The following is a 230,686-nucleotide window of genomic DNA, read 5'->3' as shown; positions in this document are numbered from 1 at the left end:
CACGTGTGGAGGAAGAGCTTATAGCTCTGCAGACACGCGGCAATTCACACCGTGCTATACTCGAAAAGCATTTTGATGAAAATACGATTTCCCATGTGGCTCTGATGGAATCCGAAGCAAATACAGATGTAGTCATTACAAATTCGAATAAAGAGATCCTTGGTGCTTCTGTTCATAGCAGTTTGATCCAAAGGTACATAGAAAGGCCGCTTACATCTTCTATAAGGGAAGGCAAGACCATCGAGGACAATTGGAAAGAAGAAGATTATATTTCAACAGTCAGCCCTATTGAAAAGGATGGAGTGCTGATAGGCCATGTATATATGTTTCAGGATACAGCCTGGATTCAGTCGTTAATTTCACGCTTAAATGAACAATTTTTAATCGCCGGGTTCATTGCCGTCATTTTTACCATTACTATCATCATCTTTTTATCAAAGGCACTGGCAAAACCACTGATTAAAATGAAGGAAGCCACCTCACAAATAAGCAGCGGTGATTTTTCAGTTTCCCTTCCTAAAACCGGTAACGATGAACTTGGGGATTTAGCACGGTCCATTCAGTTATTGGCGGGTGACCTGAATTATCTTAGAGAAGAACGCAATGAATTTTTGTCCAGCATATCGCATGAACTTCGCACTCCTCTCACTTATATAAAGGGGTATGCGGATATCGTTCAGAAGCGGAACCTGAGCCCGGAAGAAAGAAATCAGTATTTATCAATTATCCTGGAGGAAACCAACCGGCTTTCAGATATGGTTAAAAATCTTTTCGATCTGGCTAAGATCGATAAAAATACCTTTGACATAAAAAAAAGTCCTATTGATCTGAAGGATTTCATGAAAAAAATTGAAACAAAATTCTCACCGGCTTTCACCGAAAAAGGCATGCTGCTGTCTGTTATTTGCCGTGAATCAATCACTATATCAGCGGATGCATCAAGGCTGGAACAGATCATCTTTAATCTTCTGGATAACGCCATTAAGTATTCTTCAGCTGGAGATAAAACAACAATTAATATAAGCAGGACCAAAAAACATGTCACCATCAGAATAAATGATACCGGAAGAGGGATCTCTGAAGAGGAACTGCCCTTTATCTTTAATCGGTTTTACCGAGTGGATAAATCACGTGCTAGAGCTCTTGGAGGGACAGGTCTCGGACTCGCCATTGTTAAGGAACTTGTCCATGCCCATGGAGGGACTATATCGGTCTGCAGCAGAAAAGGTGACGGAACTGAATTCGAAATTGTTTTTAAGGGAGAAACGGAATGTGAAAACAATACTTTTGGTTGACGACGAGACTAGAATGCTTGATCTAATTTCTTTATACTTAACACCACGCGGCTACAATTGCATTAAATTGGCTTCAGGTTCAGATGCGTTGATTTACTTGGAAACCCATTCTGCAGATCTCATCCTTTTGGATGTTATGATGCCTGAAATGGATGGATGGAAGGTATGCGAGGAGGTAAAAAAGTATTGGGATATTCCCATCATCATGCTTACTGCCAAAAGCGAAAAGCCGGACATTGTAAAAGGATTGAACATCGGAGCAGATGATTATATTTTAAAGCCATTCGATGAAGAAGAATTATCTGCTAGGATTGAAGCAGTTCTGAGAAGAAGCAAAAAAGATGGAAAAACCAAAACTTTCAAAGGGCTGGAACTTAAAGAAGATTCTTTTGAGCTATCCTATAAAAATAAGGAAATCCTTTTGACTCCCAAAGAGTTTTCCATGTTAAGCCTATTCCTCTCAAACCTGAACAGAGTTTTTTCACGTGAGCATTTAATAGGCTCTGTATGGGGCTATGGAGTGTCAATCGAAGACCGAACCATCGATTCGCATGTAAGAAATTTACGGGAAAAATTAAGAAAAGCCGGGTTTCCTGCAGATGAGTATCTGACGACTGTCTGGGGTATGGGCTATAAATGGGCCGGAAAGGATTAATGGATGTTTTCTGATATCATCAAATGGTTTTCAGATGAACCGATATTGGCAGCCATATTTAGCATATCCATGAACATTGCTGCATCTATAACGGGATTCCTCCCAAGTGCCTTTATTACTGCTGGAACAGTTGCCGCTTTTGATTTAAAAATGGGCCTAGTCCTATTGATCATCGGAGAAGCTGCTGGAGCAATTATAAGTTTTATTCTTTATCGTAAAGGAATCACTAAGCTAACCTCCTCTTTTCCTCAGCTTAAGAATAACAAATTATTTACTAAGCTCCAGAATACAGAAGGACCAGATGCCTATTTCATGGTTGTTTTGCTGAGAGTCCTGCCTTTTGTCCCATCAGGTGCAGTCACGCTGGCAGCAGCATTCAGCAAGATGAGGCTTCTGCCCTTTGGCATTGCCAGCACCATCGGTAAAATACCTGCTTTGTTTATTGAAGCCTTTGCGGTTTCACATGCATTAAAATTAAAATTGGAGCTGCAAATTACCATATTCCTTTTAGCTGCTTTTTCCTTTTTGGTTTATTATTTATGCAAAAATTATAAATTAAGTTAAGGAGCTTATCTTCGGCAGATAAACTCCTTAACTTTTTATATTATTCAGATGGAGAAAGCTCGTTTTCTGTTACCCACATGTGGTTTTTTACTTCCTGCCCGTCAGCTGTAGTAAAGTCAACTGTATAGACAGTTGTTTTCTGCACTGAATCGATTACAGCTGCTGCTCCTTCCATTCCCTCCATGTGGCTTGCATTTATTTTTACCTCGTCTCCTTCTTTAAATGGTTCCTCTCCTGCTTCAGCAATCTCTTCATGAACTACCCATTTATGATTTTCAACTTTTTTACCGCCAGTGGTTGGTGTATAAGAGACCGTATATACGGTTGTATCATAGGCGCCTGTAATTGTGGCTTCAGCTCCCTCCATCCCTTCCATATGTCCTTCTGTTATAAAGACCTTGCTTCCAACTTCATATTTTGGGTTTTCAGCTTCCTTTATTCCTTCAGGGACTTCTCCGGAGCCTGAATGGTCCATGCCTGAATGGTCTCCAGAATGGCCGCTGCTTTCATTATTCGTTGTGCTCTCTTCATTGCTGGTACCTTCCTGTCCGGCATTCTCATCATTTCCGCCGCAGGCAGTTAAAGTTAAAGCTGCAGCCAGAGAAACAAACCAGATGGCGAATTTTTTACTTGTCAGCATATCTATTCCTCCTTTTCTTCATGAAGTTAGTATGGCAATAAATTGTGCAGAAATTATGGAACAGGTATATAAAAAGTCTAATTAATTCCCTTTACTAATAGAAAATATGTACATTTCTGAGCCAAGTATTGAATATAAAAAGCATTGAAAACAGACACCCTGCTGGATGTCTGTATATTAACTTAAATTAAGCAGCCATTTTACGGCATTCTTCCGCACACTTAAAGCATGCTTCAGCACAGAGCTGACAATGGCCATGATCGTGTTTTTTGCACTCGTTTCCACATGCTTCACAAATTTCTGCACATAGGGCGCAAATTTGCCTGGCAAAAGGGCTGTTTGACTGCATCGCCTTAGCTGCAAATGCACAGATATCAGCACACTCCCTGTCCAGGCGGATACAATCCGCCATCATTTTAACATCCTCTTCACCTAAGCATGCATCAAAGCAAACATTACATGCCTCCATGCATTCTAAACAAGCCTGGATGCATTCTTCAAAAGATTGGCTATACATTCTATCATCCTTCCTTTTATTTCTTTACAAAGTTACTCTACCCGTGCATTTTTTTAGTAAACTGCATATTTTCTGCATAGATTGCGGATGCAAAAAAAGAGAGCAGAGAATTATCTCTCTGCTCCCAAATATTACTTCTGCATACCCGGCCCATTTCTTTCCTCTATAAATGGCACCTCTTTTTTTACATATGAGTAATCATTCCGGTTGACCGGAATAAATCCTTCCGGCTTATAAAAGCGCAGAAGGTCCTTGTAAACAATGCTGTCTGACATTTCAAGCTCTTTTTTCGCCTGATCGGAAAACGGCTTACAGGCATTAGCTTCAGCTATTTCGCCAGTTTTAGTAAAATAACAGGTCTCTTCAATCTGTGTATATTCCGGGGAAATGAAGTTGCCGTTTCGAAACGGGACTACTTCACGGTGCTTATCTGATAATAGATCTGACCCCATTTCGAGGTGATTTCTTGTATCAATGCCCAGCAGGTGAAGTAAAGTCGGACGCACATCCACCTGTCCACCAGCATGATGAACAATGCCGCCATCCACTCCTGGTACATGGATGAATACTGGCACTCTTTGAAGCTTGGCATATTCAAATGGCGTAACCTCTTTTCCGGTCACTTCCGCCATAGCTTCATTGTGGTTTTCCGAAATTCCATAGTGATCGCCATACAGAACCACGACTGTATGGTCATACAGCCCGGACTCCTTTAAATCATTAAAGAACTGCTGGAGTGACTGATCCATATAATTCGCCGACTGGAAATAGTGGTTAACCACATCATTATCCGTTTCGCCAGAAGGAAAATCAGTATCCCACTCATCCATTTTAAAGGGGAAGTGATTAGAAAGAGTGATGAATTTTGTATAAAATGGCTCTGGCAGACTGGTCAGCATCGGCATGGATTCCTTGAAAAACGGCTTATCCTTCAACCCATAGTTTTTAGTATTTTCATTGCTCATATTGTAATACTCAGCATCAAAAAACTTGTCATAACCCATGGTTTTATACATTTCGTTACGGTTCCAGAATGTCTTGTAGTTTCCATGGAAAGCTGCTGAAGTATAGCCTAGTGACTTTAAAATAGCAGGTGTGCCATGGAAGGTATTTTGCGCTTTTGTTACATAAACCGCTCCCTGTGACATTGGATATAGCGATGTATCCATAATGAACTCGGCATCGGAAGTCTTTCCCTGTCCTGTTTGATTCACAATATTATCAAAATAAAACGTCTTGCCGCTATGTGCAAGTGAGTTCAGGAATGGAGTAACTTCTTTTCCATTCAGCTTGTAGTCAATGATAAAAGTCTGAAGAGATTCCATGGATACGTAAATAACATTCATGCCCTTAGCTATTCCGAAGTATTCAGGGTTCGGAGGTGCATACTTGGCTTTCACATAGTTCTCCACTTCAGTTACATCATTACTATCCGCCAGTGCCCTTTGGCTGGCAGACTTCGCATTTTGCACAATGTCATATACAGTGAAATTGTATGCTCCAAGGTATTTCACCAAATAATTGCGGTCGAAGGAACGTGTAAGCAGTTCAGGCCGGTCATTCTCAGCAATTTCAAGATTAATGAAGAATACAATGATACCTGCAGCGATAACAGCCAATGCGGGTTTTCTGCTAATTTTCTTTCCTGGTTTGTACCATTTCCTTACTGCCAGGAAAAGGAGCAGCAGAGTATCTGTAAAGTAAAAAATATCCCATGGAGACATTAAAGAAAGAGCACTATCCCCCAGCTGCCCCCCATTTACTTTTGCCTGCATTAGTACGGGAACTGTAATAAAGTCGTTAAAGAATCTATAATAAACGACATTTGCATAAAGCAGGAAGGATAAAAATAAATTCAAGCCAATAAGCATGCCTGATTGCCATTTTCCTTTGAAAAACAAAGCAAATCCCAGAAATACCAGTGTAGAGCTTAATGGATTCAAAAACAGCAGAAATCGCTGTATGTCATTGTTGATCCCTAAATTAAATTCGATTCGGTAGGCTATATAAGTTTTTAGCCATAAAAGGATAACAGACAGAAAGAACACAGCTAGGCTGGTTTTCGCCAAATTCCTAGGTGATTTAAATAACTTTCCCATAAGTGTGGTTTCACCTCTTAAATTGTAAACATGCGAAAAACTTAGCAGCGGCTAAGTCTTTATATGTAAAAAATATGTAAAGCCAGCATTAATAAATGGTGAATGAATGTAAAATAATATAGCACAGTTTCAAATGAATGAAAACTGATATCCTTCTAATATCTTTCGCCTTTTTCCTGCAAAATCCAACAACTTTTAATAATAATTTTCTGTTAACCCACGCAATCTGATGATAAAATGGATTTTCCCTTCATAATTTCAGTGCTGAGGGAGTATTGATTTTAAATAGGGTCAAGCTAAATATTAAACATAGTTGATTGGAGAGTCTTCATGAAGGAACGTTTTGTATTTTTTATTATTGGGATGCTGATCCTGACAATGGGTGTAGCCTTAATTATCAGGTCAAACCTTGGAGCTTCTGCCTGGGATGCCCTGGCTGTTGGTGAATCTCAAATGTTTAACTTAACAGTTGGCACCTTTGTTTTTATTAATGGAATCGCTCTTATTTTTATAAATGCTTTTTTAATGAAAAAAAAGCCTGAAGTCCTCGCAGCCATTTCCATATTAATAATTGGCGCACTAATTGACTTTTGGCTTCTCGTTATTTTTGGTGACCTTTCGCCGCAAACATTAGCAGGTCAATCATTCATTTTACTTTTTGGCATTCTTTCGATGGGAATGGGAGTTGCCATCTATCTTCAGGCCAAATTTCCGGCAAGTCCGATGGATACATTGATGGTAGCCATTCACACAAGATTTGGATTGAATTTAAGAAATTCAAGGATCATCAGCGAAAGCTTCGCCCTGCTTCTTGCGTTTTTATTTAAAGGTGCAATCGGTGTAGGCACGATTGTAGTAACATTAACACTTGGTTTGGTGGTACAATTCTTTTACCCTATTTTTGAAAAAACGCTTGAAAAAATGCAGGCACCCAAAGGCCCGCTTATTACCAAATGATCACCCTCATCCTGCTCTTTCTGAGCAGGATATTTTTAACTTTTAAACAAAATAGAACCCTTCCATTCTTCTGGCAGCAATGCCTGATACTCTTCCTGTACATACCTGTCATCCATTAAGACAATCATGCCTGTATCGTTTTCAGAACGAATAAGTCTGCCTCCTGCCTGAAGAACTTTGTTCATTCCAGGATAAGTATAGGCATAATCATAGCCGTTTTTTCCTTGCTGATGGAAATAAGCTTTCATAATATTGCGTTCAAAGCAGATCTGGGGAAGACCCACACCCACCACAAATACACCATTCAGTTTATCCCCCTGTAAATCAATCCCTTCTGAGAAAATCCCGCCCATGACTGCAAATCCTAACAGAGTTCCAGAAGCATTTGGCTGGAATGCCTCCAGAAACTTTTCCCTTTCTCCTTCATCCATTCCCGACTTTTGAATGATTGTTTGCATTGGCATTTCCTCATCGAGGAACCTTCCATAAACATTCTCCATATATTGATATGATGGAAAGAAAATCAGGTAATTTCCCTTTTGATCCTTAAGCATGTCCTTAATGGTGCTGACGATTGGTCCTATTGATCCTTCACGGTCACGATATCTTGTGGAAAGCGGCTGTATGTATACCTTTGCCTGATCTTTTGAGAATGGTGAAGGAATGGATACAATAAAATCTTCTTCTTGAAAGCCAAGCATGTCCAAATAATAATTGAGAGGCATTAAGGTAGCGGAAAAAAAGATAGCCGATTTATATCCTTTTCTGGCCTTGTGCAGAAGATTCGATGGATCCAGGCAAAATAACTTGATGATCAGGTCATTTCTATGCTTTTGAATATACGTTACAAACCTTTCATCATACAGTTTCCCAATTCTGATGAAGTTCTGGGCAGCAAAGAATACTTCCAGCAATTCTTCATCTGAATTATTTCGATTTTGCCCCAGATAGTTTTCCGCATATTGAACAAATCCCTCAAGAACTTCAAAAAGTTCTTCAGGGGGATCTTTTTCTGCGATCTCCTGATTTTCACCACATTTCTTTTTTAATGCAATAAAAATCCCATTAACCTGTTTTGCGCTTTTTTGGATCCCTTCATCCTTCCCCTTAAAGCTCCTGCTCAATTGAAGAAAGGATGATTTCTCCAGGGAACTTGAATACATTTCCCTTCCACGGTCCACAAGATTATGCGCTTCATCGATGAGGAGCGCCGTTTTCTTTTTATCCTCTTCCAGGAATCTCTTAAGTGAGACCCTCGGATCGAAAATATAGTTATAATCACCAATAATGGCGTCGGCGGAGTATGCAGCATCCAATGAAAATTCAAAAGGACAGACTTTATGCCTCATAGCATATTTTTCAATGGTCGTTCTTGTTATCATGTTCTCATTCTTCAGGAGGTCAAGAACGGCATGGTTTATTCTGTCGTAATATCCATTGGCAAACTCACAGCTGTCTTTTTGACAATTGGTTTCTTCCTTAAAGCAAATTTTTTCCTTGGCCGTGATTGTGACCGATTTTAGATTCAATCCATCTTCCTCCATCATGGCAATGGCCCCTTCAGCAGCCTGACGGGTAATGGTTTTGGCTGTAGCATAAATGATCCTATTTATATGTCCTTCCCCAATAGCTTTTAATGCCGGAAAAAGTGTAGAAATAGTTTTGCCAATGCCTGTAGGTGCGTTGGCAAATAAGTTTTTCCCTTCAGCAATGGTTTTGTATACTGCCACGGCAAATTTTCTCTGGCCATTTCGGTATGCAGGAAAAGGAAAAGCCAGTTCTTTTACGCTCCTTATTAATTCCTGCTGATGCTGAATCCTCAAATCGGCGTAAGGAAAATAGGATTCCAGAAGGTAAAGTATAAATTCTTCAAGTTCACGAAAAGAATAGCTTTGCTGAAATCTCTTGACTTCATTTGTTTTAGACTGTACATAGGTTAATTGAACCGTCATTTCTGAAAGATAATGATCTTTTGCATACATGAAAGCATAGCATTTAGCCTGAGCCCAATGGACAGGATAGGCAAATTCATCAATTTCAGTTATCGGGAGGGAAACAGACTTAATTTCATCGATCATGCATTCTTCATTTCTGATGAAAAGCCCGTCACACCTGCCCTCAAGCTGAAAGTCGATGTGATTGAAAGTTAAGGCTGCTTGCAGGTACACTTCTTTTTGATCTTCTTCCCCATAAAGTTTTTGGATTCTCTGATGAATCCTGGTTCCTTCTGAAAGCGCCACTGCAGAACGGAAGCCTGTTTCAATGCTGCCGCTTTTATAAACATATTCAACTAACGATCTAACCGATATTTTTATCTTATTAGGCATTGAAACGGCTCCTTGCTTTATTATTCCCCCATTATAGCACATACGTTCTATTAGTGAGAAAGATTTGCAAAATCAGGAAAAGACCATTTACAATTTAAAGAGATAAAAAATGGGAGGAGAGTGAGCGGTTCTGTTCGTTTTTTGAGCAGCCCAAAAAGTTGAAAAAAATTATTTTTTGGACAATAACTGGAGGGTCTTTTATTTTATTGGGATTCCTCATCTATTTTGCTTCAATGGATTTGATATCAAATAAAGTAATGACAGAAGTTGCCGGCAGCATCACTGAGAATGATCTGGAGATGCTTGCCAATGATCCAAATGTCGAGGCCCTCCTTGGAAGCAGCCAGGATGATTTAAAAGCTATAGATTTTGAAGAGACATCATTGCCGATCAAGACAAAAGAAGAGGCTGTGAAGAAGATTTCAGAGAGCTTTTCGATGAAGGAAATCCAGCAGAGTGTCTCTAAATTAAAAGGCGGACTGACTGCTGAAGAGCAGAATGAAATATACAGCCTTTTAACTGAAAGGTTATCAGAGGAAGAATTAACTGCTTTAAAACTCATTGCTATTCAGGAAGTAAAAAGGAATCATTAGCACTAAATAATTCTAAAGAACTGTTTTTGTCTTATTCGAAAGATTTGGGATATTAGACCAAGCAAGATTCCTCCTTTTTCATACCATAGTATTGGAAGGGAGGGATATATAATGTATCAATTGGCATTATTATATCTTGCTTGTATGCTTGCTGGCTACGGCATGACAATGGTACCTGTTACTGCAGTTATTACTTCAGGCATTGCCAGCTTTTTCACCATTGTCGGAAGTCTGGCTATGATCATCTTTGGTCTTGCCATCCTTTATCTTGGCGTGAAAGCTTTGTTAGGGAAATAGTTTACACCTAGGAAATACCAGCCCTGAGCGGCTGGTGTTTTCGTTTTGCCTCCTTTTAACTGAACCCGTCATTCACCAGACAGCAGCTGTGCTGAGGCAAGTTCGATCCCATTTTTAAAAAAATGCTCTGCAATTACATGTCTTAGCCGGCTTTCAAATTTCTGTTTGGCATCAAAGTTTGCAACAGGCACTTCAATTAAAAAGTCCATGGCCTTATTGCGGAAATCCACAAAACGGATATCTGGTGCAGGTGCATTTAAAACCCCTTCTGTTTTAGGCATTTCCACGTTTACTGCTTCTCTAAGAAGCTTTTCAACTTTATCTGTATCAGTGCCATACGCAACGCTGATTAGAACCTGTGCAAGCATTTCAGAGCCTGTCCGGTTCTTAATGATCTGTTCGATGAAGTATTGGTTCGGGACGATGAGGGTTCCCTCTTTAGCTGTGCGGACGATAGTGGATCTGAGACGAATGCTTTCTATTTTACCAATCTTATTATTGATCTCGATCACTTCACCAATTTCAATCGGCCGTTCGAAAAGGATGATGATGCCTGAAATAAAGTTACCGGCAATATTGCGCATGCCAAACCCTATACCAATGCCGAGAACACCCAGTATGGCAGCAGCTGCAGTCAAATCAAGCCCAACCGTTGTCAGGCTGAAGGCGAGCGCTGCAATCATGACGGTATAATAGATCATTCTGTTGAATGAATAGCCGAGCCCCCTGTCAACACCATAGAATTCATAAACAGATGTTAATACATATTTGGTGAATACTTTTACGATCCGATTTGCAAGAGAGACTGTCAAAAACGCTACAATTATTAAATATAGTGTCACATCTACCTCCCCTGCTGTAAATAAGGTATAAAAAAGCCATTTCTCCCTTGAAAAATAAAACAAAAATAGAATGATAATTCCATAAAAAGCTGCCCAGTTCACGAGTGAAGAAATTCCCTGCATAATCCGGTCGTTCTGTACTGACTTGCCCTTTCTCTTTTTCACGAGTAAGTTAAGTGCCCATTTGGCAGCCAATATCACTCCTGCAAACAATAAAAACAGCATTGCTTCCTTAATGGTTACATTTTTTATAAACAGCATATTTATACTCCTTCACCATTGTGTTTTTAATGTTTTACCTATTCCTCTTACATCGATTCTTAAACGGCAGTGTTTAATACTGTTTGAAAAAAGGAAAGGTGATTACTAAATACATATAATAAGGTTGGGGTATATGAATGTGGATCAATAAACCATTTTTTAAATATGCAGCAGGCACTATTACCGTATTAATCATCATTTTTCTGCTTGGTAAGATTGATTACTTCCTATGGCCAATTAAAGCTTTGGTTGCCACCATTTTCTTTCCGGTATTGATCGCCGGTATTCTTTACTACATATTGAGGCCACTGGTTAGACTGGTTTCCAGGTCTTTACCCAAAACAGCCAGTATAATTGTCATTTTTTCATTGGTGATGGGTGCAGGGTATTTAGGATTTAATGCAATCGGCAATTTGATTGGCAGCCAGGTTACTGAACTAAGCGAAAACCTGCCGGCAAAGATGGAAGATTTATCGGATGAAACGGAGAAAGTGGTTGAAAATAACAATATGGGCATGTTTTCTTATGACCAAGTCAAAAACAAAGCCTTGAACTTTTTAGAGACCATTTTATCAGGCGCTGGCGAGAACGTGATGAAGGTCTTCTCTACCATTACAAGCATTGTCACTGTCTTGGTTGTGGTGCCCTTTATTCTTTTCTACTTCCTTAAGGATGACCACAAGCTACGGCCTTTTCTGTTAAAATACCTGCCTGATAAACACGAGGAAGAAGGCAATAAAATTCTCGGAGATATTGATAAGACCTTGTTTTCCTATGTTAGCGGCCAGTTTATTGTGGCAGTCGTAGATGGTGTGTTAATGTATTTGGGTTATAAGATAATAGGTTTGGAATATGCATTAATATTAGCATTTTTTGCGATGTTCCTTACTGTCGTGCCATTTCTTGGTCCGGTACTTGGCATTATACCTGCCATCTTCATCGGTTTACTGCAAGGTCCCGGAATGGTATTAAAAATAGTACTGGTGCTTATCGCTGTTCAGCTGCTTGAAAGTAATCTCGTTTCCCCTCATGTGATGGGCAAAAGGCTTAACCTCCATCCGCTTACAGTCATCATTATCTTAATGGCTGCAGGATCAATCTATGGTTTTATCGGAATCCTCATTGCCATACCGTTCTATTCCGTCGTTAAGGTACTTGTAAAAGACTTTAGAAGATTTTACCGTTTAAGAACAAGGAAAAGCTTGCTCTCAGAAGAAATATAAAGTGACCGACTGCCGTTCTGGCAGTTTTTTATTTCTTGGGAATGCTTATCCCAAGAAATAACAGTATAATAAGAATTGCGCGCGAATAATTCGAGAGGAGATTTTTAAATGGCATACCCAAATACAAAAGAAACCATTAACTTACTAAAAGAAATCGTTTCTATTCCAAGCCCATCCGGTAATACAAATGAAGTGATTACATATGTGGAAAAGTTTTTGAATGAGCTTAATGTTGAAACAAATCGCAACCGCAAAGGAGGGCTAATTGCTTCCATTCCCGGTAAAGACCAAACTCGTCACCGGATGCTGACTGCCCATGTTGATACCCTTGGAGCGATTGTGAAAGAAATTAAGCCTAGCGGCCGCCTGAAGATTGACCTGATTGGGGGATTCAAATATAACTCCATTGAAGGCGAATATTGCGAAATCGAAACATCTTCAGGCAATAAGTTTACCGGCACCATCCTGATGCATCAAACTTCTGTTCATGTATATAAAGATGCCGGGAAAGCTGAAAGAAACCAGGACAACATGGAAGTCCGCATTGATGAAAAAGTTCATAATGCAGAGGATGTCCGTGCACTGGGCATTGAAGTTGGGGACTTTGTTTCCTTTGATCCGCGGGTGCAGACGACACCGGCAGGATTCATTAAATCACGCCATCTGGACGATAAGGCAAGTGTCGCAATCCTTCTTCAGCTGATTAAACAGCTGAAGTCTGAGAACATTGAACTGCCGTACACGACCCATTTCCTTATCTCAAATAATGAAGAAATCGGCTATGGCGGCAATTCCAATATCACACCGGAGACTGTGGAATACCTGGCTGTTGATATGGGGGCTATGGGCGATGGCCAATCGACTGATGAGTATACAGTTTCCATCTGTGTTAAGGATGCAAGCGGTCCTTATCACTATGAACTAAGAAAGAGTCTGGTTCAACTTGCCAAGGATAACGGAATTGGGTATAAGCTTGATATCTATCCTTTTTATGGATCTGATGCATCGGCAGCCATCCGTGCCGGACATGATATCGTACATGGCTTAATCGGACCGGGGATTGATTCCTCCCATGCATTCGAGCGTACACATAAGGATTCAATTGAAAATACAGCTAAGCTGCTTTATCACTATGTACAGTCAGAAATGGTACTTTAAGAAAGAAAGAAAGAAAGAAAGAAAGAAGAACCTGCACCCATGAGTGCAGGTTCTTTGTATTATCATTCAGTTCCAGGCGGCCTCTTGCCTCTTTGCAGTTCCCAGATGGAGAGCCCAAAGTCCATTTGAAGATGAGGATAGTCCTTGAATTGTGTCCAATCCCCGCCCCATTCAAAACCAAGATCCTTTGCCATATCAACGACCTCCATCCAATCCGACTTACTGTTGCCGTTGCCGTCATACTGCATATCCCAGATAACCTGGCCATCTACCGACATCAGGGCGAAATCAATCGCCAGACCGAAATTATGGTAAGACTCTCCCCCTTTAGCATGCGTAACAATATTCCCCTCCACTGAGCGCCCTTTTTCGTATAGGGCATCCTGTTCTTCTATACTTCTGAAATCCTGGGTGATGACTACGTTAATGCCTTTGTCAGCAGCCTGAGCAATAAGTTCCTCTTTCTTTTCTGCAACGGCAGGGTGCAGAGCAGCTGGCGGTGGAACTTCTGTTAAGTCAGGTTCTTCTATAAAATGAATATATTGATAGAACAAAAGTCCGATAGTTGATATGAATAATAATAAAACAACAAGTCTTCTTAATTGTCTAAAAAGCAAGGTTTATTTTCCTTTCTTTGAGGGTTCCGCAGATAGATCCTTCTTATTTTAACAAGACTTTATCGAAACTTCACCTTATAAGAGAATGAATTCCATCATTTACAATAGGAAGTCAATCCTTACAGCTGGATAAGCGAAATAAATCCCTTTGCCAGAAAGAAAAAATTTATTTATTTGTTTTGGAAAATAGGTTTTGGGTATGCAAAATAGAAAGTCAACAGAGGAGGAAATAATTATGAACAAAGATCAAACAAACGGCAATGCGGATCAATTAAAAGGTGAATTTAAAAAGCAATACGGGAAGCTGACCAATAATGAATCCAAAGAAGCTGAAGGCAATATGGATAAATTAAAAGGACAGGCACAGGAAAAATGGGGAGATGCAAAAGAAGCACTGTCGAAGACTTTCAATGATCGCAGAGATTAATAAAAGTACTCAACGCAGCTTAATTGCGTTGAGTACTTTTCCATGAGCAGTTTAATTAATTAAAAAGTCGTTTTCGCCCCTAAATAACGAGGCTTCCAATATGAATTATTCATATCGCTGATTTCTACACCGCGTGATGAACCGGCATGAATGAATTTGTAATTGCCAAGATAAATTCCCGCATGTGATGGGCCGGACTTGTATGTTTCAAAGAAAACCAAATCGCCCACTTTTGGTGCTGCTACATGTTTTGTCGCGCTCCAAATGGATGCTACAGTACGAGGAATAGAAATTCCTGCTTTACCGTATACGTAATTCAGGTAGCCGCTGCAGTCGAATCCGGCAGGTGTGCTTCCTGCCCATTCATAAGGTGAACCAATGTATTTCTTTGCTTCATCGATTAGTTCATTCACCTTTGATGTCGTTTGCCCTGCTACCTGTGATTCTGCCGGCTTGCTTGATGCCGTACCAGTTACTTTTAGAGTCTGGCCGGCATAAATCAAGTCAGAAGAAAGGCTGTTCATTGCCTTTAGTTGTGAAACCGATAAGTTATGGCGAGATGCAATACCTGAAAGAGTGTCGCCTCTTTTGATGGTATAAGATCCAGTGCTTGCAGGAGCAGAAGGTGCAGCAGTGTTAACCGAACCTTTTACTTTTAGCTTTTGACCTGGATATATCGTGTCACTGCTGATTCCGTTTAAACTTTTTAGTGTACTGACGGAAAAGCCATGTGTTCTTGCAATTCCCCATAAAGTATCGCCTGATTTCACTGTGTAGCTGACAGTACTGCTAGAAGACCCGCCTGTTGAAGCGTCATGGCTGTGCGGTGCGAGCAGAGTCAGAGCTTGTCCTTTGTAAATTATCGATCCTGATATATGATTCCATGTCTTTAACTCTTCAATTGAAAGATTGTTAGAGCGGGAGATTCCCCATAAGGTGTCGCCAGACTGAACTATATATTTATTTTCATGAGCACTTGCTTCTCCATTGAACGGTGTAATCAAAAAACCAGCTGTCGCAGCCATTGTAAGTAGTTGTTTCTTCAAGTTGTACACTCCTTAAATTTCTTTGACAACCTAATATTAGTAATAATTCTAGTAAAATCCTATCTGAAAATAATGGGCTAATAGGCATAATCAACCATATTTTCATAGTATTGCCTCGAGTGGTTAAATTGTAGTAAATTTATCCTGCATTTATTGGTGGTAATTTCCAAACTATCAGAAGAAACCGGGTCGTTTTTCATCATATTTCAGATTATTCTAATTAAACTTTTTTCTTTCTAAACAAAAAATAGATCAGCATTCTTAAGCTGATCTATTTAAAGAAAACTCTTTAAATCCATATTCTCTTATTTTCTGCTCTGCGAGTAATACCCAAAGAATCAAGCTTTTCAAGAAATGGAATCATATACTTTCTGGAAAGACCCAATACTTCCTTTGCATGGCCCACTTCAAATTCAGCATCTGTGCTCTTTTTTAGTTCTTCTACCGCTTCTCTAAAATGATCACCATGCCAATAGTTTTGTGCATCCAGCGGTACGACGATTTCCTGGTCTTCTAAATATCGTTTTAAATCGCCTTTGAGATTCTCAGGAATCCCGGCGGAAGCATAATACTCATCAAAAGGCTTTACTTTATAGCCATCTTTTTTTAATTCAGCAAGAAGATTGTCAGTGCGTTTTTGCCAGCTTTTCGGTACATGAGGATAAAAACCATTATTCTGTAAAAACTGTCCTTTTCTTTGAAATGCACTTTTTTCAATCCCTGAATTTAAGACAAATTCAACCAGCATTTTAGGATATTTATTCTGCATTGCCTGCAGCAATTCTGCTTTATTGGCCCCTTGCTTCATTGGATTTTCCAGGTGGAACTCATTCAGGCGGTCAGCTATTTCTTCTTCTATTGCCTCTTTGATGGCTAATAAAGTGAATTCCTTACTGTTAATTCTCAGGAAATCTTCTTCTTGAAGTATTTCCTTAACCGTCAATTCATCCAGCGAGGTTTTTGCTGTAACCTCCGAAAGCGAAAGCACCTTATTTTCTGACAACGCAGCTTTTATGCGATCGTTCGGTGTCCCTTCTTTTTTCCTGCTTAATTCCTCAATGGTTTTTTGGCCGAACCGGTATTTTTCACCGTTCGGATCAATCACCCAGCCCCCGCCAATGGTCTCCTGGGGACTCGGTCGTCTTAAAATGAACCTGTCTCCCCTTTTGGCGACGACTTCCTCTTCTAAACGCAGCTGGCAGAGAATTTCTCCTTCTGAATTGGATAATTCATTACGGTCAAAAAAGACGATTTTACCCATGACCTCAGCTGTACCAATATGGCATTTGATCGGCATTCTCTGTTTGACGATATGCTCTAAATCTACCACCATCCTTACAGCTACATCAATGGTTTTCGTGACGCTGAAATGCTCAGACGATACAAGGACCTCGCCCCGCTCAATATCCTCCTTCGAAACACCCGAAAGGTTAATGGCTGCCCTTTGCCCTGCAAATGCCGATTTTGCAGGCTGATGATGTACCTGCAGCTGGCGTGCCCTGGTCTCGATACCAGTTGGCATGATTTTCAGAAGCTGTCCTTCTTCGACTTTTCCTTCATAAACAGTGCCTCTGATTACAGTTCCCTGGCCTTTCACCGTAAAGACCTGATCGATTGGAAGGCGGAATGCACCTTTTGCATCCCGTGTGTCCTGTTCTTTCAGCGTATGAATAATCAAACCCTTTAACTCTTCAATCCCTTTGCCTGACAGGCTATCTGTTAAAATAAATGGAACACCTTCAAAAACAGTGCCTTTCAGTTCCTCAAGAATTTCCTCTTTAACAAGGCTGGCGAACTCTTCGTCCACACGGTCAATTTTTGTTATGGCGACAATGCCATTTCGGATCCCCAGAAAATCGAGAATTTCCAAATGTTCTCTTGTTTGCGGCATAACACCCTCATCTGCTGCGACAGCCAGAATGACTAAGTCTATTCCTGCAACACCTGCAATCATTTGCCTGATAAAACGCTCATGACCCGGTACATCCACTACTGAAATTTGAATTTCCTCATCTTCATGTAAAGGGGCAAATCCCAGTTCTATGGATATTTGCCTTTCTTTTTCTTCTTTAAGCCTATCTGTATCCACATTTGTTAATGCTTTTGTCAATGTAGTTTTTCCATGATCGATATGGCCGGCCATACCGATTGTAAAGTATCTTTTCATCAAATCTGCCACCTGCTTCTTTTTGCATTCTTTTTCCACTGTATCCTGAAAAAAAGAATCTTTCAATCATCTGGTTTTATAAAGACAGCATCGCACCTATAGCTCCACAATACGCCCCATTTTGAATAAAGACAGGATTCTTGCCAAGCATGGCGGTATACTTCTTTAAAAGGTGCTTTAACGGTTCATTATGCTGAACCGTGCTTCCTATATAAATAATATCGCCAATCCGGTGCTGAACTGCTGCCTGAGTGCTTAGGAGCACAATTGTTTCTGCAATCATGTTTGTTAAACTGGCAGCTTTGTCTTCCTTGCTTACATGATCATCTTTAAATTTCCCAAAATTGCTGGCAGTCAGGCTGCCATCTATCGGTGAATTGAATGGTGCGTATATATCTTTAACCATTAAATCTGCATTCTCTGCTTTCCCGCTGCCTGCCAGCGAAACAAACGCGGAAAAATCTTTTTCACCTGTCAGCAATCTCCCCAGGCCCATCAATGTGCCACCGCCGATTCCGCTCCCGGACACCCTTGAGATTCTCCCGCCGCTGTTCAGGCAAATCGAAGTTCCTGTGCCTATACTTATTAAGAGAAATTTTTCATAAGATAAACCATCTTGCTTCATCAAATAGGATGCACCTATACCGCTAGACTCAAATTCAGGAACAATCCGGGCATTTTGAAAAAACTCATTTTTAAGGTATTCAGCCTTCCCGCCTGTCAGGGCAATTGGCGCATCACCAGCAATCATCCTCAGCCATTTCAGAGAACTATCCAGTTCATCAATTGAATATCTTTTGTAATGAATTTGACCATGTTCATCAAAAGCCATTTTCAGCAGAGAACCTCCAGCATCAATTCCTATTTTAGCAGGTTTCAAGCAGATTCCGCCTTTCCAGCTTTATCTTTTCCAATCATTTTGAATGGCAGCAGCAATAATGAAAACAGGAATATTGCCGCAATTTCCAGTGTTATTATGTAATAAGGGTAAGGTCCAAAGTAATCTATTAATGATGGATTTTCCGGCTTACGGGAAAGGAACATATAATTTCCTCCTGTTAGCTTGTTTGCGAAAAATGCCGCCGCTGCACAGAAATTCAGGAAGGTAAATGATTGGAACAAACCCTTTCCTGTTGGCCTGAATTGATGAACAAACACGAAATAAAGGCAGGTACAAACGATTAGATTATGAGTAATAAAAAATTGAAAATAGCGAAAATGAGGAAAGCCTAGAAACAGCTCAGGAGTCAGAATGGCCATTAATGCCCCTGTGACGCCAATGTAATAGACAATCTGGAAGACAGTCTTAGATTTCGATGCTAATAATAACAAGCAAAGAACTAAGCTTATGGAGCAAAGCTGAAGCGGCAGAGTGAAGGAAATATCCCATCTCCCGCCATGATAAAGCCAGAAATGGTAAAGGAGTTCCAAAGTAAAAAGCAATAGAAACATATACAGCCTGAATTCTTGATCAAGCCGGTATAAAACTTTTCTGAATATGAATAAAAGTACGGCTGCTGCGGCAAATAAGACAATCATGGCAATATGAGGTGCGGAAAAAACCATAAAAGGGAAGGCTTTATAATCATGAGAAAATACTCTGGACAAACTATTCTCTCCCTTCCGGGCTGGAGACTGCTCTCCGGGCCAGGGAAAGAATCAGTCTCCAATTAAATTATTTATTAAACCAAAGGGGATCATCATTATCTGCTTCCCCATTATAATTAATCAGAACCTCTTCACCTGCTTTAATATCTCTATAGGCGAAAAAGTCAAAGGTATGGTTGTCAAAATTGATATCATATACTGCATTTGGCTTGTAGGAATGGTTAAAAAGCATCCCATAGCCTAATAAGATAGCACTGTGATTTTTCCCGTATTCAAACGCATAATCAGCTAGAGCCGTTTTTTCAATATGCTGATGCTCTTTGTTTGGATAAGGAAGGACCGGGGCCTCATGAATCAGTTCACCCTTTTTAATATCGCGAGTAGCAAAGACTCCTCTATTATGTTCGCCATCGCTTACTGCTGATGTCTTAATTTCAATCATTTCGTTACCTGCACATTCTCGTCAATGACGTTTTATTTTTCAGCGAGCCTAAACTCGACAAATTCCAATTTATTTGTGGTTTCAAGCTGAATCACTTCAGGAGAGTCCAGCTGAATGCTATTAGAAAATAGCGGACCGTCATAAACAAACGTATGATACTCACCTGATTCACCCATTGGACATACAGGTTTTGCTTCAATTTTGCTTACAAAGTCTTGATTAAGTTCCTTGCCCAGCCAGGAGCTGTCCAATACATCTTCCCGGACACGTATGACTTTCGCTTTATAGCCTGATTCCACAAATGCCTTTAATGCCTTAAGACTATCTTTCTCCTCCATCCATAGAGGATATACTGCATCCAATCCTGCATCAGCTGCTGTTTTTTCTCCCCATTCGCGGTGTCCATCCAAGTAAAGATCCCCATATGCAATGCCTGTAACCCCATATGTGTTTTTTATTTTTCTTAAATCACTCACGAAACGTTCTGAGTAATCTTCAAAAGTACAATAAATAAACTCTGCAGGTATGGATAAGCTTTTTGCCTGAAGCTGAATTAATTCCTTTTTTTCACCATGCCCGAAGGTTCTGCCAATCTCCTGCGGAACCGTTGTAAGAAGGCATGCAACCTCAAACCCCTTTTTTATCAGCACATCCAGAGCCAGGCAGCTGTCTTTGCCTCCGCTCCAAGATAAAACGACTTTCTTCTTCAACAGTCATCACCAACTTTAATAGTATGGGAAAAAGGAAAGATGGTCTATCCTTTTTCCCCTTATTCCTAATTTAAAAATTGAAACTGTGTTCGGCTTCCTGTCTGGCTTGCAGTTACTTCCAGACGTGCATCAATTCTTTCCTTCAGCTCAGGAACATGAGAGATGATGCCTACAAGCCTTCCGCTGCTTTGGACTTCGATCAATGCTTCTATTGCCTGATCTAATGATTCGGGATCAAGTGTCCCAAATCCTTCATCAATGAACATTGTCTCAAGGGATACCCCTCCTGCGTATTGCTGCACCACGTCTGCCAGGCCAAGAGCAAGTGCGAGCGCGGCTTTAAAGCTTTCTCCGCCAGATAAAGTTTTCACATGCCTCTCCTGTCCAGTGTATTGATCGAACACAAGCAATTCCAGGCCGCTTTGTGCGTTACCCTTTGACCGGTCTGTTTTTCGAAGCAGCATATATCTTCCGCTGGTCATCTTTGATAAACGTCCGTTGGCTTCCCTCAGTATATCATCTAAAAAGGCCGCCAGGACAAATCGTTCAAAAGTAATTCGATAAGTGTTCTGCCCTTTTGAAATTTCATACAAGTGCCCGATTACTTTGTACCTTTCCTCAAGGGCTTTCATATTTTCATTTATTTCTGTAATTTTTTGCATTGTATCTTCGTTTTGCTTCTTCTTCATAAACAGATTTGTATATTGATCCTGCATCAGTTTCAATTGATCATCTGTTTCTTGTAATGATACCTGCAAGCTTTCCAGATCAGGTTTTTCAATCCCCTCTAAAACCTGCATCAGCTCATCGTATCGATCCTGTACAGAACGGACTTCTTCCCGATATTTCCTTACTTCACCTTCAAGATGCCTGATTTGATCTTCTGATTTTTTGGCATCACGGTATACTCCGTAGACTTCAAAGCCCTGGTCCTTCATGCGCTGCACAAAATTCTGCCTTTCGTCTGCAAGCTTTTGCTCGATTTTAACAGCCTGCTTTTGGAGTGTCTCGTGCTTTGCCTGTTCTGCGATATGGGCCGACTTTGCATCTTGATAATTCTGCTGGGCTGTTTCCAGCTGTCTTTGCATAGTTTCAATTTTTTCAGCCGCATTATTCAAATTTGACTCATAAGCTTCAATAGACCTCAGGTTTTCAGGAATTGCATCCGTCATCCTCACCAAGTTGCTTTTCTTTTCCGCATGCATAATGGCTGCGTCACTAATTTGGTCTTGCAGCCGGTCTATTTCTGCAGCCAGAGCTTCTTTCATCTGCTGTGTTTTTTCTAACTCAGCAGTACAGTTTTCCAGCCTTGAAGATTTCTTCTTCAGTTCAGCATGACGTGTAAGAAGATCCTTTTTTTGATCGGCAAGTGTATTTTTCAGCACAAGCAAACTTTCCTGTTTAAAATCAGTACGCTGTTTTTGTATTTGGGCTTTTATTTCAGCCAATCCACTCTCGCTGGAATTCATGCGGGACTGGGCTTCATAAAATGCCGACTCAGCTTTTGCTTTCTCAGCTTCAATTTGGGCTGCCTGTTTCTTTGCTTCCTTCAGGTCTTTTTCATCCGGAATATCATGTGGCGATACAGCCGGATTTGGATGGTGGTCTGAGCCGCAGACTGGGCATGCTTCCCCGTTTTGGAGCCTGTCTGCTAAGATTGATGCCTGTCCGTGAAGCCACTTGCCCTCCAGTTCCTCCACAAGCAGTTTGGCATCATTCAGCCTGTATGAAGTCTGTTCAAAATAATTTTTCTTATTGCTGCATGCATCCAATAATAATTGATGCTCTTTATGCAGCTCTTCATATTTATGAAGCCGTTCTATTTCGTCTGTCAGTTTCTCCAGGTTTCGTTCATTCTCAATCTGTGCAAGCTTACTCTTTTCAATGTCCTGCTTTTCTTCAGCCAGTATTTTTATTTGCAGATCAGCTTTTTGATAGGCTTCATCTTTCTGTTTTTTTTGAAGCCGGAGGTTTTCAAGATTTTTTTCAAGAGAGCGGACCTGCTTTTCCACTTTTGCATAAGAATGAATGTCCTCTTTCATACTTTGCAGGTGATTAACCTGTTCGGCAGCCTGTTTTCTTTCTTCCTCGCGGTTCTTTTCAGATTCCCATTTAACTTGCTTTTCTTTTAGGAAGGTTTCAAGAGTGCCAATATTTTTCTGAAGCTCATGAAGGTCGGCATTTGCTGCATTCAGATCTTTCTTCAATTCATGACAGAGTTGCTCCTGCTGATTGAGCAGGGCTGCTTTATGAGCAAGTACAATGGCATTCTCTTTTGCAGTATATTGGTCTCTTAGCCCTTCCAGCTCTTCTTTCCTTTTCTTTAACTCTTCTTTCGTCTTCAACTGTTTGAGCACCATTTCAGCTTCATAGATCTTTTGCTGAAGATGATCTCTCTGTTCCTTCTTCTTCTTTCCTTCTTCTGTCAGTTCATCAAGACCACTTGCCATCTCCTTGATTTCTTCTGCAAGAAGCGGCAGGAGCAGGGTGTCATTGACACTTCCTGCTTCGAGGTAAGATTTCAGCTCCTCGCTATATACAGCCTGCACCTGATTAAAATACTGATCTCTCAGTTTTACCTGTTCCTCTACCGTTCTTTTTAATTCAGTTGCATCTTCTTTTAGTTTTTCTTCTATGCGTTTGTATATTTGAGTATGGAATAACCGCTGAAGAATGATTTCCTTATCCTTGCTTTCAGAAGTAAGGAGCTTTCGGAACTCTCCCTGGGGAATCATCAGAATTTGCCTGAACTGATTGCTGTCAATGATCATAATTTCTTTTATCTTTTCATCAACATCCCTCACATTTGAAGCCAGGAGCTTTTGCTCTCCATTTTCATCATACATATACAGTTCTGCTTTGGCGCTTACTGTTGTCGTGCCATCGCCGCGCTCTTTTTTCTTTTCCTGCTGAGGAGACCTTGCAATGTAATACCTTTTATTTCTTAAAATAAATTCGAGGGAAATCTCGGTTAGTGTATTATTTTTCGCAAACTGGCTTCGAAGTTCTGGACCATTTCGATCCTCCCCGCTTGCCTTTCCGTAAATCGCATAGCTTATGCCGTCAAAAATAGTGGTTTTTCCTGAACCTGTCTTTCCGGAGATGACAAACATGGTTCGGTTTCCGAGCTCGGTGAAATCAATGCTTTCACTGTCTGCGTAAGGGCCGAACGCCTGCATCGTTAATTTTAATGGCTTCATTTCAGCGCTTCCTCTCTCAGCACTCTTTCGATCACATCGGTCATAACCTGCTGTTTATCTTCTGTAAATTCGGAAGTGGTCATTTGTTCATAGAATTGTTTAAACAGATCATTCTCCGACTTTTTTTCTTCCTTCATCGATAGGAAGGAGCTTTTTTTCTTCATATCTGTAACGGCTATTCTTCTTTCAAGGTGAAGAACATTCGGGTAGACCTGTCTCAGCTTATTAATTGGATCAAGCAATGCACCTTCATCAAAAAGGGTGATTTTCAGATAGTCATCAAGGTTCTGTTTTTCATAGAAAGCCGGATCCATCAGTTCATCCAGATGCCCTTCGATCTCTCTCAAGTCTTTTTTGGGCTTTAATGAACGGGTACGCAAGTCAAATTCCCCATTTTCCTTCATTTCTATAATAGAAATGGATTTTTCCTGTTTAGCTTCTGAGAAAGAATATTTTAATAGGGAGCCTGAATAGCGGATCTTGTCATGCTTTATGGCATCAGGACTATGCAAATGTCCAAGTGCGGTATATGAGAAAGGATCAAAGCTGCTTGAATGGACACAGCCTGATCCTCCGACAGAGAGTGTCCTCTCCGAATCACTGGTAGCACCGCCCAGTACAAAAGCATGTCCGACAAGAACGTTCGGTTCATTTGGGTTCAGGTTCTCTTCAATTCTGCTCACAATCGCTTTCATTGCATCATCATGGGAGTACACACGGTCATCATCAAGCAAATGTCTTACCATTCCAGGTTCAGCATATGGAACCAGATAAAAATTCACACCATTAATATGTATGGGCTTAAAATCATTTACCAGTTTTCCAGACAGGTAGAACTTGCTTTGTTTATACCAGGAGCTTCCAAAGGACAGTCTTTCAGCGCTGTCATGGTTTCCGCCTATGGCAACAACAGGTGTATTGAGCTCTGCATTTATTTTAAATAGAATTTCATTCAGCAATTCTACAGCATCAGTCGGAGGTACGGACCGGTCATATAAGTCTCCTGCAATGACGACTGCATCCGGCTTTTCTTCCTCTACCACATCAATAAATTGATGCAAAAAATGACGCTGATCTTCGGTCATATATACACCATGGACCAGCTTGCCCAAATGCCAATCAGCGGTATGGATAAATTTCATATCTTACACCCTCTTTTCCTTGCCTGAGATTCTTTCTGCAATGTTACCATTATACCAAATCAAAAAACGGCAGAGGCTCAGCAAAATTTAATAGAACATTCGTTCTAATTATATCAGGGATTTTATCCAAAACATAGCATTGTTCAAAAAGAAAAAGAGCCAACATAGGCTCTTTCTTCTATTGCTTTTTTAGGTTAGGAAAGTTGATCAAAATGGCAATAATGCCGCAAATGCCAATTAATATTGGATAAATGGAATATGTCATGATGCTCACAGGAGATATGGCAGCGAGCCCGGAAGCAGCCAGCATCTGAGCCCCATATGGGATAGTCCCTTGTACAAAACAGGCAAATATATCAAGAATACTTGCTGATTTACGCGGATCAATCTCATATTGATCTGCAATTTTTTTGGCAAGCGGCCCTGCAATAATGATGGCAATTGTGTTATTGGCTGTAGATAAATTGGTCAGAGAGACAAGTGACGCAATACCAAATTCAGCTCCCCTGCGGGATTTTATTTTGCTTGTAGCCATGTGCAGCAAGTAATCGATTCCGCCATTAAAACGGATGATCTCAACCAATCCGCCAATGAGTATTGCGATTATCGCAAGGGTCTGCATGCCGGCCATTCCCTCGGCAATCATCTGAAGGAATGAAACAAAAGTATAGCTGCCATCTGCGATTCCGATCAGTCCTGCAAGCAGAATACCCCCGCTAAGCACAAGAATGACATTCATGCCAAGTAAAGCTGCAGCCAATACGCCCAGATAAGGAACAACTTTCAAAAAACTGTAATCCCCGCTTGTTACCGCGCTTTCCTGACCAGCAGTTAAAATCCCAAGAATCAAAGCTGTAAGCAATGCAGCAGGCAGGACGATTAAGAAATTCACACGGAATTTATCGGTCATTCTCGTTCCTTGTGTCCTGACCGCTGCAATGGTCGTATCAGAAATAACGGAAAGATTATCCCCAAACATGGCACCGCCTATTATTGCTGCCATGGCCAATGCTACAGATATATCTGTTTCTGCAGAAAGAGCTATACCAATTGGAGCAAGTGCCACAACGGTCCCCATGGACGTTCCCATCGATAGTGAAATAAAGCAGGCAATGATAAAAATTCCGACCATCAGCAGATTCTGAGGGATGAATGAGAGTGCAAGATTCACGGTCGAATCAACCGCACCCATACCTTTAGCCGTTCCAGAAAAGGCCCCTGCCAGGATAAAAATGATGGCCATTAAAATAATATCAGGATGTCCTGCTCCTTTCGTGAATATCTCCACTTTTTCCATAAACGGCTTTTTTCTGTTCATTGCCAGTGCTATTCCGGCTGTAGCGGATACAATGACAATGATTGGAATGCTATTGAAATCTCCTGTTACTATGCCGCTTCCAATAAAAATTAGAAGGAAAGCCATAAGCGGCAATAAAGCCCAGGGATTGCCTTTGTTTTTCATTAAAAATCTCCTCTCCGAATAGATTTTCCAGCAAAATAAAAAGACCTCTTCAAGCAAGAAGAGATCTTAACAAATCAATCGTTCTCTTCTTATCTGCCAAGCACCTATGCTTGCTGGATTTGGCACAGCGCTCTATAGAGCCCGCTGCCGAGACATCTTCGGGCCAGTCCCTCAGTCTCTCTTGATAAGCGATTCATATGAAATTATTCTGAAATAACTCACGTTTGAAAATTATACAGGAAACTCGTGAAACTTCAAGCACTTTTTTGTTGTGGATTAAGAATCTGAATAATACTTTAAAGGTGAATAACGGAGATTGAAATTAAAAAAAGCCGCAATGCGGCTAAAAACTAGTGAAGTTCTTTAGAATTTGGAGGGTTATGCCCCTTTTTCAGCTCCTGAAAAATATCATCTGAGGCTTGAGGTGCAGGCTGAACGGGTGACTGCAAAATCATTTCTCCCATAAGCCTTTTAAACTCTCCAACAGTTAAAGGCTTCGCATCATTCATTAACTCATACCCAAGCTGTCCATTCGGTTCAAGAGTTGCCATTTTGACATCTGAAATTTTTGTGATTCCGCTGGTTCTGAGCCTCATTTCCAGCTGATCAGCTGTAAAGCGCAATTTCCTCATATTTGCTGTTTTAAGTTTCCCATCCTCAATCACTATTTTAGATTTGCCCGTGATAAATTTTTCAACAAAATTAAACTTAACCTGAAGATATTCCATTAATATTAATGATCCAATTAAGATAGCTGCTGCCACAATCGTTTTCCAAACACTAGTCTCAACGATCGGCTGAATAATGATGGTGCCTATTGAAATCATCACAACTGTTTGGGCTAGTGTCATTTGCGAGATGGATTTTCTTCCGGCCACACGCAAAAGCAATACCCCTGAAAATATTAAAAGGACTGATTCCCATATAAAGTTCATCTATTGCCACCTCCCTTTTTCTCATAGGGTATGGCATAGCAGGTACATATATACAATCGGTGAAAAATAAAACAGCCTGACCATATGGCCAGGCTGTTTTTGTATGGGTCTGTCGATTATAGTTTAGTTACGTTAGCTGCTTGAGGTCCGCGTGCACCTTCAACAACTTCGAAAGAAACTTCTTGGCCTTCTTCTAAAGATTTGAAACCTTCAGATTGGATAGCAGAGTAATGTACGAATACGTCGTTTCCGTCTTCACCTTCGATGAATCCGAAACCTTTTTCAGCATTGAACCATTTTACTTTACCGTTTTTCATGAAAAAAATCCTCCTATTGGCTAGAAAAAGCCATGTGTAAATTCACCATATACACGCTTATAACTTTACGTTCATTACTCATCCAGACCATTGCCTAACGGTTGAAAAAGCAGCTAGCAAAATATAAACACGATGCATAACGGCTGATTCAAATTTAGCATTTATAGGGAGAAATGTCAACTAGCATGGCCGTCTGAAGAAGGTAATTTTCAAACTATTCCGCCATTTATCAGCATTCAATTATATATATATCTATTAAAGATAGCTTCTCCTATTTTAGAGGCGAGCAAACAAACCAATTATATGAGGCTTTCATAAAATATAGAAAATAATATCAGGAGGTGAGTGCATTGAACTTATATGATTTTTTAAACCAGAATTATTACATGCTGGTGCCTGCTTTGTGGGTAATTGGTTATGCATTGAAACAGACACCAAAAGTCCCTGACTGGTCCATCGTATGGATTCTTGTGATCATTTCGGTTTCCGCAGGCAGCTTTGCATTTGGGTTTTCTTTTGAAGGGCTCCTTAACGGAATTGTTGCGGCAGGTGTTGCAGTGCTCGGACATCAAATGATGAAACAGACAATAGAAGGTGCATACAGCAATAAAAAGAAATAGGTTATATCAAAAAAAGTTCATCCCGCTTGGGCTGAACTTTTTATTTACTCTATTATTTTAAGCCGGCCAGGACTTTTTCAATATCTTCTGCTGTCATTTCCTGTGCTTTTGCAAAACTGTATACATGATTCGATGCCCAGGAATCATAAAGCCTTGCAAGATCATTTCGGTCATATACTTTATTGGCAAATGTGCTGAAAAAATAAACAATCAGGACATTCACGACATTTTGCGGAAGCTGTTTTCTGTTTGCAAGCGTACCCAAAGCGATTTTTTCCAATCCTCTAATATTGCCGCCTGTTAAATGTTCAACTATTTCAAGCGGGGAAGCAGTTTCACACTTTTGCACAAAATCAGGGTCATTTAATAAATTTAACATAGGTCTCTCCCCTCTATAGCTTCTATTTATACACATTTGGAGGAGATCAATAAACCCTTTTGGGTATTTTGTATCAAAAATGATATAAATAGCAGAGATTTGTTAAATAAATGTCACTTGCCTTTAGGTTACCCGCGAATAAACCCTCCCTCGGAATGAATCACCTGCCCTGTTACCCACTTTGAATCTTCACTTGCCAGAAATGCTGCCAGATTGGCTGCGTCTTCAGGCTGGCCGATTCTGCCGGCAGGAAATTTAGGCAAAAGGTGATTTCTTATCTCCGCATTCATCCATGTGGAGTCGGTTGGACCAGGGTTAATCGCATTGACGGTTATTCCTAAATGAGCAATTTCTGTTGACAGAGATCTGGTAAATGTCGTAATGGCTGCTTTAGTAGAAGCATAGGCCAGTTCACCGGGCATTGGTCCCAGCTCCTGTCCTGAAGTCATATTAATAATTCTTCCATATGGCAACTTCCATTCCGGAAATCTTTTGGAGAATTCTGTACAAAGAAGAAATACGGCTCTCATATTAACCGCATAGTGTGCGTCCAGAGTTTTTGCGTCAAGATCAAGATAACCATCTCTAGTTGAATGTGCTGCATTATTAACGAGGACCATCGGCTTTCCAACTGTTAAGGCAACGGATTCCAGTACCTTTTCTGCTGATTGACCATCCGATAAGTCTGCTTCAAGGCCTTTGCATGCAACACCGCTTTCCGATATTACCTTGCAGAATTCTTTTTCCCAATGGGGCTCGGCATCCCAATAAGTAAAAAATATATTAAAACTTCGGCTGGCTAGCTTTCGGCAAATAGCAGCACCAATGCCTTTATGGCTGCTGACGCCTGTAACAATTGCAGTTTTATTCTGCTGATCCATTCAGCGTTCCCTCCATTTTGGGCCTGCTGCAGCTAGCCTGGAGATAAAGATTCCAATAAAAAGGCAGATACACAACAAGGTATCTGCCATTCATGGTTTGAGTTTCCACAGCAGTCATTCCTTGTTTTATCATTTATAAGAATAGACAAATCTCTACCTTTATTAAGAGATGCTGTTCTATATAAGCTTTAAATGATTACAAGTTTTGCCACATAATAGAATCTCAATTCCCCTTCCGTATATCTCCTATTTTGAGCATATCTGCAAGAACAGGAAAAAGCAAGATAATATTTCAGGGTGCTCTGTTAGTTTTCGTCAGTACTCCGCCAAACATTAAAGGGAACGATGATGTTATTTTGTTTCCCTGTGAAGGGTGTGTTTTTTTAGTTTTGAAGAGTATTTCATTAATTCAATCCGATCAGGATTATTTCTTTTATTTTTGGTTGTAATATAATTGCGATCCCCTGTTTCTGTGCATGCCAAGGTAATTTTCACTCTCATTTCACTTCCTCCATCATATTAGAATAATAAGCTGGCAGCCGGTCAGCCAGCATGCTCCAGTCTGAACACATTTCTTTATCCGTTAGTAAACAATCATCCAGTCTTGTTGCAATCTCTTCATTTTTCATACCCATGCCAATGAATACAAGTTCTGTCATCCTGTCACCAAAATCGTTATCCCATCTATCAAGCAGTTCTGGTTCTTCCTTTAAAATTTCGTTTTTTTCCGCCTCTGGAAGGGCTGCAATCCATTCGCCAGCACCTTGCAGTGTTATGGACGGTCCTGCCTGGGACAGGAGCCCGGCCATGTCATTGCGTGACGCCAACCAGAAAAAGCCTTTGGCTCTCACAATATCTGCAGGGATATTCTCCAGCCATTGCATGAATCTTTCTGGATGGAAAGGCCTTTTCCTTTTATATACAAAGGATGAAATTCCATATTCTTCCGTTTCCGGTGTGTGTTCCTCATTAAGCTCCTTAATCCAGCCTGCTCCCTGGCTCGCCGTTTCAAAATCAAAAAGACGAGTATTAAGGATCTCTTCCGGTTCAATCTCTGAATGTACGGCTTTAATAATTTTCGCTTCAGGATTTAACTTTTCTAATACTGCCTTAAGCTCATCAGCGCTTTCCGGATCAACCAAATCCATCTTGTTCAGCACTATGACATTCGCAAATTCTATTTGGTCAATTAATAAATCAACAACTTCCCGTACATCACTTTCATCTGTGCCCTGTTTACGGTCCAGCAGAGTTTCTCCGCATGCAAAGTCATGCCAAAATCGATTTGCATCTACAACTGTTACCATTGTGTCAAGCGTGCATCTTTCCGAAAGATTAACTCCTAAACTTTCATCCATATAAGTAAAGGTCTGAGCAACCGGAACAGGTTCTGAGATGCCTGAGGATTCAATCAGGATATTTTCGATATCCCCTTCGTTAACCAGCTTTTCCACTTCTATCATTAAGTCTTCTCTCAAAGTACAGCAGATGCAGCCGTTTTGAAGCTCCACCAGTTTTTCATTGGTTCTGGAAAACCCGCCTTTTTTTACCATGGATGCGTCAATGTTGACTTCACTCATATCATTCACAATAACTGCCATTTTCTTATTGCCGCGATTATTTAAAATGTGGTTCAGCAGAGTGGTCTTTCCTGAACCTAAATAGCCGCTCAGTACAGTGACGGGTATCTTTTGTGTCATGGATTCTCTCCTTTTAACATAAATAGTATTCATTGCGATTTATAACAGGTTAGTACCCCCTCATCTGATTAGATGTAGTGTTGACTCGAAAATATTGGTGGGTTTTTAATAAATCGTAATTGTTACGATTTAAATCATATTAAAATTTTCTTTCGATTGCAAGGATTAACTATATATTTTTTTCCCCTTCGATTCTCCTATCCTTTCAAAATGCTCATAATCCCATTTACATTTTCATAAAATTAATATAGAGTATAAAACGAAATCATTACGATTTTTAAATACAGGAGGATACTTATGAACCGAGTTTTTCGCAGCCATATCATTGATATAACGGGCATAATTTTGATAGCCATTCTGGTATATTTCATATCTTTCAGCTCTGGCTTAGGTTTATCTTTTGATGTTCCCCCTTCTCTGTTAAATCTGAATGTTATCTTTATCAGCATCCTAATAGAAGCGTTGCCTTTTGTCCTGATAGGTGTGCTGATTGCAGGGTTTATCCAAATTTTCATTACAGAAGACCATATAAAAAGGTGGATTCCGAAAAATAGAACGGCTGCTGTTGTCATGAGCTGTGTGGCAGGCGCCCTTTTTCCAGCGTGTGAATGCGGTATTGTCCCCATCATCCGGCGGCTTATGTCTAAGGGTGTTCCAGTATATGCAGCGATTGGTTTTATGCTGACTGGCCCCCTGATTAATCCCATCGTCATTGCTTCTACATACATGGCTTTTGGAAACGATTTTGAAATGGCGGGCTTACGAATGGGACTGGGATTCCTAATTGCCATAATAGTTGCCTTTAGCGTGAGCATCATCTTTAAGTCCGGGCAATTAAAGGAAAGTATTCACTTGCCCCACAGCAGCGAAAAAAATCGTTCCTTCCTTGACAGGGTTTGGTCGATGCTGACCCATTCAATCGATGAATTTTTTGACATGGCCAAATATTTAATTATTGGTGCTTTATTAGCTTCCATAGTACAAGTCTATATGCCGGCAAAAACATTTTTGCAAAGTGCAGATAATCCGGTAGTATCCTTGCTGATCATGATGGGTTTTGCTTATGTTTTGTCACTATGCTCCGAGGCCGACGCATTTATTGGTGCTTCATTCAGCAGCATATTTCCTAAGTCTTCCATACTGGGGTTTTTGATCTTCGGGCCGATGATCGATTTTAAAAATACAATCATGATGCTTAGTGTGTTTAGGATGAAGTTTGTTCTTGGGGTATTAGCGCTGACTGCTTCCGTTGTCTTTTTCACGCTGCTTCTTGTACAGAATTTCATTTAGGAGGATTGCTATGAAAATCCATTTTCAGCAGGCGTTGAGGGCGCTGATTCTACTGGCTTTTTGCGGACTGATTTTTCAGCTCCATTATACAGGAGACATAACTAAATATATTAATCCAAAATATGTCCGGTTAAGCCAATCCGCTTCCATTCTATTTTTATTTTTATTTTTTATTCAGATTACCAGGATATGGACCTACCAAAGAGAAGAAGTTGTTCACGAACACCACCACGGTCAGGACTGCTCCCGCCATGATGATCAAAGCTGTTCTCATGATCATGACCATGGAGATACACCGTTTACTGGTAAAAAGCTGCTGTCATATTCCATTATATTAATTCCGTTATTAACAGGATTCTTCTTGCCTGCAAAGACGCTTGATGCTTCCATTGCTGAAAAGAAAGGCGGGCTGGCCATACTTGGCAATCAAAAACAAGAGGTGAATACATCGGCTGGCTCTGATGAAAAGGCAGATGTATCAGACTTTGAACTTGAAGACTTTTCATTTGAAGAAGAGCTGGAAGAAGGAGAGGAGCTGGAGCATGACCTTTCTGTAAATGAAGAAGTAGAGGAAATATCCAATGAAGAGTTTGAGCAATTAAAAAAGGACCTTTATTCGGCTCCTGCTATTAAGATGGATGATAAAGTTTTTAGTTTGTATTATGAGGAAATCAGTAAAGATATTGATAAATTCATTGGCAGGGAAATTGAATTTCAGGGATTTATATATAAAGAAGAAGGACTTGGTTCCAATCAGCTTGTCATTTCGAGGTTTTTGATTACACATTGTGTGGCAGATGCAAGTATGATTGGCTTTCTATCAGAAATGGAGGAAGCTCCGGAACTCTATGATAATATGTGGGTCAAAGTTAGCGGAGTCATAGACAAGGCAGCCTATAATGGGACAGAGCTGCCTCTGATTAAAATTAAGGAATGGAAAGAAATTGAGGAGCCGTTTATTCCATATCTGTATCCATTAACCATCAAAATCTTATAGTACAAAAGGGACTCAGCTGAGTCCCTTTTATAATTTAAATCTCGACACAACTTCCTGCAATTCTTCAGCTAGTTTTGCAAGTGACCCGGATGATGATGATACTTCTTCCATTGTAGCAAGCTGTTCTTCTGTTGCGGCAGACGTTTCCTGTGAAGCTGCTGCATTTTTTTCTGAAATGTCCTGCACATTTGTCATGACTTCAATGATCTGGCTGGTTAAGGCCGTCAGCTCCTCCACTGAGGATGAAACTTCCTCGACTTTATGTGTTACATCGCCCATTGAATGGCTGATTTCGGCAAAAGCAGCACTTGCTTCCATCGTATCTTCAAGGCCATCTTTTACCTGTTCATTCCCTTTCTCCATTGCCTGAACAGCCTGCTTTGTTTCTTCCTGAACAATTCCAATCATTTGCTGAATCTGAACAGCAGATTGTTTGGAACCCTCTGCGAGTTTGCGGACTTCATCAGCTACAACCGAAAAGCCCCTGCCATGTTCACCAGCCCTTGCAGCTTCAATGGCAGCATTGAGTGCAAGCAAATTGGTCTGCTCCGCGATAGCGGTGATCAGTTCCACGATATTGCTGATTTCTTTTGATCGTGATTCGAGCGTATAAATATACTGTGTGGCTTCTCCTACAGATGTATTTATTTCATTCATCTGCCTTACAACATTTTCGACTGATTTAGTGCCTTTTTTAGTCAAGTAATCAGTTTTTTCTGCTGCTTCAAGCATTAGCTCGCTGCTGGAAGAAATCTGCTGCATTCCGTAAGCAATCTCCTCCATTGAAGAAGATACCTCTCTAAAACGGTAAAGCTGCTGTTCAGTGCCAAGGGCATTTTTTTGTGAAATAGCTGCAACCTGTTCAGAAGCCAATGAACTTTCCTCTGCACTCGCAGCCAGTTCCTCACTGCTTGATGCAACTTGTTCTGAAGTGCTTCTTACCTGGCTGACCACAGATCTCAAATCTTTTACCATCTTATTTAAAGATAAAATAAACGCTCCTATTTCATCCCTGTTTTTCACTTTAATGGAGCCCTGGCTTAAATCTCCTCCAGCTACCTTGTCTATCATAGCTGCAGCCAGATTTATCGGCCTTGAAATCTTTCTGCTTATAAAATAAGCGATCGTCATCGCAGACAGGATGGCAGCAATCGTAATGATTAAAGTAATGAACTTAGCTGATTTTACGCTGGAAACTGTTTCATTTATCCCAGCATCTAATTGGGCTTCATAAAATTTTACAAGTTCATCCGCTTTTTTGTTGAATTCCTGGCTGACCTGTTTATCAGAGGTTTCAACTAATGACATGTATGCATTATTATCTTCCAGCTTAAATTTAATTTCTTTATCAATAATGCTCTGGTAGCGATCATGGAGCACTTTCAGCTCCTTCGCCATTTCCTTTTCTTCTTTATTGCTGGTTAATTTATTCAGTTCATTGATATGATGTTCCATTCTCTTGCGGGAACTTTCATAGTCACTAAGATATGTAGAGTCACCTGTCAGGAGATAGCCGCGGATTCCCCCTGCTTCATTCATAAGCTCTGCCTTAAGGGTTTTTACAAGCATCACTTCAGAGACATTTTCATCTAGTAAGCTCTGATAATTTCGGTTAACGTTACTGAGTTCAAAATTCGATAAACAGGAGACAAGACCAAATAATAAAAGGACAGATAAAAACCCGAGGAACAGTTTTTTTGCCACAGATAATTTCATGACTTTTCCTCATTTCCATATAAAATAGGATATTCTACTTATAATTTAACATGAACGTACCCGGTAAGTCAGGTTCTTTTTACCTATTAACTCATATATTTACAGAAAATTCTCTCCCTTTCACGATTATTTGCATCAAAAATAAAAAAATGCCGCTAATCCGGCTGGCAGATTAGCGGCGACTATGCAGACCAAAGATCCTTAGGGAGGAGATCTTCTATATTATTGTATTAAAAGGGACTGAAAAGGTGTGGACAAACCCCTCCGCTTTTTGCTTATTTATTCATCGAACAGAGTCCAAACACTTCTACAGCCTTTACCTGGCTAGGTTCTCCTGATAATTTATTTAGACAAAACAAGCTCATACTGGAGATAGACATCCTTAAGTGCTGCCTGAATCGCCTGTCCGGCTTTCCCCCGATAATGGTGCTGAACCTTTTCTATGAGTTCTTCAACCCCTTCCCCCAAACAATAGCCTCTAAGAAGCTGGCGGATATATTCACGACCATGCTGAGTGGCGAGTGTACATGATGAATCTACTATCACGCCATATTTAAAGTCAAGTTCCAATGTAATTGTAATAGAATCATACAGGTTTCTCGCAGCCATACCCTGCGGAAGTTTGGCATGGCCGGCAATAAAATAAGTGTTCATACTATTGTTCTCCCTTTTGTCACTCTCAGGAAAATGGGTGTTTGCCAATTAAACAGAATGCTATCTGCCATGTTTCCCTTACTTAATGGACTGATACTTCTTCAAATGGCCACGCTGGCAGCTGCTTTCGAAGCTGCTTATCCTCCCTGTATCCCAGAGCATATTCTCCTTGCATAATAGTGTGAATTTCTCTTGTTCCCTCGTAAATCACCGGAGCTTTTGAGTTTCTTAAAAAGCGCTCAACCGGATATTCATCTGAATAGCCATATGCACCGTGGATTTGAACGGCATCATTGGCAGCTTCGAAAGCTGCATTGCATGCTATCCATTTCGCAAGGGACGTTTCTTTTGTATTCCTTTTCCCTTGATTTTTTAGCCAGCCTGCTTTAAACACAAGCAATCTGGAAATCTCCAAATTGGCACTCATTTTTGCAATCATCTGCTGAACGAGCTGATGCCTTCCTATTTCCTTGCCAAAAGTTTTGCGTTCATGGCAATATTTTAGACTGGCTTCCAGACTGGCTTCAATTAAGCCAACCGCCCCTGCTGCTACAGTAAATCGGCCATTATCTAATGCTGACATGGCAATTTTAAAACCTTCTCCTTCTTCACCAATCCTATTTGATACAGGCACTCTTACATCAGACAAAAATACCTCTCCCGTATTGCCTGCCCTTATTCCCAGCTTTCCTTTAATGGCCTTGGTTTCTACACCCGGGAAGTTTCGTTCAACTATAAATCCAGTAATACCCTTGTGCCCAATATCATGTTCTGTTTTAGCAAAAATGAGGAAATTATCCGCTGCATCACAAAGTGAAATCCACGTCTTTGATCCATTTAGAATATAAGAGTCTCCATCCCGCATGGCAGTTGAATTCATTGCAGCTGCATCCGACCCTGCATTGGGCTCGGTTAAGCCAAATGCTCCTACCTGTTTGCCTTGTGCTTGCGGCACTAAATACTTCTGTTTTTGCTCTTCGGTTCCCCATTGAAGCAATGTCATACTATTTAATCCTGTATGGACAGATACCGCAGTACGGTAGGCAGTATCTCCACGCTCCAGCTCTTCACAGACAATTGCCAAAGTGTTGTAATCCATCCCTGCACCGCCATATTCCTCAGGGATACAAACACCCATTAAATGCAATTCAGCTAATTTTTTTAGTATTGAAGGTTCAAATTGACCTTGTCGGTCCCACTCCTGAATATTTGGAATAATTTCCTTGTCTACAAACCTTTTCACTAATTTTTTCACACTTTGCTGCTCATCAGATAATTCGAAGTTCATCATTTCAATTCCTCCTATATAATTTGATTTTTTCTAAACCTGTCAATTTGGTCGGGATGGTAACCGAGCTGCTCCAAAATGCTTTCTGTGTGCTCACCAAACATGGGAGGATGATGCCTCATTTTTACAGGTGATTTAGAGAGCTTAATCGGTGAACCGGTAAGTCTAAGAGTTTCAATATAAGGATGATCCATATCGACTACCATTTCTCTGGATCTTATTTGCGGGTCATCAAAAATTTCTTGAACAGAATTGATAGGGCCGTTGGGAATTGCCGCTTTATCCAAAATGTCTTTCCACTCCTTTTTTGTTTTTTTTGAGAGCAGTTCTTCAAGTATTGGAATAAGCTTCGATTTATTCTCCAAACGGTTCTCATTATGAATAAACTCATTCATTTCAGATAAGTCCTGCCTGCCCAAAGCAGCTGAAAATCGCTTAAATTGCTCATCATTCCCTACTGCTATAACAAGTTCACCATCTTTTGCAGAAAACACCTGGTATGGAACTATATTTGGGTGATGGTTTCCTAAACGTTTTGGAGTTACTCCGCTGCATAAATAATTGCTGGCAACATTAATTAGTGAAGAAACCTGGCAATCCATTAAGGAAATATCAATTTCCTGCCCCTCCCCTGTTTTGTTCCGATGCTGGAGAGCAGATAAGATGCCTATACATGTATAAAGGCCGGTTAGTACATCCGCAATTGCAACACCTACCTTCAATGGGCTCCCATCCGGCTCTCCAGTTATGCTCATTAGTCCACTCATCGCCTGAATAATGTAGTCATATCCCGGCAAGTCCTTATATGGTCCGGTTAAACCAAATCCAGTAATGGAAGCCATAATTAAAGAAGGGTTCATTTCTTTCAAACTTTCGTAGCCCAAGTTCATTTTTTCCAGCGTCCCTGATTTGAAGTTTTGCACAACTACGTCTCCTGTTGAGACAAGTTTCCTGAAAATTTCTTTCCCCTCTTCAGCTTTTAGGTTTAGTGAAATGCTCTGCTTATTCCTATTCGCACATAAATAATAGGCACTTTCTCCATTTAAAAAAGGCGGACCCCAGCCCCGTGTTTCATCACCGGTTTTATAATGCTCTATCTTAATCACCTCGGCTCCTAAATCACCAAGAATCATGGAGCAAAAAGGACCGGCCAGCACCCTTGATACATCGATTATTCGGATTCCCTCTAAAGCACCCTTCACTTTTTCACCTCTTTCATAAATTTTAAAAAACAAAAAGAGTCAGCAAAACAGACAATGTCTATGAAGACATTGAAAGCCTTACTGACTCTTATTCAAGGCTCGTCTTCCGGAAAGGAAGTTCAAGTGAACAAAGTCAATCCTTGGGGCATTAATTTGAATTAAAACTTCAAGCCGTGCATGCAGCAAGGAAATTGCTGTCATCGGTTTGTTAAGCTCATTATATAATAATTAACTGAATATTTCAACATTAATTCACCAGGTACCTATACCAGTTTGCTAAAGGATCCAGGTACCCGGCACTTATTAAACAGCTTTTTTCAAAATTCCTGAATATTCCTTGGAGGTTCTTAGCTCGATAGTCAATACGCCATTACCGAAATGTGCTTTTACAAGGAGGGGTATACCAGTTGTGTTTTCAAATCTAAAATCTTTGCCTCCATAAGATACTGTTGCATCTCTTCCTTTTGGAACATAACCTACTGTTACGGAATGGTGATGCTTTTCTACATAGCTTACCCCGACCTTGTCAACTGCGTTAAATAAAGTGGAGGAAGTCTGGCAGATCCCTCCTCCAATTCCCATAACAAGCTTACCATTGATAGCTTCTTCTGCCGGCTGATAACCATGGGCTGCGTCACTTGGACCCACTGTTGTATTAAAGGAAAAATGATCGCCCTCACCAAGGATAATATTATTAATGGCCTCGGCGGAAAGCTCTATATTTTTCGTTCTGCCGGCTACTCCGCTATTGAAGTAGGTGGTATAAGAGGCGACTACCACTTCATCCAAGCTCGGAACATCTTCAGGGCTATATCCGCTTTCAGTAACATAGAGAGGCAATTCAACATCCCCTCCGCTTACAGACGCAGCAATAATCTTATCCACTAGTTCATTTTCTTCAAGAATGATTTCGGGCTGCCCTTTAATTACCTTCCCATCCGGCTCTATTTTATCAAGGGTCATCCTTTGGTCATAGCCTTGCTTTGTATCCGTACCACGCGCCAGTTCTTTGGCCCATTTGGCCAGATTTGCTTTATATTTTTCATCGTCATTTCCAAACCCCATCTCAGCAGGGCTAAAGGTCTTAAGCACAGCCTTTGTATTAGGATCGGTAACATTAACCACAATCGGTTTTACATCTTCCTTCTTCTCCTCCTCTTTTGCCTGCTCTTCTTCCCTTGCCTCCTCTTTGGCAAGTTCTTCCTCCTTTACCTTCTCTTCTGCCGGCTTTTTCTCCGGCTCATTATCTCCTGCTGCTTTCCCTGAACACCCGGCTAATCCTATTAAACTTCCAATCAACATTAATAAAATTCCCCATTTTAGCTTACTCATTTTTCCCCCAGCTTTTTCTTGTATTCTTCCTTTCTCTTTTTAGGAAGTCGTTTCCATTTTCATATTGTATTCAAGTCGGGAAAGAGGTATTCCTGCATAACAGCAGCTCAGTTTGTACCTTTTTTCCTGAATTAAAAAAACGCCTGCAGCAGCAGACGCTTTCATTATAATCCCCCACAGCCGGGTGAATTTTCCCGATGGCCGGCTTCTTCTTTCGGAACAGACTCTAGCCCATACCCTGTTGAACTAATTTCAAGTGTCCCTTCTGACGAAGACTCACTACTAAATCCCTCATTGCTGCTTTCAGGGCGGAACTGATTATTATCTTTTTTCATAATAGCCTCCCAATACTCTTTTCTATTCCTTAATCCCATGCAGCCATTCATGATAACAGCCTTTACATAAAACTTCTTCTCTCTCTTGATCGGCCACATCAAATGTAATCAGATGCAATTGATTTCCTTCAATCTCATCAGTGCAATAAAAACACTTTTCACCCATCATGTACCCTCCATAGTTGAAAGTGTTTTTATTTTGAAACAGCTGCACTTTTTTTATACTCAAAAAATGTACCAGGTACCTATACCAGTTTGCTTTAGTGCTATAGATACCTGTCCCATTAGCTGCTTTTTTCCTTTATGTCGGTTTGGTTGTCGTATGTTATGACTCGGGCTATTTCGTCATTCATATGTTTATTAGAGTATTCTGTTCCGTATTTAGACATGGAGGTTTTATAAAAAACAAAGCCGAGGACAATCCAGGCAAATACGATGGCCCATTCGTAAGGCCAGATTAATGCTGAAGGCATTCCTGGCATATATAAAATACTAACGCCAAGAGACATAAAGACCGCAATCCAACCAATCGCGGTTCCTCCATGAAGACGGAATGGCCTGTACATATCTGGAGCCTTTTTACGCAAAATAACAAAAGAAAGTGCTACCATAAACCAAGCTACTACTAGACCCAAACCGCCTGCATCAACCAGCCAGACTAAGGCGGGCCTTCCTAACAATGGTGCAGCTGTTGATAAAACAGCAATCAATAAAATGGCTTTATGAGGGGTATTATATTTTGGGTGGAGTTCTCCTAAAGATTTTGGAAGCATCCCTGCCCTTGCAAGTGCATAGATTGCACGGCTTCCCCCTACATAGAACCCAATCCAGCTTGTCAGAATTCCGCCTATTCCTCCGAGTACTAGAAGATTTCCCATCATTTGACTATCTCCAAAGGCTTTTGCCATTGCGTCAGCTGTAACAAGATTGGATTGAGCAATTTCAGAGGGACTTAGCACACGGGAAACGCCGAAAATTACCGCAATATACCAAACAATTGCCATAATAACAGATACAATTAATAATTTACCAATTTGCTTCTGTGGAAGCTTTATTTCTTCTGCCGCCTGTGGAATGACATCAAACCCAACAAACATGAATGGCGTCATGATTACAACGGTAAGTATCCCTGCCATTCCTTTTTCAAATAATGGCTGCATATTTTGTGTGTTTCCTGAAAAAGAACTGCCTGTTATTAATAAAACACCCGCAATTAAAATTAATAATGTTAAAATGAACATGGCAGCAGTAGAGAATTTAATGCCGCGATAATTTATCCAGGCGATAAAAATAGAGCCTATGACACCTACCCCTGCCCATGTTATCGTAACATCCCAATCTGCCACTGTGTATAAGTAGCCCATACTATAATTAGGGATCAAATACTCAAAAACCGTTGGCAGTGCAACTGCTTCGAACGCAACAACAGAAACATACCCTAAAATTATTGCCCATGTAGTTATAAAACTGGCTACCCTGCCCATGGCTTTAAAACTATAAACATGTTCCCCGCCTGCCAATGGAAGAGCCGATGCCAATTCTGCATAGGTTAGACCAACAAAAGTAACAAGCAAGCCTCCAATAACAAAGGCAAGAATAGCACCCAATGAGCCAGCTTCTGTAATCCATAGGCCTGCAGTAACAACCCAGCCCCAGCCTATCATTGCCCCAAATGCAAGAGTAAGTACATCACGGTTTCCTAGTGTTTTTATAAACCTGTTTTCACTCATTCGCTTACCTCCACTCAAATTTTTTTGATGAAGAAAACCCAAGCAAACCCTCTATTAGTCTAAATATAATTAATTTTCTGATTTTTTGTCTGTTTCTAGTGCCTACTCTAATTAATAGGCACCACATCAAACTATTAAACACTTTGTAATCTTAAACTCTTTTCAACCGCCTGAATGGCATCCGAGAAAATCGAAATCATGTTTTCAATTTCTTCTCTATTAATAATAAGCGGTGGTGAGAGGGCAATTATGTTTGTTCCTCCAAAGGTAACGGCCCTCACAATTAATCCTCGGGTTAGACATTCTTCAACCAGCTGTTGGGCAGCCATTTTCTCAGGTTTAAAGGGAATTCCCTTTTCCCTATTCTCAAACAATTCAAATGCGCCAATCAAACCCTTTGCCCGTGATTTTGTCACCAGCGAATGATTCTCAGTCAAATATTCAAAGCCTTTTTTCAGTTCTTTTTCCATCTTACTTGCATGAGCCGGCAAATTTTCTTTTTCAATAATTTCGATATTTTTTAAAGCAACTGCACAGGCAGCGGGATGACCGCTATAAGTAAATCCATGGAATAAGACATCATCCGACAATTCAGCCAAGCTGTCCCTTAAGCGTTCAGTAATCGCGACCGCTCCCAGCGGAATATAACCACTCGTTATTCCCTTCGCCATACACATGACATCAGGTATAACATTCCAATGATCGACTCCGAACATTTTTCCTGTTCTGCCAAAACCGCAAATAACTTCATCAGCTATCATTAAGATGCCGTATTGATCACAAAGCTCCCGCACAGCTTCTAAATATCCATTCGGCGGGATAATAACTCCGCCTGCCCCCTGAATCGGTTCCACTATAACCGCAGCAATCTTTTCGGGACCTTCATTTTCAATAATCCCCCGAATGCTTCTGGCAAAGTCCGGATCGTTCTTGTCACCTAATTCACAATTCGTTTTGTGGGCTGCAGCATGGAGAAAATCTGGCGCCAGTGAGGTTGTCATATTTTGAAATTGCTGAATTCCCGTTGCGCTTGTCGCCCCTATTGTAATTCCATGATACGCACGCTCTAAACCAATTATCTTGTTTTTCTCCGGCTGTCCCTTCATTTTCCAATAATGCCTCACAAGCTTAAATGCAGTATCATTTGATTCAGATCCGCCAGAAGTATAAAAGAACACATTTAAATCACCGGGTGTAATGCTTGCCAGCTTCTCTGACAGCTGAATAACAGATTCGTGGGAGAGGTTATTGAAAGAGGAACTATAAGCAAGCTTGCCCATCTGCTGGCTCGCTGCCTCCCCGAGATCTTTCCTGCCATGCCCTACATTTACATTCCACAGTGATGCCAGTGCATCAATATAACTTACGCCATTTACATCGGTTAAGTATATCCCTTTCCCTTCAGTAAAAATCCGTTTCGGACCGCTCTCCTGATGCTGTCTTAATGAAGATGTTGGATGCAAATAATGCTTTTTATCCAACTCTAAAAGTTTCATGATTTGATCTTTATTATACGTGGTCATTGCGATTACCTCCTTATTATGATGAATAATATAAAAGTTACATAAAAAAGTATTTTGCAAGTTTTATGCCAACAATCTATTACTGCTAGATAGAGAATCAATGAGCTTCAGCTGCGAGTTTAATGCTTCTGTGCATTAGTAATAATGCATTTCTGCATTAATATTCATTATTCTAAATATTATGAATTGTTGATACCTGCTTAATATGCTATTATTTCATTACCAGACTCTATTACCTCAATTTATTAAAAAATGCGGGTGAATTTATGGAAATTTGCGAGCTCACACATTATAAGAATTTGAACCATGAATTGGAGACAATTATTAATACCTGTTTTGATGAAATTTTTGTTACTGACGGCATTGGTACAGTCCTTAGAGTGAATCCGGCCGGTGAGGCATTTTATGGGATGAAGGCAGCTGAAATAGTAGGAAAAAATACGGAAGAACTGGCGAGAAAAGGGCTGTTTTCCCCCTCTTTGTTTCCGATTGTTAAAGAGCGGAAAGAGAGGGTATCAATGATACAAAGAACAAGAACAGGGCAAACTATTCATTGCATCGGAAATCCCTCTTTGGACACAGAAGGAAATATAGAGTTCATTGTTTTTACCTCCAGGGATCTGACTGAAATCAGACAGCTTCGCAATAAGATTGAGCGTACCGAACATTTACTTGAAAGCTTTCAGGAAGAGCTAGAAGAATTAAGGCGGTTTCATAATAAAGATGAAGAAGATTTTATTTCTTTTTCACCCGATATGCGAAAAATAGTGAAAATGGCAGATAAAATTGCGAAGGTCGATTCAACTGTTCTTGTTACAGGAAAATCCGGTGTCGGAAAAGGTGTAATCGTATCTCACATCCATAAAAAAAGCAAAAGAAGTAAGCAGCCTTTCATACATATTAATTGCGGTGCAATACCGGAGTCTCTTATTGAATCAGAACTTTTTGGGTACGAACCAGGCGCCTTTACAGGTGCGAAAAAAGAAGGCAAAAAAGGATTATTCGAAGCGGCAAATGGCGGTACATTATTTTTGGACGAAATAGGCGAGATGCCCCTTAACCTTCAGGTAAAACTATTAAAAGCCCTTCAGGAAAATGAAATTCAGCGGATTGGCGGCACCAGACCAATACCCGTAGATACCAGAATTATTGCTGCAACAAATAAAGACTTGGAAACAATGGTGGAGGACGGAACATTCAGAGAAGATTTATTTTACAGGTTAAATGTGATTCCCATTTATATTCCTCCTTTAAGTACAAGACCAGAGGACATTTCATACTTAATGGATCACTTTTTAGAAAAATTCAATAAAAAATATGGAATATCTGCCTATCTAAGCCTGAAAGCAGAAAACAAGCTAATTAATTACAGTTGGCCTGGAAACGTTAGAGAATTGGAGAATTTAATGGAGCGTTTAGTTGTTATAGCCGACAGGGATGAAATTCAATTATCAGATTTGCCGCAAAAGATTGTTAGCTCAACAAACGGCCATAAGCAATATACAGTCCATATTAATGAAATTTGCACATTAAAGCAGGCACACGAGGAATTGGAAGAACAATTAATTATAAAAGCTTATAAAAAATACCGAAGCTCCTATAAAGTCGGCAAAGCCCTTGGCATAAATCAATCAACTGCATATAGAAAAATTCAAAAATATATAGAAGACCATTAAAATAACTCCTGGCTATTTGGCCAGGAGGTTAGAAATCAATTAAACTCTCCTGTTGGCTTCTGTACAAATACTTACCTGGATATAACAGTAATCTCTCTCATTTACCGGGTTTGTGCTTTTTCTTCATATGTTTGAACAATTTTATTATTTAACAGGGCCTCAATCTTCGCTTCATCATACCCAATCTTTTTCAAGATATCCTTAGAATTTTCTCCTAGCTTTGGAGGAGCTTGTTTAATCTCTGCTGGTGACATGCTTAGTTCAAAGGGAAGCCGGGGAAGCTTAAACCCTTCGATGTTCGAATGTGCCAGACTCTCCCACATTTTAATGGCTTGAGCCTGCTTATCCTCAACAACTTCTGAAATCTTTTTTACCTTTGAGCTCGGCACCCCGGCTTCTGCCAAAAGTTTTACCCATTCATCAGCTGGTTTTGATTGCAGTATGTTTTCAATGGCAACTCTCAAATTTTCTCTATTTTCAACTCTTTTAGGATTCGTCTCATATCTTATGTCTGTAACCCATTCCTCTTTGCCCAGCACTTTGCATAAACGGCTAAATAATGAATTATTGGATATTCCAATCATGACGGGTGCATCGCTTGCATAAAAAGCCCCATATGGTGCAAAGGCAGTATGGCCTGCACCATTCTTTCGGGGTTCCTTTCCTGTAGCAAGCCAGGATAGCATATGGTAGCCAACCCAAAAAACACCTGTTTCATAAAGAGAGGTTGTTACCAGCTGGCCTTCTCCCGTTTTTTCTTTATGAAAAAGGGCAGAAATAATGCCAATGGCTCCCCACATTGCACTTCCCTGATCCAGTACGGAAACTGGAACTCTTGCAATCTCTGACCCTTCTGCCCCGTTAATCCCGATAATGCCGGAATCTGCCTGGGCGATTGCATCGTACCCGGATCTTTCCCGCAAAGGTCCGTTCTGTCCGTAAGCCGATAAAGAACAATAAACAAGGGAAGGATTAATTTCTTTTAATTTTTCGTAACCAAGTCCCATTTTTTCCGCTTTCTTGTAACGGAAGTTCTCTACAAACACATCAGCTTTCTCAACAAGATCGTAAACAATTCTTCGGCCAGCATCCTGCTTGAGGTCAATGACAACAGACTTTTTATTGCGATTTATATGAAGGAAATAAACGCCTTCCCCTTCCCAAAAAGGTCCCATGCCTCTTGAGTCATCTCCAGTAACCGGCCTTTCAATTTTGATGATTTCAGCTCCTAAGTCCGCGAGAATCATAGTTAAACTGGGGCCGGAAATATTTGTAGTAATATCCACAACAGTAATACCTGATAACGGTCCTGCCATCCTTGTTCCTCCTTCTTATTAAAGAGAGGACCAAATAATATTATGGCCCTCGGGTTTTGGTTTTTAGAATGAACGCGGCAGCCCTAGAACATGCTGGCCAACATAGCTTACGACGAGGTTGTTGGTAATAGGAGCTACGATAAACAGCCGGGCTTCTCTAAATTTACGTTCAATATTGTATTCCTTAGCAAAACCATATCCGCCATATGTGTCCATGGCTGCATTTGCTGCACGCCAGGTCGCTTCTGATGCAAGGTATTTAGCCATGTTTGCTTCTGCACCGCAATCCGTACCTGCATCAAATATCTCGGCTGCCTTATCACGCATTAGCTTCGCTGCCTGAATATCCATATAGGCCCTTGAGATTGGGAATTGCACTCCTTGATTTTGCCCGATTGGCCTGTTAAAAACCACACGCTCATTTGCATATTGAACCGATTTATCTACGAAATACATCCCATCCCCAATCGATTCTGAGGATATTAAAATGCGTTCTGCATTCATTCCTCCAAGCACATAGCGGAAGCCTTTGCCTTCTTCGCCAATCAGGTTTTCAGCTGGAATTTCAGCTCCTTCGAAAAAGACTTCAGTTGTAGCATGATTGATCATCGTATCAATGGGCCGGATATCAATTTTATCTGCCTGTTCCTTCATATCCAGAATAAATAGGCTAAGTCCATCCGTTTTCTTTTGCACATGGTCTTTCGGAGTCGTTCTAGCCAGAAGCATCATTAAATCTGAATGCTCAGCCCGGGAAGTCCAAATCTTTTGGCCATGAACGATATATTTGTCTCCCTTTCTCTCAGCAAAAGTTTGGATGCTCGTTGTATCACTGCCTGCTGTTGGTTCTGTAATGCCAAATGCCTGAAGCCTTAATTCACCACTGGCAATTTTGGGAAGAAATCTTTGCTTTTGCTCCTCGTTTCCGTGCCGAAGCAATGCACCCATTGTATACATTTGAGCATGGCAAGCTCCAGCATTGCCTCCTGAGCGATTTATCTCCTCTAAAATAATGCCTGCTTCTTTCATCCCAAGGCCAGCTCCGCCATATTCTTCAGGAATGAGCACTGACAGCCAGCCTTCGTCAGTCAAGGCTTTGACAAATGCTGTAGGGTAGGCATCTCTCTCATCTGTATCTCTCCAATACTCTTCAGGAAAGCGCTCACATAAAGTGCGAACACTTTTCCGAATCATTTCATGTTCAGTGTTTTCCATTGTTTGTGTATTATTTGCCATCTCTGTTCCCTCCAAAATAATAAATATATTAGAATTTCTTTACTTACCTTTCCAATGGGGTGGGCGCTTTTCATTAAATGCATAGATCCCTTCCAAACGATCTTCGGAATTTGCACATCTATAATAAGCCTCCAGTTCAAATGCCAGCCCTGTTGCTAAATCTGTTTCTGTTCCTTTATTTACTGCTTTTTTTAATGCTTTTAAAGAAAGCGGTGCATTAGCAGCAATAGTTTCGGCCAGTTTAACCGTTTCTTCAATGAGTGTTTCGCTTGAGAAAATATGATTGATGATTCCAAGCTGCTTTCCTTCTTCAGCGCCAATCCGTTTGCCTGTGAAAAGCAATTCCTTAGCTATCCCTATAGGAATGATGCGAGGGAGAAGCTGTGTTCCCCCAATACCCGGAATAAGGCCTAATTTAGATTCAGGAAGGCCCAATCCTGCATGCCGGGCCGCAGTTCTAATATCACAGCTTAGGGCAATTTCCATACCGCCTCCTAATGCATATCCATTTACTGCTCCAACTACCGGATATGGAAACTCATGGATTTTCTCTGTTACTTGTTCAAAATAGTCATGCTGTTTTTTCCATTCTTTTTGTGACATGCCATTTCGTTCTTTAAGATCAGCTCCAACGCAAAAACTTTTCGTGCCAGATCCCGTCAAAATGAGTACCCTTACATTTTCGTCATATTTTAATTCATCCAGCACTTGAATTAATTCCAATGCCATTTTTGTATTCAAGGCATTCATTGAATCGGGCCGGTTTAAAGTTAATAAGAATATGCCTTCCTGTTGGCCAGGACTTTCGAGTTTAATCGTTTCATATGTTTGCACCAGCATCTTACTCATCCCTTCAAATGTATAATAGTTGTTTCAGTTCGGTACCGGATACCTTCGGGAACTCTTTCCTGCTTTGGCTACTTGCCCCGGCAAATCATGGCCAAGTATATCCTTTAATTTTTCAGAAGCAGCAATTAGTGTATCAAGGTCAATGGAGGTTCTCACTCCCATTTCCTCCATCATGTGAACAACATCTTCTGTACATACATTACCTGTAGCGCCAGGAGCAAATGGACAGCCTCCGATTCCTCCAATTGATGCATCGTAAAGTCTGATGCCCGCCTCCATACCTGCGAATATATTTGCCATTCCCATCCCTCTTGTATTATGAAAATGACAGCCGAATTCAAAATTTCTCCATTCATCTGAAACCGCTTTTGCTAGGTCATATACCTGTTTTGGATTAGCCATGCCAGTTGTATCTGCTAGTGTAATTCTTTTGATGTTATGTAAAAGGAGGGTATCTACAATTTTCATGATGCGATTCTGAGGGACTGTTCCTTCAAAAGGACAGCCGAATGAAGTTGCGACTGTTACATTTAATCCAATATCATACTTAGATGCAAATTGTGATAAAACCTTAAAGCTATTCAGAGATTCATCCGTTGACTGGCGGACATTTTGCTGATTATGTGTATTACTTGCTGACAAAACATAATTAACAGACCTGACTCCATTTTCTTTGGCAATTTCAAGCCCTTTTAAATTGGGGACAAGGGCAACAAGCTCCATCTTTGCCTCATGCTGCTGAATCTGAGAATAGAACTCTGACGTGTTCGCCATTTGCGGCACTAACTTGGGATGGACAAAAGAACCAAACTCTACCTCAGAAACCTTTGCCTCATGCAATAAATTAAATACATCAAGCTTCTCTTCTGGTGTCAGTATCATGGATTCAAGCTGAAGGCCATCCCGAAGACCGACTTCAAAAATCATTACTTCGTTTACTAACTTCATAGAATTATTCCCCCAATAGACAGCTGGAAAAATATTAGCTTTATATAAATAGGATACTGTATCCAATCTACAATTTCAATTATTATTATGAATATTCTCAAATTTTTATATATTCAAATCTTATATCCTTTGTTTTTTGTTTTTCCTCCTTCATTCTTGGGAAGCATACTATGGCATTACTTTTATCCAAATACACCTATTTCCCATGAAACTTTGGCTTCCTCTTTTCCAGAAATGCCAGCGTTCCTTCTTTTTTATCTTCAGTTGACATTAAAAATGCCTGGGCTAGTTTTTCTAACATAAGTCCTGTTTTCAAATCGGTTTCTGTTCCGATATTTATTGATAATTTAGCGAGCTGGACTGCTAGCGGGCCTTTATTAATAATGCATTCAGCAATTTCCTCTGTTTTTTCCTGAAGTTTATTAGGTAAAACGACTTCTGAGACAAGCCCACACATTTTTGCCTCTTCAGCAGAGATGATTTTTCCTGTCAGGATCATTTCTAATGCCTTTCCTTTCCCTACAAGCCGTGCCAATCTTTGTGTGCCGCCTGCTCCTGGGATGATGGACAAATTTAATTCCGGCAGGCCCATTTTTGCATTTGTTGAAGCAATTCGAATGTCACATGCCATTGCAAGCTCGCATCCGCCTCCTAGAGCATAGCCATTAATCATGGCAATAGTAGGTTTAGGATAGCTTTCAATATATTCATAAACCTGCTGCATCCCTTTTTTTCTTAAAGTTTCCAATGCTGTTCTATCCTTTAACTGTGAAATATCTGCACCTGAAGCAAAGGATTTTTCTCCCGCCCCAGTAAAAACAATACATCGTATTGATTCATCCAATTCCAACTCGTTAAGAGCGGTTTGAAATTCATTAACCGTTTCCGAATTAAGTGCATTCCTAACCTCCTGACGATTTATTATTATATAAGCAATCTGACTATTTCTCTTGACTAAAATGTTTTTATATATCATCTAAATCCTCCTCGATATTTCAACTAATACACTATTATCAATAGTGTTTGAGAATAATATTTTCAGGGCTGAATGCAATCTGAAATGCATTTGAACAATTTAACTCTTGGTATTTACGACAGCTTGACCGCCACTAATATTCGTATTTTGAGCGTGCCCGAGTTTCTCAGGTAATTTAAAGGACGCCCAGCTTGCAAGTAACGCAAAAACAGCCGCTAATCCAAAAGATATTAAATGAGTGTCAAACCTTTCATATCCCCACCCTCCAATAAAAGATCCAATAGCACCTCCTATCTGATGTACTAAAAAAGCCCAGCCATTTAATATTCCCAAAAGTTGAATTCCATAAAAATCGCCTAGAATGGCAGACGATATTGCTATGGACCCTGCCCATACCAAGCCCCCAGTAACTGATACAAGAAACAGCTGCCATGGACTTGCCGCGTATACTAAACCAAGGAATCCTCCGCCGCGGACCAAATAGATCCAAAAGAGAATATTTTTTCTTGGGTAGCGATCTGCAATCGATCCTAAAAATAAAGTACTGAATATAGCTACAACTCCAATTGTCCCGACACCGTAGGAAGCAGTCATAGGCTTAAAATGATGATCCATTAACATAGGAACCGCATGGGATCCCATCAGATTCATGCCAAAACCACAGGCAAACATCCCAAATACAATCTGCCAATATGCCTTTGTTTTAAAAGCATCTTTCCAAGTAATTTCCGGCAGTATATCCTTCAAAATTGTATCCCTGTGAACAACGGAACCATCTGCCCCCTCAGGTACATCTTCCCGCATTACAAAAATTGCCGAAGGAAGCACTACACATATGAATAACACTGCAAACAATAGAAGAGTTTGCTGCCAGCCAACTAAATCAATTAATATAGCTTCAACAGGAGTCATGATTGCGATTCCAGCCATACCGCCTGTAGAAAGGTAGAAGAGTGCCTTTCCCCTTTTGAGAACAAACCACTTGCTGACGATTGGAGCTAAAGTAATATTGCTTAAAAAGGAAAGACCCAGTGAAAGAAAAATTCCAAATGAAAAGAGTAATGAGAAAAATCCTATTGAATTTATTGTCCATAATATTGATAAACAAACTGTAAGTAAGCCGGTTAACAAAACAAATTTAGTACTATAACGTTTTAAAAGCAATCCAGCCAGAGGCATTCCAATGCCATAAATAATCATGCCAATTGCAGCGACTATGGAGAACTCAGTTCTGGACAATCCAAAATCGAGCATTATCGGATTAACAAGCGGACCAATTCCCATTCGAAGTCCCATGGTGAGAAGCACGATCACAGAAGCTGAGGCAACTATGTACCATCCATAATATATATCCTTTGTCATGGCGTGATTCTCATTAAAGTTAATGCTGAATCCCTCTTATCACTAAAACCATACAAATCTATGATTTCAACAGCCCCAATCATATAACTTCCTCCCTCTTCTTCACTCCTAAATTCTTTCCTTTTCCATCATCGGTACTTAATTCAAAGATGCTTACTGCAATAAAAAATAAAGGAATATTATGATTAACATTCCTTTTTCAAGATGGCAGTATTAAATTTATATTCTAAAAAGGATCACCAATATATTTTAAAAGTAAATTTATAATGTAACATTTTGTTCAATTTTATTTTTAATTCGATTAACTGCCATAATGTATGCATAAGCACTTGCTTCAAGGATATCGATACTAATTCCCCTCCCCTGCGAGACTGTCTCTTCATTTTTTATTTGCACATAAACTTCTCCTTGAGCATCCTTCCCCTTTGTAACTGAAAGAATTTTATAATCAAGTAATTCAATATTCAAATCAATGATTTTATCAATAGCATTAAAAATAGCATCAACTGCACCATTCCCATATGCGCCTTCCTCTTGCACCAGTTCGTATTTATCATGTAATTGAACGGATGCATATGGCTGTTCTGGTGTGGAATACGAGATATAAAGTGCTTTCAATTTATAGTATTCAATTTCATTCGTTATCTCCTTATCCAGCAATGTAATTATATCCTCATCTAAAACCTGTTTTTTTCGATCTGCAAGGTCCTTGAACTTTTTAAATACAAAGGATAATTCCTCATCACTTAAACTATAGCCAAGCTCACCCAATTTTCCCCTTAATGCATGCCGGCCGGAAAGCTTCCCTAATATAAGGCTGCTTTCTTTTAAGCCAACTGTTTCTGGTTTCATAATTTCATAAGTCTCTTTATCTTTTAATATACCGTCCTGATGGATGCCGGATTCATGTGCAAAGGCATTATCCCCAATAATTGGCTTTGTAGCGGAAATTGGCATGGCTGTTAAACGGCTAACAAGCTTACTCGTTTTAGCTATTTCTTTAAGATTCATCGTTGTTCTCTTTCGGAAGTAGTCATAGCGAGTCTCCAGTGCTAAAGCTACTTCCTCTAAAGGAGCATTACCCGCCCTTTCTCCAATACCATTCAGGCAGCCTTCGACTTGAGTAACTCCAGCTTCAATCGCCGCAAGCGAATTCACGGTTGCCATTCCTAAATCGTTGTGGCAATGGCAGCTTAATATTACCTTATCAATCCCTTCCACACGATTTTTAAGTATTTTAAATCTTTCACTATATTCCCATGGAGTTGTATATCCTACGGTATCCGGATAATTTAATACTTTCGCTCCAGCCTCAATTACTTTTTCAGAAATAGAACATAAAAAGTTCATATCGGAACGGGTTGAATCTTCAAATGAGAATTCAATATGATCAAAAAATTGCCTAGCATATCGAACTGCTTCTATTGATTTAGATATCACTTGTTCCTCTGTTAGATTTAATTTTTTCTCCATATGAATAGGAGAGGTCGCTATAAAAATATGAATTCCAACATTTTTTATCCCTTCAAAAGCTTTTACAGCAGCATCAATGTCCTCTTTATTTGTTCGTGCCAAACTCACCACTATCGGTTCATTCACAGCTTTTGCTACAGCGCGCACTGCATTTAAATCTCCGGGAGACGCAGCAGCAAAACCTGCCTCAATAATATCAATGCCCAATCTCTCCAGCTGCAGGGCTATTTCAACTTTTTCCTTCTGGTTTAAATTGACACCTGGAGTTTGTTCCCCGTCCCTTAACGTTGTATCGAAAGTGTAAATTTTTTTATACATATTTATAGCTCCTCCCTATTTAAATATATCTTTCTATAAACAATAAACTAAGCAGAAGCAGTTCATTCAAACACAGCTTTTTAATATGCATGCCTCTAATTCATTTAAAAGTTCATTTACAGCTTCAGAAGGTATGTCCTCCCAATCAATTATTGACTCTAACCACTTATCTAATGATCTATCAAAAATACCTGTTTCAGCTGAGGGTTGAACGTATCTTTGAAAATAATGCATAAATACGAACAACTTTCTGTATCCGCCATTTTCCGAGATCTGATAATCTGCTTCTTGCAGCAGCAGACTGGAAGCACAAATATGATACATATTATTCATAAGGCGTTTTGCTGATATTTCATGTTCCATGGTCTGTTCTAAAGTGATTGAATCAAATTGTCTTTGCAGTTTCTCTGCTTTCTTCAGGCAAAGTTTAGCAGCACGCTGTACAAAAGCATTGTTTAGACTGGATAGCCGTTTTTCAAAATCAGTCATGAATGCATTTCCTGCATGGTCTTTATTTATGGCTCTTAAAACATCCAGTGCAACAATATTTGTGGTACCTTCCCAAATGGAGCCTAAATGGGCGTCCCGGACTAGTTTAGGGTTAACCCATTCTTCTATATATCCATTCCCTCCGCGTATTTCCATTGCTTCTGCTGTTATATAGCGAGCGCGCTTGCAGATATATCCTTTAAGCAAAGGTGTCAATATTCGAAGTATGAGTTTATATTCCTCATTTCCGCAATCTGATTTATCAAAAACATCAGCGGTGTAAAAGATCATTGAAGCTGCTGCTTCAGTATCAAGAAGTATTTCAAAAATGTTCTCTTTCATCAATGGCAATTGGATAAGTGCATGGCCAAAGGCTTTTCTCCCTCTGGCTGTATATAGCGCTTCTAAAAAGCTTCTCCTCATCATCGCAGCTGAACGAACTGCATTGGATAGCCGGGATGAATTTACCATAGACATCATTTGCTTAAATCCTTTATCAATATTACCGACCACATATCCTGTGGCCCCCTCAAAAGAAACCTCCCCCGAAGCCATATCCTTTGTGCCCAGCTTATCTTTCAGCCTGTTTATACGATATCGGTTCCGCTCTCCGTTCTCCAGCTTATTTGGCACCAAAAACATAGCCAATCCTTTTGTTCCTTTTTCAGCTCCTTCTGGGCGAGCTAATACTAAAGCAACATCAGCACTTACATTTGAACAAAACCATTTATCACCCCAAAGCTCCCAATGATCCCCAGCCTTTTTAGCCACTAAAGTATTCTCCCCAACATCGGAGCCGCCTTGTTTTTCTGTCATGAATTGAGCAGCCGTCCAAAGCTGGCTCATATCTGTACTTGTCAGCCGGGATAAAAAAGATTTCTTAATTTCTGGCGAGGCAAATTGATCTATGACTCTAGCTGCAGAATCGGTCATGCTCATAGGACAGCATAGTCCAAATTCGGATTGAGCAAATAAATACCAGAAGGAATATTTTAATAGTCTTGAAAACCGAGTTGGCCACCCCATTACACCAGGCTGATGAGACATTGCTACAAGCCCAAACTGACTGTACCCAATTTCTTCCATTTGTTGATAAGCTGGGTGATAATTCACCTGATCAACCCGGTCTCCGTATTTATTAAAATGATTTAATTCCGGTGGATGGCGATCCGCTTTCCTGGATAAATCATCTAATTTTCCTCCGGCGACAGCGCCAAGACACGATAGAAGAGGGAGAGCGCGTTTATATTCTTCTTGGGGAACGTAGAAATGAATTAAAAAATCCAAATTCGAATCAATGTCATAAAAATTAATTCCTCTAGGCTCTGGCATTCCACCTAGTTTAGCTTTTGGTTTCAGTTCGTTAAATATCTCTTTCATCTTTTAACCCCTTTGCAAAAAATTAATAGCCATAATTATGACGAAATTAATTACTCTGCCTGTCCTCAAGAATAAACGAATTTATCTAAGTTACCTTCCGGAAAAGTTAGGTTCCCTTTTTTCAAAAAATGCTTTCACGCCTTCCTTAAAATCCTCTGTCTGAAAACAGATATCTTGCCCCTGGGCTTCCAATTCCAAAAGGAGTTTTAAGTCCTTATGCAAGTGCTGATTCATCATTTTTTTTGTCATCCCTATAGAAATGCCTGATTTTTTAGTTAACTTTTCTGCTATATTTATTGTTTCTTGGAGTAAAGATTCAGCAGGTACAACTCTATTAACAATACCTATACGCTCTGCCTCAAAAGAAGAAATTCTTTCACCCAAAAACATTAGTTCTCTTGCCCGATGGGGTCCAATTAGCATAGGAAGGAAATGTATGGCTGCGAAGTCTGGAATTAATCCAACGTTTACAAAACTTTGGACAAAAAATGCCTCGTCTGAAGCAATAATTAAATCGCACAGCAAAGTAAGGCTAAAACCCGCTCCAGCTGCTGCTCCGTTGACTGCGGCAATAATTGGTTTCTCAATTTCAAGTATCTTTAATAATAAGGGGAAAGATTTTTGAAGCCTTTTTCTGCCTTCAAGGGGTTTTAACTCTTTCAAAGCAGATAGGTCTCCTCCTGCAGAAAATGCTTTATCCTGACCGGTAAGGATGATACATTTTATTTCGTCATCATTTTCTGCTTTTTCCAATGCAGAGAGCAATTCCATTCTCATATCCATTACTAAAGCATTGCGCATTTCAGGTTTATTCAGCCGAAGAAGAGAAATGCTGCCTAGTTTTTCCTCCAAAAGATATTTATATTCCAATAGAACCTCTCCTTCCTAATTTTTATGAATTTTAAGAAGCTAAACTTAACAAAAAGTTTTATTAATATATAAAACAGCGAAAACATCTATATATAAGGAGAAAATGCAGAAGAGGAATTAAAGTGTTTTCCTTATAGGGAAAGAAAAGCTTATTTATGGTTACCCAGCATTAATGCCCCACTGGCTGCCAAAATTGATTCATTTTTTTTATTACTGATTCTGCTTCTATAATGATTCCATCAATGATTTCCTGAACGCTTGGATATTGATTGATCCGGCCAATTACCTGCCCAATCGATAATACACCTGCATTAATATCACCTTCACCAATCAGTACTTTATAAGCTTCACCTCCAATAATCGGCAATAATTCTTCTATTTTGGCATTCTGGTCTTCCAATTCAAGTACTTTAAGGGCAGCTTTATTTTTATAAACCCTGTTTGGTTTATTGATAGATCGTTTAATAACTAAAGTGTCTGTTATATTGGCGTTTGTTAATGTTTCTTTAATATTTTCAGGCAACGGTGATTCCTGACTCATTACAAATCTGGTTCCCATTTGTATACCTTGTGCTCCAAGAGATAAGGCCGCAATCAACCCACGCCCATCATTAAAACCTCCAGCTGCGATTACTGGGATATTAACTGATTCTACAACTTGAGGAATCTTTACCATCGAGGTAACTTCATCTGCTCCAGGGTGCCCGCCACATTCGTAACCAACGATTACAACAGCATCACATCCTAATTCCTCAGCTTTTCGTGCAAATCTAACAGATGGTACGACATGAACAACTTTTACTCCCGCTTTTTTTAATGGATCCATAAATTTAGCCGGGCTATTGCCAGATGTAAAAACAATGTTAACCCCAGATTCAATAACGCCCTCAACATATTCGTCCATAGGTTTCCGAATTCCGATCGCCAGATTCACACCAAATGGTTTGTTTGTTTTTTTACGAACGAGCTCTATATCATCTATCATTTCCTTTTTTGAAGGATATGTACCTGCAGTTATTAATCCTAAACATCCTGCTTCTGAAACAGCTGAAACGAGGGGCTCACGCCCTAATCCTTGTAAGCCGCCTTGTATAATAGGATATTTTATTCCCAGCAATTTAGTTATATCCGTTTGGATTGTCATAAGCTCCCCTCCTGTAAATATGGAAAATTTAAATTGGATCATACTCTGAATTTAGAGTATGACCCTTTAAATAAAGGAAGGTTTATCCTTTATAATCAGTATGTTCTTCAATGTAATCGAACAGCTGCTGGCCGATACTTTCCTTTCTGCCAAGTTCGATTTCTTCTACAATATGAGCCACTAATCCAACAGCTCTTGAAGCAACTGCAAATGATTTTACAACACGGTAATCTATCTCCATGTCAGCCATTATGGCACCAATTGCACCAACAGCATTTAAAGTTATTGTTTTTCCTTTTTTCTCACAAAATTGTCTATGAATCTCTTGAAGAAGTTGTGAGTTTTTCCCTTTAAAACCTAACTTTTCAGCAATCTCGAATAATTTGACAGTTCGGGGGTCGTCGGGTTTATGAACGGGATGGCCAAACCCTGGGAGCTGTTGCCCGTTTTCTTGTCTTTCATTTATTATGATAGAAGCTAATTCTTTAATATCATATTCTTCTCCATATTTTTGAAATGCTTTTTGAAGCATTTCGGCAACATACTCCATTGCACCAAGATAAACAGTTCCTGCTCCCAGCAATCCTGCCGCTACTGCGGATTGAACAGACTCTGGTGCACCCAGATAAGTTAAACGGGTTGAAATGGAGCTTGGCGTAAAACCATGCTCACAGATAGCCACTAATACTGCGTTAAGCATTTTGGATTCATTTTCTGTTGGTTTTCGATGCTTTGCACCCAGGAAAGCCATATCTGCAAGTGTAATATTTCCAATTAAATCTTCAGTCAAGTTATAGCCATGAACAAAAATCTTATCTGGGGATGATTTTCCGATTTTAGTTTGAAATTCCAATTTATCTTTTCCTCCAATACGTTAAATTTAGAAAACATATTCGCTACTTCAAAATGGCAAATGTACCCAATGCAGATCCAACAGTTAGTCCCTTTTCATTAAAAGCTTTTGACTCTACAAATTGAATGCGGTTACCTGAGTTAATTAGAGCAGCACTCGCATACAAAGTACCTTCCTTAACAGGTGCAATAAATTGAGTTGTTAGAGAAATAGTCGCAACTCGCACTTCTCTTTTAGATCGAATTGCTGCTCCAATAATTGAGTCTAAAATAGAAGTTAATGCTCCTCCATGCATTACGCTATTTGAATTCAAAAGCTCTTCTTTTACCGGCATTTTGATAATGACATCCCCCGGCTCTAAGCGGTCAAAAGATATACCCATATGCTTCCAAAAGGGTGACTCTTCAAATTCATCTTTCAACCATTGTAAATACGCACTGGCACTGGTATTTTCCATTTTATCTCTCCCAGTCTAAAAATGAATTAAACAGAAACAGATCTTTCGACTCTACTCTTCCAAACAATAATTCCATCTAATGCTGCTATCCCTTTACCCTCTTCAAAAACCCATATAGGATTAATATCCATTTCACCAATTGACCTCCTATGATGTGAGGCAAATTGGGATACCTTTACTAGTGCCTCAGCAAGAGCTTGAATATCTCGCTTTTTTCCACCTCTTATACCCTCAAGCAATGGATATCCTTTTAATTCTTTTAACATATCATGTGCTTCGTGAATTTGGATCGGGGCCCGTCTAATGGAAATATCTTTTAGTACCTCTATGAAAACACCTCCAAGCCCACAAACAATCATTGGTCCGAATTGAGGATCTTCCTTTACACCGATAAACATTTCAGCTCCTTCTTCCTGAATCATCTCTTCTGCAAGAATTCCATCAATTTGGGCATTTGGAGAATATTGAAGCACTGACTGTAAAATTTCATTATATGCTCTTTCCAATTGAGCAGGATTATGAATGTTAACCTTAACACCACCTGCATCTGTCTTATGCAGGACATCTGGGGATATCACTTTACATACTAATGGATAGTTTAGGTTATCTTTTACTTTCTCCAGGTGGCTTCTATCTTTTATTATCGTTCCATTTGGAACTCGAATTCCTAATATTGAAAGTTCCTTCTTAACGCGTTCTTCTGTCCATATACCCGTCAATTCATTCGATCCGTCATCCGGTAAAAATGCTGGTGCTGACAAATGTAACATCTGGTCGTTACTAAAATGCGAAAACTCCACTAAGTATTTTAAGGACAACATTGTCTTATAAGATGTAGGATATACAGGGACCCCTGCTTCCTGTAAAATTGTACGCCCCTTTCCTGTCAATTCATTTGTTCCGGTCATCGTCACTATAATTGGTTTATCTGTTTTTCGATCGATCTCAACTATTTTCTGGCAAATCTTCGTTCCAAGTTCTCCTCCAAAAGTAGTTTGAAAGACTATTGCGTCGACCTGATCATCTTCTATTAATACCTCTAGTGTCTCGGTCAAAATATTTTGTTCTTTAAGAGCTTGTGCAGTAACGTCAATTGGGTTTAATGCAGATCCATATGGTGGAATAATTGATTCTATTTTGGCTGCCGTTTCTTTGGACAAACGTACCATCTCTAATCCCAATACTTCACTATAATCGGCCATGGCAATCCCTGCTGCACCAGAGTTTGAAATCGTAACAATACGATTCCCATTTGTTTGTTTACCCCTCGAAAAAATCTTCATTGCATCAATCATGTTATCTACGTCATTTACTGTAATTAATCCAAACTGTTTTGCAATAGCCTGGAATGCATCTTCAGATCCTGTTAATGAAGCAGTATGGGACATTGCTGCTTGTCTGCCTAATTCCGAACGCCCAGACTTTAATAAAATGACAGGTTTTTTTAACGATTTAGAAGTTTCTGATAATTTTATCAGCATTTCTCCGTCCGGGATTGCTTCAAGATAGCCTGCAACAACATTTGTATCCGGATCTCCCAGCATATACTCGATACAATCAAAGGAATGTATATCCATCTGGTTGCCCGTATTAACTACATATGAAAAACCAATGTTTTCCTCTTGAGCTAACCCAAACAGCGAAAAACCTATTGCTCCACTTTGTGATGCAAAGCCGACATTCCCAGGTTTAAAACCTTTTTTTGTTTCAAAGGAGGTTGCAAACCCTAATGGAATGCTCTCTTTGACGTTAAGCAAACCGACACAGTTTGGACCTAAAATATGAATCCCTGCTTGCTTGGCCTTTGCAAAAACTTTTTCTTGAAGTGCCTTTCCTTCCTCACCAACCTCTGCAAACCCTGAACCAAAAAGAATTATGTGGTGAACTTGTTTCTTTTCACATTCATCCAGAATTTGCAGCATTCTTTTGGAAGCTACAGCAATTAATGCAACATCCACTTCACCCGGTATATCCAAAATACTTGAAAAGCAGGGTATGCCCTCGATTTCTTCATATTTAGGATTTACGGGATAGATGATTCCTTTAAAGTTATGGTGAATCAAATTTTTAATAGGCTTGCCGCTAATGGATGAGAAATCCTTTGAAACTCCTACAATAGCTATTGATTTTGGGTTTAAAAAACGGTCAATCGCATCAACTTTCGACATGTTAAACCTCCTGATTTTTTTCTATACTTACATTTATAGGTTTTATAAATTTATGTGAAAATAAAATAAGTAGAGCTGTCGTTAAACCGATAATATCAGTCATCAGTCCAGGAATTAGCATACAGAGACCAGAAATTAAGACCAGCAAACGTACAAAATAATTTTGTAATCTCCCAATCCCCACAAGATAGCCTTCTAATGCAGATGCAAGAATAAAAACTCCTATTAATGCTGATATTACACTGGTCACAATTTCAAGCGGATCACCGCGGCCAATTAATGCCGGCTGGTAAACAAAGAAAAATGGAACTAGAAACGTGACAATCCCTAAACGAACTGCTGTGAACCCTGTTTTCATTGGACTGGCCTTCGCGATCCCGGAAGCTGCAAAAGCTGCTAAGGCGACTGGTGGCGTGATGTATGAAACGGTTGCCCAATACACTACAAACAAATGAGCTGCTACAGGATCCACACCAATTGTCACGAGTGCCGGTGCCATAATAATAGCCAAAAACACATAGACAGCAGATACGGTCATACCCATTCCCAAGATAAAACTAGTTATAGCTCCGCCAATTAAGATTAGAATCATACTATCTCCAGCTGCAGCAACGAGTTCCCTTGAAAACGAGAACGAAACCCCCGTTGCTGATAATGCCCCGACAATAAAACCTACACCTGCAATAATACAAACAATTTCAGCTAGGACTTTTCCTATATCTACAATCATATTAAATAATTGTTTTTTGTTCATTCTTGTGCTTTTGTTAATCATTGCAATTATTAATAGCACTAAACTTGCATAATAAGCTCCCTGTCCTTCAGAATTCAGAACGACTAAAAAGACAACTAATAAAACAAGAGCAAATAAATAATACCAGCCACTTTTTAATGTTTGGAGCAAAGAAGGAATCTTTTCTTTGGGTAATCCTTTTAAATTATTTTTAGCTGCATATCCATCGGCTTGGACAATTAACCCCATGTAATATAATAAGGCAGGGATTGCTGCTGCCAGGGCTATTTCATAATAAGGGATAGCCAAAAAGGAGGCCATGATAAAGGCTGCTGATCCCATGATCGGTGGAGTAATTGATCCTCCTGTTGATGCCACTGCTTCAATGGCACCCGCATAATGAGGTTTATATCCTGACTTTTTCATTGCAGGTATTGTCATTGCGCCAGTTGTAATAACGTTTGAAATGGCGCTCCCACTTAACATGCCGAAGAAAGCACTACTCACAATTGCAACTTTTGCCTCTCCGCCCCGGTATCTCCCAAATAAGGATTGTGCTAATTTAAAAAAGAAATCTCCTCCACCTGAGTGAGTTAATACTACCCCAAAAACAAGGAAACCAAGAATTAAATTACCAACTGTTATTAAAGGAATTCCTAAAACACTATTGGAACTCATAATATGATTTCTTGCTATAGTTAAGAAATCATATGATTGTCCTTGAAGGAAACTAACTGGCACACTTGTAGCTATTAAAGGATAAAGCGAAATTAGAAAACAAACAATTGATAAAACTAGTCCGCCTGTTCTCCTTAATGCTTCAAGTAAAAGAACCCAGATAACGATACTGAAATATGTGGCAATAGGAGGTGCTGTCCATTCCCACCCTTCTAAAATCATTCGTTCTCCGTTTAGCCCAAAATAAATCAATATACATAAAGAAACTGGTGCAAAAATGTAATCAAACCACTTTACTTTTTGCCCTTTTTTTGCTGGAAAAATAAGAAAAGATATTGGTATGAAACAAGCTAAAATATAGTAGAGATAGGAATTTTGTATCGGATTAAAACCAAAAAGCTCCAAATAAAAAAGCATGTTTATCGAAAGTAAAAGGCCAATGATAGTAAAAACAACTACAATAATCTTTAATACTTTGTTTAACCTTTCGACATTCATTAAATTTCCCTCCGAACAAGTAATATTTTTGATTTTATTACTCTCCTTTTCCTAAATCCGTATTAAAAAATAATGTCAGCCACCCTTGCTGGCTGACATTATTTTTTATATCGGGAATTACTTAACAAGTTCTGCTTTTTTCTCTAACCAGAATGCAGGGAAATCATCTTTAGAGATTCCTTCTTTTTTAGCCTCTTCAACTGCTTGATCCCATGCAGCTTTTAGATTGTCATATCTTGCAACTAATTCATCATTTTTTGCTTGCTTCTCATCATCCCACATACCCTTTTCCTTAAAGAATTTGATAGTTCCTTCGTGGAATGGAATGCCCTTCGGTTCTATCACAACTTCATCCTTGGAATATAGAGCTAAGTTAGGCATGGCATCTTTATAGGCGGTAAAGTGTTCATCCATCGCTTTTATCAATTCATAGATAGCATTTGGATCTTGATCTGCATAACCTCCAATTAAATAGCCGTGTCCCATGATGTCTGTGTCTTTTTCCATTCCAGCCCCGTTATCCATTGTATAAGGAATCATCCAGGAGGCAGTTTCTACTGTTTGCTTCCAGCCTTCAGCATCTTCAGGGTCCATTTCAAGCCAGCGAATGCCGCCTTTGCTGTCTGCTTCGAACATAGCTGAAGCAGTTGGATTAATACCTGCAACGTCGATTTGTCCTTGAATCAGCGCTTCACCTTGACCTGCATAAGAAGTAATATCAACAACTTCAACGTCATCCCAGGTTAATCCGCCAAATGCCAATATTGCCTCGTTTTTTATATTTACCGATGCATTTCCAGTAACCTTCGGTACCTTCTTGCCTTTTAAATCTGCAATAGTTTTAATATCTGAATCTTCCCTAACAGCGAATCCAAATTGACTGATAGGTGCCCAGATCGCACGAACGTTCTGAGGACCCCAATCTTGTTGTGCAAACTCTTCATTTCCTTCAAATGCAAATTGTATCTCATCACCTAATTTACCAATAGAGGCTACTTTGTCTCTTAAAGGAACCATACGGCCAACACCGCTGGCTGATGGCAGCATTCTGACTTGCATACCATATTCTTCTGTTAGCGTGTTTGCGATTGCTGACATCTCTGCGTAACCGCCTGATCCAACATCATATACACTCCAGGTCATTTGTTTAGGGAGTGAGCCAGAATCATTACTTGAGGATGAGTTTTCATTAGAAGCAGGTTTCTGTGTTTGGTTACTGCTACAGCCTACTACCAAAATTAATAGCAAAAAGATTGTAAACAAAAAGCTAACTGGTTTGTTAAACATCATTATCCCCCTTAATTTAACTCATCTTTTAAAGCAAAGAATGGATTTACTGGTACACCTCCCGAAAAGAAATCGCTTTCATTAATCTCTCTAAAAGTATTTTATATATAAAATTTATTTTCGTCAATGAAATTTTAAAAGATTCTGTATATTCAGTAAAAAATTCTTTGTTTTAATTATGGATATAGTGATTAAGCGATTAGGAGTATTTTAGAAATTTATTTTCTTTTTTCATGTGGTTCTCATGGTGGAGATTTTATGATAGAAATTGAGGAGTCTTACAACTTTTCTAATATACTAAAAAAAACTAAGTCTAAATAAATTTCATTATATTAGGAGGGGTATGTGTTTTTCTTATAAATGCTAATGAAACACTTAGCGGATGGTTCATTAGCCCACTTAATGTAAATTGAAATTAATCAAATAGAGGCTGAAATTTAGGTAATGAAAAATCTCCCTGTTCTTCAAACACCACTTCAACAGGTAAATCACATTTCACTTTTTCAACATCAATATTAATGATATTACTAAACATTCGAACTCCTTCGTCCAATTCAATTAATGCTACTGCATATGGGGAATCATCTTTGAATGCTGGTCCTCCGCCTCTGCGGGCAATTGTATAAGAATAGATTTTTCCCTTTCCAGTTGATTCGACCCACTCTACTTTTTCAGAAAAACAATGCGGACATAATATTCGCGGGTAAAAAATATGTTTAGAGCAATTTTTGCATTGTTGAATCAGCAATTTATTTTCTTTACAGCCTTGCCAAAAGATGTGTGAATCACCATCAGGTATGGGCATTGGTTTTTTCTGTTCAGCCATGATTAATCCCTCCCTAAAATAACAACTGATGTAGAAGACAGGGTTCCGCCTGTACCATTTACAAGTGAGAGTTTTGCATCTTTTATCTGTCTCTCTCCGCATTCACCTCTTAATTGACGGACAGCCTCAATTAAGAGAAATATGCCATACATACCTGGATGAGCGTAGGATAAGCCCCCGCCATTTGTATTCATAGGGAAATCCCCGCCAGGAGCAGTACGCTGATTACTAATAAAATCTCCTCCTTCACCAGGTTTACAAAAACCAAGAGATTCCAAAGTTAATAGGACAGTGATGGTGAAGGAATCATAAATTTGAACTACATCGATCTCGTCATGTGTAACTCCTGCCATTTCAAATGCCGTTTTACCGGATTGAGCTGCTGAAGTAACAGTTAAATCTGGCATAGCCTGTATGGACCAATGACTATGTGATTCACCTTGTCCTAAAACCCATACAGGTTTCTTCCTGCAGTCTTTCGCTCTTTCAGCAGATACTAGTACAAGTGCGCCTGCTCCATCTGTAACTAAACAACAATCCAAGAGATGGAGCGGATCTGTGATCATTGGGGAATTTAATACATCTTCAATGGATAATGGATCCCGCATTGTCGCATGAGGATTTAATTGTGCCCACTTCCTGGTAGCTACCGCTATTTCCGCCAGATGCTCAGGTTTGGTTCCGTATTGATGCATATGACGGTTTGCTGCCATGGCATATGCACCCGCAGGGGATGGCAATCCGAATGGTGTTTCGTACTGAGCAGTAAGTACAGGCGGTCTTCCAGCTAATGAACGCGATTTCTCTGAACGCTGAGTACTTCCATATAAAATTAAAGCAACCTCACATAACCCTGATTGAATAGCTGCTGCAGCATGCCCTACATGAGCCTCGAAAGCAGATCCTCCTATTTGAGTTGAGTCAGTATATTTTGGCTGAATTCCCAAGTACTCAGACAATATGACTGACGGAAATGAGCCAACACCAGGTAATCCCCAGAGCCCGGCAACAAAAATGCCATCAACATCATCTTTGGTTAATCCTGCATCTTCAAGAGCCCGTTTTGCGGCAATAGCCTGAATTTGCAGGACTGATTGTCCGTCTTTTACCTTCCCTTTTTCAAGTTCAACATCCCCTACACCAACAATAGCCGCTGCGTTTTTAATTGACATTTCTCCACCTGCCCTTAAATATTTATAGAAGACAAAAATACTCTTTTTACTCCATTTGGTTGTATTGGAATTCTCTTGAATATTCAGACTTTGATAGCAAGTGCTGGAGAATAAATTCAGTCATGATTGCTGGATGTGTAATATGGGATTGTTGAAACATTGATGCTTTGTACCAATAGTGAATGCTTTCTTCCCATGTGAACCCCATTCCGCCATGCAGCTGTATAGCATCTTCACATACTTTCTTATAAATATCTGTAGTAAAAAGGCGGCTGGAAATAGCATTTAATAGGGTTTCATTTGATCTCTTCCCAGTTTGAGATGCTACATACACACTATAACTGCGGGCTTTTTCAATTGCTATATGCAAATCTGCAATCATGTGTTTTACTGCTTGAAAGGAGCCCACAGGAACGCCAAATTGTTTCCTTTCTTTAACAAAATTAACCGTTCTATTCAGAACTTCATTTGCTCCGCCTATCATTTCACCGTTTAAACATAATAAATAATCAATAAGTTGTTTATTTAATAATTCTTTATGGTTGCTTTCATTTCCTCCGATAAAATCATCGTGATTTATCCACACTCCATCTAGTACTAAAGTACCCTGAGGTTTGGACAAATCCGCCGATTGCTCAGAAATTATGTTAACTCCTTCATTTTTGGCATTTAACAAAATAGCTGAAGTATGTCCAAATTTGCCTTTTAAAGGTAATAAAATAACATCTGAGTGTTGTAAAAACTGTACGTGTTTAATTTCGCCGCTTAATTGAATTTTATCGAATTCTTCATTTAGAATTTTTATTTCAGGCCAAATGAACTCAATCTTATTTTGTGATTTTTCCAGTTTAGGTAAAGCAGAAGTTATGAGTTTTTCTCCAGAAATAACTATATTCAATAAATCCTGCTGCTGATTCGTTAATTTCATTTGACTTAATAATGGGACGATAAATCCGGCTACCAAAGAAATCGGACCAGGAAAAAGTTTCTCTCCAACCGATTCAGATAGGTACATTAAGTCAAGGGGGCCAACGTCTTCTAAGGTTTGCCATTCACCTTTCGCCAGGACGCCCAGCCATCCATTTTCTGCAAGCTTCTTCCATGCACCTTTAGAAAACCCATCTTTATTCTCAGCAACTTCACTAAAAACTTCAATAGGCATTTCCTTTTTTAACAATGAATGAAGAGCCTGTTTTAACATTTGCTGCTGCTCAGAGAATCGGTATTCCATTTTATTTTCCTCCTTTCGAACTAGGCAACCCTAAAGATTTTGCGATAATATTTTTTTGGATTTGTGTTGTTCCTGCATAAATGGTTTCAGCCCTTGATAAGAGGAATTTTTCCATCCAAACTTGATTTTCACCTTTCAATAAGGATTCTTCTCCTAATAACTCTACACCTACATTAAGTAAATCCTGATGGCTTTCACTCCAAACCAATTTTGCTATTGCCGGCAATGCACCGGTATCATCTCCTTGTGCAATTAAGGCAATATTACGTAAACAAACACTTTTTAATATTTCGCAGGATAAATAGGATTGGACTAATTTACTTTGCATGATAGGGCTATTTGCGGGAGAGCTTCCAGCTTGTATCTGCTCTTGGAATAGTGTAATTAGCTGCTGGAATTCCTGCTGCATTTTTAAGGAACGTTGAGCGAAGTGAATCCCACGCTCATGTGCAAGAGCATAGTTCGCCATTTCCCAGCCATCGTTTATATCTCCAACTAAATCTCTTTTGGGAACAATTGCATCGTCCAGGAAAACTTCAGCTAGTTCTGATTCGCCAGCAATATTTTTAATCGGCTGGACAGTCACGCCCGGCTGATCCAGGTCCAGGATCATCATGCTAACCCCTTTGTATCTCGATTCAGCTGTACGGACTAAGATATAACATTTATTCGCATATGGACCATAAGAAGTCCATACTTTTTGGCCATTTAACACATAATGATCTCCGTTATCTTTCGCCTTTGTTTGTAGTCCGGCCAAATCTGAACCAGCATTCGGTTCCGAGAAGCCTTGACACCAAATATCTTCGTGATTTAGCATACGAGGAAGATAATACTTCTTTTGATCCTCTGTTCCATAACGGATTAAAGTCATCCCAAAAATACCTATTCCATTTGAATTCAATACTTCAGGAGCATTTATTCGAACCAATTCTTCTATATATACTAATTGTTGTTCAATAGTAAGACCCAGACCTCCATACTCCTTTGGCCAGGCTGGTGCCACCCACCCACCCTGACCTAACATTTTCCCCCACTCCTTACGCCTTTGAACCCACTTCTCTCCTGTTACCTCCTGATTCCATTCTTTCGGAAAATTCGCCTCTAACCACCTTCGAAAAGAGTCACGAAAACCCTCAGCTTCCTGTGAATATTCAAAGTTCATGCTTTTTCCTCCTTAATGTGCAATTTTTGAAGGCAATGTGGCTTCAAAAGTACCAGATACTTTAACTTCACCCTCGTCATTCATAGCAATGACTTCACTTACGATTAGATTGTTTTCCTTCTTTTCTAATACCTTTCCAGTAACATGAATCCGCTCACCGGGAAATGTCATACTCCGAAAGCGAATTTGAAGGGAATTAACATACATGCGGGGAATCCAGCTGGTTACACCTTGTGCAGCCATTCCCATAATTAACATTCCATGTGCAATAATGCCGGTCCCTGCTTTTTCACCTGCTTTTTCAACAGTATGGAGGGGATTAAAATCTCCTGAAGCACCAGCATACTTCACTAATTGAACACGGGAAATCGGTTCCTTTAAAATTTTGGGAAAATGGTCTCCAACTTTCAAATCATCGTAATACTTCCACATGAATATCACATCCAAAATGTTTTTTAATGCCGCTCAATTGTTACATTTCTAGAACGGGCGACCAGTTCGTTAAACTGATTTCTATATTCAAATTCCAAAGTAATCAGGTTCATCCCTCCAGAGGACCCTTGCTTGACTTTAACATCAGCAACCTTGCCTGAAACAGTAAGTTTATCACCCGCATATATTGTTTTAAGAAATTGATAACCTTGTTCCCCGTGTAAGATTTTAACCGGATTTAAATTTAGCATTTGGCATTTTTGCTCAAAACTATATCCACCCCATAAATCAATCACTTGGAGGAAGGTTAATGGAATAGGTATTCCATCAAAGCCTTCATTTCTTGCTGCATCCTCATCGTAATAAATAGGATTAGGATCACCAATTGCCGCAGCCAACTCTTTAATTTTTCCTTTTTCTACTGAATACGTATATGGAGCAAGCTCCAAACCCATTAGCTCTTTGACAGCACTCAGTTTTGTTCACCTGCTTTTCTATTAGATTATCGTAAATGACCAAATGATTATCTAAGTATTCTGCATTCACTTCTGAAAATTTATTTATACTTACCTCAAACAATTTTTGGGATAATGTAAAACTTAAAATCTTCTAAACAAATACTACATAAATCTTCCACCGGTTACTTCGAGCACATTCCCTGTCATGTAATCGGAATAATCAGAGCTTAGGAAAAGAACAGCTTTAGCAATATCCAATGGTTCGCCGACCCTCTGCATAGGTATTTCGGCAATTTTAAGCTGCCGAACTTTCTCAGGGACTGCACGTGTCATGTCAGTATCGATAAAACCAGGCTGAACAGCATTTACATTAACTTGGAATTTAGCAAGCTCTTTCGCTGCAGCCTTTGTCATGCCAACAATACCAGCTTTTGCTCCTGCATAATTTACTTGACCCATATTTCCGACTTTTCCTGCAATGGAAGAAATATTTACAATCTTTCCTTTTTGCTTTTGTCTCATATGGACGGCGGCAGCCTGCATACACAGAAATGTACCTTTCATATGAACATCCAACACTTGTTTAAATTGCTCTTCCGTCATTTTATGTAGCATAGCATCTCTAGTAATCCCTGCATTATTTACTAAAATGTCAATATCACCAAAATGGTCGATTGCAGCTTGGATTAGTCCTTGGGCACTTTCTTTTTCGGCAACATCAACTTGCTGTGCAAAACCTTTAGTTCCTATTTCTTCTATTTCATGGGCAACCTGTTCTGCAGAATCCAGGTTTAAATCTCCAACAACAACATTTGCTCCGTGCTTTGCATAAAACAAGGAAATTTCTCTTCCAATTCCCTGTCCGGCTCCCGTAACTACTGCAACTTTTCCTTCCAGATTCATCTAATTCCACTCCATCCCATTTTTATTTGATATTTAAAACAGTGATGCTTGTTGAAAACCACTAAGAAAGGGCTTACATTTATCTTAATTAAATTTTATATAAGAAAAAAGTTTTTGTCAATGAAATTTTAGAAAATTTGGACTAGTGGGAATCCATTGAAAATCACCTGTATTAAAGAGAATTTTGCTGTGTCTTTTTATGGCCGGAAAATTGAACAGCGTATTTTCAATAGGGGATATTACCAGAAAGTCAATTCAAAATTCAAAAAAAAATCTCCTCAAACTTTGGATGTGGGCAAAACTCTTGCTGATCCAAAATAAAAGGAGAATATGCAAATACAATTTATGAGTATTTGTCTAGGTACTTAAATTGTCATTATATTATTGCGGAAAGTTTCCGCCTAATCTCATACTGATTTCAGTCGCAACACCTTTGATTTTCTCTCCCATCTTCCCAATATCCTGATCCTTCAGCTGGGCAGTCATTCCAATAATCGCAATGGCCATTTCCACACTCTCCTCATTATTAAAAATGGGAGCTGAAACACCAACGATACCCTCAATGTACTCACCAAATGTAGTAGCATATCCATTTTTTCGTATAGCGGGCAGCTCTTCTTTTAATTCAATAATTTCTTCTTCACTTAGCTTACGCAGGCCATCATTCATTCGTAATAACTCATCTGATTCCTCTTCATCCATATAAGCTAATAAACACTTTCCATATGCCCCATCAACTACTGAAAAATGTCTTCCTACTGAAACGTTAATTCCAAATTCTTCACCTTCAACTTTAGCCAATATCGTGGAACGCTTTTTGCCAATTCTATTAACAAGAAACGTAGTAAGTCCAGTTTGCTCAGAGAGTTTTTCCAAATAAGGGAGAATAACTGAAATATCAAACAGATTTTCTTTTGCCCTTTCTCCAAGAACAACTAAATAAGGTCCCAGGCTATACCGTTTTGAGCCTTTATCATAACGAACAATTGAAAGCTCCTCTAATTTCTGCAGGATACGATAACATGTTGTCGGAGTTAAAGAAGTAGCTTTTGCAATTTCTGTTAAATTGCTTTTATTAAATTTTTTTCTGCTTAAAAGCGCCAGTATTTTGAAAGCGCTATCAACTGCTGGAACATTGTATTTTCTCTTTCCTTTACTTTCCGCTTCACTTAATTTATTTTCCATTGACTTTCCTCCTGACAAAGTTGTAGTGACTTAACAAATTTGGTAAATTTATAACAGAAGCAGCTATAAACTAAGCAAAGTTAATATATTTACTTCTAATAATTATTTTATATATAAAAAAGTTTTTCGTCAATTAAAAAATTGATTATTCTAAATATTGAAATATGCCTTCCCAAGAGTATCGCTTTGTAACTTACTTTAGTAACTGACCAATAGAAAGGATTAAATCCTATTTTTTTTTAATTGAAAGGTTATCTATAGAAAAAAGCCCCTGCAAAAGAGGGGCTTTAATAAGATATCTTTTGGCTAAAAAACGCACTCAGAATCTATTTACTATATACTTTAATTTTCACACTTTAATCTCAACACCCGCCATTCCCTCTATAAATTTCGCAATCGCAGTATGATCCATCTCCCCTCCGCCTTGAGACTTTGCATATTGCCATACTTGAAACACAGCGCTGGAAATAAATGCAGGCACCTCTGCTCCTTGAGCTATACCACTGGCAATGGCAAGATCCTTACACATTAAATCAATTGTAAAGCCCACATCAAATTTTCTTGATATTACTTGCTGAGGAAATTTGATTTCACTCGAGTGGCTCCTCCCGCTGCTTGTATTAATTACTTCCAGCATCTTTTCGGGATTAAGGCCAAGCTTGGTGCCAATGGCAAGGACTTCTGCAGTGGCGGCTAAAGTAGCAGCACAAAGCATATTGTTAAGAGCTTTTATTGTATGGCCTGCCCCTAATTCTCCAACATGTGTTACATTGGAGCCGATGTCATTTAATAGAGGATAGGCATCCAAGAAAACGTCCTCGTCTCCACCAACCATAATGGCCAGGGTTCCATCTTCGGCTTTCTTAACACCCCCGCTTACTGGGGCATCCAGCATATGGATATCATATTTCAGCAGCTCATTGCCAACTTCTTTTGTGATTTCCGGGACGGAACTAGTCATGTCAATTAAGGTGCTTCCTCCTGAAAATCCGGATAACAGCCCGTTAGGACCCAGAGTTACGTTTTTAACTATTTTGGCATTTGGCAGCACAGTAATAACATAGTCGTTGTTCCTTGCCAGCTCAGAGGGAAATTCATATGTAATTGCACCAAGTTCTGCAAAAGTTTGTAACAATCCCCGATCTAAATCATATACAGATAGTTTATACCCTTTTTTTATTAAATGACGGGCAATTCGTCCGCCCAAATTTCCTAAACCAATTAATCCAACGTTCATTTTCAGCACGCTCCCCGTATTAACGGAAGTAAATAAGTCACGCTCTGGGCAAAAAATAATCAGGAACGTCTTAACTGGATGTTAGTTTGTTGTTCATTGGTTGTTTACGAATTTCTCCAATATAGCCAGAGCCCGCTTTTCCTTCCTTTTTAAGCTATCAAGTATTTTATTTTGATTTTTTTCTTTTAAGCCATTCAGTATTTCGCTGTATTCCCTTATTGAATGTTCCATACTGGTAGGGTAGGAAAGAGAAATATATCTAAAAGGAATCAATTGACTATTAATTCTCATATATAAATCTTTTAAAACTGTGTTTCCAGAGAAGATAAAAAAATTCATTTGTAATTCTTCGAGCAGGTCAAAACATTGCTTAACCTTATTGCCTTCAAGTGTTTCCCCCATTTTAATAATTAGAACACTAATTTCTTCCAATTGTTCATCGGTACATGAATCATTCAGTTTGGTTAAGGCTATTTCTAATAACCTGTACACAACTTCATAAAGATCAAGAAGCTCTTTTTTGGTTCTTTTTTTTACAAAGACGCCTTTTCGGGGTACCCTCTCTACAATTCCGTCCTTCTCTAAAATGAATAATGCTTCACGGATTGGAGCTCTGCTGGTGCCAAATTCTTCAGTCAGTTCTAATTCCAATAACCTGTCACCCGGTTTAAGGACACCCTCAGAAATTTTTATAGCTATTTCTTCAGAAATTCGCTGTGATAATGTTGTATTTTCAAAGCTCATTGTTTTAGTTTCCTCACTTATAACAGTATGATTCTGGAAAGTTACTAACTATCCCATTTCTACGTAAATCATACCATCTTTAACCTGAACAGGGTAGGTCTTAACTTTTCTATTACTTATGCCAAAAAGTGCATCCCCTGTCTCCAAGCTAAACTCCCATCCATGCCATGGACATCTCAACACTTTTCCTTCAAGACCAAACTCAAACTCTGAAGGCTTACTTGGAAGCATAGTTCCGCATACTGCACCTTCACATATTGGTGCAAGTTTATGGGGGCAAACGTTTCTAACTGCATATACTTTTCCATCTTCATAAAAGACTCCGATAGAAGTTCCATTTAAATCAGTGATCAGTGCCTTTCCTTCCGGAATTTGGTTAAGATCCCCTATACAATATGCCATCCCTTATGTGACCTCCTTATTATTTGGTAACTCCTGCTTTATCTAAATTAAATAGTTCAGCAGCATTATCATAAAATATTTTCTGTTTTAATGTGTCGGGCATTGATGAAAAGGTGTTATCTGGAAAATCATTATCCCAATGCGGGTAATCAGTACTAAAAATTAATGTTTTCTCTGCATGCATCATTTCGAAAATCTGCATTAGATATTTTCCTTTTTCAGGCTCTTCTACCGGCTGGGAGGTAAAACGGACATGATCTAACAAGTATTTACTAGGTTCCTTTTCAAGCCATGGAACTTCCTTTCTGAAATTACGCCAGTTTTGATCCATTCTCCACATAATGGAAGGAACCCAGCTGTAACCAAATTCTGCGGCCAGGACTTTTAGTTTGGGGAAACGCACAAATACTCCTTCAAATACCATACTAACCAAATTTCCATATGCAATCTGAGGGAAATCTGTATGTCTTTCAATATAACTGGAAGGTACACCTCCAGCCATGGCAACACTTGTTGAAAAGCCGCCTTCTGTGCCTGTAGGATGAATAAGTATTGGTAATCCCAGCTCTTCTGCAGCTTCATAAATAGGAAAATAGTAGCTGTTCCCCATTAAAATATTGAATAAAGGCATAAAGACAGCAACCACTCCTTTTTCATGGCCAATTCGCCTAATTTCTTCTGCGGCTTTCAACGGATCGTGAACTGCTACACACATCGCCAATTTATACCGTGAGTCTACTGTCAGCCATTCATTTATAAAATAATCATTAAAGGCCCTGGCTAATGCTGTGGCTTCGATAGGATTGGGATAGACAACTATTTTCCCTGCCTGTACTGAAGTTAGAATTGCATGTTCAATATAGTACCGGTCCAGCAAAACTTCACTCATATAGATTGGATCAGATCCACCAGCACCTCCACCTGGGGGTTTTGCATCAAGTCTGATGGAGGTTGATTTTTCCAATGGCGGACGCAGCGGGTGATCAGGTAATGACAACCTGCCATCGAAAACTTTTTGCATAGATTTGCTTAAATAAGGCAGCAGGCCTTTAATATCCCCGTTAATCCAAGGATGTACATCAGCATCGATAATTTTTTTCCTATTGTTTGCTTCCATATAGTCCCCTCCAAAAAATAACAGGCTATAAAGTATATTGTCGACAATTTAATTTATTATTTGAACCTTACTCAATGTGGAGGATGAATAAGGCCAGGCAATAAATTTTCCCTGGTAATTAATTTTTATAAAGTTTACTTACTTCTATTATATATAGATTATAAAGTTTCATATATAGACTCAGTTATTACAATATGCTTCCAGTAGGTTTATTCCGATTTCATCACGGGCAAATGAATTAATTAGAGAAACAGTAGTCTGCTTCAATGGAATTCCATCAACTTCCCTTTTTTTCTTTAATTCAGCTTCTATTTCTCCCGGTAAGTATATTCTTTCATGCCCTTTTGCTTTAGGGGAGCCCCGTAAAGTACGGCTTAAATAGGCAACTCTACTCTGGAAGTTTTCACCATTTCCAAATCTGTTTATATTTATAGCACCAAAGACATGTCCACAGCCCCATGCAGCCTGTTCATGGTTCTGCAGTTCACTTTCAGCCGGCCCTTTAGAAATTCCTCCAACTTCAAAAGAAAATAGCGCTCCTGTTAATGCCGCAGATAAAATTTCGTTAATCACAGCTATTCCATAGCCTTTATAACCTCCAAATGGCAATACGGTTCCCTCGACTGCTTCACGCGGATCAGTTGTAGGTTCCCCATCTTTCGTAATTGCCCAGCCTTCAGGCAACGATTCATTTTCACGTGCCATCATTCTGATTCTTCCTCTGGCAGATACACTGCATGCCATATCAAGTACGATGGGGGGTTCGTCTCCAGCTGGTATAGCGTAAGAAAATGGATTATTGCTTAGTAGTGCCTCTTTTCCGCCCCATGGAGCCATAACCGCAGGACCGTTTGTCGTGCAAAATCCAATTTGATGATGGTGCAGTGCTTTCCTTGTATAATAGGCAGCAGGTCCGAAGTGGCTGCTGTTTTTAACTCCAACAATACCTATACCGTATTTTTCTGCCCGTTTGATCGCTGCATTCATTGCGATATCAGAAGCAAGAACTCCAAGGCTCCCTTGCCCATCAATCACTGTAATGGGTCCTTTGTCCATATCTTCATATTTAACTTCCTTCTGAAGATGCCCCTTTAAAAACCCTCGTGCCCACCGAGGCAAATTTTGCACCCCGTGGGAATGTACTCCTCTCAGATCAGCATCTATTAAAACCTCACTAACCAACCTTGAGTTTTCATTATTTAACCCGACTTTTATAAATGCGTCCTGTACAAATTTCTGCAGCCCTTCTGCACTTACAGTAATCATTGTTTTCCCCCTTTAACCGCTCATACTTTCATAGAATGATATTTATCATTAAATATTGGGATATCACTTTTTTCAAGTGTAATATCCATATGAAAAATTTCATAAGGCGTTTTGCCCTGAAGTAAAAGCTCCTTTATTTCTTTCTCTCTGTCAGCTCTTTTTTGGGCCTTCTTTAAAACTTCTTCTGCTTGTTCAACAGGTACAACAACCACTCCATCATCATCTGCGACTATGATGTCACCAGGGTTGACCAGAACTCCTCCACAAACTGCCGGTACGTTTATTCCACCGATTTTCTCAACACTGCTGGTTTTTGAGTAAATAGATTTAGCCCACACTGGGAATTGGTTTTCAACTATTGCCTTGACGTCCCTTACGGCTCCATCTGCAATAACACCGGCTATTTTCCTTCCAATTCCGGAAAGTGTTGCCATTTCTCCCCAAATAGCATTAGATGAATGATTGCCCATAAACCCAGTAACTAAAATATCTCCTGGCTGAGTAAGGGATAAGCCAAGATGCATAGAGAGATTATCCCCTGGTGTATTAATAGCTGTAACAGCTGATCCGGCGATAACCTTCCCATTGCAGATAGGCCTAATGGAAGGGTCCATTAGTGTCTCCTGATCCATTGCCTCGTAAACTGTTGATACACCCAGATCTTTAAATTGTTCAATTACTTTTGGATTTGCTCGTTCTATTTGAGAGTATATTTTACCGAAGTAGGACATTGACATTTTACCTCCTAATTTTCAACCTGCTATTTGCTTATTGCATGCTCATTTTTCCGCGAAGCAATGGCACCCTTCCAGTGTATAAGGCACATAATTACAAATATGCCTATACCAAAAATATCTGTTATGTGACCAGGGATGAGCAATAATATCGCCGCCGCAAACGCAAATATTCTTTCTGCTATGTTAGCCTTGTTTATTAAAATCCCCATTGTAGCCACTGCTAATATCACAACGCCTGCAAGGGCTGTAGAGACACTTAAAATAATGTCGATTGGTTCTCCTTTCATTAATAGAACCGGGTCAAGAACAAACATAAACGGAATAATAAAAGCAGTTAAACCAATTTTTAAGCTGTACATTGCTGTTTTCATCCAATCTCCTTGAGATATTCCGCAAGCAACGTATATCGCTGCACATACTGGTGGGGTAATGGCAGATAATACAGCAAAATAAAGTAAAAACATATGTGCTGCTATACCTTCAATACCCAGATTTATTAATGCAGAACCAACAACAGATGCAGATAGCACATAGGCAGCCGGAGTAGGAGCACCCATTCCCAGTATGATCGTAATGACCATTGCCAGAACTAAAGCCAAAAAGAGATTTCCCTGGCTAAATGACATTGTCACTAAGGAAAACTTTACTCCCAAACCGCTGGTGTTAATCGTAGTCACAAGAGTCTGTGCTGCCGCTATCAGCATTACAATAGTCACCATGCTCTTAGCTCCGCCGTCCAATCCAGATATAATCCTTTTAATTGTTGCTATAAATTCCTTTTTCGATCTTACATTGCAGATAAAATACAAAACAATTGTGCCGATATACATCGAATATCCAGCTTTTCCTGCCGTGTATCCTGAAAATAACAATGCGACTAATAATATTAATGGAACGAATAAAGGAATAAATGTTCTCCAATTGATTGCCTGCTTCCAAGTAGGAATCTCTTCATCGGAAAGACCAGTTAATTTATTCGCCCGTGCATAAAAATAGATTGATATCATAATAGACACAAAAAACAATAAAGCTGGTATCAATGCTGCAATCATTATATCCACGTAATTGAGAGCCAGTAGTTCAGCCATAAGAAAAGCACTGGCACCCATAACAGGAGGCATAATTTGTCCGCCGGATGAGGCGACAGATTCAACAGCACCAGCAAAGTTTTTATCGTAGCCAAGCCTTTTCATGAGAGGTATGGTGAAATTTCCAGTTGTTGCTACATTAGCAACAGTACTTCCATTAACAGAGCCGAATAACGCACTTGTTACTGTAGCAAGTTGCGCAGCTCCCCCTCGCCACTTACCAGTTAACTTTGAACCTAAATCAAAAATAGCATTCCCTAATCCCAAGCTAAGAATTAAAGATCCATATAAGACGAAAATCACTAAGATATTTGTAGAAATAGACATTAATTGTCCCCAAATCCCTTGCGTTCCCAATAAATAGGTTTGCATCAGTCTCTCATAGCCTATCCCAGCATGTCTCCATATTCCAGGAAAATAGGGTCCCAGGACGGCATATGCGATCCCGCAAATCACTAAAAAGGGAATAAACCAGCCTAGTACTCTTCTAGCACCCTCAAGAACAATAATTAACAAAATCGTTGCCATTATAATATCTGTTGTGTTATAAACTCCATGCTGTTCAATTATTCTTGGATAAATGGAAATAACATAAATAGTAACCATACATGCTAATAGGATTAACAAAATATCTAATCTCAAAAGCCACTTATTGTTTTTTAACTTATTAGAACCTGAAAAAATGAGGAAACAGATGATAATCGCACCAATTAAATGGATAGAACGCTGAATAATGCCTGGCAAAGTCCCAAATCCCATTGTATAGATATGGAAAAGAGCCCATATTAGTCCTGCTAATCCGATAAAAATAAGATAATTTTTTGATAAATTACGGCTATTCTTTTTTATCTCTGATTCATCTTCAGTAAATAAATCACCTAGTTGGTTTACTAACTTTGACATAATAAACCTCCTTTCATAGTGACTCCCCTTGTAAAAATTCTCTTTTCTACAAGGGAAGAAGGAACCATTTAGATTAATTGTTAACCTCTTTATATTCTGGCGGAATTAACTCTTCGGGAACTTCATATCCATTTTCCTTAAGAAATTGAACAGTTCCTGAGTGGAGAGGAATGGCAGATTCAAGGGTAAGCTCTGGTATGTCCACATCGGCTGCTGCTGAGAAAGAATTCAACCAGATTTTCTTCCCTTCTTCTGACCACATAGCTTCCCACATTTTATACCCCGTCTCTTGTGAAACGGAGCTATCCAGAAGGATACTCATCGTAAATTGCACTGTTTGAACATCCTCATTCACTCCTTCATAAGAGCCTGCTGGAATGGTACTTGTTCCGATATAAGGGAGTTTTTCAGTAATGTTTTCGATCTGCGCATCTGTTAAACCAAGAAGCTTAATTTTTTGTTCTGCTGCCGTTTTTTGAACATAAGAATCGGGAGGAGTTCCAGTCTTTGTCAAACCTACAATTCTTCGGTCAGCAAAAGCAGCTTGTGCATCTGACATACTTCCAGCATAAGATTTAGGTTGAATACCAAGAGTTTCAAATACAGCGGTTGTTACTTTTTCAGTTGAGGTTCCTGATCCACCAAAAGAAAAGTCTTTTCCATTTAGATCTTCAAAACTATTCACGTTTGCTGATTCTGAGACAATTAAGTTAAATGGTGATGGTACAAAATACCATAATGCCCTAATACTATTATTTTTAATATCCTTAAAATCTCCTTCACCAAAATAAGTCTGGTAGTCACTTGGAGAAGTACCCAAAGCCATCTTTCCCTCACCTTTACTCAATCGCTGCATATTATCACTTGAACCGCCAGTTTCAACTACTGATACCTGAATTTCCGGGTTTAATGTACCAATTGCGTTCGCTATACCTACATTGTAGCCATAATAGGAAGAAGAACTATCTGTTGCAAATAAGCTGATAATTTCTCCTTTTCCTTTGCCCTCTTCTCCATTAACATCTGCGGAACAAGCAGCTAGTAACGCCATAAGAAAAATAACTAACAAACCTTTAAAAAAATTCATAATATTTTCTCTCTCCTTGATCAATTTTCTTTAAATAAACTTAAAAAATTTTTCACACTCCTTCCTCTTAAACAGAAAAAGATGCCCTCCTTTCATGAAAGTCTTTCTCTTGTAAGCTGTAAAACAATTAATCGGCAAATATAAAGCGTTTACATTCTCTCGAAATACAAAAAATTGAAAGGAATCTCAATAATGTTAAATAAAATATTGTCGACAATATTTTATTTAAAACTGATATTATCATATATTTTAAATATTGTAAATATTACAAATATATTTATCTTTTTTATAATCAATAAGTTGTGATTTAGACAACTTTAAAAACAAAAAAGACCGAATAAAATCTATTCGATCTCTGCGCTTAACTTTTTTTATCTCTATTGTACGTATATCCCATACCTCTGGCATTTCCTTGTCAATGTTGATGCGTCAACCCCTAGTTTTTTGGCTGCCTCTCTTAAACTTGAACTTTGTTTCAGCATATCTTCAATTATGTCCCTCTCAAGGATTTGCATCTTTTCTTTTAATGTATTAGCATCTTTACTAACTTTATCTGCAGCAATGTTGGCAGGAAGATCCTTAACTTGAATCGTGCTTTCATCTGTCATGATAAAAATCCGTTCAATCACATTTTCCAGTTCCCGGATATTACCTGGCCACTGATAACTTTCGAGTATTTTTATTACGTCTGGAGAAATTGTTTTGAGTGTTCCATACCTGGAGGATAGTTTATCAGTTGTTTTTATTATTAAAGGGATAATATCTTCCTTTCTTTCTCTCAATGGAGGTAAAGTAATTGGCAGAACGTTTATACGGTAAAATAAATCCTCCCTGAACTCTCCCTTTTCCATCATTTCTTTTAATGGCCGGTTCGTGGCACAAATAAGGCGGAAACTCACCTTCTTGGGTTTTGTGCTTCCAAGTCTTGTTACCTCGAAGTCCTGAATAACCCTTAATAACTTTACTTGAAGCTTTAATGGAAGTTCTCCTACTTCATCCAAAAACAAACTTCCGTTTTCTGCTATCTCAATCAATCCGGGCTTTCCTTTTTCATTTGCGCCTGTAAAAGCCCCTTTTACATAGCCAAAAAGTTCAGATTCCAATAAATCACCGGGAATGGCCCCGCAGTTCACTTTAATAAAAGGACTGTCACCGCCATGACTTGTCTCATGTATAAGCCTGGCTAAAACTTCTTTGCCTGTACCAGATTCCCCTAATAATAATACTGGAGAATCCGCTTTGGATATTTTCGGAACTAAATTGAGGAGTTGTTTCATTTGCGGGCTATTTGCAACTATTTTTACACTTTTTAAATGTTCTTTATATAAACTAAGCTCCCTCAAATATCTTTCAGACCTTTCCTCAGCATCATTTAATTGATTTTCCAGCTGAGTTAATTCAGATAAATCTCTTGCAGTTATGACTATTCTAAAAAGTTTACCTTCTTTATATACAGGAGTCCCTGTAACGAGTACGTTTTTGCCGCTCCGGAACTTCTGTATCAAAGAAACCACCTTTTTTTCTCTCTTAACAATAACTCCAACAGCTTTGGAAATTGTTCCGTTTTCCTCAAGTTCAATGCTTGTCCTGCCAATTAACTCTACTTCTGTTAAACCTGTAATTCTTGTATAGGCAGAATTTAACCTGACACATTTCAGGTCTGCATTGCAAATATAGATTCCTTCCTGACATGCATGGATTGCTGCTTCAAGCTCAAGACAATCTTCATAATGATTATGATGCTTAATCTGTTCAGTTTCAACCATCACTTCATATAGCTCCTTTCTATTGCAAAACAGCAATATCCGTTGCAAAATCGCAACATAAACCGATCAAGATTAAATTCAGAGTTATGTAAATAAATTTTATTTTCTGTCAAATATTAATACCTTCATTATATCAAAGAGGAAATATAAAGTCAGCGATATATTTTGGCACGGCTCTTGCATTATCAAATATGACAGCGCTTTCGGAGGGATTTGATGATTAAGATTAATAGCTTGAAAGTATTAAGCGATCAAGAAATACAAAAGTCATCTTCACAATTAAAGGGAAAAAAACTTGAGAAAGAAGGAACATATTTTTTTCCCGTCCTATTCTCAGTTTGGAACATTGGATATAAGAGTTTTTTTCGGAAGGATCGAAAAAGCCGGTCAATCACTGGGGCAGATCTAGTTAGAGGCAGCACAGGGCTTTCTGACCATTTCCCTGTTTATGGGGAATTTGAGGCAGATGAAACAGCAATAATTCCGCCTTCCCATTCAATAACTGAGCAGCAGAAAGTAAGCAGGGAGTTCATTAGGACTTACTATATTCATTATAAAAGAATTTGGACACCGCCTGTCATCGAATTGTCTAAAGAAGAAGTTATTCATATGCCTTATACCATCTTGATTGATTCAAACGGGAAAACTGAAAGGACAAAATTTTTTCTGCTGGAGCATTCCTCCAATAATCTGGACCTTCTTTCCAACTACCCTCATATTAAAGAATGTTGCTTAGGTGTTTTGAAGGGAGGTGACAATCTATGATTCTGTTTTGGTACCTTGGATTAGTATTGGCTTCCTGGATTATTATGGGATTCATATTATTTAAAACAGACTTAATCAATGATGACTAATTAGATTCTTGGAGGTGTATGAAATGGTCAATAATGCAACAATTATGTATTCCTGGATTTTTATGGGCCTTTTTCTAATTGCAATGATTTATATGGGCTGGCTGGGCATGAAGAAAACAAAAAACTCCGACGATTTTGCAACAGCTCGCTCCTCATATGGCTTTATTACACTGGGTTTGGCTATTACTGCAACAATTGCTAGCGGCTCAACCTTCATGGGTATGCCGGGATTAGCCTATAGCATGGGTGCTCCAAGTCTTTGGTACCCTATTTTATATCCTATTGCAACTGTGTTCGGTATGCTCCTGATCGCATCCTATGTAAAAAAGTTCGGAGATAAATTTGGCACCAGGACCATTCCTGAATTTATGGGAGAACGTTTTAATAGTGATTTTTTGAGAATAGTATTAGCTCTTGTTTCAGTTTTGTTAATTTTCTACGTAGTCTCCCAATTTGTTGCTGCTGCAACTATGTTCCAAACCATGTTGGGGCTTGATTATAACTTAGGGCTGTTTTTAACAGGCATTGTGTTAGCAGCATATGTGTTTATGGGAGGGTCGCACTCAGATATAATGACTGATGCAGTGCAGGGCTTTTTAATGCTTGTAATCGCCGTTGTCGTTATAGTGACTTTCCTTACTGGAGGCGGGGTCGAAGGCGGTTTTTCAGGCATGATGGACCTAATTAAGGAAAGAAGACCAGAAGGCTCCTTAGATGTATTATTTAAGCCCGGCGATATTACTTATGGCAGTGCATGGCTTGTGTTCCTGTTATTTGTGGCACATATCCCATTCAGCATCCTTCCGCACATCGGAAATAAATTCATGGCCATTAAATCAGGGAAAGAACTTAAAAGACTAATTATGTTCTGCACAATTGTGGCAACTACTTTGCCGGCTATGACACTAGGAGGTTTGCTCGGTATTGCCTTAATTGACCCCGGTGCCAATATTGCAGCTGACCAGGTAATCCCTGTTCTGTTCAACGAACTGTTTCCTCCAATCATTGCCGGACTTTTTGCAGTAGCTGTTCTTTCAGCCATTATGTCAACCTCTGATGGACTAATTGTTTCTCTGACTCAAATTCTGGCTAACGACATCTACCGTAAAACAATCGTGCCCAGAAAAGGAATTGACCCGGAGAAAGCAGAGAAAGTAGAAATGATAATCAGCCGTTATGGGACATTTGTTGTATTAGGAGTTGCTATTTTGATGGCATGGAACCCTCCTCAATCACTTTCAGTCTTCCTTTGGATAGGCATTGGAGGAATTGTTTCAGCGACAGCAGGACCATTATGTGTGGGAACTTTATGGAAAAGATCAACAAAGACAGCTGCCATTTCATCGATGCTTGCGGGTTCCATATCTTATTGGGTTATCTACCTGCCAATCGGCTTCGGCTTTACTAATCCGTTTGGTGCAGCAGGTATCTCCGTGTTAATTGGCATGGCAACTATGTATATAGTTACTTTAGCAACTGCAAAACCTAGTGAGAAAGAAATTGAAAGAGTATTCGGGAGCAATGATATCTCGGCATAAATATTAAGATGATAGGAGAGTGTTAAAAATGTCAGAAAAAACAGCCGTAAAAACTGGCAAAGTAGCCGTAATGACCGAACCTTTGAATCTCAAATACCAGGAATACAGCATCCCTTCTCCACAGCCAGGTTCACTTGTAGTTAAGGTAACCAGGACAAATGTTTGCGGATCTGAATTGCACATTTGGAGAGGGCATCATCCCAGTATTAAACGGGGAGTTCTTGGACATGAAATGATTGGAACTATTCATGAGCTTGGAGAAGGGGTAACAAAGGATTACGCTGGTAATCCCGTAAATGTCGGGGATCGGATTGTTTCAACATATTTCCTCACATGCCGTAAATGCAGCCCTTGCCAGGAAGGCAGGTTTCACCTTTGTGAAAATGCCTATGAGTTCTGGACAAAACAGCCGGAAATTGAACCTCATTTTCATGGTTCATTTGCTACTCACTATTATATTCACGAAAATCAATACTTTTATAAAGTACCAGAAAATGTATCAGATGTTGCTGCAGCAAGTGCCAACTGTGCCCTTTCCCAGGTATACTTTGGCATTGAAGAGGCTGAGCTTCGATATAATCAGACCATTGTAATTCAGGGTGCTGGCGGATTAGGCTTATACGCTTCTGCAATCGCAAAAGAAAAAGGTGCAAAAGTGATTGTTATAGATAGCATTAAGAACAGGCTTGAGCAAGCGAAAAAGTTTGGTGCAGACCATGTTATAGACATGAATGAGTATTCCACTCTTGAGTCCAGGGAGAATGCCATTCTCCAGCTTACTAACGGCAAGGGAGCAGACATAGGCATGGAGCTCGCCGGTGTGCCGGCTGCGTTTGCTGAAGGTATACATTTAATTCGCCCAGGCGGAAAATATGTTACAATCGGAAACGTTTCCATTGGCAAATTTGTTGAATTTGATCCAGGCTTATTAACAAGAAAATCTATTAAAATACTGCCGATAGTTAGGTATAATCCATGGTACTTAAGAAAATCACTTGAATTCTTATCTGCGTCAATTGAAAAATACCCATTTGATCAAATGCTTGATGCCGAGTTTACGCTTGATCAAATACAGGAAGCCTTAGATAAATCCTCAGCACGCGAAGTTACTCGGGCTTCTATTATAGTAGACTAATTGAAAGGGTTGATTATTTTGAGCACTAAAGTTGCAGATCTTAATAAGTTGTATATAAATGGAAAGTGGGTTCAGGCCGAATCAGGGAAAAGCTTTGATGTTATCAATCCGGCTACCGGAGAAATTGTCAGCCCAGTTCCAAAGGGCGGAGAAAAAGAAGCGAAACTTGCTGTTGATGCCGCTCATGAAGCATTAAAAAGCTGGTCCCAGACAACCTCTTATGAAAGAAGCTCCTTGCTTAAAAAGTGGCATGATCTTCTTATTGAAAATAAAGAAGAAGTTGCAAGAGTCTTAGTGGAAGAGCAAGGGAAGCCTTTGTCCGAGGCCCTGGGTGAAGTGGGATATGCAGCCAGTTTCATTTCCTGGTATGCAGAAGAAGCAAAAAGAATTTACGGTGAGACAGTACCCGCTTCTTTTCATGATAAGAGAATCCTATTGATTAAACAGCCAGTTGGTGTTGTAGCAGCAATAACACCATGGAACTTTCCGGCAGCCATGATTACCAGAAAGGTGGCTCCTGCCCTGGCTGCTGGCTGTACAGCCGTAATCAAACCAGCAGAATTAACTCCTTTGACAGCCATAAAACTAGCTGAACTTGCAGAAAAGGCAGGCATCCCAAAAGGCGTTATCAATGTTATCACCGGGGATGCCCAACAAATCGGGCAAACTTGGCTTCAGGATGAGCGTGTTGCCAAGATTACATTTACCGGATCAACAGAAGTAGGCAAGCTTCTGATGCGTGGGGCTGCAGAAACTGTTAAGAAGGTTTCACTTGAACTTGGAGGTCATGCACCTGTCATCGTTTTTGGCGATGCAGATTTGGATAAAGCGGTCAGCGGAGTAATCGGATCAAAATTTAGAAACTGCGGCCAAACTTGTGTATGTGCAAATCGAATTTATGTCGAAAAATCAATTCTTCCTAAATTTACAGCTAAGCTTAAAGAGGAAGTGGCGAAAATTAAAGTAGGTTTGGGCTATGAACCAGATGCGGAAATTGGACCTTTAATTAATGAAGCAGCCTATACGAAAGTAAAGAAGCATATCGATGATGCAGTTGAAAAAGGTGCAGTTATCGAGCATGGAGGGAACAGGATTAAGGAATATAGCAATGGCTATTTCTTTGAACCTACCATCTTGAGCGGGGTTCATGAGGAGATGGTGATTATGCAGGAGGAAACCTTCGGCCCAGTTGCCCCGATCATTGAATTTACGAGTATAGAGGAAGTAATTGAAAAGGCAAATAGCTCCCGTTATGGCCTTGCTGCCTATGCCTTTACCGAAAACTTAAAGACAGCGATTACAGCATATGAGAAATTGGAATTTGGCATAGTCGGAATTAATGATGGGGTCCCTTCTACTGCACAGGCACCATTTGGAGGATTAAAGGAAAGCGGGCTGGGCCGAGAAGGCGGACACCATGGTCTTGATGAATTTTTGGAAGTAAAATATGTTTCAATAAAGCTATAAAAGAAATCCCAAAGCTATGATGGCTTTGGGATTTCTTTTAGTGAATGCTATAAATGCGGTATTAATTGGAGTTTGATAGTTCGATAAGATTTCCATCCGGATCTCTAATATAGACTGAAGTAATTGCTCCAAGAGCCCCCGTTCTTTCAACTGGCCCTTCTTCTATTGCAATATTGCAACACTCTAAATGTTTTATCACTTCATTCATACCAGTTTTTGTAATGAAGCATAAATCTCCTGATCCAGCTGCTGGATTAAGGGCTTTGGGCTCATATTCATTCCCTTTTTGGTGAAGATTTATTTTCTGGATTCCAAACCTCAAGGCTTTTCTGCCTTCACCAAATGTTATTATCTCCATTCCCAATACTTTATTATAATAGTCACAAGTCTTTTCAATACTTTGTACCGTCAGCACTAAATGGTCCAATCTTTCTATTTTCATTCAAATCCCCTCCTTAATTATAAAAAATGCCTTTAATAACTAAAAAAACAAAACCCCGGACAAACACTTCAGAGGTTTTGTTTTATCAGCAATCTTCCTGCTGCATTTTACTGATCTGCCTGCTGCTTAAATTGCTCTTTCCCCACTTGATACCAGTCTGTTCCTTCGCTATCAATAATTACGACTGCCGGGAAGTTCTCTACAGTCAGTTTATAAATCGCTTCAGGTCCTAAATCCTCATAAGCAATTACTTCCATTGATTTAATAGATCTGGCGATCAATGCTCCAGAACCGCCAATTGCTGCAAAATAGACCGCTTTATTTTTCTTCATTGAATCGATTACTTCCTGGCTCCTGTAGCCTTTTCCGATCATCCCTTTTAAGCCCCGATCCAGCAGTGAGGGTGTATATTTATCCATTCTTCCGCTTGTAGTCGGCCCGGCTGATCCAATAATCTGTCCTGGCTTTGCTGGGGTTGGTCCAACATAATAAATGGTTTGGCCTTTAATTTTGAAAGGAAGGTCTTCCCCTTTTTGGAGGGCTTCTGACATTCTTTTATGAGCTGCATCTCTCGCTGTAAATATCGTTCCGCTGATCAAGACACGGTCACCAGCTTTTAAACTGATCAATACTTGTTCATCTATTGGGCTGCTAACTATATTAGCACACAAATGAATTCCTCCTACAATCTGACTTCTTTATGTCTGCTTGCATGGCAGTTTAAATTAACAGCTACAGGCAATGCAGCAATGTGGCAAGGCTCTATCTCAATTTTCACATCAAGTGCAGTTGTATTTCCTCCCATGCCCTGTGGCCCAATACCCAGTTTATTGATTTCTTCCATTAACTCGTTTTCTAATTGGGCAAGCTCTGGGCGTTCGCTTCGGTGGCCAATTGGTCTGAACAGTGATTTCTTCGCTAAATAGGCACATCTTTCAAAATTGCCTCCAATTCCAACTCCCACCACAAGAGGAGGACAGGCATTTGGCCCTGCCATTGCAACCGTATCAAGGATATACTTCTTAATGCCTTCAAGACCATCTGATGGCTTGAGCATTTTTAGACTGCTCATGTTTTCACTTCCGCCCCCTTTTGCAGACATATGGATGACGATTTGATCCCCAGGTACAAGTTCAATGTGGATTATGGAAGGAGTGTTATAGCCCTTGCTTTTTTCCCGGGTAATAGGGTGATCCACGATTGAATGTCTCAAATACCCTTCTTCATAACCTTTTTTAACGCCTTCATTTATAGCATTATAAATGCTGCCTCCAGCAATATGGCAGTCCTGTCCAACCTCAACGATAAATACTGATACTCCAGTGTCCTGGCACATTGGAACCCGTTCGCTTTTTGCAATATCAGCATTTAAGATTAGCTGTTCCAGTATGTCTTTGCCGGTTTCAGAAGATTCATTTTTTAATGCTGATTGAAAAGCTTCCACTACGTCCTGCCCTAAATCAAAATTTGCTTCCTGACACATTTTCGAAACTCGTTCAACAATTTCCTCATAAGTAATTGTTCTCATACGATCTTCTCCTTTTTCATCTTTAAGGCATCTCAACTTTGGAAGATAACGGAGTAAATTGCAGGCTAGTTTTGTGTATTCTGTTTTTGCCCTGCCACTCCTTCTTTTCTTCTTTAACATCCTGAATTTTATGTGCTCCGCGGCTTTCTTTCCTTGCAGCTGCGGAGATTGCTGATGCCCATGCGGATCGTACTTTATCACAAATCTGGAGAGCCTGAATACTATTTTCATTCTCCAAATTTAACGCGATTAAATTTAATTCATCTGCAGCTTCCTTCAAAGAAAGGGAGGTTCTTTCAATCCCCACCTTCTGCCACATAACGTCTTTTACTTTTTTGATCATTTCAGATTCCCCAATTATTGGAGAGTTATCTATTAATTCTTCTGTTCCTGAGGCCATAATGCCGGCAATGCTCTCCATCGATTTTTCCTGTACAGCCATCTTTCCCGCACGGTATCCAAAAACCAGTGATTCAGTTAAAGAGCCCCCGCCTAAACGATTCGCCCCATGTAGTCCGCCCGTCACTTCTCCGCAAGCGTATAGACCTGGAATGTTTGTTCTTCCCCATTCATCAGTCTGGATTCCACCCATACAATAATGCTGTACAGGACTCATAACCCATTCTCCCTCATGCCCTTTTTGATACAGACGATACAGATATGGACTGTCAAGCTGAAGAACATTCCCCGCCACCGCAGAAAAATCCAGAAGTACTTTATTTTCCTTAAACATCGCATAACTGAGTTTATCTCTTGTTTCAAGCTCTTTTTTAGGATACTTTTCCATAAACCGTTCCCCTCTTTCGTTTACAAGAAAAGCTCCTTTCGCAAAAATTTTTGTCATGATATCAATATTTCCCGGATGCTGCAAACGGTATGGATAAAATTGCACAAACTCCATATCAACAAGAATAGCGCCATGTCTCCATGCCATGCCAATTCCTTCACCCGATACATCCCTTGGATTATCCGAAGATTGATAGAGTCCTCCAAAACCCCCGGTTGCCAATATAACAGCCGGTGAATAAATAATATAAAACTTCTTGTCTTTTTGGAACAGCGCACCTTTTACTTCATTATTATCTTTTATTAAATCAACAACTGCAGATTGTTCATGAAAATCAATACCTATTTCTATTGCATAATCACGCATCGGCTTTGTAATATTTTTTCCAAGTCCTGTTCCGGCATAAACTCTTCTTGGATGAGAATGGCCAGGAGTATTAACCACCTTTTCCCTTTCTAAATGAATTCCAAATTTGCTTTCTAATTCATTGACTCTGACAGTACACTCTTCAGCTAAAATTCTAGCTAATCTTTTATCTGATAAATGCCTGCCTCCTTCTAATAGATCCTTTAAGAACATATCAGGTGAATCTCCTGGAGAAAAAATGGCGGAATGCACACTATCTGAAATAACAGATGAACCCCCAAGCCCTGCTTTTCCTTTTGTAACCAGAACCACTGACGCACCCTCTTCTTTAGCAGAAATGGCAGCAGCCAAAGCAGCCTCTCCCCCGCCAATTACCAATACGTCATATTGTTTATATTGAATTGCCCTCATCTCTTTAACCAGCCCCATAATGCAAATTTATTTGCATCTTTATTTAGTTCAGCAATGGCAGTTGTTAATGGGATTTCCTTAGGGCAAACCTGAACACAGTTCTGGGAGTTTCCGCAGTTAGCTAACCCTTCCTCCCCAATCATTACTGATAATCTATCATTCTTCTGCTGTGCTCCAGTAGGGTGCATATTAAAATATTTAGTCTGCCCTAATACCTGCGGGCCAATAAATGGTGAACTGCTATTAACATTTGGGCATGCATCCAGGCAGCATCCGCATGTCATACAGGTTGAATACTTATAAGCTTCTTGCTGAACATCTGAGGAAATTAGAGGACCAGCCCCCAATGCATAGGTTCCATCTATAGGGATCCAGCCTTTTATTTTTTTGAGAGCACTAAACATGCGGTCTCTGTTTACAACCAGATCCTTTTCTACAGGAAATGTTTCCATTGGCTCTAATTGGATTGGCTGTTCCAGCCGATCCACCAAGGTAGAGCACGCCTGGCGAACTTTTCCATTTATTCTCATGCTGCAAGCTCCGCAGACTTCCTCCAGACAGTTATATTCCCAAGCTACTGATCTTACTTTTTCTCCCTTTGCGTTAACCGGATTTTTCTGTATCTCCATTAAGGCAGATATTACATTCATATTCTTCCGGAAAGGTATGTTAAATTCCTCCCAGTAAAAGGGAGAATCAGAAGAGTCTTTTCGCTTTATTTTAAGCTTGATATCTACTGCAGCACCCATCTTTTCACCTTCTTTTCCTTATACTTTTGATTCCTCTTCTTTTTGTCCTGATGTTACAATGTCATATCTCCTTGGCCTTGGAGCAATATATTTAAGATCAACTGGTTCATAAGAAAGGCTTGGACCAAACGGGGTATATGTAGCAATAGTAGTTTTTAGCCAATTTTCATCATCCCTATTTGGGAACTCAGGTTTATAGTGAGCACCCCTGCTCTCATTCCGGTTAAGAGCGCCAAGCGTAATGACTCTGGCAAGCTCAAGCATATTTTTAAGCTGACGGACAAACGGTACGGTTCTGTTATGCCACCTTGATGCATCATCAATTCCAATGTTTCTGAAACGCGTTTGAAGTTCCTGGAGTTTCTCATCTGTTTTTTGAAGGCGGTCATTATATCTGACAACGGTCACATTATCCACCATCCAGTCACTCATCTCGACGTGCAGCTGATATGGATTTTCATGCCCGTTCATTTTGCAGATTTTTTCAACTTCTTCTTCTTGCTTTTTCTTTTCCTTTTCAAAAATGAATGGTGCAAGGTCTTCACAAGATTTTTCAAGGCTATTTATATAGCTGACAGCATTAGGGCCTGCCACCATCCCGCCATATATAGCAGAAACTAAGGAATTAGCTCCAAGACGGTTTCCGCCGTGAAATTGGTAATCACATTCTCCGCATGCAAAAAGGCCGGGTATATTTGTCATCTGATCATAATCAACCCAGAGGCCGCCCATTGAGTAATGCATAGCTGGGAATATTTTCATCGGGAGTTTTCTTGGATCATCGCCCACAAATTTTTCGTAGATATCAAGTATTCCGCCAAGCTTTTTCTGCAGTAATTCTGCAGGCAGGTGGGAAAGATCAAGGTAAACCATATTTTCTCCGTTGATGCCAAGCTTGAGGTCAACGCATACATGGAAGATTTCCCTTGTTGCAATATCTCTTGGCACGAGATTTCCGTAAGCAGGATACTTCTCCTCGAGAAAATACCATGGTTTACCCTCTTTATAGACCCATACTCTTCCACCCTCACCGCGGGCTGACTCTGACATCAGCCGAAGTTTGTCATCCCCTGGAATTGCAGTTGGATGAATCTGAATAAATTCGCCATTTGCATATCTCGCACCTTGCTGGTATGCAATGCTATGTGCACTTCCTGTATTGATGATCGAATTTGTACTTTTTCTAAAGATGTTGCCTATGCCGCCTGATGCTAAAATGACTGCATCTGATTTAAATGTCTGAATTGCCATCGATTTTAAATTCTGAGCAGAAATGCCTCTGCATCTTCCTTCATCATCTTTAATAAGCGATACTAATTCCCAGTATTCAAATTTTTCAACAAGACCCTCAGCTTCATATTTGCGAACTTGTTCATCCAGCGCATAAAGAATTTGCTGACCTGTTGTCGATCCAGCAAAAGCCGTCCTGGAATATTTAGCACCTCCTAGCCTTCTAAAATCAATATGGCCTTCTTCTGTACGGTTAAATTGCACACCAATTCTAGCCAATAAATAAATAATGTCCGGTGCAGCTTCGCACATTGCTTTTACAGGAGGCTGATTGGCTAAAAAGTCACCGCCATAAATCGTATCATCAAAGTGCTCCCATACAGAGTCCCCTTCTCCCTTTGTATTTACAGCCCCATTGATGCCACCTTGCGCACACACCGAGTGGGAACGGCGAACCGGGACAAGAGAAAACAATTTCACTTTCTTTTTGGCTTCTGCTATTTTAATAGTGGCCATCAATCCTGCCAGGCCGCCGCCAATCACAATAATTTCCTGGTTTTTCATAATATCCCCCTTTCCGTCTGAAAGCATAAAACTTACTATCCTAGGTGACGTTAACTAACAAATGAAATTAGACTTCCCAATCCCAAGACAGTTAAAATAATAAACAATCCAAAGCACAGATTTCTGACCGTTTTTTGGGATGAAGGACCAATTGTTAACCCCCAAGTTATGAGAGCAGTGGAAATTCCATTTGTAAAATGATAGGTTGTGCTTAATACACCTGCCATATAAAAAATCATCATAACAGGGTTTGCCAAATGTTCCCCAACCACCTGATGATTAACCTCATTTCCACTGATTACAGGACTAATTCTAAGTGACCAGACATGATAGATAACAAAAATAAAGGTAATAATTCCTGTAACCCTTTGGAGAAGAAAACTTATATTTCGCTTGTATTTATATACATGTGCATTCGGTTTGGAAATGAAAGATAGATAGATTCCGTAGATAGCGTGAAATAATAGGGGAATGGCTATTAATCCAATTTCAAGCAAGAGCAAAAATGGGAGATTGAGCATAAATTGAATATGTTCGTCATATTTCTCGCTTCCTAGGATAGCCAATGCATTCCCCATTAAGTGCTGTATTAAAAAAAGGCCTAGCGGGATAAGCCCCGCTAGTGAATGCAGTCTTGTAAGAACAAATCTTCTTGAATTTGAAAGAGGCGCTACTGTATTTGTTTGCACGACTCTTCCCCCGCTTCCATCATTTCAGCTGCGCTAATTTCTTCTAATTGTAAAATTGCCTGAAGCTTTTCTTCAGCGTTCCATACTTTGTCTAAAGTCATAGTTATAAATTTTTGAATCAGTTCTTCCTTATCCGCAGGTTTTTCCGGATCACCCTTTGGATAATCTGTTCCTTCACTGAATGTTCTGCCATCCTTCATTTTAATGACTACCTTTGCCCCCCATTTTTCAGGATAAGCATTTTCGTAATAGGGATCGGCTTCAACACTGACTTTTTCCATCAGATTTCTTAACTCTGGTGATTGTAAAATTTCATTATTATAATCGATTAATGAGGCAGAACCCTTCGTTGCAATTATAGCCGCGCAAAACTGGCTGCTAAATTTAGAAGCATACACTGTATCAGGGTTTGGGTTATCTGTTATATTCAGGACAGTTTGATAGGTTTTAATTGAGATGCTCTGTATTTGCTGATGGGTGAGGGCGTTTTCCTTCATGATGTTTAATATACAATCCATCGCTGGATGTGTGTGGCGGCAGGAGGCATGGATTTTAAAACTATTTTCTATAATTTTAAATTCTTTGCCAAGATTCCTTGTAATTTTATCTGCATCATATTTCTCTGACATGGCATTAAAAAAGCCCCTTCTGCCTTCCAGAATTTTGGATGCTGAAGTGAAATCTTTTTTTGCAAGCAAGGCAGCAAGTGCGCCATTATAAGCTGCTTTTGCAGTATGCAGCTGTTTTGTGTTAGCTCCATCCTCAATAAACTCCCATAAACCGGCTGCTTGTGTGCCAGCATTTCCGAGAGCATACATAATTTGCCCGACATTTAAGTTAAGAAGCTTAGCTGCTGCTGCAGCAGAACCAAAAGTCCCGCAGGTTGCTGTGTTATGCCAGTAATAATAATGGGAAGGAGAAACAGCCTCTCCAATTCTGTAGCAAATTTCATAACCCACAGCTACGGCAGTAATAAGGTCTTTTCCGCTTAATCCATATGCTTCAGCAACAGCTGCAGCTGCTGGAATGACCACCGTGCCTGCATGGATAATGGATGATTTATGAATATCATCCAGCTCTACAATATGGCTGGCAGCTGCGTTGACTAAGCAGGCATTGCCAATCGAAGACTTTCCCCCGGTAATAAGCGTTGCTTGTTCATTCCCGCCCCATTCTTGAGTCAATTCCAATATGGATAGAATCGGTTTTTCATCTTTTCCCGCAAGTGCTGAGCCATACCAATCCAAAATACATAGTTTGGTATACTCAACAACTTCATCAGGCAAATCTTCAAATCTAACATTACTCGCATATTCAGCTAACATTCGGGTTAATGTCATTTTACCTCACCTACTTTTGCACCTAATACCGCTTGTAAAACGCTAATGATATCATCATACTTCTCCACAACATGTGCACCTGAATCTTTAAGCGCTTTCATCTTTAATGAGGGACGTCCTGAGTTTCCGGAAATCATTGCACCGGCATGGCCAAAAACTGTCCCTTCCGGCATGGATTCTGTAAACTTCCCGGCAACAAAAGATATTAACGGCTTTGTAAAACCGCCTTCCTTTAATAATTGGGCAGCGTCCTCTTCAAATGAGGTTCCAGGCTCTGAAAAAGTAACAACAGCTTCTGTTTCATCGTCTTTTTCAAACAGAACAAGAAGGTCTTTAATAGTGGTTCCGATCAAACTATCTCCGCCAATTCCTATACTTGTTGTAACACCATACCCGGCCCTCTTAACCATCCAGGAGGTTTCAGCAGTCATCCCACCGCTTCTTGAAATCACTCCGACATTTCCAGGAACGAAACATCGTTCAGGCCGATCTCCACCTATTGATCCCATCTTTATGCGGTCCTTTGGATTGATCATGCCAACCGTATTAGGACCGATGATCGTAACATTTTGTTTTCGCGCAGCGTATAGCAATTTTACTGCATCATGCTGAGGTATATTTTCTGTTGTAACAACAATCAGCTTAATTCCACTTGAAATTGCTTCGAGAACAGCATCCAATGCAAACGCAGGAGGCACAACAATCAGAGATGCATTTATATCATGCTTTTTAACAGCTTCTGCAACCGTGTCGTAAACTGGTACTCCTTGTACATGCTGTCCTCCTTTACCTGGTGTAATGCCTGCAAAAATATTAGTACCATAGGCAAGAGTATGGCTGACAATCATAGAAGCTTCCCGGCCTGTAATTCCTTGTACAGCTAATCGAGTGTTTTGATTGATTAGAATTGACATTTAGGATACCCCTCTCATCTTTTTAACCATTTCTGCTGCTGCTTCTTCAATTGTTAAATCTTCTCCGAAATAAGTAATACCTGCTTCAAGAAAAATTCTTTTTCCCTCTTCGTCATTAACTCCTGCTTCCCTCACAACTATGGGAAACTCTGCAGGGTCTACGCCTAATTCTTCAATGGCCTTTACAATTCCCCGGGCAAAGACATCGATTTGTGTATTATTGGTTATGTTGTGTGCCACAAACAGGCCCTTTACTCCTTCCTTGGAGAGAATTCCTTTTGTTAATCCCGTTACTTTTTCTTCTGGCGGATTACCTCCCGTTTCTGTGTAATTTGCAGGAGAGGCTCCTAAATTAATAAGGGCGTCAAAACTTAATAAGCTTCCTCCTCCGCCTCCGCACATAAAACCAATTTCACCGCCATCCATTTCAGTATAGCGTGCTGTTCCGCGATAATCTGCGTCATTAACTTTTACCATATCCTTCTCAAGCTGGGTTAAAGGCCTCCAGGAACGTTCACTGCCTGATTCCACCTTGCCTTCAAGTTCCGGGTGGCGATATAGCGCTGAATCATCCATACCCATTACCGAAGCCGCTGCCATTACTTCTTCGTCCCTTGTAAGTACCAACGGGTTAATTTCCAATATATAACAGTCATACCTAAGAAAGATATTATATAATTTGCATAGGATTGCTGCAGCTTTTACTAAAGGCTTGCCCGTAACTCCGAGTCTGCTCCAAATTTCCTTTGACTGGTATGGCTGAAGCTCGGCAAAAGGTTCAACATGATAAATTACAACTTTCTCAGGAGAATCTTTAACAAGATCTTCTACTTCAACTCCACCTTCTGTGGTAGCAATAACTACCGGAACCTGTTTTTGAGGGTCAATTGTAATAGAAACATACCATTCTTCATCAATATCAATCTTTTCTTCCAACAAGACCTTATCTACAGGAAAATTTCTAACTGTCATACCGAAAATATCATCTGCTTTGCTCCTTGCCTCTTCAACAGTGTCTGCAAACTTGATTGCCCCGGCTTTTCCTCTTTTTCCTACGGGAACCAAAGCTTTTAAAACACATGGTTTTGATAAATGATGTTCAGTTATTTCTTCACTACCTGAAATAACTGCATGGCCTGGCACAGGGACACCATGTTCTTTTAGAATAGTTTTACTAACATCCTCCAGCATTCTGCCCATTTTTCATTTCTCCTTTTTGGATATTGGATCCAATTTATAAAGAAAGGGAATTTACTTCCCTTCTTTCTTCAGGCTTTCTATTAATGATTCTCCTGTTCGGTAGATATGCTCCGATACAATATTAGCAGCGGTTTCTTTATCTTTTTTTACAACTGCTTCAAGGATTTTTCTATGCTCTGTATTTGAGGTTTCAATTTGTCCGGTTAGAAGGTGTGGTGTTTGCTGCGGAAGGCCATTCCACAATGTGCCAATAAATGAATTAAGACGTTCCCAATTACATCTTTTTACAAGCAAACGGTGAAAGTCAATGTTATACTGTACAAAAGTGTCTGCATCATCGGCCTTTTCCATTTCTGCTACAAGCGAAGAAAGCTGGGTGATATCTTCGTCTGTTAAAAAATCAACGCTTTGGTAAACAGCCATTTTCTCCAGCTCAGATCTTAAGGCATAAATTTCTTCAATGTCCTTAATGCTGATTGATTTCACTACGGCACCTTTATGCGGCTCCAGCTTAATAAGTCCCTCTGACTCCAGTTTTCTAAATGCTTCTCGAACAGGCATCCTGCTAACGCCCATTTTTTCTGCCAGATCTGATTGCTTTAACCTTTCACCCGGCTTGAAATCCCCTCTGATAATCGCTTCTCTTATTACATTGCACACTTTTAAATGGAGTGTATCCCTATTCTCAATTCGTAAGTCCTGATTCATAGACATATTTCAAATACCTTTCCTTATCCTATTTTAGTTTTAGGATACAGGATCCAAATATTATTGTCTACACTTTTCTGACACTTAAGTTTATTTTACAAAAAACCGAGCCAGTTCCACCACGTTACAGCCGTTAATATTGTAACGACCATCATAATAATAGTCATATAGATTCCCGGGATAATAAACTCTTTTTGCTGGATCTGCCCAGTGCTATGGACAATAATATTGGGAGTTGCTTCAACTACAAGAATATATCCATGGAGGCAGGCTAGTGAAGCCGTAATACATATTAATACCGGATCGGCACCTGCCTTGCCAGACAGCCCGATAAAAATAGGAATTAGCGTCACAACTGCTGTCGATACGTTGGCAACAGCCAAATGCAGGATTTGTGTGATAATTAAAATGGATGCAACAGCAGTAAGCGGTGTGCGAAGCAGATCAATAATCCATCCCGCACTTAAAGTAGTCCCTACAAGTTCCGCTGCCCCCGAATGATTAAAAGCATAGCCAAGCGATAAAGTTACACCCATAATGAGAATAGTATCAAAATTGATTTTTACCATACTATCCCACTTCGAACAGCCTATACCTGGAAATGCCATTAATATAACACCTATCAGGGTTGGAATGCTTGGGTGAAGTCCATGCAGCGGTTCGGTAAACCATAAACATACAATAAGAATTAAAATACCGATGCATTTTTTTTCATCTGTATTGATAGCACCTAACTCTTTCAGCTTTTTGTCCATTTCCTCCTTCAAATGATGAAATTCTTCATTTTCTTTTGGCAAGGGAAATACCTTGATTAATAACAGCCAGGATAGGGGAATTAAAAGCAGCCATATTGGAACCGTGTACATGAACCATTGTAAATAAGTTATTTGAATCCCCAAAAACTGCTTTAATAATTCTACCGTCAAGATATTTCCGATTGCTGCCGTCATGACAATCGTTCCGCTTATTGTTCCGCCAAATGCAACACCAAGCAGAATCATTTTCCGCAGATTTCCATCCTTCTTAACACCTATATGATCGAGCGCCATTAAAGCAACAGGTAATATCAGGGTAGCTCTTACAGCTACTGCAGGGATAAAAAAAGCCTGCACCTGAGGGATGAGCAAAATGCTTGCTAATAAACCTTTTGCTGTGCCGGCCCACTTTGCCAAAATCAAATATGCCAGTCTTTTAGCAAGTGGGGTATCATTAACTCCTCTTGCCAGCATCATTCCCCCAATTATCAAAAAAATGGCTGGTGAGGAAAAACCGCTGAAGATAATATCCATGGTCACAATTTTAAATAACAGCATTAACACCAGCAGCAGTACAGCAGTAACCCCAAGCGGCAAGGGCTCAAATGTCCAGTAAAAGACACTTAAGACCAAAAGGGCGAGCATGATTTTGGCAGAAACACTGCTTCCAGGCAAAACAGCGTAGACAGATGCAGACAGAGCAGCACCCAGCATTAGGGTAAATGTTTTTGAAGACCCAATGGAATTTACCCAGGATGACTTTGGCATAAAATTTACTTTTGCCTTGGTATTCGGAGAACCCAATTTACTCTCCTTCTTTCTTTTGCTTAAATACGGCTGGCTGATTCAACTGGTGTACACATCTGGAAAAATTCTTCCAAATCCTCTATTTCTTCCAGGCGGAATACCTGATCAATAAGTAATTTTTTTGCTTCCTCACTAATGATATTTCCCGTAACATCCTTGAATTTATCAATCAATTGCTGATCAGTCATAGGCTTATCCATACTGCCAATAGCATGTTCAACGAAATGGCTGAGTTCCCTGCCATCTTTCAATTTTACTGTTAATCTGACCTGGTCTTCTTTAATATTCTCATCTATCTTCAGCTGTATTTTTGTCCTTAAAGCCTTTACTTCAGGTTTATTAACGAAATCATCAGTAAACTCATTCACGCCAGCTCTTAAATGAAGGAATCCTGCAGCGACGCAATGGTAAACACTAAATTTCCCTTCAAGACCTGTTTTAAAATCTGTTTTGCCGGTTAGTTCTTTAACTAGAGGATGTCCTGTAATATGAATTTCTTCTACTTCTTCTGCTTTTAAGTTATGTGCTCTCTGTATGGCAATGATTCCTTCAATGGACGGATGGGTTACAATGCCGCTGGCAAATGGCTTATAGCTGTTTTTCTCAATTTCCCATTTATCTCCCCATTTATCTGTCAGCAGTTCCATTTTAGATTCTTCTGATAAAACATTGATAAATCCGCGCTCTGCTTCCAATGCTTGTTTAGAACTTGTAAACCCTTCGCCTGCAATGAATGCTGCAAGCATCCCATTCATCGCTGCTTTTCCCGGATGATAAGGCTTTGTCATTGTTCCAAACATTTCTCTTAATCCGGTAGGATCGGTTGCGGCTATCCCAATAGCAAAGGAAGTTTTCTCCTCGTCAAGCCTTAAGAGCTTGCTCATTGCTGCAGCAGCGCCAATTCCTCCAACGCTTCCGGTAATATGCCAGCCCCGCCAGTAGTGGGAAGGGTATACAGCCAGGGCAAGTCTGGCCTGAACCTCACAGCCTAAAATGAAAGCCTCTAAAACCTCTTTACCGGTTTTTTTCTTATATTGGCTATATGCTAATACAGCAGGAAAAACAGGGGAAGAAGGGTGAAGAACTGTTTCAAGCAGTGTGTCATCAAAGTCATAAATATGGGATGACATGCCGTTTAGCAAAGCTGCGAAAAGCATATCAGTCTTTTCATTTCTTCCAAGAATAGACGCCTGCGGGGTGCTTTCCATCAATTTTGAAACATTTAAAACTTTATCCATTGATTCATGATAGGCTGCTCCCATAGCAACACCGAGCCAGTTCAATAGACTTCTCTTAGCTTCATATACAGCATTTCCGTTTATTTGTTCAAAATTTGTATGATTGATATTTCTAGCAATTTGGGTGGTTACCATTTTATCTCTCCTCTTATAAACATGAATAGTTTAAAAGCCCTTTTGCTTTTTTATATACTGGATAATCCACTAATTTATTTCTTACCGAAATGGACGCACTCCCATTAAGTTCAGCCTCTTCAAACGCTTCTACTATTTCTCTTGCTTCTTTCAAGGCTTTTTCGTCCGGAGTAAAAACCTGATGAATGGCATTTATCTGTTTTGGATGAATAGACAGCTTGGATTTAAATCCTGAAATTCTAGCCCGGACAGCCTCTCTGTATAACCCTTCTTCATTGGATAGATCTGGATAAACCGCATCCACTGGGCTGCCGACCCCTGCCGCCCTTGATGCATTAACAATTTGTGACCTTGCAAAATAAAGCTCTTCACCTCCATCAGTTAGCTCGCAATCTATATCAAGTGAATAGTCAATTGAACCAAACACTAGCCTCGGAACCAAAGAATGAGAATTTGCAATTTCATAGGCAAAGTGAACACCTGAAGCTGTTTCGATCAGTGGCAGCACCTCAAAATGATCTCCTTTTCTGCCCGCCCTTTCAAGGAGCTCAAGCACTGTTTGGCAGATAACTTTCATATTGCTGCCGCTTTCAGCTTTCGGGACAATGATTCCCTTCGCACCTGATTCAACTGCACACTCGATATCTTTTCTCCAATACACTGTTGTAAAGTCATTGATTCTGATATACACATCTTTTTCAGCTGGGTAATTTAGCAAGTAATTTTTTGCCCTTTCTCTAGCAATCTCTTTTTCATTAATGGCAACGGCATCCTCCAGATCAAAAATAACACTGTCTGCTGCACTGGATAATGCTTTTCCCATTATTTTTTCAGAAACTGCCGGTACAAATAAGTAGGATCGTTTAGGTGCCATTGTTAACTCCTCCTTCGCGGATATTGGATCCAATTTTATGGAAGAATAGCTTACTCAATTACTTGAGTAAGCGCATTCCCTGCCCTCATGATATGGCTTTCGACCAGCTGTCTCAGCATGATAGGATCCTTTAATTCAAGGGCTCTTAACATTTGTTTATGCTCTTCATTCGAAACAAACATTGTTTTTGGAATGAGACTTGGAACATGAGCTGGGTATCCCTCAATAAATTCCTTCGTCAGCAATTTAATCTTTTTCCAATCACATCCCTTTTGCAACAGCATGTGAAACTGATGATTATGGCTAATAAAGGAATCCATATCATTGTTTTCAATATCCTGGTCCATTTTTTTTACAAATAGATGTAAGTCTGACTTATCCTCATTTGTAAGAAAATTCATTGATTTTTGAACAGTGATGCCCTCCAGGAGTGCTCTCAGATAATACAGCTCTTCTATATCTTCCCTTCTAAAGCCAATTACCTGTGCTCCTTTATGGGGAAGAAAGGCTACTAGTCCTTCCCTCTCGAGACAGCGGAGAGCCTCTCTTACAGGCATCCTGCTCACCCCAAATCTTGAAGCTAATTCATCTTGGATCAATCTTTCCCCCGGTTTATAAACCTGGTTGAAAATAGATTCCCTAATCATATCTGTAACTTTTTCTTGTAATGTATGAAACTCTTTTACCTGATTCATTTAAAAACTCCTTAAGCATTGTAAAAACTGCCAAGAATTATTTTGCTAATAACAGTGAAATCTGCGGGAAAATAACAATTAATATAAGGGCCAATACCATAAGAGCGAAGAAAGGCAGGACTCCCCTTACTACTTCCCCTACTTTTTCCCTAGTGATTCCGCTTACTACAAAAAGATTCAATCCTACAGGAGGAGTAATCATTGCCAATTCCATATTAATCGTCATTATAATCGCAAAGTGAATAATATTAATATCAAACATCACTAGAACCGGAAGTAAAATTGGCAAGGTAATTAAGATAATCGCTACAGCTTCCAGGAACATTCCAAGCACGAAGAACATTAAATTAACACCAATCATAAAAATCCATTTATTCGTTGTGCTTTCTTCAATCCATGCCGCGAAACTTTGCGGTACTTGCTCTGTCGTTAAGAACATTCCAAAGATCATAGCTGAGGCAATAACCAGGAAGATCATCGAAGTAATATTGATGGATTCCTTAAGTACTTCCCTGAATTTAGGAAACGACATTTCTTTATAGATAAATACTGAAACAATGATTCCATAGAAACATGAAACAAATGCTGCTTCAGTTGGGGTTACAATTCCAGAGTATATTCCTCCGAGGATAATAACAGGAAGAAGAAACCCCCAAATGGCCTTATAGGTCTTTTTCCAGCGTACATTCATTGGCTCTTTCGGCAATTTTCCATAATTATGAATGCGTGCGTTAACAATTGCAGAAACAAGTAAAATACCGCCAAGCAATAAACCCGGGATAATCCCCGCAGCAAATAGTTTACCTACAGATTCTTCTGCAACAGACGCGTAGATGATTAATGGTATGGAGGGTGGAATCAGAATTCCAAGTGTCCCTGCTGCTGCAACTAATCCCATTGCATAGCGCTTGCTGTAACCAGCCTTTACCATTCCTGGTATCATAATGCTCCCGATGGCTGCTGCTGTAGCGGGACTTGAACCAGATATTGCAGCAAAAATCATACATGCAAGGATGGTAACAACCGCGAGTCCACCGCGAATATGGCCAACCCACGATTTAAGAGCTTCAATCAAATGAAAGGATATACCGCCTTTCGACATAATAATTCCAGCAAATACAAACCCTGGAATAGCCATTAGTGTTGCTGAATTTAAGGAGTTAAACATTTTTTGGATGACAGTATATAGAGTAAAGTCGATCATGGACAGAGCTACAACACTTGAAAGCCCTAAGCTGACCGCAATAGGCACTCTAATAAGGCAAAGAATGGCAAAGACCAAAAACAATACTAGAACCGGACTCATGCTCCTACTCCCTTCTGATCAGATTCTTTCTTATTTAACTCCTGCATTTCTTCATAAAGGTGCTCAAGTTCTCCTGTAATTTCACGTTTATCACCTGTAAATGCCCGATAAGCCTTCACAATAAAGTAAACCCCCAGCAAACTCATTCCCACTGGCAGAACCAGATACGTAATCCAAATCGGAATTCCGACATCGATGGTAGTGATCCCCTGCTCTTTTGAAAGCGTTATCAATTCGAGGGATGAAAAAGCTAGATAAAAGGTGAAGCACGCTCCAATGATATTACTAATACCTGCAACGATCTTTTTTAATCCTTTTGGCAGCATATCAAACAATAACTCTACCTGAATGTGACGATTGTCTTTTAAAGCCATTCCAAACCCGATAAAAATGGACCATACGAGTAGAAATTCAAAAATCTCAGTGACCCATGCCTGTGGTGCATTTAACACATATCTGGTAAATACACCATATAAACTGACAACTACTCCTCCTATAAATAGCAATCCAGCTGCGCCTTCTTCGATGTGATCAAGCCATTTAAAGAGCTTCATACAATCAACTCCTTTTTTGGATTGTATCCAATCCTTGCTTGGTTTCTTTTTCAATATACAAGAAATAGTAATAAAAATAAACAGAAAATTTTATTTTTTTATTATTTTTAGTGTATTCACAATATTCGACTGATTTGTTATACTATTTTTATCATCCTGTATTAGCACCTCGTAAATTTTACTTTGTATCCAAAATCCAAAAAGGAGGTCGAAAGGTGGTATTAGAAGAAAGTACTTTGGCACTAAAGAAAAAACCCTCTTTAGTCAATGAGACTCTGGAAAATAATTCTCTTGACCAAAGAAGAAAAAAGGTTCCTTCTTTACATAAGGGGCTTAAAGGAGATGTTCTTTTATGAAAGAAAATATTGGCTTTATCGGACTGGGGAAAATGGGTCTGCCAATGGCAAAGAATCTCCTTAAGAACGGATACCATGTTTTTGGGTCAGATGTGAATGAAAACGCATTAATCGAACTCCGGGCATTGGGTGGCACTACCGGCAATATGAAAGAGTGGATTCATAAAGTACAGTATGTTGTGTTAATGCTCCCTTCCTCTGTAATCGTTAACAAGGTAGTGGAAGAAATCATTAATTCAAGATCTTTGGTTCCGCTTCAAGATCAGAATTCTCTCATGATAATTGATATGAGCAGTTCTTATCCTGCGGATACAAAAGAAAATAGCAGAAAACTGGAACCTTATAATATATGCTTTGTTGATGCTCCAGTAAGCGGCGGAGTAAAAAAAGCAGTTGATGGGACATTGACGATCATGGCTGGCGGTTCAGCAGAGCAATTCGAAAAATGTAAGCGTTTGCTGTGTGCCTTGGGCAGAAATATTTCTTTAGTTGGCCCATCCGGAAGCGGCCATTTAATAAAAGCAATTAATAATTACTTATCAGCCACCCATCTTTTAGCATCTTGTGAGGCTGTGCAATTGCTGGAGAACTTTGGTGTGGAGCCTGAGAAGGCAATCAATGTAATTAATCAAAGTACCGGCAGGAGCGGCTCGACAGAATATAAGTTCCCAAGTTTCATTTTGACAGAAACTTATAATTCCGGATTTTCTCTTGAATTGATCAAAAAAGACATTGGCATGGCAAGTCAGCTTTTTAAAGATGCAGATGCTGCTACTTCACTTCCAGAGATCGTATTTCAAAAATTTAGTGAAGCAAGCATTGCCTTAGACAAAGAAGCTGACCATACAGAGATAAATAAATTCGTATCAAATTACTTATTAAAAAGGGGGATTATAAATGAAGAAAATGAAAAAGTTGTTCCTGGCGGCTCTGGCTCTGGTAATGATGTTCGCCCTGGCGGCGTGCGGCAATTCTGAGAAAACTGAAGGTTCAGGCGGCGGTGCTGAAAGCGATGGAGTACAAGAACTAACAATTAAAATTGCTCACGTTGTAGCTGAAAATACTCCAAAACATCAAGGTGCTCTAAAAATGAAAGAGGTCATTGAAAAAGAGTCAGACGGCAAGATTAAAGTACAAGTATATCCTAACAGCTCTTTATTTGGCGATAAGGATGAATATCAGAACCTTGTTGCAAATAATGTTCAATTCATTTTACCTGATATGTCTAAGCTTGTTGGGAACGACCCTGGATTCAATATTCCTGCAATGCCTTTCCTCTTTGAAAGCGACGAAGCTGCTAATGCGTTCTGGGATGGAGAAAAAGGGCAGGAAATCTTTAAGCGTCTTGAAAAAGACGGAGTGCTTGGAAAGGCTATGTGGCCAAATGGCGCAAAGCACATGACTAATGATAAAAAGGCAATCAAGAAGCCGGAGGATTTAGATGGGATGAAAATCCGGACACAAGGCGGACAATTGCTTGAAGCAATCTATGCTGAACTGGGAGCTGGGTCTGCTTCTATTCCTTTCGGTGAATTATATACTGCCCTTCAGCAGGGAACAGTTGATGGACAGGAAAACACTTTCAGCAACATTGAATCCAAGAAGTTTGATGAAGTGCAAAAGTATATGACGATTATGGGGCATACCCGTGTTGATTATGCTTTGCTGACTAATACAAAATTCTGGGAAGGCTTAAATGATGAAACAAAAGCAATTGTACAAAAAGGCGTTGACGAAGGAACAAAGCTTGCAAGAGAGTCTGCTAAAAAACTTAATGACGATGCATTGGCAAAATTAAAAGAAAATGGGCAAGTTGAAATCAATGAGCTTTCTGATGCTGAAATCGAAGAGTTCAAGAAGACCCTTGAACCAATTTACAATGAGTGGGCTGAAAAAATCGGCAAGGATATCATTGAGGACGCTGAAAGCAAATAAAACTGCTTTTTTAATAGTAAGACGCAAAGGGCAACCGCACCAATCAAGGAGCGGTTGTTTTTTAATTATTTAAAGACATGTCTATCAATTATGCATGTAAGTACAGGCTCCCTTTCTCACTCGAAAAGAAAGAGCAGGATCGCCGGACCGTCCCTTATAGCATAAAGCCATGAGAATCAATCCAAAGTAAAAAAATAACAATCCCTAAAAAAAGAATCCCAGATTCGAATTCTGGGATTCTACAATTACGATATTAAGAGTTAAACTGAAACCGCCTTTTTAAGCCGTCTGCAAATCTCATCTCCAACCTCTTCTGTTGATGAAGTTCCTCCAATATCCGGAGTCTTTATACCATCATTTGTGACCTTCTCTATAATATCAAGCAGCTTACTGCCCAATTCCTCTTCACCGAAGTGGTCCAGCATCATTTTGGCAGTCCAAATTTGTCCGATTGGATTAGCAATTCCTTTCCCTACTATATCTGGTGCGGAGCCATGAACCGGTTCAAACATGGATGGATACTTTCCGTTAAGATTGATATTTGCTGCAGGAGCAATCCCAATGCTTCCCATAATTGCTCCTCCAATGTCGGTCAATATGTCCCCAAATAGGTTGCTGGCTACAATGACATCGAATATTTGCGGACGAGTTACAAAAAATGCAGCAAGGGCATCAATATGATAAGAAGCAGTCTGTACATCCTGATGCTCTCCCTTGACTTCGTTAAATACTTCATCCCAGAATGGCATGGAATGAAAAATCCCATTAGACTTGGTAGCTGATGTCACATGGCCTCTTCTTTTCTTTGCTAGTTCGAAGGCATAGCGCATCGCTCTTTCTGTTCCCTTTTTAGTAAAAATAGCATTCTGGATGGCCAGTTCATCATCACCTTTATGAATTCTTCCTCCTACCTCACTATACTCTCCTTCACTGTTTTCCCGTACTACAATTAAATCAAAATCATTAGGGTTGACCAGCGGCGACTTTAACCCTTTAAAATACTTTGCAGGACGAATATTAATAGATTGTTCAAATTCCCTTCTAATCTTAATTAACAGACCCCATAAGGCAATGTGGTCTTGAACTAAAGCTGGATTACCGATGGCACCAAGAAAAATAGATTCAAAGTTTTTTAATGTTTGTAAGCCATCATCCGGCATCATCTTTCCGTGTTCCACATAATAATCGCTGCTCCAAGGGAAAGATTGAAAATCAAATTTTATTCCACCGTGAACTTCTGCAACCGTTTCTAATACCTTTAAAGATACAGGTACTACTTCTTTTCCAATTCCATCCCCAGGTATTACGGCAACTTCAAATTTTTTCATCATCATACAGCTCCCTTATTTGTTTTTTGATTGAAATTTTCATATTTTGCAATCTCTTGCTGGTATAAATCGTCACCGTTTGAATCATATGCTACAAGCAAAGGGAAATCCTGAACTTCCAGTCTTCTTATCGCTTCTGGTCCTAAGTCTTCATATGCAACCACCTGGACAGCTTTCACTCTCCTGCTTAGAATGGTTGACAATCCACCAATCGCCGCAAATGAAACTGCGCCATGTTTCTTGCAGGCATCCTTCACCATATCTCTCCTCGGGCCTTTCCCAATCGTTCCGACAACGCCATATTCGTACATTGCGGGTGCGTATGGATCCATCCTAAATGCAGTAGTCGGTGCTACCGGTCCTATTACCTGTCCAGGTTTTGGAGGGCAAGGACCTGCGTAAAAGATGACTTCCCCTTTTAGTTCCACTGGCAAAGGCTTATTATTTTCAAGCAGCTCTACCATTCTTTTATGCGCAGCGTCTCTGGCCATGAAAATCGTTCCTGTCAGCGATACAGTATCGCCAATTTTTAATTTCTTTATATCTTCCTTGGTTATAGGTGTTTGCAGCCTGTATTCCGGCATCGAATCCCTCCCAGCTTTCATTTAAATAACAATTGTTTTCTTTCTTGCAGCATGACACTGAATATTAACTGCCACAGGCAAGGCTGTAATATGGCATGCGAATGTTTCGATAGGCACCCATAATGCTGTGCTCGTCCCGCCAAGTCCCTGAGGTCCAATCCCTGTATTATTAATGGCTTCCAGTAATTCCTTTTCAAGCTCTGCAATATGTGGGTCAGGGTGGTGAACACCAATTTCTCTTAATACAGCATGTTTCGCAAGAGATGTTACTTTATCAAAACTGCCGCCAATCCCCACTCCTACCACAACGGGCGGGCACGCCTTCCCCCCGGCATCTTTAATTGTCTGAAGGACAAAATTCTTAACACCTTCGACACCTTCCCCTGGAAGCAGAAATTTCATAGCGCTCATATTCTCACTTCCGCCGCCCTTTGGCAGAACGGTAATCTTAATTTGATCACCAGGCACAATTTCCGTATGTACGACTGCTGGGGTATTATCTCCTGTGTTTACACGAAGCAAAGGATCACCTACAACAGATTTGCGTAGATACCCTTCCCTGTATCCAGTCCGAACTCCTTCTTGAATGCAATCTAAGTAATTTCCGCCTATAATATGCACATCCTGCCCGATCTCAACAAAAACAACAGCCATGCCAGTATCATGACAATAAGGCATATGATTAGTTTTAGCTTCCTCTGCATTCTCCATCAGCTGCTGAAGAATGGACTTCCCGATAGGTGAAGCCTCTGTTTTTTCGGCTCGTTTAAACCCTGCCAAAACATCATCAGGCAAATAGTAGCATGCTTCCCAGCAAAGCTTGGCAACGCTTTCAGTTAAAACCTCAGCATCTACAATCCTCATTTAATCTCCTCTTTTCCCTCAATAAGATATATCAGGTTTTTTAAATCCTCCTGGGTATGTTCCATTAAACATTGTGCTGCTTTTTCTGGATTTCTTTCACTGATCGCTTTAAAGATTTCCTTGTGGCCTTTTAAAATAATAGGTCCACGCTCATCACCCTCAATATTTAAAAGCCTGTAATAATAAATTAATGAATGAAGTTCATCCACTAGTTTTTTTAACCTTTCATTTTCACTTATTAAAATGATTTTCTCATGAAACTTCGTGTTCCAATTTACAATTTCCTCCTTATCATTTTTTTTGATTGCCGCTTCTGTTCCAGCTATGATACTTCCCAGTTCTGCTATTTGTGCCTCTGTTGCCCTCTCTGCTGCCAGAGCCACAGCAGCCGATTCCAGTGCAATCCTGCAGCCATAGATATCTTTAACATCTTTCAATGTTGGCTTATATACCGTGATTTGAGATTTTTCATCCATACACAGAAGGCCCTCATTAATTAATATCCGGATCGCTTCTCTAACAGGGCTGCGGCTGATGGAGAATTGCTTGGCAAGCTGGGCTTCGTATAACCGGTCTCCTGGTTTATATTCTCCGTGCCAAATTCGCTCTTTAATAGTTTGCTGAATTTGAAGGTAAAATGGAAGTGCTTTCTCAAGAGGTTTCTGGCTCATATTCCCACCCCTTTCACTTTTTAATTGGTAATCTGTCGGCTGTCGACAGCTTTAATTTTATAATAGTATTAATTATCAAAAGATTCAATAAATAGATTTATAAATAGGGAAACACCATTCTTCTTTAACCTGGCAGAATGGTGTTTCTAACTAGAAGCATGGCTAAGACAAACTATTATTCTTCTATTCCCATTTCCTTAAAAATTTCCTGGGCAGTCTTAAAGCTGTCCAATGATGCTGGTACTCCGCAATAAATGGCAGTCTGTAAAAATATTTCCTGAATCTCTTCTTTTGTAACACCATTATTGATGGCGCCTCGTAAGTGAAGCTTTAATTCATGGGGGCGATTTAGTGCAGTCAGCATTGCTAAATTAATCATGCTTCTCGTCTTTTTAGGCAAACCTTCTCTAGTCCAAATTTCTCCCCAGCAATACTCTGTCACTAATTCCTGAAGAGGCTTTGTGAAACTGGTTGCATTATTTATGGAGTTATCAACATACTCAGCCCCTAAAACTTCACGCCTTACTTGTAATCCGTCATCAAATTTTACACTCATTATAAATTCCCCTCCTTATGTTTTAAAAAAAATGTTCCCAATGCGATCGCCACTGGCTGTCCTTTTTCATCCAGAATTTTGCACTCTGAAACAACAGTACTTCGGCCAAGATGAACTATTGTAGGTTCGGCATACAACTTTTTTCCTTTGCCAGGCCTAATATAATTCATTTTCAACTCCAAGGTGTAGACTTCGGAATCTTTTGGTATCTGGGTCATTATGTGGAATCCAATAGATACATCTGCCAATGTATAGAGAGCTCCACCTTGGGCAACATCATATGTATTGGCATTCTGCATGCCCAATTCCATGCTCATTTCTCCATTTTCTTCAAAACCGATTCCTAAAAGCCTCCCTGTATAATGCAGTTCCTTTTTTGGCTCTTTTAGTGCCCTTATAACGTGGTAGATCTGATCTAATTCTTCGCTTGAGAAATTCTCAAGTTTTTTTAAAATATCGCTGGCAGCTGCATTCACGTTTATAATCCCAACCCTCCTATCTTAAGAAAACTTTAGCCATCTAATATTAGGATACTGGATCCAACAAAAAACGTCTATACTTTTCTGAATTTTTTAAATTTAAAAATAGTAACGGTATTTATTATTATAATTTTTTGCTCTTTTGGTATAAATTGTTGTTTTTCGCCTTTCAATTTTGTCCGTTTATTTCCGCTCCAGGCTGCTCGCTTTCCGCGGGGCAGGCGGTGAGCCTCCTCTACGCTGCGCGTCTGCGGGGTCTCACCTGTCCCGCTACTCCCTCAGGACTTTGAATAAGCATCTTGTATAAACACCGCACGAAGGAAATGCGAATGTATTTTCGAGGACCTCGCACCTTCCGCTACAATCAACTCAGTAAATAATATACAAAAGCAACAAACCTTGCGAAAACAGCTAGTTTTAAAATTGCTTAATCCCTACTTGACTAATCGGATAAATATGAATTAAAATATAACTAACAAAAGGGAGGGTTCAATACATGCCATTAAACAGAGAAACGTTAATCAGCAAATTATTATCTCTATCTAAATTCCAGCATAATCACAGCTTGTTTAATTTAAGTGACAGAAAGCTGGAAGCTCTGTATCTGGATCATATTCTATTTTCACCTCACCCTCACAGCGGACATCAATCAATCAAATTAATTGGAAAAAATAGATAATAAGAAGGCCTGCAAATGCTCAGAAAGCATTGCAGGCTTTTTCATTTAAAACCTATATAAAAAAGAAGGAATCCTAAGATTCCCCCTCTGGTAATTAACTTTTTGCCAATTTAGGCACCATATTCTCCTGCTTTGACTCTTCGACCGCGTCTTCCATTGGTGTTGCACGTTTAATGAAGAAGGACAGAACCAGTGCAGCTGCAGCGATAAAGGTTGCTACGAAGAAAGCATCGTTGATTCCCTCAAGCATGGCTTTCGTTAATACCTGCTGCTGCATTTCCGCCACAGCGGCTTCAGTCATTTGACCGCCATTAGCCATAGCCCCGCCTTTCATCGCTTCTTTCGCGATTTCCGCAGCATGAGTTTCCGTCCTTGTTGACATAACTGTTACCAATAAGGCTGTACCAATGGCACCTGCCACCTGGTTCAGCGTGTTGTTCATTGCTGTTCCATGAGGATATAATCTTCTTGGCAGCTGGTTCAAGCCATTCGTAGAAACTGGCATCATAACCATGGACATCCCGAACATCCTGATTGAGTTCAGAATAATCAACTGTGTATAAGTTGTTTCCAGAGTCAGCCTGCTGAATACATAAGTAGTTCCTACTGTAATGGCTAACCCAATGATCGCCAATATCCGCCCGCCTATTTTATCGAACAGCTTTCCTGTTAATGGCGACATCACGGCCATAACAATGGCTCCTGGAAGCATCATCAATCCTGCATCCAGCGGTGAAATTCCCCTTAATGTCTGAACATAAATCGGAATCAGAATCATCCCGGAGAACAGCGCCATATTAACCGTCATGCTGATAGCTGATGACAAGGCAAACATCGGGTACTTATAAACGCCAAAGTTGAGCATTGGACGATCAGATTTTGATTGTTTTAGGATAAACCATACTAAGCTGATAACACCTACAGCAATGGTCAAATACACGTGAGGACTGTCCCAGCCTTTATTCCCTGCAGAACTAAATCCATAAAGTATTCCGCCAAAACCTATACTTGATAGAATAAGGGAAAACAGATCCAGACGAATATTCACTTTTTCCTTTTTGTCTTTCAGCATGACCGCGCCAAGCACGAGTATGACTCCGGCAATCGGCGAAAGGAAATGGAATAGCATTCTCCAATCATAGTGTTCAATAATCCATCCGGAAAGAGTCGGCCCAATTGCAGGGGCAAACATTAAGATCAGGCCAAATACACCCATGGCTGCCCCGCGTTTTTCCACCGGGAAGCTGATCAGCATAACATTCATTAATAATGGCATCATGATAGCCGATCCTGATGCCTGCAGCATCCTGCCTGCAAGCAATACCGGGAATGCATGAGCAACCCCCGCTACAAGGGTACCAATTGTAAATAGCCCCATTGCCACAATAAATAACCTGCGGACTGTATATTTTTCAATTAAAAATGCAGTAGCCGGGATTAAAATACCATTTACCAGCATAAAACCGGTGGTCAGCCACTGCACAGTTGCCGCTTCAATTTCCAAATCTGCCATAATAGATGGCAAGGCAATATTTAACAATGTATTATTCAAAAAGGCAATAAATGCCCCAATCATTAAAACAGCCAGAATCCCATAGGGCGGTCGATCTGTTTTATTATTTATTGCTTGTTCCATTGCATTTTTCCTCCTGTACTATCAGTTCATTCTTTTATACTCGCGTTACACACAAACCATATAATATACCATGAGTACAATTTATGCAACAAAAAAATCCTTGTTAAATAGAGGGTTTGTGAAAAATCTCAGAATGATGTACTATTAGATTATACACACAGTTCAAATAAAATGACAGGTGATAATAAATGAATGATAGGAAACTTCATGTAATAAATAAAGCACATCAATTATTCCTGGATAAAGGTTTTCAAGCTACCTCCATTCAGGATATTTTAGAATACAGCGGCATTTCCAAAGGAACATTCTATAATTATTTTTCTTCAAAAAATGAGCTGCTTATGTCCATTTTTAAAACATTGCATAAAAAAATGGAAGATGAACGCAATAAGCTTCTTATTGGCCAGGATCCAAGCAGCTTAGAAGTCTTCACACAGCAGATAGAATTACAAATGAATATGAATCGAACAAATAAATTGGTGGCCCTTTTTGAAGAAGTGCTTGTTTCAAATGACCCTGAACTCAAGCAGTTCATTAAGGAAGGTCAGCTTAGAATGGTGGATTGGATTTTCAACCGGTTTATTGAGATTTTTGGAGAAGACAAGAAACCATATTTACTGGACTGCGCCGTGATGTTCCTTGGAATCCTCCATCATAACGTAAAATACTATACAAAATTCTTTGAGTTCTCTTCAAGCATTAATCCTGTGGTCCGTTATAGTGTAGAAAGAATCAGGAAGGTCGTTGAAGAGGTCAGTTCTGCCGATGAGTATCTTCTGAAGCCTGAACTGATTGAAAACAGATTTAAGCAGACAGATCATAGAAATGTGCATATTCTTTGTAAATCCATATTGACTATAAAAAAGTCCATACAACAGGAAGAACAGAACGATTGCATTGATCTTCTGGACTTTATTCAAGAAGAAATGGTCCATTCGAAAAAACCAAGAAAATTTCTCATTGATAGCGCACTGAATACTTTGCGCAGCTGCATCTCCTTTTTGGATGCTAAAGAACTTGAGAATCTTGAAATTCTTGTTTCTGCCTGTTTTAAACAGCCGGAAGAAGAATCCGTTTAGTTATCAAGGCCTTCCTCATGATCAGGAAGGCTTTTTTTTAGTTATTATTCATTCATAATCCTTCCAAAAACGGTAACACTAACACATAATGCCATAACAAACTGGTGATTTGTGTATGAAAAAAGAGTTAAAAAAGAAGAAAAGTATATCCGAGATTGAATTTAACGAGCTGGAGAAGTCATTTTCACGATCTCATGATTTTCAAAAAGTATATTACAGCAATAGACAAACAGGCCTCTGTTTTTCTTTTATTTATTTTAAAACACTAACAGACCAAAAAATGATCACCAAAAGTTTGCTCCCTCAGCTTCTTCAGGGTAAGTTCAGCGAAATCGATGATTTGAAAAAGCTTTTGCCGTCCGCAAGCATACAAATTTGTGAGGATCTTTCTAAAGCAGAACATTTGCTTTTGAATGGCTATGTGATGGTTACAGTGGAAGCCGAAAAACAAAAAGCGGCTTTTATGGCTGCTAAATGTTCATACGTAAGGGAGCTGACTCATCCGGAAGTCGAGCAAACGGTGATTGGACCGAAGGAAGCATTTGTTGAGTCCTTAGGCAATAATTTGAACTTAATTCGCAAACGGCTGCCCATCTCTGAACTGATCATTGAGGAATATATAATCGGAAGTATATCCCGAACAGTGGTTGCCGTCCTCTATATTGAGGGAATCACGAATGCAGATTATGTCAGCATGGTTAAAGAAAGAATCGAAAATATCGATTTTGATGAAATTACTGACAGTTCATATATTGGACAGCTCATTTCTGATAATAAGAACTCTCCATTCCCGCAGCTGCTGGATACAGAAAGGCCGGACAGGGCAGCCGCTGTCCTTGCTGAAGGAAAAATCGTGATCGCCATAGAAGGGTCGCCGCATGTGCTGATTACCCCTACAACGTTTTCTGAATTCTTCAGTTCCTTTGAAGATTATTTTTTAAATTGGACTATCGCGTCTTTTGCAAGAATTCTGCGGGCCTTTTCAGTTATTTTTTCCATACAGATCACGTCTATTTATGTTGCAACGCTTACTTATCATATGGAGCTCATCCCCACGGATTTGTTAGGAACACTGGTGACTTCAAGACAGCATATTCCTCTGCCGCCTTTCTATGAAGCATTAATGCTTGAACTGGTAATTGAGCTTTTAAGAGAAGCTGGAGCCAGATTGCCCACGAAAGTCGGGCAGACAATCGGTATCGTAGGAGGGATTGTTATTGGGACTGCATCTGTGCAGGCAGGGCTGACAAGTAATGTCCTGTTAATCATTATCGCACTGGCAGCTCTTGCCTCTTTTACTACACCTGTATGCAAGATGAATAATACGATTCGATTTCTAAGATTTCCGTTTTTATTTTTCGCAAATTTATGGGGTTTTGTAGGTGTGTTGTTCTGTTCATGCATCTTGTTGACACATATGATCAGGCTTACTTCTCTTGGAAGGCCGTTTTTGGAGCCGTTCTACCCACCAAGATACCGGGACTTGAAAGATTCATTTCTGAGATTCCCTTTTCAGCCTTTAAGGCCTGTGTATTTAAGAACGCAAAATCCGCATCGGTTTCAGCCCCCGAAGAAAACAAAAGTTAAAAGAGACATTGATGAATAGCAGCCTGGCTCCATAAGCCAGGCTGCTATTCTGTTTTCTTTGATTTGTCTTCCCAAGGTTCAAAGGAAAATGGAATCCCGATCATTTTCGCTGTCAGCTCATCATAGGACACAAGGTCTTTCTTGGACAATTCTTTTAAAGACTTTTTCCCCATGGCTCGCAATGCCATTTTGATTTCCTCCGTGCTCGCGGTTAAAAACTTTTCTGCAGATTTTGTCCCATCTTCGATTTTAAAGGTATCCTTGAATTTACCTTGGTTCCAGACAGATTGTGTCGGCGGTTCAAAAGGCAGCGAATTCAAAGTCTGCTTATGGGAGACAGTAAACAGCATGACAGAACCAAGGTAGACAGCATCCGCACCAAGCGCAAGGACTTTTAAAAAGTGTCCTGGTGTGAAGAGGCCGCCTGATACAATTAAGCTGACTTCCCCTTTCTTTTTTCGTTTTTCAAGGTGATTGGATGCACGGTTGAGAGCATGCAAGGTTGGAATTCCAAAATCATCCGCCAATAAAGGCGGCGCACCCACAGAAGCTCCCTGTCCCCCGTCAACTGCTATAAAATCAACCCCGATTTCGATTAGATGGTCAATGTCTTCTTCTATTTTTCCTCCTGCCCCTATTTTTGCACCAATGGGGACACCTCCGGTCATACTGCGGAGTTCATCCACCAGCTCCTTTAAATCCTTCAATGTCTGTTTATCAAAAAAATGTTCCATTATATGGGCAGTTTCATTTTCCTTTAACCCCATTACTTCCCTTGCACGGCCGGTTAGATTTTCAGGAGATATGTTTCCTCCCATCCCCATTACTGCTCCCTGCCCCAGCTTAATTTCAATCATGTCAGCACGCTTGATGGTTTTTTCTTCCTTTCCCCACTCGGTTTTGGAAAATTGAAGGATATATTTTCCTGCACTTTCAAGCTCTTCAGGAAGAATACCTCCTTCGCCGGAATTGACAGCCGTACCTGTATTCTTGGCAGCTGTTGCCAGGGCAATTTTCACTTGCTCACTCAATGCGATTCCATAGGCCATTCCGCTAATCATCAGAGGTATTTTGATTTTCATTGGTTTTTTCGATTTTGGCCCGATGGTCACCTTCACATCAACATCTTCATCCCCGTCTATGGGAAATGGCGAGGTCTGAGCAGGAATAAAGGTAATCTCATCAAAATGAGGCCATTTTTTCGATGAACCAAATGGGCGGTGCAGGACATCACCCGTTTCGGCACGCAGGTTGTTTTCAAGTGCATTTTGAATGCCCATATGCTTAAAACCAGGGATCAGCTCAATCAGATTTTCCTGGTAGCTGTCTGTCATTATTATTTTCCCTGCCTGCTTAACGAGACGCTTCATGATCCAGCGCCAGCCGATCAGCATTAAAATTAAAAAGATAAATAATATAAAAATCATAGCCAAAGTTGCAATCAATAATATATTTGTCATACTTTTTCTCCAAAAGTTCTTTTAGCCTCCATTATTTCCATTGGCAGGGAATTTAACCTATGACTTCTCGATTTTTGGAATAATCATGAAGCGGGAAGTAAATTCTATGAAAAATATTAAATGAGGTGAAATGATGGACAAACGCGAGCATACTCAGCCAGCTAGTACGGAAGAACAGAATCAAGGTAAAGGAGGTCTTCTTGAATCAATGATGGAGCCTATAGATCAGCTTTCAAAGATTCCTCCTGAGAAGACAGACCGGAGAACCAGTGATGAAGAAATGATGTAACCAATGAAGAAAGCCGGCATGATCGATGCCGGCTTTTATTTTTGATAAGGAGTATCTTGATAGAAGTAATTAGGCATTTTCACTACATTATTATACTGTTTATGAAAAATCTGTGTAGCAGCAGGGGATACGGGCGGGATCAGCCAGGTCCAATCACCGGTCAGATCCCTTCCCTGACCCTTTTCGTTCTCTTCAAATTTTCTGAATTGCTGTGCAGCAGTATGATGGTCTACTATGCTGACCCCTTCTTTTTTAAAGGAATGCAATACGGCTGCATTCAATTCCACCAGTGCCCGATCCTTCCAAAGCGAAGAATGCGTCCTGGTATCCAGCCCCATCAATGATGCAATCTGCGGGAGCATATCATAACGAAAATCGTCTGCAAGGTTCCGTGCACCGATTTCAGTACCCATATACCAGCCATTGAAAGGGGCTGACTTATAATAAATGCCCCCAATTTCCAGTCTCATATCCGATATCATCGGGACTGCGTACCATTTCAAACCGAGATCACTGAACCAGTTATATTCTGGATGCTCAATCCCTACTTCAAGAATCAGCTCTTCAGGTATTTCCCTTAATTGGGGAGTTTGATTGTTTATTTGTATTACTAATGGAAGCACATCAAATTTGCCGTACTTCGGCTTCCAGCCCAATTTCATGCATTGCTTGGTAAAAGGGATGGAATGGGGATCGCCAATAATTCCATCGGCAGTCTCATAGCCTGCATACCGGATTAGCTGATGATTCCAAATTCTGATTTTGTGTTCGGAATTGTCTGGAGAGAAGATGGTGATGGCCGAACGGAGCCTGCCATTGTTCGTGGCAAATTGTATATGTTCAAACAGAGCAGAAAATACTTCATCCTCTTGTTTCGCATTCCGTTTGTCCAAAACCGTCAGCTGATCCCAAAAAAGCCTTCCTATGCAGCGATTGCTATTTCTCCAGGCAGCTTTTGCACCAAATTCCAGTTCTTCAAAAGTTTGTTCATAAAACCCATGCTCTGCAATTGAATATTCAATTTCCTTTAGTCTGTTGTTTAGTTCAGCAGGACTTTTATTCTGTTCACTATAAAACATTTTGATAAATTCTGCTGCATTTTCAAGTAAGTCCTTTTTCAAAGATGAATCCTCCCAGAATAGACTATTTGTTAATGATAGCATAGGGAGGGTTGGGGAGAAAGAAATGATGTTCTGTGGTTTGCAGGATTTTTTTGGATAAGATGCTTTTTAAGAAGGAGCGGGAGCGGGTTAATTTTTGTTATTTTTTATTGTAATTGACTCGCATATTGGGAGGCATGGCTTCTATTTTTGTGGTTATTCCTTCAGATTAACTACCATTCTTACTGCACTACCTTCTTTTTCGGCGTTATTCCTCCGATTAACTACCATTCTTAGTGCACCCTCTTCTTTTTCGGTGTTATTTCCTCCGATTAACTACCATTCTTACTGCACCCTCTTCTTTTTCGTCGTTATTCATCCAGATTCTCTTTTGTCATCAGTTTATCTCCTTTTACTGCCGATTTTTGCCCAGTATTTGGTAAATCAGCTGCTGGGCTGGCATCCTTCATGCTCTGCATCAATTTTTCAACATTTCTACTTAAAAATAGGGCCCTAAACAGGCCCTTCTTTATTTCTTCAAACGATACACTCTAGCTTCATATGGCTTTAGCGGCAGGTTCTCAATTTCTTCATTTTCATCTGCATTCAAGTTGGAAATCAGCAGTTCCTTAGAAGAGTACCGGACATGGTCTGGCAGCTTAAAGTCAGGAGTTTCTTCACTGAAGTTGCAGATCACAAGAAGCTGGTCATCACCAAGAGTTCTTGTATAGGCGAAGATATCCTCATCTTCTTCCATGATTAAATCGAATGCTCCATAAACAATCACTTCATTTTGCTTTCTAAGCTGAATGAGCTTCTTATAAAAATGGAAGATGGAATCTTCATCTTTTAAAGCTGCTTCGGCGTTAATCCCCTCATAATTTGGATTCACATTGATCCAGGGGGTTCCGCCTGTAAAGCCTGCATTCGGGCTGGCATCCCACTGAACAGGCGTTCGCGCATTATCCCTGCCTCTCTCATGAATGCCTTTAAAGATTTCATCATGTGTTAAGGAATCCGGTGTAAGATCATGGTATGCATTTAACGTTTCAATATCACGGTAATCATTGATATCATTGAACTTGACGTTTGTCATGCCAATTTCTTCGCCCTGATATATATAAGGTGTCCCCTGCATCATATGAAGGCATGCCGCAATCATCTTACCAGAAGTAACGCGGTATTCGTCAGAGTCATTTCCCCATCTGGAGATGGCGCGAGGCTGGTCATGGTTGCTCCAGTACAAGCTGTTCCAGCCATCTTCCTCAAGACCCTTTTGCCACTTGCTGAAAATCTCTTTCAGTTCAGTCAGTTTCCAAGGTCGTGGATCCCATTTGTCGTACTGACCGTCGCCAAGCCCGACATGTTCAAAATGGAAGACCATATTCAATTCATTTCTGTCCTTGCCTGTATAGAGCTTGCCTTCTTCAACTGTTACACCAGGCATCTCGCCAACCGTAATGGTGTCATATGGGCTAAGGGCTTCTTTGTTCATTTCCTGCAGGAATTCATGAATTCTTGGTCCATTCATATAATACTTGCTGCCGTCCCCATATTTGTGTCCTTCACGAATCTCCCCCTGTGGATAGCTGGTATCTTTTGAAATGAAATTGACGACATCCATGCGGAATCCATCAATGCCTTTGTCCAGCCAGAAGCGCATCATTTCATACACTTCATTTCTTAAAACAGGATTTTCCCAATTCAGGTCAGGCTGCTTTTTGCTGAAAAGGTGCAAATAATATTCGCCTGTTTGTTCATCATATTCCCATACACTTCCGCCAAACGCAGCGCCCCAATTCGTTGGAGGTTCCCCGTTGTCAGTTTTTTTCCAGATATAATAATCTCTGCTGGGATTATCTTTAGATTTTCGTGATTCCTGGAACCACTGGTGTTCATCGCTAGAGTGGTTGACTACAAGGTCCATCATGATTTTGATGCCGTGCTCATGGGCTTTACCCAGCATACCGTCAAAGTCCTTCATCGTTCCGAAATCGTCCATGATATTGCGGTAATCTGAGATGTCATAGCCATTATCATCATTAGGCGATTGGTAAACGGGGGATAGCCATATGACATCGATCCCCAGTTCGCTTAAATAGGGAATTATTTCAGTAATTCCGTTGATATCGCCAATTCCGTCCCCATTGGAATCATTAAAGCTTCTTGGGTAGATTTGATAAATGATACTTTCTTTCCACCATGTTTTGTTCAATATTTACAACTCCGATCAAAGAATAATTTTATTTTATTGAACCTTCCTCACACCGCAGATAATCCAAATCTGGGCAAAATGTACACAGTAATCATTGGCGCAAGCAGCGGGAAAATGACTTTCCAGAAAACACCCCATGCCGTTGCACCTTCCGGATTAGCACGAATGTAGTCAAAATAGATAAACACATTAAAGGAAAGATTGAAAACGATATATAATATGACTAATCCAACCACTGTTTTTTTTAGCTTAATTACGTATACGTTTACGTAATTTGTGCTGAGAAAAAGAGAGTTGTTATTTCCTCTCTTTCACACTCATTCTTTCAATAATTTTATGCGGCATAATGCGGCTTTCAGGAGTTTCGCCAGTTTCCATTATGGTAAAAAGCATTTCCACAGCAGCCTCACCCATTTTTGCGAGAGGCTGTTCAACTGTGGTCAGCGGCGGAATGGACATCTCAGCAAGGTCCAAATTATCGTACCCCATAACAGATATCTCATCAGGTACCTTAAATCCCAAATGATAAGCTGCTGATAAGGCACCGATAGCCATTTCATCACTTGCTGCAAATATCGCCGTTACATCCGGGAACTGTTCGACAAGCTTTTTAAAGCCTTCAACCCCATCAGGGAATGTAAACCCCCTGCTGAACACAATATTTTCGGAACCCAGTGGTATGCCATGATCAAATAGAGCTTTTTTAAAGCCTTCAATCCTTGGAATCCCCGCGATGATATCATCCTTGTTTCCGCTTATCATTCCAATTTTTGCATGCCCCGTGTCGATTAAATGCTTACCTGCAGCATATGCTGCATGAAGATCATTGACCTTTACAAAAGGCACCGGGTACGCATAGGACTCTGTCGAAAGCAGAATCATCGGCATCTTGGTTTTGGTTACAAATTGATAATACTCATCTTTTAATACTTCACTTGCGAAAATTATCCCGTCTACCCTTTTTTCGAAAAGCAGCTGGAGATATTTCATCGTTTTCTCACCATTTGATTCTGTATGGCAGACGATCACACTGGAACCGTTGTCATTTGCTGCCTTTTCAATACCATCCAGGAGATCGGTTACCAGAGAACTGGAAAGCTTAGGGAAAAGCACCCCAATCGTATGTGTTCTTTTGTTTATTAATCCTCTTGCCACTGCGTTTGGCTGGTATTCCAGCTCTTCAATCACTCTAAGAACCTTGAATTTTGTTTTTTCCGAATAGCCTCCCTGGCCATTCAATATCCTGGAAACTGTTGCAATGGATACATTTGCTTTTTTGGCAACATCTTTGATTGTATAGGACATATCCCACCTGCTTTAAATTGCTGTATTATATTTGTTGCGAAAACGTTTACGCTGTAATATTATCAGGTTGTGTAAGCCTTTTCAATATTTTTCTAAAATATAGGCTTCCCAATAAAATAAAAGCCGGCACCTAAATAGGTGGCCGGCTTAGAGTACCGTTATGATCATTTTATGCTTTCCAGCTCTTTCTCCTGAATTAAAGCCTTAGCTAATTCAAACTCATTTGGGGCTGACAGGACAAAATCAGGTGTATAACCGTATGCGTTTATTTGCTGGCCTGAACTCTTTCCCATACATACGATTGATAGCTTTTTGATCAAGTCATCTGGCTCTATGCCATAATAGCCCACACTCTCCATAAAGGCATCGACAGAGGAACTGCTGGGGAATATGATGGTGTCTAAAGTTGCCTCCCTTAGCATATGTCCAACAACAGGAATAAAAGATTCATCAAGGATTGTATCACTGGTTTGGAGAATATCATGATTTCCATCCGGCTCGATATAAGGGATTTTTTTTACATTCAAACTCCGATTCCCCACGATCAGCAGCGGTCCACCCAAGTTCATTTCAGCTGCAAGCCGGCCGGTTAATCCCCGTTCGTTCATGACTTTCAATGATTTTTTGGACAAACAATATAAATCGGCCTGAACATTTCTTATATCTATATTTCTATTAATCAATAAATCAATGAACTCATTCGTGCATTCCGGGGATGTGAATAAAATGCGTTTATACGTGAAAAGCTGATTGAGTATTTTATCATTTGAAGGAACATCTTTTTTCGTCCATTTCGGAATCTCGATTACATCTGCCCCCTGTTCTTGCAGCTGTGCTGCCAAAGTGCTTCTTGCAGTGCCTGTACGTGCTAAAAGAATCTGCCTTCCGTAAAGAGGCTTGTTTTCAAACCATTTTAATTTATCTCTTAAAGAAACAATACCGCCAACTAAAGTAATTGCCGGATTTTGTATTCCTGTTTCCTTTACTTTTTCTGCAATATCCCCTATTGTACCCTGCACTGTTTTCTGTCTGCCATAGGTTCCCCATTGGATAAGGATCACTGGAGTTTCTTTCGGCTTGCCGTGAAGGATGAGGTTATCTGCAATATATGAAATATTGGTTACTCCCATGTAAAAGCCAATCGTGTCCACGCTTGAGACTAATCCGCTCCAATCAATATCAGGTTTCCCTTCATTGGATTTATCATGGGCGGATACCAGCGCAAAAGAAATTCCATATTCACGATGTGTCACAGGGATTCCTGCATATAAAGGCACAGCAACTCCTGAAGAAATGCCTGGTACAATTGCATATGGGATTTCTTGTTCCGCCAGTGCTTCCGCTTCCTCCCCGACCCGGCCAAAAACTCCCGGGTCACCGCCTTTTAAACGGATTACATTATATCCCTTAATGGCTTTGTCTATTAAAATCTCATTGATGATTTCCTGTTTCAGAAAATGCTGTTTCGGAAACTTCCCGCAATAAATCAGCTCACAATGAGAAGGCGCAGATTCCAGCAATTTTGGATTAATCAGGCGGTCATATAAGATTACATCAGCTTTTTTTATGGCTGCTAACCCTTTAACAGTAATTAAGCCTTCATCCCCAGGGCCTGCACCAACAAGATATACTTTCCCTTTCTTCAAAATCCCACCCCTATGCTTCCTATTATCTCTCGGAGTTTTTATGATAATAGCTGGACAGCTCTACAATTGCGCTGCCCATCCTTTCGTGTTCCGGATAAATAACCCGGTCAATTCCTTCATCAAATAACGCTTGTGCTGTAACTTTTCCGACTGCCAGCGCAATTACTTTTTGCGAGAAAACCTCTGTCAATTGGTTTTCAGCACCCTGTTCACGCGCAAAATGCAATAAATGTCTCACTTGCGGGGTGCTGGTAAAAACAGCCGCATCCAGTTCCCCTCCCAGCAGCTCCGAAAGAAGTTTTTCCATGACTTTAGTTTCCGGCGGATTGTGAATATAGGGAAGAATTTCTTCATATTGAGCTTTCTGCACATCAAGCCATTGAATCAGCTTAGGTGCAGGATCACCGTGAAGCTGAAGAGCCACCTTCTTGTTTTCCAGTGAATAGCTTCCGAGGCTTCTGATAAGTCCTGCCGTGCTTCCATCATCATCCCGAACCTTTGGTGTGACACCCAGTTTTTTTAACATGTTAACTGTTTTATACCCTCTTGCTGCAATTTGGCAATTTTGAAGAACCTTAATAAATTCTTCTCCCTTTCCTATTTCCTGAGCGGTATAATACAAGGTCTCTACTCCGATTCCAGTTGTAAAAATAATCCAATTAAACTCACCTGAGGTAATAAGGCCAATATGTTCTTTCAATTTTGTGTCTATACGCAGGGACGTTCCTTGCGCTGGCCTGCTGATGGCAGCACCTCCCAGGTTTTCTACAATTTTTGTTATTTCTTCGATTTTTCTAGACCCCAATAGAGCAATTTTCTTTCCTTCCAGCTTTTTCATCCGTATACCTCCAGCCTGATCTTATTATTCTTCTATTATAAGATAGACTGTCTCATTCTCAACAATTGTTTTATAAGTCTGGACACAGCCGATATCTGGCGCGTGAACTTTTCCATCTTCCAGACAGATTTTCCAATCATGCATGGGGCAAAAAACGGAGTCTCCGCTGACCAAGCCCTCAGTCAGTACACCGCCTTTATGTGGACAGCGGTTTTCCACTGCACGGACCTTGCCATTAGATAAACGGAACACAGCGATATCTATTCCGCCAGCCTTCACTGTTTTCCCCAATTTCACGGGCAAATCTTGTATGGAGCCAACCAGAACTTTAATGATGCTTTTATTAACCAAACGAAACTCCCCCTTTTAAGTTCTTACGAGATTCTCAAACAATTCCGTTTTTGTTTTATTGTTATTAATAATCTCTTTCCATGGGTCTTTGTGAACTGACAGGGCCTCATTCATTCGTGCATTTAGCTCTTTTCGCTTCTCTTTATCATTCAGAACAGACTGGACGTGAGTCAAACCAACCCGTTCCACCCACGCGGAGGTACGTTCCAAATAATTAGCCGTTTCTCTGTAGTATTGAAGGTAAGCGCCTGTGACTTCCATTAATTCGTCATCTGTTTTTACCTTATATAGTAAATCTCCCCCTCTTACATGGGTGCCTCCATTGCCGCCAACGTAGATTTCCCATCCTCCATCAATTCCAATGAAGCCGATATCTTTAAAGCCTGATTCAGCACAGCTTCTCGGGCAGGCGGATACTGCCATTTTCACTTTATGCGGCGTCTGCAGTCCTTCAAATTTCTTTTCCAGTGCTATCCCAACGCCCATGGAATCCTGTGTTCCGAAGCGGCAGAATTGCTCACCGACACATGTTTTGACAGTGCGAAGTGATTTTCCATATGCATACCCTGATGGCATATCCAGATCGGACCAAACTTTAGGCAAATCCTCTTTTTTTACACCGAATAAATCAATCCTTTGGCCCCCTGTTACTTTTACCAGCGGAATTGCAAATTTATCAACGACGTCGGCAATCTTGCGCAAATCATTCGAATTTGTCACTCCTCCGTACATTCTTGGAACAACCGAATAGGTTCCATCTTTTTGTATATTGGCATGCATCCTTTCATTAACAAAGCGAGATTCCCGTTCATCATCATAGCTGGTTGGGTTGACCATTCCCAAATAATAATTGATGGCAGGTCGACATTTAGAACAGCCTTCTTCTGAATCCCAGCCAAGGACACTCATTACTTCTTTTACATGGGTTAGTCCCTTCGATCGAATTTCTTCTACCACTTCATCTCTCGAAAAGGAAGTACAGCTGCAAATCCCCTCCTTTTGAGCACTCTCGTCGAAAACCGCGCCAAGAGTATGCTGAAGCAGTTCAGCTACAAGTGGTTTACAGCCGCCGCATGAACGGGAAGCACTTGTGCATGCTTTGATTTGATCTGCTGTTGTGCAGCCTTCCGATTGTATGGCTTCAACGATCATTCCTTTGGTAACACCGTTGCATCCGCAAATAATTTCCTCATGAGTCATTTCACCAGCATGGCTTCCTCCTTCTTCACTCCCGATCGGCTGCAATAGGGAAACCTTTGCCGTATCAGAAATGTCGGCCTGCTTTTTAATCATTGAGAACAGGCGATTTCCATCCTGGCTCTCGCCAAACAGAACGGCACCAACGATTTTATTTCCACGAAACACGACTTTTTTATAAACTCCTTCATGGTCATCGAATATTTTTAATGCTTTTTTCTCTTGATCCTCCAAAAAATCTCCCGCGGAGAATACTTCTACTCCCGATACTTTTAGCTGGGTAGAGAGAACGGAACCTTTATAGGGATCTGTTTTCTTTCCACAGATATGTTTGGCCAGCACTTTTCCCTGTTCATAGAGCGGGGCGACCAGGCCATAAGGAATTCCTTCATGCTCGGCGCATTCTCCGACTGAATAAATATGGGAAATGCTCGTTTCAAGATAATCATTGACCACGATGCCCCGGTTGACCTGTAAACCGATCTCCTGCGCAAGCTTTATATTTGGACGGATGCCAGCTGCCATGACTACCAGATCAGCTTCAAGCATTGTGCCATCACTAAACGTTAATCCTTCTACTCGTTCATTCCCAATGAGGGCCTCTGTATGCTTTTCAAGCAAAAAATTCATTCCTTGATCTTCTAGCTCTTTTTGCAAAAGCTTTCCAGCTGTTTCGTCCAGCTGCCTTTCCATCAAATAAGGTGATATATGGATCACTGACACTTCCATACCTAAATTCAATAAGCCTCTCGCAGCCTCCAAACCAAGCAAGCCACCGCCAATGACCGCCGCCTTTTTATATTTTTTGGATGCTTGAAGCATTTTATCAGTATCCTCCAAATCTCTGAAAGCTGTTACCCCTTCCTTATCTGATCCGGGTATAGGAAGAATGAATGGAACGGAGCCTGTTGCAAGAATAAGCTCATCATAAGACTCTATTCTCCCTTTATCAGAGATGACAACCTTCCTGTCCGGGTCTGCCTTTACCACCGTTTCTCCTGAATATAATGTAATGTTATTTGTTTTATACCACTCCCAATCATTCAGTGTAATATCTTTTACATCTGTATCCCCCTGTAAAACTTTTGATAGCAGAATACGATTATAATTGGGATGGGGCTCGCTGCCAAATATAGTAATCTCAAATTTCTCAGGAGCAGCTTTTAAAATTTCTTCTACAGTCCTGACGCCAGCCATTCCATTTCCAACAAGAACCAATTTCTTTTTTCCCATTAAAAAGCCCCCCGGTCATTTGATTTTTTTATGGATCATTCTCGTCCTGCTAATGGTCATTCTAAACGGCTTATGTTAACAGCTGTTATTTTAAAACCAGGCATACGGCAAACTGGATCGAGCTGATTCGATACCAGGAGATTGACGTTTTGAGTCTCAGCCCAATGAAATGGAACGAAAACTGTATCCTTCCTAATAGCCGCCGTCAAATGGCTCCTAACCACAATACTGCCTCTTTTTGATTCAATCTTGATAAGCGTCTTGTTCCCAATGCCAAATCGTTTGGCAGTTTCAGGGTGTATTTCGGCAAAAGATTCAACATTCCTGGCTGCCAGTGAAGCACTCTTTCTTGTCTGAACTCCTGTCAAATAATGTGAAACGACTCTGCCTGTTGTAAGGTAAAGGGGATAATTCCTATTAGGTGTCTCTTTTTCTGCTTCTGCCCTGCTGGGTACAGGAATCATGACTGCTTTATGGTCTTTGTGGGCAAAACTGTTTTCAAAAAGCCTATCTGTTCCCGGATGGGCAGAATCAGGACAAGGCCACAGAACCCCATCTCCATTTTTAAGACGCTTATAGTCAATTCCGTAATAATCTGCAATACCGCCTCTGCTGGCTTCTCTCAGTTCATTGAAGATTTCTTCAGGACCTGAAAAAGAAAAATACTCTTCCTTCCCTAAAAATCTTGAAATCTCACAAAGTATTTGCCAATCATGTTTTACTAATCCTGTGCTGGGCATGGCACAGGGACGATGCATAACACGTCCTTCAAGATTCGTCATTGTTCCCTCATTCTCCAAATAAGAACTCACCGGCAAAATCAGATCTGCCAGCTCGGCAGTTTCAGAGATAAATAGATCAGCCGCAACAAGGAATTCGAGTTTTTCCAATGCGTTTTTAACAAACTCTGCATTGGGATTCGAAACAATTGGATTTGAGCCCATCAACAGCATTCCTCTTATTTCACCCCGGCCGATTTTCTCCATCATTTCATATGCAGAAACACCTTTGCCGGGCAAATCCGATTCGTCTATATTCCATACTCGTGCGAGATAGCGTCGGTGTTCCGGATTTTCAATGGAACGGTATCCTGGAAGCTGGTCTGCTTTCAGGCCATGCTCCCGTCCGCCCTGGCCATTTCCCTGGCCGGTGATTGCCCCATATCCGCAGCCGGCTTTGCCGATTTTTCCTGTAACTAATAGAATATTTATAAAATTCCTTACAGTTTGGTATCCATCCGTATGCTGTTCAACGCCCCTTGCTGTAAAAACCATCCCGGTTGCAGCTTTGCCAAACAGGATAGCCGCTTTTCTAATTTGGCTGGATGGCACTCCGGTCAATGCCTCAATGTCTTCCAGCTTAATCGTTTCAACAAAAGCCTTAAGCTCTGCAAAGCCGTTCGTTCTTTCGTAAATAAAAGAAAGATCAATCTCGTTTTCTGCAAGCAAAACCTGTAATATCCCGTTTGCCAATGCTGAATCAGTGCCTGGCCTCGGTTTTAAATGCAAATCAGCCATTTTCGCTGTCGCAGTTTCCCGCGGATCTATTACGATAATTAAGGATCCGTTTTCCTTTGCTTTTTCAAAATAAGGAAGAAGTGTTGGCTGGCATTCGGCTATATTCGTGCCGGCCAGTATAATGCATTTAGCCAGCGGAATATCATTCAGTCCATTCGTCATTCCCCGGTCCATGCCAAAAGCATGATTAGCAGCAGCCGCTGCTGAAGACATGCAGAACCTCCCATTATAATCAATATATTTCGTTTTTAATGCCACTCGAGCAAATTTGCCTAAAAGGTACGCTGTCTCATTTGTTAAGGATCCCCCTCCATACACGGATAAGGCATTGAATCCATGCATAGCTTGTATGCATTGGAATTTTTCCTTCATAATTCTCATCGCTTTATCCCAGGAAATCGGTTCGAACTTACCATTTACTTTAAGCAATGGATACTGCAGGCGGTCCGGATGCATGGCATGCTGGTGGGCATTCATCCCTTTAATGCATAAACGTCCATGTGATGCAGGATTCTCTTTTCCTAGAACCCGATATTTTTTCCTTGTTACGACGGACTGTTCAATCACCTGCTTTTTGCATTGCATACTGCAGAAAGGACATTGCGTATCATAAATTCTTTCTGACTGAACTTCCCGCTGCTTTGTTCGGAAATATTTTAATAAGAGTTCTGTCATAGTCCATTCCTTTCCGCCTTTTCTATATAGTTTCATTGATAAAGACAGGATCGTGCAATCTACTTTGTCTGTCAGATGAATCATTTTCAAGTCGGCGAAGCAAGATGCTTCTCAGATCTAAGTCGAACACCACTTCTCGCAGATGAATAATCCCCATTCGTTCTGCCCATTCCTTTAAGGTCTCCCGGTATCTGGCAGATTCTCTGAAATACTGAACCAATGAGCATACCATTTCTTCCGTTTCTTTTACAGTTGAAGCAATAGCCAAAGGTTCACCCCTTAATTGGTTTCCTCCAGTCCCTCCGATATGGATTTCCCATTCCTCACCGTGCACCTTTATCCCGATATCATGACCGGCCATGCTATTTTTTCCATGAACGCAAGCCGCGATTCCAATCTCGAGCCTGTTTGGCAACAGCAAGTATTCCGTTTTTTTCTGAAGCTGTAAAGCCATATTCCTTGAGCAGTCTTTTATGCAGCTACAGTCTTTGAAGCCAGCCAGCAGCAAAACACGAACGGCATTATCAAAGGGAATAGGGATTAATTTCGTATTTAGGGTCTCCCAAATGGCCGGCAGATTATCTTGTATGATCCCTTTTAATATGATCCGTCCATCATGGCTCAAAGTAATTTCAGGTATGCTGTATAGCTCGGCTGCTTCTCCTATCTTCCTTAATAGGCCGCCAGACACTTCATTTCCATATATTTGAGGGATTATGGTAAAGGTACCATCTTCCTCCTTAACAGCATTGTGTGTTTCTCCAAAGCAGACCGATTGCCCATCTCCTTCATAACCAGGAACAGCCATTCGAAGAATATAATGTAGAGCAGACACACAAAAGCGGCAGCCATTTTGATTACGCCATCCCAAAACAGCAAAGACTTCGTTTATGCTTACTAGCCCTCGAAGCTGAATTTCCTCTATTACTTCTTCTTCACTTAAATTTGTACAGGAACAGAATGCGCAGGGATCAATATCCTCATGGAAATCATCACTCTTTATATAGGAAAGCAGCTCTTCTAATAAAGGTTTGCAGCCACCACATGTACCCGAAGCCTTTGTGCATTTTTTCACTTCCTCAGCAGTTTCCAGCCCATTTGCTGAAACAGCTTCAATAATTGCTTTTTTTGTCACACTATTACAGCTGCATATGATACCGGTCTTAGCCATTGAGCTGATAGGGTATTCTTCCTGGAAGGAATTCAGCAAAAGCAGCTTTTCCTCATCTGAAACCTTCTGCTTTTTTTCCATCATGTCCATAAGCCTCACATGTCCATTTAGGTCCCCTACTAATAAAAATCCTGCAATTTTGTTATGTTTATACACTATTTTTTTATATGTTTTTTCATCCTCATCATAAAGTGTCATGGCTTGAGTAAAGCCTTTTTCAAAAATATTGCCTGCAGAAAATACATTTGTTCCTGATATTTTCAGCTTTGAAGATAGAATAGAACCCTGATATGGCGGTACATCCTTTTCACAAATATGTGCAGCGAGTATTTTGCCCTGCTCATACAGCGGTTTTACCAGCCCATAGATCACCCCTCTATGTTCAGCGCATTCCCCTACGGCATAAATAGCAGAGTTACTTGTCTGCATAAAATCATTGACAACAATTCCCCGGTTTGTTTTTAATCCAGATGATTTGGCTAGCTTACTATTTGGAATCACACCTGCAGCAATAATGACCAGATCTGCCACAAGTTCCAATCCATCAGTAAAAATAAGCTTTTCGACTCGTTCTCTTCCCTCAAAGTATCCCGTTTTCCTATTCAGCAAAAAGTTCATCCCTTGAGCTTCGAGTGAGTTTTGCAGGAGTTTTGCCGCTTTATCATCCAGCTGTTTATTCATAATTCTGTCAGCATTATGAACGACATGAACGTCCATACCCATTTGGATCAGGCCCTGAGCAGCTTCAAGCCCAAGCAAACCTCCCCCAATAACTGCAGCTTTTTTGCCCTTTTCTGACTCATTCATAATCCGCCTGCAATCTTCTATCGTACGGAACGTCAGGATTCCTTCTTTGCTGACTCCTGGCAGTGAGGGGACAAAAGGTGTTGATCCGGTCGCAATAATCATTTTGTCATATGAAACTATTCTTTTTTTGTTAGTGGTTATTGTTTTTCTGGCGGTGTCAATAACCAATACGGTTTCATTTGTAAAGACATTGAAGTGGTTTCTGGCGTACCAGTCTGATTGTCGAATGGTCAGCTGTTCGATTGAAGATTTCCCTTGCAGGACAGAGGACAATAAGATGCGATTATAATTAAGATACTTTTCACTTCCGAAAATCGAAATCGAAAATCTGTCCGGATCATTCTGAATGATTTCCTCCACACAGCGTACGCCTGCCATCCCGTTTCCAATGACAACTAGCTTTTCTTTAGCCATCATACTCCCTCCCCATGCTATTACCCGCCTTTCCTCATTTCATTTTTGTTACGTTAGATAATATCACATCAAAATAGTAATTAACATAACTTTTTGATTATTTTTAATATTCCTCTACTTTTGCCCTATCTTTTCCAATTGGCACCACCCCTTCTTATTACCCTGATTTACATTGGTATGAAAGCGTTTAATCCTGGTGATATCAAGAGGTTTGATTAATTATAGATCTTTTGTTATATGTTAGAAAACCTAACACAACAGTTACATTCAATTAAATTATATGAAATGATATTAAAATATTCAGGTAATTGAAGGGGGATTTTAATTGAAGTTAGCTGACATTTTTAAATTTAAAGATGAGCGAATGAAGATTTTGCATTTAACATGGATGGCCTTTTTTATTTCATTTTTCACCTGGTACAACATGGCACCTTTAGCCACGACGATGCTGAGTGAAATGAATTGGCTTACTGCCGAGCATATGGCCGCGCTAGGAATTTTGAATGTAGCCTTAACCATTCCGGCAAGAATTATTATTGGCAATCTTTTGGATCGGTTCGGACCTCGAATTATCTATTCCTCTTTATTAATTGTCATGTCCGTTCCTGCATTGGTTTTTGCGTTTGCAGATAACTGGCTGCAGCTCATGATTTCCCGCTTGGTTCTCGGCAGCATAGGAGCAAGCTTCGTTATTGGCATACGCATGGTTTCAGAGTGGTTCCCGCCAAAAGATGTAGGGTTTGCAGAAGGTATATATGGAGGATGGGGAAATTTCGGCTCAGCAGCAGCAGCGATGGTACTGCCCTTTATAGGACTTACGCTTTTCGGCGGAGAAAATGGCTGGAGGTATGCCATAGCCCTGACAGGTGTCATATGTTTTGCTTATGGAATCTTCTATTATTGTGCAGTTAAGGATACTCCTGAGGGAAAGTCCCTTATTAAACCAAAAAAGTCGGGGGCAATGGAAGTCAGCACTTGGGGGGATATGTTCAGACTAATCTTGTGGTCGATTCCGCTTGGAGGTGCTCTGGCAATCAGTGCATGGAGGATTGAAAATCTGGGATTTATTGAGGAAAACACTTTATATATTGTCTGGAGCCTGATTGGCATAGCTTTCATCATACAGCTTTATAAGATATTGGAAGTGAACATCCCAATCCTGAAAGCAGGAGTGCCAGATGAAGATCAATATAATTTTAAAAATGTGGCAGCATTGAACAGTACATACTTTGCAAATTTTGGAGCAGAGCTCGCCATTGTATCCATGCTGCCCATGTTCTTTCAGCTGACCTTTTCCCTGACTCCATCGACAGCAGGATTAATCGCAGCTTCATTTGCTTTTATTAACCTAATCGCCCGGCCTCTTGGCGGGATCCTTTCAGATCGGATGGGAAATCGCAAACGGGTGATGCTTGTATATATGCTAGGAATCTCTGCTGGCCTTCTTGGAATGGGCTTTATCGATTCCAGCTGGCCCCTCCCTGCTGCTGTTCTCATGACCATTCTGACATCCATGTTCATACAGGGTGCAGAGGGAGCAACCTTTGCGGTTATACCAATGATAAAAAAACGGATAACTGGCCAGATAGCCGGAATGGCAGGCGCTTACGGCAATGTCGGCGCAACGATATACTTAACACTCTATACCTTTGTTTCACCGCAGACATTCTTTTTTATTCTTGCAGCTGGTGCTCTGATAAGCTTCTCCATGTGTGTGTTCTGGCTTGAAGAGCCAAGAAACTCGTTCAGCTCAGAATACTATTTATCCCAACAGGATCATCAGCATAACACATCTGCACAGGCCAAAGAAAGCATCCGCGAACAAAAGGCTTTATGAGGCCTACAGTCTATAAAAAAGGCTGCCTGGTGGACAATCCAGGCAGCCTTTACTAGTTATTCATTTGATGGCTTATCTGCTTCTGCAGTTTCTTCATTTACTTCGTTTTTCTTGTTTACTCCATTGTTTTCAGCTTTGTAATCGTATTTCGAACGGTCAACCGGTTCGAAGTTTTCCGGGGTGTAGAAGCGGAGAAGATCTCCGTTTACAACTTTATCAGATAGCGCCAATTTCTGCTCGGCACTTTCCTGAAGTTTTTTCGCTTCCTCAAACCGGCTTTCCTCCAGCAGTTCACCAGTTGTTGAGTCATAGAACTTGCCGTCAACAGATGAAATGGTAGGACTCATGAAATCTCCGTTACGGAACGGCACAAGGTCATCATGATTTTCTGATAATAAGTCAGTACCGAATTGCAGATACTGTTTAGTATCGATGCCAAGCAAGTGCATCAATGTCGGCATCAGGTCAATCTGTCCGCCAAATTCGTGATTTACTCCGCCTTCCATACCAGGTACGCGGATGAACAGAGGCACACGCTGCAGACCGGCACTATCGAACGCTGAAATTTCCTTGCCAAGCACTTGCTCCATAGCTTTATTATGATTCTTGGAAATACCATAATGGTCACCATACATGACAATTACTGAGTTCTCATACAGGCCGGAAGCTTTAAGCTGTTCAAAGAACTGTTTAAGCGCTTCGTCAGCATAACGGGCTGTCTGGAAGTAATTATCCACTGATTTGTCCCCAGTTGTATGAGGCTCAATTGTCGCCAGTTCCTGATCCATATGATACGGATAGTGATGAGATACGGTAATAAACTTAGAATAGAACGGCTGTTTTAGCGACTTCAGGTACGGCATGGATTGTTCAAAGAACGGTTTATCCATTAGACCGTAATCAGCCATGTTTTCAGGTTTTAAATCATAGTAATCTGCATCAAAAAAGTTGTCATATCCAAATGATTTATAAATTTCATTACGGTTCCAGAAGCTGCCTGAGTTACCGTGAAAGACTGCAGATGTATATCCTTTATCTTTCAGAATTGCAGGCGCAGCATTGTACGTGTTCATGCCCTTAGTGGTAAAAGCAGAGCCCTGCGGCAATCCATATAGGGAATTTTCTAGGATAAACTCAGCATCTGCTGTTTTCCCTTGTGCAGTCTGATGGAAGAAGTTATCAAAATACGTTGTATTTTCTTCTTCAATCAGTGAGTTCAAGAATGGTGTTACTTCTTCACCGTGCAGTTCATAGTTCATTAAGAATGTCTGAATTGATTCCAGGTGAAGGTAGATCACATTCATGCCTTCCGCTTTTCCGAAGTACTTCGGATTCGGTTCAGCATAATTCGATTTCGTAAAGTTGATGACTTCGGTTGTATCACTGCTATCCGCCATAACTCTTTGCGCGGATGCCTTCGTGCTTTGTACTGCATCATAAATCGTATAATTGTACATACCTAAATACTTAACAATATAGTTGCGGTCAAAACCTCTTGTCAAAAGCTCCGGGCGGTCTGTTTCAGCCAATCCCAGGTTAGCAAAGGAAATGGCCAGAGAAGCATAAATTAAAGCTGCTGATCTGCGGCGCGTCATATCCTTTGTTTCAATTTTTACGGCTTTAAATACAAGCAAGCCGGCAAGCACGATGAAATCAAGGAAGAAAAAGATATCAGTCGGCTGTAATAATGAGCTGATGCTACCGCTGACGTCACCAAAATTCTGTGTCTGCGTCAAGGTCGGCAATGTAATAAAGTCATTAAAGAAACGATAGTACACTGCATTGGCAAACAGCAGGAACGATAGCAAGAAATACATAACCATCAAGGCGATATATTTTCTTCTGCCCTTAAAAAAGAATGCAATTCCTAAAAACAGCAATGAAGACCCAAGCGGGTTAATGAATAAAAGGAACTGCTGCAAGGCACTTTCAATGCCCAGGTTAAATTGTGTCATTTGAGTAATATACGTTTTCATCCAGAGCAGAACTACTGCTAAAAAGAAAAAGCCAATATATTTATTTAATATATCCTGACTTTTATGAAGTAAAGTATTCAAAATCATACACCTGCCTTCTAGCACATTATTTTAACATATTTCGCTAGTAATTTAAAAATCTAATGTTGGCAATCAGCCCAATTATTAGTTTACCTGATAAATATTAATAAACTATGAACATGCAAAAAAAGCACTGCACAAGAATATAACTATACTCGCATTTCACAAAATGTCAAGCATGTCCAGATAAAATGCTCTTTAATGACTATGGACAGAGGGTAAGCCCCGTTCACAGCCTTAGCTGGCTGTTGCACCTTAATTAAAGCTGCACGTCTATATAGACGAATGAAATGCAATTTGGTTTCACTTTTTATGTAAAAAACTTATAGATCTATAATTTTCAAGGAAGGATAAAAAACAGACAACAGCCTATATATATGATTCGTTTAAACAAATTATACATAAAAGCCAATTCATTTAAATGAATATAATGGAGGAAATTTATGCACCTCTTAGACCGGTTATGACCTAAAACCATTCCTCTTTTTAAGTATTTTTAAACCTTTTTATTCATAACCACGAATACCCAGGTTGAGAGAGGATCCATAAAATCTGGCTATTCAAACCTCCCTTCGGTATGAATGGAAATAAAAAACAAACCGCACTTTTTAAAAAGTGCGGTTTTAGTTTACCATAATATTATTATGTTTCACTTCACCATACTGATTTAAATTCTCCGGATTTTCCTGTGTTACTTGCTGTAAGAATCTCAATATTTTTCGTTACCTTTGTAGTATACGAGAAATCCCCATAACAGTATGGATAGCGGAAATTATTCTTGTCGCCTCCGCAATTATAAACTTCCGGTTTTTTTTCGGCCTGTTTGAGAGAGAATTCTTTCGCAATTTCTTCACTATGTTTTCCTCCCTGTTCAGCAACAAAGTCAATATATCCGATTCCCATATTGTAAGCCTGGATAACGGAAGGGAAGTCCACCTTTTTTTGACTGCCATAATTTAATGCTTTCTGAAAATGTTTAACACCCTGCTTAATGCTTTGTTCCGGATCCTGAATGGAATTCGGGGGCAGTCCTGCGGATTCCGAAGCCTGCATCGGGTCTCCGCCCTTTCCTTTGCTTTCCTGCTGCATGATTGCGGCCAATACGAGGGTATATTCTTCAAGGTTAACTTCCTTCAACTCCTTCTGAAGGATCGGCGTATAATTCTGAACATCCCTTGAAACAGTATTAGGCAGTAAGGAAATCGCTGTTTCCTTAATATTAAGCTGCTTGAATTGATCAAATAGGACAAAAATCAGAACCAAAATAAATAACAGGAATGCTACATTTGATCTGCGTTTTGTACGCTTTTTGCATTTTTTGCGTTTCATTGCTGCTCTCCCGGTTTCACTATTATTATTTCAGATTATCATTATAGCAGAAAATACTGATATTTTAATAGAAATAGCTCCTTTTAAGGGGGCCGGAAGAATCGGAAAGTTCCGGTTTTTATCGTCGGGGTATAAATTATATCATCCTGAATTTGCACATCCCAGCATTCAGTTTGTTCACAGTGCATTCTGCTATACATATCAAATGAATGCTAATAACCAAGCCTTTCTGTGTCCGATGATGACTTCTTTCTCTTCACAATAATTCCTGTCTCTTCCTCCAGCGCCTTTATTACTGCCGACATATCCTGGTCGCAGCGGCCTTGCTCAGCTGCTGTCTGGAATGCTTTTTCGGCCATCTGACCTGTAAATCTGCTTAGGCCAGCTTCCATTAAAAGCTGGTTGGCGAGCCGGACATCCTTATGGACATATTTCACTGCCCCTCCTGGTGTGAATTGGCGGTCGAATACATATTGTTCCATATGCCTGCGCAGGATTTTGCTGTCGCCATAGCTTGCCTTCAGGACTTTCAAGAGCAGTTCGGAGTCCAGTCCATAGGCAGATCCGGCTACCATTGCCTCTGATGCAGCCAGAGAGTGTACAGCAACAAGATACTGATTAATCAGCTTGGCAATGCTGCCTGAACCCGAAGGTCCCAGATATTCTATTGTGTCACCGAGCACCTTCAGTACCGGCTTAACTTTTTGAAAAGCCTCTTTCTCACCGCCTGCCATGATCGTTAATTTCCCGCTTTCAGCTCCTTCTGGACCGCCGCTAACCGGACAATCCAGATAACTGATCTTTTTGGCATAAGACATCTCAAAGATTGTTTTACTCGTGTCGGCCCCTACTGATGTAAAGTCAATGCATATCGTTCCGGGCTGAGCACTATGAATGATCCCCTCTTTACCTGTATAGACGTTCAGAACATCGTCTGGCATAGAAAGACATGTACACACAACTTGACTTTGATTGGCCAGGCAGCTGATCGTTTCCGAATATATGGCTCCCAGCTCAATAAGGGGCTGTGCTTTTTCAATTGTGCGATTATGAACCATGACGTGAAAGCCATTGTCCAGAAGACGCTTAACCATTCGCGAACCCATTACTCCTGTACCAATAAATCCAATCTTCATGGTGTCACCCCTTTCATCCAAGCAAAACTTCCTTCACTTCTGCCTTGTGGATTATATTCAAGACCAATCAAGCCTCGGTAGTGTTTACTCAAATATTGAAGGATTTCGGTATAATTTATTTCGCCAGTCCCCGGCTGCTGTCTGCCCGGATGGTCAGCAATTTGCACATGCGAAACCATCTCAGCGTATTTTTGATACACGGAAAGAGAATGGCCATGAATTCTTTCGATATGGTAAAAGTCGAATTGAAGCTTCACATTAGGCAAACCGACAAGCTGGATAATGCCGGCAGCCTGCTTGAGATCACTTAAGAAATAACCAGGCATGTCGAATGGATTGATAGGCTCAATTAATAAAGTAATCCCGTGCTTAGACATTGCAGTGCCCGCATAAAAGAGATTTTCAACAAACACTTCCCAATTATTATCCGGGTGTATCCCTGCCATGCAATGTATCTTTTTAACTCCAAGGCCATTCGCATAACAGATTCCTCTTTCAACTGATTTTCTAAATTCCTTTATGCGCGACGGGTCTGCCGCCAGTCCCCTGTCACCATCTTCCCAATGACCTGCCGGCAGGTTTATTAAGACCATTGATAAATTATTATTCTCAAGCTCATTCCTGACTTCTTCTATTGTATATACATATGGAAACTGGCACTCCACATAAACAAAACCAGCTTCACGGGCTTTTTTGAACCGATCCAAAAAAGGAACTTCTGTAAAAACAGTTGATAGATTAACAGAGTAATTATTCATGACACCCTCCCTTAAAAAGGATTTTTGATTTACAAATTAATCTGCATAAGTTATTTGCAAATCATAACCATTTGCAAAGTACTGTATCGTTTCAAGCTCATTGTCATTCAGTTCACGATTGACATAGGATTGATAGGCATTCTTCATTTCTTCCATCTGCCCTTCGAATTCTTTTGTAAGCTGTGCAGACTTCCGCATTAAGGCCGCTTCCTCCTGGTACTCTGACTTTGAGATGGCAGTCCCGTGGGATAAAATATATGTATCTGCATCAAACTGATCCAGTGCATCCATTAGCTGAAGTACGCGGTCTGCTGTGTAATTCCATTTACTTGCGTAAAGATTCGCGTATATCGCATCACCTAAAAATAATATTTTTTCTTCCTTTATATATACCACCACCGAATCTGAAGAATGGTCCCCGCCGACTTGCTGCAGCTGGCAAGTCACTCCGCCAAGATCTATTTCAAGCTTTTTCTCGAACGTAATATCTGGAAGTTTAATTTTAATGCTTCGATCTTTACCATACTCTTTTTTAATGGCGTTCGCGCAAAATTCTATTTCAGCCCCGCTCTCCACACGCTCATCCAATGCATCATCTGTCCATCGATAAGGGATTAGTTTTTCCATTTCCGCTTTGGTGAGGCACGAAGCTACAGATGGAATATCCAGTGCAGGCAGGCCGAAAATATGATCCCAGTGCCAATGAGTCAGAACCACCATCGTGGGTGAAGGTATTCGCTGCTTCTCCAGCTCGCTTAAAAACAATTGGGCATGAGCTTCAGAATTGCCTGCATCAATCATCATAGTCATTCGATCTCCAACCACTGCCCCTAAAATGGGACGGTCTGTTTCGGAAACAGGAGTTTGATACCAAACCCTGCGATTAAGTTTTTCAAATGTTTGCATAATATCCTCCCTATGTTTCTTCGTACATTAATTCGGTAAAAATGAAAAGATTCCTTTTTCTCTATTATATAGAAAAAAGCTGCTCAATACCTGAGCAGCCCAATTTACATTAAGATTCGCCTCTATATACAAAATAATCAAAATCAGCAAACTGATTTTGGCCGGAAGTGTCCTGACATTGCATGCCGACGAATGCGCCTGTAAAAAACCCGCCGCCCTTTATGTAATCATCCGATAACTTATGGGATTGGAAAGGAACTGCAAGTTTGGTCCAATTCTCACCGTCGAATGAATAAGAATAATTATATTCATGTATATGGACATTAACACGCAGGTAAACATATTTCACTTCTGCCGGGATTTCTATTTCATTCCCTTTTAACGGCTGAGAGAATGTCAAATTATCGCATGAAACTAATTCAAGGATTCGTCCTTTATCTTCATTCCAGCTGACCTGGCAGGATGTCCAGTTTTCAGTATTATAATAATTGACGAGCCCGGCAGATTGCTGGAAGGTTTGGGGCTCAAATGCCACCTTAGTTTCAGCAGTAAAAGAAAAGTGCTGCCATCTCCTCGCTATGAAAGCCTGTGTAAATTTGGATGTTAAGCTTTCTTTCCCATATAACCGAAGATGGCCCGGGTTATCCTTCAATGAAACAATATGGTCTCCAAGTGGAATCCTTAAATTCTGGAAATGAAGGTTTAAAGTTTCACTATCAAAATCGTCTTTTTCTGGAAAATCTCTTTCCCACTTTGCTTCCTTAATCTTTGGACCTTCTATTTCAAGGGAAGGCTCGTTCCCGCCAGTTACATAAGGCCAGTCATTCTTCCATTCCAGCCTTTGTATGGCCGTCTCTCTTCCTAGAGGACAATAACCGCGCGGGTCAAGTAAGGGATGACCCTCTCTTGTTAAGGGGCGTCCTGTAAGATGGACAAGAAACCATTCACCTGTGTGAGTTTGTACCATTGAGGCGTGACCAGCCTTTTGCAGAGGGTTCCTCGGTGACCCGAAAGATGAAATAAGCGGATTTTCAGGGTGTACTTCATATGGCCCCCTTATATTTTTTGATCTCGCAATGGTGGCCTGGTGATCATATTTTGTTCCGCCTTCAGCAGTCAGCAAATAATAATAACCATTGATTTTATACAAATGCGGAGCTTCTGTCAGTTTGATATCAGTCCCCTTGAAGATTACCTCCGCTTTCCCTGTCAGCCTTTGTTTCCGTTCGTCATATTCCTGCAAAGCGATTCCGTAAAAATTGTGATGGCCGGCACGGTGATCCCACACCATGTTGACCAAATATTTTTTCCCGTCCTCATCGTGGAACATAGAAGGGTCAAACCCTGAACTATTTAAATAAACAGGATCAGACCATGCCCCTTCAACGCTATCACATACTGAAAGGTAATTATGGCAATCCTTCCACTGGCCATCCACCACTTTTACATCCGTATAAATAAGCCAGAACTGACCATCATGATAGGATAAAGCAGGTGCCCAAACCCCGCCTGAATCCGGATTTCCTGTCATATTCAGCTGGCTTATCCGGTTTAATGGCCTTGCAGCCAGACGCCAATTTTTCAGATCCTTAGAATGATAGATTCCAACACCTGGAAACCACTCAAAAGTGGAAACAGCAATATAATAATCTTCTCCCACCCGGCATATGCTCGGATCAGGATTAAATCCTGTTAAAATCGGATTGCGTATGAGTGCCATTTGTCCACACCTTTCATTTTATAATTGCTTAAATATGTCTGCTTAAGCCCGAATACCTGAACGGTTCAGGCTGCCGGTGATTTTGCCTCGCTTCAATTTTCCTAAAACTGGACATTCCCCCATACATCAGAATCCAAGTAATGGAAACAGCGCTAAAGAAGGGAATAAATGCAGGACTGTTCAGCAGCAGAAAAATAATCGATCCGGCAGAGGCTGCTAAAATTAGGGTAAGAGGCAGGTTCAGGATTCCAAACAGACATGAATTTTTTATATATTCGGTTACTCTTAAATCGTAATGTACATAAACCGGAAAAAGATACATCAGAGTAATGAAATAGAGAGCAGATATAATCAGCAGCGGTACAAAAAATAGCAGCTGCAGACCCCCTTCTAATCCATTTACAAAAAGTAAATCCAAAAGAATGATCCCCGCGCAGATGACAAGTATGAAACCAAGCAAATTAGATTTAGCGAATTCCTTTTTATAGATTGATAGGAAGGTATCCCAAACAGGCACTTCTGTCTGTTTCATCTGCCACTTGCGTACGATAGTGAAAAGGGATGCGGTTGCCGGCATAAAGCCAAATACAATTAACCCCGCCACCGTAAATAAAAGCCAGAGCAAGTTAACATAAGCAAGCTTCATGATCCATTCGCATATTGTAAATAGCTTGCCCAGAGTATTATGCATTTTTATGACCTCCTCTGCTTTTAATCATTAGCCTTTAACCGAGCCAGATGCTATCCCCGCAACGATGCGATTGCTTAATATCAGAAAGGCGATTAATATTGGCAGGATGCTTATGACCAGCGTGGCACCGATAGCCCCCCAATCCGTAGTATACTGGCCAATGAAATTCTGGATTCCAACAGTGAGTGTCTTAAAGCTATCCGAACTGATAAATGTATTCACAAAAACAAATTCATTCCAGTTATAGATCATATTAATAATCGCAGCCGTTGCCATTACCGGCATCGTCATAGGCAGTGTTATTTTAAAGAAAATGTGATGAATGGATGCCCCATCCATAACTGCTGCTTCTTCTACCTCCCTTGGCAAAGCTTCATAAAAGCCCAATAAAATCATAATGGTGATTGGAAGGTTAAAAGCTGTGTAAGTTAGAATAATGGATAGCGGATTATCAATCAGATTGATAGTGGTAAAAGTGCTGAATAAAGGAATCAATGTTGAATGGACCGGTATCATTAAACCGACCATAAACAGTCCCAGCACCAGTCTGCTGCCTTTCCAATGCATTCTTGTAATGGCAAAAGTGACCATGCTGGCTAAAACAACAGTCAGAATGACAGCTGCAAGGGTGTACGTTACACTATTTATAAAATAGAGGCTGATGTTTCCTTCCGTCCAAACCTTTGCGTAATTTTCCCATTTAGGGCTTTCAGGCAATGAGAATGGAGACCTATTGAATACTTCCTGGTTGTTTTTCAAGGAAAAAAGAAATAGCCAGATAATCGGGAAAATCTGAAACACGGCGACAAGAACCAGGAACACATACATAATGCCATATGCTATACGGTTCATGATCGGTTTTGAGACAAGCTTTGTGACAAGTCCATTTCCTAAACGCGGAGTGCCATCAGGTTTTACTGTTTCCATACCTTTTCCTCCCTTCCATTAATAGATATCTTCATTAGCAGCTGTAAATCTGCGGATGATGTAGGTAACAACAAGACAAATGACCAGCAGAAAAAATCCGATGGCACTTGCATATCCAAAGTCAAAGCCTTTAAATGCTTTTTGATACATATAAGACGCCATTACTTCGCTTGCTCCATTCGGACCGCCTCCAGTCATGACATAGATCAGGTCAAAGTATTTCAGCGAGCCTACGGCTGCCAAAACAATTGTTACTTTAATTACATTTAGAATCAAAGGAAGCTTTATTTTAAGGGCAATCTGCCAGGGAGAAGCCCCGTCAATTCTTGCTGCTTCAACAAGTGTTTCTGGAATATTTTTTAATGCTGCATAATAAATGAGAATGTAAAAACCGGCGTATTGCCATATAATTGGTATAATGATGGCATAGAGTGCGAGATTGGCGTCCGCAAGCCATGCAGGCGGATCTTCAATACCAATAGCCATTAACACTGTGTTCAGCATGCCATTTGAAGGGTGGTATATCTTCATCCAAAGCTGTGCAATTGCGACTGATGCCAGCAGCATGGGGATCAGGTATATCTTCCTTAATAAATCTGCACCTTTGATTTTTGAGGCGAGGATAATCGAAATGAACAAGTAACCAATCAGACTTAATGCTGAAAACAGGGCCAGCAAAAAGGAATGCAATGCACTTTTCCAAAAGAGTGCATCTTTCATCAATACCTTGTAATTCTTTAAGCCGATGAAGTCCATTTCTCCAATGCCATTCCATTTCATTAAACCATAGTAGCCTGTCTGCACAATCGGCACATAGATCAGCGCAAGGACCAGGAAAAGGGCAGGTGTGATGTACAGTGCAATGACTTTTTTATTGGACAGCACTTTATTCATTTCATTTCAGCTCCTTCCTGTTAAAATTAGAAAGGATATACCCCATCAGCAGATATATCCTTTTCCGGGAATGCTGTTAATTTCCTTCCTCAGCTTTAAGAGCCTCTTCATGCTGTTTGGCATAATCAGCTGGTTTTACTTCATTGCCGAACAGTGATTGGATAAGGTTTAAATGTGTTTCTGCAACCGAAGCACTCATTTGGACATCAGCAAATAAGGTTAAGCTGCTGGCTTTATTTAACTCGTTTAAGACATCAATATACAGGTCCGGAAGATCCACTTTACCGGTATCAACCTTCGTCGCAGGAATTACACCCGCTTTTTCAACAGATTGCTCTCCCCACTTTTCAACAAAGAACTTTACAAATTCTTTTGATTCATCTTTAACCTTTGAATTCTCAGCTACGAATAACCCTACTCCCGGGCCGCCCACCCAGCTGTCGATATTTCCTTTGCCGCCTTCAACGGTCGGGAATTTAAAGAATCCAACGCTATCCCTGAAATCCTGGGGAATTTCTTCATTCGTCGTAAAATTAGGGAGCTCCCAGGTTCCCATAAGATACATTGCCGCATTGCCGTTCAGGAACTCAGCCTTTCCTTCGTCATTTGAAAGTCCATTATAGCCTTTATTAAATGCGTTCTCTTTGACAAGGTTTTGAATTTCTTCAGCTGCTGATACCAGTGCCAGATCTTCGAACGAACCGGAGCGGTCAATGGCTTTATTTAGAACTTCAGCCCCGCCAATTCGGTCTGCCAGATACATGTACCACAAGGATCCTGTCCAGCGGTCCTTATTTCCAAGTGCAATCGGGGCAACACCGTTGTCTGTCAATGTCTTAACAATGTCTTCAAATTCACTGTAAGTTTGGGGGACATCAAGATTATATTTCTCAAAAATTTCCTTATTGTAGTAAATAGGTGCAATGTTCAGCTCAAGAGGCAACCCATAGGTTTTGCCATCGAGAGCGTAAGCTTCCGTAGTCCCACTGACAAAAGACTCCTTTAAACCATCATTTAATACATCATCCAGCTCTGCAAATAGATTGCCCTTTACAAATGGAGTCATATATCCCGCTGCCCAGGTAAACCCTACATCCGGCAATTCATTAGAAGATGAAAGGACCTTGATTTTATTTTTGTACTGTTCATTTTCCAGAACTTCGACTTCAATTTTCACATCTTCATGCTCAGCTTCATATTGATCAATAATGTCTGTGACAATCTGATTTTGCTGCTTGGAGCTTCCTGCCGGCCACAAGTGCATGAATTTAATAGTTTTTTTGGAACCGTTATCACCGCTTGCAGTATCGGTGTTTCCGCTGCATCCTGTCAGTGCTGCTGCCAGGATAAGCACTCCAATAAGTAATAATGAATGCGCTTTCTTAAACATTTTCCAACCCCCTATTTCTCGATTATTCTAACAATTCTAATGATAACACCACTAAAAAATCGCGGTAAGGTAACCGCGATTGGGAAAAATTCCACTATCTTTAGATAGGAGTTTCATCAAGTTCAGTCATCTTCCGGTATTTTCCTGGGGTCACACCTTCCGAATCCTTAAAAAGCTTAATAAAGTACTTGGATGTTTGATACCCAGCTTGCCTGGCCACTTCATCTATCCGCAAATCCGTGGTTATGAGCAGCTTTTTCGCCAATTGCAGCCTTTTCCTTGTCAAATATTCACTAAAGGTAATGCTTGTCTGCTCTTTAAACATTACACTGAAATAACTGGCATTTAGGTGCACGGCATCAGCGACTTCTTTAAGAGAAATTTGTTCCGGAAGGTTTTCGTTCACATAAGCAATGGCCTGTTTGACAGATGAATTTACATACTCTTTTTTTGCTTCCAGTTCTAACAGGCCCTGGTCTGCGACTTTCTCCAAATAATCTGCCCTGGCCATATGTTCTTCGGTTTCAAGTGCCTCTTCAATAGCCTTTAAAAGACTTCCCTTCCGCAGTGGTTTGACCAGATAGTTGAGAACACCGAGCCGGATGGCTTCCTGGGCATATTCAAAATCAGGATAGCCTGAAATAATCATGACAGCCGGCTTGTATCCTTGGTTTCTAATGTTTTTCAGCAGTGCCAATCCAGTCATTTCTGGCATGCATATATCTGTAATAAGCAGGTTCACTTTGGTCCTCCTGAATAACTCTAAAGCTTCATGCCCATCAGCTGCGCTTAGAATCTCACATCTCCCTGCTGCCCATCCTTCCAGTGTCTTTTTCAGCCCCTGTCTTGTTGTTTCTTCATCATCCACAATTAAGATTATCTTTGTATTCACATTTATTTCCCTCCCCCGCAGGTATCTCGAATACAACTTTAGTGCCTGAACCCAACTCACTTTCCAGATGAAGTCCGCCAAGAGAATAGGCATCATAATAAAGGCTAAGCCTTTTGTTAACGTTTGTCAGCGCCATCCCGATCCCTTTAAATGAAGAAACATTCTCTTTTTTTATCTCTTCGTTTAACTGATGAAGCTCGGTCTGATCAATACCCGGGCCGTTATCCTGCACCGTAATTTTGATTGAGTCCCCACCGGCTGATTCTTCTAATTTGATAAGGACAGTTCCTTGTATTCTCTTATTTTCAATTCCATGCTGTATAGCATTTTCAACTAATGGCTGTAAAATCAGTTTTGGTATTTTCACACCAAGGAGCTTGGGCGATGCAGCAATTTTCCATAACAGTCTTTCGCCAAGCCGCATTTTCATTAGGCGCATATACCGTTCAATATGATCAAGTTCATCATGTATGGTAACCCATTCAGCTGAGCTGCGATTCCCGATTGTATATCGGAAAAGTTCCGACATTGAAATGACAATCTCAGCCAATTCCTCTTCCTCTTTCTCCTCCAGGGACCAGTAAAGTGCGTTTAAAGTATTGTAAAGAAAATGCGGATCAATTTGGGCCTGCAGTGCCTTCAGTTCAGTTCGGGACCGGAGCAATTCTTTTTCATATACAACTTGTATTAAGTGGTTGGTCCTTTCAACCATTTTATTGTAGGTGTTATTTAATTCAATAAATTCAAGTGAGGAATTACTCTCAGGATTCAGTTTTAATTCATCCATTCTGGCATTTTTCATCGTTTTAGTCAGTTTCTTAATCGGTCTGGTGATCATGGTGGCAAGCACTATGGAGGAAATGACAAATAAAAAGAATCCAATGGAAACTGCTAAAATGATTACAGCACGAACTTTTGAAACGCCCTGCAGCAAAAAACTCATCGGCTTCAGGATGACAAAAGTCCAGCCTGTCAGAGCTGACTTTTCGGTAACAGCCATATATTCCTGATTCTGGATCATAATCGATTTTTCCTCTTGCTGGATAATGCTTTTTATGTCAAGTCCATAATCATAGGTAATAGGGGTTAAGTCACGATCAAGAAGCATCATATAATCATTATTTCCGTTTTCTTCCTTATTTCCCTGTACCTGAAAATAACTGTTGGAAATACGTACGACAAGATAACCGCCATTCGTGAACCAGCGATCCATCAGACTGACTCTCCGTATGGCAGCAGAATAGCTGCTGTTCCCCTGATCCTTCCCTGTCCAAACAAGCTTCCCCTTTTCCTTGTCAGCCGCTTTTACCCACTTTGACTCGACGACTTTAAAAATATTTTTCCCATCGAATGGATAAATCCTTTTGCCTTCTGCATTATACAGTTCAATTGATGATATTCCATCTGAGTATGCATATGTATTATTGATGATTTTTATCAGGGATTCCAATTTTCCATAATCCATGCTTTCCCCTTCAAGCATCTTTAGCAGCATCTGCTGAACAGTACTATTTGTCATGAGCTGATTAGTCAGAGTATCAATTTGTTTATAAAGCGTTTCCATTCTTCCGTTGGCTTCTGCAGCGGTTTGCTGAACCTGGCGTTCTGCATTTTGCCTGAAAAAGCCGCCTAATTGGTCATAGACAACGATTGAAACAAATGACAGGACAAACAGCATGACGCTTAAAAACACTGCTAGAATCTGGTTCCGGAGTGTATTGAATTTTTTAAAATAAGAAAGAAAGCTCTTCATATGAATCACCTATTCTCAGGTTATCTTATATATTTATTTAAATATAGCAGATTTAAAGCTGGATAACATGAAAACCCTTACATATATTTATTTGAGCTTACATCCTCCTTTATCCTTTTTGAAAACATACTAGCATTTTATTTATGGAGCATAAATAGAAAAACTGCTCAATACATGAGCAGCCCTTGTTTGGAAGTTATTCTATTTCAACGATCATTTCAATTTCTACAGGGGCTCCGCCTGGAAGGGATGCTAGCCCCACTGCTTTGCGGGCATGTCCATTTTCCTTGCCGAAAATGTCATGAAGCAAATCTGATGCAGCATTAATGACCATAGGATGATAATTAAAGTCGCTTGTTGAGGCAACGTATCCATCCATTTTGATGATTCTTTTTACTTTATTTAAATCTCCAATGATTCCTTGAAGGGCTGCCAGCAAATTCAGCGTACAAATACGTGCCGCATCCTTTGCTTCTTCGATCGAGATGTTTGCCCCGACAATACCTGCATACTTTTGCGCACCATCTACTCTTGGTGTTTGTCCGGATAAAAAGACTATATTGCCAGAGATAACGCCCGGTTCAAAAGGCATTCCGATATCAGCTAAGACAGGGAGCTGGATATTCAGCTCTTCCATTCTTTCTTCTATTCCCTTTTTTACCCCTTTCATGGCTATGCCTCCTGGGAAACACTTTGTTTTAATGAAGAATATAGTTGTTTAGTGAATTTAAATGAGCGGTGAGTATAATAGACTTTGGCGAAAGCATGATTTTCACAAAGTGAGCATTTGATTTCATATGGAGCTTTTCGAATATGAGGAGTTTTTAATATTTGCATGGCTTCTTTCAAGTGTGTACTGCAAACCCACATAATGTCACCTTCTTCTATTTTATTGGGATTCTATATACTTTACATTCTGTAACGGGCTAACGCCGTTGGTTTCGTTTCGTCCATTACAGAATGCAGTATCTGTAATCTCATTTTCCTGTTGTAACGGTTTGCTTTAATTTATCCGGCTTTCTCTTTTTCACCTGATCTGTCACTTCATCGTCCCATGAAATGGTGATATCCCCGTTTGTAACAAATGTCTGGCAGCCTAAACGATAGCCTTTCTCCAGCCACTCTTCACCCAGCTTTCTTCTTTCCTGGATTTTTACGTTGTCCAGGTTTTCTGCTCCTGCTTCGGTTTTAAAAACACAAGTGCCGCAAATTCCGCCGCCGCAGCGATTTGGCAGATCTCCATCATAGCGGAGCGACATTCGTAATATATTAGAATCCTCAGGCACTTCCAGAGTTTTGTTGCTGTTGACAAAATGGATGTTCGGCATGAATGAATTCCTCCCTGTAATTTCGCTTCTTGGTTCTTGGTATACAATATACCATAAATTTAATATTCAGACAATACTAAACTTTTTAATTTTTTTAGTTTTTAATAGTCCCTCTCTTTTTAATTCGGTTCACATAGGCCATGTACGCCTTTTTCGAATTCTCAATATGAATCCTCATCAGGTATTCAGCTATTTCGGCATCTTTATCGCGCAGTGCCCTCATTATATCGATATGTTCTTTTAAGGAGTCCTTCCTTCTTCCTGGTGTTTCATATCCCATATTGGCCGCCATATGAATAAAATCGATCAACCCTGATAGGATTTCATATAGTTTTGGACTTTTGGATGCCTTATTAATCAGCCTGTTCATTTGAATATGTTCGGAATTGAAGTTTTCTTCATCCTGTTCACTTAACTCCATCAGTTCCTTAATTTTGAGATCCAGTTCTTTTTGAGTAGCTGTATCCATTCTTTGTGCTGCCAGCTTTACAGCCAGTACTTCCAGGGAAGAAAGAATCGTAAATACCTCCAATACTTCATCCTCTGAAATATTGGAGATGACGACCCCTTTTCTGGGAACTGTTTTCACGAAACCTTGAGATTCCAGCCTGAACAGAGCCTCCCGAATCGGTGTGCGGCTAATGTTGAGCTTGGCTGCAAGCTCTCTTTCTACCAGTCTGTCTCCTGCCTGGTATTCTCCTTCTAAAATGAGTTTTTTCAGGTACAAATACGCATGTTCGCGTATGGATATTAAGTTGTTTTCCTCCCATGTTCTATCCATTTTTTCACCTCCTATTTTTATAGGTTAAGATAAAAAGATCCCTCCATAAAATAAAGCTCCAAATATAACAAGCGAAGGATGAACCTTGAATTTGATTAATGTTAAATAGCTAACCGCTGCAAGAAGTATAAGATGCAGCATTCCGCTGTTTTCAAAGGCTGTCAAAAAGAACTGGTAGGCCATGACAGCCAGGAGGACAGCAATGATCGGCTGTACGGATTTGGTCATTAGCTTCACTTTAGGGGAATCTTTGAATAAATTAACAAACTTAAACAGCGCAATGACAGCCAAAGCGGATGGAAGGATGGTAGCTGCTAAAGCTGCTGCCGCTCCTAAAACCCCGCCTAATTCATAGCCGATGAATCCGGCCATTTTCGTTGCTATGGGACCCGGCAGCGCATTGGCAATGGCGAGAACATCCCCAAATTCAGAGAGTGTCATCCAGTTATTGTTGTTCACTACTTCAATTTGAATGAGGGGAATCGTTGCTGGTCCCCCTCCGTAACCTAATAGATTCGCTACAAAAAATGCCCAAAAGATCTCCCAATATATCATGAACTTTTCTCCCTTACTGGCATGTACTCTTCAGTTGCCTTTTTATTCGCCTGTTCCTTCTGATGGGCAATATAAAATGCAGTGCTTAAGACTATCGCAATTAAAATACCGGGATGCCATTCCAAGAACTGAACAAATACCAGTGATACGGAAGCCAGTATGAGATTTTTCGGCACCCCTAAGCCCTGGCTTCCTTTCTGGTAAAAACGGTATGCCATCTCTGCCAGCATAAAGCCGATGACAGGTGTCACACCCTGCACCATTCCGTTTACAATCGGGGACTGGCGGAATGAGTATAAAACGCCAAGCAAAGCCAGCATGGCAATAATGGAGGGCAGGATATGCGTAAGGATGGCTACAGCGGCACCCATGCTGCCTTTCACTTTATAGCCGATATAGGCAGCCATTTTCGTAGCAATAGGTCCTGGCAGCGTATTAGCTAATGCCAGAATCTCCCCGAATTCCTCCTCCGTCATCCATTTATATTTCTTAACTGCTTCAAATTCAATCAAAGGTATTGTCGAAGGACCTCCTCCATACCCTGTCACACCGGTGCGTGCAAAACCAATCGCCAATTCAAGATAAGGCTTCATGAGTTCCTCCCCTTATTTAGGTGCTTTTGACTGAAGAAGGACCTCATTCCGCTATCTATTAACAGCGAATGAGGTCCCTTTCTATTATTTTTTAATATCTGCCTCGGTTACGACTTCATAGCCGTCTTTCTCCAAATAAGATTGAAGGGCTTTTAATGCAGCGGTCCCAACAGCCGTATCCTGCTCGCCATTTCCTCCGCTGATGCCGATTCCGCCAACGACTTCACCATTAACCACAATCGGGAACCCTCCGACAAACACAGCAAATTTGCCATTAAGCATATGCTGGATGCCAAATGCCTCATTGCCTGGAAGAGCAGGCCCATTCGGTTCTTTGTTGAATAGATGGGTGGAGCGTTTATGGCCTGCTGCTGTGTAAGCTTTAGCAATCGCAATTTCAGGCCCGGTAATTCTTGCACCATTCATGCGCTCCAGGGCAATCACACTTCCGCCGTCATCGACAATTGCAATGGTTTCAAACACATTAATTTCCGCAGATTTTTCCTTTGCTGCTTCAATCATCAATTTTGCTTCTTCTAATTCAAGTTTTAGAGCAGTTTTCATCATCGTTCTCCTTTTGATTTAATAGCCAATATAAACGGTTTTCACCTGAGTGAAAAATTCCAGGCCGACTCTTCCTGACTCCCGGAAAGTAGCCGTGCTGGATTGCTTTAATCCTCCAAACGGTGCATTGATTAAGTTGCCGGTTGTTGTCCGGTTCACTTTTACGGTGCCTGCCTGAATATCTTTCGTAAACTGGCTGGCTGTTTTTAAGTTATTTGTCACAATAGAAGCAGATAAACCATAGTCAACGTCATTGGCAATCGCAATGGCTTCTCCATATGTATCTGCCTCGATCACGGCAATGACAGGGCCAAAAATTTCTTCCTTGGCAATGCGGTGATTTGGTTTAACATTAGTAAAAATGGCTGGCTGCACAAAATATCCTTTTTCATATTCACCTGATGTGAGGTGATCACCGCCATATACGAGATCAGCACCGTCTTCCTTGCCAAACTCAATATAATTCAGGACATTTTTCAGCTGTCTTTCATTTGCAAGCGGGCCGATCTTAACTCCTTCTTCAAAACCGCTGCCAATTTTAAGGGCGCTGGTTTTTTCAATCAATTTCTCCAAAAATGCTTCTTTTACTTCCTTCATCACGATCACTCTGCTTGTTCCTGTGCATGCCTGCCCAGTCAAAGAAAACCCGCCATTCACTGTTAATGTAGCCGCAAGGTCAAGGTCAGCATCGTCCATAACTAAAAGCGGATTCTTTCCGCCAAGTTCCATTTGAGTGCGGGTGGTGAATGAGCATTTACTATGGATGTCCTCTCCTGCAGCTGTAGAACCAGTGAAAGTGACAGCCTTGACTGCAGGATGGGTGACCAGTAAATCACCAACATCAGATGCTTTCCCAGTAACAAAGTTCAAAACGCCATTTGGTATACCGGCCTCGTGCAGCGCTTCAACAAGCCGAACGGCAATTAGAGGGGTATCTGAAGAAGGTTTGAACACAACTGTGTTTCCAGTAATTAAAGCCGGAGCAATTTTTCTCGCAGCAATGGAGATTGGAAAGTTCCATGGCGTGATCACACTTACCACCCCAAGCGGCTCTCTTTCCGTCGAAACTTTCATATTTGGATCATCATTCGGGAAGGTTTCACCTGTAAAGCTTTGTCCCTCGACCGCATAATAGCGAAGTGTCTGTGCGGAGCGCAGCACTTCATTTTTCGCATCATTGACATGCTTTCCTTCTTCCCTTGTCAGTTCTTCTGCATACTGGGCCGCATTTTCTTCGAGATGTGCTGCGGCCTTGTTTAAAATGGCAGCGCGCTTGGATGGAGCGGTTTTTGCCCAGCCAGGGAAAGCTTCACTGGCTGCTTCAATTGCCTCGTTCACATCGTTTTCATTGGATGCCTGAAAAACACCGACAACATCTTCCGTATTTGCAGGGTTCACACTATAAAACTTCTTCTGGCTCGCGGATTCCTGCCACTCGCCATTAATATAGTTTTTAAATGTTTCTACCTTTGTTGTAATCAAACCTATCACCTTACTCTCTGTTAAATTCTCCCTTTCCTGCTCCAGCTTCTCCTATTATAGAAAGGGCCGCCACATAGACCTCGATGGACAAGATTTAGTGTGACGGCCTGGATAATACTTATTATTTTGTTTCTACTAGAGATCCAAGATCCTGTTCAAGATATTCTCTCCATAGGCCATCCATGTACATGCGGCGCATTTTCGCACCTGTGCGGACTACTTCAAGGCAGCGCTGCTGTAATTCAGGAGTATCTGCATGGTCCAAAACAATCTTGTAGCCGCGTTCTCCATGGATTTCGTCAGATACAATGTGCAGATCGAAGAATTCGATTTCTTCATCTGTGAATCCGTATTGTGCACGGAGAGCTGGAGTCTGCTTTCGATAAATGTCCGGAACCTGGGACTCGAGGCCGACAACCAGAGCAGCCGTTGCAACAACGAAGTTTTCACGGGCAGCTACTGCATAGCACCAGCTTTGCAGGCCTAATGTGGTTGGAGCCATGTTTTCTGGGTCAATCACTCGTTCGCGGGTTGTTCCACATGCTTCAGCAAAGCGAATCAGCAAGTCTGTATGACGGTCTGCCGCAATTTCTTCTTCATACATGTTTTGAAGTGTAAAATCTTTTGCTGCTTCGAATTTCGGGTCGGTTGGAGTGTTGTGATAGATGTACGCTAAGTAGTCAGCAAAAGGTCCAACATAGTGATAATGGTTTTCTGCCCATTTGGCAAAGTGCTTTCTTTCCAGTTTTCCTTCAGCCCATGCTACAGTGAATGGAGCTTTCTGGCTATGGTTTCCTTTAATGGCTTCCTCTAGTTCTTTGCGAAATTCATCTTTCGATAATAACTCTGGCATTTGTAAACTCCTCCTCGAAATTTATGTAACCAATTGGCACTTGATATTTTGTATACCAAAACTTATTAAAAAATAATAGGTTGCTAATTTACAACCCTATTTAATTCTGTTTTTTTGGTCTTTGGTATACCTTAAGGAGATCATAACCTATTCTTTTTAAATTGTAAACATAATTTTTAGAATTTTTTAAAGATTATTTTTTCTCTGATGATAGATTCCAATAAATTAATAAAGCAGCTCCTCTTTCAGATCAAGCAGTTCGGAAAGTTCTTCAGAGAGATTATCCAGGGCTTCTTCAACGATTTGCTCTCCAATTTCCCTGCTCCCTTGCCGGCCATCACCAATACAGCCGTTTCCAGTCATTTCTTCATAGAAATAAAATCCCTGGACAGCTCTCCCAGGCCGAAGTCTTTCCCATCTTCCCCCTTCCTTGATATCTCCTTTTTCCAAGAGGTCCTCTCTTACCAGTTCAGGAGCAAGATACAGGGCTTCAGACACTTCACGTTCGCAGCTGTGGCCAAATAAAGGAGATTTTACATATTTCCCGATAGATTCCTTTGCAGATGCAGTGGTCTTTGCATAGTAGACTTCTACTTCCAATTCCTTTGTAATGGTCATGGCCGCAAGATTCAGTGCAGATTGGTTTCCGCCATGTGAATTCAAAAATAAAAACCTCTTAATGCCATGCTGTTTCAGTGAAGAAACCATGTCTGTAAGAATTGCAATCAAAGTAGCAGGCTGAAGTGCAATTGTTCCTGGAAAATGGATATGATGCTCGGAAACCCCCATGTTAACAGCCGGCGCCACAATAGCATATGGAAACATTCGCTGCCCCAGCTTAAATGCCATTCTCTCCGCAAGCACCGCATCACAGCTTTCCACCATATGTGGACCATGCTGCTCATGTGCTCCCACAGGAATAATGGCAAACTCTACTGTTTCCAGTGATTTTTCGACTTCCTTCCATGTCATCTTAGTAAGATCAAAACAATTCATTTTCTTGATACCCCGCTTGTTTTAGGTATTTTGTATACCATCTAATAATAAAAATAAAAAACTACTTTGAAATAGCTGCAGTTGTTTTCTTTGGCGGCATTATAGAGATGTTTTCCTGGGATATTTCAATGTCGTTTTGGATGGTCATTTGACAGGTTAACCGGTACCCTTCCTTCACTTTGTCGCCAAGCATTTTTTCTTCCTTCCAATTTGGCGGAGCGAGATCATCTCCCCCATTTAATACAATGCACGTACATTTTGTGCATCTTCCCATGCCGCATCCATATTTTAATTCCGGAAACTGGCGGATCCCTGCCAGAACAACCAAATTAGCATTATCCTTTACCTGCTTTTCCACAATCTCCCCATCCACATGAAGCGTAACCTTCGGCATAAAATTACCCCTTTCAGTTTATTCTAAAAATTTAGATACTTTTTCAAAGTATACAACCTTTCGGGAAGATTAGCAAACTCGTTTTTTATTTTTCTGTGTTTGGCGAATATAGGAAGGTGTCTTTTACTGGATTGACTGCCATTCTTCCTTGAATGCGATTAATTTCGCCGTTATCCAGCCCCAATTAGTACCGTTTTTCCTTGTGTGCGATTAAATTCGTCGTTAATCAGCTCGGTTAACTACCATTTTCTTTGAGTTTTATTATTTTCGTCGTTATCCGGCCGCATTAAATACCTTTTTCTTTGAGTTCGATTAATTCCGTCGTTAATCAGCGGGATTAACTGCCATTTTCTTGAGATCATTATTTTTGGTCGTTAATCTGCCAGATTGACTCCCACTCTTTTTACTCACCTCTATCTTTTTAAAGAAAAGTAGAACTGATTTTCACCGAATTATTAAAAAATTTAGAATATATTATTGAATATTTCAAAACCATAGTATAAAATAAACGTAAGTGGAATGGTATACAATATCCCAAAGAAGAGGAGGTTGCCTCACGAGCTACATATGATCAATTCTGGATTTTGTAACTAATTTCAAACAAAACTAAGGGAGTGTTTTAATTGGGTAAATATATTGTATTAACAAATAAAGATACTTTCCAGACGATACTTGAAAACGAGGGTCTAAAGCCGGTTGAGACATATCATTTTTATTTCTTCGATAACCTGAAGGCAAAGTACACAATCGCGGAAGTTTTGGATGAGAATATGAAAATCCAGCTTTATGAAGAGTATGAAGGTAAAGAGTATGTGAATCATATTGGTGTTAAATTTTTTGAACGGTTTGAAACGCTGGAAGCAGCCAGAGAAGAATTGGATGAAATAGTAAAAGCTTCAGGCAATAGCGAAGACTCCATTCATTCCAAACTGGTAAAAACCGATGAAGCAGCAGTATAAATGTCATTACTAAACCCGGAGGAAGCCGCTCTTCTTCCGGGTTTTCTGTTCACATGTAAAGGGGTAGCGAGTTGCCCAAGAAGGAACGCTGACTAAGAACGCCATCTCCTCCCAAAAGCTACCGCTTTCGGTCGTGCGATGTTTAAGGCTGACGAAGCCTTCCTTGTCCTGGTGGCCTCACCTGGAGGGGTAGGGTGTTTGCGCTATACAGTTTTCTGAGTTCAAAGTTTCTAACTTTCTTATTCTATAGAAAAAACCGCCAAATAATGGCGGCCTGACTAGAATTTTAATGTTCTTCTTAAACGGGCTAATTTTCTTTCTGTTTTCTCAATTGCATATTTGGATCCAAATAAAAAATGGAACATGGGGGCAGCCTCCTTTTTTCTCTAACCTGTTATTTTAATTATATTATGGATTTTAAAAATTTACAACAAAATTGTATACCAAATACCAAAATTTCATATAAAACGCGGCTGAATTTTGAACAAATAAAGAGATTATTGCAATTTGGTATACAATTCAATATTCACTTCATTAAAGATCGCGAGGGTGTCTGATATGCTGAGAGTTTTATTTTTGACTGTGATTGGTTTATATTTGCTGTCCACTTTGCTTCCGCAATGGAATATCGATCCCCTCCTCTCTGTCCTGAGTTTTATCATAGTCGTTTTGACCTTTAGGCTTGCGAAGAAATTTGTTCAGATTCTGGGTGGCGTGTTCCTGGCTTTTGGTGCTGTCCTGCTTTGGACAAGCGGCTCAGAGTGGCAGCAATATATTCTTGCCTTTGGGCCAATGCTTGATTTGCTTACCATGTTTACGTTAATACCGATCCTGGGCATCCCGATTAAAGTTGGGCGGTACGGGGAAGGCATCCAGGCTATCATTCAAAAACGAATAAAAACATCTGGTCATTTATATATGATGACTTCGGGAATTTCTTACTTTTTTAGCATTTTTATGAATCTTGCCACTCTTCCCATGACGTATTATTCAATCCGGCCGGCACTCGGGGGCTTTCCCGTGAGAAATAAGGAACGATTCATGAGCAGAGCGATTTCCAGGGGGTTTGCCATGCCTTTAATTTGGGCGCCAGTAACGCCTATTGTGGGAATAGTGATTACGATGACGGGAGTCAGCTGGGTATCCATCCTCCCCTATGTCATTCCGCTGAGCATATTGGGCTTAGCAATGGATTGGTTTATTGGTTCCCGTCAATCCCAGCCTATGAAACTCCAGCACGCTGGAGAAGAATCTGTGCACGAAACAGCGGCAGCCCTGGAAGTGAACAATGCCGGCCGGCCGGGCAGAGTTTTTCAAATCCTTTTTGCCATCGCTATTTTTAATGTTCTTGTTTCCCTTGCTGAGACGCAGTTTTCTTTGCCTTTCTTAATCCTTGTTTCTTTGATCGTTATTCCATTTGCATTCAGCTGGTCCCTTATTTTAAAAAAAGGGAGAGAATTTGGCGATCAGCTTGCCGGCCATTTCAATTCCTTCGCCATGAGCATGAAGGATCAATTTTTCATCTTTTTATCAACTGGCTTTTTTATCTCAGCTATTAACTTTTCTAAGGCAAATGAAGTCCTTTATGGCTGGATTGCAGCTTTTATAAACGTTGCAGGGGTCGAAGTTTTCCTGATTATCCTGCCTTTGATTCCTTTAGGGCTTGCCTTTCTGGGGCTTCATCCAGCTGTCTCACTTGCATTGATGATTGAAGGCGTAAACCCGGCAGCCATCGGGATTTCCCCTCACATTCTGACAGTTGCCATGCTGTCAGGGGCTGTTTCCGCCTTCTTAGTGGGTCCATATAATGCCACTCTTGGACTCATGTCCAACATTATCAAAGTAGATTCCTATAAAGTCTCCAACTGGAATATGCCTTTCGCGGCAGTTTATGTTGCTTGTGTGATGCTCTATTTGTTTTTACTGGAAAGATTGTTCTAATAGAAAAAGCTGCTGATCAACTAGTTTAATCAGCAGCTTTTTTAGTGGACTTTTGTATTTCATTGACAATCTCCTGTGCAAAATGCCCCAAGGTGCCTTCACTGTAAGAGCGGATAACTTCAGGTGCCAGGGAGGCGAGAGCTCTTTTGATGTATGCAGGGGGATAATTTTTGCGGATAAAATCATCCTCGATTTCGACTGCTGTCTTGACAGCAAAAAATGTAGCCAGTTTGTTTATTTCTGATAATCTGTCTTCACTGTCCTTTACTATTTCCCCCAAAGGCTTGAAAAGATCCACTATCGGATCCGGCAGCTGGTCCTCTGAAATAAACAACCCATTTCCATTCTCCATTAAATCTCTCGAATGCCCCATGTATTTTAATCCGTATACCTTGCAGGAAGGGAATCTTCCTCTAATACTGTTCGTTGAAAGCGCAGTCGCCATGTTGATGAAATCGATAGAAGATTCCACAGGAAACATACTTTCTATAAAAGAAATCACTTTTCCGGCAGGTAAAGCGAGCAGAATCACATCCATTTGCTTCAGCTCGTCATCGGTTAAAGGGCATCCGTTTGGGAATTTTTCAGCAAACTGTTCTGCCTTTGACCTGTCGGGATGATAAAAGCCGATTGAAAGATTAGATTTATGCCATTGAGTCATCATGGCAGTCCCCAATTTTCCAATCCCTGCTAAACCTATTTTCATCATGTGCCTCCTATTCTGTCTGAAAAAAAGACTATCCCCTAAGTTAGTATATTCTAACTTTGCAGGATAGCCTTTTATTTTTCAAGATTACTGTTTTACCAAATTAATATAGCAATTAATGTGGCAATAAAAAGACTGGCGACAACAGGAATAAAGTTTTTCCTGGCCAGTTCCAAAGGTGAAAGCTGGAGGAACCCTGCTACTGCCACAAGGGAGGACCAGGCAACAATCGTTCCTCCACCCCAGATGGCGCCCATCTGCCCGATCGCTGCCAATGTGGAAGGGTCGATATGGCTTCCATTTGCCAAAGCACCGGATAAGGCACCTGTTAACGGCAGCCCAGAAAAGCCTGAACCATCCAAGCCAGTAATTAAACCTACTATCAAGAGACCAAAACCGGCAATAAAGGCATTTTCAGGAATATAAGCCTGGCCTGCCTGTATCATATCGAACAAAAACGCAGGTTTGGAAGCGTTTTCATCTAAGGATAGTATCGTGCCGGTGAAGTCTGAGCTTCCCATAAAGAAGAAACCTGCTATTGGAATAACCGGGGCCATCGCTCTAAAGGCAAATACAAACCCTTCGGTTAAATGCTCGCTTATTTTATCCAAGGCATGGATGCGATTAAATGCCACGGTGGCAAGCACTAATAAAAGTGTCGCTACCCCGCCGATAAAGGCAGCTCCATCTGTTCCTTCAAATCCGGATCCGCCTGTTAACTTTGTTGAGAACATATACACCATAACAGCCAGCATGGATAAAGGCACTAATACAGCAAAGACCTTACCCCATGTGTTTTTTCTCTGGATGGTTTCAGCACTTTCTTCAGCAGTGGCCGCAAGTTCATTGGCTACACCAAAATATGCTGAATCCTCAGGATTTAGCGAGGAGTCATGGTGGCCATTTTTGACAATAGATTTTCTATGCGCCAAATAAATATAGGCCAATGCGCTTACTCCTGTAATGAGGGAAAGAACTAATGTCTTATCTGCAACCAGTGCTTTATCAATTCCAGCCGCTTTGGCACTTAGCATCGGTGCTACCTGCATGATATAATCAGAAGAAAGCGCCATTCCCTGGCCAGCAATGACTATAACCATGGCAGCCGTCATCACAGGCAGGCCAGCCCTGACCGCTGCCGGGACCAGCAATGCACAGATAAGCGGGACAGCAGGAGTAGGCCAGAAAAAGAGTGAAATAACATAAGTGGTAACCATTAATACTAAATAGGACACATGCCCGTTGATCATTACCTTCTCAATTGGTCCGATAAGCCTTTTATCAGCTCCCAGATCTTTCAAAGAATTAAGAAGCGCAATCATGAGGGAGATGATCAAGAATATACTGAATAGCTCTTTTGCCGCAAGGAGATTAGCGTTAAAGACCGCCTGGAAGCCAGCGATCAGACTTCCTTTATAGATGACTGCCACAAAGAAAGTTCCGATGATAACAGGCAGGACAACGCCTCTTCTGAAAAGCATCGTTGCGATTACAGACACAGTAACAATTGCATATACCCAATGAGCAAATGTTAACTCCATATATTCCCCTCCGTTTTTCGTTATAAAAAAATCTCTTTATAAATAGATTGCAAAAGACAGATTGCAGGAGGCATGATCTGTTTTTCTACAGCTGACTATGTAATACCTCAACACTTGGCTTATTCAGGAGGTTTTGAAACTTTTTCCAAAAAGCATACTGCATTTGGTGGATTGTATACCAAACTAAACAAAAAACAAAAAGCGATAATCTCTGATGTGTTTGTTATCTGCGTGTACGCCATTCGAATCATACTATACTATTTTCTTATGCTCCTTCAGAAGTTCTTACCAAAAGATCAGCCTTTCTTCCTCTGGTACATGAGAATTTTGACCACCTCCCTTTTTCACTATATTTAACTTGTATACTATAATAACACTAAAAAAGAATATTGTGCAAATAATTTTGAAAATTTAGATGTTTTAATATTTTCTATAAAATATATTGCTCTCTTAATAAATTTAAGTTAAAATCTAGAATAAAATTGCACAAAGTATATCGTATACCAAAATTCAAGACTCCTATTGTTAGGGGTGATCCCATGAAGGAGTGATAAATATGCTTAAAGCTGGAATAATCGGTTATGGAACGCTGGGGAAGACTATTGCAGAATTAATTGAAGCCGGCCATGCCGGTGAAGTGGAGTTAAAGTCTGTGCTTGTTAGAAGAAAAAATAGTGCAGAACATGCAGACAAACAGACATTTGCTTTTATATCAAATGAAGCAGAATTTTTTAATGGGGATTTAGATATTATTATAGAGGCAGCGGGTCATCAGGCTTTACACATGTTCGCGGAGAAAGTGCTGGCAAATGGGAGCCATCTTGTAGTACTTTCCGTTGGAGCATTGGGAGACAACATTTTTTTTGAACAGCTGCAGACTGTGGCCATGCAGCAGAACCGGCAGATCTTTATTCCCTCTGCAGCTATCGCGGGCCTGGACCGGATTGCGGCAGGTGCATTGGGGGAAATTGAAGATATTACCTTAATTACTAGAAAGCATCCCCGCAGCTGGAAAGGTACGATAGCAGAAGAAAAAGTGGAATTACATACTCTGACAGAACCATTTTGTATTTATGAAGGCAATGCACGCGAGTCGTCCAAGCTCTTTCCGCAGAGCGTGAATGTATCAGCGGCCCTCAGCCTTGCAGGAATCGGCTTTGAAGACACAAAAGTAAAAGTGTATGCTGATCCAACTATCCAATCGAACACTCATACTATTAAAGCAAAGGGTTATTTTGGCGAAGTTGAGATATCCGTTTCGAATATTCCTTATGAGGAAAATCCAAAATCCAGTCCGATTGTCGCCATGAGTGTGGCCAAGGTTTTAAAAAATTTTACTTCGCCAATTGTGATTGGAGTGTAAAAAAATTAAGAAAGGGCTTCTGCTCTTTCTTAATTTTTCTTTTCACTTTGCTGCACCGCTTCAATATATGCTTTTTTTGAATTCTCAATATGTATTTTGGTCAGATATTCAGCCATTTCCATTTCTTTATTGACGATTGCTTCCATGATTTTCAAATGCTCCTCCATTGACTGCTTTGCCCTTCCCGGATTTTTATGCCCGATTTTGGCAAATGCGCGAATGTAATCGGATAATCCGCTCAGCATCTCATAAAGCTTCACATTTTTGGCAGAGCTATATAGGAGATGATTGAGCTCCCTATGTAATTCAGAAGCATCCTCTTCAGGATTGTTCAGGTATTCCTCGACCTTTCTTATGCTATCAGTGAATTTGCTTTCCATTTCTTTATCGAGCTTTTGAACAGCCAATTTTGCTGCCAGAACTTCAAGTGATGATAAAATGGTAAACACTTCGATAATTTCCTTTTCAGAAATATCGGCAACAATTACGCCTTTTCTTGGGACTGTCTTAACAAACCCCTGGGATTCCAGGCGGAACAGCGCTTCCCGAATGGGTGTCCTGCTGATGTTTAATCTCTCAGCAAGTTCTCGTTCCACCAGCCGGTCTCCCGCTTTAAATTCTCCGTCCAAAATAAGATCCTTAATATGCAGATAAACCCTCTCGCGTATCGAGATCAGATTATCTTCCGTCCAGTTATTCCCCATCCCTTTCCCTCTTTCTCTTTAGTATCCTTAGCTCATTATAACTTACCTATCGGGGTACAGCAATTTTTTGGCTGATTTACCCATTTCATGTTTACGGAACATTCATTTTTTCAATCATTCCTCTGGAAGTACGGTCATTTGCCGCTACACGCGAAATGATTTCCGCAATGATTTCAGCCAGTTTTAAAACCATGTATAATCTCGTGCTATTTAAGGAATGAACAGGTGATAATGGATCCAGCGTGTTTACAATTGCCTTCAAATGATAATCACCCACACTTGGAAGAGCCCGATTCACTGCATTTCCCGGGATAAATGACCCTTCCCTTATTAAAAGATAGCCGATTTGCCGCTCGTCTCCAAGGCAGGCATCTATGCCAAATATAAACGGATCATGGTGGGTTTCTTTGATTTCATTAATTACTTTCTTGATATTCAATGCGTGAACAGGCTCCTGCAAAGTCCCATAAACTGGATAAGTAATGTTTTTTTCCTTGAGAATTTTTCCTGCCAATGGCCCAAGAGAGTCTCCTGTTGAGCGGTCAGAACCAATGCACAAAATAACAATGTCCCTGGATGTGCTGTAAAAAATCTGTTTCAGCTTAGCTACCATCTTTTCGATTTCTGCTTCTTCGGTCGTTTCTTTAATGGAAATATAACTGGCTGCATTGACGACATTTTTGTTCTGTTTGCTTGATGAAAATGGCCACATCTTGGTCCCTCCTTTCCGGTAATCGATATTTATATTCCGAATCTTATTTATTTTTTAATTGATAATCATTCTTAGTGTATACAATTAGAGCGGCAATTGTAAATTTATTTAACGAATATATTAAATGTACTACCCCTGCATTAGGCGGCTTATCCGAAATTTTTAATTATCTTTCTACAATCATAATCGAAGCCCAAGCTAAAGTTCATCTTTTTTATCTTCCACACTTTTTGAAAAATCCCAGTAAAAATTAACTATTTCGCCTTTCGAAAAAGATGTTATAATACTATTTATAAAATTTTACAGAAATGAAGGCGAGTAGTTTGAAAAAGAGATTATGGCTTATTTATGGAATGCTGACTTTGGCTACTGCTACATGGGGCAGCGCATTTATTGCCGGCAAGTTTGCTGTTCAAAGCTTTGAGCCTGCAACAGTTGCTTTTTTGCGGTTTTTTGGAGCTGCCATCCTGCTTTTTCCGCTCATGTGGATCATGGAGAAAGACCGGAAACGACCGAATTTAAGGGATCATGGATTGTTTGCTCTTTTGGGCCTGACTGGAATTGCGCTGTATAATATTTGTTTTTTCCTGGCCACAAAGCATGCGCCAGTCATTAAAAGCTCATTATTTATTGCTTCAAACCCGGTGCTGATCGTCCTTTTATCAGGATTATTCTTAAAAGAAAAAATTACAAAGAATCATATCATTGGAATGGCCGTTGCTTTGACAGGTGTAGTGTTTATTATTACAGATGGCCATTTGCTCACTCTTTTCCAATACGGCTTTGAACCGATTGACTTCGTATTGCTGGGTGCTGTGATCAGCTGGGCCATCTATAGTGTTGTGGGGAAAGTGGTATTGAAAAAATTCAGCTCAGTGGAATCCACTACTTATGCAGTTGCCTATGGAACCTTATTTCTATTGCCATTCGCTTCGGCTGAAACATCGTGGATGGATATCCGGCAAGCCAGCATGACGACATGGGCCGCGATCGCCCATATGAGCATTTTTGTTACAGTGGTTTCATTTGTGATGTACTATAACGGGATTAAAGAGGTCGGTGCGGCCAAGGCCTCCATTTTTATTAATGTGATGCCTGTATCTGCCGTTATAATGGCTACGGTCTTTTTGGGTGAAACGTTCACCATGGCTCATGGAATAGGGGCAGCATTTGTTCTGACTGGTGTTTATATAGGAACAAATGCGAAAATGTTTCAGAGAAAGCTGCCTAAACAGTCAATGAAAAATGAGACAGCATAAAATGCAGTCTCATTTTTTTTTGCTCAAAAAAATTCTACTCGTGATCATAATAGCTTTTCTGTTTATGTATAAAAGAACGTGCGAGCTCTATCGCTTTTTGAGCCTCGCCTTTTTCTGAGTAAAAGTGGAAAAGCTTTTTCTCATAATGGTCGATTAAAATGCCATAGCCAATTTTTTTAAAGTACGGCAAGGCTGTTTCCTCAATAAATTGATAGTATTGCTGTTCTTCCTTTTTCAATAGATGGAGATGAAGCTGAAAATAAATCCAGGTATATGAATCAGCTGCTTTTGCCCTCTCCATGCCTTCTTCAGCTAATTTTATTAGCGCACTGCCGGCCTGAAGTTTTCCTTTATAACAGGTATGGATGTATCCATCTAAAGCAGTTAAATAGTGAGGAGCATTTTCGGCCGTAAGCTTCAGTGCTTCCTCATAAAGGCCTGCTGATTCACTGTATTTCTTTCGGCGAAAATATTCAAATGCCAGATTATGATAAAGCTTGGATTTTCGGTCACCTGAATTACACGCATCACATAGCTTAATTAACTGTTCATATTTTTCCTTGGTATCATTAAAATCATGCAGTTCCTTGGCATTTAGCTGAACAATCAGCAGCATTTCTGTGTCGATAATGCGGAGGATATTTAAGGTTCTTTGAAAATATTGAAGAGCCTTTTTGCCATAATAATAGGCTGTGATATTTGAATGGATGGAATGGTAAGCAATTGCTAAATGGTAATAGTATTCATCATAGCTGTACTGATCTCTGTCAATAGAAGCTAAACAGCTGATACAGTCACGGTATTGGCCTGTAAGAAAGTAATAGATGCCCTGGATATGCTTCAACAGATTCGCATCATGAGGTGAAAAGGCAGGAGAAGTTTTACTAAGATCCGAAATCAACTTTGATGCTGACTCCAAATCACTTACAGATAAATAGTATCTGGCTGAAAGCAGACCATATAGAGTCTGAAAATCAGGCATATGAATCAGTTTTTCAACCTGCAGTTCCTTTTTTATCTGTTCAGATTCCTGTACACGCTGCATGATCATGCTCTCATGCCATTCATTCAGCCTCTTTGCAAGCTGCTGATATCGCAGTATTTCCTCTTCGGCATTAATGCCGAGCCTCCTGGCCAGAAGATGTGTTATTTCTCCCGAGTATTCGGTAATTCCCCGTTCAATTTTACTCAAATGGGTTACCGAACAAATCCCTTCCCCCAGCTGACCCTGAGTCAGGCCTTCTCTTTCCCTGTAAAACTTAATTATTTTCCCAATGATCATGCTGCACCTCGGTATTAAAGTTTCTATTATTATAGTGAAATCACCAGTAATTTTCTATAGGTTAATAGAAACAGGCAGGAGAACGTTTCTCCCGCCTTTCTGTGCAATTCTTATTTTTCTTTTGGCTCCAATCCAATCATTTTCAGGAAATCTCCAAGGCCTTTTTTCCCTATTGTTTCTTTCGGCTGATTTCCTTTTCCTGCTAATGAGCCTTTCGTTAAGAAATTCTTTTCAATCCATCTGACATCTGTTTCATCGACCACCCCATCCTGGTTAATATCGAGATGAGAATTTTCAGGAGCTTTCTTGCCATAATGATCAACAGCTTCTTTCAGATCCCGGATATCAACAATCTGATCCTGGGTAACATCCCCTGCAAGGTTATCTTCGGGGTTAATTCTCACATACAGGCCTTGCTGCTCTCCCTCTTTTTCAATGCTTGCCATTACATTCTTATATTCAGCCATATGGCCAGGCACCTCGACATAGACGGTATAAGCTTTTTTATCTGCTGGTACAATCACTTCAAAGAGGCCCCTGCTGTCCATTGTTCCCTCATATATCTTTCCATTTGCAGCTTTAGCGAAGACTGTTGCCTTAAGCTTGGTAAAATCGTATTTGTTATCAATCCAGCCTCCGGAGGTTAAGAAAGCTTCCGGTGCTATATTCCCGGTTATTCTTGAATGTGAGGAATTGAATTCAAAATGATTCAAGCTATATGCCGGAATTTTCTTTTCTTCACTTTCTCCCTGTTTTTTATAAGATAACTCCTTTAAACCAATGGAAGAGTATCTCGAGTAATTCGTATCATCTGCGACCTTAAAAGTGACATCTAGGAATGGCATATCCCCATTGATGCCTTCGAAACCAGCTTTTGAAAGTGATGCTCCGACCTTAACTCCTGATTGGGCAACAACAGGTTCATCCAATTCTATAGAAATTCCTTCTTCATCAGCAAATTTTTGAAGCTTTGAATTCACCTTAACTTCCTGGAATTCAAAGAAATTAAGGAAAGGCTGCACCTCAAATGAGCCTGAAACAAATTTCTTCACATTATTTAAATCAAGGGTCATGGTAATCTCATCATTCAGCTTTACACTGCTCTTATCAAATCGGCTGGTTGCATGTTCGGTGCCTTCCTTCATGAACACATATTGAGGACTTGAAAATGTGTTTGCCGCTGTGCCCATATCCCAAGGGAACAGCTTTAACTGATAAGGTCTGGCTTCATATTCTTCCGGCAGCACACCAAATTTTGAAGCTCCATCATCTTCAAGCTTGAGAAATCCGCTAATAAATGGGCTGCCATTTTCATAGTAAGCAGCTGTATTGGTTTTTTGAGTAAAATCCATTCCTTTTGACTGCAGCAGGTCAACTGTTTTATCTGTAATATTTCCATGTACCCAGAATGCGTGATGGCCATCTTCATCTGTCAGCATGCCATCATTTATTTCGATGACTCCCGGTTCAATATCCAGATCGACTTCCGGCGGGGTATTATCTACGATACCGACACTCTCGTAATGATAACTTTTCCCTTCGGCATCCCGGCTTATCAGATCAAGTACATAATCACCCTCTGGCAGTTTTTGAATGTAATCAGCTATTGGCTGCTTCTTATTCCCAGTGAATGGATAAACAAGTCCCCTGTGTCCAAAAAAGATCAGGTATTCCTTGTCAGGGACTGCCTGGCTGCCGTCATAGCTTCCTACGAGCCCTACAGCCTTGCCTGTTTTGGCATCTTTGACAATCAGGTCGAACGTTTCCATTGGACTTTTAAACTTAAAGACAAAGTGAGAACCTGGTGCATAGTATTGATGGAATGGCGTATCTGTTGTAACAGAAGGTGAGAGCGGCTCGGCATAGGAAATCCCTTTGTCTGTAACTCTTATAGCAAAAGGAATTTGGTAGCGGTCATTTGGATTTGCCTGATTAACCACATGAATATAGCCTTCATAACGGCCGATTTCAGCCGATTTTGGAATGACAATTCCAGCCTCAATTTGCTCTGTTTTCCCTGCTCCAATTGTCAGCGATTCAGGGATATGGACTTTCATATTATTTTTATTTCCATCCTGTACGCCTTCCCGTGCTGCATGATATTCCACTTCTACTCTAAATGATTGATCCTGTTTGCTATTATTCGCCACTTGTATGCTTCGGCTGTCCTCAATATCTGCATTGTCCAGATAATGGCTGCCGTAGCTGATGGAGCCTGTAATCTCATCTACTTGGATGTATTCTCCGTTTTCTATATGATCGGTTTGATCCTTTACTTTGAATGATATGTCCGAATGAACAGCCTGATAGGCATCTACCCGGCCAGCCCCCACTTCATATACTGAGTAATCGCTCTTTAAATCATCAGATGTGTTCATTAGAGATGTTTTTACAGTGAAAGGGTCCATGTCTGGATTTTGCTGAAGCATAAGTGCCGCCACACCCGCAATATGAGGAGTCGCCATAGAGGTTCCATTCAGTCTCGCGTAGGCAGAGCTATAATCCTGCCCCTCTTCCGGGTGGTTCATGAATTCCGGATAAGTGGAGAATATGGACACTCCTGGTGCCACAAGATCCGGTTTTATATCATAATTACTGTTAACAGGCCCTCTTGAGCTGAAGTCTGCAAGAGAATCTCCTTCTGTTTTAACCTGGGTAAGCTGATCAAATGTAATAGTTGCTTCAGGATTCCCTTTTAAAAAGTCTCCAGCTGCTTTCGTAAGCTGGAACGTTGGAATATATTTGGCGTTTTCTCCTATATAGGCAGGTATTTCACCTTCAGTGTTATTAAAAATAATGACAGCTGCTGCGCCTGCATTTTTAGCATTTTTCACTTTCTCCTCAAATGTAAGCTCTCCTCGTTCAATTAATGCAATTCTGCCAGCTAACTCTTTCCCTGTAAAATCTCCTGGTTTACCCAATCCAGTAAACACAACAGGATACGATTTGCCTTCCAGAATTTTTAAGTCATCAGAAAAATTCTTGGCAAGTAATTTCATAGATTCAAAAACCTTGTCGCCTGCACTGGCTTTAAAAGCCGGAATGGAAATGGCTGCATCACTCGCACCTACTGTAATCCCAAACGCGCTTGTACCTGGCGACCCAAGAGTCTTTTCACTTGGGCCCGCATTTCCGGCTGCCACAACGGAAACGACACCTGATAGCATCGCATTATTTATCGCCACTGATGTAGGGTATAAAGGATCGTTTACACTGGCACCAAGGGATAAATTAATCACGTCCATGCCATCCTCAACAGCTTTATCAATGCCTGCAAGCACTCCATCTGTCGTACCTGAACCATACGGGCCGAGAACTCTGTATGCAAATAAATCTACATCAGGTGCAACTCCTTTTACAGCATAATCAACTGCATTGTCTTTTTGCGCAGCAATTGTGCCGGAGACATGCGTACCATGGGAAGTATAATAGGCAGAGCTATTTAGAAACTCAGGCATACTCGCTGCTTTCCATTCATCATAGGTCGCTTCCATTGGGTCAGCATCATTATTGATAAAATCCCAGCCTTTCACAGAGGCAGGATCGACTGCTTCTGGATCTTGTCCGTTTTCAGCACGGTATCCTTTATAAGAATCTTTTAAGTCAGGGTGGGTATAATCAATACCTGTGTCCAGTACTCCAACCTTGATTCCTTTTCCGGTAACCCCTTCATCGTGAAGCTTATCCACACCGATTTGGGGAATGCTGTCTGCCATCTTCGGCTTCATTTTAATTTCCTCTTCTGAAGGAAGATCCAGCTGGACCTGGGCATTGCTCCAAATCCGCTTTACTTCGCCTGATTGCAAGAGTTCCTCCACCGCTATACCCGGCAGTTTCATTGAAACCCCATTGAATGCATTTTTGTATTCGCGTTTCACTTCAATTTTACTGGCTTCATACAATGAACTGCTTTTCCTAGCCCTCAGTTTGCTAATATGGGCTTTGAATTCACTGTGGGATTTTTCTACTTTTTCTTTAGCTGAGTGAAGAGAGAGTTTTTTGCCGTTCAAAGCTTCCTTCTTTACCTCCACCTTTGCAGGAGCCTGGTTAAATTCCACAATGACTTCGACCAGCTCAGGAGTGGTTGTATTTACTTCAGGGGAAATAATAAATCCCGGCACTATCTCAAGCTGTTCTAAAGCTTCCCTTTGTTCTTTCGAAAGGCCATTTAGGATTTTTTCCGCTTCATCTACTGTGACTTCCGGCTTCTGTGCAAGCACATTAAATGGAATGGCAGCAGAGAACAATAAACTTGCAGCTAGTGCCCCTTTTAATAGATTATTGCGTGACTTCATATTTTTCCTCCTGCTCTTTAATTGATGGAAAAGTAAGAATACTTACTATATTTATCTTAAAGGGGATAGTTGTGAACAGTAAATTGGGGTAATTAAAGAGGTACATTACTACTAAATTTCTTGTTTTCTGCTGATATTTATCTTGAAAATAGGATAAAGAGCACCTTGATAGGATAGAGAAAAATATAAATTTGGAAGAATGGGATATTGATTACCCCAAATGGGTGATCGGGGGCAGGTTTTTGAAGGGAAACTTTTATTTCATTGGCTTTATGACGAATTTCTCTATTCCTTAATTCTTTATTTGCCGTGGGGTTCATATCTTTCCTCGCCTGCATTTTCGTCGACATGAACACTCCTTGGCGACTGTTTTCCTTTCCCCCCTTCCGGTTTCGTCTTCATGAAAGCTCCATGACGACCGTTTTCTTTTCCCCCCTTGCATTTTCGTCTTCATAAACACTCCTTGGCGGCCGTTTTCTCTTCCTCCCTTCTGTTTTCGTCGTCATTAGCACTCCTTGGCGACAGTATTACTTCCCTATAATCGCCATGACTCTTCAGAAAATCTATTAATGAATTTAAAAACAAAAAAAGACACTCCCCCAATCAGAAGTGTCCAATCTGCGATATTTATTACTTCGAAGCAACACTGCCCTGGAAGACACGCCTTAAAGCATCTGCCGCCTGCTCAATCGACTTTCTTCCCTGATCCAGTACACCAGGCATCCAGAAGAAGCCATGGATCATGCCATCATATCGTTTGGCTTCAACCGGGACACCGGCATCTTTTAAACGCTCAGCATAGGCCTCACCCTCATCGCGCAGCGGGTCAAATTCTCCCGTTAACACCAATGCCGGCGGCAGTCCGCTTAGGTCTTTTGCCTGCAGTGGAGAGGCATATGGATTTTTCCCATCCTCTTCATTCCGCAAATAATGATTCCAGAACCATTCCATGCTGTCTTTCGTAAGCAGATAGCCGTCTGCGTTTTCAGTATAGGATTCTGTTGCATAGGAATGGTTGGTTACAGGATAAATCAGCATCTGAAAGGCAAGTGAGATTTCACCTTTGTCTCTTGCCATGAGGGCAGCAACGGCTGCAAGGTTCCCGCCTGCACTGTCGCCTCCGACGGCAATGCGGATCGGATCCACTCCAATGGAAGCTGCATTTTCAGCCAACCATTTGACTGCAGCATACGAATCATCTGCAGCCGCAGGAAATTTATGTTCCGGAGCCAGTCTGTAATCCACAGAAACGACCACGCAATTCGCCAGATTCGTTAAAAGACGGCAAGGAACCTCTACAGTCTCCAGGTCACCGATTACCCAGCCGCCGCCGTGATAATAGATGAGTGCTGGAAAAGGTCCTTCTCCTTTAGGAGTATAAATTCGGACAGGTATCTCTCCTCCAGGTCCCGCAATTTTTCTATTTTCAATCTTCCCTACTTCCTCCGGTTCTCCAGCCAGTGCGCTGAAATCTGTGGTAAGTCTGGCTTCCTCCGGTGATAGCTGGCTCATCGGCGGAGCTCCTGCTGCCTCCATCTGTTCCAATAAAAATTTTGCCTGCGGATCTAATGCCATAATTATTTCCCCCTAATAATATATTTATAGACAGGGCAGGAGTAAGCCTGCCCTATCAATACCCTCTTAATTCACAGCACTTTTTTCAGAGGCTGTCAGGATAAAGCCTTTATAGCCTTTTTCGGCGACTTCATCACAAATCCTTCTGTAGGTTCCAACACCGCCTAGATAAATTTGGAAGCCGCGGGCTTTTCCTTCAATATTGGCACCCATGTACCATGAGTCAGTTTTGGTAAATAAAGTCTGATCGGCGATTTCACGGCAGTGCTTGCTCCATGTATTTTCCGCCTCTTCTTTTACTTCAATGACAGCCTGGTTTTGGTCGCGCATATAGCTGATGCAATCAAATACCCACTCCACATGCTGCTCAATCGAAACCATCATATTGCTTAATACGGAAGGACTTTCAGGTCCTGTCAGCATGAACATGTTCGGGAAACCTGCTGTGCCTAAGCCTAAATAGGTTCGAGTATGTGAGCCGCCAGTCCATTTCTCTTTCAGGGAGACGCCGTCTTTTCCCCGGATATCGATCTTAAACAGCGGTCCAGTCATCGCATCAAAACCTGTGGCAAACACGATCATGTCAAGGTCATATTCAGCATCTGCAGTCCTAACCCCTGTTGCGGTAATCTCCTGAATCGGCGCTTCTTTCACATCCACCAGCGATACGTTATCGCGGTTATAGGTCTCGAAATAATCTGTATCAATGATGGTGCGTTTGGTGCCGTAATAGAATCTCGGAAGGAGTTTTTCAGCCACTTCTGTCTTTGCGACTGTTTCGCGGATTTTAGAGCGGATGAACTCCGCCACGATGGCATTAGCTTCAGGAGTAATGGACAAGTCATTATATGTGTAAGTAAGATTTAGCAGACCTCCTTTTTGCCAGGCTTCTTCAAAAACTTTTTGCCGTTCTTCAGGAGATTCATCAAACACGGAAATGTTTCTTGGCTCCTCCGGTATGCCTGTAACGGAATGGCGCATTTTCTCTCTGATTTCCCTATAATTTTTCCGTATATTTTTCAGGTGTTCAGGATCATTCGGCGTATTCCTGGCTGGACTGCTGTACTGCGGGGTCCGCTGGAATACGGTCAGGTGCTTGGCTTCTTTTGCAATGACAGGGATTGCCTGGATACCGCTGGACCCTGTGCCAATGATGCCAACGCTCTTGCCTTGGAAAACCACTCCTTCATGCGGCCATTGTCCGGTATGATACCATTCGCCCTTAAAGTTTTCCAGCCCTTTAAATTTAGGTACATTGGACGCTGACAAGCATCCTACAGCTGTAATAAAATATTGGGCAGAAACCTTTTCACCGTTATTTAATTGAACGTCCCACCTATTTTTCTTTTCGTCAAATTGCGCGGATTGCACCCTTGTATTGAACTGCACATCCCGCCGCAGTTCAAACTTATCCGCTACATAATTTATGTAGCTTAGTATTTCAGGCTGTTCTGCGTATTTTGCCGACCAGCTCCATTCTTTCAATAGTTCCTCAGAAAAAGTGTAATTATAGTAGATGCTTTCAACATCGCATCTTGCGCCTGGATACCGATTCCAATACCATGTCCCACCGACATTATCGCCCGCTTCAAATACCCTCGTGGAAAAACCGGCTTCCCGCAAAAGATGCAGCATATACAATCCAGAAAAACCAGCCCCTACAACGACAGCATCAAAATCCGTGAGAGAGTTCGATTTTTGAAATGTTGACATACTTTCTTCCTCCTCATGATATTAATTTAGTTGAAAGCGATTACATTTTTCTTGTTAAAAGTACCTCCTCTCCAGGACATCTATTTTAATCTATTTTAAGCTTACTATCATTCATTTATATTGAATATTCACAATTTTCTATATATAATATCCCTATAAGGAAGGTGTTAATATGGCAATAGAATCTACCATTTTGGATAATATCCAGAATATAGAAGATATCGAGAGTCATGAAGAAAAACTGTATAAAATTCTAGAGGTTTATATGAACATTTTTCCTGTTCAAAACGCCTATTTATTCCGGTATTCACCTTTAGGCTTTATTGGTGAAGGAATCATCGCTATTACGGGCCAAGGATTAATACATATCAGAGATATCAGGGATGATATTCGTTCATTGCCGCTTATTTATTCTGCCCTTTATGAAAGGAAAGCAAAATATTGTTCGGGGATCGAATACCTGAAGCAAATAAACATCAAATACATTACAACTTCCAATGTCAACTCCTTCCTGGCTATCCCCATCTGCTTTGGCGCTGTTCCCATCGGTTATATTTGCACGAACGAATTTGATGATCATATAAAAATTTCTGATCAGCAGCTTTCTTCTTATACTCAATTTGGTCAACAGGTAGGAAAAACCCTTGAAAAAACGGAAGGAAAAGAAGATACCCGGCTATTAAGCAAAAGAGAAATGGAGGTCATGAAGAGGATTTCCTGGGGGGAAAGCATTAAAGAAATGGCTGATTCCATGTATATCAGTGAAGTCACCATCAACCAGTATATTAAAACAGCTATTAGGAAACTGGGAGCTCAAAACCGGTCACAGGCAATTGCGGAGATGTTTCGACGAGGAATGATTTCGTAATTTTCACCTATTCATATTGCACGCCAAAAAGGCCCTTTTCATAAAGAAAGGACCTTTTTTCAGTTTATTTTTCCATCATTAATTTTAAAATGAGCTCATCCGTATGACGGGTTCCTTCATTTCCTAGTTTACAGAAACTCTCGATGCTCTTTTCAACGTCATCGTGAATAAATCCATCGGTTGATTTGATTTCCTGATCGTTGAGAGCAAGGAGGGCAGACTGCACTGCTACATTGGAGCAGGTAGATACTTTCATGGCACACCCGGCTTTTGCTCCGTCACAGATCATTCCGGAAACATTCCCGATTGTGTTTTGAATGGCTGCTTTGATTTGCTGAAGCTGTCCATCCAGCAAATATACGATGGCTGCACTTGCGCCCATACCTGCAGCAGTTACACCGCATAAAGCCGAGAGCCGGCCAAATTTGGATTTTATATGAATGGTTATCAGATGACTGAGTGCAACTGCCCGAATCATTTTTTCCTCTGCAACCTTAAGTCTTTCTGCAGCTGCAACAACTGGAAGTGTGACTGCGATTCCCTGGTTGCCGCTTCCGGTGTTTGCCATAACTGGAAGTGTGGATCCTGCCATTCTCGCATCTGATCCGGCTGCAGCCAAAGACATAGCCGCAGTAGCAATATCATCCGACAAGATGCCCATTTCCACATTCCTCTTTATCGTTTTCCCTACCTTTAGGCCATACTCGCCCGATAGGCCTTCCATTCCAATGACCCGATTGAGCTCAATACTCTTTTTTATCAGTGATAAGGAGCTGACTTCCACACTAAGCACCCATTCATATATCTCCTCAATGGTGAGTGCAATTAATTCATCTTCTTCAGATTGGATTCCTAAATTTTCACATCCGCCCTGGTAGATAATCTCTCCATCAACCTCTATTAAAGTAATATTGCTGTGGTTATCAGAGATTACCACTCTGGCAGTCTGCATATCTGTTTTTAATACCGCTTCGATATAAAGCCTTTTTGGTGTCTCCGCCTGAAGGGAAGTTACTTTTCCTTCTTCAATAAGTTTCAGCGCCAGGAGCTCATCTTCTGGCTCCACTCCCTCTAATACTTCGAGCTTTCTTGCAGGGTTCCCTGCCACAGCGCCGATTGCCGCTGCGAAATCAAGACCATAGGAATTCATGCCTGGAATTCCGACTGATTTTGCATTTTTGATGATGTTTCCGCTCGCTTTTAAGCAAAGCTCTTTTATTTCCCCTTTTGCATGGCTCTTTGCCATTGCTGCAGCAAGTGCTATTGCAACAGGTTCCGTACATCCAAGGGCAACCACTAATTCTTTTTCCAGAACTTTTAAGATCTTGTGCTTCTCCATTTTCATACCCCTAATTGTTTAAAATAAATGAATGAACGTTAACTATTATAATTCAAATAGTGAAAAATGAAGAGAGGCAATATTTCCTTTCGATACGAAAACTCTTTGGAATCATGAAAATAGACGCAGTTCTGACTGTTAATCTTTGCTGAATAATGCACTGAGATTCTTCAATGTATATAGCCTTCCAGTCACCATAAAAAGGCTGTTATAGTTTCTTTGTACATACTCATCAATAATGGTAAGCCCTTTTGCAAACCGGTCCACCAAATAATTTGTGTATTTTGGGTCCCAGACAAAACGATTGATTCTGAACAGCTCATCTGAGAGGATATGAAATTTATAGTCTTCAGCAATCAATTTTATTTGTTTTAATTTGTCAGTGTCCAAATAGAAAATATTGTTATCAAGGTTCTTATTCAGAAAGGTTAGAAAATCCCTAATATTTTCAGCGAGTAAAGTTGCTTTTTGCATTTCAGGTTTCACATTTATACTCCCCTTCATAGATAGTTCTGCTTACAAAGAATCTATGAGAGAGAGTATTATCTTAACACCAAAAAAGCCAGGAAACTGAAATTCCTGGCCTTTTGCGATTTACTTCATCCCCGAAATGGTATAACCATCAATAATATATCGCTGGAAGAGAATGAAGATGATGATAATTGGAACAACCATGAAGGTTGATCCGGCCATCTGAAGGGCAAAGTTTCCGCCATATTGGCCTTTTAATAATTGGAGTCCTACCGACAGAGTATAAAGGCTTTCATCGTTGGCAATGATCAGCGGCCACAGGAAACTGTTCCATCCTGCAATAAAGGTTAAAATCCCCTGCACCGCCATGACCGGTTTAGCCATCGGCAAGACAATCTGCCAGAACACCCTTAACTCACTGGCACCATCCAGTCTTGCTGCTTCCAGCAATTCATCCGGTATGGTAGTCATAAATTGCCGGAACAGGAAAATCCCGAATGCACCCACCAGGCCAGGAAGCACAATGCCCGCCATCGTGTTTGTCAATTGCATCTGATTCAGAATCAGATATACCGGAATCATGGTTACTTGCCCGGGGATCATCATGGTTGCAAGTACGAGAAAGAACAATTTATTGCGTCCTTTAAATTCAAATTTGGCAAAGGCATAACCGGCCATCGCATTTAAGAATAAGCCTACAAACGACCAAAGAACGATGATAAGAGTATTTTTCAAATAGAGAGCGAAGTTCATATTCACAAAGAGGTTCTGGAAGTTTTCCAATGTGAAATCTTGCGGCAGCAAAGTTGGTGTCAGCTGCATAACTTCACTTTCAGGCTTAAAGGCAGAAAGGATCATCCAAATAAATGGAATGGAAACCAGCACTCCTCCAATTGTAAGAATAATAGCTGCTGCCAATTGCTGAGCTCTTTCCTGCTTAACACTGCTGCTTAATGACTGTTTTTGAACTGCATTGGATTTCATTTTGTTTTTCACCTCAGCTTTCATCAATAATCCTGCCCTTTTTTCTGAAACCTAAATTGAATCATTGTTATGAATATGATGGCAATGAACAATATGAAAGATCCTGCTGCTGCATAACCAAAGTTGCTGAATTGGAATCCATTCCGGTAAATAAACAGTGCAACTGAAGTCGTACTGTCTAATGGACCGCCATTTGTCATGACAAATGGTTCTTCGAAAAATTGCAGCCAGCCGATCATAGTCGTGATTGAAACAAAAAAGATTGCGTATCTCAAAAGAGGAATCGTAATCTTGAACATCTGCTGCCAGTTGTTGGCTCCATCAAGCTGTGCTGCTTCATAGTAAGTTTTTGGAATCCCCTGAAGCGCAGCAAGAAAAATAATCATATTAAGGCCAATAGCTCTCCAAAGCGCAAGGGCTATTAACGAAACCTTTGCCATTGTTGGATCCTGCAGCCATGGAACAGGCGGCAAGTTAAGAAACTCCAGCAGATGGTTAAACAAGCCTAACTGAGGGTTATAAAGATAGCTCCAAACAACAGCAACCGCAACCACGTTTGTGATGGAAGGCATATAGAAAACAACCCGGAAAGCTTTAAAGATGCGGGCTTTCCCAAAATTGATCAGGAGCGCAATTCCCAGGGAACAAACGATAACCAGCGGGACACCAAAGACCACATAAAACAGTGTATTAAAAATGGATTTTACAAATATCGGATCACTTACAACTTCTTTATAATTCTCTAAACCAACAAAACTAATGGATGACCAGTCTGCTATCCCAACCAGATCCAGGTCAGTAAAACTGATGATCAGCGCCACAAATATAGGAAGAATGGAGAATAATGTAAGTAAGATAAGTGCAGGAGCTATAAAAAAGTATGGAGTTTTGTTTGCCATAAAGCTTTTCATTGTAGGTCCCTTCCTTCTTAGTCCAATTATTCCGGACTATTGCAGGCAACTGGCAGACACCCGCCGGCCAGTACCTGTTGTTAAAAATTACTTGGCTAAAATTTCTTCAGACTTTTTATCAAAGTCGTCCATTTCGGCCTGAATATCAGCTCCGCCACGATAAATCTTTTCAAATCTGCTTAAGAAATCCTGTGCAATTTTCTCAAAAGGTTTGATGACAGGCATTGGCTGTGCATTTTCTAATTGTTCTCCAAATACTTTATAATACTCATTTTGCTGAAGCTGATCATCATTCCAAGCCTCTTTGCTTGCTGGTAAAGAGTTTGTCAATTCAAGCCATTTAACCTGAGTTTCAGGTTTACTCATATAAGAAAGAAATTTAAGTGCCTCTTCTTTATTTTCAGTATGCTGGAATACGGATAAATTGGATCCGCCCAGTGTAGATGTGTTTGTTTCCTTAGCCGGAAGGACTGCTGTTGCCCACTTGCCTTCAAGTTCCGGTGCCTGGTCATTGATTAGCTTGACCATCCAAGGTCCGCTGATAAACATCGGCAGGATTCCATCGCCTCTGAATGCCTGGACGATATCAAGTCCAAGATCTACAGGAGCAGATCCATCTTTGAAGAATCCATTTAAATACTCGACTGCTTCAACAAATTCCGGTTCATTGAAATAAGACTGATTGCCTTCTAATAATTTGGATCCGTTTTGACGAGCTAACATAAATGATAAGCTTTGCTCATTTGTATCGATGCTGATTCCATATTTATCATCACCGCGGTCAGCCAACTTTTTGGCTGCATCCTTTAATTCATCCCAAGTCTTAGGTGCTTCCTTATAGCCAGCTTCTTCCAATAAATCTGTACGGTAAAAAAGTACACGTGTATCAACATACCAAGGCACGCCAACCACTTTGTCTTCATATTTTGTTGTTTCCACTGACCCCTCGAAGAAATTATCGGCTTTAAGCTCAGGGTATTCTTCAGTATGCTCAGCTAAATCAAGCAACGCATTCGCAGATGCAAACTCAGGAATCCAAGTCGTACCCATTTGCACAACATCAGGACCTTTTTTAGAAGCGACTGCTGTCAATAGCTTATCATGCGCCTGATCCCAAGGGATGGCTTGAACTTTCACATCAATTTCCGGGTTTTCTTTTTCAAATTCATCTGCAATCTTTGGAAGTGTTTTTGCCTCTTCTCCCATGCCCCAAACCGTTATCGTTTTTTGCCCTTCCTTCGCAGAAGATCCGGAATCAGAAGAACAGCCTGCCAATGCCCCTGAAACCACCATTGTACCTACCATTGCAGCTGCTGCAAATTTTTTACTGAAAACATTTAACAACTTTTGACTCATACGTAAAACCCCCAATAATTTAATAGGCTTTGCTTTAAGTTTCCCGCTATTGTGCTGCAACATTACTACCTTAAGAACAAACGCAAAAAATCTGCCATCTGGTAAATGGCTAACGAATTCCCCCTTGCAGTGAAACGTTTCGATATTTGATAAAAAAATATTAATCTGAAACTATAGAAACGATTCAACATTATTAAATCAGAATAACAAATCTCCTAATTAAATTGATTGAAACGTTTCGATAGGGCTATTATATTTCAATGTGTAATCGTTTTCAAGTAAAATTTTTCAGTAAATATTTAAAATTCCTTATAGAACTTACAAAAGTGAATAACCAGAAATAGAAACGTTTCGATTTTAAATTGACTCAAAAAAAGAAAGCGCTTATAATGCAGTTGTATCCTAATTCGAAACGTTTCTATAATTTTTATGATTTTACTATAAAAAACTGGGGAGGTCACCCTGATAATGAATCAAAAGCTACAATCATTACTTGAAGAAATGACACTTGATGAAAAAATTGCCCAATTAATGCAGCTGGCCACGCCATTTTTTGAAGGTTCAAAGGATGAAGGGCAAATTACAGGCCCTCTTGCCTCAATGAAAGTCACTGAAAATAGCATCCGCAGCTCCGGATCGGTTCTCGGAGCCTCCGGCGGCGCGAAAGAAGCAATAAGCATACAGAAGGCTCACTTAAAAAATAATCGATTGGGCATCCCTTTATTATTCATGGCAGACATTATTCACGGATATAAAACTATTTTTCCAGTCCCTCTTGCAATTGGCTGTTCTTGGGATCTGGATGGTGCACAATTGAGTGCCGAAATTGCCGCTAAAGAAGCGGCTGCATCCGGGGTACATGTAACCTTTGCCCCCATGGTTGATCTTGTCCGTGACCCACGATGGGGCCGGGTCATGGAATCTACAGGTGAGGATCCATACTTGAACAGTGAATTTGCCAGGTCCTTTGTCCGCGGTTTCCAGGGTAAAGACTTAAAAAATAATAAGGAATCTGTAGCAGCATGTGTGAAGCATTTTGCAGCGTATGGAGCTCCAGAAGGCGGCAGGGATTATAACACAGTGAATATGTCGGAACGGCAGCTGAGGGAATCCTATCTGCCAGCCTATAAAGCCGCTCTTGATGAAGGCTGCGAAATGGTTATGACAGCTTTCAACACGGTCGATGGAATCCCCGCAACCGGCAATCGTACACTGATGCGCGGACTGCTTAGAGACGAATGGAAATTTGATGGAGTTCTAATTTCCGACTGGGGTGCAGTGAAGGAACTGATCCCTCACGGGGTTGCCGAGGACGAAGCAGAGGCTGCACTAAAAGCCATCCAGGCTGGTGTGGACATTGAAATGATGACTTCCTGCTATATCGATCACTTAAAAGAACTCGTGCAGAATGGAAAAGTGGATGAAGAACTGATTGATGAAGCGGTACTTAGAATCTTAAGTCTGAAGGATAAACTGGGGTTATTTGAAGATCCAACGCGTGGTGCTGATGAAGCTCTTGAAAAGGAACTTGTCCTCAGCGAAGCCCACCGAGAAGCATCCAGAGAGCTTGCAGTAAAATCCTCCGTATTATTAAAAAACAACGGCGTACTTCCTATACAAAAGGAAAAGAAATTGGCGTTGATCGGACCATTCGCACAAAGCGGCGATATCCTTGGCCCATGGTCGTTTCTTGGATCAAAGGAAAAAGCTGTTCAGCTTTATGATGGCATAAAAGCAAAAGTGGGTTCCTCTCTTCTTGCAGCCGCAAAGGGGTGTGACATTGAGTCCGGCACAGAAGAACAAATAAATGAAGCTCTTAAAACAGCTGAGGATGCAGACATTATCATCCTGGCACTTGGGGAAGATTCTGAAATGAGCGGAGAAGCAGGCTGCCGCACCGATATCCGGCTTCCTGAAGCCCAGCTTAAACTGGCAGCCAAGGTGAAACAGCTTGGCAAACCCCTCATCGCCGTCCTCTTCAATGGCCGCCCGCTTGATTTACATGGTATCTGGGATGAAGCTGACGCCATTCTGGAAGCATGGTATCCAGGTACGGAAGGCGGAAATGCTATTGCGGATCTATTGCTGGGCGATGCAAATCCATCAGGAAAACTGACTATGTCTTTCCCTTATTCTGTTGGCCAGGTGCCTGTTTATTACAATCATTTTAATACCGGACGCCCTAAAGGAGCTCCGGATGCACAGGAAAGATACGTATCCCAATATTTAGATAGTCCAAATGACCCTTTGCTGCCGTTTGGGTACGGATTAAGCTACACAACCTTTGCTTATGCTGAAGCGAAACTTTCAGATTCCATGCTGTCCCCTTCAAAGCCGATTTCGCTTTCTGTACAGGTAACCAATACCGGAAGCTATCCGGGAGAAGAGGTTGTCCAGCTCTATATCCGGGACGTTTCAGGAGAAGTCGTCCGTCCTTTAAAGGAACTAAAGGGCTTCAAAAAGATTGCCTTGGATTCAGGCGAAAAGGCAGCTGTAACCTTTGAAATTAAGGAACAGCAATTGCGTTATTATCATACCGATTTATCATACAAGAGTGATAGCGGGAAATTCATCGCGTATGTCGGCGCAAACAGCAGAGACGTTATCTCGCTGCCATTTGAATTGTTGAAAGACTGAAATACTTATAATAACTATTAACATGCTCCTAAGCTAACTAAAACCAGTGTATGAGGTTTTAATAAACCTAAAAAGGAAAGAGTTGACAACGATGACCCGGTCAAAGTTCACCATTCAGGCTAATGATTTATCATTTACGTTTTTGAATAGCGGCGATATATTCGAAATCGCCCATCATTCTACTATGATCAACCAGTGGCTTTCCAATCCTATAGATGGTTCATTAAATAATTTGTTTTTACGCGTTCACGACGATACTGGCATCAGGGCCTTCCCCCTGCTTGGAGTCAAGTCCCAAAGCAGGATGCGAACTGCAGATAACCAGGTTGTCTGGGAAGGTGAAGCCGGCGGGATTTCCTACCAGGTTACGTTTACATTGACTGAAAAAGCAACCTGGTTCTGGAATATTGAATTACATGGAGATGGATATTTAGCTGACGTAATCTACGGACAGGATTTAGGTCTTGCTGACAAAGGTGCCGTCCGAACGAATGAAGCTTACATGTCTCAATACATTGACCATAAAGTATATAACGGCACAAAAAATGGGTATGCCGTTTGCTCAAGGCAAAACCAGCCAACGAGCGGCGGCCGCTTCCCTTATATACAGCAGGGGTCACTTACGAAATCTATTGGTTACTCCACCGATGGATTCCAATTTTTTGGATTGTCCTACAAAGAAACAGACATCCCTGAAGCGTTGGACAGAGTCTCCCTTGCAAACGAGATCTATCAATACGAATTCGCCTATACTGCACTTCAATCAGAAAAAATCGAACTGACTGGCAAGGCACAAGTAATATTCTATGGTATATTCAAAGAAAATCATCAAGAGGCAATTACAGATTTGGAATTTGAGAATGAGATATTGGAAGCCTGGGAGAAGGTTCCAAACGCAGCAGAAATACAAGTAAAGAAGTTAGAATCAGTCCGCTTCTCCCCTGCTTTCGGAAAGCCGCTTGAAACGGTTTCGATGACCAAAGCAGAAATCAATGTGCTCTTCCCTCGCCGCCATCAGGAAGAGATTTCTGGAGATACACTGTTATCTTTCTTTACAGAACAGCATGAGCATGTAGTCTTAAAGGAGAAAGAACTGCTGGTTGAACGTCCCCATGGGCACATCATCATGACTGGGGAAAATGTTGAGAATATCAAAAACGTGCTTACTTCTACTTTATATATGTACGGAATTTTTAACTCTCATATTGTTATGGGCAATACATCCTTTAATAAAATGCTTACCAACGCAAGAAATGCTTTAAATATCATGAAAACCTCGGGACAAAGGATTTATGTGGAAGTAGACGGTCAGTACCGGCTGCTGACTATGCCTTCCATGTTTGAAATGGGATTTAATTACGGCAGATGGTACTATAAAACAGCAGATGACTTGCTTGTTATAACTTCTTATACCTGTGCGGATGCTTCCCAGTTGGAGCTTCAGGTCCGCTCGGATAAAGGAAAAGCTTACCGCTATCTCGTTACTAACCAAGTATCTATGAATAATAATGAGTACGCTCAGCCATTCAAAATAGAGCATGAAGGAAATGAGCTTATCTTCAAGGCAGGCGAAAACTCAGACAGTTCAAGGGTTTTTCCTGACCTTACGTACCTCATGCAGATAAACGGTGCTGATTTCAAATTGAAGGACTCCAGTTTCTTCGGAGAAAACCTGGAAGATGATGCCGCTTCACTTGCAGTTTTAGAAATGGATACAACTAGCGAATGGAGTATGGCAATTCAAGGTTTGCTTGATGGAAAGGAACTTGCCATAAAGCAAACCAATCTTGAAACTGAAAAGAAAAAGTATCACGGATTTCTAGCTTCAACAATGAACGGCTTCCGCCTTGCCAAAAATGGAGCAGCGACAGAAGAATTAAATAAAATTAATGCTCTTGCATGGTGGTATACCCACAACATGCTCGTCCACTACTCTGCACCGCATGGACTTGAGCAGTACGGCGGGGCAGCCTGGGGAACACGCGATGTCTGCCAGGGACCAACTGAATATTTTATAGCAACACAAAAATATGATTCTGTAAAAAATATTATCCTGACTGTCTATTCACACCAATACGCAGATGATGGAAACTGGCCGCAATGGTTTATGTTTGATGACTATTTCAGATTCCAGCAGGAAGAAAGCCATGGGGATATCATTGTCTGGCCATTAAAGGTGATTGCTGAATATCTGAAGGCAACGAATGATTTTTCTATATTAAACGAATCACTCCCTTTCACAGAAAAAGGCAGCTTTGAATTTACGAAAGAGAAAGCCTCTCTTTTGGATCATGTTAAAAAACAGATTCAGTACATGAAGGATCATTTTTTACACGACACGTATTTATCTTCATATGGAGACGGGGACTGGGATGATACACTTCAGCCGGCAAACGCGCAATTAAAGCAGTATATGGCAAGCAGCTGGACAGTGGCACTGACATACCAGGTAATCGGCCAATTCTCCTTATTATTAAAGCACTGCGATAAAAAGCTGTCACTTGAACTTAATGAAATGGCTGAGGGTATTAAAAAAGATTTCAACACTTACATGCTTTCTTCCGAAACGATTCCTGGTTTTGTGTACATGGAAAATCCTGAAAAACCTGAATTAATGTTACACCCTTCCGATACGAAGACAGGCATACAATACCGCCTTCTCCCGATGACAAGAAGCATGATTGGCGAGCTTCTGACTCCGGAACAGGCAGAAGAACACTATAAGATTATCAGACAAAAACTGTATCACCCAGATGGAGTCCGCTTAATGGACCGCCCTGCTTCCTATAGAGGAGGAGTCAGCGCAAACTTCAAACGTGCCGAGCAGGCAGCTAATTTCGGACGTGAAATTGGCCTCCAATATGTTCATGCCCATATTCGGTTTGTTGAGGCGATGGCCAAGCTCGGGAAATCAGACGAGGTTTGGACTGGCCTGCAGAAAATAAATCCGATTGGCATACAAAAAGTGGTGCCGAATGCAGAGCTCCGTCAAAGCAATTCTTACTTCAGCAGCTCGGACGGAAAATTCAATACCCGCTATGAAGCAGCCGAAGATTTTGATAAGCTGCGCGATGGCTCCGCCCCTGTAAAAGGCGGCTGGAGAATCTACTCCAGCGGTCCGGGAATTTATATGAATCAGCTGATTTCAAATGCCCTGGGAATCAGGCGTGATGGACAGAATTTAATTATTGATCCGGTCCTGCCTGAAGAAAACGACGGTATGGATTTCCAATTCAGGATAGATGGAAAAGAAGTGACTTTTATCTATCATCTCGGCAATCATGGAAAAGCCGGAGTCATGATTAACGGCAGCAAGGCGGATGCAGAACAAATATCCAACCTTTACCGCACAGGCGGGTATCGAATCAGCAGTCCTGAACTTAAAAAGCATTTGAAAGAAAACAATAATTCGATCGAAATTTACTTGTAATAAAGGAGCGGCGGCCACTTAGGCCGCTTCCTTTTTATCCAGGAGGGCTGAATATGGAAATGAAATGGTGGCATAAGAGTGTAATTTATCAGGTGTACCCTCGCAGTTTCAAAGATTCTGATGGAGATGGCATTGGTGATTTAAAAGGGCTTATTACGAGGCTCGATTATATTGCGGAATTGGGAGCGGATCTGATCTGGCTCTGTCCTGTCTATGCTTCACCAAACGATGATAATGGGTATGACATCAGCGATTATTACAGCATAAACACTGAATATGGTTCTATGGATGATATGGATCGGCTTATTTCCGAGGCTGCCAGCCTCGGAATAGGCATCATGATGGATATTGTCGCCAACCATACCTCGGATGAACACCCCTGGTTTATTGAATCCAAAAGCAGTAAAGAAAATTCTTTCAGGGATTTTTATGTTTGGAAAGAGGCTCTTGAAGATGGCCCGCCTAGCGGCCTGCAGTCGTTCTTCAGCGGAAGCGCGTGGGAATATGATCCTGCGACAGCACAGTATTACCTGCACATGTTCAGTAAAAAACAGCCTGATTTGAATTGGCATCATCCCCCTGTCCGTCAGGCCATTTATGATGTGATGCGTTTCTGGATTAAGAAAGGCATTAAAGGATTCCGATTGGATGTCATTGATCTGATTGCAAAGGATCTGGATCAACATGTAATTGCAAATGGTCCCCTCCTCCACGAGTATCTGCAGGAAATGCATCGGGAAGTACTAGAGGGAACGGACGTTGTTACTGTCGGGGAAACCGGCGGGGCAGATCTCAATCAGGCAATGTTATATACTGATCCTTCGCGAAAAGAACTGGATATGGTTTTTTCCTTCGAACATATTGCATTGGATGAGCTGCCAGGAAAGCAGAAATGGGATTTGAAACCGCTCGAATTAGGAGATCTGAAACGCGTTTTATCAAACTGGCAGACCGGTCTTTCAGATAAAGGATGGAATAGCCTGTTCTGGAGCAATCATGATCAGCCGCGCATTGTTTCCAGATGGGGCAATGATGTTGACTTCCGCTATGAAAGTGCCACCATGCTTGCCGCCCTTTTACATCTCATGAAAGGCACTCCTTACATTTACCAGGGGGAAGAAATCGGGATGACAAATATCAAATTCCCGGATTTGGACTCTTACAGCGATATTGAAACACTCAATATGTATAATGAGCGAATTTCAGCGGGCTATCCTCATGATTCTATAATGAATTCCATCTATGTGAAAGGCCGGGATAATGCCAGAACACCAATGCAGTGGAATGCAGACAAGAATGCCGGCTTTACATACGGTGTTCCTTGGATTGATGTGAATCCAAATTATATTTCAATTAATGCAGCTTGCGATTTAGATGCGCGTCAATCGATTTTCCGCTTCTATAAAAAACTGATAGAATTGAGAAAATCAAATGACATTATCTTATATGGCGACTATCGGCTGCTGGAAAGTGAGCCGGGAATCTATGCGTATGAAAGAAGATATAAGGGTGAAAAATGGTTGATAATCTGCAATTTTACAGAAAAAGAAGTGAGGTCTCTCCTCCTCAGCAGCATGAGTGGCAATCTGCTTATCCATAATTATCTTTCCCCTCCCGGCGATCAGAAGATGCGCCCTTATGAAGCAGTTGTTTATAAAATGAAAAATTGACTATAGCTGGAAGCGCTCACAATGTATAATAAAAGGAGAGCCTACTGCAGAGACTGGAGAGAGAATCGTGACAAGTATTAAAGACATAGCAAAAAAAGCGGGTGTCTCCATATCAACTGTTTCCTATGCTCTGAACGGAAACCCGAAGGTTACAGAGGAGACTGCAGCAAAAATCCTGGCCATTGCCAAGGAGCTAAACTACGTGCCGAATGCTGCAGCACGATCACTAAAGAAAAGAGAAACGAAAATAATTGGCGTCTTCTTAACTAATTTTGGCGGTGCTTTTTATGGACAGCTCCTGCAGGGCATTCAGGACGCCCTTAACAGTAAAGGATACGAGATGATTGTTTGCGGAGGTAAAGAGTCACACCGCTTTATACCAGAACGCATGATTGACGGGGCCATCGTTTTGGATTTCTCCTTCTCGAGTGAGGAACTGCTGAAGCACGCAGACGCAGGACATAAGATAGTCGTGATGGATAGAGAATTAAACCATCCTAATATTAACCAGGTTTTATTGCATAATACTTCCGGGGCAACACTTGCTATTGATTTTCTGATTGAAAAAGGGCATCGCAAAATTTATGCTGTAAATGGGCCGGATGGCTCGTATGATGCTGCTCAGCGGATTGAAGCAGTCCGGCAGGCAGTCAAAAGATATCAGTATATCGATTACCACGAACTCCCGGGTGATTTTAATAAACATGCAGGCGAGAAGGCAGCTGCGCAAATCGTAAAAGAATTTACAGATCCCGCTGCGGTTTTCTGCCTGAATGATGAAATGGCCATCGGTATGTACAATTATTTGGCAAAAACACAGTATCAGATTGGGAAGCATATTCACATCATCGGTTTCGATAATATTGAGCTTTCTCACTACACCCAGCCCAGATTGGCAACTATCGATTATTCAGAGCGAAAATGGGGAGCTGTGTCTGCTGAACATCTCCTGAAGCTGATTACTGGTGAACCAGTGGAAAATGAGCGTATCTATGTAACACTCATTTCGGGTGATTCAGTCCAATCCATTTAGATTCATATGTAAATCAGAACAGCGCCTGCACGAATTCGTTCAGGCGCTGTTCTGATATTTTTGTTAATCTTTACTTCAGCAATCCTTCCTTCTGCAAATAGTCCCGGGCTGTTTCTTCAGCACTTGTTCCTTCAACATTGACTTTATAATTCATTTCACGCATTTCATCGTCACTAATTTTACCGCTCAGTTTGTTTAAGACTTTGACCAATTCGGGGTGTTCTTCTGCTGTTTCAGCTCTTAGCAATGGGGCACCCTGATACGGAGGAAACAGATTCTTGTCATCCTCCAGGACAGTGAGATTGTACCTTGCGATTTCACTATCAGTAGAATATGCGTCCACTAAGTTGATTTCACCATTTTCAATTGCTCCATAGCGCAGCTTTGGCTCCATGGTTAAAACAGTTGGAAAATCCACGCCATAAAGCTTTTGAATGCCTCGATAGCCATCTTCCCGGTCAGAGAATTCAAGGGTGAAGCCTGCTTTTATGTTTTGCTCGACTGCTTTTAGATCTGAAATGGTTTGCAGGCTATATTCCTCAGCCAATTGTTCTGGCACTGCCAAAGCATACGTATTGTTGTAAGCCATCGGTTCTAACAGCTTCATATTGAATTGGTCCTTCATCCCTTTTCTCGCTTGCTCATAAACCTCTCCACTGTCTGTGCTTACCGCTGTCTCTTTTAAAAACTCCGCAATAGCTGTACCGGTAAACTCAGGATACACATCAATACTACCTGACTTCAGCGCATTGAAGACAAACGATGTTTTCCCTAATCCAGGCTGTAATTCCACATTAAGATCCGTTTCATTTTCAATTAGCAATTTGTACATATTGATTAGGATCTCCGGTTCTGAACCAAGCTTTCCTCCAATAACAAGATTTTCATCCGATTTATTTGTCAGTAATGGAAGCGCCATAACCAATATCATCGCCCCGATGAATACCCCCAGCGCAGTGAGGGATCTTTTAAATGACATATTCTCGAAGCGGCGCAGCAGCATATCAAAAAGGATCGCCAATAAGGCCGCAGGTATGGCCCCCAGAACAATCAAGGCCGTGTTGTTCCGGTCAATTCCAAGCAGAATCAGGTCTCCCAAGCCTCCTGCTCCAATTAATGCAGCAAGAGTAGCCGTTCCAACAATTAACACCATAGCCGTGCGGATACCGGCCATAATAACCGGCATGGCGAGAGGAAGCTCTACCTTCATGAGCCTTTTCCGCCTGTTCATTCCCATCGCCCGAGCCGCTTCGATAATGGAATCATCCACTTCCTTAATGCCTGTATATGTATTTCTTAGAATGGGCAAAAGTGCATACACGACTAATGCGATAATAGCCGGAACTTTCCCAATGCCGAATAAAGGAATCAAAAGTCCAAGCAAAGCTAATGACGGAACAGTCTGCAATACGGCCGTCACTCCAATGATCCCTTCTGCGATTCTTTGTTTTTTTGTCAAATAAATCCCAAGCGGAATCGCAATCAGTACTGAAAAAAACAATGCAATAAGCGAAATCTGTATATGCTCAATAAGTACACTTAATAATTGACCTTTCCTTTCATTAAAAACAGAGCTGAAGGTGTTCATGACCTCACCTCTTTCTGTTTGATGCCAGCCAGCTTACGAATAACAGCCTGCCTGTTAACCATTCCAATGATACTTCCGCCTTCTTCTACAGCAAGCTCATCATGAGAAGCCAATAAGCTAAGCGTTTCTTCCAGTGAAGCCGAGACGGAAATGATTGCCCCGTTCTGTTCGGTTTCTGAATTCGGCAGGAGAATATCATGAAGGCTGAATCCCTCTATGTACGGTCCCTGGTCTTCCCCGACAAACTGCCGGACAAATTCGTTCTCCGGGTTAGCCAGCAGCTCCTCTGGGGTGCCAATTTGGATGATTTCCCCGCACTTCATGACGCAAATGCGGTCACCGAGCTTTAAAGCTTCCTTCATATCATGTGTGACAAAGACGATTGTTTTCTTTATTTTTTTCTGAAGATGGATTAGGTCATCCTGAAGCTTTTCCCTGCTTATAGGATCCAGCGCACTAAAAGGCTCGTCCATCAGGATGATGGGCGGATTGGCTGCCAGCGCTCTTGTTACACCCACTCTTTGCTGCTGTCCCCCTGAGAGTTCATGCGGCTTTCGGCTGCGGTAGATGTCAGGCTCCAAACCGACCATTTCCAATAACTCATCAATCCGTTCTTTGATTTTCCCCTGTTCCCAGTTCTTTAGCTCCGGTACGATCGCGATATTTTCCCCAATTGTCATGTGAGGAAAAAGGGCAATCTGCTGGAGGACATAACCAATATCCCAGCGAAGCTCATGAATATCATAGTCACTTATCCGTTTGCCTTTAATAGATATCGTTCCTGAAGTCAAAGGAATCAGTCTATTAATCATTTTCAGAACCGTAGTTTTTCCAGAGCCGCTCGGACCAATAATAACGAAGAACTCGCCTTCATTTATATGTAAGTTAATTGAATTAACAGCCTTTGTTCCATCCCCATACTGTTTTGACACATTGTCAAATTGGATCATTGCTCCACCCCTCTAATAAGTTCACATCTGGATTATTCCCTAATTATTTTACTGAAAAACGGCGATGCCGAAGTTTTCTTTTTACCGTTATACCATCATACAGATAGATAGGATACTTTTCCATTATGAGGTCCTAAAAAAAGGCAGCCTCCCATTAAAAATAGAGGCTGCCTGTTATTATGCAAGAGATCGGTTCAAGTTCTTAAATAGGTAAGGAAAGTCTTTTCTGATCGTTTCGCGGATATCTCCATATGCAAGATGACAAACAGGATAGGCTTTTACTTTTTTCAGGGTAGAATGCGGGTTGCCTTGAAAGACATTAACTGACTCTTCTAAAAACCTTTCCTGCTGAAACAGATGATTATTTCGATTTTCAAAGACCTTCTTTTCTGTTTGCTCATAAATAATGTAATAGTCTTCAATGATTTCACCACGGAACATTTCCAGCGCCTCAATTACTTCGTATACTTTCATCGGTATCAATCTCCTTTTTTAATGAATTCAGAGTGACGAAAGTGATAAAATCAATCCCCATGGCAAAACCAGCAGCTTTATATTTTGGATACTATGATTAACTTTGCTTGAACATGCCTCCGCATGCAAAATTTTATTCTATTGGCTTATGGTCTCGCTCTTTATGATTTCGATCCGGGCAGCACCGGTTTCCTGGGCGGCTTTTACTACTGCATCTCTTACAGCCGGGACAACTCTGCTGTCAAGCGGTCCTGGAATTACATAATCCGGTGATAAGTCTGTAGCATCGATTAATCCGGCGATGGCCTTGACAGCTGCCATCTTCATTTCTTCATTAATTTCAGTAGCCCTTACGTCCAAAGCTCCTCTGAAAATCCCCGGGAATGCGAGGACATTATTCACCTGATTCGGCAAATCGGAACGGCCTGTTCCAACCACCTTGGCACCTGCCGCTTTCGCCTCTTCCGGCATGATTTCAGGAACCGGATTGGCCATGGCAAAAATAATGGAATCCTGACTCATTGTCTGGACCATTTCCTTTGTTAAGGCTCCTGCAGATGATACCCCTATAAATACATCAGCGCCGATGATAACATCTTCAAGCGGACCCTGGCGTTTGGCTGAATTGGTGATCTTCGCCACAGACTCTTTGACAGGGTTCATCCGCTCCTGCCTTCCTTCGTAAATCGCTCCTTTTGTATCACACATGATGATATCTTTTACACCCATATTAAGGAGCAGCTTAATAATCGCGATTCCTGCGGCACCAGCGCCGTTAATAACGACTTTTATATCATTCATTTTTTTATCCACAAGCTTTAGAGCGTTTATTAAACCGGCAGCCGTTACGATTGCTGTTCCATGCTGATCATCATGAAAGACGGGGATGTTCATTTCCTGCTTCAGTCGTTCTTCAATGTAGAAGCAATTCGGTGCTGCGATATCTTCCAGGTTGATGCCGCCAAACGAAGGCTGCAGCAGCCTGACTGTTTTAATAATTTCTTCGGGATCCTTCGTATCAAGGCAAATCGGAACTGCATCAATCCCTGCAAAAGCTTTAAACAGGGCTGCCTTCCCCTCCATGACGGGCATGGAGGCTTCAGGACCAATATCGCCAAGACCGAGCACCGATGTCCCATCAGAAACAACGGCGATTAAATTACCTTTTATCGTATAATCATAGACTTTTTCAGGCTGGTCATGAATTTTCCGGCAGGGCTCTGCTACTCCGGGGGAATAGGCTAAGCTTAAATCTTTCATGCTGTTCAGCGGCATTTTCACATCGACTGTTAACTTCCCTTGAAACTTCTCATGAAGCAATAAAGATTCTTTCTGCAAATCCATCCTAACCATCTCCCCTTATTGAATATTGTTAATTTTCAGTATTATACTGTTGTAGAATATTATATAATGAGTGGTATCTATAAATGAAATACATATAATCTATAATCATTATGCCTTTTGGTTATATGACAGGAGTGAGATCTTTGGATATAAGGCATTTAGAATATTTTGCTGAAGTAGCCCAGCACTTAAGCTTCACAAAAGCGTCCCAGACTCTGCATGTCACCCAGCCTTCCATCAGCAAAGCCATAAAAAACCTCGAAGGCGAACTGGGAGTGCCGCTTTTTTACCGGTCCTCAAAACAGCTGGAATTAACAGATGCGGGAAAAGCGGTGCTGATCAATGCAAATAAAGTCCTGGACGCATTTAAAAACCTGACTTTGGAGTTAACAGATGTGACAGAGCTAAAGAGCGGCGAAATCAAAATTGGCATCCCTCCTATTGTAGGAGCAGCTTTTTTTTCGAAGCTCATCAGCCAATATAAAGAGAAGTTTCCATTGATCGAAATTAAATTGACAGAGGTTGGCACGAAAAAGATAAAAAAGGGAGTAGACGATGGCACATTGGATATTGGCCTTATTTGCACAGTTCCTGCACAAGGCAGCAGCTTTGAAATTATTAATGTTTTAAAGGACCCCTTAATGCTCATTGTCCACCGTGAACATCCTCTTGCTTCAAAAAGTGTGGTGCACTTTTCACAATTGGGTAATGAGCCCTTTATCCTGTATCGGAAAGATTTCACACTTTACGACCTGATTATTGAAGAGTGCTCGAAAAACGGCTTTCAGCCCAAGATCGTCTGTGAAAGCTCACAAAAGGACTTCCTCCTTGGAATGGTTGAAGGAAAACTTGGGATCACTATGCTCCCAAGCAAAATCTGTCAAAATATAAACTGCAAAGACCTGGTGATTCTGCCAATCTCTGAATCTGCTGTAAATTTGGAGCTCGGGATGATCTGGAAAAAGGATAAGTACTTATCGTATGCCGTCCGGGAGTTTATCGCCGGTGCAGAGACTTATTTGGAGAAAGGGCTATGAAAAGACCGCCGCAATTTAAAGAATGCGATGGGATTTTACCATCTAATTTTATTGTTTGCAAGCCTTTGTAAATGCTTCAAAAACAGCAATGGATGGGGCATCATTCTTTTGTGTCATGCATTCAGGGTGCCACTGTACCCCTAATACAAAGCTATGCTTCCTACTCTCAAAAGCCTCAATGACTCCATCATTTGCTTCAGCACATACGTCAAAGTTTTCAGGCATCTTGCGGACAGCCTGATGATGATAGCTGTTTACTTTAAAATTTTCCGCTCCAGTGGCTCTGTGCAGAAGAGAATTTCTTTTTACATTCACAAAGTGGGACGCATGCCACCGGGGTGCTTTTTGGCCATGCTGCAAAAGAGGGACGCTCATCTGGGAATAGATATCCTGATACATATCGCCTCCAGCAGCAATATTGAGGATTTGGCACCCTCTGCATATGGCTAAAATTGGTTTATCAAGAGCCAGCATTTTTTGAATAATGCTGATTTCAAACGTGTCTCTTTCCGGACAGATGCTTCCCAGGTTTTTATGAGGTTCTTCACCAAATAGGGTGGGATCGATGTCCCCTCCACCCGTAAGAAGAAGCCCATCCAGTTCTTCAGCTAATCTTTCAATTTTGTCATCTTCCAGCAGATTAGGTACAACAATCGGAACGGCTCCAGCGCTTAATAATGAATAGATATTATCCATTGAAACAGAAAGCTGATTTTCATCTAAATTTGATGTAACCCCTATAATTGGTTTCATTTGGCACCTCTGGCTATATAGTTTAGGAGATTATTCTACACTGCCGGGAAGAAGTCCTACCTGCCTGCATTAGAAAAATGATAGAGCGAAGACAAAAAAACTGTCCAGCAGTCAGGATCACTAACTTTCTGGACAGCCCTTGTTAATAATTAATATGGATCCGTTTCACGGCTTTTCTCAACGGCTTCTTTTGCTGCCTGGTTCTCAGCGATCGAACCCTGGCCATATTTAGACCTTCCGGCGTCACGGCCAGGAACTTGCTCTTCACCGTTCATTGCCAGCAATTCTTTCATGACTTTCTCGGTTCCTTCCTTCACGCGGCGGCCATATTCTTCATCAGCCTGTGTAAAATGCTCAAACATGGCATCCTGAATCCGTTTGTCACATACCGCCAGTGCTTCAGAAAGGTTTTTGATCAGTTCATCGCGCTCCCAGTCTTCAAAACTCCGGTAGGTATGGCCGGCCTGGCCATAATTGTTTGGACGATCGATAGGTGCGCTCATGGCTGCCGCATTATAAGTTGGCCGATGCGGTGTGCGCCCTTCTTCAGGTGCTTCCTTGAAGCCGCCCTTCATCGATGGCTCGTAGTTAATATGCGGATTTTCTCCAGACTCTTTCGGGTCACGAGTATCCATTTGCCCGCGCTGCTGGTTTGTGCGCACAGGTGCTTTCGGTGCGTTCACCGGCAATTTCAGATAGTTCGCCCCTACGCGATAGCGCTGCGTATCGGAATATGAGAAAGTCCGGCCCTGCAGCATCTTATCATCGGAAAAATCCATTCCGTCAACAAGTACCCCTGTACCAAAGGCAGCCTGCTCAATCTCTGCATGGTAATCTTCTGGATTGCGATCAAGAACCATACGGCCAACAGGCAGCCAAGGGAACTTATCTTCCGGCCAAAGCTTAGTATCATCAAGGGGATCAAAATCCAGTTCAGGATGGTAATCATCCTCCATAATTTGTACAAATAGCTCCCATTCAGGATAATCTCCCCGTTTAATCGACTCAAATAAATCCTGTGTGGCATGACCGACATTTTTCGCCTGAATAATGCTTGCCTCTTCCTGTGTCAGATTGCGAATTCCCTGCTTCGGCTCCCAGTGATATTTCACCAGTACCGCTTCTCCTTTTTCATTCACCCATTTATACGTGTTGACACCGGATCCCTGCATGTGACGGTATGTAGCGGGTATTCCCCATGGTGAAAACAGGAATGTTATCATGTGTGTGGCCTCAGGTGTCCTGGAGACAAAATCAAACATCCGCTCGGGATTTGACACGTTTGAAACCGGATCAGGCTTGAAGGCGTGAATCATATCTGGGAATTTCATCGCATCCCGGATAAAGAAGATTTTCAGGTTATTGCCGACTAAATCCCAGTTTCCATCCTCGGTGTACATTTTTACTGCAAAGCCGCGCGGATCACGAGCAGTTTCCGGTGAGTCTTTTGCCCCTGCAACGGTAGAAAAACGAACCATTAGGGGAGTCCTCTTTCCTGCACCGGAAAAAACCTTTGCGCGGGTATACTTTTCGGCCGGCTCATCCCCAACTTTTCCGTAAGTCTCAAAGTAACCGAATGCCCCGGCTCCTCTTGCGTGCACCACACGCTCCGGTACTTCTTCCCTGTCAAAATGGGAGATCTTTTCAATGAAATGGTAATTCTCCAAGGTCGCTGGTCCCCGGTTGCCAATCGTGCGGATGTTTTGGTTATCAGCAACAGGATGCCCCTGCCGAGTCGTCAGTGTCTCCCGCTTCACATCTTGCTCATTTGCAGAATTCAGATCTTTGTTCTCTTCCAAGATCGAACCTCCTTAATTTTTATGACCATATTTTACCTCTGCTTCAGAAATCTATACCCGAATTTACCTGCAATGTTATGTACTGGATATTCTTCCAAAACAAAAATACTGCCGGTGTTACGATACCCCAGTAAATGGAAATTAAACCTTTTTTCGGAAAAAGTCCCTCATTGATTTGTTCGAATAAAGTTCTTCCCTTTGTAAAAAAATACTCATGTCCAAAGGGAGGTGTAGACGTGCCGAATCTAAATGATAACAAGTTCAAGAAAATTCAATCCGAAAGCCAGAAGCAGGGTAAAACATACGAAGAGTATGCTGCAGAACTGGAAGCGAACAAAATAAAAGCTCAAAAAAGAAAATAAATGACTGAGAGGCAGGGAATATTCGCCTGCCTTTTTAGCTTAGCCGGGAAAAGGCAGAATTCTGGGCTGTATATCTTTTTATCACTATAAGTAATCTCTGGTATTGCTTTAAGCAAACTGCACCGCCTGTGAGACCAACTGAAATGCGACATTGCATATTTAATAATTTGTCTGCATCCTGTTCATAGTTTGTTAATATTTACGCATTACAATATAATTGTACCGAAACATCATACAGCCCTTTTTCTTTACCCCTTCAGGTCCGGCCCATATTAAGTGCCGGATTTTTTTATTGAAATGTATAAGTAAACGAGAAGGAAGGGTATATAGCCGGTTTAGTAAAAACCGGCGACGATGCCAAAATGGAATATGATTCCCCGGTCGGTAATACAGTGTTTTTTGATTTGAATTAAAACTTCAAAGCCCCTCTCATAATCGAGAAGGGCCTTTTCCATCATCCTTTTCCCGCCTGGAATCCGGGATATTGTGTCATGCCCCCGTCAGCGTATAATGTCAGTCCGGTGACATAGCTCGCTTCTGTGGAAGCCAGCCACACTGCACAAGCTGCGATTTCTTCGGGCTTGCCGATGTAGCCCATAGGAATGAGCTCAAGGACACCTTTTTTCAATTCAGGATCTGAGAACTTTTCAGCATTAATCGGTGTATCAATAGCACCTGGGGCAATGCAGTTCACGCGGATCCCGTGCGGGGCAAATTCAAGAGCAAGAGTCTCGGTCATCAATTTGACCCCGCCTTTGCTTGCTGCATAGTGAACAAAATGCGGCCACGGAATTTCCTGATGAACAGATGACATATTAATGATCGAGCCTTTTATTTTGTTTTCCAGCATATAATCAATGGCTTCCCGGCAGCCTAAAAATTGTCCCGTCAAATTCGTCGAAATGACCTTGTTCCAATCCTCCAGGGTGAGTTCTTCAGATGGGACTTCATTTTCGATTCCCGCGTTATTGATCATGACGTCGAGAGACCCGAACGTTTTAATAGCATGGGCGATCATTCTTTTAATATCCTCTTCCTTTGTAACATCCCCCTTGATGGCTGAGGCACTTCCGCCTGCTCTTTCAATTGTTTCAATAATCCCCTGCAGTTCCTGATCCTCATTGAAATAATTGATGACTACCTTCGCTTTTTCAGCACCGAATCGCTCAGCCATCGCCTTCCCGAGCCCGGTCGCTCCGCCTGTAATAACGACAACTTTTCCTTCAAGACTTGGATACATAAAATCCGCTCCCTTATTTTTATTTTTTCGTAAATCCCAGCAAAACTCCCCCTGCGATAATAAACAAACAGCCAAGGAGAACCATAAACACCTGCTTTTTGCTTTTGCGTTCATTTAAAAAGAAAAGACCGCCAATGGTCGATATCACAATTCCGGTCTGAGAGAGTGAAAAACTGGTGGCCACTCCGATCTTTGGAAGTGAAAGCAGCAATCCCAGATTCCCCGTACTCCAAATAAGCCCCGTAATGATATTCCGGACAGCAAATTTGTTATATGGCTTGTGGCGCAAAGTAATGAGGAAGGCTCCTGTTACCATCCCAATCGCTTGCGGCAGAATCGCAGACCAGCCGTCAATTTCAAACCAGCGGATTAATACGACATACCCTACAAATCCTGCCGTAGATAAAAGCAGTACAAGCAGGCCTTTCTTGAGACTTTTTCCCTGTTCCTTTGCATCCCCCTGTTTAAGAGACGTCAGAACGGCACCGACAATGATGCAGACCAGAGAGCCGACCCCTATTATAATGCTCATCGTTGTTTCCCATTCTTTAAAAATGAATACCCCAAAGAAAGTTGTTCCTATAAGCTGCAGGCCTGTGGACATCGGAGCTGTCTTGGCAACCCCCAAATAGCGGACTGCCCCAAACTGATTCTTCTGCCCAATCGACCAGAATAAGCCAGAAATGAAGCCGACTGCCCAAACAATATTGGACAAATCCGGCCTTTTGAAAAGATAAACAGCGATGGCAAATAACAGGGCTCCTATTGTCGTACCCAGTGTCTGGCTGTCCTCATCCCCGCCAAGCTTGTTGCTGACAAATACAATGCTGCCCCAGGAAACCGCTGCTATGAGGGCTAATAGAATTCCTGTCATGGTGTGTACCCCATCTTTCGCTTTATGTACATTTTTAGATTGCGGTTATAGAAAGGCTTCTATTCCACAAGCAAAAAAGTATTGAATTATTTAGTATCATTCCACAAAAATAAACTAGTGAAACCAACAGCATCAGCATTCTATCTCAAAAAAGACCGTTTAACAGATATTTCAATATAATAATTTATCGCACAATTTATAATATTTGTGTTAAACTAACTAATATCACTGTCGAATAACAGTGAAAGGCATTTATTCTCTTTTATATAATAAGGACTTCGGAGGGAATTCTATGAAAAACGCACTCAGCAAGTGGAATCAAATAAGCCTGGTAAAAAGAATTCTGCTGGGTATCATTGCAGGTATTGCCCTGGCTTTGACTATTCCTAAAGCAGCGGGATGGATCACCATCTTCGGCACTCTTTTTGTAGGTGCATTAAAAGCTGTAGCACCGGTATTGGTATTTTTCTTGGTAATGCACGCCATTTCCAAACATAGAAGCGGCCATAAAACGAATATGAAATCTATTATCGCCCTTTATGGTTTAAGTACATTTCTTGCTGGATTTGTCGCAGTTGTTGCGAGCTTCATTTTTCCGGTTACCCTGTCACTTGCTCCCGGAGCTGAGGATGTAACACCTCCTGGAGGGATTGCAGAAGTTCTTAAAACCCTGCTGACAAACGTGGTGGACAATCCGGTCAATGCACTGATCAACGGCAACTATATCGGTATTCTGACTTGGGCGATTCTCCTCGGCATGGCTTTAAGAAAAGCTGCTGATACAACAAAAAACATGCTCGCAAACTTCTCGGATGCCATCTCGACTCTAGTAAAATGGGTGATTAACTTCGCCCCAATCGGGATTATGGGTCTCGTGTTTGATGCGATTGTCACCAATGGTCTTTCTGCACTGCTTGATTACGGAAAACTGCTTGCAATCCTGCTGGGTTCCATGTTCTTTATTGCCCTTGTTGTAAATCCGCTGATCGTATTCTTAAATATTCGCAGGAACCCATATCCTCTAGTATTTAAGTGCCTGAGAGAAAGCGGAATTACAGCATTCTTTACGCGCAGTTCAGCAGCAAACATCCCTGTAAATATGAGCTTATGCGAAAAGCTAGGGCTGGATGAAGATACTTATTCTGTATCCATCCCATTAGGCGCCACGGTTAACATGGCAGGTGCAGCTGTTACGATTTCTATTCTGACTCTTGCAGCTGTCCATACGCTGGGCATTCAAGTGGACTTTGCAACTGCCCTTATCCTTAGCGTATTAGCAGCAGTTTCTGCTGCAGGTGCTTCAGGTGTAGCAGGCGGATCGCTTCTTCTAATTCCTTTAGCAGCCAGCTTATTCGGAATACCGAATGACATCGCGATGCAGGTTGTCGGTGTAGGATTCATCATTGGAGTTCTTCAGGATTCATGTGAAACGGCCCTTAACTCGTCATCAGATGTTCTATTTACCGCAACTGCTGAATATGCAAAGAAACGCAAGGAAGGCAAGATTGTGAAAATCAGTGCCTGATAACAAAATAGAGGAGCCAGTCCTCTGACTGGCTCCCCCATGAAAAAAAGCCCTCTCGCGATGGAGAAGGCTTTTTTCATTTATGTATTTTCCCATATGATGCTATAAGTTTTAGGTAAGTTTACTTGGCATTTGCATCCGGCTGGTGAATACCGAAAATATTCCCTTCAGTATCCTTATAGTACCCCTGCCAAGCCATTCCAGGAAGAGCATACTTCGGCAATGCGACAGTGCCGCCATTCTCAAGGATTCGGGCTTCAGCTGCATCATAGTCCTCCACACCCATCGTGCAGGCATATCCATTTAGCGCTTGATTAGCCTCTGGAGGTGGTCCCTGCCTCTTCATTAGAGCACCGTTAATGCCCTGCTCATCTTCATTTCCAGTGACTGCTCCATAATAAGGCATTCCGGCATACTCACTCCAATCCTGAAATGACCATCCGAATACCTCGCTATAAAACTTCTTGGCCCGTTCCATGTCGTCTACATGAACTTCAAAATGAACTAATCTGCCCATAGTCTCCTCCTTATACTCGTAATCGCTTACAAGTTAATTATAAGGCTTGTGGAAAAAAGTACAACTTAAAAAGGCACCCTTCACATGTAGAACTGTACCATTCTTCTTATTACTCAATGATAATTTCTTTGCATAATCATATAAATTTCCCCAAAAAAAATTACACAGATTGATTAAAATTCATTTTGTGATTCTTTGTGAACTCAATTTCTTTTGCAATATCAGCGATATATTTATTGTTCAGCTCATCTTTCATCCTTTTCTCTGCTTCGATCATCACCTTTTCAATTGGGCAATCTTCATTTGAAAAATCCTCATGCTCCAAAGAACAATTAAACAAAGTGGTGTGCCCTTCAATGGCATGAATTACATCCAAAAAAGAGGTTTTACGAGTACGGCTTACAATGCTGTATCCGCCCTTAACACCAGGAGTTGATTCGATCAGTCCTGCTTTTACTAGTTTTGTAAGAATTTTGGACAGGTAGGTCGGCGAAAGATTTTGGATTTTAGCCAGCTGTTCAACGCCAACGGATCTCCCCTTCGGTGTTATAGTTAAATAGACCATCGTGTGCAATGCATAATTGGTGGCTTTTGAATATTTCATTTGCAGTCTCCTTTATTAATACATTAAAGACCCTTAATATCTGTAATTACCTTAACCAAAATCTCAATAATAATCAAGTAACACTATTCTAACTTATTGTTACTGATGAAAAATAAGGTGCCAGCCTCTGTATACTTGAGGCAGACACCCTTATTCAACCTACAGGAAACCTGCAATAAAAATTATTTTTCAAGAATGGCTTTTATTAGTTTCAAATCCTTCATGTTTGCTCTTCTCATCATGGGTGCCATGAATGGAGACATGATCTTATTAAAGCCATTTGGGTTTCCTTTATTTCTTATAGTCATTTGAGTATGGTTTTCATCTATAGCTTGCCATGTATAGATGGTTTCCATGGGAAATGGGCCGTTTGCTGTTTTCATTGCCATTTTCCTTTCAGGAATGAATTCTGCAATTTCATATACATATTCAAGCTCCCTGCCAAGAAATTTTGCTTTAAAAGCAACTTGGGAGCCCAGCTGAAGCGGTTTTGGTGTCTTCCATTCAACAGATTGTATATTCACATACCAATCAGGAGCATGATCAGGGTTAGCGGCATATTCAGCAACTTGTGTAATAGGGCAATTAATTGTTATTTCTGTAAAAACATCTACCATCTCGGCCTCCTAAATTAATTGTCTTCTACGTAGTTTTTTAATAGGGTGCCAAGCAAGTATTCCCATCCCTTGGAATGCTCCTCTTCCCATTGGTCCTGAATAACACCAGAAGCTGTATGGGAAAGCTGAAGCAGTGTACCACCTTCTTTTTCAAGAAGACGATACGTATAGGCACTGTTGACCGCTCCCTGCATGCCAAGATGGCCATGCAGCCGTATTTCTTCAGGAGCATTCACATAATAAACATTCCCCCACACTGCACCTTCTTTTTCACCCCATCTTTCGATAAACTGTCCGCCTATAACTGGCTCAAAAGTAAAGTGAGAATCTACTCCTTTTGGAGCTATGCGGAACTCCCACCAATCTTCCACCTTTTCGGTTAATGCTCTGAATACTTCTTCACGTGGTGCATCAAGAATAATCTCCTGTTCAATACGAAAATCCTTAGTTGATTCCATCGTTTTCTCTCCTCCTTTTTCTGTTACTGTCTTCCGTAAATTAAGCAGCGAGTTTGCTGTAGATTGCATGTATTTGTCAACCCAGCGCTCATGCACTTCCTGAAGTGGAATTGCATTAAGAAAATGCCTTTTATATTTTCCTTCACGCCTTACCAGGACCAAATTCCCTTCCTCTAAAATATTTAGATGCTTCATAATGGCATACCTAGTGACTTCAGGAAAATGGTCGTCTAGTTCTCCAGTTGTTCTTGGCGATACCTTAAGAATATCGAGAATTTCCCTGCGGATCGGATGTCCCAATGCTTTAAAAACGGTAGATAATTCATCGTCCATTCCATCGGCCCTTTCCAAAATGATCATTTACACGTGACCAAATGGTAACGTGTTTTATGTGACCTTATGGTAACATATCTATCATTACCAGTCAAGATAACCATAAAACCCCCTTTATCCATTAAGATAAAGGGGAATAATATCAATTAATAATGTTAATTATCCAGTATTTCTATGATAACTTCTCAAACCATGGGCTTGCCGTTTCATTCAAGACCTCATTGAGTTCCTGGATATTCTTTCTGCCAGTGTCCTGCAGCCATGCACGTCCTGCTTCTGGCCCCTTTTCAGAAAATGGAGCTACACCATTTTTCCAGGTAGCACGTCCGCATAATACGCCATTAAAAGTGGAACCTGAATCCTTAGCAAATTTTAAAGTTTTCTGGAACAGTTCTGCACTTACCCCTGCACTCAAAAAAATGAACGGCAGCTTTGTTGCTTCGCTTTGTTCTTTGAAATATGCAGCAGCTCTTTTTTTGTCATAGGCTGTTTCTCCATTTGTGTACCCTTCGACAAAATTCATATCGACCGGAACTTCAACTTTCAAAACGTCCACCTGGTACTGAGGCTTTGAAAATTCCCTCATAGCCTCAATCACTTTACGCGGCTTGACCTTTGCGTATTCTATGCTTTTTACATCATCCAATTCCGAATCATAAGTGATAATCTCAAGGAAAAACGGTATGTCCACTGCCATACACTCTGATCCCACACGTTCCATATAAACATGTTTATATGCATTAATTTTTTCATCTTCATCCACATCGTAATACAGTAAGAACTTTATTGCATCCGCTCCCGCTTCCTTCAAGCGTTTAACGGACCAGTCCTCCAATAGATCTGGCAATCGACCCGCAGCGGCTGCATCGTAGCCCGTTTTTTCATAAGCCACTAATAAGCCAGCCTCCGGATGCCGGGCTTTTGCAGCAGGCAGGCCATATTCAGGATCTAATAGGATCGAAGTTGCATAGGGAGTTAACTCTTGAGAAACTAATTCTTTAAAGAGGACGATTCCTTCATCCCCGACTCCACCTGTGCTTCCTTCAGCAAGCATCTTTTTTAACGAACCGCGCTGATCAATCGCCAATGCTCCAATAATCCCATTTTCACTAGATAAACGCTTTAGGGCAGAAATTTTGCTGTCCGTAAGCTGTAACATGCCAATCACCTCTATGAATCTATTTTTTTCACCTGAACGACCTCATAAAACTGTTTGAACTTAGCTATATTAATATGACCGGTCTTTGCCTCCATCGCATTGAGCATTCCAGTGGTCATGGCTGTTTTCAGTACAGCATCTACAGAAACATTGTTATTCAGAGATACCGCTAACCCTGCGACCGTAGCATCACCCGATCCAACAGGGTTTACAGCGTCAATTTCAGGAATGGTAACTTGAAAAAAATCTCCTGCATGCTTCACAAAAGCTCCCTTACCGCCCATCGATACAACGATCCAGTCAACCCCAAGAAACATATCAGAGTTCAAGACTTGTTTCAGGCTGCTAAGGCTTTGATCTACTTCTATACCAAGAAGCTGTGAAAGCTCCGTAATATTCGGTTTAATGGCATTTGGTTTATCCTTATGCAGCAGAACCTCCCTCAGAGGTTCCCCAGATGTATCAACAATCACAGGGATTTTCTTTCTTCTGCACATTTCGGACATATACCGGTAAAATTCAGAGGGCAACCCTTTTGGCAAGCTGCCTGAAATCGTCACAATAGATGCAGCTGACAGCAGGATTTCAAACTTTTCGAGAGAGTCCGTGCCATCTTCAGGCATTAGAGCCGGTCCTGACTCTAAAATCTCCGTTTGTTTGCCATGATGGAGAATTGCTATACAATTTCGGGATTCTTGGTTGATTTTTAAGAAATGATTATCAATCCTGTCATTCGTCAATTCCTGAACGATGAAGTTTCCAGTTGTGCCACCAAGTACACCCGTAGCCAAAACGGCTTCACCCATCTGCTTCACGACGCGGGCAACATTAATGCCCTTTCCGCCTGCGGTTTTACAGACTCCTTCGACACGGTTCACATCATTAAGTTTGAAATCAGGAATCGGATAAGAAATATCAACCGATGGGTTCATCGTAACAGCTAAGATCATCCTTCTCCCTCTTTCTGAATAAAGCTTTCAGCTTGATACCTGCAAATACCATTAAGATACGTTCCCATTAACTCAAGCTGTGGAGTCAGTACAATAAAATCCGCATCATATCCAGCCGCAATCTTTCCGCATTCTCCATCAAGCTGAATACTTTTCGCAGGTGCAGTACTTGCCATATAGATCGCTTCCTCAGGTGCAGCAATCCCCCACTCTACAGCATTTTTTACTGCATGTATTAATTGCAATATACTGCCTGCTAAACTGCCACTTTTTAATCTGGCTGCTCCTCCCCTCACATCAACGCGGAATTCCCCTAACTGATAGCAGCCTTCAGGCATGCCTCCAGCCATCATACAATCGGTCACCAAGACCGTTTGATCCCGTCCCCGGGTATTCATTAAAATGGCTGCGGCTGCAGGATGGACATGGTGTCCATCACATATAATTTCAGCAAACACATTAGGCAGGTTCATCGCAGCTCCTGCCATGCCAGGTTCACGATGATGAAAACTGCTCATGCCATTAAACGTATGAACAAATACGGAAGCTCCCTTTTCAACTGCCCGCTTTGCTTCTTTATAACTGGCATCACTATGGGCTAACGCTACAGTAACCCTTTGCTTCACAGCATGCTCAATAAATTCAGCTGCTCCCTTTCGTTCAGGAGCAATGGCAATTTTTTTAATAAAATGGTTCGATTGCTTCTGCCATGTTTCCAGCATTTCAATCGAAGGATCACAAAAATACTTTGGGTTTTGTGCTCCTTTATGTACCTCTGTAAAAAATGGACCCTCCAGGAAAATTCCTTTTATTTTCGCCCCCTGCACCTTTGAATAATTTTCGCCAATCATTGCCACCACATCGGACAATGTCTCAAAAGAAGAGGTTAAAGCAGTGGGCAAAAATGATGTCACTCCACATTCGAGCAATCCATTAGAAATAGCGTTTAATCCAACCAATTCATTATCCATAACATCATGGCCCATAAATCCATGAATATGTGTATCAACTAAGCCAGGAGCAATCCAATGTCCTGTATAGTTCAGCACTTCCGACTCGTCCGGAAATGTTTCAATGAAACCAGCAAATTTCCCCTTATTGATTTCCAGATAGCCTGGACCGGCAACACCGTCCTCCAAAAAGAACTTGTCAGCATAAACAAATTTTTTCATACCAGCACCTCTGTTTTTTTTAAAGCTTAGCGCCGCCTTCTTTCTTCCTGTACGGCCCTATCTTTCCGATAGGGCCATTTAATTCAGCCCTTCTGCTATTTACACTTGAATTCATGGATTGTGACACCTTTTACAACGCGGTTAACAGTTCCGCTTGGTGAGGGGGTATCCGGTTTATTCCCGACTTTAACGGAAGCCAGCAAAGAAATCGTTTGACCGACCATAACGAATGGCAAAGACAAATAGGCATCTGGTACAGCCCCCGCCTCCCTTTCGAACAAGAATGCATTTCCGGCATAATTGATGTCCCCCTCAACAGCAATAGCACAAACAGTGCTGGCAATCTGGTCCTGTTTCAGCTCGTTTAAGATATCTAAATCGTATTGGCGGGTATAAAGCTGGTTGGAGACAAAGCCAAATACAATGGCTCTATCATTGATAAAAGACTTTGGACCGTGCCGGAATCCCATGGATGAATCGTATGCGGTCACAATTCTTCCGGCAGTCAACTCCAAGATTTTCAATTGCGCTTCTCTTGCCAAGCCCTCAAATCCCCCTGACCCCAGATAAATAATCCGATCAAATTCTGCATTCATTATCTTTTCAATTTCCACTTTCCTGCCAATGACACTATCTCCCATACGGCGAATGGTTCTGACAATGTTTTCTTTTTCTTCATCAGTTAGGGAATCAAAAATAAGTAAGGCAGTTAACGTCATACAGGTGTAGCTTCCAGTCATCGCAAATCCCTGGTCATTAGACTTTTCAGGCATTAATACCAGCAGATTGTAATTATCTCCAGCTGCCAGCTGAGCTAATTTGCCTTCCTTTGAACAAGTAATGGTGATTTGATATAGATCCGTGACGATTTGTTTTGCCAGCTCGACTGCAGCAATGCTTTCAGGGCTATTGCCGCTTCTGGCGAAAGATACGAGCAGGGTCGGGATTTCAGCTTTAAGAAATTGATATGGATTGGACACAATAGACGTCGTAGGAATACTTTGCATGTCCCACTGATTTTCATCCGCTTTCCCTTTTAAATAAGGAGTAACGGTGTCACCAACATAGGCAGAGGTTCCGGCACCTGTAAAGATCACCCGGACCCGTTGGTGCTTTTCACTCAAATTCTGCAAGTATTCATTAATGAGCTCTCTTTTCTCTTTATAAATAGTTATAGTTTCAGCCCATAAATCAGGCTGTTGTTTGATTTCTGCAGTTGTAATTTCTGCTCCTAATGTCCTTAATTTTTCTCGGCTTAATGTGAACATTTTCTACACCCCTCTTAATCTATTAGATTTCTTCAAACACCCGTAAGGCCGCACCAATTACTCCATTATCCTGTCTGATGGTGCTAATCGTCATATTTCCTAAGAGATGCTTTTGTTCACTGATTTGGAAGGTTTCCAGTTTTTCCTTAATGATGTTAAGCAAAGAGGGATTATTTGCAATCACGCTTCCGCCTAACACAACTCTATGCGGGTCCAATAAGCATGATATGGAGTAGAGTCCTTGAGCCCACAGGTTTGTCACCTCACCTATGATGGACTGATACTCAAATGCTCCCGATTTATAGTTTTCGAAAATATCTTTCGATGACAGCGATTCTTCCTGTAATTTCCTTCTAGCTAGCTTCTCAATAGCCGGACCAGCTGCTGCAGTTTCCAGACGATTCCACTTTGTTCCTTTTGCTCCTGACAAAACGGGTATTAAACCAAGCTCCCCTCCAAATCCAGCTCCTCTATAAAATGTCCCCTGGTTGATAATGGCGCAGGAAATGCCTGTGCTAATCGTTACATAAACAAATGTCTCGTTACTGTTTGCCCCGGCAGCCTTCCACTCGGCAAATGCAGCCATATAAACATCATTGTCTATGACAGCCCGCTTAAGTCCAAATTGATCAAGAAGCCTTTCCTTGATGGGAAATAGAGCCCATGGCAAATTATTTTGAAAAATAGCCATTCCCTTCTCCCTGTCCACCTTTCCAGGAATACCCACGCCCAGTCCCTCCATGTCATGGATAGACATAGAGGACTCAGTAAAAAGTCGTTCAACCGCATCTATTACCTTCTTAAACATCTTTTCTCTATCTGATGGATCGCTTTTTACTTCTGCCCGATTCAGTATCTCCCCTGTTTCTGAAATGATCCCAGCTGCAATCTTGGTCCCGCCAATATCAATGCCAATAGCCTTCTTCAAATCCCTCACCCCGAAACTAATAATAGGAATCGACCTTAAAAGGACGGTTTTATATCCAATTTACTAATAAAAAACTCATAGACAAAAAAGCTATGAGTATATGGTTGCTCTTGCAAGCTTGAGGTTATTTAAGCAAAGAGCTTATTTCCCTCCTGTAACAGCAATCCCTTCAATAAACTGCTTCTGCAGGAAGATAAACAAGATCAGCATTGGCAGGATGGCTAAGAAAGATCCCGCCATCAGAATTGGGTAATTGGTCAAGAATTGTCCCTGAAGCGAGGATAATCCCACTGATAGAGTCATAGACTCAGGAGAACTGTTGACAATCATCGGCCACATCAATTCATTCCAGCTCCAGAGTGTTGTAAAGATTCCTAGAGCGATTAAACCCGGCTTTGCAAGCGGGAGCATCACCCTCCAATAAATCTGAAAATGGTTGCAGCCATCAAGTCTGGCTGCCTCCTCCAATTCTTTGGGCAGTCCCATGAAAAACTGCCGCAATAGAAACGTGCCAAACGCGCTGAACAACCCTGGTACAATGACAGCCTGCAGGGAATTGAGCCATCCTAATTTCACCATAATCATATATTGCGGCAACAGGAAAACTTGCCCAGGCACCATTAACACAGTAAGCGCTAGCAAAAATAGAATGTTTCTCCCCGGAAATTCAATTCTGGCAAAGGCATATGCAGCTAATGAACATAAGAACAATTGGCCTGCTGTCCGCAGAACTGTAATAATTACGGTATTGTACATAAATTTGAAAAAGGGCAGGAGTCCAAATACCTCTTTATAATTTCCCCACTGAAAATCTTCGGGTATCAAAACCGGGGGTACTTGAATCGATTCAGCATACGTTTTTAACGAGGTAAGGATCATCCATAGGAAAGGCAGTACCATTGCTGCAGCCCCAATAATCAGGATGAAATGGAAAAGGAATGTTCTACTTGCAATAAGCTTGAGTGCTCTGTCCATCGGCATCACTTCCTTTAATCATAATGAACCCACTTTTTCTGAAGAACCATCTGGATGGCTGTAATTATTAAAATGACCGCTAATAAAAGAACTGCAATAGCCGCAGCATATCCTTTATCATTTAGTACAAATGCATACTGATAGAACAAATAAACAATAGACTGTGTACTTTCAAGCGCCGTGCTGCTTTTTCCAATCATCATGAAAATCAAGTCGAATACTTGAAATGCACCAATCAGTGACATAATGGACACAAAGAATATAACCGGTGAAAGCAGCGGCAGTGTAATTTTAAAAAACACGGTGACAGGACCTGCCCCATCTATTTCTGCTGCCTCATAATACATCTTTGGAATGCCTTGCAGCCCTGAAAGGAAAATGACCATATTGTAGCCAATACCGCTCCAAATCGCTACCGCAATAATCGAATATAAAGCAATATTGGGATCACTTACCCATTGCGGCCCTTCAATTCCGACCAAGGATAATATATAATTAAACATCCCGTAGTCTGCGTTATACAGCCATTTCCAGACCATCGCAATGGCAGCTGGCATTGTGATGACTGGTAAAAAATACAAAGTCCGGTAAATAGATTTACCTTTGATATTCTGATTTAAAAGAACAGCCACAATAATGGACAGGAAAATTCCAATCGGCACTGTAAAAATAATATAGATGCTTGTGTTTTTAAATGCTTGAAGAAGAGTTGCATCCTCAAGCAATCTCTTATAATTGTCTAAGCCTGTCCACTCATACTGTCCAAATGCACCCCATTCGGTGAAGCTAAAGTAAAAATTCTGAATAATGGGCCAGAGATAAAAAATAAACAATCCAAGCATTGTTGGTGCAATCATAAGATAAGCCCAAAAATAGTCTGACCGCTTCCTTGTTTTGGCGAGGCTCGAAACCTTTATCCTTTTGGCTGTTTTTACTTCTGTCTGAAGAGGTACTTCCTTCAAAGTCATCCCTCCTTATATAAATAGAAGAGAAGAATTGCCAAATCCTTCTCTTCAATTAGTAGTTACTTGGACAATGCCTCATTTGCTTTCTTTGTCAGCTCTTCTGCTGCTTCTTCAATACTTATTTCCTCACTCCAGGCCTTTTTAAGTACATCTGTTTCGTACTGCCAGATTTCCCCTGTGTTTTCCACACTTGGCAGAGGCACTGAATATTCGGCTCCATCAATAAATGCCTGAAGGTTTATATTAGGGACTGATTCTTTCCATGCATCCTGTGTACCATTAAATGCCGGAATGACGGTTCCCGTTTTGGCAAAGACTTCTGCTGCTTCTTTGGAACCAAGGAATTGAACAAACTTCCAAGCTTCTTCTTTATGTTTTGTATTCGAAGATATTACATTGGAAAGCCCGTGAATAGAAACGGCACGTTTTTTCCCTTGTGGAACCACCGCTACATCTAAATCGGGATTTTTCTTATATTCAGGAACCATCCAAGGACCATCAAACATCATCGCTATCTTTCCAGATGAGAATAATTCAGAAGCAGCCGTTTCGGTCATCTGCGCTTGTGTTGGAGAGAGTCCTTCTTTAATAAAGCTGACATTGTATTCTAATGCCTCGATTGCTTCAGGTTTGTCGAACCCTGCGGACTTGCCATCCTCAGAAATGATATAGCCGCCATTCTGCCAGATGAAATCATAATATCCGCCTTGATTGCCCATTAATGCCGCATAGCCCCAAATTCCTTTATCTTTGTCAGTCAGCTGTTTCGCAGCTTCCTTCAATTTTTCCCAATCCCATGTTTCATCCGGGTAGGATACTCCGGCTTCATCAAAGATTTTCTTGTTATACCATAGCCCAGTTGTATCGTAATCTTTTGGAATCCCATAAATATCTCCATCTACCGTGTACAGATCAATCAATGATTCCGGATAATTTTCTAAGCTATAATTGTCCTTTTCCGCCATTTCACTTAATGGAAGAATGACCTTCCCTTCTGCATACTGAACAACGTGTGCTCCATTCATCCATAGAACATCTGGCAAAGCACCGCCCGTTGCCGCTGTTTCAAGCTTTTGAAAGTATTGGCCATAAGGTGTGATTTCTGTTTTCACTTGAATGTCCGGATATTTTTCATTAAATAACTTAATAATTTCTTCAATCGCAGGAACCTGCTTTTTATCCCAGAATCCATACGTAATTTCAACCTTGCCATCTTTTCCTCCGCCGGATGCTGCATCATTATCACTGCAGCCTGATAGGCCAATCACACCTAATACAACGGTTAATAGCATGATGATCCATTTCTTCATCCCATTTCCCTTCTTTCCTAAAGTTTTTTGTTTGCCTAACTCAAAACATAAGGGGTTTATCTCTAGATGAATAAAAATGTTATGGACGAAAGTTATTTATAACGTTTACCACCTCCTTGGATAACGTTTTCCAAACACTCAGGTTTCTGCATTAAGATATCATCTTAACTGGCTAAATATATTGCAACACTGCTTAAAGAGCTGTGTTTACAATCTTTTAAACTTGAATATTCCCAACTAAACCATGATAATATTCATCTATATTGATAGATTGACCCTGGTTTAACCGTGACTCTTCCGCCGCAAATGCCATTAGATGACTTCTTACAGATGCGGAAACAGAAGAAACACTGTCCTCTTTATTGCCATTCCGGACTTCTTCCAGGAATAGTCTCATAATTCCGCGGTCTCCACCGCCATGCCCGCCTACTGGCTGATCAAAATGAATCACTGTTTCCTGCCTGGTTAGGAAATCAAAAATTGAGATTTTATTCTCTTCCATGTTTCCGCGAATTTCACCTTTGGTTCCCATTATTTGAACGATTCGAGTTTGTTCTCTTGTAAAACCGCACATGCTGAAGGCAGCGGTTGCTCCTCCCTCAAATTCCATATTGACAACCTGATGGTCGACGACATTATTATCTGAACGATATACACACTTTCCATAAGGCGTTCTATTCAAGGCTTCAATTATGCCTTCATTGGTATAATCTTCTGTAAATTTTTTTGCCCAGCCTCTTCCTTCACCGAGGTAATACCGTCCTGCATGGAATGGACACTCAAGCTCGGCAGGACATCCATCCAAGCATCGCAGCGGGCCTCCTTCCGGGGCATTTTCTGCTTTAAAATGCATCAGGGATCCATACGAACTTAGTCTTTTACATGGTTTTCCGAGTACATATGAAATGATATCCATGTCATGACAGGACTTTTGGAGAATCATTGGACTTGATTTTTCTTTGTTTTTCCAATTGCCTCTTACAAAGCTGTGTGACATATGCATAACTTCAACATTTTCATTTAATTGAAGAGATACAACATCACCGATCTCCCCTTGGGAAATTACCTTTTTTATTGCTTTCCAAAAATCGGTATACCTGAGCACATGGCAGATGGTCAGCTGACGGTTATATGTTTTGGCTTGCTGTTCCATTAATATACATTCTAAGGGGTCAGGTGACATTGGTTTTTCCAGGAGGACATGATACCCTTGCTCTAAAGCTCTCATGGTCACTTTGAAGTGGTTTCTATCCAGTGTACAGATAATGGCAATATCAGCAATTTGTTTGTCCAGCTGTGAGATCTCTTCCCATGATTCATAGCAATTTTCATTTGGAATTTGATGTTCTTGCTGTATTCTCCCTCTCCTTTCCTTATTCGGTTCTGCAACAGCAATAATTTTTAATTCATGCGGATAATCCAGAGCATATGGTGCATATGCTCTCGCCCCTCTGTCTCCAGCTCCTATAAGGATCGCTGTCATTGTCTTCATGTATATTTCTCCTCTCTATTTAGCCGTATAAACCCCGGAAAATTTCCGTAATTTATCCAAACGTTTTCCAAACGTTTTCAAAAAAAGAACCGCTTAGGTCCGTTTTTTAGAAGATGATTCACGAATAACTAAATCAAATGGTAAAATAATTTTGATTGGCAAAACCACTTTTTCCTCTACCATTTCCATAATCGTTTTCGCGGCCATTTTTCCCATTTCATATTTGGGGATTTCTACTGTTGAAAGCGGCGGTGATGAATATTTCCCCATTTCAATATTATCCACTCCAAAGAATGCAATATCTTCTGGAATTCTCAGCTGATTTTCTATAACTGCTCTCATTGCAGCCAGAGCCATTAAATCACTTGCACAAACCATAGCTGTCGGCAAATCTCCCGAACTGCTTTTAATGAGCTGGTTCATTCCCTCATAACTGTTTTCCATTTTCCATCTGGTATTGATAACCCATTCATCTCGAATAGAAAGGTCTGCATCTTTCATAGCAGATTGATAACCTTTAAATCGTAATTCTTCATTTAAGTCCTGGTAAGCTTCATTAATTCCCCCGCCGATAAACCCAATATCACGATGACCCTGATTCACTAAATGCTGTACAACTTTTTCCAATGCGGCCACACGGTTATAATCTATAATCGCAATATCTTTATCGGAATAGTAGAAGTCAAGCCCCACAACAGGAATCGTTTGCTGTATGTAATCAATTAGGCTCTCATCAATACTGTCGATCAGCAGAAGTCCTTCAATCCCGAGATCATGAATGGTCTTGAGAAGAAGTGCTTCATTTTCAATCTCATCCTTAGTGATACTTATTAATGTATAATCATTTTCTGTTAAAGTATCACGAATACCTGTATAGATATTGGAAAAATATGGATTTATTTCAGCCTGTGTAGGATTGGCAACCCAGCCAATTTTCATTGTCCTGGCATCACTTTTATTCTGTCTGTTGCTAACCAGATTTCTTGCATGCTGATTGGGTGTATACCCCAGCTCCTTGACAGCCTGCCAGATTTTATTTCTCGTTTCCTGGTTAACATTCCTAGTCTGGTCATTCTGAATAACTCTGGAAACAGTAGAAATAGAAACACCAACATACTCCGCAATATCCTTTAATCTAACCACAAAACACACCTCTAGGCTGTAACTTCCCGCAGTAATCGCCGGAATTTTTTGAATTTAAATAGACTATAGCACCTGAATTTATTTTAAGTCAATAGCTTTTAACATTTATTTCGTTTTTATAAACTACTTCCAGGCAGTAATCCCACCCTCTAAAACAGTAGCATTAAATTCTTTTTCAGAAAGGATGGCTGCACACCTTGCCGCGGAATTCCCTGTTGTGCAGGCTACAATTATTTCTTTCCCCTTTGGCAATGAATCAGTTTCAGCTTCAAAAGTGTGATTTAAGATGTGTGTTTTTGGTATATTTTTAGCTTTCGATATTAGAACCATCTAAATGATACGCTTTGTATTTTTCCTCTGCACGTACGTCTAATAAGGTGACATTCTCTTGCTTCATTTTTTCATATAATTCCTTTGGAGTAATTTTGTTAAGTGCCATTGTGATCCGCTCCTTTTTTTCTTAACTCTAAATTTATATACCTCAAATTAAAATATCTCTCATTTTTCATAGAATCAAGACATGCTATCCATGCTGTAAAAAAAAATTACTGCATAGACAGATGTCTTTTTTTAACCGCATCAAATCCAGCATTAAATTCACATAGCACAGCTCTCCGGGAATTCCCAAAACGTGAACATACGGGCAATGAAACGATCTGCTATGGGTATGCATACAAATTTACTTCTGATGATAAACTAAAAGTAATTATAGGTGAATTAAATATTTTTATAGTTTAAAGAAGTTCCTGTCCCCTAATTACTAAAGTAACCTGGGGCAGGAACCATATTATTTCTTCTTCTGCCTAAACAAATCTGCCGATTTATACCCTTGTGATAAAATATCGACCATTTGTGCTTCGCGTTTCTCACGGGTTTTCTGCTGTTTAACAGAAAAGATGTAGCGGGCCCAATCCTTTTGGTAACCTGGGGTTAGTTCCTGATAAAATTTCAATTCATTTGGATGATCTGCTAAGATCTCTTCAATATCATTCACGTTATTTTCATAATCAGCCACACATTGACTAGGAGCGGATGATTTTTTCTCCTTCTTCTTTTCACGCTTTAATCCAACAACAGTAAAGACATCATCCATGCTCACCATCCGCGAGAATTTCACATCGCTATTTTCCACATACCCATCTTCTCCCACTTTCATCGCCGGAAAAATATCATCCCTATGAACGTATGTATCATACCGTTTATTTCCTTTTTTAGGATAAGCGAAAAATAAATATCCTTTTTCGAGCAGCTGCTCCTCATCGATCACTTTTCGGGTAAACTCTGTCATTTCATCAATGGTTTCAACAAAGATGAAGATTGCATCATGCTCACCTGATAAAGTGGTTTTGTATTCATTAAATACAGCAAAGTCAATTGGCTGGTTGAGCACAGCCAAATTATTATATTTATTAAGCTTTAATTTATCAATGATTGACATAACATACTGCTCCTTTTAATTTTCACTTTTCTAAATAGTTTATTAAAGCATCCAAATCTTTCGCACAGGCTTTCTTAAAGGCTCCAGCCATCATCTTTCCAAACAATTTTGAAAAGCCTGTGAGTCCCTTAATCTCACCAAGTAAAGTAACTTCTGAAGCATCATCTGCTGAAACGATTATGTATGTAAATAAAAATTCTCCTTTGCCTGTTGTTCCTTTGGTTCCATCACAGCGCAGTACAATTTTATTGGGCTCATCGAGTTCGACAACTTCAAAATGTTCAGCAGCTTCTTTTCCAAACATTTTCCTTGTCTCTTTCCACTGACTCCCCACTTTTAATGGCCCGCTCTCCTCCCGCTCTATTCCAACTAGACCATTCATCCAGTCCTTTGCCGAATCAAGATCGATTAAAGCTTTGTAGGCATTTTGTGCAGATACCTGAATGGATCTTTTCACTTCAAAATGGATACTCAAGCTAACTGCCTCCTTTATAACTTTTTTCTAAAATATATCACAAATTAATAAAGTGCTCACTCTAAATTAAAATAAGTTAACGAATCGAGATTCTCCTTATCGCAACATATTGTCATTAGGATATCTATAACTTATACTTCAATTAAATTCATTAATGAGATGAGAGGATGATACAAATGAGTACAGAGCAGCAATCAACGTCAAACCTATCACTGAAAGAAAAAGCTGTTTCTTTTCTGCAGCTGGTAGCATCAGGCCAGGTCCGTGAAGCCTACAAGCGTTACATCAGCCCAGATTTTTCCCACCATAATCCCTATTTCCGTGGCGATGCAGAATCTCTCATGCACGCGATGGAAGAGAATGCAGCGCAAAACCCCAGCAAATTACTTGAAGTCAAACTCGCAATCCATGAAAATGAAACCGTTGCCGTTCATTCCCACGTGAAGCAAAACCCCGAGGACCTCGGTGGAGCAGTAGTACATATCTTTCGGTTTCAAAACGGCAAGATTGCTGAACTGTGGGATGTAGGACAGCCCATACCAGATGAATCGCCTAATGAGAATGGGATGTTTTAACATAATTAAAAATGCCTACTGCTCCTGCAGCAATGTATGAAGGATCCTCATCTGTCCTGCTATCGCTATCTCAAGGCCCCTATAGTTGAAATACTGGGGGAATAGCCAAAGCGATAATTGTCTTATAATTCATGTTAGTAAGAGGGAAAGTTTTTATTGCATTATCACTTTTATGCGTTTTTACTTTAATAAGTTGAAATAATAAACAGAATTGTATAAAATTAAAGTGGTCGAACCCTCACAATTCGACCCCCTATTATCCATTGAGCTTAGGAATTTTCTAAGCTCTTTTTTAATGATGCTTCCCTGCCAGCCTGTATAAGATCGACTGAAACTGAAAAACCTATCCTTGCAATGGCCGTACGTATTCAGCTTCGTTCAATAGGAGGATTACAATGGAAAATGTATTCGATTATGAAGATATTCAATTAATTCCCGCAAAAAGTATCGTCAATAGCCGATCTGAATGTGATACAACGGTCTTCCTGGGGGACCGTGCTTTTAAACTGCCAGTGGTGCCTGCCAACATGCAGACGATTGTAGATGAGAAAATTGCCATATATTTAGCAGAGAACGGGTATTTCTATATCATGCATCGATTCGAACCAGAGAAGCGAATATCTTTTATGAAAGATATGAAGGCACGCGGATTATACTCTTCGATCAGTGTTGGCGTCAAAGAAGGCGAGTATGAGTTTATACAGCAAATAGCTGATGAAGAGCTGTCACCGGAATACATTACTATTGATATTGCTCATGGCCATTCCAATGCTGTCATCCAAATGATTCAGCATATTAAGAAAAACCTTCCTCAAAGCTTTGTGATTGCCGGCAATGTCGGAACTCCGGAAGCAGTCAGAGAATTAGAGAATGCTGGTGCTGATGCCACAAAAGTTGGTATTGGGCCTGGCAAGGTTTGCATCACAAAAATCAAGACAGGATTCGGAACGGGCGGCTGGCAATTAGCTGCACTTCGCTGGTGTGCAAAGGCAGCAAGCAAACCGATCATTGCAGATGGAGGTCTTCGCACCCATGGTGACATTGCTAAATCAATTCGATTTGGTGCAACCATGGTGATGATTGGTTCCTTGTTTGCAGGACATGAGGAGTCACCTGGTAAAACCATTGAGAATGAGAAAGACGGAAAGCTCTATAAAGAATACTTCGGCTCAGCCTCTGAATTTCAAAAAGGCGAAAAGAAAAATGTTGAAGGCAAAAGAATTTTAGTAGAGCACAAAGGATCATTAGCAGATACGCTAAAAGAAATGGAGCAGGATCTCCAGTCCTCCATTTCTTACGCTGGCGGCAACAAGCTGGATGCCATCCGTCATGTTGATTATGTTATTGTAAAAAATTCGATCTTTAATGGTGACCGGGCTTTTTAACCCGCCCATGTGACTTTCTAATCTTTGCGAAACATTCCTCCAATTAATAAAACCACAGAAGATGTCAGCACTTTCCCATCAGGAAGGCATCTTCTGTGGTTTCATCATTACCTTTTAAATTGGAAAAACACTTACGAAGAACTCCAATTTTAAAAAGCAGATATCTTATGTACACCTTGAGGTTAAGATCCCATAGACTGCTCTACTGCATTTTCCCAGCTCGGAAAATAATACAATGCATTTTTCATTAGCTCTGGATTTGATTTTTTTACTTGCTTCTTTCGGGGCGGCTGCCCTTCTTTTTCCAACAGTTCTGAGATCCCGGTCAATACTTCTTCAACACTCATGCTTGTTTCCACATCATTCCTCCTTTTTGAATTCAACTATATAATTTCCATTTAACGAAAAATTATTCAGCCTTCCTTCATTATTATTATTCAGTATTAAACTGGTATTCTAGCTGGTCCAAAAATCACGCCAGTTTAATAAAGCTATCAAATTAAAAAATTAATTTCATCCCTTCATGACTCGCAAAAAACCCCAGCCTATTATAAAAACGATGTGCATCATCACGCTGCTTGTCTGTTGTCAATTGGACAAGGCCACACCCCTCAGACTTCGCTATTGCAATCGCTTCTTTAAACAAGGCTTCTCCTACCCTTTTACCACGGTGGCGCTGATCAACACGCACACCTTCAATTTGTGCACGTTTCATCCCTTGTCGCGCTAAACCAGGAATGATTGTTAACTGAAGGCAGCCAATCACCGACTGACCGTCTACAGCTAAAATGATCTGATTTCCCGACTGTACTTCTATTGCCTTAAATGCTTTATAATAACAATCCGGCAGAGGTTCTTCATACCTCTCACGCTTTGCTCCTAATTCATCATCGGCAAGCAAGCGGACAATAGCTTGTAAATCTTCTTCATTAGCTTTTCGAAAATGCATTGAAAATCACTCCTTCAGCACGAAAAATATTTAAATACATCACTGATTATTTTCTATTAATATTTTATTTTCCCTTTATTAGGCTCTTTTCACAAAACATCTGCACCACCGCCTAACAATCAATAAAATTAAATACCCAATTAAAATTATTAATATTTTTAATTATAATTATTTATTTTTTTGATTCATTGTTATATAATCAAGTCAAATAAAAGGAAGGATTTTCATTATGGCTTATAAATTAATAACTGATTGTCCTGTCTGCAGTAAAACATTGAAAATTACGAAGCTGCAGTGCTCTCATTGTCACACGACCATTGAAAATGAGTTTGAATTATCTAAGCTGGCATCATTATCAAAGGATCAGCTTCATTTTGTGGAAGTATTCTTAACATGCAGAGGAAATATCAAAGAAGTTGAAAAGGAACTGGGTATTTCGTATCCTACGGTACGAGGCAAGCTAACAGACATCATTTCATCCCTCGGATATGTGCAGAAAAAGAAGAATGAAGCAGACGAGAAAAAAATTGTCACCATGTTGGAAAATGGCGAGATCACACCAGAAGAAGCCATAAAGCTTTTAAAAGAGGAATAGGGAGGAAGTTATCATGAAAGAGGAAATTTCAAGAGTGCTAACGATGGTTCAAGAAGGGAAAATTGATGCCGATAAGGGATCAGAACTGATCCAGGTATTAAAAGAGAAAGAAGAAACGGGTAATAAGCTGGCAGTGAAAACGGCTAAATATTTAGATAAAACTTTAAAAATTCGTGTTGTATCCGCCGAAGATGATAACGTTACGGTCAATTTGCCAATAAAACTTGTCAAGGCAGTATTAATGGCTGGACACAGCATCGCAGCTAGTATCCCCCAATCAGAAAAATACGTTAAAGATATAGACATAAGCCTTATTATAGAAGCAATCGAAAACGAATTAGATGGCCAAATTGTTGATATTAAATCGGCAAACGGGGATACCGTTTCTGTCATCATCGATTAGTGAATGCCTATGCTGCAAGTAAAAGTGAAAGCAAAAGACGTTCGGTTAACCATCCCAATTCCATGTGCAATTTTAAACATTGCCATTTCAATTTTTTGTTCGAAAATGTTTCATCAAAATGTAAACAAATGGACAAAAGAGCACTTCGAAAGAAAAGAACTGGACTTTACCTTTCCATTAATAGATAAAGAAGCGCTCAAGCCTATTGTCAAGGAACTGAAAAATCAAAAGGGGATCGTGATAGTAGATGTCAAAGCTAAGGACGGTTCTGAGGTTCATGTAAGACTTTAATTTATTTATATCTATCACTATTCGGCATTTAAAGAAAAAGCCTAATTTCTGGCTTACAAAACCAAGAAAATTAGGCCTTTGTTTCCTTTATTCCTCTTCATTTTTAAAAGTTCCATAGAAATACATTTAAAGATAGGCCTCTGCGACTTTTCCCAGCCTGCGAATCCCCTCTGTTATTTCCTTCTCATCCGCATAACTGAAGGAAAGGCGCAGAAATTCAGTTCCGGCTCCCTGATCTTTGAAAAAGTACTTGCCAGGAATAAAAGATACCCCCTCTGCAAGGGCAAGTGTCAGCAGTTCCGATGTATCGGCACCGGGAATCTTCATCCACACGAAATAACCCCCTTCAGGCACATACCAGGAAGCTGAATCAGGAAAGTACTGTTCCAATGCTGAGATCAGAACATTGCATTTGGACCGGTATGTATCTCTCAAGGTTACTAGTTTATTATTAAAATCCGTGTTTGCCAAATAAACAGCCATGGCAGATTGAGCAAACGGATGGTTCAGATCTTTTTTAAACCAGGCGCATGCATGGATGATTTCACTTGCTCCCGCTATCCATCCTATACGCATGCCGGGGGCCACTATCTTGGATAACGAACCGACATGCAGAACCCGGGAGCTTTGATCCATTGCTTTAAGAGTGGGGAGACTTTTATTAAATGATAATTCCCCATAAGCATCATCCTCAACTATTAGGAAATTATACTTATTGGCAAGCTCCAATACATGCTGCCGGCGCTCTTCTGTCATTGTCGTGCCTGTAGGATTTTGAAAGGTTGGGATCGTATAAAGAAAACGAGGCAGAGCGAGCCCTTTTTGCTTTCTTTCCTCTAGAATCTCTTCCAATACATCTGTTTGAAGTCCGTGCTTGTCTACAGGAATACTAATTGTATGTTTTGTGTAGTTTTGGAAAATTTCTAAAGCCTCCATATAAGTAGGAGATTCTATTGCCACGATTGACTCCTCATCAAGGAGAATGCGGGCAATCAAATCGATCGCCTGGCATGCACCCGAAGTGATCAAAAGCTCTTTTTCAGCAACAGATATTCCCCGCTCTTTCAATCTCATTAAAACCTGTTCCTTGAGTTTTATTATTTTGGGACTTCCTATATAATGGAGCGGCAAATCATGCTCTTCCTCTAATAGACTGTTAACAGCTGCCTTTACCTCTTCATCAGGCATAAGGGAAGGAGCTGGATAGCCGCAATGCAGGCGTATACACTCATCTGGAATCTCCGGAATCCACTCCCCAGGGGGATTATTCTGAAGTGCTAATTTGATGTTGTCAGGAAAAAAAGAAGCGGCATTCACTTGAATCCACACCCTTCCAGCAGTTTTATTTATTCATTATAAACCTCTTGCAAGAGATGCTCCACAAAAACTATAAAAGCAAGTGCTCCTGAAAATGTCTTTTTACCTTTACCCAATCTTCCTTTATGACACTATACAGGACAGTATGACGAATAGTCCCCTCTTTTCGTATCATATGATTTCGAAGAACGCCCTCTTTTACCGCACCGATTCGTTCTATCGCTTTCTGTGAGCGGACATTTTCATGTCCGGTTTTGATTTGGACGCGATTAAGTGACAGTTCTTCAAAACAGTATTTTAATAATAAATATTTACAGTTTGTATTAAGATCCGTGCGCCAATAAATAGGGCTCATCCAAGTGGAGCCGATTTCAAGATGTTTATGCTGGGCTGAAATATCAAGAAACCAGGTAGCGCCAATGATTTTCCCTGATTTTTTATGGACAATGACAAAAGCAAAATCGGTGCCTCTCTCCCGTTTTTGTATGGCATCTTTGACATAATGAATGACCCTGCTTTTCTCTGTTAAATCAACAGACATATGCTCCCATATGCGTTTATCCTGAGCTGCTTCATAAATTACGTCAACATGCTCAAGCTCCATGGGAATTAACTGCACAACATTGTTTTCTAATTTTTGCATGCTATCACTCTCCTTGAATCTATTAAAGCCGAATTCTGGTATGATAAAAATAACCAAAAATGAATTTTAATATAATACCAGGGAATGATTCGATGGAAATTCAAATTCTGCTTTCGGAAAATGGAATAAAGTACAAAGAAATTTATGAACAAATTCGGCTGGCGATTTTAGATAATAAATTGTCAGCTCATGCAAGACTTCCTGCAAAGCGGCGGCTGGCTGAACAATTAAACGTAAGCATCATAACTGTTCAGATGGCTTATGAACAATTGCAGAGTGAAGGCTACTGTTATTCAGCAGAACGCAAAGGCTATTTTGTTTCTGAAATTCAGGGTGAAATGCACTTTAATCAGATTAATACAATGGACTTGGAGAAAAGAATTCAGAATGAGTTCCTCATAAATTTTAAAAATGGGCAAATTGATGCCTCTGCCTTCCCCTATAAACATTGGAACCGATTATACAGAAAAGAGCTTAATGAATCTAATGCCAGCAATGCACCGTGGCAGGGCGAATATTCTTTGCGTGTTCAAATTGCACTATACTTACAGCAAGCTAGAGGGCTGGCCTGCCAGCCGGAGCAAGTGTATATTTTCAGCGGGTTTCAGCAGCTGCTGCTAAATGTCTGTTTGTTTTTTAAACGGAGAGCCATCGGAATAGAAGATCCAGGTTTTAGTCGGGCAAGATCTGTTTTTGATCAATTACAGCTGCCTTGTTATTCGATTTCTGTGGATGAGGAAGGATGCTGTGTGCCTAATGAGCCAATAAAATTATTGTATACGACACCTGCTCATCAATACCCTACTGGTACAATTATGTCTATTGCCAGAAGGGTTGAACTGTTGAAATGGGCAATTAATCAGGATGCTTTCATTATCGAGGATGACTATGATTCTGAATTTCGCTACAAAGGGGCACCAATCCCAGCATTATCACATATGGATTCCACCGGGCGGGTACTGTATTTCGGCACCTTTTCAAAAACACTGTTGCCATCACTTCGGATCAGCTATCTGATTATGCCAGCAGCACTGCAGCAGAACTTCGAAAAATTTAATGCTTATCAAAAGTCGACTGTTTCAAGAATCGATCAGCGAGCTGCTGCAAAATTTATGGAAGAAGGACTTTATTCATCTCATATAGCAAAAATGAGAACTTTATATAGAGCTAAAAGGAGCTGTTTAATAGATAGCCTGTCAAAGCATTTAGGAGAACACTTTGACATAATTGGAGATACAGCGGGCTTGCATATCATCGTGACATTACCAGATGGATTGAATGAACCTAAAGCAATTGCTCTGGCAAAGTCGGCGGGAGTTGAAATCGATGCTGTTTCGCCTATGTATCAGCTTCACAAGCCAAATAATCATGTGATGTTTGGATATGGCGCACCATCGATGGACGAGATTGAGAGAGGAGTCCAGTTAATCGCTAAAGCATGGAAAGGTTATCTTTTAGACTAAGTCATATATTCAACTAAAAGAGCGTTTATCAAACAGGATAACGCTCTTTTGGTGAAGCGGTAAACATGCATATCTTTTCCTTAACAGCCACCATAAAATCAAACAAATTCATCCCCTGGATTTGCTGGAATTTATACAAGTCCTGCTTATAGTACATATGAATATGCTTCCCGGTGATTCCCCTTTTTTCTTCAATGGAAGTAATTTGGTTATACGCAAATTCTTCAATTATTTCCTTATTTGTTTCTGATACCGGGATTCCAATGAATAGCAGTCTTTTGTTCGTTGCCGCAAAGAAGCCTGCGTGCGGAGTTAAACAGTAATGGGCAACTAATGAACAGCTTAAACATTCAATAATGTTTTCACCTTCATTCAATACATGTTCAACCTGACTTCTAACGCTATGCATGGAACTATCCCCCTCATTTTCAGTAAATAATTTCATCTATCAAACCGCTGTCTTCACTGCAAGTATCAGCCCGGTAGACCAATCCAATTCTGTTATGTCCAGGTCAGGTCTGTCCTGCAGAGTTTTAAGAAGTTTAGTGGCTTTTATCCTAAATTCCTCAGGCAATTTCTGCTGCGGAAACACATCATGAATCACATAAAAACCGCCGATATTCAAATGATCCAGGGTTTTGTCCAGTAGCTCGAATTTCCCCGGCCATGTATCTGCAAAAATAAAATCGAAGCCTTCTGACAGGTTTTGTATAAAAGCTGCTCCGTCCTCACAGCAAAATGTGATTCTGCTGTCATTCCCGAGGTACTTTCTCGCGATCGATTGCACACTAGAATCTATATCAACGGTTGTAAGCTTACTGCCTTCATCCATCCCATCAATGATCCAGGAAGCAGACGCTCCCGTTCCTGTTCCCAGCTCCAAAAAGCTTCCTCCTGGTTTTGAGGCAGCCAGCCCCTTCAGTAAAAATCCTGTTTTTCGATCACATGACTGCCCGAAGCCGAGCACATCAGAATCCTGCAATATCCTCGAATATGCTTCCGGTACCTGTATAACACCGTTTTCCATTTTGCCATTCCTCCTCTTTATTCGTTATCAAATCATAAAAGAGCATCAAAAAAAGGCCTCTCATTATAAGAGGCCTTTACTTATCAAAACGACCTCTTATCTCCCAGAGCATCAACTCTGTTGGAATTAGCACCTTCCTGACATAATCAGGGGTTGCTGAGGCTTCGCAGGGCCAGTCCCTCCACCTCTCTGGATAAGAATTTGTATAAAATTTTATATTTTCAACCAAGTATTGCATAGTTTTTGCAAAATGGCAACACTTTAATTCTTTTAATCTAATGAACAGCTTCCTCCCCTTGATAAATCCGGAATGCCGGAATAATCGTATCCGATACAATCTCTTTCCCTTTTTCCCGGATGAAGTCCAATTTATAATACGCATCGAATCTCTGGCTGATCTCTGTTTTCACCAACTCAGGAGGAGTAACGACGATGAGTTGGAACTTCAGCTTATCTGCTACTGCGAAAATCGGGTCAAGTACATGGGCAGAAGCAGCTTGTCCGAACGGATTATCACAGACTAACGGGACCCAGCTTTGATCGGTTTCACTCTTGACCGAAAGAAGCATCATCATCATGACCATGCGGGCAGATAGCTTTTGACCGCCGCTGCCATCGGATTTAGTCTTTGAACCCTGGTTGATCGTCTGCCAGGTTGAATAATGCTCTCGCTGCGGTTTTCCGTACATGAATGCATTATCAGTACGCATATTATATACCAGCAGCTCCGGGTAACGATTCCTGAGGGAGACAAATAAAATCTGCTCATCACTGATGAGCTGTTTGATTTCCTGATCCTGCTCCAGACTATTGTCATCAATCATCTCGAATCGTTTCGTAATTTTGTTAATGGCCGAAACGAAATGCTGTTTCAGTAAAGGTTCAATATCTTCCGCTTTTTTAGGAAGGATGTCTTCTTTGAGCTGAACGAGCGGGAAAGAACCCCGTTCATTCTTCAGCTTCATTTTCGCAATCATCGAGCGAATCGCTTCTGAAATGCTCATTACCTTCATGCTCGCACGGCTGGCCCAGAAGTTCTGCGCTTTTTCTGCCCGTTCTTTATCTCGTTCCAGCTGCTCTAAGCCGCTCTGTGAAAAGCGCTTCATGTTTTGGACCACACTTTGAATATGCGCATAATGCCTGGTATCCATATGATCAAGCGTAGTTAAAACTTCATTCTTAAAGCGGATTTCCCAATCCTTTCCTTCAATATTGAGTTTTAAATTGCGCAGGGATTGTTCAATTTTTGCGTGCTTCTCCTGGCCTTCATCCTGGATACCCTGATGTTTTTCACTCCAGGAAATGATGCTTTGCTTTCCCTGGCTCTTTATTTTTTCAATATCTTCATCCGTAAAAGCTGCTGCTTCCTCTTTAAGGATTACGGATAGATGCAATTGATTGTTTTCAAACTCAGCAATGTTTTGCTCCGTCTCTTTTTTGCGCTCTTCCGTTTTCTTTATTTCTGCATTCGTCTGTTTGGTCTGGTCAGTAATTTCAATCGTCTTCACTTCCAGATCAAGTTCTTCCCATTCTTCAGGATGTTTATCATGCTTGGCCACCTTTTTAACAGTCTTATCACGCTGCGCCTTCGCATGCTTTAAAGACGTATCAGCAACTGTTACAGCTGTTCCCTGCTCTCGCTCTTCTTTCTCTGCTGCCTTTGTTTCCTTTGCAGCTGTCTGAACCATCTTTTCCAAAATACTCATTGGTTCATCCGGTACAGACGCATCCTTCCACTCTACGTTAAGAGCATGAAGTTTTTTCTCGAGCTTCTTTTGCTGTTTTTGCTCCGATTCTTTTGTCGCCTGGATCGCCAGCAATTCACTGGCTTGTACTTCTTTTGATTTTTGCAGCTGTTTAAGCTCCTCAATGCTTCCAATGGTTTCTTCCAGCATATGAGATGATAATCGCGGGACCTCTTCAGAGGCTTCTGCTTTCTCAGCGGCTGGAAAAACAGCACCATCTATAAAAAAGCTAATCTCCTTAATATTTTGCTCCGCTGATAGCTTCCATTCCAAGTACGTTTGGCTCCACTCTTCCTGCAGTTCAGCGATGGTCTGATGCTCGTTTGCAAGCTCATTCTGTACACTTTCGAAAGCTTCCTTTTGTTTCTCTTTTTCCTGCTTTACCCGTTTATTTTCCTGATGCAGCGACTTTTCATGTTTAAAGTTCTCTAATGTTTCCACATCTTTTAATAGCTTCTCAATCTTTACCTTCGTCTTTTCCAGCTGTTCTCTAAGTTCCCGCTGCCGTTCTTTTTCTTTTTCCTCCTGCACGATGATGGCCTGCAATTCCGTTTTCTTGGAAAGCATGGCTTCCTTTTCCTGAAGCAGCGCTCTTTCGATATCACCGGCAAGGTCATTGGAAAGGAAACGGTCGATTTCTTTTAAAATACGGCGGAGAGAGCTCTCCGTTTTTTCAATTTCTAGAAGTGTATCTTTCTTTTCTTCTATTTGTTTGGCAATCTTAATTTTCCAGTTCATGAACTGACTTTTATCTGTCAGCAGTTCCTTCTCCGTACCGGTGATCATCACAAAGGAATACTGCGGATTTTCGCCCGTCATGTCTTCCCGCATAAAAATCGGAACCGGGTTCTTAAACATTCTTCCGGCAAGGACCTGCTTATTCATTTTTTCCCATTGCGGCCTGCTTACCACTAAGCCATAGGGCAGGAGAGGATGAGAAAGTATGTGGCTCGCGATTTCATCCGGTTTTAAGGATTGGAGAAATTGTGAGCCGTAAAACACATCTATCCCTGTTTTCTCATCAATCCATTCCTTTAGTTCCTTCACATCATTATTCGCAATCCAGAAATGCTCATCATTCAAAGCATAATCCAGCTGCCTTTCCCAGAGCACTTTTTTAATGTCTTCCCCTTGCTCACGATTTTGAACGAGCAGCTCTTCCACCTGCAGGGCATATTTGGATAAAAGAGCATTCGTAAACTGTGCTGTGACATCATCCAGCACACCTTGCAGCTTATCGTACAGCTTCCCTTCTTTTCGCTGCTGCTCTTCACTTTTCATCTTAAACTCTTCACACTTTTCTTCAGAAAACTGAATGGATTGAGCGAGCGTTCCATGTGAAGATGCAAGCTGGTTCTGCTTATCATTGGATTGTTTCTCTTTTGCCTGCAAATCTTCGAGAGCAGATTTTTTGGTTTCTATCTGTTTGTTAAGATTTTCGATAAAGCCCTTTAAATCATAGGTTAAGCGATCACCGAATTCTTTGATAAGCTGTTCTTCTTTTGATTCAAATTCATGAATTTGGGTATAAAGAAAATCAATTTCCGTACGAAGCTGGGCAATCTTCTGGGTCTTTTGTTTATCCTGCTTAGACAGATCGTTTGCTTTTTTCTTTAAAAATTTCTGATATCCGGCATAATGCTGAACGGCTTCCCTAATAGCCGCGGAGGATTTTTCCCACTGCTGAGCCGCTTCTTTTTTGATTTCATCCATTCTTTGATTCACTTGCTCTAGGCCGCTGTTTTGCTCAAGCTTCACAATCTGCTGGGAATGCGCGCGAATGCTCTGTTCCCCTTCATGCCATTCTTTCAATAACAGCTGAAAAGCCAGCTCATCTTTTCTCTCCTGCTTTTCTTTCACCGTTTCCTGCAGAATGCTATGCTTCTTCTGCTCTTCCCCTAGTTTCTTCTCCCAATCCAGCACTTCCCTGTGAGCTTTTGCGTACTCAAGGTTATCTTTCTGAAAACGCAGTTCCACTTGCTTGCCCATTAATTTATCGTTTTCATTTTCCAGCTCAATGAGTGTTTCTTCTTCCGTTTTCTTCAAATGCTCTAAAGCACCAAGCAGCTGTCTCCCGACCTTAATGCTGTCCTCAACAATTTCTTTATGCTCGATGCCCTTTGCCAGACTCTCTTCAAATGGAAGAATATCTTCCAGGAACTCTTTATGAGCCTGCTCTCTTTTCAGCAAAACAGGCAGGTCCTTTGCAATGCTTGCCTGACTCTTAAAAATCTCCACCAGATCGTTCTTCTGATGCTCAGTCCGGTGCAGAACCTGGCTGACTGTAGGAATAATCCGCTTTTGGAACAGGGAGTGATCATCTTCAGCACCTTCAAAAAATTTTCCTACGCCTCCCTCATCCTTGTTAATGTCTTTCATAATATCCCAGTCTTTGCGGTTAATGCCGTATGTATCAAGAATGCGGTAGTGCTTCTTTGTATCACGGTAGACATCATAGCCATTCCATTTTAAATAATCCTTCAGGCCATCCGTATCAGCCAGTTCACCATCTTCATAGAGCGGAATATGTTCAAGTGATGCTTCTTCTTTCCGTTCAAACTCCCTTGTATAAAACGCAATATTCGGGACAATTTTCGCTTCCTGTTCAAGCGTTTTGCTTTCTCCGCCTTCTTCGTTCATGGAAATCCGCTGTTCTGCTGAAAACATTCCGCCCGTCACCAAATGCCTGCGGTCAGCCCCGTCGAGTTCCCATTGAATGAGAACATGAAAGGTATAAGGAATGAATTGCTCTTTATTATTAAAAAAGAATTGCTGATAATAGCGGTTGTTCTGCTTTCCCCAAGACGTGCCCGGCTTGAGAATCTGGAAGATGGTCTGCAGGAACACCCCTTTCCCGCCTCCATTCATCATGGAAATAAGGCCGTTTGTGGAGGTCTCCTCATTATGGAAGTTAAATGTTGTATCCTTGTATTGCTTTTGCATGCCATCATATTTCAGGCCGGCAATTCTAATTCGATGGATTTTCGGCATGCTGCTCCTCCTCTGCCTTCATTAGTTCCTTGAACATTTCATAACGGTCATAATCATGATACAGATATTCAATCCGCTCAAATAATTCCTGTTTAGGAATCGCCTTTGGAATATCCTCCCGATCGAGAATGACGATAAGTCCTTCTGTCTCCAAAAGACGCATGCTGCTTGCTATCAAACCGATACGCGTCCTGCGATTGGCTTTCTTAGATCCATAATCATCCGTGTCGACCTCCATGTATTTCCATGTAGTCACAACGTCCTTCATATCAATTTTTTCATCTGCTCCGAAATCCGGTTTTGCTTTAAGAATGCTATCCCAATTCATGATAACATCATTGACTTGCCGTTCCAGGGTATAGAAGCTAATCCCTTCGCGTTTCGTACGGATTTTCGCCGCCTGGCTGCGGTCGATGCTTGCCAGGAATGCCATAATGACTACGCTCATCAGGTGAAAGTGTTTCTTCGTTTCAATCTGCTTATGCCGATCTTTCATATGAGTAAAATTTGTAGCAAATACAGAGCCGGTCGGCTGCACGACGAGCTGAATCCGTTTTGGCGATTCAATGATAAAGGTGCCGGATTCGTCTGCCAATAAGAGAACCGTCTGTCTTACATCAGGATCGAAATACGCCTGAAAGTACTCGCTGTTTTCGTCGATGACCTTATCTTTTAAAAGCGTAAAATAAACCGCTGATGCTTTTTTTAGACTTTCTGCACTCATCATTTCTCCTCCTGCACACAAATTTTAAAGGGAGTGATTTTCATTTGATACCAGAGGAAGGGTTCCGCCCGATGATCAAACTCAGTATATATTTTCAAGCCTTCAAACACCTGGAACTGCGGATATTCCTGCATCAGTTTATAGAGGAGAATCTCCCGTTCATCACTTAACGTCTCTTCTTTCCGCTGCAGTACCTGGACCTTCAGCGGCTTTTTATCAAACATCATCCATAAATCAATCGTTTCTGATTCTTCAAACCATAAATCCTGTACTTCAAGCGGCAATGTCGTTAAATCAGCCAGTGAAAACTCTCCGTATGTCTGCAAATATTGAAACACATAGCTCCAGGCATTGATGACAGAATCCCAGTTCGTTACCCTCTGATGGGTAATGCTTTCCTCTTGCAC

Annotated in this window: 210 protein-coding genes and 2 riboswitches (2 of these 212 running past the window's edge); of the genes, 43 read left to right on the top strand and 167 right to left on the bottom strand. The window is 40.8% G+C overall.

The window, feature by feature from the left end:
* The 3 genes in view from JI665_RS05430 to JI665_RS05420 are tightly spaced (at most 3 nt apart) and all read left to right on the top strand, a layout consistent with a single transcriptional unit that may run on beyond the window.
* Window positions 1–1,295 carry the 3' portion of a HAMP domain-containing sensor histidine kinase gene (locus JI665_RS05430; RefSeq protein WP_206837279.1) on the top strand. Its footprint begins 100 nt before the window's first position, so 1,295 of the gene's 1,395 nt are visible here — the last part of the coding sequence; its start codon lies off the left edge, out of view; it ends in the stop codon at window positions 1,293–1,295.
* Window positions 1,273–1,950, top strand: coding sequence for a response regulator transcription factor (locus JI665_RS05425; protein ID WP_206837276.1), 678 nt, complete (start codon window positions 1,273–1,275; stop codon window positions 1,948–1,950). Before JI665_RS05430 ends, JI665_RS05425 begins: the two co-directional genes overlap by 23 nt.
* Window positions 1,951–1,953: 3 nt before the next feature.
* Window positions 1,954–2,514: a TVP38/TMEM64 family protein gene (locus tag JI665_RS05420; RefSeq protein ID WP_206837273.1), complete on the top strand. Its 561-nt coding sequence runs from the start codon at window positions 1,954–1,956 to the stop codon at window positions 2,512–2,514.
* 40 nt (window positions 2,515–2,554) lie between these two features.
* On the opposite strand, the gene JI665_RS05415 is transcribed toward JI665_RS05420, so the two are convergent.
* From JI665_RS05415 to JI665_RS05405, 3 genes are all read right to left on the bottom strand, one after another.
* On the bottom strand, window positions 2,555–3,154 hold the full coding sequence (locus JI665_RS05415) for a YdhK family protein (RefSeq protein WP_206837270.1): 600 nt from the start codon (window positions 3,152–3,154) through the stop codon (window positions 2,555–2,557).
* Between the two features lie 187 nt (window positions 3,155–3,341).
* Complete coding sequence (locus JI665_RS05410) at window positions 3,342–3,671, bottom strand: four-helix bundle copper-binding protein (protein WP_206837267.1); 330 nt, start codon at window positions 3,669–3,671, stop codon at window positions 3,342–3,344.
* 131 nt (window positions 3,672–3,802) lie between these two features.
* Window positions 3,803–5,770, bottom strand: a complete 1,968-nt coding sequence (locus JI665_RS05405) for an LTA synthase family protein (RefSeq protein ID WP_206837263.1) — start codon at window positions 5,768–5,770, stop codon at window positions 3,803–3,805.
* Between the two features lie 300 nt (window positions 5,771–6,070).
* Here JI665_RS05405 and JI665_RS05400 point away from each other — a divergent pair, with 300 nt between their 5' ends.
* Complete coding sequence (locus tag JI665_RS05400; protein WP_312886140.1) at window positions 6,071–6,727, top strand: YczE/YyaS/YitT family protein; 657 nt, start codon at window positions 6,071–6,073, stop codon at window positions 6,725–6,727.
* Window positions 6,728–6,762: 35 nt separating this feature from the next.
* On the opposite strand, the gene JI665_RS05395 is transcribed toward JI665_RS05400, so the two are convergent.
* The gene (locus JI665_RS05395; RefSeq protein WP_206837256.1) at window positions 6,763–9,054 is read right to left on the bottom strand and encodes an ATP-dependent DNA helicase; all 2,292 of its coding nucleotides are present in this window, start codon (window positions 9,052–9,054) and stop codon (window positions 6,763–6,765) included.
* Window positions 9,055–9,212: 158 nt separating this feature from the next.
* Here JI665_RS05395 and JI665_RS05390 point away from each other — a divergent pair, with 158 nt between their 5' ends.
* Both JI665_RS05390 and JI665_RS05385 read left to right on the top strand, forming a co-directional pair.
* Window positions 9,213–9,647 carry a hypothetical protein gene (locus JI665_RS05390; RefSeq protein WP_206837253.1) on the top strand — a complete coding sequence of 145 codons (435 nt, stop codon included), beginning with the start codon at window positions 9,213–9,215 and terminating at the stop codon, window positions 9,645–9,647.
* Window positions 9,648–9,758: 111 nt separating this feature from the next.
* A complete protein-coding gene (locus JI665_RS05385) occupies window positions 9,759–9,944 on the top strand; it encodes a hypothetical protein (protein WP_061790877.1) in 186 nt (61 codons plus the stop codon).
* A gap of 68 nt (window positions 9,945–10,012) precedes the next feature.
* Here the strand turns inward: JI665_RS05385 and JI665_RS05380 are convergent, their stop codons facing one another.
* Complete coding sequence (locus tag JI665_RS05380) at window positions 10,013–11,047, bottom strand: mechanosensitive ion channel family protein (protein ID WP_206837249.1); 1,035 nt, start codon at window positions 11,045–11,047, stop codon at window positions 10,013–10,015.
* Window positions 11,048–11,184: 137 nt separating this feature from the next.
* Between JI665_RS05380 and JI665_RS05375 the strand changes: the two genes are divergently transcribed.
* A complete protein-coding gene (locus JI665_RS05375; protein WP_206837245.1) occupies window positions 11,185–12,270 on the top strand; it encodes an AI-2E family transporter in 1,086 nt (361 codons plus the stop codon).
* Window positions 12,271–12,378: 108 nt separating this feature from the next.
* Window positions 12,379–13,428 (top strand): M42 family metallopeptidase, encoded by a 1,050-nt coding sequence (locus tag JI665_RS05370; RefSeq protein ID WP_206837242.1) that lies wholly within the window; start codon window positions 12,379–12,381, stop codon window positions 13,426–13,428.
* Window positions 13,429–13,490: 62 nt separating this feature from the next.
* Here the strand turns inward: JI665_RS05370 and JI665_RS05365 are convergent, their stop codons facing one another.
* Window positions 13,491–14,045 (bottom strand): M15 family metallopeptidase, encoded by a 555-nt coding sequence (locus tag JI665_RS05365; RefSeq protein WP_206837239.1) that lies wholly within the window; start codon window positions 14,043–14,045, stop codon window positions 13,491–13,493.
* Window positions 14,046–14,280: 235 nt separating this feature from the next.
* On the opposite strand from JI665_RS05365, the gene JI665_RS05360 reads away from it, so the two are divergent.
* Window positions 14,281–14,472, top strand: coding sequence for a CsbD family protein (locus JI665_RS05360; protein ID WP_206837235.1), 192 nt, complete (start codon window positions 14,281–14,283; stop codon window positions 14,470–14,472).
* A gap of 59 nt (window positions 14,473–14,531) precedes the next feature.
* Here the strand turns inward: JI665_RS05360 and JI665_RS05355 are convergent, their stop codons facing one another.
* The 11 genes from JI665_RS05355 to JI665_RS05305 form a co-directional block, all read right to left on the bottom strand.
* Window positions 14,532–15,518: a LysM peptidoglycan-binding domain-containing protein gene (locus tag JI665_RS05355; RefSeq protein ID WP_206837233.1), complete on the bottom strand. Its 987-nt coding sequence runs from the start codon at window positions 15,516–15,518 to the stop codon at window positions 14,532–14,534.
* A 289-nt stretch (window positions 15,519–15,807) separates the two neighbouring features.
* Window positions 15,808–17,685, bottom strand: a complete 1,878-nt coding sequence (selB, locus tag JI665_RS05350) for a selenocysteine-specific translation elongation factor (RefSeq protein WP_206837228.1) — start codon at window positions 17,683–17,685, stop codon at window positions 15,808–15,810.
* Window positions 17,686–17,761: 76 nt separating this feature from the next.
* Entirely contained in the window at window positions 17,762–18,565 is an 804-nt protein-coding gene (gene coaW, locus JI665_RS05345) for a type II pantothenate kinase (RefSeq protein ID WP_206837225.1), read from the bottom strand.
* Window positions 18,562–19,293, bottom strand: a complete 732-nt coding sequence (locus JI665_RS05340; protein ID WP_244671078.1) for a TIGR02206 family membrane protein — start codon at window positions 19,291–19,293, stop codon at window positions 18,562–18,564. Before JI665_RS05340 ends, coaW begins: the two co-directional genes overlap by 4 nt.
* 67 nt (window positions 19,294–19,360) lie before the next feature.
* Entirely contained in the window at window positions 19,361–19,735 is a 375-nt protein-coding gene (locus JI665_RS05335) for an SET domain-containing protein (RefSeq protein ID WP_061791647.1), read from the bottom strand.
* 32 nt (window positions 19,736–19,767) lie between these two features.
* Window positions 19,768–20,445, bottom strand: a complete 678-nt coding sequence (locus tag JI665_RS05330; protein ID WP_206837221.1) for a diphthine--ammonia ligase — start codon at window positions 20,443–20,445, stop codon at window positions 19,768–19,770.
* A gap of 65 nt (window positions 20,446–20,510) precedes the next feature.
* Complete coding sequence (locus tag JI665_RS05325; RefSeq protein WP_206837218.1) at window positions 20,511–23,645, bottom strand: AAA family ATPase; 3,135 nt, start codon at window positions 23,643–23,645, stop codon at window positions 20,511–20,513.
* Entirely contained in the window at window positions 23,642–24,787 is a 1,146-nt protein-coding gene (locus JI665_RS05320) for an exonuclease SbcCD subunit D (protein WP_206837214.1), read from the bottom strand. Before JI665_RS05320 ends, JI665_RS05325 begins: the two co-directional genes overlap by 4 nt.
* Before the next feature lie 178 nt (window positions 24,788–24,965).
* A complete protein-coding gene (locus tag JI665_RS05315) occupies window positions 24,966–26,249 on the bottom strand; it encodes a Na+/H+ antiporter NhaC family protein (RefSeq protein ID WP_206837211.1) in 1,284 nt (427 codons plus the stop codon).
* Window positions 26,250–26,335: 86 nt separating this feature from the next.
* Window positions 26,336–26,440, bottom strand: a riboswitch (SAM riboswitch).
* Window positions 26,441–26,599: 159 nt separating this feature from the next.
* Window positions 26,600–27,184 carry a DUF421 domain-containing protein gene (locus JI665_RS05310; RefSeq protein WP_206837208.1) on the bottom strand — a complete coding sequence of 195 codons (585 nt, stop codon included), beginning with the start codon at window positions 27,182–27,184 and terminating at the stop codon, window positions 26,600–26,602.
* Window positions 27,185–27,300: 116 nt separating this feature from the next.
* Window positions 27,301–27,501, bottom strand: a complete 201-nt coding sequence (locus JI665_RS05305) for a cold-shock protein (protein WP_009334826.1) — start codon at window positions 27,499–27,501, stop codon at window positions 27,301–27,303.
* Window positions 27,502–27,842: 341 nt separating this feature from the next.
* Here JI665_RS05305 and JI665_RS05300 point away from each other — a divergent pair, with 341 nt between their 5' ends.
* Complete coding sequence (locus JI665_RS05300; protein ID WP_370225039.1) at window positions 27,843–28,121, top strand: phage holin family protein; 279 nt, start codon at window positions 27,843–27,845, stop codon at window positions 28,119–28,121.
* Between the two features lie 52 nt (window positions 28,122–28,173).
* Here JI665_RS05300 and JI665_RS05295 read toward each other — a convergent pair whose 3' ends face one another.
* From JI665_RS05295 to JI665_RS05280, 4 genes are all read right to left on the bottom strand, one after another.
* Complete coding sequence (locus JI665_RS05295; protein WP_206837202.1) at window positions 28,174–28,500, bottom strand: hypothetical protein; 327 nt, start codon at window positions 28,498–28,500, stop codon at window positions 28,174–28,176.
* Between the two features lie 128 nt (window positions 28,501–28,628).
* Window positions 28,629–29,381, bottom strand: a complete 753-nt coding sequence (locus JI665_RS05290) for an SDR family oxidoreductase (protein WP_206837199.1) — start codon at window positions 29,379–29,381, stop codon at window positions 28,629–28,631.
* Between the two features lie 351 nt (window positions 29,382–29,732).
* Window positions 29,733–29,882, bottom strand: coding sequence for a 50S ribosomal protein L33 (gene rpmG, locus JI665_RS05285; RefSeq protein WP_206837196.1), 150 nt, complete (start codon window positions 29,880–29,882; stop codon window positions 29,733–29,735).
* The gene (locus JI665_RS05280; RefSeq protein WP_206837193.1) at window positions 29,879–31,081 is read right to left on the bottom strand and encodes a GTP-binding protein; all 1,203 of its coding nucleotides are present in this window, start codon (window positions 31,079–31,081) and stop codon (window positions 29,879–29,881) included. Before JI665_RS05280 ends, rpmG begins: the two co-directional genes overlap by 4 nt.
* Before the next feature lie 297 nt (window positions 31,082–31,378).
* On the opposite strand from JI665_RS05280, the gene JI665_RS05275 reads away from it, so the two are divergent.
* Both JI665_RS05275 and JI665_RS05270 read left to right on the top strand, forming a co-directional pair.
* Window positions 31,379–32,371, top strand: a complete 993-nt coding sequence (locus JI665_RS05275) for a permease (RefSeq protein WP_206837191.1) — start codon at window positions 31,379–31,381, stop codon at window positions 32,369–32,371.
* 10 nt (window positions 32,372–32,381) lie between these two features.
* On the top strand, window positions 32,382–33,368 hold the full coding sequence (locus tag JI665_RS05270) for a TIGR03943 family putative permease subunit (RefSeq protein ID WP_206837188.1): 987 nt from the start codon (window positions 32,382–32,384) through the stop codon (window positions 33,366–33,368).
* A 27-nt stretch (window positions 33,369–33,395) separates the two neighbouring features.
* On the opposite strand, the gene JI665_RS05265 is transcribed toward JI665_RS05270, so the two are convergent.
* The 9 genes from JI665_RS05265 to JI665_RS05225 all read right to left on the bottom strand — a co-directional run bounded on the left by JI665_RS05265 (window position 33,396) and on the right by JI665_RS05225 (window position 43,148).
* Complete coding sequence (locus JI665_RS05265) at window positions 33,396–35,084, bottom strand: methyl-accepting chemotaxis protein (protein ID WP_206837186.1); 1,689 nt, start codon at window positions 35,082–35,084, stop codon at window positions 33,396–33,398.
* A gap of 342 nt (window positions 35,085–35,426) precedes the next feature.
* Window positions 35,427–35,738, bottom strand: a complete 312-nt coding sequence (locus JI665_RS05260) for a DUF3870 domain-containing protein (RefSeq protein WP_206837183.1) — start codon at window positions 35,736–35,738, stop codon at window positions 35,427–35,429.
* Window positions 35,739–35,820: 82 nt separating this feature from the next.
* Window positions 35,821–37,026, bottom strand: coding sequence for an acyl-CoA dehydrogenase family protein (locus JI665_RS05255; protein WP_206837689.1), 1,206 nt, complete (start codon window positions 37,024–37,026; stop codon window positions 35,821–35,823).
* 14 nt (window positions 37,027–37,040) lie between these two features.
* Window positions 37,041–38,228: a CaiB/BaiF CoA transferase family protein gene (locus tag JI665_RS05250; RefSeq protein WP_206837180.1), complete on the bottom strand. Its 1,188-nt coding sequence runs from the start codon at window positions 38,226–38,228 to the stop codon at window positions 37,041–37,043.
* Window positions 38,229–38,531: 303 nt separating this feature from the next.
* Complete coding sequence (locus JI665_RS05245; protein WP_244671077.1) at window positions 38,532–39,560, bottom strand: VanW family protein; 1,029 nt, start codon at window positions 39,558–39,560, stop codon at window positions 38,532–38,534.
* A gap of 164 nt (window positions 39,561–39,724) precedes the next feature.
* The gene (locus JI665_RS05240; RefSeq protein WP_206837176.1) at window positions 39,725–39,895 is read right to left on the bottom strand and encodes a hypothetical protein; all 171 of its coding nucleotides are present in this window, start codon (window positions 39,893–39,895) and stop codon (window positions 39,725–39,727) included.
* Between the two features lie 22 nt (window positions 39,896–39,917).
* Window positions 39,918–40,064 carry a hypothetical protein gene (locus tag JI665_RS05235; RefSeq protein ID WP_206837725.1) on the bottom strand — a complete coding sequence of 49 codons (147 nt, stop codon included), beginning with the start codon at window positions 40,062–40,064 and terminating at the stop codon, window positions 39,918–39,920.
* A gap of 115 nt (window positions 40,065–40,179) precedes the next feature.
* Window positions 40,180–41,625 carry an APC family permease gene (locus JI665_RS05230; RefSeq protein WP_206837173.1) on the bottom strand — a complete coding sequence of 482 codons (1,446 nt, stop codon included), beginning with the start codon at window positions 41,623–41,625 and terminating at the stop codon, window positions 40,180–40,182.
* A gap of 134 nt (window positions 41,626–41,759) precedes the next feature.
* Window positions 41,760–43,148, bottom strand: coding sequence for an aspartate aminotransferase family protein (locus JI665_RS05225; protein ID WP_206837169.1), 1,389 nt, complete (start codon window positions 43,146–43,148; stop codon window positions 41,760–41,762).
* 266 nt (window positions 43,149–43,414) lie between these two features.
* Here JI665_RS05225 and JI665_RS05220 point away from each other — a divergent pair, with 266 nt between their 5' ends.
* Window positions 43,415–44,824, top strand: a complete 1,410-nt coding sequence (locus JI665_RS05220; protein ID WP_206837166.1) for a sigma-54 interaction domain-containing protein — start codon at window positions 43,415–43,417, stop codon at window positions 44,822–44,824.
* 101 nt (window positions 44,825–44,925) lie between these two features.
* Here JI665_RS05220 and JI665_RS05215 read toward each other — a convergent pair whose 3' ends face one another.
* The 32 genes from JI665_RS05215 to JI665_RS05060 all read right to left on the bottom strand — a co-directional run bounded on the left by JI665_RS05215 (window position 44,926) and on the right by JI665_RS05060 (window position 81,578).
* Window positions 44,926–46,140 carry a CaiB/BaiF CoA transferase family protein gene (locus tag JI665_RS05215; RefSeq protein ID WP_206837163.1) on the bottom strand — a complete coding sequence of 405 codons (1,215 nt, stop codon included), beginning with the start codon at window positions 46,138–46,140 and terminating at the stop codon, window positions 44,926–44,928.
* Window positions 46,141–46,203: 63 nt separating this feature from the next.
* Window positions 46,204–47,376, bottom strand: coding sequence for an acyl-CoA dehydrogenase family protein (locus JI665_RS05210; RefSeq protein WP_206837160.1), 1,173 nt, complete (start codon window positions 47,374–47,376; stop codon window positions 46,204–46,206).
* 39 nt (window positions 47,377–47,415) lie between these two features.
* Window positions 47,416–48,216, bottom strand: a complete 801-nt coding sequence (locus tag JI665_RS05205; protein WP_206837157.1) for an enoyl-CoA hydratase-related protein — start codon at window positions 48,214–48,216, stop codon at window positions 47,416–47,418.
* A gap of 33 nt (window positions 48,217–48,249) precedes the next feature.
* The gene (locus JI665_RS05200; RefSeq protein WP_206837154.1) at window positions 48,250–49,173 is read right to left on the bottom strand and encodes a hydroxymethylglutaryl-CoA lyase; all 924 of its coding nucleotides are present in this window, start codon (window positions 49,171–49,173) and stop codon (window positions 48,250–48,252) included.
* A 196-nt stretch (window positions 49,174–49,369) separates the two neighbouring features.
* A complete protein-coding gene (locus JI665_RS05195) occupies window positions 49,370–50,149 on the bottom strand; it encodes an enoyl-CoA hydratase/isomerase family protein (protein ID WP_206837152.1) in 780 nt (259 codons plus the stop codon).
* 99 nt (window positions 50,150–50,248) lie between these two features.
* Window positions 50,249–51,511 carry an MFS transporter gene (locus JI665_RS05190; RefSeq protein WP_206837149.1) on the bottom strand — a complete coding sequence of 421 codons (1,263 nt, stop codon included), beginning with the start codon at window positions 51,509–51,511 and terminating at the stop codon, window positions 50,249–50,251.
* A gap of 261 nt (window positions 51,512–51,772) precedes the next feature.
* Window positions 51,773–53,302, bottom strand: a complete 1,530-nt coding sequence (locus JI665_RS05185; RefSeq protein ID WP_206837146.1) for a 2-isopropylmalate synthase — start codon at window positions 53,300–53,302, stop codon at window positions 51,773–51,775.
* Window positions 53,303–53,368: 66 nt separating this feature from the next.
* On the bottom strand, window positions 53,369–55,171 hold the full coding sequence (locus JI665_RS05180) for an acyl-CoA dehydrogenase family protein (RefSeq protein WP_206837143.1): 1,803 nt from the start codon (window positions 55,169–55,171) through the stop codon (window positions 53,369–53,371).
* Window positions 55,172–55,261: 90 nt separating this feature from the next.
* Window positions 55,262–56,023, bottom strand: coding sequence for an enoyl-CoA hydratase/isomerase family protein (locus tag JI665_RS05175; RefSeq protein WP_244671110.1), 762 nt, complete (start codon window positions 56,021–56,023; stop codon window positions 55,262–55,264).
* A gap of 187 nt (window positions 56,024–56,210) precedes the next feature.
* Window positions 56,211–57,185, bottom strand: a complete 975-nt coding sequence (locus JI665_RS05170; RefSeq protein ID WP_206837137.1) for an NAD(P)H-dependent flavin oxidoreductase — start codon at window positions 57,183–57,185, stop codon at window positions 56,211–56,213.
* A gap of 82 nt (window positions 57,186–57,267) precedes the next feature.
* Window positions 57,268–58,038 carry a citryl-CoA lyase gene (locus tag JI665_RS05165; protein WP_206837135.1) on the bottom strand — a complete coding sequence of 257 codons (771 nt, stop codon included), beginning with the start codon at window positions 58,036–58,038 and terminating at the stop codon, window positions 57,268–57,270.
* Between the two features lie 43 nt (window positions 58,039–58,081).
* Complete coding sequence (locus tag JI665_RS05160) at window positions 58,082–58,495, bottom strand: PaaI family thioesterase (protein ID WP_206837133.1); 414 nt, start codon at window positions 58,493–58,495, stop codon at window positions 58,082–58,084.
* Between the two features lie 26 nt (window positions 58,496–58,521).
* Window positions 58,522–60,663 carry an acetate--CoA ligase family protein gene (locus tag JI665_RS05155; protein ID WP_206837130.1) on the bottom strand — a complete coding sequence of 714 codons (2,142 nt, stop codon included), beginning with the start codon at window positions 60,661–60,663 and terminating at the stop codon, window positions 58,522–58,524.
* A 1-nt stretch (window position 60,664) separates the two neighbouring features.
* Window positions 60,665–62,572 carry a TRAP transporter permease gene (locus tag JI665_RS05150; RefSeq protein WP_206837127.1) on the bottom strand — a complete coding sequence of 636 codons (1,908 nt, stop codon included), beginning with the start codon at window positions 62,570–62,572 and terminating at the stop codon, window positions 60,665–60,667.
* A 117-nt stretch (window positions 62,573–62,689) separates the two neighbouring features.
* Window positions 62,690–63,859, bottom strand: coding sequence for a TAXI family TRAP transporter solute-binding subunit (locus JI665_RS05145; protein ID WP_206837125.1), 1,170 nt, complete (start codon window positions 63,857–63,859; stop codon window positions 62,690–62,692).
* 415 nt (window positions 63,860–64,274) lie between these two features.
* On the bottom strand, window positions 64,275–64,685 hold the full coding sequence (locus JI665_RS05140) for a Zn-ribbon domain-containing OB-fold protein (RefSeq protein ID WP_206837122.1): 411 nt from the start codon (window positions 64,683–64,685) through the stop codon (window positions 64,275–64,277).
* 2 nt (window positions 64,686–64,687) lie between these two features.
* A complete protein-coding gene (locus JI665_RS05135) occupies window positions 64,688–65,857 on the bottom strand; it encodes an acetyl-CoA acetyltransferase (protein ID WP_206837119.1) in 1,170 nt (389 codons plus the stop codon).
* A 46-nt stretch (window positions 65,858–65,903) separates the two neighbouring features.
* Window positions 65,904–67,088 carry an acyl-CoA dehydrogenase family protein gene (locus JI665_RS05130; RefSeq protein WP_206837116.1) on the bottom strand — a complete coding sequence of 395 codons (1,185 nt, stop codon included), beginning with the start codon at window positions 67,086–67,088 and terminating at the stop codon, window positions 65,904–65,906.
* A 1-nt stretch (window position 67,089) separates the two neighbouring features.
* A complete protein-coding gene (locus tag JI665_RS05125; protein WP_206837113.1) occupies window positions 67,090–68,253 on the bottom strand; it encodes an acyl-CoA dehydrogenase family protein in 1,164 nt (387 codons plus the stop codon).
* Window positions 68,254–68,265: 12 nt separating this feature from the next.
* Window positions 68,266–68,685 (bottom strand): MaoC family dehydratase, encoded by a 420-nt coding sequence (locus tag JI665_RS05120; RefSeq protein WP_206837110.1) that lies wholly within the window; start codon window positions 68,683–68,685, stop codon window positions 68,266–68,268.
* Between the two features lie 23 nt (window positions 68,686–68,708).
* Window positions 68,709–69,140 carry a MaoC family dehydratase N-terminal domain-containing protein gene (locus JI665_RS05115; RefSeq protein ID WP_244671076.1) on the bottom strand — a complete coding sequence of 144 codons (432 nt, stop codon included), beginning with the start codon at window positions 69,138–69,140 and terminating at the stop codon, window positions 68,709–68,711.
* A gap of 165 nt (window positions 69,141–69,305) precedes the next feature.
* A complete protein-coding gene (fabG, locus tag JI665_RS05110) occupies window positions 69,306–70,046 on the bottom strand; it encodes a 3-oxoacyl-ACP reductase FabG (RefSeq protein ID WP_206837107.1) in 741 nt (246 codons plus the stop codon).
* Between the two features lie 381 nt (window positions 70,047–70,427).
* Window positions 70,428–71,231, bottom strand: coding sequence for an IclR family transcriptional regulator (locus tag JI665_RS05105; protein WP_206837104.1), 804 nt, complete (start codon window positions 71,229–71,231; stop codon window positions 70,428–70,430).
* A 349-nt stretch (window positions 71,232–71,580) separates the two neighbouring features.
* On the bottom strand, window positions 71,581–72,468 hold the full coding sequence (locus tag JI665_RS05100) for an NAD(P)-dependent oxidoreductase (RefSeq protein ID WP_206837101.1): 888 nt from the start codon (window positions 72,466–72,468) through the stop codon (window positions 71,581–71,583).
* A 93-nt stretch (window positions 72,469–72,561) separates the two neighbouring features.
* Window positions 72,562–73,212 (bottom strand): GntR family transcriptional regulator, encoded by a 651-nt coding sequence (locus JI665_RS05095; protein WP_206837098.1) that lies wholly within the window; start codon window positions 73,210–73,212, stop codon window positions 72,562–72,564.
* A gap of 48 nt (window positions 73,213–73,260) precedes the next feature.
* Window positions 73,261–73,614, bottom strand: coding sequence for a Rieske (2Fe-2S) protein (locus JI665_RS05090; protein WP_206837096.1), 354 nt, complete (start codon window positions 73,612–73,614; stop codon window positions 73,261–73,263).
* Between the two features lie 19 nt (window positions 73,615–73,633).
* Complete coding sequence (locus tag JI665_RS05085; protein WP_206837092.1) at window positions 73,634–74,731, bottom strand: amidohydrolase family protein; 1,098 nt, start codon at window positions 74,729–74,731, stop codon at window positions 73,634–73,636.
* A 180-nt stretch (window positions 74,732–74,911) separates the two neighbouring features.
* The gene (locus JI665_RS05080; protein WP_206837089.1) at window positions 74,912–75,997 is read right to left on the bottom strand and encodes an Ldh family oxidoreductase; all 1,086 of its coding nucleotides are present in this window, start codon (window positions 75,995–75,997) and stop codon (window positions 74,912–74,914) included.
* Between the two features lie 20 nt (window positions 75,998–76,017).
* Window positions 76,018–76,734, bottom strand: a complete 717-nt coding sequence (locus JI665_RS05075; RefSeq protein WP_206837087.1) for a 4-carboxy-4-hydroxy-2-oxoadipate aldolase/oxaloacetate decarboxylase — start codon at window positions 76,732–76,734, stop codon at window positions 76,018–76,020.
* A 23-nt stretch (window positions 76,735–76,757) separates the two neighbouring features.
* Entirely contained in the window at window positions 76,758–78,725 is a 1,968-nt protein-coding gene (locus JI665_RS05070) for a TRAP transporter permease (RefSeq protein WP_206837084.1), read from the bottom strand.
* A 73-nt stretch (window positions 78,726–78,798) separates the two neighbouring features.
* On the bottom strand, window positions 78,799–79,812 hold the full coding sequence (locus JI665_RS05065) for a TAXI family TRAP transporter solute-binding subunit (protein WP_206837081.1): 1,014 nt from the start codon (window positions 79,810–79,812) through the stop codon (window positions 78,799–78,801).
* Window positions 79,813–80,189: 377 nt separating this feature from the next.
* A complete protein-coding gene (locus JI665_RS05060; RefSeq protein WP_244671109.1) occupies window positions 80,190–81,578 on the bottom strand; it encodes a sigma-54 interaction domain-containing protein in 1,389 nt (462 codons plus the stop codon).
* Window positions 81,579–81,794: 216 nt separating this feature from the next.
* On the opposite strand from JI665_RS05060, the gene JI665_RS05055 reads away from it, so the two are divergent.
* From JI665_RS05055 to JI665_RS05040, 4 genes are all read left to right on the top strand, one after another.
* Entirely contained in the window at window positions 81,795–82,343 is a 549-nt protein-coding gene (locus JI665_RS05055) for a hypothetical protein (protein WP_206837075.1), read from the top strand.
* A 112-nt stretch (window positions 82,344–82,455) separates the two neighbouring features.
* Complete coding sequence (locus JI665_RS05050) at window positions 82,456–83,970, top strand: sodium:solute symporter family protein (RefSeq protein WP_206837072.1); 1,515 nt, start codon at window positions 82,456–82,458, stop codon at window positions 83,968–83,970.
* Window positions 83,971–83,998: 28 nt separating this feature from the next.
* The gene (locus JI665_RS05045; RefSeq protein ID WP_206837070.1) at window positions 83,999–85,105 is read left to right on the top strand and encodes a zinc-binding dehydrogenase; all 1,107 of its coding nucleotides are present in this window, start codon (window positions 83,999–84,001) and stop codon (window positions 85,103–85,105) included.
* A gap of 18 nt (window positions 85,106–85,123) precedes the next feature.
* Window positions 85,124–86,572 carry an NAD-dependent succinate-semialdehyde dehydrogenase gene (locus JI665_RS05040; protein WP_280516061.1) on the top strand — a complete coding sequence of 483 codons (1,449 nt, stop codon included), beginning with the start codon at window positions 85,124–85,126 and terminating at the stop codon, window positions 86,570–86,572.
* 61 nt (window positions 86,573–86,633) lie between these two features.
* On the opposite strand, the gene JI665_RS05035 is transcribed toward JI665_RS05040, so the two are convergent.
* The 17 genes from JI665_RS05035 to JI665_RS04955 all read right to left on the bottom strand — a co-directional run bounded on the left by JI665_RS05035 (window position 86,634) and on the right by JI665_RS04955 (window position 103,864).
* A complete protein-coding gene (locus JI665_RS05035; protein ID WP_206837066.1) occupies window positions 86,634–87,014 on the bottom strand; it encodes a VOC family protein in 381 nt (126 codons plus the stop codon).
* 107 nt (window positions 87,015–87,121) lie between these two features.
* Complete coding sequence (locus JI665_RS05030; RefSeq protein ID WP_206837064.1) at window positions 87,122–87,685, bottom strand: Fe-S-containing hydro-lyase; 564 nt, start codon at window positions 87,683–87,685, stop codon at window positions 87,122–87,124.
* An 11-nt stretch (window positions 87,686–87,696) separates the two neighbouring features.
* Window positions 87,697–88,542: a fumarate hydratase gene (locus JI665_RS05025; RefSeq protein WP_206837061.1), complete on the bottom strand. Its 846-nt coding sequence runs from the start codon at window positions 88,540–88,542 to the stop codon at window positions 87,697–87,699.
* A gap of 22 nt (window positions 88,543–88,564) precedes the next feature.
* Window positions 88,565–90,106, bottom strand: a complete 1,542-nt coding sequence (locus JI665_RS05020; protein ID WP_206837058.1) for an FAD-dependent oxidoreductase — start codon at window positions 90,104–90,106, stop codon at window positions 88,565–88,567.
* A complete protein-coding gene (sdhB, locus tag JI665_RS05015; RefSeq protein ID WP_206837055.1) occupies window positions 90,103–90,855 on the bottom strand; it encodes a succinate dehydrogenase iron-sulfur subunit in 753 nt (250 codons plus the stop codon). The genes JI665_RS05020 and sdhB overlap by 4 nt, the downstream gene beginning before the upstream one ends.
* Window positions 90,856–90,873: 18 nt before the next feature.
* Complete coding sequence (sdhA, locus tag JI665_RS05010) at window positions 90,874–92,649, bottom strand: succinate dehydrogenase flavoprotein subunit (protein ID WP_206837052.1); 1,776 nt, start codon at window positions 92,647–92,649, stop codon at window positions 90,874–90,876.
* Between the two features lie 50 nt (window positions 92,650–92,699).
* Complete coding sequence (locus tag JI665_RS05005; protein ID WP_206837049.1) at window positions 92,700–93,338, bottom strand: succinate dehydrogenase; 639 nt, start codon at window positions 93,336–93,338, stop codon at window positions 92,700–92,702.
* The gene (locus JI665_RS05000) at window positions 93,320–94,678 is read right to left on the bottom strand and encodes an MmgE/PrpD family protein (RefSeq protein WP_206837046.1); all 1,359 of its coding nucleotides are present in this window, start codon (window positions 94,676–94,678) and stop codon (window positions 93,320–93,322) included. The genes JI665_RS05005 and JI665_RS05000 overlap by 19 nt, the downstream gene beginning before the upstream one ends.
* On the bottom strand, window positions 94,675–95,592 hold the full coding sequence (locus tag JI665_RS04995) for a succinate--CoA ligase subunit alpha (RefSeq protein ID WP_206837043.1): 918 nt from the start codon (window positions 95,590–95,592) through the stop codon (window positions 94,675–94,677). The genes JI665_RS05000 and JI665_RS04995 overlap by 4 nt, the downstream gene beginning before the upstream one ends.
* A complete protein-coding gene (locus JI665_RS04990; protein WP_206837040.1) occupies window positions 95,593–96,792 on the bottom strand; it encodes an ATP-grasp domain-containing protein in 1,200 nt (399 codons plus the stop codon).
* A gap of 51 nt (window positions 96,793–96,843) precedes the next feature.
* Entirely contained in the window at window positions 96,844–97,506 is a 663-nt protein-coding gene (locus JI665_RS04985; protein WP_206837038.1) for a GntR family transcriptional regulator, read from the bottom strand.
* A gap of 89 nt (window positions 97,507–97,595) precedes the next feature.
* Window positions 97,596–99,059, bottom strand: a complete 1,464-nt coding sequence (locus JI665_RS04980) for an SLC13 family permease (RefSeq protein WP_206837035.1) — start codon at window positions 99,057–99,059, stop codon at window positions 97,596–97,598.
* Between the two features lie 23 nt (window positions 99,060–99,082).
* Entirely contained in the window at window positions 99,083–100,435 is a 1,353-nt protein-coding gene (locus JI665_RS04975; RefSeq protein ID WP_206837032.1) for an MmgE/PrpD family protein, read from the bottom strand.
* A gap of 13 nt (window positions 100,436–100,448) precedes the next feature.
* Window positions 100,449–101,309, bottom strand: a complete 861-nt coding sequence (locus JI665_RS04970) for an HpcH/HpaI aldolase/citrate lyase family protein (protein WP_206837030.1) — start codon at window positions 101,307–101,309, stop codon at window positions 100,449–100,451.
* Between the two features lie 50 nt (window positions 101,310–101,359).
* On the bottom strand, window positions 101,360–102,004 hold the full coding sequence (locus JI665_RS04965) for a GntR family transcriptional regulator (RefSeq protein ID WP_206837027.1): 645 nt from the start codon (window positions 102,002–102,004) through the stop codon (window positions 101,360–101,362).
* A gap of 37 nt (window positions 102,005–102,041) precedes the next feature.
* Window positions 102,042–103,310, bottom strand: a complete 1,269-nt coding sequence (locus JI665_RS04960) for a TRAP transporter large permease (protein ID WP_206837024.1) — start codon at window positions 103,308–103,310, stop codon at window positions 102,042–102,044.
* Window positions 103,307–103,864 (bottom strand): TRAP transporter small permease, encoded by a 558-nt coding sequence (locus tag JI665_RS04955; RefSeq protein ID WP_206837020.1) that lies wholly within the window; start codon window positions 103,862–103,864, stop codon window positions 103,307–103,309. Before JI665_RS04955 ends, JI665_RS04960 begins: the two co-directional genes overlap by 4 nt.
* Before the next feature lie 215 nt (window positions 103,865–104,079).
* Between JI665_RS04955 and JI665_RS04950 the strand changes: the two genes are divergently transcribed.
* Genes JI665_RS04950 through JI665_RS04940 form a run of 3 tightly spaced genes read left to right on the top strand, consistent with a single transcriptional unit; the run spans window position 104,080 to window position 106,155 of the window.
* A complete protein-coding gene (locus tag JI665_RS04950; protein WP_206837017.1) occupies window positions 104,080–104,220 on the top strand; it encodes a hypothetical protein in 141 nt (46 codons plus the stop codon).
* Complete coding sequence (locus tag JI665_RS04945; protein WP_206837014.1) at window positions 104,217–105,197, top strand: NAD(P)-dependent oxidoreductase; 981 nt, start codon at window positions 104,217–104,219, stop codon at window positions 105,195–105,197. Before JI665_RS04950 ends, JI665_RS04945 begins: the two co-directional genes overlap by 4 nt.
* Entirely contained in the window at window positions 105,118–106,155 is a 1,038-nt protein-coding gene (locus tag JI665_RS04940) for a DctP family TRAP transporter solute-binding subunit (RefSeq protein ID WP_206837012.1), read from the top strand. The genes JI665_RS04945 and JI665_RS04940 overlap by 80 nt, the downstream gene beginning before the upstream one ends.
* Before the next feature lie 260 nt (window positions 106,156–106,415).
* Here JI665_RS04940 and JI665_RS04935 read toward each other — a convergent pair whose 3' ends face one another.
* From JI665_RS04935 to JI665_RS28500, 6 genes are all read right to left on the bottom strand, one after another.
* Window positions 106,416–107,489 (bottom strand): tartrate dehydrogenase, encoded by a 1,074-nt coding sequence (locus tag JI665_RS04935; RefSeq protein ID WP_280516060.1) that lies wholly within the window; start codon window positions 107,487–107,489, stop codon window positions 106,416–106,418.
* Window positions 107,486–108,067 carry a FumA C-terminus/TtdB family hydratase beta subunit gene (locus JI665_RS04930; RefSeq protein WP_035330508.1) on the bottom strand — a complete coding sequence of 194 codons (582 nt, stop codon included), beginning with the start codon at window positions 108,065–108,067 and terminating at the stop codon, window positions 107,486–107,488. The genes JI665_RS04935 and JI665_RS04930 overlap by 4 nt, the downstream gene beginning before the upstream one ends.
* Before the next feature lie 21 nt (window positions 108,068–108,088).
* Entirely contained in the window at window positions 108,089–108,931 is an 843-nt protein-coding gene (locus tag JI665_RS04925) for a fumarate hydratase (RefSeq protein ID WP_035330509.1), read from the bottom strand.
* On the bottom strand, window positions 108,928–109,602 hold the full coding sequence (locus JI665_RS04920) for a GntR family transcriptional regulator (protein WP_206837009.1): 675 nt from the start codon (window positions 109,600–109,602) through the stop codon (window positions 108,928–108,930). Before JI665_RS04920 ends, JI665_RS04925 begins: the two co-directional genes overlap by 4 nt.
* Before the next feature lie 175 nt (window positions 109,603–109,777).
* Window positions 109,778–110,158 (bottom strand): 4-carboxymuconolactone decarboxylase, encoded by a 381-nt coding sequence (gene pcaC, locus JI665_RS04915; RefSeq protein ID WP_035330511.1) that lies wholly within the window; start codon window positions 110,156–110,158, stop codon window positions 109,778–109,780.
* Complete coding sequence (locus tag JI665_RS28500) at window positions 110,158–110,634, bottom strand: PaaI family thioesterase (RefSeq protein ID WP_206837006.1); 477 nt, start codon at window positions 110,632–110,634, stop codon at window positions 110,158–110,160. The genes pcaC and JI665_RS28500 overlap by 1 nt, the downstream gene beginning before the upstream one ends.
* A 499-nt stretch (window positions 110,635–111,133) precedes the next feature.
* Here JI665_RS28500 and JI665_RS04905 point away from each other — a divergent pair, with 499 nt between their 5' ends.
* A complete protein-coding gene (locus JI665_RS04905; protein ID WP_076256156.1) occupies window positions 111,134–111,316 on the top strand; it encodes a hypothetical protein in 183 nt (60 codons plus the stop codon).
* A gap of 94 nt (window positions 111,317–111,410) precedes the next feature.
* Here JI665_RS04905 and JI665_RS04900 read toward each other — a convergent pair whose 3' ends face one another.
* Window positions 111,411–112,952 carry a DHA2 family efflux MFS transporter permease subunit gene (locus JI665_RS04900; protein ID WP_206837003.1) on the bottom strand — a complete coding sequence of 514 codons (1,542 nt, stop codon included), beginning with the start codon at window positions 112,950–112,952 and terminating at the stop codon, window positions 111,411–111,413.
* Window positions 112,953–113,140: 188 nt separating this feature from the next.
* Here JI665_RS04900 and JI665_RS04895 point away from each other — a divergent pair, with 188 nt between their 5' ends.
* Both JI665_RS04895 and JI665_RS04890 read left to right on the top strand, forming a co-directional pair.
* Window positions 113,141–114,031 carry a TetR/AcrR family transcriptional regulator gene (locus tag JI665_RS04895; protein WP_206837000.1) on the top strand — a complete coding sequence of 297 codons (891 nt, stop codon included), beginning with the start codon at window positions 113,141–113,143 and terminating at the stop codon, window positions 114,029–114,031.
* Between the two features lie 115 nt (window positions 114,032–114,146).
* A complete protein-coding gene (locus JI665_RS04890; RefSeq protein WP_206836997.1) occupies window positions 114,147–115,637 on the top strand; it encodes a spore germination protein in 1,491 nt (496 codons plus the stop codon).
* 25 nt (window positions 115,638–115,662) lie between these two features.
* Here JI665_RS04890 and JI665_RS04885 read toward each other — a convergent pair whose 3' ends face one another.
* Window positions 115,663–117,078: an FMN-binding glutamate synthase family protein gene (locus tag JI665_RS04885; protein ID WP_206836994.1), complete on the bottom strand. Its 1,416-nt coding sequence runs from the start codon at window positions 117,076–117,078 to the stop codon at window positions 115,663–115,665.
* Window positions 117,079–117,208: 130 nt separating this feature from the next.
* Between JI665_RS04885 and JI665_RS04880 the strand changes: the two genes are divergently transcribed.
* Complete coding sequence (locus tag JI665_RS04880; protein ID WP_206837721.1) at window positions 117,209–117,367, top strand: hypothetical protein; 159 nt, start codon at window positions 117,209–117,211, stop codon at window positions 117,365–117,367.
* Between the two features lie 35 nt (window positions 117,368–117,402).
* On the opposite strand, the gene JI665_RS04875 is transcribed toward JI665_RS04880, so the two are convergent.
* The 9 genes from JI665_RS04875 to nirB (JI665_RS04835) all read right to left on the bottom strand — a co-directional run bounded on the left by JI665_RS04875 (window position 117,403) and on the right by nirB (JI665_RS04835) (window position 131,839).
* On the bottom strand, window positions 117,403–118,488 hold the full coding sequence (locus JI665_RS04875) for a nitric oxide synthase oxygenase (RefSeq protein WP_280516059.1): 1,086 nt from the start codon (window positions 118,486–118,488) through the stop codon (window positions 117,403–117,405).
* Between the two features lie 508 nt (window positions 118,489–118,996).
* Window positions 118,997–120,682: a glycoside hydrolase family 13 protein gene (locus JI665_RS04870; RefSeq protein ID WP_206836988.1), complete on the bottom strand. Its 1,686-nt coding sequence runs from the start codon at window positions 120,680–120,682 to the stop codon at window positions 118,997–118,999.
* 297 nt (window positions 120,683–120,979) lie between these two features.
* Window positions 120,980–121,987, bottom strand: coding sequence for a LacI family DNA-binding transcriptional regulator (locus tag JI665_RS04865; protein WP_206836985.1), 1,008 nt, complete (start codon window positions 121,985–121,987; stop codon window positions 120,980–120,982).
* A gap of 164 nt (window positions 121,988–122,151) precedes the next feature.
* On the bottom strand, window positions 122,152–123,633 hold the full coding sequence (cobA, locus tag JI665_RS04860; protein ID WP_206836982.1) for a uroporphyrinogen-III C-methyltransferase: 1,482 nt from the start codon (window positions 123,631–123,633) through the stop codon (window positions 122,152–122,154).
* 22 nt (window positions 123,634–123,655) lie between these two features.
* Entirely contained in the window at window positions 123,656–124,471 is an 816-nt protein-coding gene (locus JI665_RS04855) for a uroporphyrinogen-III synthase (protein ID WP_206836980.1), read from the bottom strand.
* Window positions 124,472–124,495: 24 nt separating this feature from the next.
* On the bottom strand, window positions 124,496–124,822 hold the full coding sequence (nirD, locus tag JI665_RS04850) for a nitrite reductase small subunit NirD (protein WP_206836978.1): 327 nt from the start codon (window positions 124,820–124,822) through the stop codon (window positions 124,496–124,498).
* A 15-nt stretch (window positions 124,823–124,837) separates the two neighbouring features.
* Window positions 124,838–127,252, bottom strand: coding sequence for a nitrite reductase large subunit NirB (nirB, locus tag JI665_RS04845; RefSeq protein ID WP_206836975.1), 2,415 nt, complete (start codon window positions 127,250–127,252; stop codon window positions 124,838–124,840).
* A gap of 56 nt (window positions 127,253–127,308) precedes the next feature.
* The gene (gene nasC / locus JI665_RS04840) at window positions 127,309–129,444 is read right to left on the bottom strand and encodes an assimilatory nitrate reductase catalytic subunit NasC (RefSeq protein ID WP_206836972.1); all 2,136 of its coding nucleotides are present in this window, start codon (window positions 129,442–129,444) and stop codon (window positions 127,309–127,311) included.
* A gap of 22 nt (window positions 129,445–129,466) precedes the next feature.
* Entirely contained in the window at window positions 129,467–131,839 is a 2,373-nt protein-coding gene (nirB, locus tag JI665_RS04835) for a nitrite reductase large subunit NirB (protein ID WP_244671075.1), read from the bottom strand.
* A gap of 322 nt (window positions 131,840–132,161) precedes the next feature.
* Between nirB (JI665_RS04835) and JI665_RS04830 the strand changes: the two genes are divergently transcribed.
* Window positions 132,162–133,673, top strand: a complete 1,512-nt coding sequence (locus JI665_RS04830) for a NarK family nitrate/nitrite MFS transporter (RefSeq protein ID WP_206836969.1) — start codon at window positions 132,162–132,164, stop codon at window positions 133,671–133,673.
* A 56-nt stretch (window positions 133,674–133,729) separates the two neighbouring features.
* Here the strand turns inward: JI665_RS04830 and JI665_RS04825 are convergent, their stop codons facing one another.
* From JI665_RS04825 to JI665_RS04720, 22 genes are all read right to left on the bottom strand, one after another.
* A complete protein-coding gene (locus tag JI665_RS04825; RefSeq protein ID WP_206836966.1) occupies window positions 133,730–135,736 on the bottom strand; it encodes an LTA synthase family protein in 2,007 nt (668 codons plus the stop codon).
* 648 nt (window positions 135,737–136,384) lie between these two features.
* A complete protein-coding gene (locus JI665_RS04820) occupies window positions 136,385–137,059 on the bottom strand; it encodes a lysozyme family protein (protein WP_206836963.1) in 675 nt (224 codons plus the stop codon).
* Between the two features lie 212 nt (window positions 137,060–137,271).
* Complete coding sequence (locus tag JI665_RS04815; protein WP_206836960.1) at window positions 137,272–138,195, bottom strand: NAD(P)-dependent oxidoreductase; 924 nt, start codon at window positions 138,193–138,195, stop codon at window positions 137,272–137,274.
* On the bottom strand, window positions 138,192–138,953 hold the full coding sequence (locus JI665_RS04810) for a hydroxypyruvate isomerase family protein (protein ID WP_206836957.1): 762 nt from the start codon (window positions 138,951–138,953) through the stop codon (window positions 138,192–138,194). Before JI665_RS04810 ends, JI665_RS04815 begins: the two co-directional genes overlap by 4 nt.
* A 36-nt stretch (window positions 138,954–138,989) precedes the next feature.
* A complete protein-coding gene (locus JI665_RS04805) occupies window positions 138,990–139,859 on the bottom strand; it encodes an MBL fold metallo-hydrolase (protein ID WP_206836954.1) in 870 nt (289 codons plus the stop codon).
* Window positions 139,860–139,968: 109 nt separating this feature from the next.
* Window positions 139,969–141,579: a glycoside hydrolase family 43 protein gene (locus JI665_RS04800; protein ID WP_206836951.1), complete on the bottom strand. Its 1,611-nt coding sequence runs from the start codon at window positions 141,577–141,579 to the stop codon at window positions 139,969–139,971.
* 28 nt (window positions 141,580–141,607) lie between these two features.
* Window positions 141,608–142,270, bottom strand: coding sequence for a YesL family protein (locus JI665_RS04795; protein ID WP_206836948.1), 663 nt, complete (start codon window positions 142,268–142,270; stop codon window positions 141,608–141,610).
* A gap of 27 nt (window positions 142,271–142,297) precedes the next feature.
* Window positions 142,298–143,197 (bottom strand): carbohydrate ABC transporter permease, encoded by a 900-nt coding sequence (locus tag JI665_RS04790; protein ID WP_206836945.1) that lies wholly within the window; start codon window positions 143,195–143,197, stop codon window positions 142,298–142,300.
* Window positions 143,198–143,215: 18 nt separating this feature from the next.
* Window positions 143,216–144,091 carry a carbohydrate ABC transporter permease gene (locus JI665_RS04785; protein ID WP_206836941.1) on the bottom strand — a complete coding sequence of 292 codons (876 nt, stop codon included), beginning with the start codon at window positions 144,089–144,091 and terminating at the stop codon, window positions 143,216–143,218.
* Between the two features lie 76 nt (window positions 144,092–144,167).
* Window positions 144,168–145,481 carry an extracellular solute-binding protein gene (locus tag JI665_RS04780; RefSeq protein WP_206836938.1) on the bottom strand — a complete coding sequence of 438 codons (1,314 nt, stop codon included), beginning with the start codon at window positions 145,479–145,481 and terminating at the stop codon, window positions 144,168–144,170.
* A gap of 100 nt (window positions 145,482–145,581) precedes the next feature.
* Complete coding sequence (locus JI665_RS04775; protein WP_206836935.1) at window positions 145,582–146,373, bottom strand: response regulator transcription factor; 792 nt, start codon at window positions 146,371–146,373, stop codon at window positions 145,582–145,584.
* Window positions 146,342–148,126: a sensor histidine kinase gene (locus tag JI665_RS04770; RefSeq protein WP_206836932.1), complete on the bottom strand. Its 1,785-nt coding sequence runs from the start codon at window positions 148,124–148,126 to the stop codon at window positions 146,342–146,344. Before JI665_RS04770 ends, JI665_RS04775 begins: the two co-directional genes overlap by 32 nt.
* Before the next feature lie 196 nt (window positions 148,127–148,322).
* Entirely contained in the window at window positions 148,323–148,796 is a 474-nt protein-coding gene (locus JI665_RS04765) for a RidA family protein (protein WP_206836929.1), read from the bottom strand.
* A 307-nt stretch (window positions 148,797–149,103) separates the two neighbouring features.
* Complete coding sequence (locus tag JI665_RS04760; protein ID WP_206836926.1) at window positions 149,104–149,454, bottom strand: 2Fe-2S iron-sulfur cluster-binding protein; 351 nt, start codon at window positions 149,452–149,454, stop codon at window positions 149,104–149,106.
* A gap of 94 nt (window positions 149,455–149,548) precedes the next feature.
* The gene (locus JI665_RS04755; RefSeq protein WP_206836923.1) at window positions 149,549–150,235 is read right to left on the bottom strand and encodes a GntR family transcriptional regulator; all 687 of its coding nucleotides are present in this window, start codon (window positions 150,233–150,235) and stop codon (window positions 149,549–149,551) included.
* Between the two features lie 24 nt (window positions 150,236–150,259).
* On the bottom strand, window positions 150,260–150,790 hold the full coding sequence (locus tag JI665_RS04750; protein WP_206836920.1) for a chromate transporter: 531 nt from the start codon (window positions 150,788–150,790) through the stop codon (window positions 150,260–150,262).
* A complete protein-coding gene (locus tag JI665_RS04745; protein WP_206836917.1) occupies window positions 150,787–151,383 on the bottom strand; it encodes a chromate transporter in 597 nt (198 codons plus the stop codon). Before JI665_RS04745 ends, JI665_RS04750 begins: the two co-directional genes overlap by 4 nt.
* A gap of 84 nt (window positions 151,384–151,467) precedes the next feature.
* The gene (locus JI665_RS04740; protein ID WP_206836914.1) at window positions 151,468–151,947 is read right to left on the bottom strand and encodes a GlcG/HbpS family heme-binding protein; all 480 of its coding nucleotides are present in this window, start codon (window positions 151,945–151,947) and stop codon (window positions 151,468–151,470) included.
* 18 nt (window positions 151,948–151,965) lie between these two features.
* Window positions 151,966–153,438 (bottom strand): aldehyde dehydrogenase family protein, encoded by a 1,473-nt coding sequence (locus tag JI665_RS04735; RefSeq protein ID WP_206836911.1) that lies wholly within the window; start codon window positions 153,436–153,438, stop codon window positions 151,966–151,968.
* A gap of 112 nt (window positions 153,439–153,550) precedes the next feature.
* Window positions 153,551–154,282: a TenA family transcriptional regulator gene (locus JI665_RS04730; protein ID WP_206836908.1), complete on the bottom strand. Its 732-nt coding sequence runs from the start codon at window positions 154,280–154,282 to the stop codon at window positions 153,551–153,553.
* A 225-nt stretch (window positions 154,283–154,507) separates the two neighbouring features.
* Complete coding sequence (locus JI665_RS04725) at window positions 154,508–155,278, bottom strand: creatininase family protein (RefSeq protein WP_206836905.1); 771 nt, start codon at window positions 155,276–155,278, stop codon at window positions 154,508–154,510.
* Window positions 155,279–155,339: 61 nt separating this feature from the next.
* On the bottom strand, window positions 155,340–155,672 hold the full coding sequence (locus JI665_RS04720) for a 2Fe-2S iron-sulfur cluster-binding protein (RefSeq protein ID WP_206836903.1): 333 nt from the start codon (window positions 155,670–155,672) through the stop codon (window positions 155,340–155,342).
* Window positions 155,673–156,295: 623 nt separating this feature from the next.
* Here JI665_RS04720 and JI665_RS04715 point away from each other — a divergent pair.
* Window positions 156,296–156,631: a hypothetical protein gene (locus JI665_RS04715; protein WP_206836899.1), complete on the top strand. Its 336-nt coding sequence runs from the start codon at window positions 156,296–156,298 to the stop codon at window positions 156,629–156,631.
* A gap of 558 nt (window positions 156,632–157,189) precedes the next feature.
* Complete coding sequence (locus JI665_RS04710; RefSeq protein ID WP_206836898.1) at window positions 157,190–158,572, top strand: hypothetical protein; 1,383 nt, start codon at window positions 157,190–157,192, stop codon at window positions 158,570–158,572.
* A 25-nt stretch (window positions 158,573–158,597) separates the two neighbouring features.
* Here JI665_RS04710 and JI665_RS04705 read toward each other — a convergent pair whose 3' ends face one another.
* Both JI665_RS04705 and JI665_RS04700 read right to left on the bottom strand, forming a co-directional pair.
* Window positions 158,598–159,278, bottom strand: coding sequence for an NAD(P)-binding domain-containing protein (locus JI665_RS04705; RefSeq protein ID WP_206836895.1), 681 nt, complete (start codon window positions 159,276–159,278; stop codon window positions 158,598–158,600).
* A 95-nt stretch (window positions 159,279–159,373) separates the two neighbouring features.
* A complete protein-coding gene (locus tag JI665_RS04700; RefSeq protein WP_206836892.1) occupies window positions 159,374–160,819 on the bottom strand; it encodes a hypothetical protein in 1,446 nt (481 codons plus the stop codon).
* 556 nt (window positions 160,820–161,375) lie between these two features.
* Between JI665_RS04700 and nadX the strand changes: the two genes are divergently transcribed.
* The gene (gene nadX / locus JI665_RS04695) at window positions 161,376–162,182 is read left to right on the top strand and encodes an aspartate dehydrogenase (protein WP_206836889.1); all 807 of its coding nucleotides are present in this window, start codon (window positions 161,376–161,378) and stop codon (window positions 162,180–162,182) included.
* Window positions 162,183–162,211: 29 nt separating this feature from the next.
* On the opposite strand, the gene JI665_RS04690 is transcribed toward nadX, so the two are convergent.
* A complete protein-coding gene (locus JI665_RS04690) occupies window positions 162,212–162,886 on the bottom strand; it encodes a GntR family transcriptional regulator (protein ID WP_206836886.1) in 675 nt (224 codons plus the stop codon).
* A 91-nt stretch (window positions 162,887–162,977) separates the two neighbouring features.
* Window positions 162,978–163,598, bottom strand: coding sequence for a spore protease YyaC (yyaC, locus tag JI665_RS04685; RefSeq protein WP_206836884.1), 621 nt, complete (start codon window positions 163,596–163,598; stop codon window positions 162,978–162,980).
* 353 nt (window positions 163,599–163,951) lie between these two features.
* On the opposite strand from yyaC, the gene JI665_RS04680 reads away from it, so the two are divergent.
* On the top strand, window positions 163,952–164,857 hold the full coding sequence (locus JI665_RS04680; protein WP_206837672.1) for a DMT family transporter: 906 nt from the start codon (window positions 163,952–163,954) through the stop codon (window positions 164,855–164,857).
* Between the two features lie 34 nt (window positions 164,858–164,891).
* On the opposite strand, the gene JI665_RS04675 is transcribed toward JI665_RS04680, so the two are convergent.
* From JI665_RS04675 to JI665_RS04660, 4 genes are all read right to left on the bottom strand, one after another.
* On the bottom strand, window positions 164,892–166,139 hold the full coding sequence (locus tag JI665_RS04675) for a helix-turn-helix domain-containing protein (RefSeq protein WP_206836881.1): 1,248 nt from the start codon (window positions 166,137–166,139) through the stop codon (window positions 164,892–164,894).
* A 110-nt stretch (window positions 166,140–166,249) separates the two neighbouring features.
* The gene (locus JI665_RS04670; protein WP_206836879.1) at window positions 166,250–170,434 is read right to left on the bottom strand and encodes a S8 family serine peptidase; all 4,185 of its coding nucleotides are present in this window, start codon (window positions 170,432–170,434) and stop codon (window positions 166,250–166,252) included.
* Window positions 170,435–171,064: 630 nt separating this feature from the next.
* Window positions 171,065–172,009 carry an alpha/beta hydrolase gene (locus JI665_RS04665; RefSeq protein ID WP_206836876.1) on the bottom strand — a complete coding sequence of 315 codons (945 nt, stop codon included), beginning with the start codon at window positions 172,007–172,009 and terminating at the stop codon, window positions 171,065–171,067.
* A gap of 66 nt (window positions 172,010–172,075) precedes the next feature.
* Complete coding sequence (locus JI665_RS04660) at window positions 172,076–173,722, bottom strand: flavin-containing monooxygenase (RefSeq protein WP_206836874.1); 1,647 nt, start codon at window positions 173,720–173,722, stop codon at window positions 172,076–172,078.
* A gap of 172 nt (window positions 173,723–173,894) precedes the next feature.
* On the opposite strand from JI665_RS04660, the gene JI665_RS04655 reads away from it, so the two are divergent.
* A complete protein-coding gene (locus JI665_RS04655) occupies window positions 173,895–174,590 on the top strand; it encodes a response regulator transcription factor (protein ID WP_206836871.1) in 696 nt (231 codons plus the stop codon).
* 64 nt (window positions 174,591–174,654) lie between these two features.
* Here the strand turns inward: JI665_RS04655 and JI665_RS04650 are convergent, their stop codons facing one another.
* The 5 genes from JI665_RS04650 to JI665_RS04630 form a co-directional block, all read right to left on the bottom strand.
* The gene (locus JI665_RS04650) at window positions 174,655–175,929 is read right to left on the bottom strand and encodes a serine dehydratase subunit alpha family protein (RefSeq protein ID WP_206836867.1); all 1,275 of its coding nucleotides are present in this window, start codon (window positions 175,927–175,929) and stop codon (window positions 174,655–174,657) included.
* A 138-nt stretch (window positions 175,930–176,067) separates the two neighbouring features.
* Entirely contained in the window at window positions 176,068–176,415 is a 348-nt protein-coding gene (locus JI665_RS04645) for a hypothetical protein (protein ID WP_206836864.1), read from the bottom strand.
* A gap of 108 nt (window positions 176,416–176,523) precedes the next feature.
* Entirely contained in the window at window positions 176,524–177,384 is an 861-nt protein-coding gene (locus JI665_RS04640) for a carbohydrate ABC transporter permease (RefSeq protein WP_206836861.1), read from the bottom strand.
* Window positions 177,385–177,407: 23 nt separating this feature from the next.
* Window positions 177,408–178,295, bottom strand: coding sequence for a carbohydrate ABC transporter permease (locus tag JI665_RS04635; protein WP_206836858.1), 888 nt, complete (start codon window positions 178,293–178,295; stop codon window positions 177,408–177,410).
* An 87-nt stretch (window positions 178,296–178,382) separates the two neighbouring features.
* Window positions 178,383–179,651 (bottom strand): sugar ABC transporter substrate-binding protein, encoded by a 1,269-nt coding sequence (locus JI665_RS04630; RefSeq protein WP_206836856.1) that lies wholly within the window; start codon window positions 179,649–179,651, stop codon window positions 178,383–178,385.
* A gap of 465 nt (window positions 179,652–180,116) precedes the next feature.
* Between JI665_RS04630 and bglX the strand changes: the two genes are divergently transcribed.
* From bglX to JI665_RS04610, 4 genes are all read left to right on the top strand, one after another.
* Entirely contained in the window at window positions 180,117–182,288 is a 2,172-nt protein-coding gene (gene bglX, locus JI665_RS04625; protein WP_206837670.1) for a beta-glucosidase BglX, read from the top strand.
* Window positions 182,289–182,379: 91 nt separating this feature from the next.
* Complete coding sequence (locus JI665_RS04620; protein ID WP_206836853.1) at window positions 182,380–185,718, top strand: GH36-type glycosyl hydrolase domain-containing protein; 3,339 nt, start codon at window positions 182,380–182,382, stop codon at window positions 185,716–185,718.
* Between the two features lie 53 nt (window positions 185,719–185,771).
* Window positions 185,772–187,388, top strand: coding sequence for a glycoside hydrolase family 13 protein (locus JI665_RS04615; protein WP_206836850.1), 1,617 nt, complete (start codon window positions 185,772–185,774; stop codon window positions 187,386–187,388).
* Window positions 187,389–187,455: 67 nt separating this feature from the next.
* On the top strand, window positions 187,456–188,421 hold the full coding sequence (locus JI665_RS04610) for a LacI family DNA-binding transcriptional regulator (protein ID WP_206836848.1): 966 nt from the start codon (window positions 187,456–187,458) through the stop codon (window positions 188,419–188,421).
* A 70-nt stretch (window positions 188,422–188,491) separates the two neighbouring features.
* Here JI665_RS04610 and opuFB read toward each other — a convergent pair whose 3' ends face one another.
* The 4 genes from opuFB to JI665_RS04590 form a co-directional block, all read right to left on the bottom strand.
* A complete protein-coding gene (gene opuFB / locus JI665_RS04605; protein WP_206836846.1) occupies window positions 188,492–190,009 on the bottom strand; it encodes an ABC transporter permease/substrate-binding protein in 1,518 nt (505 codons plus the stop codon).
* Window positions 190,006–190,959, bottom strand: a complete 954-nt coding sequence (locus JI665_RS04600) for an ABC transporter ATP-binding protein (RefSeq protein ID WP_206836843.1) — start codon at window positions 190,957–190,959, stop codon at window positions 190,006–190,008. Before JI665_RS04600 ends, opuFB begins: the two co-directional genes overlap by 4 nt.
* A 177-nt stretch (window positions 190,960–191,136) precedes the next feature.
* Window positions 191,137–191,433 carry a hypothetical protein gene (locus JI665_RS04595; RefSeq protein ID WP_206836841.1) on the bottom strand — a complete coding sequence of 99 codons (297 nt, stop codon included), beginning with the start codon at window positions 191,431–191,433 and terminating at the stop codon, window positions 191,137–191,139.
* Window positions 191,434–191,571: 138 nt separating this feature from the next.
* The gene (locus JI665_RS04590; RefSeq protein WP_206836838.1) at window positions 191,572–192,777 is read right to left on the bottom strand and encodes an NAD(P)-dependent malic enzyme; all 1,206 of its coding nucleotides are present in this window, start codon (window positions 192,775–192,777) and stop codon (window positions 191,572–191,574) included.
* Between the two features lie 143 nt (window positions 192,778–192,920).
* Between JI665_RS04590 and JI665_RS04585 the strand changes: the two genes are divergently transcribed.
* Complete coding sequence (locus JI665_RS04585) at window positions 192,921–193,814, top strand: LysR family transcriptional regulator (RefSeq protein WP_206836835.1); 894 nt, start codon at window positions 192,921–192,923, stop codon at window positions 193,812–193,814.
* A gap of 48 nt (window positions 193,815–193,862) precedes the next feature.
* Here the strand turns inward: JI665_RS04585 and JI665_RS04580 are convergent, their stop codons facing one another.
* Together JI665_RS04580 and JI665_RS04575 are read right to left on the bottom strand one after the other, a co-directional pair.
* Entirely contained in the window at window positions 193,863–194,567 is a 705-nt protein-coding gene (locus JI665_RS04580; protein ID WP_206836833.1) for a gamma-glutamyl-gamma-aminobutyrate hydrolase family protein, read from the bottom strand.
* 149 nt (window positions 194,568–194,716) lie between these two features.
* Window positions 194,717–196,366 carry a catalase gene (locus JI665_RS04575; RefSeq protein ID WP_206836829.1) on the bottom strand — a complete coding sequence of 550 codons (1,650 nt, stop codon included), beginning with the start codon at window positions 196,364–196,366 and terminating at the stop codon, window positions 194,717–194,719.
* A gap of 236 nt (window positions 196,367–196,602) precedes the next feature.
* Here JI665_RS04575 and JI665_RS28880 point away from each other — a divergent pair, with 236 nt between their 5' ends.
* Complete coding sequence (locus JI665_RS28880) at window positions 196,603–196,728, top strand: hypothetical protein (protein WP_280516058.1); 126 nt, start codon at window positions 196,603–196,605, stop codon at window positions 196,726–196,728.
* A gap of 335 nt (window positions 196,729–197,063) precedes the next feature.
* Here the strand turns inward: JI665_RS28880 and JI665_RS28875 are convergent, their stop codons facing one another.
* Genes JI665_RS28875 through JI665_RS04565 form a run of 3 tightly spaced genes read right to left on the bottom strand, consistent with a single transcriptional unit; the run spans window position 197,064 to window position 198,842 of the window.
* Window positions 197,064–197,186 (bottom strand): hypothetical protein, encoded by a 123-nt coding sequence (locus JI665_RS28875; protein WP_280516057.1) that lies wholly within the window; start codon window positions 197,184–197,186, stop codon window positions 197,064–197,066.
* Window positions 197,183–197,968 carry a glucose-1-dehydrogenase gene (locus JI665_RS04570; protein ID WP_206836826.1) on the bottom strand — a complete coding sequence of 262 codons (786 nt, stop codon included), beginning with the start codon at window positions 197,966–197,968 and terminating at the stop codon, window positions 197,183–197,185. The genes JI665_RS28875 and JI665_RS04570 overlap by 4 nt, the downstream gene beginning before the upstream one ends.
* A gap of 19 nt (window positions 197,969–197,987) precedes the next feature.
* The gene (locus JI665_RS04565; RefSeq protein WP_206836823.1) at window positions 197,988–198,842 is read right to left on the bottom strand and encodes a GRP family sugar transporter; all 855 of its coding nucleotides are present in this window, start codon (window positions 198,840–198,842) and stop codon (window positions 197,988–197,990) included.
* Between the two features lie 292 nt (window positions 198,843–199,134).
* Between JI665_RS04565 and sstT the strand changes: the two genes are divergently transcribed.
* Entirely contained in the window at window positions 199,135–200,367 is a 1,233-nt protein-coding gene (sstT, locus tag JI665_RS04560; protein WP_206836819.1) for a serine/threonine transporter SstT, read from the top strand.
* Between the two features lie 121 nt (window positions 200,368–200,488).
* Here the strand turns inward: sstT and JI665_RS04555 are convergent, their stop codons facing one another.
* The 18 genes from JI665_RS04555 to JI665_RS04475 form a co-directional block, all read right to left on the bottom strand.
* Entirely contained in the window at window positions 200,489–200,884 is a 396-nt protein-coding gene (locus tag JI665_RS04555) for a VOC family protein (protein ID WP_206836816.1), read from the bottom strand.
* A 160-nt stretch (window positions 200,885–201,044) separates the two neighbouring features.
* Complete coding sequence (locus JI665_RS04550; RefSeq protein WP_206836813.1) at window positions 201,045–201,488, bottom strand: Rrf2 family transcriptional regulator; 444 nt, start codon at window positions 201,486–201,488, stop codon at window positions 201,045–201,047.
* Window positions 201,489–201,670: 182 nt separating this feature from the next.
* Window positions 201,671–202,105 carry an SRPBCC family protein gene (locus JI665_RS04545; protein ID WP_206836811.1) on the bottom strand — a complete coding sequence of 145 codons (435 nt, stop codon included), beginning with the start codon at window positions 202,103–202,105 and terminating at the stop codon, window positions 201,671–201,673.
* A gap of 14 nt (window positions 202,106–202,119) precedes the next feature.
* On the bottom strand, window positions 202,120–202,896 hold the full coding sequence (locus JI665_RS04540) for an SRPBCC domain-containing protein (RefSeq protein ID WP_206836808.1): 777 nt from the start codon (window positions 202,894–202,896) through the stop codon (window positions 202,120–202,122).
* 172 nt (window positions 202,897–203,068) lie between these two features.
* Window positions 203,069–204,055 carry a tagatose-bisphosphate aldolase gene (gene lacD, locus JI665_RS04535; protein WP_206836805.1) on the bottom strand — a complete coding sequence of 329 codons (987 nt, stop codon included), beginning with the start codon at window positions 204,053–204,055 and terminating at the stop codon, window positions 203,069–203,071.
* A gap of 11 nt (window positions 204,056–204,066) precedes the next feature.
* Entirely contained in the window at window positions 204,067–205,005 is a 939-nt protein-coding gene (locus JI665_RS04530) for a hexose kinase (protein WP_206836804.1), read from the bottom strand.
* Window positions 205,002–206,177 (bottom strand): N-acetylglucosamine-6-phosphate deacetylase, encoded by a 1,176-nt coding sequence (nagA, locus tag JI665_RS04525; RefSeq protein ID WP_206836801.1) that lies wholly within the window; start codon window positions 206,175–206,177, stop codon window positions 205,002–205,004. Before nagA ends, JI665_RS04530 begins: the two co-directional genes overlap by 4 nt.
* 95 nt (window positions 206,178–206,272) lie before the next feature.
* Complete coding sequence (locus tag JI665_RS04520) at window positions 206,273–207,445, bottom strand: SIS domain-containing protein (protein ID WP_206836798.1); 1,173 nt, start codon at window positions 207,443–207,445, stop codon at window positions 206,273–206,275.
* A gap of 22 nt (window positions 207,446–207,467) precedes the next feature.
* On the bottom strand, window positions 207,468–208,373 hold the full coding sequence (locus JI665_RS04515; protein ID WP_206836794.1) for an ROK family protein: 906 nt from the start codon (window positions 208,371–208,373) through the stop codon (window positions 207,468–207,470).
* Between the two features lie 141 nt (window positions 208,374–208,514).
* Entirely contained in the window at window positions 208,515–209,348 is an 834-nt protein-coding gene (locus JI665_RS04510) for a carbohydrate ABC transporter permease (protein WP_206836791.1), read from the bottom strand.
* A 14-nt stretch (window positions 209,349–209,362) separates the two neighbouring features.
* Entirely contained in the window at window positions 209,363–210,316 is a 954-nt protein-coding gene (locus tag JI665_RS04505) for a carbohydrate ABC transporter permease (protein ID WP_414635260.1), read from the bottom strand.
* A gap of 56 nt (window positions 210,317–210,372) precedes the next feature.
* Window positions 210,373–211,623, bottom strand: coding sequence for an ABC transporter substrate-binding protein (locus JI665_RS04500; RefSeq protein ID WP_206836788.1), 1,251 nt, complete (start codon window positions 211,621–211,623; stop codon window positions 210,373–210,375).
* Window positions 211,624–211,840: 217 nt separating this feature from the next.
* Entirely contained in the window at window positions 211,841–213,115 is a 1,275-nt protein-coding gene (locus JI665_RS04495) for a Gfo/Idh/MocA family protein (RefSeq protein ID WP_206836784.1), read from the bottom strand.
* 93 nt (window positions 213,116–213,208) lie between these two features.
* Complete coding sequence (locus tag JI665_RS04490; RefSeq protein WP_206836781.1) at window positions 213,209–214,258, bottom strand: LacI family DNA-binding transcriptional regulator; 1,050 nt, start codon at window positions 214,256–214,258, stop codon at window positions 213,209–213,211.
* Between the two features lie 123 nt (window positions 214,259–214,381).
* The gene (locus JI665_RS04485) at window positions 214,382–214,588 is read right to left on the bottom strand and encodes a rhodanese-like domain-containing protein (protein WP_280516056.1); all 207 of its coding nucleotides are present in this window, start codon (window positions 214,586–214,588) and stop codon (window positions 214,382–214,384) included.
* Window positions 214,566–214,697, bottom strand: a complete 132-nt coding sequence (locus JI665_RS28865; RefSeq protein WP_280516055.1) for a rhodanese-like domain-containing protein — start codon at window positions 214,695–214,697, stop codon at window positions 214,566–214,568. Before JI665_RS28865 ends, JI665_RS04485 begins: the two co-directional genes overlap by 23 nt.
* A 348-nt stretch (window positions 214,698–215,045) precedes the next feature.
* Window positions 215,046–215,696 (bottom strand): YdeI/OmpD-associated family protein, encoded by a 651-nt coding sequence (locus JI665_RS04480; RefSeq protein WP_206836778.1) that lies wholly within the window; start codon window positions 215,694–215,696, stop codon window positions 215,046–215,048.
* 22 nt (window positions 215,697–215,718) lie between these two features.
* Window positions 215,719–216,171: an SRPBCC family protein gene (locus JI665_RS04475; RefSeq protein WP_206836775.1), complete on the bottom strand. Its 453-nt coding sequence runs from the start codon at window positions 216,169–216,171 to the stop codon at window positions 215,719–215,721.
* Window positions 216,172–216,347: 176 nt separating this feature from the next.
* Here JI665_RS04475 and JI665_RS04470 point away from each other — a divergent pair, with 176 nt between their 5' ends.
* Complete coding sequence (locus JI665_RS04470) at window positions 216,348–216,746, top strand: nuclear transport factor 2 family protein (RefSeq protein WP_206837666.1); 399 nt, start codon at window positions 216,348–216,350, stop codon at window positions 216,744–216,746.
* Between the two features lie 395 nt (window positions 216,747–217,141).
* Window positions 217,142–218,131 (top strand): GMP reductase, encoded by a 990-nt coding sequence (guaC, locus tag JI665_RS04465; protein WP_206836772.1) that lies wholly within the window; start codon window positions 217,142–217,144, stop codon window positions 218,129–218,131.
* Window positions 218,132–218,313: 182 nt separating this feature from the next.
* Here the strand turns inward: guaC and JI665_RS04460 are convergent, their stop codons facing one another.
* Together JI665_RS04460 and JI665_RS04455 are read right to left on the bottom strand one after the other, a co-directional pair.
* Window positions 218,314–218,490, bottom strand: coding sequence for a hypothetical protein (locus tag JI665_RS04460; protein WP_206837719.1), 177 nt, complete (start codon window positions 218,488–218,490; stop codon window positions 218,314–218,316).
* A 140-nt stretch (window positions 218,491–218,630) separates the two neighbouring features.
* Window positions 218,631–219,080: a GNAT family N-acetyltransferase gene (locus tag JI665_RS04455; protein ID WP_206836771.1), complete on the bottom strand. Its 450-nt coding sequence runs from the start codon at window positions 219,078–219,080 to the stop codon at window positions 218,631–218,633.
* 229 nt (window positions 219,081–219,309) lie between these two features.
* Between JI665_RS04455 and JI665_RS04450 the strand changes: the two genes are divergently transcribed.
* From JI665_RS04450 to JI665_RS04440, 3 genes are read left to right on the top strand one after another with little or no spacing between them, the layout of a single operon-like run.
* A complete protein-coding gene (locus JI665_RS04450; RefSeq protein WP_206836768.1) occupies window positions 219,310–219,675 on the top strand; it encodes a DUF2089 domain-containing protein in 366 nt (121 codons plus the stop codon).
* A gap of 13 nt (window positions 219,676–219,688) precedes the next feature.
* Window positions 219,689–220,078, top strand: a complete 390-nt coding sequence (locus JI665_RS04445; protein ID WP_206836766.1) for an SHOCT-like domain-containing protein — start codon at window positions 219,689–219,691, stop codon at window positions 220,076–220,078.
* 9 nt (window positions 220,079–220,087) lie between these two features.
* A complete protein-coding gene (locus JI665_RS04440; protein WP_206836763.1) occupies window positions 220,088–220,369 on the top strand; it encodes a hypothetical protein in 282 nt (93 codons plus the stop codon).
* Window positions 220,370–220,495: 126 nt separating this feature from the next.
* Here the strand turns inward: JI665_RS04440 and JI665_RS04435 are convergent, their stop codons facing one another.
* Together JI665_RS04435 and JI665_RS04430 are read right to left on the bottom strand one after the other, a co-directional pair.
* Window positions 220,496–221,686, bottom strand: a complete 1,191-nt coding sequence (locus JI665_RS04435; RefSeq protein WP_206836761.1) for a PLP-dependent aminotransferase family protein — start codon at window positions 221,684–221,686, stop codon at window positions 220,496–220,498.
* A 70-nt stretch (window positions 221,687–221,756) separates the two neighbouring features.
* Window positions 221,757–222,329 carry a GNAT family N-acetyltransferase gene (locus tag JI665_RS04430; RefSeq protein ID WP_206836759.1) on the bottom strand — a complete coding sequence of 191 codons (573 nt, stop codon included), beginning with the start codon at window positions 222,327–222,329 and terminating at the stop codon, window positions 221,757–221,759.
* A 92-nt stretch (window positions 222,330–222,421) separates the two neighbouring features.
* On the opposite strand from JI665_RS04430, the gene JI665_RS04425 reads away from it, so the two are divergent.
* Window positions 222,422–223,792, top strand: a complete 1,371-nt coding sequence (locus JI665_RS04425) for a PLP-dependent aminotransferase family protein (RefSeq protein WP_206836756.1) — start codon at window positions 222,422–222,424, stop codon at window positions 223,790–223,792.
* Between the two features lie 28 nt (window positions 223,793–223,820).
* On the opposite strand, the gene JI665_RS04420 is transcribed toward JI665_RS04425, so the two are convergent.
* The 5 genes from JI665_RS04420 to JI665_RS04400 form a co-directional block, all read right to left on the bottom strand.
* A complete protein-coding gene (locus JI665_RS04420; RefSeq protein ID WP_206836753.1) occupies window positions 223,821–224,201 on the bottom strand; it encodes a PH domain-containing protein in 381 nt (126 codons plus the stop codon).
* A gap of 39 nt (window positions 224,202–224,240) precedes the next feature.
* Complete coding sequence (locus JI665_RS04415) at window positions 224,241–224,819, bottom strand: O-methyltransferase (protein WP_206836750.1); 579 nt, start codon at window positions 224,817–224,819, stop codon at window positions 224,241–224,243.
* 93 nt (window positions 224,820–224,912) lie between these two features.
* Window positions 224,913–225,019, bottom strand: a riboswitch (SAM riboswitch).
* Between the two features lie 75 nt (window positions 225,020–225,094).
* Window positions 225,095–229,555, bottom strand: a complete 4,461-nt coding sequence (locus JI665_RS04410) for a hypothetical protein (protein WP_206836747.1) — start codon at window positions 229,553–229,555, stop codon at window positions 225,095–225,097.
* Complete coding sequence (locus tag JI665_RS04405; protein WP_206836744.1) at window positions 229,533–230,279, bottom strand: DUF6063 family protein; 747 nt, start codon at window positions 230,277–230,279, stop codon at window positions 229,533–229,535. The genes JI665_RS04410 and JI665_RS04405 overlap by 23 nt, the downstream gene beginning before the upstream one ends.
* Window positions 230,279–230,686, bottom strand: the final stretch of a protein-coding gene (locus JI665_RS04400; protein ID WP_244671073.1) for a hypothetical protein. Its footprint extends 1,104 nt past the window's final position; only the last 408 of its 1,512 coding nucleotides appear in the window; the start codon falls outside the window, past its right edge; the stop codon is at window positions 230,279–230,281. Before JI665_RS04400 ends, JI665_RS04405 begins: the two co-directional genes overlap by 1 nt.

The sequence above is a fragment of the Bacillus sp. NTK034 genome (assembly GCF_017303275.1).
Lineage (GTDB): Bacteria > Bacillota > Bacilli > Bacillales > Cytobacillaceae > Cytobacillus.
This window is presented reverse-complemented; position numbering and strand designations above follow the sequence as displayed.

Excerpts from the sequence above, each read along its gene's own strand:
- JI665_RS04505 (WP_414635260.1), bottom strand. The coding sequence starts at position 210,316 with ATGACTTTGAAGGAAGTACCTCTTCAGACAGAAGTAAAAACAGCCAAA.
- JI665_RS04940 (WP_206837012.1), top strand. The coding sequence starts at position 105,118 with ATGAAGAAAATGAAAAAGTTGTTCCTGGCGGCTCTGGCTCTGGTAATG.
- JI665_RS05310 (WP_206837208.1), bottom strand. The coding sequence starts at position 27,184 with ATGAACTTTATATGGGAATCAGTCCTTTTAATATTTTCAGGGGTATTG.
- JI665_RS04500 (WP_206836788.1), bottom strand. The coding sequence starts at position 211,623 with ATGAAGAAATGGATCATCATGCTATTAACCGTTGTATTAGGTGTGATT.
- fabG (WP_206837107.1), bottom strand. The coding sequence starts at position 70,046 with ATGAATCTGGAAGGAAAAGTTGCAGTAGTTACGGGAGCCGGACAGGGA.
- JI665_RS05360 (WP_206837235.1), top strand. The coding sequence starts at position 14,281 with ATGAACAAAGATCAAACAAACGGCAATGCGGATCAATTAAAAGGTGAA.
- JI665_RS04570 (WP_206836826.1), bottom strand. The coding sequence starts at position 197,968 with ATGTATCCAAGTCTTGAAGGAAAAGTTGTCGTTATTACAGGCGGAGCG.
- JI665_RS05200 (WP_206837154.1), bottom strand. The coding sequence starts at position 49,173 with ATGAAGTTAGTAAACGAAGTAATGATTTTTGAAGTCGGTCTTCGGGAT.
- JI665_RS04415 (WP_206836750.1), bottom strand. The coding sequence starts at position 224,819 with ATGGAAAACGGTGTTATACAGGTACCGGAAGCATATTCGAGGATATTG.
- JI665_RS04905 (WP_076256156.1), top strand. The coding sequence starts at position 111,134 with ATGCCATTAAACAGAGAAACGTTAATCAGCAAATTATTATCTCTATCT.
- JI665_RS05320 (WP_206837214.1), bottom strand. The coding sequence starts at position 24,787 with ATGAAATTTATCCATACCGCTGATTGGCATTTGGGCAAGCTGGTCCAT.
- JI665_RS04810 (WP_206836957.1), bottom strand. The coding sequence starts at position 138,953 with ATGAATAATTACTCTGTTAATCTATCAACTGTTTTTACAGAAGTTCCT.
- JI665_RS05385 (WP_061790877.1), top strand. The coding sequence starts at position 9,759 with ATGTATCAATTGGCATTATTATATCTTGCTTGTATGCTTGCTGGCTAC.
- JI665_RS04720 (WP_206836903.1), bottom strand. The coding sequence starts at position 155,672 with ATGCCGAAGGTTACGCTTCATGTGGATGGGGAGATTGTGGAAAAGCAG.
- JI665_RS05025 (WP_206837061.1), bottom strand. The coding sequence starts at position 88,542 with ATGAGAACAATTACTTATGAGGAAATTGTTGAACGAGTTTCGAAAATG.
- JI665_RS04895 (WP_206837000.1), top strand. The coding sequence starts at position 113,141 with ATGAATGATAGGAAACTTCATGTAATAAATAAAGCACATCAATTATTC.
- JI665_RS05170 (WP_206837137.1), bottom strand. The coding sequence starts at position 57,185 with ATGACAATCCAAACGGATATAACTAAATTGCTGGGAATAAAATATCCT.
- JI665_RS04580 (WP_206836833.1), bottom strand. The coding sequence starts at position 194,567 with ATGAAACCAATTATAGGGGTTACATCAAATTTAGATGAAAATCAGCTT.
- JI665_RS05230 (WP_206837173.1), bottom strand. The coding sequence starts at position 41,625 with ATGAGTGAAAACAGGTTTATAAAAACACTAGGAAACCGTGATGTACTT.
- JI665_RS05410 (WP_206837267.1), bottom strand. The coding sequence starts at position 3,671 with ATGTATAGCCAATCTTTTGAAGAATGCATCCAGGCTTGTTTAGAATGC.
- JI665_RS04660 (WP_206836874.1), bottom strand. The coding sequence starts at position 173,722 with ATGTCAACATTTCAAAAATCGAACTCTCTCACGGATTTTGATGCTGTC.
- JI665_RS05225 (WP_206837169.1), bottom strand. The coding sequence starts at position 43,148 with ATGACCACGTATAATAAAGATCAAATCATGAAACTTTTAGAGTTGGAT.
- JI665_RS04760 (WP_206836926.1), bottom strand. The coding sequence starts at position 149,454 with ATGCCGAACATCCATTTTGTCAACAGCAACAAAACTCTGGAAGTGCCT.
- JI665_RS04790 (WP_206836945.1), bottom strand. The coding sequence starts at position 143,197 with ATGGAAACAGTAAAACCTGATGGCACTCCGCGTTTAGGAAATGGACTT.
- JI665_RS05380 (WP_206837249.1), bottom strand. The coding sequence starts at position 11,047 with ATGCTGTTTATAAAAAATGTAACCATTAAGGAAGCAATGCTGTTTTTA.
- JI665_RS04785 (WP_206836941.1), bottom strand. The coding sequence starts at position 144,091 with ATGAATAAAGTGCTGTCCAATAAAAAAGTCATTGCACTGTACATCACA.
- JI665_RS04800 (WP_206836951.1), bottom strand. The coding sequence starts at position 141,579 with ATGGCACTCATACGCAATCCGATTTTAACAGGATTTAATCCTGATCCG.
- pcaC (WP_035330511.1), bottom strand. The coding sequence starts at position 110,158 with ATGAGTGTAAAATTTGATGACGGATTACAAGTAAGGCGTGAAGTTTTA.
- JI665_RS05185 (WP_206837146.1), bottom strand. The coding sequence starts at position 53,302 with ATGTATAAAAAAATTTACACTTTCGATACAACGTTAAGGGACGGGGAA.
- JI665_RS04740 (WP_206836914.1), bottom strand. The coding sequence starts at position 151,947 with ATGAAAACTGCTCTAAAACTTGAATTAGAAGAAGCAAAATTGATGATT.
- JI665_RS04635 (WP_206836858.1), bottom strand. The coding sequence starts at position 178,295 with ATGAAAAGCTTTATGGCAAACAAAACTCCATACTTTTTTATAGCTCCT.
- JI665_RS05335 (WP_061791647.1), bottom strand. The coding sequence starts at position 19,735 with ATGATTGAAATTAAGACATCAGCAGTAAGCGATGGCGAACATAATAGA.
- JI665_RS05370 (WP_206837242.1), top strand. The coding sequence starts at position 12,379 with ATGGCATACCCAAATACAAAAGAAACCATTAACTTACTAAAAGAAATC.
- JI665_RS05255 (WP_206837689.1), bottom strand. The coding sequence starts at position 37,026 with ATGAACTTCGAATTATCTGATGAGCAGCAAAGTGTGAAAAAATTAGTG.
- JI665_RS05265 (WP_206837186.1), bottom strand. The coding sequence starts at position 35,084 with ATGAAATTATCTGTGGCAAAAAAACTGTTCCTCGGGTTTTTATCTGTC.
- JI665_RS04825 (WP_206836966.1), bottom strand. The coding sequence starts at position 135,736 with ATGATTTTGAATACTTTACTTCATAAAAGTCAGGATATATTAAATAAA.
- JI665_RS04665 (WP_206836876.1), bottom strand. The coding sequence starts at position 172,009 with ATGGCATTAGATCCGCAGGCAAAATTTTTATTGGAACAGATGGAGGCA.
- JI665_RS04595 (WP_206836841.1), bottom strand. The coding sequence starts at position 191,433 with ATGAAAGTATACGAAGTAATTGAGGCGCTGGAAATGTTCCGTGGTGAA.
- JI665_RS05105 (WP_206837104.1), bottom strand. The coding sequence starts at position 71,231 with ATGGAAAATAAATTAAGTGAAGCGGAAAGTAAAGGAAAGAGAAAATAC.
- JI665_RS05035 (WP_206837066.1), bottom strand. The coding sequence starts at position 87,014 with ATGAAAATAGAAAGATTGGACCATTTAGTGCTGACGGTACAAAGTATT.
- JI665_RS04920 (WP_206837009.1), bottom strand. The coding sequence starts at position 109,602 with ATGAGCCAGAAACCTCTTGAGAAAGCACTTCCATTTTACCTTCAAATT.
- JI665_RS04745 (WP_206836917.1), bottom strand. The coding sequence starts at position 151,383 with ATGAAGCCTTATCTTGAATTGGCGATTGGTTTTGCACGCACCGGTGTG.
- JI665_RS05100 (WP_206837101.1), bottom strand. The coding sequence starts at position 72,468 with ATGAACGTTGGATTAATTGGTTTAGGAAATTTGGGCGGACGAATTGCC.
- JI665_RS05150 (WP_206837127.1), bottom strand. The coding sequence starts at position 62,572 with ATGAATGTCGAAAGGTTAAACAAAGTATTAAAGATTATTGTAGTTGTT.
- JI665_RS05155 (WP_206837130.1), bottom strand. The coding sequence starts at position 60,663 with ATGTCGAAAGTTGATGCGATTGACCGTTTTTTAAACCCAAAATCAATA.
- nagA (WP_206836801.1), bottom strand. The coding sequence starts at position 206,177 with ATGAAAAAATTTGTTTATGCTGACAAGTTCTTTTTGGAGGACGGTGTT.
- JI665_RS05115 (WP_244671076.1), bottom strand. The coding sequence starts at position 69,140 with ATGGGTTTGGAGCTTGCTCCATATACGTATTCAGTAGAAAAAGGAAAA.
- JI665_RS28865 (WP_280516055.1), bottom strand. The coding sequence starts at position 214,697 with ATGGCACTTAACAAAATTACTCCAAAGGAATTATATGAAAAAATGAAG.
- JI665_RS05085 (WP_206837092.1), bottom strand. The coding sequence starts at position 74,731 with ATGGAAGCAAACAATAGGAAAAAAATTATCGATGCTGATGTACATCCT.
- JI665_RS04690 (WP_206836886.1), bottom strand. The coding sequence starts at position 162,886 with ATGGGGAATAACTGGACGGAAGATAATCTGATCTCGATACGCGAGAGG.
- JI665_RS05260 (WP_206837183.1), bottom strand. The coding sequence starts at position 35,738 with ATGAACACTTATTTTATTGCCGGCCATGCCAAACTTCCGCAGGGTATG.
- JI665_RS05120 (WP_206837110.1), bottom strand. The coding sequence starts at position 68,685 with ATGTGGAAGTATTACGATGATTTGAAAGTTGGAGACCATTTTCCCAAA.
- JI665_RS04725 (WP_206836905.1), bottom strand. The coding sequence starts at position 155,278 with ATGAATTGTTTTGATCTTACTAAGATGACATGGAAGGAAGTCGAAAAA.
- JI665_RS04630 (WP_206836856.1), bottom strand. The coding sequence starts at position 179,651 with ATGAGTCAAAAGTTGTTAAATGTTTTCAGTAAAAAATTTGCAGCAGCT.
- JI665_RS05135 (WP_206837119.1), bottom strand. The coding sequence starts at position 65,857 with ATGTCAATTAAAAACGCAGCGGCTATTGTTGGTGTAGGGGATGTTGAA.
- JI665_RS04545 (WP_206836811.1), bottom strand. The coding sequence starts at position 202,105 with ATGGTAGATGTTTTTACAGAAATAACAATTAATTGCCCTATTACACAA.
- JI665_RS04485 (WP_280516056.1), bottom strand. The coding sequence starts at position 214,588 with ATGGTTCTAATATCGAAAGCTAAAAATATACCAAAAACACACATCTTA.
- JI665_RS04815 (WP_206836960.1), bottom strand. The coding sequence starts at position 138,195 with ATGAAGATTGGATTTATTGGTACAGGAGTAATGGGTTCGCGAATGGTT.
- JI665_RS04440 (WP_206836763.1), top strand. The coding sequence starts at position 220,088 with ATGCTGCAAGTAAAAGTGAAAGCAAAAGACGTTCGGTTAACCATCCCA.
- JI665_RS04550 (WP_206836813.1), bottom strand. The coding sequence starts at position 201,488 with ATGAAATATTCAAAAGCCACCAATTATGCATTGCACACGATGGTCTAT.
- JI665_RS05065 (WP_206837081.1), bottom strand. The coding sequence starts at position 79,812 with ATGAATTTTTTTAAAGGTTTGTTAGTTATTTTTCTTATGGCGTTACTA.
- JI665_RS04530 (WP_206836804.1), bottom strand. The coding sequence starts at position 205,005 with ATGATCTTAGCTGTTACGATGAACCCATCGGTTGATATTTCTTATCCG.
- JI665_RS04405 (WP_206836744.1), bottom strand. The coding sequence starts at position 230,279 with ATGAGTGCAGAAAGTCTAAAAAAAGCATCAGCGGTTTATTTTACGCTT.
- JI665_RS04590 (WP_206836838.1), bottom strand. The coding sequence starts at position 192,777 with ATGGATTTGCAGAAAGAATCTTTATTGCTTCATGAGAAGTTTCAAGGG.
- JI665_RS05145 (WP_206837125.1), bottom strand. The coding sequence starts at position 63,859 with ATGTTTAACAAACCAGTTAGCTTTTTGTTTACAATCTTTTTGCTATTA.
- JI665_RS05280 (WP_206837193.1), bottom strand. The coding sequence starts at position 31,081 with ATGACACAAAAGATACCCGTCACTGTACTGAGCGGCTATTTAGGTTCA.
- JI665_RS05000 (WP_206837046.1), bottom strand. The coding sequence starts at position 94,678 with ATGACATTAACCCGAATGTTAGCTGAATATGCGAGTAATGTTAGATTT.
- JI665_RS04670 (WP_206836879.1), bottom strand. The coding sequence starts at position 170,434 with ATGAAGTCACGCAATAATCTATTAAAAGGGGCACTAGCTGCAAGTTTA.
- JI665_RS05375 (WP_206837245.1), top strand. The coding sequence starts at position 11,185 with ATGTGGATCAATAAACCATTTTTTAAATATGCAGCAGGCACTATTACC.
- JI665_RS04765 (WP_206836929.1), bottom strand. The coding sequence starts at position 148,796 with ATGAAAGGGGTAAAAAAGGGAATAGAAGAAAGAATGGAAGAGCTGAAT.
- JI665_RS05125 (WP_206837113.1), bottom strand. The coding sequence starts at position 68,253 with ATGAACTTTGAATATTCACAGGAAGCTGAGGGTTTTCGTGACTCTTTT.
- selB (WP_206837228.1), bottom strand. The coding sequence starts at position 17,685 with ATGAAAAGATACTTTACAATCGGTATGGCCGGCCATATCGATCATGGA.
- rpmG (WP_206837196.1), bottom strand. The coding sequence starts at position 29,882 with ATGAGAGTGAAAATTACCTTGGCATGCACAGAAACAGGGGATCGCAAT.
- nasC (WP_206836972.1), bottom strand. The coding sequence starts at position 129,444 with ATGACAGAACTCTTATTAAAATATTTCCGAACAAAGCAGCGGGAAGTT.
- JI665_RS04445 (WP_206836766.1), top strand. The coding sequence starts at position 219,689 with ATGAAAGAGGAAATTTCAAGAGTGCTAACGATGGTTCAAGAAGGGAAA.
- JI665_RS05180 (WP_206837143.1), bottom strand. The coding sequence starts at position 55,171 with ATGAAAGAGATATTTAACGAACTGAAACCAAAAGCTAAACTAGGTGGA.
- JI665_RS04675 (WP_206836881.1), bottom strand. The coding sequence starts at position 166,139 with ATGATCATTGGGAAAATAATTAAGTTTTACAGGGAAAGAGAAGGCCTG.
- JI665_RS05130 (WP_206837116.1), bottom strand. The coding sequence starts at position 67,088 with ATGGAATACCGATTCTCTGAGCAGCAGCAAATGTTAAAACAGGCTCTT.
- JI665_RS04650 (WP_206836867.1), bottom strand. The coding sequence starts at position 175,929 with ATGGAGAAGCACAAGATCTTAAAAGTTCTGGAAAAAGAATTAGTGGTT.
- JI665_RS04420 (WP_206836753.1), bottom strand. The coding sequence starts at position 224,201 with ATGCATAGCGTTAGAAGTCAGGTTGAACATGTATTGAATGAAGGTGAA.
- JI665_RS05295 (WP_206837202.1), bottom strand. The coding sequence starts at position 28,500 with ATGTTAAATTTATTAAATGACCCTGATTTTGTGCAAAAGTGTGAAACT.
- JI665_RS04700 (WP_206836892.1), bottom strand. The coding sequence starts at position 160,819 with ATGGAGTTAACATTTGCTCATTGGGTATATGCAATTGTTACTGTGTCT.
- JI665_RS04540 (WP_206836808.1), bottom strand. The coding sequence starts at position 202,896 with ATGGACGATGAATTATCTACCGTTTTTAAAGCATTGGGACATCCGATC.
- JI665_RS04930 (WP_035330508.1), bottom strand. The coding sequence starts at position 108,067 with ATGCCGGAATACAGGCTGCAAACACCTATAACCAAGGAAGATATAAAG.
- JI665_RS05210 (WP_206837160.1), bottom strand. The coding sequence starts at position 47,376 with ATGGCAAATAATACACAAACAATGGAAAACACTGAACATGAAATGATT.
- JI665_RS05205 (WP_206837157.1), bottom strand. The coding sequence starts at position 48,216 with ATGCTGGTGCAAACATATGAAACGATTAAACTCGAAAGTCCTGGCCAA.
- JI665_RS04710 (WP_206836898.1), top strand. The coding sequence starts at position 157,190 with ATGCTGAGAGTTTTATTTTTGACTGTGATTGGTTTATATTTGCTGTCC.
- JI665_RS04965 (WP_206837027.1), bottom strand. The coding sequence starts at position 102,004 with ATGAATCAGGTAAAAGAGTTTCATACATTACAAGAAAAAGTTACAGAT.
- nirB (WP_206836975.1), bottom strand. The coding sequence starts at position 127,252 with ATGGGAAAAAAGAAATTGGTTCTTGTTGGAAATGGAATGGCTGGCGTC.
- JI665_RS05050 (WP_206837072.1), top strand. The coding sequence starts at position 82,456 with ATGGTCAATAATGCAACAATTATGTATTCCTGGATTTTTATGGGCCTT.
- JI665_RS05240 (WP_206837176.1), bottom strand. The coding sequence starts at position 39,895 with ATGAAAAAAGATAATAATCAGTTCCGCCCTGAAAGCAGCAATGAGGGA.
- JI665_RS04480 (WP_206836778.1), bottom strand. The coding sequence starts at position 215,696 with ATGTCAATCATTGATAAATTAAAGCTTAATAAATATAATAATTTGGCT.
- JI665_RS04945 (WP_206837014.1), top strand. The coding sequence starts at position 104,217 with ATGAAAGAAAATATTGGCTTTATCGGACTGGGGAAAATGGGTCTGCCA.
- guaC (WP_206836772.1), top strand. The coding sequence starts at position 217,142 with ATGGAAAATGTATTCGATTATGAAGATATTCAATTAATTCCCGCAAAA.
- JI665_RS05060 (WP_244671109.1), bottom strand. The coding sequence starts at position 81,578 with ATGGTTGAAACTGAACAGATTAAGCATCATAATCATTATGAAGATTGT.
- JI665_RS04975 (WP_206837032.1), bottom strand. The coding sequence starts at position 100,435 with ATGGTAACCACCCAAATTGCTAGAAATATCAATCATACAAATTTTGAA.
- JI665_RS05095 (WP_206837098.1), bottom strand. The coding sequence starts at position 73,212 with ATGAGCTTTGAAAATACAACATTATCACAGCGAATTTCTGAAGAAATA.
- JI665_RS04795 (WP_206836948.1), bottom strand. The coding sequence starts at position 142,270 with ATGCATAATACTCTGGGCAAGCTATTTACAATATGCGAATGGATCATG.
- JI665_RS04615 (WP_206836850.1), top strand. The coding sequence starts at position 185,772 with ATGGAAATGAAATGGTGGCATAAGAGTGTAATTTATCAGGTGTACCCT.
- JI665_RS04880 (WP_206837721.1), top strand. The coding sequence starts at position 117,209 with ATGATGGACAAACGCGAGCATACTCAGCCAGCTAGTACGGAAGAACAG.
- JI665_RS04450 (WP_206836768.1), top strand. The coding sequence starts at position 219,310 with ATGGCTTATAAATTAATAACTGATTGTCCTGTCTGCAGTAAAACATTG.
- JI665_RS04640 (WP_206836861.1), bottom strand. The coding sequence starts at position 177,384 with ATGAAATCCAATGCAGTTCAAAAACAGTCATTAAGCAGCAGTGTTAAG.
- JI665_RS04410 (WP_206836747.1), bottom strand. The coding sequence starts at position 229,555 with ATGCCGAAAATCCATCGAATTAGAATTGCCGGCCTGAAATATGATGGC.
- JI665_RS05325 (WP_206837218.1), bottom strand. The coding sequence starts at position 23,645 with ATGAAGCCATTAAAATTAACGATGCAGGCGTTCGGCCCTTACGCAGAC.
- JI665_RS05215 (WP_206837163.1), bottom strand. The coding sequence starts at position 46,140 with ATGGCAGGACCGTTATCAGGTATTACTGTTGTGGATATTACTACAAAT.
- JI665_RS04620 (WP_206836853.1), top strand. The coding sequence starts at position 182,380 with ATGACCCGGTCAAAGTTCACCATTCAGGCTAATGATTTATCATTTACG.
- JI665_RS04780 (WP_206836938.1), bottom strand. The coding sequence starts at position 145,481 with ATGTTTAAGAAAGCGCATTCATTATTACTTATTGGAGTGCTTATCCTG.
- JI665_RS04865 (WP_206836985.1), bottom strand. The coding sequence starts at position 121,987 with ATGTCCTATACAATCAAAGATGTTGCCAAAAAAGCAAATGTATCCATT.
- JI665_RS04770 (WP_206836932.1), bottom strand. The coding sequence starts at position 148,126 with ATGAAGAGCTTTCTTTCTTATTTTAAAAAATTCAATACACTCCGGAAC.
- JI665_RS05270 (WP_206837188.1), top strand. The coding sequence starts at position 32,382 with ATGAAAATCCATTTTCAGCAGGCGTTGAGGGCGCTGATTCTACTGGCT.
- JI665_RS05055 (WP_206837075.1), top strand. The coding sequence starts at position 81,795 with ATGATTAAGATTAATAGCTTGAAAGTATTAAGCGATCAAGAAATACAA.
- JI665_RS04955 (WP_206837020.1), bottom strand. The coding sequence starts at position 103,864 with ATGAAGCTCTTTAAATGGCTTGATCACATCGAAGAAGGCGCAGCTGGA.
- JI665_RS04565 (WP_206836823.1), bottom strand. The coding sequence starts at position 198,842 with ATGACAGGAATTCTATTAGCCCTCATAGCAGCGGTTTCCTGGGGCAGC.
- nadX (WP_206836889.1), top strand. The coding sequence starts at position 161,376 with ATGCTTAAAGCTGGAATAATCGGTTATGGAACGCTGGGGAAGACTATT.
- JI665_RS04755 (WP_206836923.1), bottom strand. The coding sequence starts at position 150,235 with ATGGATAGAACATGGGAGGAAAACAACTTAATATCCATACGCGAACAT.
- JI665_RS04510 (WP_206836791.1), bottom strand. The coding sequence starts at position 209,348 with ATGGACAGAGCACTCAAGCTTATTGCAAGTAGAACATTCCTTTTCCAT.
- JI665_RS04730 (WP_206836908.1), bottom strand. The coding sequence starts at position 154,282 with ATGCCAGAGTTATTATCGAAAGATGAATTTCGCAAAGAACTAGAGGAA.
- JI665_RS04885 (WP_206836994.1), bottom strand. The coding sequence starts at position 117,078 with ATGACAAATATATTATTGATTGCAACTTTGGCTATGATTTTTATATTA.
- JI665_RS04455 (WP_206836771.1), bottom strand. The coding sequence starts at position 219,080 with ATGCATTTTCGAAAAGCTAATGAAGAAGATTTACAAGCTATTGTCCGC.
- JI665_RS04430 (WP_206836759.1), bottom strand. The coding sequence starts at position 222,329 with ATGCAAAAATTAGAAAACAATGTTGTGCAGTTAATTCCCATGGAGCTT.
- JI665_RS04990 (WP_206837040.1), bottom strand. The coding sequence starts at position 96,792 with ATGGGCAGAATGCTGGAGGATGTTAGTAAAACTATTCTAAAAGAACAT.
- JI665_RS05415 (WP_206837270.1), bottom strand. The coding sequence starts at position 3,154 with ATGCTGACAAGTAAAAAATTCGCCATCTGGTTTGTTTCTCTGGCTGCA.
- sdhA (WP_206837052.1), bottom strand. The coding sequence starts at position 92,649 with ATGAAAAACCAGGAAATTATTGTGATTGGCGGCGGCCTGGCAGGATTG.
- JI665_RS04495 (WP_206836784.1), bottom strand. The coding sequence starts at position 213,115 with ATGAAGACAATGACAGCGATCCTTATAGGAGCTGGAGACAGAGGGGCG.
- JI665_RS05080 (WP_206837089.1), bottom strand. The coding sequence starts at position 75,997 with ATGATTACTGTAAGTGCAGAAGGGCTGCAGAAATTTGTACAGGACGCA.
- JI665_RS04750 (WP_206836920.1), bottom strand. The coding sequence starts at position 150,790 with ATGATATATTGGGAGATCTTTTGGGCATTTTTTGTAGCGAATCTATTA.
- JI665_RS05275 (WP_206837191.1), top strand. The coding sequence starts at position 31,379 with ATGAACCGAGTTTTTCGCAGCCATATCATTGATATAACGGGCATAATT.
- yyaC (WP_206836884.1), bottom strand. The coding sequence starts at position 163,598 with ATGTGGCCATTTTCATCAAGCAAACAGAACAAAAATGTCGTCAATGCA.
- JI665_RS04900 (WP_206837003.1), bottom strand. The coding sequence starts at position 112,952 with ATGGAACAAGCAATAAATAATAAAACAGATCGACCGCCCTATGGGATT.
- JI665_RS05045 (WP_206837070.1), top strand. The coding sequence starts at position 83,999 with ATGTCAGAAAAAACAGCCGTAAAAACTGGCAAAGTAGCCGTAATGACC.
- JI665_RS05290 (WP_206837199.1), bottom strand. The coding sequence starts at position 29,381 with ATGGATCAGCAGAATAAAACTGCAATTGTTACAGGCGTCAGCAGCCAT.
- JI665_RS05190 (WP_206837149.1), bottom strand. The coding sequence starts at position 51,511 with ATGACAAAGGATATATATTATGGATGGTACATAGTTGCCTCAGCTTCT.
- JI665_RS04655 (WP_206836871.1), top strand. The coding sequence starts at position 173,895 with ATGGCAATAGAATCTACCATTTTGGATAATATCCAGAATATAGAAGAT.
- JI665_RS05395 (WP_206837256.1), bottom strand. The coding sequence starts at position 9,054 with ATGCCTAATAAGATAAAAATATCGGTTAGATCGTTAGTTGAATATGTT.
- JI665_RS05245 (WP_244671077.1), bottom strand. The coding sequence starts at position 39,560 with ATGAGTAAGCTAAAATGGGGAATTTTATTAATGTTGATTGGAAGTTTA.
- JI665_RS04805 (WP_206836954.1), bottom strand. The coding sequence starts at position 139,859 with ATGCAAACATTTGAAAAACTTAATCGCAGGGTTTGGTATCAAACTCCT.
- lacD (WP_206836805.1), bottom strand. The coding sequence starts at position 204,055 with ATGTTACAGCTTACGGACAGCAAAATTTCTGCCCTAAAGCGTTTATCT.
- JI665_RS04970 (WP_206837030.1), bottom strand. The coding sequence starts at position 101,309 with ATGGCACCTAAACGATCCTACTTATTTGTACCGGCAGTTTCTGAAAAA.
- sstT (WP_206836819.1), top strand. The coding sequence starts at position 199,135 with ATGAAAAACGCACTCAGCAAGTGGAATCAAATAAGCCTGGTAAAAAGA.
- JI665_RS04935 (WP_280516060.1), bottom strand. The coding sequence starts at position 107,489 with ATGATGATGAAAAAATTTGAAGTTGCCGTAATACCTGGGGATGGAATT.
- JI665_RS04555 (WP_206836816.1), bottom strand. The coding sequence starts at position 200,884 with ATGGGCAGATTAGTTCATTTTGAAGTTCATGTAGACGACATGGAACGG.
- JI665_RS05305 (WP_009334826.1), bottom strand. The coding sequence starts at position 27,501 with ATGAAAAACGGTAAAGTAAAATGGTTCAATGCTGAAAAAGGTTTCGGA.
- JI665_RS05070 (WP_206837084.1), bottom strand. The coding sequence starts at position 78,725 with ATGTCAAAGTTAGTAAACCAACTAGGTGATTTATTTACTGAAGATGAA.
- JI665_RS05420 (WP_206837273.1), top strand. The coding sequence starts at position 1,954 with ATGTTTTCTGATATCATCAAATGGTTTTCAGATGAACCGATATTGGCA.
- JI665_RS04855 (WP_206836980.1), bottom strand. The coding sequence starts at position 124,471 with ATGAAAAAGCTGGAAGGAAAGAAAATTGCTCTATTGGGGTCTAGAAAA.
- JI665_RS04985 (WP_206837038.1), bottom strand. The coding sequence starts at position 97,506 with ATGTCTATGAATCAGGACTTACGAATTGAGAATAGGGATACACTCCAT.
- JI665_RS05075 (WP_206837087.1), bottom strand. The coding sequence starts at position 76,734 with ATGTCAATGTCCTACTTCGGTAAAATATACTCTCAAATAGAACGAGCA.
- JI665_RS04600 (WP_206836843.1), bottom strand. The coding sequence starts at position 190,959 with ATGATCCAATTTGACAATGTGTCAAAACAGTATGGGGATGGAACAAAG.
- JI665_RS04960 (WP_206837024.1), bottom strand. The coding sequence starts at position 103,310 with ATGAGTCCGGTTCTAGTATTGTTTTTGGTCTTTGCCATTCTTTGCCTT.
- JI665_RS05315 (WP_206837211.1), bottom strand. The coding sequence starts at position 26,249 with ATGAAAAACAAAGGCAATCCCTGGGCTTTATTGCCGCTTATGGCTTTC.
- JI665_RS04925 (WP_035330509.1), bottom strand. The coding sequence starts at position 108,931 with ATGAGGATTGTAGATGCTGAGGTTTTAACTGAAAGCGTTGCCAAGCTT.
- JI665_RS04520 (WP_206836798.1), bottom strand. The coding sequence starts at position 207,445 with ATGTTCACATTAAGCCGAGAAAAATTAAGGACATTAGGAGCAGAAATT.
- JI665_RS05195 (WP_206837152.1), bottom strand. The coding sequence starts at position 50,149 with ATGATATATAAAAACATTTTAGTCAAGAGAAATAGTCAGATTGCTTAT.
- JI665_RS05090 (WP_206837096.1), bottom strand. The coding sequence starts at position 73,614 with ATGGCATATTGTATAGGGGATCTTAACCAAATTCCGGAAGGAAAGGCA.
- JI665_RS05235 (WP_206837725.1), bottom strand. The coding sequence starts at position 40,064 with ATGATGGGTGAAAAGTGTTTTTATTGCACTGATGAGATTGAAGGAAAT.
- JI665_RS05405 (WP_206837263.1), bottom strand. The coding sequence starts at position 5,770 with ATGGGAAAGTTATTTAAATCACCTAGGAATTTGGCGAAAACCAGCCTA.
- JI665_RS04705 (WP_206836895.1), bottom strand. The coding sequence starts at position 159,278 with ATGAAAATAGGTTTAGCAGGGATTGGAAAATTGGGGACTGCCATGATG.
- JI665_RS04890 (WP_206836997.1), top strand. The coding sequence starts at position 114,147 with ATGAAAAAAGAGTTAAAAAAGAAGAAAAGTATATCCGAGATTGAATTT.
- JI665_RS04820 (WP_206836963.1), bottom strand. The coding sequence starts at position 137,059 with ATGAAACGCAAAAAATGCAAAAAGCGTACAAAACGCAGATCAAATGTA.
- JI665_RS04470 (WP_206837666.1), top strand. The coding sequence starts at position 216,348 with ATGAGTACAGAGCAGCAATCAACGTCAAACCTATCACTGAAAGAAAAA.
- opuFB (WP_206836846.1), bottom strand. The coding sequence starts at position 190,009 with ATGAACACCTTCAGCTCTGTTTTTAATGAAAGGAAAGGTCAATTATTA.
- JI665_RS05160 (WP_206837133.1), bottom strand. The coding sequence starts at position 58,495 with ATGGAAAATACCAGTGCCAGTGCGTATTTACAATGGTTGAAAGATGAA.
- JI665_RS04995 (WP_206837043.1), bottom strand. The coding sequence starts at position 95,592 with ATGTCAATTCTAATCAATCAAAACACTCGATTAGCTGTACAAGGAATT.
- JI665_RS04425 (WP_206836756.1), top strand. The coding sequence starts at position 222,422 with ATGGAAATTCAAATTCTGCTTTCGGAAAATGGAATAAAGTACAAAGAA.
- JI665_RS05140 (WP_206837122.1), bottom strand. The coding sequence starts at position 64,685 with ATGGCTGAACAGAAAAAACCAATGCCCATACCTGATGGTGATTCACAC.
- JI665_RS05020 (WP_206837058.1), bottom strand. The coding sequence starts at position 90,106 with ATGAGGGCAATTCAATATAAACAATATGACGTATTGGTAATTGGCGGG.
- sdhB (WP_206837055.1), bottom strand. The coding sequence starts at position 90,855 with ATGGGTGCTGCAGTAGATATCAAGCTTAAAATAAAGCGAAAAGACTCT.
- JI665_RS04680 (WP_206837672.1), top strand. The coding sequence starts at position 163,952 with ATGCTGACTTTGGCTACTGCTACATGGGGCAGCGCATTTATTGCCGGC.
- nirB (WP_244671075.1), bottom strand. The coding sequence starts at position 131,839 with ATGATGGCTAAAGAAAAGCTAGTTGTCATTGGAAACGGGATGGCAGGC.
- JI665_RS28875 (WP_280516057.1), bottom strand. The coding sequence starts at position 197,186 with ATGATGGAAAAGGCCCTTCTCGATTATGAGAGGGGCTTTGAAGTTTTA.
- JI665_RS05220 (WP_206837166.1), top strand. The coding sequence starts at position 43,415 with ATGGAAATTTGCGAGCTCACACATTATAAGAATTTGAACCATGAATTG.